199 protein-coding genes, 3 tRNA genes and 8 pseudogenes (2 of these 210 cut by a window edge) are annotated in these 229,838 nt (G+C 62.3%); 111 read left to right on the plus strand and 99 right to left on the minus strand.

Going from position 1 to position 229,838, the window contains the following annotated elements; translation table 11 throughout:
• The 4 genes from BLR13_RS36090 to BLR13_RS36110 form a co-directional block, all read left to right on the plus strand.
• Positions 1–626 carry the 3' end of an argininosuccinate lyase gene (locus BLR13_RS36090; protein WP_171945027.1) on the plus strand. The gene continues 898 nt to the left of window position 1, outside the view, so only the last 626 of its 1,524 coding nucleotides appear in the window; its start codon lies beyond the left edge, outside the window; it ends in the stop codon at positions 624–626.
• A gap of 887 nt (positions 627–1,513) precedes the next feature.
• Positions 1,514–2,725, plus strand: a complete 1,212-nt coding sequence (locus tag BLR13_RS36100) for a cytochrome P450 (protein WP_074830258.1) — start codon at positions 1,514–1,516, stop codon at positions 2,723–2,725.
• 175 nt (positions 2,726–2,900) lie between these two features.
• Positions 2,901–4,625, plus strand: a complete 1,725-nt coding sequence (ilvD, locus tag BLR13_RS36105; protein WP_074830255.1) for a dihydroxy-acid dehydratase — start codon at positions 2,901–2,903, stop codon at positions 4,623–4,625.
• Positions 4,612–5,451, plus strand: coding sequence for a tetratricopeptide repeat protein (locus BLR13_RS36110; protein WP_074830253.1), 840 nt, complete (start codon positions 4,612–4,614; stop codon positions 5,449–5,451). Before ilvD ends, BLR13_RS36110 begins: the two co-directional genes overlap by 14 nt.
• A 63-nt stretch (positions 5,452–5,514) precedes the next feature.
• Here the strand turns inward: BLR13_RS36110 and xth are convergent, their stop codons facing one another.
• Positions 5,515–6,306, minus strand: coding sequence for an exodeoxyribonuclease III (xth, locus tag BLR13_RS36115; RefSeq protein ID WP_074830250.1), 792 nt, complete (start codon positions 6,304–6,306; stop codon positions 5,515–5,517).
• Between the two features lie 154 nt (positions 6,307–6,460).
• Here xth and BLR13_RS36120 point away from each other — a divergent pair, with 154 nt between their 5' ends.
• The 3 genes from BLR13_RS36120 to BLR13_RS36130 all read left to right on the plus strand — a co-directional run bounded on the left by BLR13_RS36120 (position 6,461) and on the right by BLR13_RS36130 (position 13,161).
• A complete protein-coding gene (locus BLR13_RS36120) occupies positions 6,461–7,591 on the plus strand; it encodes an efflux RND transporter periplasmic adaptor subunit (protein ID WP_074830246.1) in 1,131 nt (376 codons plus the stop codon).
• Between the two features lie 3 nt (positions 7,592–7,594).
• Entirely contained in the window at positions 7,595–10,723 is a 3,129-nt protein-coding gene (locus BLR13_RS36125; protein ID WP_074830244.1) for an efflux RND transporter permease subunit, read from the plus strand.
• A gap of 107 nt (positions 10,724–10,830) precedes the next feature.
• Positions 10,831–13,161 (plus strand): PAS domain-containing hybrid sensor histidine kinase/response regulator, encoded by a 2,331-nt coding sequence (locus tag BLR13_RS36130; RefSeq protein ID WP_074830241.1) that lies wholly within the window; start codon positions 10,831–10,833, stop codon positions 13,159–13,161.
• On the opposite strand, the gene BLR13_RS36135 is transcribed toward BLR13_RS36130, so the two are convergent.
• Positions 13,158–14,114, minus strand: a complete 957-nt coding sequence (locus BLR13_RS36135; protein WP_074830238.1) for an IS481 family transposase — start codon at positions 14,112–14,114, stop codon at positions 13,158–13,160. The two genes, BLR13_RS36130 and BLR13_RS36135, sit on opposite strands and share 4 nt — an antisense overlap.
• 127 nt (positions 14,115–14,241) lie before the next feature.
• Entirely contained in the window at positions 14,242–15,252 is a 1,011-nt protein-coding gene (locus BLR13_RS36140) for a bile acid:sodium symporter family protein (RefSeq protein ID WP_074830234.1), read from the minus strand.
• A gap of 105 nt (positions 15,253–15,357) precedes the next feature.
• Between BLR13_RS36140 and BLR13_RS36145 the strand changes: the two genes are divergently transcribed.
• Entirely contained in the window at positions 15,358–16,206 is an 849-nt protein-coding gene (locus BLR13_RS36145; protein ID WP_074830232.1) for a LysR family transcriptional regulator, read from the plus strand.
• 5 nt (positions 16,207–16,211) lie between these two features.
• Here BLR13_RS36145 and erpA read toward each other — a convergent pair whose 3' ends face one another.
• Positions 16,212–16,541 carry an iron-sulfur cluster insertion protein ErpA gene (gene erpA / locus BLR13_RS36150; protein WP_027537859.1) on the minus strand — a complete coding sequence of 110 codons (330 nt, stop codon included), beginning with the start codon at positions 16,539–16,541 and terminating at the stop codon, positions 16,212–16,214.
• 107 nt (positions 16,542–16,648) lie between these two features.
• Between erpA and BLR13_RS36155 the strand changes: the two genes are divergently transcribed.
• The 12 genes from BLR13_RS36155 (at position 16,649) to surE (ending at position 29,102) form a co-directional block, all read left to right on the plus strand.
• Complete coding sequence (locus tag BLR13_RS36155; RefSeq protein WP_091976960.1) at positions 16,649–17,857, plus strand: deoxyguanosinetriphosphate triphosphohydrolase; 1,209 nt, start codon at positions 16,649–16,651, stop codon at positions 17,855–17,857.
• A 9-nt stretch (positions 17,858–17,866) separates the two neighbouring features.
• Complete coding sequence (gene argS / locus BLR13_RS36160; RefSeq protein ID WP_074830226.1) at positions 17,867–19,660, plus strand: arginine--tRNA ligase; 1,794 nt, start codon at positions 17,867–17,869, stop codon at positions 19,658–19,660.
• Between the two features lie 118 nt (positions 19,661–19,778).
• The gene (locus tag BLR13_RS36165) at positions 19,779–21,260 is read left to right on the plus strand and encodes an SPOR domain-containing protein (RefSeq protein WP_074830223.1); all 1,482 of its coding nucleotides are present in this window, start codon (positions 19,779–19,781) and stop codon (positions 21,258–21,260) included.
• 47 nt (positions 21,261–21,307) lie between these two features.
• A complete protein-coding gene (gene nagZ / locus BLR13_RS36170; RefSeq protein WP_074830220.1) occupies positions 21,308–22,330 on the plus strand; it encodes a beta-N-acetylhexosaminidase in 1,023 nt (340 codons plus the stop codon).
• Complete coding sequence (locus tag BLR13_RS36175; protein ID WP_074830217.1) at positions 22,327–23,148, plus strand: segregation and condensation protein A; 822 nt, start codon at positions 22,327–22,329, stop codon at positions 23,146–23,148. The genes nagZ and BLR13_RS36175 overlap by 4 nt, the downstream gene beginning before the upstream one ends.
• Positions 23,149–23,166: 18 nt before the next feature.
• The gene (scpB, locus tag BLR13_RS36180; RefSeq protein WP_074830214.1) at positions 23,167–23,916 is read left to right on the plus strand and encodes an SMC-Scp complex subunit ScpB; all 750 of its coding nucleotides are present in this window, start codon (positions 23,167–23,169) and stop codon (positions 23,914–23,916) included.
• A gap of 168 nt (positions 23,917–24,084) precedes the next feature.
• Positions 24,085–24,318 carry a twin-arginine translocase TatA/TatE family subunit gene (locus BLR13_RS36185; protein ID WP_074830212.1) on the plus strand — a complete coding sequence of 78 codons (234 nt, stop codon included), beginning with the start codon at positions 24,085–24,087 and terminating at the stop codon, positions 24,316–24,318.
• A gap of 132 nt (positions 24,319–24,450) precedes the next feature.
• Positions 24,451–24,987 (plus strand): Sec-independent protein translocase protein TatB, encoded by a 537-nt coding sequence (gene tatB / locus BLR13_RS36190; protein WP_074830204.1) that lies wholly within the window; start codon positions 24,451–24,453, stop codon positions 24,985–24,987.
• A complete protein-coding gene (gene tatC, locus BLR13_RS36195; RefSeq protein WP_074830202.1) occupies positions 24,984–25,811 on the plus strand; it encodes a twin-arginine translocase subunit TatC in 828 nt (275 codons plus the stop codon). Before tatB ends, tatC begins: the two co-directional genes overlap by 4 nt.
• Positions 25,812–25,987: 176 nt before the next feature.
• The gene (gene serS / locus BLR13_RS36200) at positions 25,988–27,319 is read left to right on the plus strand and encodes a serine--tRNA ligase (RefSeq protein WP_074830199.1); all 1,332 of its coding nucleotides are present in this window, start codon (positions 25,988–25,990) and stop codon (positions 27,317–27,319) included.
• Positions 27,320–27,331: 12 nt separating this feature from the next.
• Positions 27,332–28,243: a hypothetical protein gene (locus BLR13_RS36205; protein ID WP_074830196.1), complete on the plus strand. Its 912-nt coding sequence runs from the start codon at positions 27,332–27,334 to the stop codon at positions 28,241–28,243.
• A 91-nt stretch (positions 28,244–28,334) separates the two neighbouring features.
• On the plus strand, positions 28,335–29,102 hold the full coding sequence (gene surE, locus BLR13_RS36210; protein WP_074830192.1) for a 5'/3'-nucleotidase SurE: 768 nt from the start codon (positions 28,335–28,337) through the stop codon (positions 29,100–29,102).
• Positions 29,103–29,227: 125 nt separating this feature from the next.
• Here surE and BLR13_RS36215 read toward each other — a convergent pair whose 3' ends face one another.
• The gene (locus BLR13_RS36215; protein ID WP_074832362.1) at positions 29,228–29,605 is read right to left on the minus strand and encodes a response regulator; all 378 of its coding nucleotides are present in this window, start codon (positions 29,603–29,605) and stop codon (positions 29,228–29,230) included.
• Between the two features lie 245 nt (positions 29,606–29,850).
• On the opposite strand from BLR13_RS36215, the gene BLR13_RS36220 reads away from it, so the two are divergent.
• Together BLR13_RS36220 and BLR13_RS36225 are read left to right on the plus strand one after the other, a co-directional pair.
• Positions 29,851–30,495 carry a protein-L-isoaspartate(D-aspartate) O-methyltransferase gene (locus BLR13_RS36220; protein ID WP_244525008.1) on the plus strand — a complete coding sequence of 215 codons (645 nt, stop codon included), beginning with the start codon at positions 29,851–29,853 and terminating at the stop codon, positions 30,493–30,495.
• A 120-nt stretch (positions 30,496–30,615) separates the two neighbouring features.
• Complete coding sequence (locus tag BLR13_RS36225; protein ID WP_074830190.1) at positions 30,616–32,004, plus strand: peptidoglycan DD-metalloendopeptidase family protein; 1,389 nt, start codon at positions 30,616–30,618, stop codon at positions 32,002–32,004.
• Positions 32,005–32,190: 186 nt separating this feature from the next.
• On the opposite strand, the gene BLR13_RS36230 is transcribed toward BLR13_RS36225, so the two are convergent.
• A complete protein-coding gene (locus BLR13_RS36230; RefSeq protein WP_074830189.1) occupies positions 32,191–33,162 on the minus strand; it encodes an ATP-binding protein in 972 nt (323 codons plus the stop codon).
• Between the two features lie 194 nt (positions 33,163–33,356).
• On the opposite strand from BLR13_RS36230, the gene yajC reads away from it, so the two are divergent.
• Genes yajC through BLR13_RS36255 form a run of 5 tightly spaced genes read left to right on the plus strand, consistent with a single transcriptional unit; the run spans position 33,357 to position 37,635 of the window.
• Positions 33,357–33,722: a preprotein translocase subunit YajC gene (gene yajC / locus BLR13_RS36235; protein ID WP_074830187.1), complete on the plus strand. Its 366-nt coding sequence runs from the start codon at positions 33,357–33,359 to the stop codon at positions 33,720–33,722.
• Between the two features lie 54 nt (positions 33,723–33,776).
• Complete coding sequence (gene secD, locus BLR13_RS36240; protein WP_074830186.1) at positions 33,777–35,375, plus strand: protein translocase subunit SecD; 1,599 nt, start codon at positions 33,777–33,779, stop codon at positions 35,373–35,375.
• 11 nt (positions 35,376–35,386) lie between these two features.
• Entirely contained in the window at positions 35,387–36,388 is a 1,002-nt protein-coding gene (gene secF / locus BLR13_RS36245; RefSeq protein ID WP_074830184.1) for a protein translocase subunit SecF, read from the plus strand.
• A gap of 3 nt (positions 36,389–36,391) precedes the next feature.
• Entirely contained in the window at positions 36,392–36,775 is a 384-nt protein-coding gene (locus tag BLR13_RS36250) for an Mth938-like domain-containing protein (RefSeq protein ID WP_074830182.1), read from the plus strand.
• Complete coding sequence (locus BLR13_RS36255; protein ID WP_074830181.1) at positions 36,772–37,635, plus strand: phytoene/squalene synthase family protein; 864 nt, start codon at positions 36,772–36,774, stop codon at positions 37,633–37,635. The genes BLR13_RS36250 and BLR13_RS36255 overlap by 4 nt, the downstream gene beginning before the upstream one ends.
• 131 nt (positions 37,636–37,766) lie before the next feature.
• Here the strand turns inward: BLR13_RS36255 and BLR13_RS36260 are convergent, their stop codons facing one another.
• The 4 genes from BLR13_RS36260 to BLR13_RS40820 all read right to left on the minus strand — a co-directional run bounded on the left by BLR13_RS36260 (position 37,767) and on the right by BLR13_RS40820 (position 41,423).
• On the minus strand, positions 37,767–38,870 hold the full coding sequence (locus BLR13_RS36260) for a serine/threonine protein kinase (protein ID WP_074830179.1): 1,104 nt from the start codon (positions 38,868–38,870) through the stop codon (positions 37,767–37,769).
• A 4-nt stretch (positions 38,871–38,874) separates the two neighbouring features.
• Positions 38,875–40,308, minus strand: coding sequence for a methylenetetrahydrofolate--tRNA-(uracil(54)-C(5))-methyltransferase (FADH(2)-oxidizing) TrmFO (gene trmFO, locus BLR13_RS36265; RefSeq protein WP_074830178.1), 1,434 nt, complete (start codon positions 40,306–40,308; stop codon positions 38,875–38,877).
• A gap of 151 nt (positions 40,309–40,459) precedes the next feature.
• The gene (locus BLR13_RS36270; RefSeq protein ID WP_074832357.1) at positions 40,460–40,612 is read right to left on the minus strand and encodes a DUF1127 domain-containing protein; all 153 of its coding nucleotides are present in this window, start codon (positions 40,610–40,612) and stop codon (positions 40,460–40,462) included.
• Between the two features lie 469 nt (positions 40,613–41,081).
• On the minus strand, positions 41,082–41,423 hold the full coding sequence (locus tag BLR13_RS40820; RefSeq protein ID WP_079587276.1) for a hypothetical protein: 342 nt from the start codon (positions 41,421–41,423) through the stop codon (positions 41,082–41,084).
• A gap of 71 nt (positions 41,424–41,494) precedes the next feature.
• Between BLR13_RS40820 and BLR13_RS36275 the strand changes: the two genes are divergently transcribed.
• Positions 41,495–41,803 carry a hypothetical protein gene (locus BLR13_RS36275; protein ID WP_074830174.1) on the plus strand — a complete coding sequence of 103 codons (309 nt, stop codon included), beginning with the start codon at positions 41,495–41,497 and terminating at the stop codon, positions 41,801–41,803.
• A 63-nt stretch (positions 41,804–41,866) separates the two neighbouring features.
• On the opposite strand, the gene BLR13_RS36280 is transcribed toward BLR13_RS36275, so the two are convergent.
• Entirely contained in the window at positions 41,867–42,697 is an 831-nt protein-coding gene (locus BLR13_RS36280; protein WP_074830172.1) for a lytic murein transglycosylase, read from the minus strand.
• A 249-nt stretch (positions 42,698–42,946) separates the two neighbouring features.
• The gene (locus BLR13_RS36285) at positions 42,947–43,891 is read right to left on the minus strand and encodes a DUF2189 domain-containing protein (RefSeq protein WP_074832354.1); all 945 of its coding nucleotides are present in this window, start codon (positions 43,889–43,891) and stop codon (positions 42,947–42,949) included.
• A 287-nt stretch (positions 43,892–44,178) separates the two neighbouring features.
• Here BLR13_RS36285 and BLR13_RS36290 point away from each other — a divergent pair, with 287 nt between their 5' ends.
• From BLR13_RS36290 to BLR13_RS36300, 3 genes are all read left to right on the plus strand, one after another.
• Entirely contained in the window at positions 44,179–44,574 is a 396-nt protein-coding gene (locus BLR13_RS36290) for a DUF3597 domain-containing protein (protein WP_074830171.1), read from the plus strand.
• Positions 44,575–44,661: 87 nt separating this feature from the next.
• Positions 44,662–45,453 carry a fumarylacetoacetate hydrolase family protein gene (locus BLR13_RS36295; RefSeq protein WP_074830169.1) on the plus strand — a complete coding sequence of 264 codons (792 nt, stop codon included), beginning with the start codon at positions 44,662–44,664 and terminating at the stop codon, positions 45,451–45,453.
• Between the two features lie 50 nt (positions 45,454–45,503).
• Entirely contained in the window at positions 45,504–46,289 is a 786-nt protein-coding gene (locus BLR13_RS36300) for a hypothetical protein (protein WP_091976963.1), read from the plus strand.
• Here the strand turns inward: BLR13_RS36300 and BLR13_RS36305 are convergent.
• Positions 46,177–46,449 (minus strand): GNAT family N-acetyltransferase, encoded by a 273-nt coding sequence (locus BLR13_RS36305; protein WP_074830160.1) that lies wholly within the window; start codon positions 46,447–46,449, stop codon positions 46,177–46,179. The two genes, BLR13_RS36300 and BLR13_RS36305, sit on opposite strands and share 113 nt — an antisense overlap.
• A gap of 113 nt (positions 46,450–46,562) precedes the next feature.
• On the opposite strand from BLR13_RS36305, the gene BLR13_RS36310 reads away from it, so the two are divergent.
• Positions 46,563–47,507 (plus strand): tetratricopeptide repeat protein, encoded by a 945-nt coding sequence (locus BLR13_RS36310; protein WP_079587273.1) that lies wholly within the window; start codon positions 46,563–46,565, stop codon positions 47,505–47,507.
• Positions 47,508–47,690: 183 nt separating this feature from the next.
• Positions 47,691–48,092, plus strand: coding sequence for an SPW repeat protein (locus BLR13_RS36315; protein ID WP_074830159.1), 402 nt, complete (start codon positions 47,691–47,693; stop codon positions 48,090–48,092).
• Between the two features lie 130 nt (positions 48,093–48,222).
• Here the strand turns inward: BLR13_RS36315 and BLR13_RS36320 are convergent, their stop codons facing one another.
• Positions 48,223–48,753, minus strand: a complete 531-nt coding sequence (locus BLR13_RS36320; RefSeq protein WP_074830157.1) for a DUF3828 domain-containing protein — start codon at positions 48,751–48,753, stop codon at positions 48,223–48,225.
• An 86-nt stretch (positions 48,754–48,839) separates the two neighbouring features.
• Here BLR13_RS36320 and BLR13_RS42350 point away from each other — a divergent pair, with 86 nt between their 5' ends.
• From BLR13_RS42350 to BLR13_RS36360, 10 genes and pseudogenes are all read left to right on the plus strand, one after another.
• Positions 48,840–48,968 (plus strand): hypothetical protein, encoded by a 129-nt coding sequence (locus BLR13_RS42350; protein ID WP_283806880.1) that lies wholly within the window; start codon positions 48,840–48,842, stop codon positions 48,966–48,968.
• A gap of 166 nt (positions 48,969–49,134) precedes the next feature.
• Entirely contained in the window at positions 49,135–49,335 is a 201-nt protein-coding gene (locus BLR13_RS36325; RefSeq protein ID WP_074830156.1) for a hypothetical protein, read from the plus strand.
• Entirely contained in the window at positions 49,317–50,969 is a 1,653-nt protein-coding gene (locus tag BLR13_RS36330; protein ID WP_074830154.1) for an acyl-CoA synthetase, read from the plus strand. The genes BLR13_RS36325 and BLR13_RS36330 overlap by 19 nt, the downstream gene beginning before the upstream one ends.
• Positions 50,970–50,973: 4 nt before the next feature.
• Positions 50,974–51,909: a PCC domain-containing protein gene (locus BLR13_RS36335; RefSeq protein ID WP_074830152.1), complete on the plus strand. Its 936-nt coding sequence runs from the start codon at positions 50,974–50,976 to the stop codon at positions 51,907–51,909.
• A 702-nt stretch (positions 51,910–52,611) separates the two neighbouring features.
• The gene (locus tag BLR13_RS36340) at positions 52,612–53,574 is read left to right on the plus strand and encodes an IS110 family transposase (protein ID WP_091976312.1); all 963 of its coding nucleotides are present in this window, start codon (positions 52,612–52,614) and stop codon (positions 53,572–53,574) included.
• Positions 53,575–53,914: 340 nt separating this feature from the next.
• Complete coding sequence (locus tag BLR13_RS36345; protein ID WP_074830149.1) at positions 53,915–54,697, plus strand: AAA family ATPase; 783 nt, start codon at positions 53,915–53,917, stop codon at positions 54,695–54,697.
• 232 nt (positions 54,698–54,929) lie between these two features.
• On the plus strand, positions 54,930–55,919 hold the full coding sequence (locus BLR13_RS36350) for an ABC transporter substrate-binding protein (RefSeq protein WP_074830146.1): 990 nt from the start codon (positions 54,930–54,932) through the stop codon (positions 55,917–55,919).
• A 37-nt stretch (positions 55,920–55,956) separates the two neighbouring features.
• Positions 55,957–56,067: pseudogene (locus tag BLR13_RS42085) on the plus strand (AAA family ATPase); the annotation flags it as partial.
• A 268-nt stretch (positions 56,068–56,335) separates the two neighbouring features.
• Entirely contained in the window at positions 56,336–57,325 is a 990-nt protein-coding gene (locus BLR13_RS36355; RefSeq protein ID WP_074830144.1) for an ABC transporter substrate-binding protein, read from the plus strand.
• A gap of 107 nt (positions 57,326–57,432) precedes the next feature.
• Positions 57,433–58,464: an IS110 family transposase gene (locus BLR13_RS36360; RefSeq protein ID WP_074830141.1), complete on the plus strand. Its 1,032-nt coding sequence runs from the start codon at positions 57,433–57,435 to the stop codon at positions 58,462–58,464.
• 384 nt (positions 58,465–58,848) lie between these two features.
• Here the strand turns inward: BLR13_RS36360 and uvrA are convergent, their stop codons facing one another.
• The 3 genes from uvrA to BLR13_RS36375 form a co-directional block, all read right to left on the minus strand.
• Positions 58,849–61,833, minus strand: coding sequence for an excinuclease ABC subunit UvrA (gene uvrA / locus BLR13_RS36365; RefSeq protein WP_074830139.1), 2,985 nt, complete (start codon positions 61,831–61,833; stop codon positions 58,849–58,851).
• Positions 61,834–62,090: 257 nt separating this feature from the next.
• Positions 62,091–62,855, minus strand: a complete 765-nt coding sequence (locus tag BLR13_RS36370; RefSeq protein ID WP_074830136.1) for an outer membrane protein — start codon at positions 62,853–62,855, stop codon at positions 62,091–62,093.
• 208 nt (positions 62,856–63,063) lie between these two features.
• Positions 63,064–63,825, minus strand: a complete 762-nt coding sequence (locus BLR13_RS36375; RefSeq protein ID WP_074830134.1) for an outer membrane protein — start codon at positions 63,823–63,825, stop codon at positions 63,064–63,066.
• A gap of 512 nt (positions 63,826–64,337) precedes the next feature.
• On the opposite strand from BLR13_RS36375, the gene BLR13_RS36380 reads away from it, so the two are divergent.
• Both BLR13_RS36380 and gyrA read left to right on the plus strand, forming a co-directional pair.
• Positions 64,338–64,838, plus strand: a complete 501-nt coding sequence (locus BLR13_RS36380) for a single-stranded DNA-binding protein (RefSeq protein WP_074830129.1) — start codon at positions 64,338–64,340, stop codon at positions 64,836–64,838.
• A 317-nt stretch (positions 64,839–65,155) separates the two neighbouring features.
• Positions 65,156–67,900 carry a DNA gyrase subunit A gene (gene gyrA, locus BLR13_RS36385; RefSeq protein WP_074830127.1) on the plus strand — a complete coding sequence of 915 codons (2,745 nt, stop codon included), beginning with the start codon at positions 65,156–65,158 and terminating at the stop codon, positions 67,898–67,900.
• Positions 67,901–67,945: 45 nt separating this feature from the next.
• On the opposite strand, the gene BLR13_RS36390 is transcribed toward gyrA, so the two are convergent.
• Positions 67,946–69,853: a potassium transporter Kup gene (locus BLR13_RS36390; protein WP_074830124.1), complete on the minus strand. Its 1,908-nt coding sequence runs from the start codon at positions 69,851–69,853 to the stop codon at positions 67,946–67,948.
• 224 nt (positions 69,854–70,077) lie between these two features.
• A complete protein-coding gene (locus BLR13_RS36395) occupies positions 70,078–70,338 on the minus strand; it encodes a hypothetical protein (RefSeq protein WP_074830120.1) in 261 nt (86 codons plus the stop codon).
• A 273-nt stretch (positions 70,339–70,611) separates the two neighbouring features.
• Between BLR13_RS36395 and coaD the strand changes: the two genes are divergently transcribed.
• The 5 genes from coaD (at position 70,612) to queA (ending at position 73,811) form a co-directional block, all read left to right on the plus strand.
• Positions 70,612–71,109 (plus strand): pantetheine-phosphate adenylyltransferase, encoded by a 498-nt coding sequence (gene coaD / locus BLR13_RS36400; RefSeq protein WP_074830116.1) that lies wholly within the window; start codon positions 70,612–70,614, stop codon positions 71,107–71,109.
• A gap of 38 nt (positions 71,110–71,147) precedes the next feature.
• Positions 71,148–71,708: a peptidylprolyl isomerase gene (locus BLR13_RS36405; RefSeq protein WP_074830114.1), complete on the plus strand. Its 561-nt coding sequence runs from the start codon at positions 71,148–71,150 to the stop codon at positions 71,706–71,708.
• 4 nt (positions 71,709–71,712) lie between these two features.
• Positions 71,713–72,153, plus strand: a complete 441-nt coding sequence (locus tag BLR13_RS36410) for a hypothetical protein (protein ID WP_074830111.1) — start codon at positions 71,713–71,715, stop codon at positions 72,151–72,153.
• Entirely contained in the window at positions 72,129–72,593 is a 465-nt protein-coding gene (locus tag BLR13_RS36415) for a peptidylprolyl isomerase (protein ID WP_074830109.1), read from the plus strand. Before BLR13_RS36410 ends, BLR13_RS36415 begins: the two co-directional genes overlap by 25 nt.
• A 147-nt stretch (positions 72,594–72,740) precedes the next feature.
• Complete coding sequence (queA, locus tag BLR13_RS36420) at positions 72,741–73,811, plus strand: tRNA preQ1(34) S-adenosylmethionine ribosyltransferase-isomerase QueA (protein WP_074830107.1); 1,071 nt, start codon at positions 72,741–72,743, stop codon at positions 73,809–73,811.
• A 106-nt stretch (positions 73,812–73,917) separates the two neighbouring features.
• Here queA and BLR13_RS36425 read toward each other — a convergent pair whose 3' ends face one another.
• Positions 73,918–74,955, minus strand: a complete 1,038-nt coding sequence (locus BLR13_RS36425; RefSeq protein WP_074830105.1) for an aspartate-semialdehyde dehydrogenase — start codon at positions 74,953–74,955, stop codon at positions 73,918–73,920.
• Between the two features lie 258 nt (positions 74,956–75,213).
• Between BLR13_RS36425 and tgt the strand changes: the two genes are divergently transcribed.
• Positions 75,214–76,347: a tRNA guanosine(34) transglycosylase Tgt gene (gene tgt, locus BLR13_RS36430; protein WP_074830102.1), complete on the plus strand. Its 1,134-nt coding sequence runs from the start codon at positions 75,214–75,216 to the stop codon at positions 76,345–76,347.
• Positions 76,348–76,356: 9 nt separating this feature from the next.
• Here the strand turns inward: tgt and BLR13_RS36435 are convergent, their stop codons facing one another.
• The gene (locus BLR13_RS36435; protein WP_074830099.1) at positions 76,357–76,572 is read right to left on the minus strand and encodes a hypothetical protein; all 216 of its coding nucleotides are present in this window, start codon (positions 76,570–76,572) and stop codon (positions 76,357–76,359) included.
• A 227-nt stretch (positions 76,573–76,799) separates the two neighbouring features.
• Here BLR13_RS36435 and cysK point away from each other — a divergent pair, with 227 nt between their 5' ends.
• Both cysK and BLR13_RS36445 read left to right on the plus strand, forming a co-directional pair.
• A complete protein-coding gene (gene cysK / locus BLR13_RS36440; protein ID WP_074830097.1) occupies positions 76,800–77,789 on the plus strand; it encodes a cysteine synthase A in 990 nt (329 codons plus the stop codon).
• Between the two features lie 2 nt (positions 77,790–77,791).
• Positions 77,792–78,031, plus strand: coding sequence for a BrnA antitoxin family protein (locus BLR13_RS36445; protein WP_074830094.1), 240 nt, complete (start codon positions 77,792–77,794; stop codon positions 78,029–78,031).
• A gap of 70 nt (positions 78,032–78,101) precedes the next feature.
• Here the strand turns inward: BLR13_RS36445 and BLR13_RS36450 are convergent, their stop codons facing one another.
• Complete coding sequence (locus BLR13_RS36450; protein ID WP_074830092.1) at positions 78,102–79,523, minus strand: caspase family protein; 1,422 nt, start codon at positions 79,521–79,523, stop codon at positions 78,102–78,104.
• A gap of 213 nt (positions 79,524–79,736) precedes the next feature.
• A complete protein-coding gene (locus tag BLR13_RS36455; protein WP_074830089.1) occupies positions 79,737–80,615 on the minus strand; it encodes a DMT family transporter in 879 nt (292 codons plus the stop codon).
• Between the two features lie 216 nt (positions 80,616–80,831).
• Between BLR13_RS36455 and BLR13_RS36460 the strand changes: the two genes are divergently transcribed.
• Both BLR13_RS36460 and BLR13_RS36465 read left to right on the plus strand, forming a co-directional pair.
• Positions 80,832–81,230, plus strand: coding sequence for a RidA family protein (locus tag BLR13_RS36460; protein WP_074830087.1), 399 nt, complete (start codon positions 80,832–80,834; stop codon positions 81,228–81,230).
• A 74-nt stretch (positions 81,231–81,304) separates the two neighbouring features.
• Positions 81,305–81,505: a hypothetical protein gene (locus BLR13_RS36465; protein ID WP_074830079.1), complete on the plus strand. Its 201-nt coding sequence runs from the start codon at positions 81,305–81,307 to the stop codon at positions 81,503–81,505.
• Between the two features lie 123 nt (positions 81,506–81,628).
• On the opposite strand, the gene BLR13_RS40825 is transcribed toward BLR13_RS36465, so the two are convergent.
• A tRNA-OTHER gene (locus tag BLR13_RS40825) sits at positions 81,629–81,730 on the minus strand.
• A gap of 62 nt (positions 81,731–81,792) precedes the next feature.
• Between BLR13_RS40825 and BLR13_RS42485 the strand changes: the two genes are divergently transcribed.
• The 5 genes and pseudogenes from BLR13_RS42485 (at position 81,793) to BLR13_RS36495 (ending at position 87,314) form a co-directional block, all read left to right on the plus strand.
• Positions 81,793–82,155: a hypothetical protein gene (locus BLR13_RS42485; RefSeq protein ID WP_157793758.1), complete on the plus strand. Its 363-nt coding sequence runs from the start codon at positions 81,793–81,795 to the stop codon at positions 82,153–82,155.
• A gap of 247 nt (positions 82,156–82,402) precedes the next feature.
• The gene (gene pdhA / locus BLR13_RS36480; protein WP_074830072.1) at positions 82,403–83,488 is read left to right on the plus strand and encodes a pyruvate dehydrogenase (acetyl-transferring) E1 component subunit alpha; all 1,086 of its coding nucleotides are present in this window, start codon (positions 82,403–82,405) and stop codon (positions 83,486–83,488) included.
• Positions 83,481–84,460: pseudogene (locus BLR13_RS36485) on the plus strand (alpha-ketoacid dehydrogenase subunit beta). Before pdhA ends, BLR13_RS36485 begins: the two are co-directional and overlap by 8 nt.
• Before the next feature lie 19 nt (positions 84,461–84,479).
• Positions 84,480–85,580: a dihydrolipoamide acetyltransferase family protein gene (locus BLR13_RS36490; protein ID WP_074830065.1), complete on the plus strand. Its 1,101-nt coding sequence runs from the start codon at positions 84,480–84,482 to the stop codon at positions 85,578–85,580.
• Positions 85,581–85,988: 408 nt separating this feature from the next.
• Positions 85,989–87,314 carry an MFS transporter gene (locus BLR13_RS36495; protein ID WP_074830062.1) on the plus strand — a complete coding sequence of 442 codons (1,326 nt, stop codon included), beginning with the start codon at positions 85,989–85,991 and terminating at the stop codon, positions 87,312–87,314.
• A gap of 114 nt (positions 87,315–87,428) precedes the next feature.
• Here BLR13_RS36495 and BLR13_RS36500 read toward each other — a convergent pair whose 3' ends face one another.
• Positions 87,429–87,788: an SPW repeat domain-containing protein gene (locus BLR13_RS36500; RefSeq protein WP_083387717.1), complete on the minus strand. Its 360-nt coding sequence runs from the start codon at positions 87,786–87,788 to the stop codon at positions 87,429–87,431.
• A gap of 289 nt (positions 87,789–88,077) precedes the next feature.
• On the opposite strand from BLR13_RS36500, the gene BLR13_RS36505 reads away from it, so the two are divergent.
• Both BLR13_RS36505 and glnA read left to right on the plus strand, forming a co-directional pair.
• Complete coding sequence (locus BLR13_RS36505; protein WP_057848834.1) at positions 88,078–88,260, plus strand: hypothetical protein; 183 nt, start codon at positions 88,078–88,080, stop codon at positions 88,258–88,260.
• Positions 88,261–88,442: 182 nt separating this feature from the next.
• Positions 88,443–89,873 (plus strand): type I glutamate--ammonia ligase, encoded by a 1,431-nt coding sequence (gene glnA, locus BLR13_RS36510; protein WP_074830059.1) that lies wholly within the window; start codon positions 88,443–88,445, stop codon positions 89,871–89,873.
• A 78-nt stretch (positions 89,874–89,951) separates the two neighbouring features.
• Here the strand turns inward: glnA and BLR13_RS36515 are convergent, their stop codons facing one another.
• The 5 genes from BLR13_RS36515 to coxB all read right to left on the minus strand — a co-directional run bounded on the left by BLR13_RS36515 (position 89,952) and on the right by coxB (position 94,484).
• Positions 89,952–90,353 (minus strand): cytochrome C oxidase subunit IV family protein, encoded by a 402-nt coding sequence (locus tag BLR13_RS36515; RefSeq protein WP_074830056.1) that lies wholly within the window; start codon positions 90,351–90,353, stop codon positions 89,952–89,954.
• Positions 90,354–90,362: 9 nt separating this feature from the next.
• Positions 90,363–91,085 carry a heme-copper oxidase subunit III family protein gene (locus BLR13_RS36520; protein WP_074830052.1) on the minus strand — a complete coding sequence of 241 codons (723 nt, stop codon included), beginning with the start codon at positions 91,083–91,085 and terminating at the stop codon, positions 90,363–90,365.
• A 15-nt stretch (positions 91,086–91,100) separates the two neighbouring features.
• On the minus strand, positions 91,101–91,805 hold the full coding sequence (locus BLR13_RS36525; protein WP_074830049.1) for a cytochrome c oxidase subunit 3: 705 nt from the start codon (positions 91,803–91,805) through the stop codon (positions 91,101–91,103).
• Positions 91,802–93,577 (minus strand): cytochrome c oxidase subunit I, encoded by a 1,776-nt coding sequence (ctaD, locus tag BLR13_RS36530; RefSeq protein ID WP_074830047.1) that lies wholly within the window; start codon positions 93,575–93,577, stop codon positions 91,802–91,804. The genes BLR13_RS36525 and ctaD overlap by 4 nt, the downstream gene beginning before the upstream one ends.
• A 73-nt stretch (positions 93,578–93,650) precedes the next feature.
• Positions 93,651–94,484 (minus strand): cytochrome c oxidase subunit II, encoded by an 834-nt coding sequence (gene coxB, locus BLR13_RS36535; RefSeq protein ID WP_074830040.1) that lies wholly within the window; start codon positions 94,482–94,484, stop codon positions 93,651–93,653.
• 554 nt (positions 94,485–95,038) lie between these two features.
• Here coxB and BLR13_RS36540 point away from each other — a divergent pair.
• Positions 95,039–95,935 (plus strand): DUF2189 domain-containing protein, encoded by an 897-nt coding sequence (locus BLR13_RS36540; RefSeq protein ID WP_074832347.1) that lies wholly within the window; start codon positions 95,039–95,041, stop codon positions 95,933–95,935.
• Between the two features lie 101 nt (positions 95,936–96,036).
• Here the strand turns inward: BLR13_RS36540 and BLR13_RS36545 are convergent, their stop codons facing one another.
• The 7 genes from BLR13_RS36545 to BLR13_RS36575 all read right to left on the minus strand — a co-directional run bounded on the left by BLR13_RS36545 (position 96,037) and on the right by BLR13_RS36575 (position 101,113).
• On the minus strand, positions 96,037–97,008 hold the full coding sequence (locus tag BLR13_RS36545) for a zinc-dependent alcohol dehydrogenase family protein (protein WP_074830039.1): 972 nt from the start codon (positions 97,006–97,008) through the stop codon (positions 96,037–96,039).
• 155 nt (positions 97,009–97,163) lie between these two features.
• Positions 97,164–97,871 carry a TetR/AcrR family transcriptional regulator gene (locus tag BLR13_RS36550; protein WP_244525010.1) on the minus strand — a complete coding sequence of 236 codons (708 nt, stop codon included), beginning with the start codon at positions 97,869–97,871 and terminating at the stop codon, positions 97,164–97,166.
• 456 nt (positions 97,872–98,327) lie between these two features.
• Positions 98,328–98,876: a hypothetical protein gene (locus BLR13_RS36555; protein ID WP_074830035.1), complete on the minus strand. Its 549-nt coding sequence runs from the start codon at positions 98,874–98,876 to the stop codon at positions 98,328–98,330.
• Positions 98,821–99,174 (minus strand): hypothetical protein, encoded by a 354-nt coding sequence (locus tag BLR13_RS36560; RefSeq protein WP_074830034.1) that lies wholly within the window; start codon positions 99,172–99,174, stop codon positions 98,821–98,823. The genes BLR13_RS36555 and BLR13_RS36560 overlap by 56 nt, the downstream gene beginning before the upstream one ends.
• Positions 99,175–99,369: 195 nt before the next feature.
• Entirely contained in the window at positions 99,370–99,969 is a 600-nt protein-coding gene (locus tag BLR13_RS36565; RefSeq protein WP_074830031.1) for a formyltransferase family protein, read from the minus strand.
• Positions 99,970–100,086: 117 nt separating this feature from the next.
• A complete protein-coding gene (locus BLR13_RS36570; RefSeq protein WP_074830030.1) occupies positions 100,087–100,725 on the minus strand; it encodes a hypothetical protein in 639 nt (212 codons plus the stop codon).
• 130 nt (positions 100,726–100,855) lie between these two features.
• A complete protein-coding gene (locus BLR13_RS36575; protein WP_074830027.1) occupies positions 100,856–101,113 on the minus strand; it encodes a hypothetical protein in 258 nt (85 codons plus the stop codon).
• Positions 101,114–101,261: 148 nt separating this feature from the next.
• Between BLR13_RS36575 and BLR13_RS36580 the strand changes: the two genes are divergently transcribed.
• Positions 101,262–101,675 carry a hypothetical protein gene (locus BLR13_RS36580; protein WP_074830025.1) on the plus strand — a complete coding sequence of 138 codons (414 nt, stop codon included), beginning with the start codon at positions 101,262–101,264 and terminating at the stop codon, positions 101,673–101,675.
• Positions 101,676–101,853: 178 nt separating this feature from the next.
• On the opposite strand, the gene BLR13_RS36585 is transcribed toward BLR13_RS36580, so the two are convergent.
• The 9 genes and pseudogenes from BLR13_RS36585 to BLR13_RS36620 form a co-directional block, all read right to left on the minus strand.
• Positions 101,854–102,111 carry a hypothetical protein gene (locus BLR13_RS36585; RefSeq protein ID WP_074830023.1) on the minus strand — a complete coding sequence of 86 codons (258 nt, stop codon included), beginning with the start codon at positions 102,109–102,111 and terminating at the stop codon, positions 101,854–101,856.
• A 156-nt stretch (positions 102,112–102,267) separates the two neighbouring features.
• Positions 102,268–102,519: a hypothetical protein gene (locus BLR13_RS36590; protein ID WP_143039833.1), complete on the minus strand. Its 252-nt coding sequence runs from the start codon at positions 102,517–102,519 to the stop codon at positions 102,268–102,270.
• Positions 102,520–102,649: 130 nt separating this feature from the next.
• The gene (locus tag BLR13_RS36595) at positions 102,650–103,447 is read right to left on the minus strand and encodes a substrate-binding domain-containing protein (protein ID WP_074830020.1); all 798 of its coding nucleotides are present in this window, start codon (positions 103,445–103,447) and stop codon (positions 102,650–102,652) included.
• Positions 103,448–103,508: 61 nt separating this feature from the next.
• Complete coding sequence (locus tag BLR13_RS36600; protein WP_143039832.1) at positions 103,509–104,735, minus strand: hypothetical protein; 1,227 nt, start codon at positions 104,733–104,735, stop codon at positions 103,509–103,511.
• A 208-nt stretch (positions 104,736–104,943) separates the two neighbouring features.
• The gene (locus BLR13_RS36605) at positions 104,944–105,492 is read right to left on the minus strand and encodes a CAP domain-containing protein (protein WP_074830018.1); all 549 of its coding nucleotides are present in this window, start codon (positions 105,490–105,492) and stop codon (positions 104,944–104,946) included.
• 517 nt (positions 105,493–106,009) lie between these two features.
• Positions 106,010–107,236 carry an ATP-binding protein gene (locus tag BLR13_RS36610; protein ID WP_433994293.1) on the minus strand — a complete coding sequence of 409 codons (1,227 nt, stop codon included), beginning with the start codon at positions 107,234–107,236 and terminating at the stop codon, positions 106,010–106,012.
• Positions 107,216–107,608, minus strand: a pseudogene (locus BLR13_RS42785) (PAS domain-containing protein); the annotation flags it as partial. The gene BLR13_RS36610 and the pseudogene BLR13_RS42785, both read right to left, overlap by 21 nt.
• 210 nt (positions 107,609–107,818) lie before the next feature.
• Positions 107,819–108,736, minus strand: a complete 918-nt coding sequence (locus BLR13_RS36615; protein WP_197679505.1) for a phospholipase D-like domain-containing protein — start codon at positions 108,734–108,736, stop codon at positions 107,819–107,821.
• Positions 108,737–108,870: 134 nt separating this feature from the next.
• Positions 108,871–110,745, minus strand: coding sequence for an ABC transporter ATP-binding protein (locus tag BLR13_RS36620; protein ID WP_171945026.1), 1,875 nt, complete (start codon positions 110,743–110,745; stop codon positions 108,871–108,873).
• A gap of 278 nt (positions 110,746–111,023) precedes the next feature.
• Between BLR13_RS36620 and BLR13_RS36625 the strand changes: the two genes are divergently transcribed.
• Positions 111,024–111,332, plus strand: coding sequence for a hypothetical protein (locus BLR13_RS36625; protein WP_171945025.1), 309 nt, complete (start codon positions 111,024–111,026; stop codon positions 111,330–111,332).
• A gap of 81 nt (positions 111,333–111,413) precedes the next feature.
• Here BLR13_RS36625 and BLR13_RS36630 read toward each other — a convergent pair whose 3' ends face one another.
• Entirely contained in the window at positions 111,414–111,806 is a 393-nt protein-coding gene (locus BLR13_RS36630; RefSeq protein ID WP_074830011.1) for a DUF2721 domain-containing protein, read from the minus strand.
• Positions 111,807–112,176: 370 nt separating this feature from the next.
• Between BLR13_RS36630 and BLR13_RS36635 the strand changes: the two genes are divergently transcribed.
• From BLR13_RS36635 to BLR13_RS36645, 3 genes are all read left to right on the plus strand, one after another.
• Entirely contained in the window at positions 112,177–113,757 is a 1,581-nt protein-coding gene (locus tag BLR13_RS36635; RefSeq protein WP_079587261.1) for an MASE4 domain-containing protein, read from the plus strand.
• 244 nt (positions 113,758–114,001) lie between these two features.
• Complete coding sequence (locus BLR13_RS36640) at positions 114,002–114,493, plus strand: DUF992 domain-containing protein (RefSeq protein ID WP_074830008.1); 492 nt, start codon at positions 114,002–114,004, stop codon at positions 114,491–114,493.
• Between the two features lie 56 nt (positions 114,494–114,549).
• Complete coding sequence (locus tag BLR13_RS36645) at positions 114,550–115,818, plus strand: TAXI family TRAP transporter solute-binding subunit (protein ID WP_157793759.1); 1,269 nt, start codon at positions 114,550–114,552, stop codon at positions 115,816–115,818.
• Between the two features lie 51 nt (positions 115,819–115,869).
• Here the strand turns inward: BLR13_RS36645 and BLR13_RS36650 are convergent, their stop codons facing one another.
• From BLR13_RS36650 to BLR13_RS36670, 5 genes are all read right to left on the minus strand, one after another.
• Positions 115,870–119,004 carry an ABC transporter substrate-binding protein gene (locus tag BLR13_RS36650; RefSeq protein ID WP_171945024.1) on the minus strand — a complete coding sequence of 1,045 codons (3,135 nt, stop codon included), beginning with the start codon at positions 119,002–119,004 and terminating at the stop codon, positions 115,870–115,872.
• A gap of 334 nt (positions 119,005–119,338) precedes the next feature.
• Complete coding sequence (locus BLR13_RS36655) at positions 119,339–120,139, minus strand: LssY C-terminal domain-containing protein (protein ID WP_074830001.1); 801 nt, start codon at positions 120,137–120,139, stop codon at positions 119,339–119,341.
• Positions 120,140–120,213: 74 nt separating this feature from the next.
• Entirely contained in the window at positions 120,214–121,221 is a 1,008-nt protein-coding gene (locus tag BLR13_RS36660; RefSeq protein WP_244525310.1) for a SphA family protein, read from the minus strand.
• A 240-nt stretch (positions 121,222–121,461) separates the two neighbouring features.
• Positions 121,462–121,914 (minus strand): helix-turn-helix domain-containing protein, encoded by a 453-nt coding sequence (locus BLR13_RS40835; RefSeq protein ID WP_157793760.1) that lies wholly within the window; start codon positions 121,912–121,914, stop codon positions 121,462–121,464.
• Between the two features lie 134 nt (positions 121,915–122,048).
• Positions 122,049–122,402 carry a DUF3551 domain-containing protein gene (locus BLR13_RS36670; protein WP_349532608.1) on the minus strand — a complete coding sequence of 118 codons (354 nt, stop codon included), beginning with the start codon at positions 122,400–122,402 and terminating at the stop codon, positions 122,049–122,051.
• A 271-nt stretch (positions 122,403–122,673) separates the two neighbouring features.
• Here BLR13_RS36670 and BLR13_RS36675 point away from each other — a divergent pair, with 271 nt between their 5' ends.
• On the plus strand, positions 122,674–123,006 hold the full coding sequence (locus BLR13_RS36675; RefSeq protein WP_154070933.1) for a hypothetical protein: 333 nt from the start codon (positions 122,674–122,676) through the stop codon (positions 123,004–123,006).
• A gap of 155 nt (positions 123,007–123,161) precedes the next feature.
• On the opposite strand, the gene BLR13_RS36680 is transcribed toward BLR13_RS36675, so the two are convergent.
• The 3 genes from BLR13_RS36680 to BLR13_RS41255 form a co-directional block, all read right to left on the minus strand.
• A complete protein-coding gene (locus tag BLR13_RS36680; protein WP_074829988.1) occupies positions 123,162–123,806 on the minus strand; it encodes a response regulator transcription factor in 645 nt (214 codons plus the stop codon).
• Between the two features lie 452 nt (positions 123,807–124,258).
• On the minus strand, positions 124,259–125,197 hold the full coding sequence (locus BLR13_RS36685; protein ID WP_244525011.1) for an HlyD family secretion protein: 939 nt from the start codon (positions 125,195–125,197) through the stop codon (positions 124,259–124,261).
• Positions 125,198–125,207: 10 nt separating this feature from the next.
• Positions 125,208–125,441: a hypothetical protein gene (locus BLR13_RS41255; protein ID WP_171944905.1), complete on the minus strand. Its 234-nt coding sequence runs from the start codon at positions 125,439–125,441 to the stop codon at positions 125,208–125,210.
• Between BLR13_RS41255 and BLR13_RS36690 the strand changes: the two genes are divergently transcribed.
• The 13 genes from BLR13_RS36690 (at position 125,352) to BLR13_RS36750 (ending at position 137,652) form a co-directional block, all read left to right on the plus strand.
• Entirely contained in the window at positions 125,352–126,152 is an 801-nt protein-coding gene (locus BLR13_RS36690) for a DUF2092 domain-containing protein (RefSeq protein ID WP_074829985.1), read from the plus strand. The two genes, BLR13_RS41255 and BLR13_RS36690, sit on opposite strands and share 90 nt — an antisense overlap.
• Positions 126,149–126,472, plus strand: a complete 324-nt coding sequence (locus tag BLR13_RS36695; protein WP_074829983.1) for a hypothetical protein — start codon at positions 126,149–126,151, stop codon at positions 126,470–126,472. Before BLR13_RS36690 ends, BLR13_RS36695 begins: the two co-directional genes overlap by 4 nt.
• Positions 126,473–126,653: 181 nt before the next feature.
• Positions 126,654–128,093: a DUF1254 domain-containing protein gene (locus BLR13_RS36700; RefSeq protein WP_074829980.1), complete on the plus strand. Its 1,440-nt coding sequence runs from the start codon at positions 126,654–126,656 to the stop codon at positions 128,091–128,093.
• 441 nt (positions 128,094–128,534) lie between these two features.
• Positions 128,535–129,578 carry a helix-turn-helix domain-containing protein gene (locus tag BLR13_RS41430; protein WP_074829978.1) on the plus strand — a complete coding sequence of 348 codons (1,044 nt, stop codon included), beginning with the start codon at positions 128,535–128,537 and terminating at the stop codon, positions 129,576–129,578.
• Positions 129,579–129,864: 286 nt separating this feature from the next.
• Positions 129,865–130,674 (plus strand): outer membrane protein, encoded by an 810-nt coding sequence (locus tag BLR13_RS36715; protein ID WP_349532609.1) that lies wholly within the window; start codon positions 129,865–129,867, stop codon positions 130,672–130,674.
• Between the two features lie 80 nt (positions 130,675–130,754).
• Positions 130,755–131,471 carry an outer membrane protein gene (locus BLR13_RS36720; RefSeq protein ID WP_074829964.1) on the plus strand — a complete coding sequence of 239 codons (717 nt, stop codon included), beginning with the start codon at positions 130,755–130,757 and terminating at the stop codon, positions 131,469–131,471.
• Between the two features lie 28 nt (positions 131,472–131,499).
• On the plus strand, positions 131,500–131,976 hold the full coding sequence (locus BLR13_RS36725) for a DUF992 domain-containing protein (protein ID WP_074829962.1): 477 nt from the start codon (positions 131,500–131,502) through the stop codon (positions 131,974–131,976).
• A gap of 122 nt (positions 131,977–132,098) precedes the next feature.
• The gene (locus tag BLR13_RS40840; protein ID WP_154070931.1) at positions 132,099–132,236 is read left to right on the plus strand and encodes a hypothetical protein; all 138 of its coding nucleotides are present in this window, start codon (positions 132,099–132,101) and stop codon (positions 132,234–132,236) included.
• A gap of 244 nt (positions 132,237–132,480) precedes the next feature.
• On the plus strand, positions 132,481–133,170 hold the full coding sequence (locus tag BLR13_RS36730; protein WP_171945023.1) for a hypothetical protein: 690 nt from the start codon (positions 132,481–132,483) through the stop codon (positions 133,168–133,170).
• Between the two features lie 105 nt (positions 133,171–133,275).
• A complete protein-coding gene (locus BLR13_RS36735) occupies positions 133,276–134,706 on the plus strand; it encodes a DUF1254 domain-containing protein (protein WP_074829961.1) in 1,431 nt (476 codons plus the stop codon).
• A gap of 65 nt (positions 134,707–134,771) precedes the next feature.
• Positions 134,772–135,128, plus strand: coding sequence for an HdeA/HdeB family chaperone (locus tag BLR13_RS36740; protein ID WP_074829958.1), 357 nt, complete (start codon positions 134,772–134,774; stop codon positions 135,126–135,128).
• 198 nt (positions 135,129–135,326) lie between these two features.
• Positions 135,327–135,680 (plus strand): response regulator transcription factor, encoded by a 354-nt coding sequence (locus BLR13_RS36745; protein ID WP_074829951.1) that lies wholly within the window; start codon positions 135,327–135,329, stop codon positions 135,678–135,680.
• A gap of 190 nt (positions 135,681–135,870) precedes the next feature.
• Positions 135,871–137,652: a sensor histidine kinase gene (locus BLR13_RS36750; protein ID WP_171945022.1), complete on the plus strand. Its 1,782-nt coding sequence runs from the start codon at positions 135,871–135,873 to the stop codon at positions 137,650–137,652.
• A 201-nt stretch (positions 137,653–137,853) separates the two neighbouring features.
• On the opposite strand, the gene BLR13_RS36755 is transcribed toward BLR13_RS36750, so the two are convergent.
• Positions 137,854–137,929 (minus strand) — tRNA-Lys (locus BLR13_RS36755).
• 240 nt (positions 137,930–138,169) lie between these two features.
• Here BLR13_RS36755 and BLR13_RS36760 point away from each other — a divergent pair.
• Positions 138,170–138,700, plus strand: a pseudogene (locus tag BLR13_RS36760) (N-acetyltransferase family protein); the annotation flags it as partial.
• 700 nt (positions 138,701–139,400) lie between these two features.
• Here the strand turns inward: BLR13_RS36760 and BLR13_RS41260 are convergent.
• Positions 139,401–139,547 carry a hypothetical protein gene (locus tag BLR13_RS41260; protein ID WP_171945021.1) on the minus strand — a complete coding sequence of 49 codons (147 nt, stop codon included), beginning with the start codon at positions 139,545–139,547 and terminating at the stop codon, positions 139,401–139,403.
• A 239-nt stretch (positions 139,548–139,786) separates the two neighbouring features.
• Here BLR13_RS41260 and BLR13_RS36765 point away from each other — a divergent pair, with 239 nt between their 5' ends.
• On the plus strand, positions 139,787–140,056 hold the full coding sequence (locus tag BLR13_RS36765) for a hypothetical protein (protein WP_143039831.1): 270 nt from the start codon (positions 139,787–139,789) through the stop codon (positions 140,054–140,056).
• Positions 140,057–140,406: 350 nt separating this feature from the next.
• Here the strand turns inward: BLR13_RS36765 and BLR13_RS36770 are convergent, their stop codons facing one another.
• From BLR13_RS36770 to BLR13_RS36790, 4 genes are all read right to left on the minus strand, one after another.
• Positions 140,407–140,589 carry a hypothetical protein gene (locus BLR13_RS36770; protein ID WP_143039830.1) on the minus strand — a complete coding sequence of 61 codons (183 nt, stop codon included), beginning with the start codon at positions 140,587–140,589 and terminating at the stop codon, positions 140,407–140,409.
• A 1,080-nt stretch (positions 140,590–141,669) separates the two neighbouring features.
• A tRNA-Lys gene (locus tag BLR13_RS36780) sits at positions 141,670–141,745 on the minus strand.
• A gap of 230 nt (positions 141,746–141,975) precedes the next feature.
• The gene (locus tag BLR13_RS36785; protein ID WP_074829939.1) at positions 141,976–144,648 is read right to left on the minus strand and encodes a glycosyltransferase; all 2,673 of its coding nucleotides are present in this window, start codon (positions 144,646–144,648) and stop codon (positions 141,976–141,978) included.
• 209 nt (positions 144,649–144,857) lie between these two features.
• Positions 144,858–145,436, minus strand: coding sequence for a beta-1-3, beta-1-6-glucan biosynthesis protein (locus BLR13_RS36790; protein WP_074829936.1), 579 nt, complete (start codon positions 145,434–145,436; stop codon positions 144,858–144,860).
• 231 nt (positions 145,437–145,667) lie between these two features.
• Between BLR13_RS36790 and BLR13_RS36795 the strand changes: the two genes are divergently transcribed.
• Positions 145,668–147,293, plus strand: a complete 1,626-nt coding sequence (locus tag BLR13_RS36795) for a beta-(1-6) glucans synthase (protein ID WP_074829934.1) — start codon at positions 145,668–145,670, stop codon at positions 147,291–147,293.
• Here BLR13_RS36795 and BLR13_RS36800 read toward each other — a convergent pair.
• Together BLR13_RS36800 and BLR13_RS36805 are read right to left on the minus strand one after the other, a co-directional pair.
• Positions 147,253–147,633, minus strand: coding sequence for a hypothetical protein (locus BLR13_RS36800; protein ID WP_074829926.1), 381 nt, complete (start codon positions 147,631–147,633; stop codon positions 147,253–147,255). The two genes, BLR13_RS36795 and BLR13_RS36800, sit on opposite strands and share 41 nt — an antisense overlap.
• A gap of 103 nt (positions 147,634–147,736) precedes the next feature.
• The gene (locus BLR13_RS36805; RefSeq protein WP_074829925.1) at positions 147,737–149,209 is read right to left on the minus strand and encodes a hypothetical protein; all 1,473 of its coding nucleotides are present in this window, start codon (positions 149,207–149,209) and stop codon (positions 147,737–147,739) included.
• Positions 149,210–149,391: 182 nt separating this feature from the next.
• Between BLR13_RS36805 and glmU the strand changes: the two genes are divergently transcribed.
• A complete protein-coding gene (gene glmU / locus BLR13_RS36810; protein ID WP_074829923.1) occupies positions 149,392–150,750 on the plus strand; it encodes a bifunctional UDP-N-acetylglucosamine diphosphorylase/glucosamine-1-phosphate N-acetyltransferase GlmU in 1,359 nt (452 codons plus the stop codon).
• Positions 150,751–150,761: 11 nt separating this feature from the next.
• On the opposite strand, the pseudogene BLR13_RS36815 reads toward glmU, so the two are convergent.
• Both BLR13_RS36815 and BLR13_RS36820 read right to left on the minus strand, forming a co-directional pair.
• Positions 150,762–151,519, minus strand: a pseudogene (locus BLR13_RS36815) (F0F1 ATP synthase subunit A).
• 84 nt (positions 151,520–151,603) lie between these two features.
• Positions 151,604–152,389: an IclR family transcriptional regulator domain-containing protein gene (locus BLR13_RS36820; RefSeq protein ID WP_074829922.1), complete on the minus strand. Its 786-nt coding sequence runs from the start codon at positions 152,387–152,389 to the stop codon at positions 151,604–151,606.
• A 115-nt stretch (positions 152,390–152,504) separates the two neighbouring features.
• On the opposite strand from BLR13_RS36820, the gene BLR13_RS36825 reads away from it, so the two are divergent.
• The 3 genes from BLR13_RS36825 to BLR13_RS36835 are packed head-to-tail and all read left to right on the plus strand — an operon-like array spanning position 152,505 to position 156,575.
• Complete coding sequence (locus tag BLR13_RS36825; protein ID WP_074829921.1) at positions 152,505–153,719, plus strand: ABC transporter substrate-binding protein; 1,215 nt, start codon at positions 152,505–152,507, stop codon at positions 153,717–153,719.
• Positions 153,720–153,769: 50 nt separating this feature from the next.
• Complete coding sequence (locus BLR13_RS36830) at positions 153,770–154,720, plus strand: 3-carboxyethylcatechol 2,3-dioxygenase (protein ID WP_074829919.1); 951 nt, start codon at positions 153,770–153,772, stop codon at positions 154,718–154,720.
• Between the two features lie 43 nt (positions 154,721–154,763).
• Positions 154,764–156,575 carry an FAD-dependent monooxygenase gene (locus tag BLR13_RS36835; protein WP_074829918.1) on the plus strand — a complete coding sequence of 604 codons (1,812 nt, stop codon included), beginning with the start codon at positions 154,764–154,766 and terminating at the stop codon, positions 156,573–156,575.
• 84 nt (positions 156,576–156,659) lie between these two features.
• Here the strand turns inward: BLR13_RS36835 and BLR13_RS36840 are convergent, their stop codons facing one another.
• Together BLR13_RS36840 and BLR13_RS40845 are read right to left on the minus strand one after the other, a co-directional pair.
• The gene (locus tag BLR13_RS36840; protein WP_074832328.1) at positions 156,660–156,938 is read right to left on the minus strand and encodes a hypothetical protein; all 279 of its coding nucleotides are present in this window, start codon (positions 156,936–156,938) and stop codon (positions 156,660–156,662) included.
• 260 nt (positions 156,939–157,198) lie between these two features.
• Complete coding sequence (locus BLR13_RS40845; RefSeq protein ID WP_154070928.1) at positions 157,199–157,348, minus strand: hypothetical protein; 150 nt, start codon at positions 157,346–157,348, stop codon at positions 157,199–157,201.
• A gap of 601 nt (positions 157,349–157,949) precedes the next feature.
• On the opposite strand from BLR13_RS40845, the gene glmS reads away from it, so the two are divergent.
• A complete protein-coding gene (gene glmS / locus BLR13_RS36845; RefSeq protein WP_074829916.1) occupies positions 157,950–159,773 on the plus strand; it encodes a glutamine--fructose-6-phosphate transaminase (isomerizing) in 1,824 nt (607 codons plus the stop codon).
• 124 nt (positions 159,774–159,897) lie between these two features.
• A complete protein-coding gene (locus BLR13_RS36850) occupies positions 159,898–160,665 on the plus strand; it encodes a DUF502 domain-containing protein (RefSeq protein ID WP_074829914.1) in 768 nt (255 codons plus the stop codon).
• 95 nt (positions 160,666–160,760) lie between these two features.
• Here BLR13_RS36850 and recG read toward each other — a convergent pair whose 3' ends face one another.
• On the minus strand, positions 160,761–162,869 hold the full coding sequence (recG, locus tag BLR13_RS36855) for an ATP-dependent DNA helicase RecG (protein ID WP_074829912.1): 2,109 nt from the start codon (positions 162,867–162,869) through the stop codon (positions 160,761–160,763).
• Between the two features lie 159 nt (positions 162,870–163,028).
• On the opposite strand from recG, the gene BLR13_RS36860 reads away from it, so the two are divergent.
• Entirely contained in the window at positions 163,029–163,319 is a 291-nt protein-coding gene (locus tag BLR13_RS36860; RefSeq protein WP_074829910.1) for a succinate dehydrogenase assembly factor 2, read from the plus strand.
• Positions 163,316–166,834, plus strand: coding sequence for a transcription-repair coupling factor (gene mfd, locus BLR13_RS36865; RefSeq protein WP_074829908.1), 3,519 nt, complete (start codon positions 163,316–163,318; stop codon positions 166,832–166,834). Before BLR13_RS36860 ends, mfd begins: the two co-directional genes overlap by 4 nt.
• A 154-nt stretch (positions 166,835–166,988) precedes the next feature.
• Here the strand turns inward: mfd and BLR13_RS36870 are convergent, their stop codons facing one another.
• From BLR13_RS36870 to BLR13_RS36885, 4 genes are all read right to left on the minus strand, one after another.
• Complete coding sequence (locus BLR13_RS36870) at positions 166,989–167,384, minus strand: PRC-barrel domain-containing protein (protein WP_074829906.1); 396 nt, start codon at positions 167,382–167,384, stop codon at positions 166,989–166,991.
• 75 nt (positions 167,385–167,459) lie between these two features.
• Complete coding sequence (locus BLR13_RS36875) at positions 167,460–168,686, minus strand: hypothetical protein (RefSeq protein WP_074829905.1); 1,227 nt, start codon at positions 168,684–168,686, stop codon at positions 167,460–167,462.
• 85 nt (positions 168,687–168,771) lie between these two features.
• Positions 168,772–170,277, minus strand: coding sequence for an AMP-binding protein (locus BLR13_RS36880; protein ID WP_074829902.1), 1,506 nt, complete (start codon positions 170,275–170,277; stop codon positions 168,772–168,774).
• Between the two features lie 18 nt (positions 170,278–170,295).
• Positions 170,296–172,128, minus strand: coding sequence for an extracellular solute-binding protein (locus BLR13_RS36885; protein ID WP_083387677.1), 1,833 nt, complete (start codon positions 172,126–172,128; stop codon positions 170,296–170,298).
• Between the two features lie 258 nt (positions 172,129–172,386).
• Here BLR13_RS36885 and BLR13_RS36890 point away from each other — a divergent pair, with 258 nt between their 5' ends.
• Positions 172,387–173,214, plus strand: a complete 828-nt coding sequence (locus BLR13_RS36890; RefSeq protein WP_074829900.1) for an invasion associated locus B family protein — start codon at positions 172,387–172,389, stop codon at positions 173,212–173,214.
• An 87-nt stretch (positions 173,215–173,301) separates the two neighbouring features.
• Here the strand turns inward: BLR13_RS36890 and hspQ are convergent, their stop codons facing one another.
• Positions 173,302–173,634 carry a heat shock protein HspQ gene (gene hspQ / locus BLR13_RS36895; protein WP_027537766.1) on the minus strand — a complete coding sequence of 111 codons (333 nt, stop codon included), beginning with the start codon at positions 173,632–173,634 and terminating at the stop codon, positions 173,302–173,304.
• 123 nt (positions 173,635–173,757) lie between these two features.
• Here hspQ and BLR13_RS36900 point away from each other — a divergent pair, with 123 nt between their 5' ends.
• Positions 173,758–174,711, plus strand: coding sequence for an AEC family transporter (locus BLR13_RS36900; RefSeq protein ID WP_074829897.1), 954 nt, complete (start codon positions 173,758–173,760; stop codon positions 174,709–174,711).
• A gap of 48 nt (positions 174,712–174,759) precedes the next feature.
• Here the strand turns inward: BLR13_RS36900 and BLR13_RS36905 are convergent, their stop codons facing one another.
• Positions 174,760–175,959, minus strand: a complete 1,200-nt coding sequence (locus BLR13_RS36905; RefSeq protein ID WP_074829895.1) for a UbiH/UbiF family hydroxylase — start codon at positions 175,957–175,959, stop codon at positions 174,760–174,762.
• 134 nt (positions 175,960–176,093) lie between these two features.
• On the opposite strand from BLR13_RS36905, the gene pcsA reads away from it, so the two are divergent.
• The 3 genes from pcsA to BLR13_RS36920 all read left to right on the plus strand — a co-directional run bounded on the left by pcsA (position 176,094) and on the right by BLR13_RS36920 (position 178,613).
• Positions 176,094–176,828: a phosphatidylcholine synthase gene (gene pcsA / locus BLR13_RS36910; protein ID WP_074829893.1), complete on the plus strand. Its 735-nt coding sequence runs from the start codon at positions 176,094–176,096 to the stop codon at positions 176,826–176,828.
• Complete coding sequence (locus tag BLR13_RS36915) at positions 176,825–177,550, plus strand: TerC family protein (protein ID WP_074829892.1); 726 nt, start codon at positions 176,825–176,827, stop codon at positions 177,548–177,550. The genes pcsA and BLR13_RS36915 overlap by 4 nt, the downstream gene beginning before the upstream one ends.
• Positions 177,551–177,638: 88 nt before the next feature.
• Positions 177,639–178,613 carry a quinone oxidoreductase family protein gene (locus BLR13_RS36920; RefSeq protein WP_074829889.1) on the plus strand — a complete coding sequence of 325 codons (975 nt, stop codon included), beginning with the start codon at positions 177,639–177,641 and terminating at the stop codon, positions 178,611–178,613.
• 101 nt (positions 178,614–178,714) lie between these two features.
• On the opposite strand, the gene BLR13_RS36925 is transcribed toward BLR13_RS36920, so the two are convergent.
• From BLR13_RS36925 to rimO, 3 genes are all read right to left on the minus strand, one after another.
• Positions 178,715–179,911, minus strand: a complete 1,197-nt coding sequence (locus BLR13_RS36925; protein ID WP_074829888.1) for an acetylornithine transaminase — start codon at positions 179,909–179,911, stop codon at positions 178,715–178,717.
• 265 nt (positions 179,912–180,176) lie between these two features.
• The gene (locus BLR13_RS36930) at positions 180,177–180,581 is read right to left on the minus strand and encodes a PaaI family thioesterase (protein ID WP_244525013.1); all 405 of its coding nucleotides are present in this window, start codon (positions 180,579–180,581) and stop codon (positions 180,177–180,179) included.
• A gap of 27 nt (positions 180,582–180,608) precedes the next feature.
• A complete protein-coding gene (gene rimO / locus BLR13_RS36935; protein ID WP_074829884.1) occupies positions 180,609–181,934 on the minus strand; it encodes a 30S ribosomal protein S12 methylthiotransferase RimO in 1,326 nt (441 codons plus the stop codon).
• Between the two features lie 112 nt (positions 181,935–182,046).
• On the opposite strand from rimO, the gene BLR13_RS36940 reads away from it, so the two are divergent.
• The 5 genes from BLR13_RS36940 to BLR13_RS36960 all read left to right on the plus strand — a co-directional run bounded on the left by BLR13_RS36940 (position 182,047) and on the right by BLR13_RS36960 (position 187,951).
• Entirely contained in the window at positions 182,047–182,637 is a 591-nt protein-coding gene (locus BLR13_RS36940; RefSeq protein WP_074832323.1) for an ANTAR domain-containing response regulator, read from the plus strand.
• Positions 182,634–183,800 (plus strand): CmpA/NrtA family ABC transporter substrate-binding protein, encoded by a 1,167-nt coding sequence (locus BLR13_RS36945; RefSeq protein ID WP_074829881.1) that lies wholly within the window; start codon positions 182,634–182,636, stop codon positions 183,798–183,800. The genes BLR13_RS36940 and BLR13_RS36945 overlap by 4 nt, the downstream gene beginning before the upstream one ends.
• Positions 183,801–184,145: 345 nt before the next feature.
• Positions 184,146–185,933 (plus strand): NirA family protein, encoded by a 1,788-nt coding sequence (locus BLR13_RS36950; protein ID WP_074829878.1) that lies wholly within the window; start codon positions 184,146–184,148, stop codon positions 185,931–185,933.
• Positions 185,930–187,525: a sulfite reductase subunit alpha gene (locus tag BLR13_RS36955; protein WP_074829876.1), complete on the plus strand. Its 1,596-nt coding sequence runs from the start codon at positions 185,930–185,932 to the stop codon at positions 187,523–187,525. Before BLR13_RS36950 ends, BLR13_RS36955 begins: the two co-directional genes overlap by 4 nt.
• A gap of 273 nt (positions 187,526–187,798) precedes the next feature.
• Positions 187,799–187,951 carry a hypothetical protein gene (locus tag BLR13_RS36960; RefSeq protein ID WP_171945020.1) on the plus strand — a complete coding sequence of 51 codons (153 nt, stop codon included), beginning with the start codon at positions 187,799–187,801 and terminating at the stop codon, positions 187,949–187,951.
• Positions 187,952–188,008: 57 nt separating this feature from the next.
• Here BLR13_RS36960 and BLR13_RS36965 read toward each other — a convergent pair whose 3' ends face one another.
• From BLR13_RS36965 to pxpB, 3 genes are read right to left on the minus strand one after another with little or no spacing between them, the layout of a single operon-like run.
• Positions 188,009–188,779, minus strand: a complete 771-nt coding sequence (locus BLR13_RS36965) for a LamB/YcsF family protein (RefSeq protein ID WP_074829873.1) — start codon at positions 188,777–188,779, stop codon at positions 188,009–188,011.
• Positions 188,780–188,816: 37 nt separating this feature from the next.
• Positions 188,817–189,860, minus strand: a complete 1,044-nt coding sequence (locus tag BLR13_RS36970; RefSeq protein ID WP_074829870.1) for a biotin-dependent carboxyltransferase family protein — start codon at positions 189,858–189,860, stop codon at positions 188,817–188,819.
• Positions 189,857–190,588, minus strand: a complete 732-nt coding sequence (pxpB, locus tag BLR13_RS36975) for a 5-oxoprolinase subunit PxpB (protein WP_074829868.1) — start codon at positions 190,586–190,588, stop codon at positions 189,857–189,859. The genes BLR13_RS36970 and pxpB overlap by 4 nt, the downstream gene beginning before the upstream one ends.
• A 229-nt stretch (positions 190,589–190,817) precedes the next feature.
• Between pxpB and BLR13_RS36980 the strand changes: the two genes are divergently transcribed.
• Genes BLR13_RS36980 through BLR13_RS36990 form a run of 3 tightly spaced genes read left to right on the plus strand, consistent with a single transcriptional unit; the run spans position 190,818 to position 192,416 of the window.
• The gene (locus BLR13_RS36980; RefSeq protein ID WP_074829865.1) at positions 190,818–191,516 is read left to right on the plus strand and encodes a ribonuclease activity regulator RraA; all 699 of its coding nucleotides are present in this window, start codon (positions 190,818–190,820) and stop codon (positions 191,514–191,516) included.
• A gap of 21 nt (positions 191,517–191,537) precedes the next feature.
• Complete coding sequence (locus BLR13_RS36985) at positions 191,538–191,942, plus strand: (R)-mandelonitrile lyase (RefSeq protein ID WP_074829863.1); 405 nt, start codon at positions 191,538–191,540, stop codon at positions 191,940–191,942.
• 30 nt (positions 191,943–191,972) lie between these two features.
• Complete coding sequence (locus BLR13_RS36990; protein ID WP_074829860.1) at positions 191,973–192,416, plus strand: hypothetical protein; 444 nt, start codon at positions 191,973–191,975, stop codon at positions 192,414–192,416.
• 189 nt (positions 192,417–192,605) lie between these two features.
• Here BLR13_RS36990 and BLR13_RS36995 read toward each other — a convergent pair whose 3' ends face one another.
• Both BLR13_RS36995 and BLR13_RS37000 read right to left on the minus strand, forming a co-directional pair.
• Positions 192,606–193,436 carry a DUF2147 domain-containing protein gene (locus tag BLR13_RS36995; protein WP_074829853.1) on the minus strand — a complete coding sequence of 277 codons (831 nt, stop codon included), beginning with the start codon at positions 193,434–193,436 and terminating at the stop codon, positions 192,606–192,608.
• A 186-nt stretch (positions 193,437–193,622) separates the two neighbouring features.
• Positions 193,623–194,405, minus strand: a complete 783-nt coding sequence (locus BLR13_RS37000; RefSeq protein WP_171945018.1) for a transporter substrate-binding domain-containing protein — start codon at positions 194,403–194,405, stop codon at positions 193,623–193,625.
• A gap of 97 nt (positions 194,406–194,502) precedes the next feature.
• Between BLR13_RS37000 and BLR13_RS37005 the strand changes: the two genes are divergently transcribed.
• The gene (locus BLR13_RS37005) at positions 194,503–195,015 is read left to right on the plus strand and encodes a DUF1993 domain-containing protein (protein ID WP_074832320.1); all 513 of its coding nucleotides are present in this window, start codon (positions 194,503–194,505) and stop codon (positions 195,013–195,015) included.
• Positions 195,016–195,031: 16 nt separating this feature from the next.
• Here BLR13_RS37005 and BLR13_RS37010 read toward each other — a convergent pair whose 3' ends face one another.
• The 7 genes from BLR13_RS37010 to BLR13_RS37040 all read right to left on the minus strand — a co-directional run bounded on the left by BLR13_RS37010 (position 195,032) and on the right by BLR13_RS37040 (position 202,624).
• The gene (locus BLR13_RS37010) at positions 195,032–195,511 is read right to left on the minus strand and encodes a hypothetical protein (RefSeq protein WP_074829843.1); all 480 of its coding nucleotides are present in this window, start codon (positions 195,509–195,511) and stop codon (positions 195,032–195,034) included.
• Between the two features lie 121 nt (positions 195,512–195,632).
• Positions 195,633–197,057 carry an amidase gene (locus BLR13_RS37015; RefSeq protein ID WP_074829840.1) on the minus strand — a complete coding sequence of 475 codons (1,425 nt, stop codon included), beginning with the start codon at positions 197,055–197,057 and terminating at the stop codon, positions 195,633–195,635.
• 69 nt (positions 197,058–197,126) lie between these two features.
• The gene (locus BLR13_RS37020; protein WP_074829837.1) at positions 197,127–198,116 is read right to left on the minus strand and encodes a hydroxyacid dehydrogenase; all 990 of its coding nucleotides are present in this window, start codon (positions 198,114–198,116) and stop codon (positions 197,127–197,129) included.
• A 31-nt stretch (positions 198,117–198,147) separates the two neighbouring features.
• On the minus strand, positions 198,148–199,248 hold the full coding sequence (locus tag BLR13_RS37025; RefSeq protein WP_074829834.1) for an ABC transporter ATP-binding protein: 1,101 nt from the start codon (positions 199,246–199,248) through the stop codon (positions 198,148–198,150).
• A gap of 4 nt (positions 199,249–199,252) precedes the next feature.
• On the minus strand, positions 199,253–200,164 hold the full coding sequence (locus tag BLR13_RS37030) for a carbohydrate ABC transporter permease (protein WP_074829833.1): 912 nt from the start codon (positions 200,162–200,164) through the stop codon (positions 199,253–199,255).
• Entirely contained in the window at positions 200,164–201,102 is a 939-nt protein-coding gene (locus BLR13_RS37035) for a carbohydrate ABC transporter permease (protein WP_074829831.1), read from the minus strand. Before BLR13_RS37035 ends, BLR13_RS37030 begins: the two co-directional genes overlap by 1 nt.
• 181 nt (positions 201,103–201,283) lie before the next feature.
• Complete coding sequence (locus BLR13_RS37040; RefSeq protein ID WP_074829828.1) at positions 201,284–202,624, minus strand: ABC transporter substrate-binding protein; 1,341 nt, start codon at positions 202,622–202,624, stop codon at positions 201,284–201,286.
• A 468-nt stretch (positions 202,625–203,092) separates the two neighbouring features.
• Here BLR13_RS37040 and BLR13_RS37045 point away from each other — a divergent pair, with 468 nt between their 5' ends.
• Positions 203,093–203,827, plus strand: coding sequence for a Spy/CpxP family protein refolding chaperone (locus BLR13_RS37045; protein WP_074829826.1), 735 nt, complete (start codon positions 203,093–203,095; stop codon positions 203,825–203,827).
• A 395-nt stretch (positions 203,828–204,222) separates the two neighbouring features.
• Here BLR13_RS37045 and BLR13_RS37050 read toward each other — a convergent pair whose 3' ends face one another.
• Genes BLR13_RS37050 through BLR13_RS37060 form a run of 3 tightly spaced genes read right to left on the minus strand, consistent with a single transcriptional unit; the run spans position 204,223 to position 207,281 of the window.
• Positions 204,223–204,624 carry a VOC family protein gene (locus BLR13_RS37050; protein ID WP_074829823.1) on the minus strand — a complete coding sequence of 134 codons (402 nt, stop codon included), beginning with the start codon at positions 204,622–204,624 and terminating at the stop codon, positions 204,223–204,225.
• Positions 204,625–204,663: 39 nt separating this feature from the next.
• Positions 204,664–205,860: an acyl-CoA dehydrogenase family protein gene (locus tag BLR13_RS37055; RefSeq protein ID WP_083387675.1), complete on the minus strand. Its 1,197-nt coding sequence runs from the start codon at positions 205,858–205,860 to the stop codon at positions 204,664–204,666.
• 17 nt (positions 205,861–205,877) lie between these two features.
• Positions 205,878–207,281, minus strand: a complete 1,404-nt coding sequence (locus BLR13_RS37060) for an MFS transporter (RefSeq protein WP_074829821.1) — start codon at positions 207,279–207,281, stop codon at positions 205,878–205,880.
• A gap of 170 nt (positions 207,282–207,451) precedes the next feature.
• Between BLR13_RS37060 and BLR13_RS42100 the strand changes: the two genes are divergently transcribed.
• Entirely contained in the window at positions 207,452–207,850 is a 399-nt protein-coding gene (locus BLR13_RS42100) for a PilZ domain-containing protein (protein ID WP_244525014.1), read from the plus strand.
• Positions 207,851–207,975: 125 nt separating this feature from the next.
• Here the strand turns inward: BLR13_RS42100 and BLR13_RS37070 are convergent, their stop codons facing one another.
• The 3 genes from BLR13_RS37070 to BLR13_RS37080 form a co-directional block, all read right to left on the minus strand.
• Positions 207,976–208,968, minus strand: coding sequence for a Bug family tripartite tricarboxylate transporter substrate binding protein (locus BLR13_RS37070; RefSeq protein ID WP_157793761.1), 993 nt, complete (start codon positions 208,966–208,968; stop codon positions 207,976–207,978).
• 86 nt (positions 208,969–209,054) lie between these two features.
• Positions 209,055–209,696, minus strand: a complete 642-nt coding sequence (locus BLR13_RS37075) for a DsbA family protein (protein ID WP_074829814.1) — start codon at positions 209,694–209,696, stop codon at positions 209,055–209,057.
• Positions 209,697–209,792: 96 nt separating this feature from the next.
• Positions 209,793–211,967 (minus strand): BTAD domain-containing putative transcriptional regulator, encoded by a 2,175-nt coding sequence (locus tag BLR13_RS37080; RefSeq protein ID WP_171945017.1) that lies wholly within the window; start codon positions 211,965–211,967, stop codon positions 209,793–209,795.
• 370 nt (positions 211,968–212,337) lie between these two features.
• Between BLR13_RS37080 and BLR13_RS42355 the strand changes: the two genes are divergently transcribed.
• Positions 212,338–225,507: a VCBS domain-containing protein gene (locus BLR13_RS42355; RefSeq protein ID WP_074829809.1), complete on the plus strand. Its 13,170-nt coding sequence runs from the start codon at positions 212,338–212,340 to the stop codon at positions 225,505–225,507.
• A gap of 73 nt (positions 225,508–225,580) precedes the next feature.
• On the opposite strand, the gene BLR13_RS37090 is transcribed toward BLR13_RS42355, so the two are convergent.
• The 3 genes and pseudogenes from BLR13_RS37090 to BLR13_RS37100 all read right to left on the minus strand — a co-directional run bounded on the left by BLR13_RS37090 (position 225,581) and on the right by BLR13_RS37100 (position 229,029).
• On the minus strand, positions 225,581–226,249 hold the full coding sequence (locus BLR13_RS37090) for an NAD-dependent epimerase/dehydratase family protein (RefSeq protein WP_074829807.1): 669 nt from the start codon (positions 226,247–226,249) through the stop codon (positions 225,581–225,583).
• Positions 226,250–227,395: 1,146 nt separating this feature from the next.
• Positions 227,396–228,322: pseudogene (locus tag BLR13_RS37095) on the minus strand (IS91 family transposase); the annotation flags it as partial.
• Between the two features lie 12 nt (positions 228,323–228,334).
• Positions 228,335–229,029: pseudogene (locus BLR13_RS37100) on the minus strand (tyrosine-type recombinase/integrase).
• On the opposite strand from BLR13_RS37100, the pseudogene BLR13_RS42120 reads away from it, so the two are divergent.
• Positions 229,009–229,305 (plus strand): annotated as a pseudogene (locus tag BLR13_RS42120) (transposase); the annotation flags it as partial. The pseudogenes BLR13_RS37100 and BLR13_RS42120 overlap by 21 nt on opposite strands.
• Before the next feature lie 161 nt (positions 229,306–229,466).
• On the opposite strand, the gene BLR13_RS42125 reads toward BLR13_RS42120, so the two are convergent.
• A protein-coding gene (locus tag BLR13_RS42125; RefSeq protein ID WP_083387670.1) for a phage integrase N-terminal SAM-like domain-containing protein crosses the window boundary here: on the minus strand, positions 229,467–229,838 show its 3' portion. Its footprint extends 21 nt past the window's final position; only the last 372 of its 393 coding nucleotides appear in the window; its start codon lies off the right edge, out of view — the gene reads right to left on this strand; it ends in the stop codon at positions 229,467–229,469.

The raw sequence follows: 229,838 nt of genomic DNA on the forward strand, positions 1-229,838 counted from the left end.
CCCAGAGCAGTATCATGGTCGGCGAAATGCAGACCGTGTTCCTGCTCTCTCACAACAATCGCACCGGCATGTTCGACTCCCGCAGCTATGATCCCGTTCCGAGCGAGCGGCCCTCGCAGGTCTTTGAACTTTTCCAGCAAGTGCTGGACGGCCTTGTGGTCGACAAGGATCGCGCATTGGCGGAGGTCAATGCCGACTACTCGGCGACATCAGGAATCGCGGATGCGCTGCTGAGGACGGCTGACGTGCCTTTCCGTATCGGTCATCATTATGCGTCGACGCTTACCAACTACGGTCGTTCGCAAGGTCTCAAACTCAACGAAATTCCCTATGCAGAAGCCGCTCGCATCTACAAGGCAGAGACCAAGCAGGACTTTCCGCTGGACGAAGCCGAATTCAGGGAAACGATCAGTGCCGAGCATATGGTATCCGTCAGCAAGGGCATCGGTGGACCACAGCTTGCTGAGGTGACCAGGATGCTTGCCGATGGTCACACCAAAATGAAGTCAGACCTTGATTGGCTGAAGTCTCGGAAAGATCGTTTGGTTGCCGCCGAAGCCTCGCTCAACACAAGCGTTGCCGCGTTGGCGGCGGGCGCGAGCACGAATGGTTCAGCCAATCGCTGATCCGGCGCAGCACAAATTTCGCTGCGACAAATTGGCGCGACGGGCAAATCACCAAAAGTCTGTCCAGCCCCTCGCGCAAAAATATTTCCGTTGCAGCGTCGGGCAAATCAGACGTCTAACTTCGCCCGTCTCACGGCAACAAGAGGGGCGATCGCGATCGTCACGACGTGCGGTGGGATGCGGTGGACGTGAAGGCTGCGACTGACGAGCGCGGTCATTGCGTACGGTGAAATCGTTTGGGTCCGACGCCCCGGTGCTGGCGTCAAGTTGGCGGAAGCGAAAGCTGACGTTGACGATGGTGGCAAGAAAGCCGGTCACCAGGACGAAATCGTATAAGCCGTAAAGCCATTGCGTGGGGGAGGCCGGATGTTCTCCGCTGAACCTGTATGCTCGTGTGCAGCATTTGTTTGTGCATTACGCACGCGAGACCGCGGGTGCAGCGCGCGCCCGGTCTTCCCTGCGCCCTCTGATTTCGAGGGCAAGGTTTCCAGCAAAACTCCGGGCGCATCGCGCCGCGAGAATGCGAAGTCGTATTTGCAGCTTCGTAGCCCGGATGAGCGCAGCGATATCCGGGAGCACTCTCAAGCCGCCCCGGATGTCGCTTCGCTCATTAGCCGTCATTGTCTGCAACAAACGCGAAGCGTTTGTGCAAGGGAGCGAAGCGACGACCTGTCCGCCGAAGCTCAAAGAGCGAAGGCGGAAGCAATCCATCTCGCCGCGCAAAGAAAGAATGGATTGCTTCGCTGGCGCTCGCAATGATGTGGATAGGCCAGTGGCGCACTGGATACCGCCTTTGCGGGGTATGACGGCCAGGGATCTTGCATGCATCGCTTCCGCGCCACACCTCAGAAACGCCCGCAACAGGCACTTCGGCACGGGAGCCGCGCATGAGCTTTCAGGCAGACTTCGCCAGCCAGGACTACTTCCGCAATCCCGCGGCCGCGCTCGAAAGACTGCGTGCGCAGGGGCCGGTGGTTCAGGTGCATTTCCCCATCATCGGCCAGGTCTGGGCCACGACGACGCAGGCGCTGGCGGACCGGGTGCTGAAGGACACCGAAACGTTCACCATCCGCAAGGACGACGGCACCGTCGCCGGATTGCAGTGGTGGATGCCCAAGGTGATCCGGACGCTGGCCAACAGCATGCTGTCGATGGACGATCCCGGACACAAGCGATTGCGCGACATCGTCGACGAGGCCTTTCGCCGGCGTGCCGTGCTCGGGATGGAACCGCATATTCAGGCCGTGGCGGACAAACTCGCCGATGAATTGTTCACGGAGGGCAGTCCATGCGATCTGCTCGATCGCTATGCGCGCACGCTGCCGCTGTCGGTAATCTCGGAACTGCTCGGACTTCCGCCGGGCGATCGGCCGAAATTCATTGCCTGGGCCAGCGGTTTCACCCGCTTCACCGGCATGCTGGGATTTCTCGGCGCGATCCCGAACATACTGGCCATGCGGCGCTACATGGAACGGCATGTCGAGACTGTCAGGAAATCCGGCGGCGAGGGGCTGATCGCCGAAATCGTGCGGGTCGAAAAGGAGGGCGGGCAGATCAGCCGCGATGAAATCGTCGCGATGATTTTCCTGCTGCTGTTTGCAGGCCACGAGACCACGACGCACCTGATCAGCGGATCCGTGCACGAGCTGTTGAAAAATCCCGATCTCCGCGACTGGCTCAAACAGGATTGGAGCCGCCTCGATCTGGCGGTCGAAGAGTTCTTGCGGTTTCTCACGCCGGTGCAGTTCACCAAGCCGCGTTACGTCCGCCGCGAGGTCGAACTCGACGGCATCCGGTTGCGCAAGGGCGACAAGGTCATGGCGATGCTGGCGGCCGCCAACATGGATCCTTTGGCCAACGTCCATCCGGAGCGTCTCGATCTGCAACGCAGGCCGAACCGCCATATCGCCTTCGGCACCGGCGTTCATTTCTGCCTCGGCCATCAGCTCGCGCGCCTCGAAGCGAAATGCGCGCTGAAATCCCTGTTTCAGCGCTGGCCCGGCCTGAAGCTGGCGGTCGATGAGTCCACTATCCGCTGGCGGCGACGCCCGGGTCTCAATGCCATCGAACGGCTGCCGGTGCAGCCGGGCTCGCTTTGAGGGGTAAGGGGCGACCTTAATGGTCGCCCTAAATGGTTGCCCTGGCGCCACGATTGTTGCGTGAGCGCAACAGTCTTGGGGCATTTAACCGTTCTCACAGGTGGAACGCGCTAGCGCCGCTTTTTAGCCACACCCCTCCATGAAATCATGATGACTTGGGGGAACGGGGGTCGCAATGGACGCCAAGGCCAACATCAAGAGCAGGTTGCCGAGCCGTCACGTGACGGAGGGGCCCGAGCGCGCGCCCCATCGGTCCTATCTGTACGCGATGGGTCTGACCACCCAGCAGATCCACCAGCCCTTCGTCGGCGTGGCGTCGTGCTGGAACGAGGCCGCCCCCTGCAACATTTCGCTGATGCGTCAGGCCCAGGCCGTGAAGAAGGGCGTCGCCTCCGCCGGCGGCACCCCGCGCGAATTCTGCACCATCACCGTGACCGACGGCATCGCCATGGGCCATGACGGCATGCGCTCGTCGCTGCCGTCGCGCGAATGCATCGCCGACTCCGTCGAACTGACCGTCCGCGGCCATTCCTATGACGCGCTGGTTGGGCTTGCCGGCTGCGACAAGTCGCTGCCGGGCATGATGATGGCGATGGTCCGGCTCAACGTGCCCTCGGTCTTCATCTATGGCGGCTCGATCCTGCCCGGCAATTTCCGTGGCCAGCAGGTCACGGTGCAGGACATGTTCGAGGCCGTCGGCAAGCATTCCGTCGGCGAGATGTCGGATGCCGACCTCGACGAAATCGAGCGCGTGGCCTGTCCGTCGGCCGGCGCGTGCGGCGCACAATTCACCGCCAATACGATGGCGACGGTGTCCGAGGCGATCGGGCTGGCGCTGCCCTATTCGGCAGGGGCGCCAGCGCCCTACGAGATCCGCGATGCGTTTTGCACCGCCGCCGGCGAAAAGGTCATGGAGCTGATCGCCCTCAACATTCGGCCGCGCGACATCGTCACCCGGCGCTCGCTGGAGAACGCCGCCGCCGTGGTCGCGGCCTCCGGCGGCTCGACCAATGCTGCGCTGCACCTGCCGGCCATTGCCCATGAGTGCGGCATCAAGTTTGACTTATTCGACGTCGCCGAAATCTTCAAAAAGACTCCCTATGTCGCCGATTTGAAGCCGGGTGGCCGTTATGTTGCCAAAGACATGTTTGAAGTTGGCGGCATACCGCTTCTGATGAAAACGCTGCTCGATAATGGCCACCTGCACGGAGATTGCATTACCGTCACGGGCCGAACGATCGCCGAAAACCTCAAGAGCGTGAAGTGGAATCCGCACCAGGACGTGGTGCGGTCCGCCGACAAGCCGATTACCGTCACGGGCGGTGTTGTCGGCTTGAAGGGTAATCTCGCACCGGAGGGTGCGATCGTGAAGGTCGCCGGCATGTCGAAGCTCAAATTTACCGGTCCTGCCCGCTGCTTCGATCGCGAAGAAGATGCCTTCGAGTCGGTGCAGAAGAAGACCTACAAAGAGGGCGAGGTCATCGTGATCCGCTATGAGGGGCCGCGCGGCGGTCCCGGCATGCGGGAAATGCTGTCCACGACGGCGGCGCTGACTGGGCAGGGCATGGGCGGCAAGGTTGCCCTGATCACGGACGGCCGGTTCTCCGGCGCTACCCGCGGCTTCTGCATCGGCCATGTCGGGCCGGAAGCGGCGGTGGGCGGCCCGATCGCCCTGTTGCAGGATGGTGACATCATCGAGATCGACGCCGACGTCGGCACCCTTAACGTAAAATTGAGCGACGCCGAACTCGAAAAACGTAAGACCAAATGGCAGCCCCGCGCGACTAACCACACGTCGGGTGCGCTGTGGAAGTATGCCCAACAGGTTGGGCCGGCGGTGGATGGGGCTGTTACCCATCCTGGCGGTGCGCACGAGAAACAGTGTTATGCGGACATCTAGGCGTATCATTCTTGCGTTGATGCTGGGGGCCATGCCGGTGGCCGCTCCCGGATTCGCGTTTGATGGTGCGCCCATCACCCAGGACGCCACGCTGCCGACGGTGTCGCAGCCGGCCGCAGCAGCCCTCAACGCCCAGGCCCTGAAGAAGGTGGCGGCCCCGGCGACCGCAGTCGTCGCTCCCGCGCCATCCCTGAATTCGTTGCAATACGCCGCCGAGGGCGGTCACCCCGTCGCGCAGTGGAAGCTTGGCCGGATGTATGCCGACGGCGACGGCGTTGCCCAGGACGACGTGCGTGCGTTCGAATATTTCAGCCGCATCGCCAATGCGCATGCCGAGGACAGCCCGTCGGCGCCGCAGGCGGCGATCGTCGCCAATGCCTTCGTGGCACTCGGCCGCTACTATCTCAACGGCATTCCGAATTCGAAGATCAAGGCCGACACCGACCGGGCGAGGGAGATGTTCTCCTACGCCGCGTCCTATTTCGGCAATGCGGATGCGCAATACGATCTGGCCCGGCTCTATCTGAAGACCCCGGACGCCTCGCGGGATGATTTCCGCTACGGCGCGCGCTGGCTCGGTCTGGCCGCCCAGAAGGGCCAGCATCAGGCGCAGGCCCTGCTCGGCCAGATGCTGTTCAACGGCGACCGGCTGCCGCGCCAGGCCGCGCGCGGGCTGATGTGGCTGACCCTGGCGCGTGACAGCGCCACGCCGGACGAGGCTTGGATCAAGGAAAGCTACAACCGGGCGATCACCAAAGCGTCCGACGACGACCGCGCCATGGCGCTGCAGATGCTCGAGCACTGGGTCCAGGGCCGCAAGGACTGAGGCCGCAAGGACTAGGGAACTGCGTAGGGTGGGCAAAGGCGCGCTTGCGCCGTGCCCACCGTCTCACCCCGCGTCGAGGTCGAAATCCGCCCACACCGGAACATGATCCGACGGCTTCTCCCAGGCGCGCACGTAGCTGTCGATGCCGACATTGGTCAGCCGGTCGCTGGCCTGCGGCGACAGCAGCAAATGATCGATCCGGATGCCCCAGTTCTTCTGCCAGGCACCGGCCTGGTAATCCCAGAACGTGTACTGGCCCGGCGCGTCGGTCACCGCGCGTAGCGCATCGGTTAAGCCCAGGCCGAGCAGGGACTGGAAAGCCTCGCGGGTTTCGGGGCGGAACAGCGCATCATTGGCCCAGGCGGCGGGGTTGTAGACGTCAGCCGCGGCCGGAATGACGTTGAAGTCGCCGGCGAGAATGAACGGTTCTTCCGCTTTAAGTCGCTCCCGGGAATACTCAAGAAGTCGCGACATCCATTTGAGTTTGTAAGGAAATTTCTCTGTGTCGACGGGGTTGCCGTTGGGCAGATAGAGGCAGGCGATCCGCACCACGCCGCTCTTCAGCGTCACCATGCCTTCGAGGAAGCGGGCATGGGCGTCCTCGTCGTCGCCGGCGAGGCCCGACTTGGTTTCCTCGAACGGCAGCTTCGACAACAGGGCGACCCCGTTAAAAGTCTTCTGGCCGTGGGTGACGACGTTGTAGCCCAGCGCCTCGATCTCGAGCCGGGGAAAGGCGTCATCGACGCATTTGATTTCCTGCAGGCAGACGATGTCCGGCGAGCATTCCCGGAGCCAGCTCACGAGATGCTCGATCCGCTGCCGGACCGAATTGACGTTCCACGTAGCAATACGCATCAAAAGGACCCGGACCGTAACCACACATTTTCGCTTTGCTGGCATACCATGAGCCGCAAGCCTGTGGTAACCGTCTAGAAATAAGGCGCAAAAGTCGCCGTCAAGGGGCCGGAAACCGTCGTCCCGTCCTTTGCGGGCGGCGGACGTGAAAATTATGAAAAAAAATAGCTTGATCGTTGTTGCCGGCGTCATCGGCATCGCCGCTGTAGCCGCTTATGCAACTCGCGCGTCATGGATGGGCAGCGCGACCACCGCGCAGGGGCCGCAGCGACCGCGCATGGTCTCCGTCGAACTGGCCAAGGCCGAGCGCAAATCCGTCCCCGTTGACGTCGATGCGATCGGGACCGTGACGCCGATCTCCAGCGTGGCGCTGAAATCGCGGGTTGAGACCACCATCGTCTCGGTGCATTTCGAGGACGGCGCCAAGGTGGCCGAAAACGATCTGTTGTTCACGCTCGACAGCCGCCAGATCGACGCCCAGATCGAACAGGCCGAGGGGACGCTCGCCAAGGATCAGGCACAGCTCGAGGGCGCCCAGCGCGATCTTCGGCGCTTCACCGACCTGGTCGGCAAGGGCGCCACCACGCAGGTCAACGTCGACAACGCCAAGACCCAGTCCGACACCCTGTCCGCCACCATCAAGGCCGATCAGGCGGCGCTGGACAACCTGAAGGTCCAGAAGAGCTACACCCTGATCCGTTCGCCGTTTGCTGGCCGGATTAGCGCCGCCAATGTGAAGGTCGGCAATTTCGTGCGGCCGGCCGACACCGCGCCGCTCGCCGTGATCAACCAGATGGCGCCTGTTTATGTGACCTTCGCCGTTCCGCAGCGCGTGCTGGTCGACCTGCGCGACGCGATGACCAAGGGCGATCCCGGGGTGACGGCGACGATCCCGGGCCACCAGCGTTCCGAGAGCGGCAAGGTCGCGATGGTCGAGAACACCGTGGACGCCACCACCGGCATGGTGACCGTCCGTGGCATCATGAACAACGAGAACGAGACGCTGTGGCCGGGGACGCTGGTCGCGACCAAGCTCGTGATCCGCAATGAAAATGCCATCGTGGTGCCCACGGTCGCCGTGCAGCGCAGCCAGAACGGCAACTATGTGTTTGTCGTCAAGGACGGCGCCGCCAAGCAGCAGCCGGTCAAGGTCGACCGGACCGCGCAGGGCGTTTCGGTGATCTCCGAAGGGTTGACCGGCGACGAAAGCGTCGTGGTCGACGGACAATTGCTGCTGTCGGACGGGACGCGGGTCGAACCGCGGGCCAAGAAGGCAGGGGCGTAACCGATGACGCTCTCCGAGCTCTGTATTCGCCGCCCGGTCATGACGACGCTGATCACGGCGTCGATCATCGCTTTCGGCGTGTTCGGCTTCCGCCTGTTGCCGGTGTCGGCGCTGCCGCGGGTCGACTTCCCGACGATTGCGGTCAGCGCGACCTTGCCGGGCGCCAGCGCGGATACCATGGCGGCCTCGGTTGCCGGCATCATCGAGCGCCAGCTCTCGACCATTGCCGGCATCTCGTCGATGTCGTCGAGTTCCTCGCAGGGCACCAGCGTCATCACCATCCAGTTCGATCTCAACCGCAATATCGATGCCGCGGCGCTGGACGTGCAGACGGCGCTGACGATCGCGCAACGCCGGCTGCCGATCGAAATGACGATCCCGCCGAGTTTCCGGAAAGTGAACCCGGCCGATTTCCCGGTGCTGTTCGTAGCATTGGGTTCGGGGACGCTGCCGTTGTCGGCGGTCAACGAATACGGCGACATCACCATCGGGCAGGCGCTGTCGCAAATCCCTGGTGTGGCGCAGGTTCTGATTTACGGGGCGCAGAAATTCGCCATCCGCGTCCAGGCCGACCCGGAAGCCGCCGCGGCGCGCGGGCTGTCGCTTGAGGACATCAGGACCGCAGTATCGCGGGCCAATTCGTCGACGCCGGTCGGCACCTTGAACGGGCCGAAGCAGGACGTCGCGCTGCAGGCCTCCGGGCAAATGGACAAGGCGGTCGACTACAGCAAGGTCGTGGTGGCCTGGCGCAACGGCTCGCCGGTGAAGCTCGACGAAGTGGCGCGGATCTATGACAGCGTCGAGAACGACAAGATCGCGACCTGGCTGAACGACGAGCGGGCGATCGTGCTGGCGATCCAGAAACAGCCGGACGCCAATACCGTGGCCGTGGTCGATTCCGTGCTGGCCAAGCTGCCGGCGCTGCGCGCGCAGATTCCGCCGTCGGTCTCGATCAATGTGATGATGGACCGTTCGATATCCATCCGTCAGGCGGTCGCCGACGTCGAGGAAACGCTGCTGATCGCCGTGGCGCTGGTAATTCTGGTGATCTTCCTGTTCCTGCGCTCGGCGTCGGCGACGTTCATTCCGGCGCTGGCGGTTCCGATCTCGCTGTTCGGCACCTGCGCGGTCATGTACTTCCTGGACTATTCCATCAACAACATGACGCTGCTGGCGCTGACCCTGTCGGTCGGTTTCGTGGTCGACGACGCCATCGTCATGCTGGAAAACATCGTCCGCCACATCGAGCACGGCATGCGGCCCTATGAGGCCGCGCTGAAAGGCGCGCGCGAGATCGGGTTCACCATCATCTCGATCACCTTCTCGCTGATCGCCGTGTTCATTCCCGTGCTCCTGATGGGCGGTATCGTCGGCCGGGTGTTCCGCGAGTTCGCAGTGACGGTATCGGTGGCGATCATCGTGTCCGGCTTCGTGTCGCTGACCTTGACGCCGATGCTGTGCGCGCGCGTGCTGCGGGCGCATGATCCGACCAAGAAGCCGAATGTCGTGCTTCGGGTGTTCGAGGCGATGTTCGATTCCTGGCTGCGCGGCTATGAATGGGCGCTCGACCGGGTGTTGGCGCACAAGGCGCTGATGCTGTTGGTCACGCTGGCGACGCTGGGTGGCACGATCTACCTTTACATGATCGTGCCGAAGGGCTTCTTCCCGCAGGAAGACACCGGCTTTCTGATCGGCGTGACCGAAGCCGCCACCGACACCTCGTTCGAGGCCATGAAGGTGCGGCAGCAGGCGCTGGTCGAGGTGCTGAAGTCCGATCCCGCGATTGACTACATCAATTCCACCGTCGGCTCGGGTGGTCCCAATGCGACCGCGAATTACGGCCGCCTATTCATTGCGCTGAAGCCGCAGAAGACCCGCGACAACGCCGCCGTCGTGATCGGACGTTTGCGCGCCAAGGCGCGACAGATTCCGGGCATGCAGGCGTTCTTCCAGAGCATCCAGAACCTCAATATCGGCGGCCGGATTTCGAAGAGCCAGTACCAGTACGTGCTGCAGAGCGGCGATACCGAATCGCTCTACCGGCTGGCGCCGGAAATGCGCGACAAGATCGAGAAGTTGCCGGGTCTACTTGACGTTACCACCGACCTCTACATCAAGAATCCGCAGATGACGGTCGACATCGACCGCGAAAAGGCCGCGGTCTACGGCATCACCGTCGATCAGGTGCGCAACCAGCTCTACAACGCCTACGGCGCCCGCCAGGTCGGCACCATCTACATGCCGACCAACGACTATCAGATCATCCTGGAAGTGCAGCCGCAGTTCCGCGTCGATCCGTCGGACCTGTCCAAGCTCTACATGAAGACCCAGAACAACGTGACCATTCCGCTTGCCGCAGTTGCCAAACTGGTGCCTTCGGTCGGTCCGCTCCAGATCAACCACCAGGGTCAGCAGCCGGCGGTGACGATTTCCTTCAATCTGGCGCCGGGCTACTCGCTCGGCTACGCCACCGACAGCATCCGCGAACTCGAGCGTTCGTCAAATCTGCCGCCGACGATCTTCTCCGGTTTCTCGGGCACGGCGCAGGTCTTCGAGGACTCCAAGAGCGGGCAGGGCGTCCTGATCCTGGCCGCCATCTTCGCGGCCTTCGTCATTCTCGGCATTCTCTACGAGAGCTTCATCCATCCGATCACCATCATCTCCGGCCTGCCGTCGGCCGGCATCGGCGCGATCCTGACCTTGATGCTGTTCGGCATGGAGCTGTCGGTCATTGCGATGATCGGCATCGTGATGCTGGTCGGCATCGTCAAGAAGAACGCCATCATGATGGTGGATTTTGCGCTGGAACGCCGCCGCGTCGGATTGAGTGCCGAGCACGCCATCCGCGAAGCGGCGCTGCTGCGTTTCCGTCCGATCATGATGACGACATTTGCCGCGATCTTCGGCACGCTGCCGATCGCCATCGGCGCTGGTGCCGGCGCCGAACTGCGTCAGCCGCTCGGCGTTGCGGTGGTCGGCGGACTCTGCGTGTCGCAATTGCTGACGCTGTTCATCACGCCCGTCATCTACATCTATCTCGATCGGATCGATCGTCTGCTGAAGCGCCGGCTCGAACCGCAGCACGAGGAGACCGGCGAGGGCGAGCGGCCGCATGTGGTTGCAGCCGAATGAATTCGTCTACCGATTGTTAACGCTGTCGCCGGCCGCGGCGCGGAGTTAACGCCGCCGAAGCGTTTGCTGGGCCTATCTGCCGATATCGCGCAGAAGGTTGGCCCGGCATGAAATCCTCCGTTGATCTGGTTGCATATTCGGGCAGGCTGTTTGGCTGGATCGGCGGCTTCTCGGCCATCGCCGGCATCGAGGCCGGCGAAATCACCGATCGCGAAATGGGCCGGGTCCGCGCCAGGCAGCTTGACGCGGTGACGCGGCTCGTTCCGGTCAGTATGACCGTCAATCTGATCACCGTTTCGATCGTTCTCACGCTGTTCTGGAACACCGGCTCGAACGCCTTTCTCGCTCTGTGGGCTTTGCTGATCGCATCGGTCGCCCTGCTGGCGGCGCGGTCATGGATGCGCTCTCAACGCACCCGCCCGCAGCAGGCCTCATTGGGGGCGATACGCAACTCGACCTTGCAGGCCATCCTCCTGGCGGCGATTTGGGCCGCGCTGCCGCTGGCCTTGCTCCCCAAATCGGGTCCGGCGGAGCAGATGATCATTGTCTGCCTGGCGGCCGGCATCATTGCGGGCGGTGCCTTCACGCTGTCGACGATCCCCCGGGCAAGCCTGATGTACATCTGGACGATGGCTTTCGCATCGACCGGCGCCCTGTTGCTGTGCGGTGACGATATCCATCTCTTCACTGCTGCCTTCCTGTTGCTGTTCGCCGGCTTCATGGCTCGCAACGTCGTCTCTCACGGTAATCTGTTTCAGGAAAATCTGCGGGCTCAATTGCAGCTCGAGCGCCAGACCGACATCATCTCGCTGCTGCTGAAGGAATTCCAGGACAACGCCAGCGACTGGCTGTGGCAAACCGATGCGCGGGGCCGGCTGGTCGACGTACCCGAACGTTTCGCCGAAGTGGCGCAGATGCCGCTGCCGCTCTTGAAGGGCGCGCATTTTTCCGAATTGCTGGAAATGCTGTGCCCCGACGACACGATCACGGTATCGAACATCGCAGCTCTGATGGAACGGCATGCGCCGCTCCACGAGATCAGCCTGCGGGTCGTCACCGGCGGCCAGACGCGGCTATGGTCGTTGACGGCAAAGCCCACCGGCGACAGCGACGGTCAGTTCCACGGCTATCGCGGCTTCGGCCGCGACGTCACCGAACGCTGGCGGGCGGAGCGGGCGGAGGCCGAAAGCCGGGCGAAATCGGATTTCCTGGCGGTGATGAGCCACGAGATCCGCACCCCCATGAACGGCGTGCTTGGACTGGCCGGCATGCTGCTGGAAACCGCGCTCGATCCGGAGCAGCGCCAGGCGGTCGCCACCATCCACGAGTCCGGCGACAATCTGCTGCGGGTCCTCAACGACATTCTCGATCTTTCGAAACTGGAGGCCGGCCGGTTCCAGTTCGAGGCCACCGATTTCTCGCCGACAGCACTGGTCGAGGCCGTGGCCGCGGTAGTCCGGAGCAGTGCCGGCAGCAAGGGATTGACCGTTGCGGTCGAACTCGACCCGGCGCTGCCCGCTTCGCTCCGCGGCGATGTCGCCCGAATCCGGCAGGTGTTGCTCAATCTCGCGTCCAACGCAGTGAAATTCACCGAACGCGGCAAGGTGACAATCGCAGCTCGCTGCCATTCGCGCGGCGACATGCTGGCCCGGGTGGAATGGTGTGTCTCCGACACCGGCATCGGGATTGCCCCCGACCGCATCGGCCGCCTGTTCAGCGACTACGAGCAGGCCGATGCCTCGATCAACCGCCGCTTCGGCGGCACCGGCCTCGGGCTCGCGATTTCCCGGCGCATCATCGAACAGATGGGCGGCAAGATCGGCGTCAGCTCGGCGCCCGAACAAGGCTCGACGTTTCAGTTCTCACTGACATTGCCGTGGAGCGATACGTTCGTCGCCGAACCATCGAAGGATCGGGTTGGCGCCGACGATCTCAAGGCGCGGATCGCGACGTTGGGCCGTCCGCTGCGGATCCTGATCGCGGAAGACGATGCGACCAATCGTTTGGTGGTCAGCAAGATGCTCCGGGAATTCGATGTCGAAGCATGCCTCGTGACCGACGGCGCGCAGGCGGTCGAGGCTATGCTGGAAGCCGAATACGATCTGGTGCTGATGGATGTGCAGATGCCCGTCATGGACGGCCATGCCGCGACGCGGGCGATCCGCTCGGGCGGTTTCACGTCGCTGCCGATCGTGGCACTGACCGCCAACGCCTTTCCCGAAGATGCCCGACTGTGCCGCGAGGCCGGGATGTCCGACTTCCTCGCCAAGCCGCTGCGCAAGCAGACGCTGGTGGATGCCGTGTTGCGGGCGCTGGGGCCCGCGCGCGAGCCGTCAGATGTTTCGATGGAACCGGCGCCGACGCTTGTCCCTGCGATGCCGGACACGACCGCGAAGCAGGGCGCAACCGCGGACCACGAAGTCAAGCCCGCGAGCTAGGTGTGGAGCCTCAAGAGGTTGTCCTTGGACAAACCGAGTCTGCTGATCGGCGTTTGTGAGTCTATACCACCATGGGGTCTGTGCCAGTTGTATTGATGCAGCCAGATCGGCAGCTCTTGGGCGCGCCGATCTGATGTTGGATAGGCTTTGGCGTAAGCCCATTCCCGAAGTGCGGTCTGGATGAAGCGCTCGGCCTTGCCGTTAGTTCTCGGCGTGTAGGGCTTGGTGCGGATGTGTTTGATGCCTAGGTCCCGGCAAGCGTCGCGGAAGGCAAAGGACTGGTAGCAACTCCCATTGTCGGTCATGACGCGCGTGACGGTGACGCCGAGGCTTTTGTAATACGCCACGGCGGCCTTGAGAAAGGGAACAGCACTGTCCGCCGTCTCGTCGGGCTTGATTTGGGAGAAGGCGACGCGGGAATGGTCGTCAATGCAGACGTGGACGAAATCCCAGCCAGCGCCCCGGCTCTTGTTCGGACCACTCGGATCGCCAGTAATGCGGTGCCCGACACGCTGGAAACGCCCGAGCTTTTTGATATCGATGTGAATGATCTCGCCTGGGCTCTCGCGCTCATAGCGGCGTTCCGGCTCGGCTGGCTCCAGATCCCGTATCCGGTTCAGTCCCAAGCGGCGAAGGATGCGGCTGACGGTGGCCGGCGATACCTTGACCTCAGCCGCGATCTGCTTGCCGGTGTGGCGCTGCCGGCGCAACGTCTCGACGGCCTTGCATGTGGCGGGCGGGGTTTGGCTCGGCGATGAATGGGGTCTGGAGGAGCGATCGCGCAACCCTTCAACACCTTCTGCACGGAACCGCTTGACCCATTTGGCGACGGTCTTCGGTGTCGTGTTGAACAGGTCAGCCGCGGCGGCTTGGCACAGCCTGCCCTCGACGACGCTTCGCACCATCGCCTCTCGACCTTTGGGCGTCAAAGGCGCATTCTTGTGGACGTTCATCTGGTCTCTCCTTGGAACACTGAAGCTTCGCAACCTCAGCTTCCTCGGTTCAGACCAGATGGACAACCTCCTGAAAGACCACAGCTAGGCGGACGTCCGCCCACTATTCGGGCCGATTCCCAAACGCTCAGACGGGCGTTACAGAAACCCCTGCATGCCGTTCACTCGCCGTGACCTGGCGCGCGGCGTAGTGCCGCGCGAGCGACGCGCAGACCATGAGTTGGATCTGATGGAACACCATCAATGGGATGATAACGAGCCCAACGTGTCCGGCGAACAGCAAGGTTGCGATCGGCAGGCCGCTGGCGAGGCTTTTCTTCGATCCGCAGAAAACGATGGTGATTTCATCGGCGCGTGAAAAGCCGAGCCGCCTGCTCGCAAAGGTCAGGATGGTTATCACGGTCGCAAGCAATGCGACATCGATGAGCGCGACCTTGAACAGCTCTCCCGCACCGATTTGGTGCCAGATCCCGTCCACGACGCCGTGGCTGAAAGCCGAGTAGACGATGAGCAGGATTGAGCCGTAATCCACGCCCTTGAGCGCGCGCGGGTGACGCGTGAGATAAGCGCCGATCCACGGCCGCAACAGCTGACCGGCGACGAACGGCACGAGAAGCTGCACCACGATGGCAAGCACCGAGCGCGCTGAGATGTCGATGCCGTGGCGGGCGAGCAGGAAACCGGCGATCAGGGGAGTAAGGAAGACGCCGAGCAGATTCGAAGCGGAGGCGCTGCACAGTGCCGCCGGCACGTTACCGCCTGCCACGGACGTGAAAGCGATCGAAGCCTGCACCGTCGAGGGCAGCGCGGTGAGCAGGATCAGCCCGGCCCAGAGCGGCGGGGAGAGGAAACCTGGGGCGAGGAAGCGCGCGGAAATTCCGAGCAACGGAAACAGCGCGAATGTGCTCAGAAACACCATCGTGTGCAGTCGCCAGTGCCGCGCTCCGAGAAACGCTACTTCGGGCGAAAGCTTCGCGCCGTGCATGAAAAACAACAGCGCGATGGCGGCATCCGTTAGCCAGCCGATGGCCTCGGCCGCATCGCCGCGGGCCGGCAGGACCGTGGCGAACGCAACAGTCAGCAAGATCGCCGCGAGGAACCTGTCGATGCGAGACCAGACGGAGCGGATCAAAGTCATTCAAGCCTCCTTCAGGTGATCGCCTCCTCTCATATCGGTGCACGCCGGTCATTGTGAATACCGCATACATCTATTACTGTAATCGGATATCATGATGATTGAGCCATGCTGGATCCCGTCCTGCTTCAGACTTTCCTGGCGATCGCCCAGACCAGGAGTTTCACCCGGACCGCCGAGCGCCTTGGCTTGCGCCAGTCGACGGTCAGCCAGCACATCCGCAAGCTTGAGGACGAGACGGGACGCCGACTCTTCGTCCGCGATACCCACTCGGTAACAATGACGGCTGACGGGGAGGCCATGATCGAGTTCGCCCGGGGCATCCTGGCGGCGAACGAACGGGCGGCGCGCTATTTCGCGGGCTCCGAGCTACGCGGCCGGCTGCGGTTCGGTGCGTCGGAGGATTTTGTGACGTCGCTTCTGCCGGAAGTTTTGCTCGAGTTTGTTCGCACACATCCGCTTGTCGAATTCGAGCTCACGGTTGGCCTGAGCGGTGAGCTCAACGAGAAACTTGGGCGCGGAGAGCTTGACCTCGTCTGTGGCAAACGTCGTCCGGGAGAGGATCGCGGACGCGTGGTCTGGCGTGATCGGTTAGCCTGGGTGTCCGGCGATCTTCCGCGCCTCGATCCATCAATGCCAGTACCGCTGATCCTCTATTCACCGCCCAGCATCACCCGCGAAATCGTTCTCGCCGCGCTTGAGCGGTGCGGTCGTCCCTGGCGTATCGCGTGCGTGAGCGGCAGTTTGAGCGGGCTGCGAGCCGCGGCGCTCGCCGGACTCGGCCTCACGATTTTTGCAGGAGACCTGATCCCGGCGGGACTTGCCGAGATCCCGAGTGGCCACGGTCTGCCAGATCTCGGCACCGTCGAGTTCGTTCTGCTCGGCGCGGGCAAAACCTTGAGCAGACCTGCCGCCGAACTCGCGGACGCAATCCTCGCAAGCGGCATTCGGGTGTAGCAGGATCAGATCGAGAAGCTGGTGCCGCAGCCACAGGAGGCGGTGGCGTTCGGGTTGACCACGCGGAACGAGGCGCCGATCAGGTCATCGACGAAATCGACTTCCGATCCCGCCAGGAACGGCACCGAGGCCGGATCGACCAGCACCACCGCGCCTTCGCGCGCGATCACGAGATCGTCCTCGGCCTTGGCATGATCGACGTCGAATTTGTACTGGAAGCCGGAGCAGCCGCCACCCTCGACGGAGATGCGCAGCATGGCGCCGTCGCCTTCGGTCTTGAGGATTTGCCCGATACGGCGGGCAGCCCGCTCGCTGACGGTGATGGCAGTGGTCATGACAGCTCTCCGGTCGGCGGCGTCATACCCAATTCATTTGGTATGCCGCGCCAGACATAGTTAAGTGCCTAACGTCGCGGAATCAAATGGATAAGGACTAAAAAAACGTGTCGGTCGGAATGGCTGCCCCCCGCGCACTTTATGCCTGCGACCCCGATTCCAGCCGCGGCCGGCTGTTTTCGGAACCGCCGAGCAAGACCCGCAGCCCGTTCCGCAGGGATTGCGACCGGGTGATCCATTCCACCGCTTTTCGCCGTCTCAAGCACAAAACCCAGGTTTTCGTGTTCCATGAGGGCGATCATTACCGCACAAGGCTGACCCATTCGCTGGAAGTGGCGCAGATCGCCCGCGCTTTGGCCCGGCAGCTTGGCCTCGACGAGGACCTGACGGAAACGCTGGCGCTGGCCCACGACCTCGGCCATCCCCCGTTCGGCCATGCCGGCGAGCGGGCGCTCGACAAATGCCTGCAGGCCCATGGCGGCTTCGACCATAACGCGCAGACGCTGCGCGTGTTGACCGCGCTCGAGCATCGCTACCCCGAATTCGACGGGCTCAACCTGACCTGGGAATCGCTCGAAGGCATCGTCAAGCACAACGGCCCGCTGATGGAGCGAAGTGGGCCCCCGGCCGGGCACCATGGCGGGAGCGGCATTCCCATCGGGATCGCCGACTTCAACCGGAAATTCGATCTGGAATTGTGGAGCTTCGCTTCACTGGAGGCCCAGGTCGCAGCCTTTGCCGATGACATCGCCTATGACGCCCACGATATCGATGACGGCCTGCGCGCCGGGCTGTTTGCCGTCGACGATCTCAAGGTGATGCCGCTGACGGAAGCGATCATCGCCGAGATTGGCCACCATTACCCCGATCTCGACAACGTCAGGCGCGGCGCCGAACTGGTGCGCGAGCTGATCTCCTACCTGATCGGCGCCGTGGTCACGGAGACGCAGAAGCGTCTGGAGGTCGCCAAACCGCAGTCGGCCCAAGACGTCCGCCTGTACCATCAGCCGATGGTCGCGTTTCCGGATTCCGTCGCGCAGGAGGAGGCCGCCATCAAGGCGTTCCTCAAGCAGCGGATGTACCGCCACGCCCGGGTGATGCGCGTGATGGGCGAGGCGGAAGGGATCCTGTTCGACCTGTTCGCGCGCTATCAGGCGTCGCCGGCCGATCTGCCGGCCGAATGGGTTGAGGGTACTGAGCGCGAGAGCGAGGGCGAGCGGGCGCGCCGGATCGGCAATTTCATCGCCGGTATGACCGACCGTTTCGCCCTGATCGAGCACCAAAGGCTTTTTGACTCGACCCCGGATTTGCGTTAGGCGGCGGCCATGGCCGACAAACCTGCTTCACAACACCTTTTTGCCGATGTGCTGGCGCGCGTACATGCGATCTGCGCTGCGCTTGCGACCGAAGGCCAATGGCCCGACGGCGTCGATTTCTCGCGCGTGGTGGTCGAGCCGCCGCGCGACGCCAGCCATGGCGACATGGCGACCAATGCGGCGATGGTGCTGGCCAAGGAAGCCAAGGCCAATCCGCGCGAGCTCGCCGACAAGTTCGCCGAAAAACTCCGCGCCGACGACCTGATCGCCTCGGTCGAAGTCGCGGGGCCCGGTTTCATCAATCTCACCCTGAAGCCTCAGGTCTGGGCGGATGCGCTGCGCACGGTGCTGCGTGAGGGCGCTTCCTACGGCAGAAGCGCGATCGGCAAGGCCGACAAGGTCAATGTCGAATACGTCTCGGCCAATCCGACCGGACCGATGCATGTCGGCCATTGCCGTGGCGCCGTGTTCGGCGATGCGTTGTGCAGCCTGTTGCAGTTCGCGGGCTATGCCGTCACGCGCGAATATTACATCAACGATGCCGGCGCGCAGGTCGACGTGCTGGCGCGGTCGGCGTACCTGCGCTACCTCGAAGCGCTCGGCGACAACATCGGTGACATTCCGGAGGGGCTTTATCCCGGCGACTATCTGGTGCCGGTCGGGCAGGCGCTCGCTGCCGAATTTGGCGACAAGCTCAAGGCGATGTCGGAAAACGCCTGGCTGCCGATCGTTCGCGCCAAGGCGATCGCGGCCATGATGGAGATGATCAAGGGCGATCTGGCCGCGCTCCAGATCAAGCATGATGTGTTCTTCTCGGAGCGCTCGTTGATCGAGACCGGCAACAACAAGGTCACCGAGACCATCGATTTCCTGCGTTCCAAGGGCGATATCTACGAAGGCCGCCTGCCGCCGCCGAAGGGCAAGCCGGTCGAGGATTACGAGGACCGCGAGCAGACGCTGTTCCGGGCGACCGCCTACGGCGATGACGTCGATCGTCCGCTGATCAAGTCCAACGGCAGCTATACGTATTTCGCTTCCGACATCGCCTATCACAAGAACAAGATCGATCGCGGCTTTCTCGACATGATCGACGTGTTCGGCGCCGACCATGGCGGCTACATCAAGCGTATGCAGGCCGCCGTGAAGGGCGTCAGCGCCGGCAAGGCCTCACTCGACATCAAGGTCGTGCAACTGGTCCGGCTGCTGCGCGGCGGCGAGCCGGTGAAGATGTCGAAGCGGTCGGGCGACTTCGTCACCTTGCGCGAAGTCGTCGACGAGGTCGGCTCGGACGCCGTCCGATTCATGATGCTGTTCCGCAAGAACGACGCGGTGCTGGATTTCGACCTCGCCAAGGTGATCGAGCAGTCCAAGGACAACGCGGTGTTCTACGTCCAGTACGGCCATGCCCGCGGCCATTCGATCTTCAAGAACGCCCGCGAGATGGTTCCGGACCTGCCCGAGACCGACGCCGCGCGGGCGGCCTATCTCGGGGACGCCGCCGTCGAGCGGCTGACTGACCCGGCGGAACTCAGCCTGCTCAAGCTGCTGGCGCTCTATCCCCGGATGATCGAGGCCGCCGCGGTCGCTCACGAGCCTCACCGAATCGCTTTTTATCTGTATGATTTGGCCAGCGAATTTCATGCGCTTTGGACCAAGGGGCGCGATTTGCCCTATTTACGCTTCATTATCACTAATGATGCAGAAATCACGAAGGCGCGACTGGCGATGGTCCAGGGCGTTGTCTCGGTTCTGGCATCGGGCTTAGCCGTTCTCGGCGTCCACGCCCCGACCGAGATGCGGTAGGCAGGGGCGAAGGCCCTCACGAATGGGGATTTGTGGGGGGTCTGGCAGGGGCCAATTCGTTGTCAGGTTTCGCTGACATAGCGGGTTGGCGCTGTCCCGAACGGGATGCACCACCACGATGGCTGATCGATATCCGGACCGACCTTTTCCCGCCCCCGACCACGATCGAGGTGGCGATATCAGACGCGTGGAGAACGACCCGCTGGCCGAGTTGGCAAGGCTGATCGGTCAGACCGATCCGTTCGGCACCGCAGGCGCAAGCAAGGCGCCGCCACATCCGCTGCAGTCGCGCGCCAATCCGCGCCCGCAACCCTATATCCCGGCCGACGAAGACGAGCGCGCGGCCCCGATGCCGCCGCCGTGGATGCAGCGCGCCAGGCAGGAAGCTCCGCCGCCAGCAGAGGACTACGCCGACGAAGAGCCGGAATACGAGCCGGCGCCGGTGCATCCCTTGCATCGCTACGCGGCCCAGCAACCGGCGGCGCCCGCGCAAGACTATCAAAAAGACTATCAGCAGGATTATCAGGAAGAGCAGCACTACGCCGATGAGGAGCCGCCGGCCGACCCGGCGCGCTATGACGACGCGCTGTACGGCCAGATCGAATCCGGCGAACAGGAATATCAGCGCGATCCGGCCTATCCGGACGATCCCTACGCCTACCAGAGCGAGTACGAAGAGCCTGCCGAGCCCAAGCGCCGTTCCAGCGGCCTGGTCACGGTTGCCGCCGTGCTGGCGCTGGCCGTGGTGGGGACCGGGGCTGCCTTCGCCTATCGAACCTATGTCGGTTCGCCGCGCAGCGGCGAGCCGCCGATCATCAAGGCCGACAACAGCCCGACCAAGATCGTTCCGGCGCCGGCTGACAGCGCCTCCGGAAAGACCCCTGACCGCATGTTGCCCGGTGACGGCGGTGAGAAACTGGTGTCGCGCGAAGAGACGCCGGTCGACGTCAATTCCAGGGCAGGTGGGCCCCGCGTGGTGTTTCCGCCGCTGAACCAGAACGGCAGCCCGCCGGCGGTTGCCAGCGTTTCTCCGAGTACGCCGCCACCGGCGACGGCTGCGAACGGCACGATGCCGAACAGCGAGCCGCGCAAGATCAAGACGCTCGCCGTCAAGGGCGATGCGGCTGAAAACGGCGGAGCGCCGGCTACCGTGGCTGCACCTGCGGCAAAGCCGGCCGCGCGAACCGCGACAGCGCCTGTGACACCCCCGGCCGCGCACAACCCATCCTCGGCTAACGCCAGCGCACCGCTGTCACTGGCGCCAGGTGGGGCGCAGCCCGATCCGGCGGCCACCCGGACGGCTGCCACCAATCCGGTGCAGGCGGCTCCGGCTCCGGCGCCCGCGGCAGGCGGTGGGTACGTGGTCCAAATCTCCTCGCAGAAGTCCGAGGCCGACGCGCAGGCGTCGTTCCGCGCCCTGCAGGGCAAGTTCCCGGCGGTGCTGGGTTCCCGTTCGCCCCTGATCAAGCGCGCCGATCTCGGCGAAAAGGGCGTCTATTACCGGGCCATGGTCGGGCCGTTCGGTTCGCCCGACGAGGCCTCGCAATTCTGCGGCAATCTGAAAACCGCCGGCGGACAGTGCGTCGTCCAAAGGAATTAACGGCCGTTTCCTTGACCCGGGAGCCATGAGGGGCCTAATCGGCCCCCATGAGCAGCCGCGCATTCATCACGGGCGTATCGGGACTGGAACTGGGCGCTGACGAGCGTGCGTTCATCCGTGCCGAGCGTCCATGGGGTTTCATCCTATTCAAGCGCAATATCGATACTCCGGTGCAAGTATCTTCACTTGTTCGGGAATTGCGTGAGGCCGTTGGTAATCCGGATGCGCCGGTCCTGATCGATCAGGAAGGTGGCCGGGTCCAGCGGTTGGGACCGCCGCACTGGCCGGCCTATCCGCCCGGCGCCGTCTTCGGTGCGCTCTACGACATCGAGCCGAAACTAGGCTTTCAGGCCGCACGCCTGAGTTCCCGGCTGATCGCGGCCGACCTGATCGACCTCGGCATATCGGTCGATTGCTTGCCGCTCGCGGACGTTCCGGTCGCCGGCGCCGACGCCGTGATTGGCAACCGGGCCTACGGAACCGGACCCGCCAAGGTGGCGGCGATCGCCCGGGCTGTCACCGAGGGGCTGGTCGAGGGCGGTGTGCTGCCGGTTCTCAAGCACATTCCTGGCCATGGAAGGGCCACCGCGGACAGCCATTTCCGCCTGCCGACGGTCGATACGTCGCGAGCAGAGCTGGAAACGACCGATTTCGCCGCCTTTCAACCGCTGGCGGACCTGCCGATGGCCATGACCGCACATGTTGTGTTTAGCGCGTTAGATCCCGCCCAACCGGCGACGACTTCTGCGACAATCATAAGCCAAGTGATTCGCGGCGTGATCGGGTTCCAAGGTTTGTTGATGAGTGATGACGTGTCCATGAATGCGTTGGCGGGAACGATCGCCGAGCGGACCCGCGCCATCGTCAACGCGGGCTGCGACATGGTTTTGCATTGCAACGGCAAGCTCGACGAGATGCGCGACGTGGCGCGTGAGACGCCGGAACTGACGGGTGAGGCCCTCGCTCGCGCCAAACGGGCGCTGGCCTCGCGACATCAACCGCAGCCGCTCGACCGGCAGGCGGCACGGGCTGAACTGGACGCGCTGATCAATCGGGTAGGGACGGCATGACTGCGGAGATTCTATCGTTTGAGACCGGACGGCCCGCCGATGCGAACGACAGCGAACCCTCGCTGGTCGTCGACGTCGAGGGCTATGAAGGCCCGCTCGATTTGCTGTTGACGCTGGCGCGGCAGCAGAAGGTCGATCTCTCCAAGATCTCGATCCTGGCGCTGGCAGACCAGTATTTGATCTTCATCGAGGCGGCGCGAAAGATCCGGCTTGAACTCGCGGCCGATTACCTGGTCATGGCGGCTTGGCTCGCGTTTCTGAAATCGCGTTTGCTGCTGCCGGAACCGGCGACGCCGGACGGACCGAGTGCCGAGGAAATGGCGACCGCGCTCGCCAACCGGCTGCGCCGGCTGGAGGCGATCCGCGAGGCGGCCAACCGGCTGATGAACCGGCCGCAGTTCCAGCGCGATATTTTCCCGCGCGGCAATCCGGAATCGATCGCCGAGATCCGCCATCCCAAGTTCACCGCGACGCTGTACGACCTGCTTTCGGCCTATGCCACGCAGCGCCAGCAGCGCGTGCTCGCGACCGTGCATCTGCAGAAGCGCACGGTGTGGTCGCTGGCGGAAGCGCGCGCCTCGCTGGAGCGGCTGATCGGCATCGCCGAGGAGTGGAGCTGTCTCGACGAATATCTTCTCAACTACGTCGTCGATCCCTCGCAAAAGGCGACGGTGTTTGCCTCGAGCTTTGCCGCCGCCCTTGAGCTCGTGCGCGAAGGCGAGATGGAAATAAACCAGAAAGAGGCGTTCGCGCCGATCTATTTTCGTAAGCGTCAAGCATCCGGAGCGATGTCCGCCCCGGATCTGACGGTCGAGTAAGTGGAAGGAGAGCTAGCCATGGCAAGCCTGGCGGAAAAACGCATGGATGATGCCGAGGAGCGTCCCGTCGACCCCAATACGGAAACGGATGCCGTGGCACGGCCCGAGGAATTGCGGTTGCTCGAAGCGCTGCTGTTTGCTTCCGCCGAGCCGATCGATCAGGCCACGTTGGCGAAGCGGATGCCCGACGGTGTCGACATCAAGGAAGCGCTGGCGCGGCTGCAGGCGGAATACGCCACGCGTGGCGTCAATCTGGTGCGCGTCGCTAACAAATGGACGTTCCGCACTGCGGGCGACCTGTCTTGGCTGATGACGCGCGAGAGCACCGAAACCCGCCGCCTGTCGCGCGCGGCCATCGAGGTGCTCGCGATCATCGCCTATCACCAGCCGGTGACGCGCGCCGAGATCGAGGAAATCCGCGGCGTGATCACGTCCAAGGGAACCCTGGACGTGCTGCTGGAGACCGGCTGGATTCGTCCCCGCGGGCGTCGCAAGACGCCGGGCCGTCCGCTGACCTTCGGCACCACCGAGGCGTTCCTGTCGCAATTCAGCCTCGAGGCGCTGGGCGATCTGCCGGGCCTGGAAGAGCTGAAGGGCACGGGCCTCCTGGACTCGCGGCTGCCTTCCGGCTTCAGCGTTCCGACGCCCTCCGACGACGCGGCACTGCGTGAGGACGAAGATCCGCTCGATGCCGGCGATACGCTGGATCTGTTGCTGGCGCCCGCCGCGGAGCCTGAAAGCGGCCCCGAAGGCGGCGGGGAAAGCTAGTTCCGAAAGCGCCGCGGTTTATTCCCGGATCGGGGATTAACAATAGCAAAATTACGTAGCCGCGGCACCGATTTGCCGCGGCCTAAGTCCTTGTTTTTGACACCTCCCGGGCCTACCTTCCGCCAAAGCTTGGTCGGTTTCCGGCCGTCTCTTTTGGAGGGTTGCAGGATGGGTTCGCTTAGCATTTGGCACTGGATCGTCGTGATCGCAGTCGTCCTGCTGTTGTTCGGCCGCGGCAAGATTTCGGACCTGATGGGCGACGTCGCGCAGGGCATCAAGGCCTTCAAGAAGGGCATGCAGGACGATGACAAGACTGCGGAAAAGCCCGAACCTGCCAAGACCATCGATCATGCCGGGGCTCCGGCCGCGGCGCGCTCGGATGTCGGCAGCAAGGCTGTCTGAACCAGCCCCCCGTTGAAGGGTGCCGGCTTAGAGAAGCCGGTTGAGGAAGGGCGCGGGCGTTCCCAAATCTTGCTACAAGCAGATCTTGTGCAGGGAACGGGGCGCGGACGTCACGCGTGAGCGGAAAAATTCATGTTCGATATCGGGTGGAGTGAACTGGTCGTCATCGCGGTCGTCGCGCTGATCGCCATCGGCCCGAAAGAGCTGCCGGGCGTGCTGCGCATGGTCGGGCAATGGATGGGCAAGGCGCGCAAGATGGCGTCCGAATTCCAGGGCCAGTTCAACGAAGCGATGCGCGAGGCCGAGATGGCTGACCTCAAGAAGAGCTTCGATGAGGTCAAGGAAGCCGCAACCGGCTTCACCAGCGGCAACATCATGACCTCGCTGCAAAAGGACGTCAGCGACGCCATGCAGATCGGCGATATCGACAAGCCAAAAGAGCTGGCGCAAGAACCCGTACAGGATCCAGTGGATGCGCAGATCGCGTCCGCGATCGGCGAGCCCATCACGCCGACGACTCCGGCCGAGCCCACAGCGCAGACCTTCGTCGAGGCCGAGACGCATGCGGCCGCCTCCGAGCCGCTCGCGATCACCCGTGAAGTCCAGCCCGCGCCGCAGGACATCGCGCCGGCGGTGCCCGACGTTGCCAGGGACGCCAAAGCGTCATGAGCGCCGAAGACATCGAGGCCAGCAAAGCGCCGCTGATGGATCACCTGATCGAGCTGCGCTCGCGGCTGATCAAGGCGCTGCTCGGCTTCGGCATTGCTTTCATTTTCTGCTTCTTCTTCGCCAAGCAGATCTACAACGTGCTGGTCTGGCCGTTCGTCTGGGTCGCGGGACCCGAGAACTCGAAGTTCATTTACACCGCGCTGCTGGAATATTTCCTCACCCAGTTGAAGCTGGCGCTGTTCGGCGCCGGATTCCTCTCGTTTCCGATCGTCGCGACGCAAATCTACATGTTCGTCGCGCCTGGTCTCTACAAGCACGAGCGCGGCGCGTTCCTGCCATATCTGATCGCGACGCCGTTCTTCTTCGTGCTTGGCTCGACGCTGGTCTACTTCGTCGTGCTGCCGATGCTGGTGCGGTTTTCGCTCGGTATGCAGCAGACCGCTGGCGCGGAGACCGCGCAGATCCAGTTGCTGCCGAAGGTCGGCGAGTTCCTGTCGCTGACGATGTCGCTGATCTTCGCGTTCGGCATCGCGTTCCAGTTGCCGGTGATCCTGACGCTGCTGGGCCGGATCGGCATCATCACCTCGAAGCAACTGCGCGAAAAGCGCCGCTATTTCATCGTCGTCGCCTTCATCATCGCCGCCGTGCTGACGCCGCCCGACGTCATCAGCCAAGCCTCGCTCGCCATACCCCTGCTGGCGCTTTACGAAGGCTCGATCATCGCCGTGCGCATGGTCGAAAAGAAGGCCGCCGCCACGCAGGCCGCCGCGAGCGCGCCGCCACCGGCGAGCCCGCCGCCGCCCGAGGGCAATCCGGCCGAATAGGCTGGTCGTCATACCCCGCGAAAGCGGGGTATCCAGTACGCCACAGCCTTGGGAATATCCGCGGTCGGCCTCCGCCTGTGTGACCTTCAGTGTTCCAAAATCGGTCTATTCGGGTTACTGGATGCCCGCCTTCGCGGGCATGACGCCTCGTTGGAATTTTCGCCTCAGGACTGGCCATGCACGATATCAAATCGATCCGCGACAACCCCGCAGCCTTCGATGCCGCGCTGAAGCGCCGCGGGCTGGCGCCGTTGTCCGCGTCGCTGCTGGCGATCGACGAAAGGCGCCGTGCGGCGATCCTGGCATCGGAGCAGGCGCAGGCACGGCGCAATGCGGCTTCGAAGGAAATCGGCGAATCCAAGAAAGCCAAGGACGACGCGCGCGCCAACAAGTTGATGGCTGAGGTCGCCGAGCTCAAGACCACCATGCCGGAGCTCGAGCTGACGGCGAAGACGGCCGACGAAGACCTTGCGACGGAATTGTCAGCGATCCCGAACCTGCCGCTCGATGAGGTGCCCGATGGCCTCGACGAGCACAGCAATGTGCAGCGCCATGTCTACGGCAAGGTCCGGAACTACGCCTTTACGCCGAAGCCGCATGACGATCTCGGCGGTGCGCTCGGCTACATGGATTTCGAGGCCGCTGCCAAACTGAGCGGCGCACGCTTTGTCGTACTGAAGAAAGGCCTGGCCCGGCTGGAGCGCGCGATCGGCCAGTTCATGCTCGATCTCCATACCAACGAGCACGGCTACACCGAGATCAATCCGCCGCTGCTGGTGAGAAATGAAGTGATGTTCGGCACCGGGCAGTTGCCGAAGTTCGAGGACGATCAGTTCTGGGCCATCAAGGGCGAATTGCTCGCCACTCCCGATGGACGATTGCTGACCGATCGTCTTGGCCTGATCCCGACGGCCGAGGTGTCGCTGACCAATCTCGTTCGCGAATCCATCGTCGATGAGAAGGAGCTGCCGATGCGCCTTACCGCGCTGACGCCGTGCTTCCGCGCCGAAGCGGGCGCGGCCGGACGCGATACCCGCGGCATGATCCGGCAGCATCAGTTCACCAAGGTCGAGCTGGTTTCAATCACAACACCGGAAGCCAGCATCGACGAGCATGAGCGCATGTTGTCGTGTGCCGAAGAGGTGCTCAAACGGCTCGACCTGCATTACCGGGTGATGACGCTGTGTTCCGGCGACATGGGTTTCTCGGCGCAGAAGACCTACGATATCGAAGTGTGGATGCCGGGGCAGGGCGAGGGCGGCGCCTACCGCGAAATCTCCAGCTGTTCGGTGTGCGGCGATTTCCAGGCGCGGCGCATGGATGCGCGCTCGCGCGGGCCGGACGGCAAGCCGCGCTTCGTGCATACGCTGAACGGCTCCGGCACCGCAGTCGGCCGCGCGCTGATTGCGGTCATGGAAACCTATCAACAGGAAGACGGTTCGATTGCGGTGCCCGCCGTGCTGCAGCCCTATATGGGCGGGCTCAAGGTCATCGAGCGCGACAAATAGCGAATGTGAGACATGCCGCTGCATCGCGACATCCACTGGATCGGAAGGCAGTGGGCCGTCACCGGCCACGGGATGCAGTTGATCGACCAGAAGCTGCAAGGCTTCTTCGATATCGAAGCCGCCCGCCTGTGGGATGACATTCTGATCGAAAGCGTGCACGCCAAGGAGTGGCTCAACAGAGCTGACTTCGATAAAGGTCTCGCGCTCGCGCGGGCGCGACATGCGCAACCGTCTGGTGCGGAGACACCGCCTCGGCAGGCTGCGCCATTGCCGGCGATTGAACCCGTTACGCCGCCTCCGCCGGCCGTGAAGCTCCCAGAGCCGAAGCCGGAAACCCCGAAGCTCGAAATCCCGAAGCCGGCGGCGCCGACCATCCCGGCGCCGACCGTCCCAAAGCCCGCTTCGATCGAACCGCCGCGGGCGGAGTTGAAAACGCCCGCGATCGCGGCGCGCACGCCTGTCGAACCGCCTGTTGCGGTGACGCCGCGGCAAGCCGCGACGCCGCCGGCGACCGAACCGGCTGCGCCGCTTCCGCCGATCGTGAAGCCCGCAGAGGCGAAGCGGGGAATCCTCAAGCTCGGAGCCCCGGAGCCGGTAACGGTGACGCTTATCAAGCGTCGTCCCGCCGAGGCGCCGGCTGCCGTAACGCCGCCGCCGCAAGCGGCGCTACCTGCGGCGGTCACACCTGCTGCACCGCCGTCACCGCTTCCGCCGACCGTCGAACGCGATGCGCCAGAGCGGGTCGTGTTCGTCAAGCCGGGTGTGATCGAACCGCTGCGAGCGGTCGCGGAACCGCGGGCACCCGCGATCGGCACGAACCTATCCTCCGTCGAGCCTTCGCCGCCGCCATCGCTGTTTCAGATGCGCTACGAGTGCCGCGCCAGATTCGTTCGGCCCTGGCGCGTGGTGGCGCGGAAAATTTGAGGAAACCCGGGCCGGTTTGCCTCCGCGGCGATAGCCGGATAAGACGACGCCCGGCGCTAAGACCACCCCGAACCAGAAGGCACTTTGGCGGATGCGAATTCTCTGCACCAATGACGACGGCATCCATGCCCCCGGCCTGAAGGTCGTCGAAGAGATTGCGCGTGCGCTGTCCGACGACGTCTGGATCGTGGCACCGGAACTCGATCAATCCGGCGTCTCGCATTCGCTGTCGCTGAACGATCCGCTGCGCCTGCGCGAGGTCGGTCCGCGCCACTTCGCGGTGCGGGGCACGCCGACCGATTGCGTGATCATGGGATCGCGCCACATCCTCGGCGAAAAGGGACCCGATCTTGTACTGTCAGGTGTCAACAAGGGCCGCAACGTCGCGGAGGACGTGGTCTATTCCGGCACCATCGCCGGCGCGCTGGAAGGCACCATTCTCGGAATCCCGTCGTTTGCGCTGAGCCAGGAATTTTCTATCGAAACCCGGCACGCGCCGCTGTGGGACACCGCGCTGAAATTCGGGCCCGACATTCTGCGCAAGGTGATCGCCGCCGGCGTGCCGAAGAACACCGTGATCAACGTCAATTTTCCGGCCTGCACGCCGGATCTCGTCAAGGGCGTCCGGGTGACGCGGCAGGGCAAGCGCAATGTTGGCTTCCTGAAGGTCGACAAGCGCCATGACGGCCGCGGCAATCCGTATTTCTGGCTCGGTTTTGAGCGCGCCGCGGCCATGGAAGTGCCGGCGGAGGGCACCGACCTCGCAGCGCTGGTCGCACGCTATGTTTCGGTTACGCCGCTGCGGCTCGACCGTACCGACGAGGCGTTTTCGGACGCGCTGACGACGACGTTGAAATAACGCGAAGCGTCATACCGGCAACGGGTCTGGCGGGTATCCATTACGCTGCGGCGTCGCGGCTTGATCGATTGTCTCTGGAATACAGGATCATCCGCTTTGAGGCTGATGACGGGGAGGTGGCCGTCTTAAACCGCCGCGCTCTTCAGCGTGCTGTCGATCATTTGCGCCAGCGTTTCCAGTTGGAACGGCTTCTGCAATGCGGGACGGTCGCGATATTCCAGCGGCAGGCCCGAGGAGCCGTAACCGGTCGCGAAAATGAACGGGCGGCCTTTCGCCTTGATCAGTTCGGCCACCGGCGTGATCACCTTGCCGTTGACGTTGACGTCGAGAATGGCGAGGTCGAAATTGGTCGACTCCACGAGCCTGAGCGCCTCGCTGATTTCACCGGCTTCGGCGGCCACGCCGTAGCCGAGCTCTTCGAGCATGTCGGCGACCATCATCCGGATCATGACCTCGTCCTCGACGAGAAAAACAGAACAGCCCTCGGGCCGCGTCGCCATCATGATGGAATCCTTGCTCTTCCGAGCGCCAACGTTCGCAAAAAACACCCCCCGGCGCAACGCCGGCCTGCATCCGCAACAAGAATGGCGGCTAATGGTTTTCCGGGGCTCTAACGCCGGGATGGGGTAACGGTTCCATGCCACGGAACCGGTTTTTCAGGAAATTGTTCCTTAATGGCGTCGCCGCTATTGCATCCCGGTCTGCCCGAAGCTCAGGATCGGGGGGCGAAGGCCCGCCAAGAGATATCATGTCCCAAGAACCGCCCGAAAAGATGATGTTCCAGCTCAACCTGCGGCGGCGGGGGATCAGCGATCAGGCCATTCTGCGTACCATGGAGGAGGTGCCGCGCGAGGTGTTCGTCACGGCGGCCGATCGGGGACACGCCTATCGCGACAGCGCCCTCGGCATCGCCTGCGGGCAGACCATCAGCCAGCCCTTCGTGGTCGCCTATATGACCGAGCAGCTGCAGTTGCGGAAGCATCACAAGGTGCTCGAGATCGGCACCGGCTCCGGCTACCAGGCCGCGGTGCTCTCGCGGTTGTGCGGCCATGTCTTCACCATCGAGCGCTACCGGACGCTGGCCGACAGCGCGCGCAGCCGGCTGGAGAAGCTCGGCTATCACAACATCGAGGTGATGTTCGGCGACGGTTTTGACATTCCGCCAGGGGCCGGCGACTTCGACCGCATCATTGTGACGGCGGCGATGGAGCAAATTCCGGACGGCCTGCTGCAGCGGCTGGAGCCCGGCGGCGTCCTGATCGCACCGGTCGGGCCGCATCAGGGGACCCAGACGCTGATCCGTGTAACCAGGACCGACAGCGGTTTCGAGCGCAAGGAATTGGTCGACGTGCGGTTCGTGCCGGCGCTGCCGGGGATCGCGCGCGAACTGTAGAATTCCGGATTGGCGGTTCCCGCCAACACCTTATTCGAGGCCTCATCGGACGGTTAAGCGCTTGTTTACTCCGGAGGTGTTTACTCAAAACAGTATTTTGTTGCGTACCAGTGAGTAACCATGTCCCGTGTCGTCGAGTTACTTCGCTCGCGTAGCGTGCCGCAATTTGCGGTGCTGGCGCTGATGTCAGTTGGTTTTGCCGGCTGCAGCGCCGATATGTCGACGCGACTTTCCCAGAATTATTCCAATCCCTTTGCCTCCGAGCCTCAGGCCACCGGTTCGGTACCGACGCCTGCCGTCGAGCGCCGCGAGCTGCCGCAATATTCGCGGCCGCAGTCGCAGACCCCGTCTCAGCAGCAGTACCAGTCGCAAGCGCTGCCGCCGCCTTCGGTCGCTGCACCTCACTCCTATCCGGTGGCATCCAAAGGCGTGTCCGGCGGAGGCCGCGGGCTGTCGTCCTACACGCCGCCAGCCCATCCGCAGCTCGAGACCACCGGCACGGTTGCGCCGCGTTCGGTCGCCGCGGCCCATCCGCCGGCGGCCGGCGGCACCACGATCATCGTCGGCACCAGCGACACGCTTGACCTTCTGTCGAAGCGCTACAACGTCTCGACCGCGGCGATCCTGCAGGCCAACGGATACAAGGGGCCGCGCGCGCTCTCGCCGGGCCAGCAACTGATCATTCCACGCCAGACCGCAGCCGTCGCTGCGCCCGTGGCAGCAACGGCGCCTGCCGTCGCGCCGCCGCTGAGCAGGCCCGTGGCCGCAGCGTCGAGCGTTCACATCGTCAATCGCGGCGATACCCTGATGAGCATCGCGCGCCGCAACCATGTCCCGGTGGCGGAGCTGGCGAGGGCCAATAACCTCGACACGTCGGCCAGGCTCAGCCTCGGCATGAAACTCAACGTGCCCGGCGCAAAATCCGCGGCCGCAGCACCGGTGATGCAGCCGGTCGCGGCAGCACCCGTTCAGCCGGTCGCGGCCGTTGCCGCTCCCGCCACCAAGATGGCCGCAGCTGCGGTGCCGCCGCAAAGCGCGCGCCTGGCGCAGGCCACCACCAACGTCACGGAAGAAAAGCCCGTCGCCGCCGAGGTGTCGGCTGTCAAGCCGAGCGAAGCCACCGGCGCGCTGCCGACCTTCCGCTGGCCGGTGCGCGGCAAGGTGATCACGAGCTACGGCGCCAAGACCAACGGCAAGTCCAATGACGGTATCAATCTGGCGGTGCCGGAAGGCACGCCGGTGAAGGCGGCGGAAGACGGCGTCGTTGCCTATTCCGGCAACGAACTGAAGGGTTACGGCAATCTGGTTCTGGTTCGGCACTCCAACGGTTACGTCACCGCATATGCCCATGCGAGTGAACTGATGGTGAAGCGCGGGGACACGATCAAGCGCGGTCAGATCATTGCCAAGTCGGGTCAATCGGGTGAGGTGGGGTCGCCGCAACTCCACTTCGAGATCCGCAAGGGATCTTCACCGGTTGACCCGCTTCAATTCCTCAATGGGGCGTGAGGGATCGCTGCATCGAGCAGCGAACCAGCGCATCCACGCACACAACTGTCATCGCCCGGCTCGACCGGGCGACCCAGTGTTCCAGAGCAGTTGCGATAGGGCCGTGAAGCCGTGGGGTACTGGATCCCCCGCTTTCGCGGAGGATGACGAGCGGTGTTCGTGCGTGAAGTTCGCGCTTAACGCGCGCTACTTCCCCGCCAGCCTCACACCCAGCCGGCCTGCCAGCTCCTGCGTGAACTGCCACGCCACGCGCCCTGAACGTGAACCGCGCGTGGTCGACCATTCCAGCGCTTCGCGTTCCAGCTCGGCGTCGTCCATCTTGATGCCGTAATGGCCGCAATAGCCCCGCACCATCGCCAGATATTCGTCCTGGCTGCAGCGGTGGAAGCCGAGCCACAGACCGAAGCGGTCCGACAGCGACACCTTTTCCTCGACCGCTTCGCCGGGATTGATCGCGGTCGAACGCTCGTTCTCGATCATGTCGCGCGCGAGCAGATGGCGGCGGTTCGAGGTGGCGTAGAGGATGACATTGTCGGGACGTCCCTCGATGCCGCCTTCCAGCACCGCCTTCAGCGACTTGTAGGAGGCGTCGTTGCCGTCGAAGGAGAGGTCGTCGCAGAACACGATGAAGCTGAACGAGGAGTTGCGCAGGCGGTCCATCAGGCTGGGCAGGCTCTCGATGTCCTCGCGGTGAATCTCGATCAGCTTGAGCCGGTCGGCCGGCTTGCGGTTGAGATTGATGTTGGCATGGGCCGCCTTCACCAGCGACGATTTGCCCATCCCGCGTGCGCCCCAGAGCAGCGCATTGTTGGCGGGCAGGCCGTCGGCGAACCGCTCAGTGTTCTCGATCAGGATGTCGCGCATCCGGTCGATCCCCTTGAGCAGGCCGAGGTCAACGCGGCTGACGCGCGGGACCGGCGCCAGCCGTCCGTCCGGGTGCCAGACAAAGGCGTCGGCGGCGCCGAACGACTCAACATTCCCGGCCGCCGGCGAGGCCGCGGAAAGGTGGCTGGCGATGGCTTCCAGCGCGGTGGCGATCCGCACGGCGGTGGCGTCGTCCGAAGGCTTTGCCGGACGTTTTGTCGCGGTTTTTGCCGATGCCCGCGCGGCGGCCTTTGGGGCGGCGCGGGGCGTTGTTTTCTTGGCTCTTTTTGACATTTTTCGGGTTCCTGACCGCGCAGCCATAACGGGCCTTGGAAGGTCCCGCAAGCGCCCTAAATGAGGGGTCTGGCAGCGTTGCAATTAGGCCCGCCGCCGCTATAGTCCGCGCGAATTTACCCGGACCGGTACGTTGCCCAGGCCTTGATACCCAGGCAGGGCCGGTTCTTTCCCGACTCACGAGGATTGTTCGAATGCTGATTACCCCTGCGTACGCCCAGGCTGCAGCCGGTGGCGATGCCAACAGCATGTTGATGTCACTGCTGCCGTTCGCGCTGATCTTCGTGATCATGTACTTCCTGATTCTGCGTCCGCAGCAGAAGAAGGTGAAGGACCATGCCGAACTGGTGAAGAACATCCGTCGCGGCGACACCGTCGTCACCTCCGGCGGCCTGGTCGGCAAGGTGACCAAGGTGGTCGACGACGACCAGATCGAGTTCGAGATTTCGGACGGCGTCCGCGTGCGGCAGATGCGGCAGATGATTTCGGGCGTCCGTGCCAAGGGGGAGCCGGCCAAGGAAAAGACGGAAGCCGCCAAGGACGAGACGTCGGCGAGCTAACGTTTTTCGCGCCGCTGTCGCGGCGTATTTTCCTGGATCTGACGGGTCAACTCGATGTTGTATTTCACGCGGTGGAAGGCGCTGGCGATCGTTCTGACCGCGCTTGTGGTCTGCCTGTGCGCCGTTCCGAACTTCTTCCCGGAAGCGCAGGTCAAGACCTGGCCGGTCTGGGCGCAGCGCCATCTCGTGCTCGGCCTCGATCTGCAGGGCGGCTCGCATCTGCTTTTCGAAGTGGATGCGAACTCCGTCAAGAAAAGCAAGCTCGACCAGGTTCGCGACGACGTCCGCCGCGCGCTGCGCGACGCCAAGATCGGCTATACCGGTCTTGCCGCCAAGGCGGACTCCGTCGAAGTCCGCGTCAAGGACACCGATCTTGCGACCGCGCTGACCAAATTGCGCGAGCTGTCGCAGCCGCTCGGCGGGCTGCTCGGCTCGAATGGGCAACGCAGCCTTGAAGTCAGCGACGCCGGCGGCGGATTGATCCGGCTGAGCGTTCCTGCCGCGGCTATCACCGACCGGATCAGACAGGTCGTCGAGCAATCCATTCAGATCGTCGAGCGCCGCATCAACCAGCTCGGTACCGTCGAACCGTTGATTCAGCGTCAGGGCCTCGACCGCATTCTGGTCCAGGTGCCCGGGCTCCAGGACCCCACGCGAGTCATCGAGCTCGTCGGGCAAACGGCGCAAATGGACTTCCGGATGGTCGATTCCACGGTCTCGCCGGAACAGGCCGCCGCCGGACGTCTGCCGCCGGATTCGGAACTCCTGCCGAGCACGGAACCGGGCAGGCCGCCTTACGTCATCAAGAAGCAGGTTCTGGTTTCCGGCGATGACCTGACCGACGCCCAGCCGGGCTTCGACCAGCGCTCGAACGAGCCGATTGTCAGCTTCCGTTTCAACACCTCGGGCTCGCGCAAATTCTCGCAGGCAACCACGGAGAACGTCGGGCAACCCTTCGCGATCGTGCTCGATAACAAGGTGATTTCCGCGCCGGTGATCCGCGAACCCATCACCGGCGGCTCGGGCCAGATTTCCGGCAGCTTCACCGTGCAGGCTGCCAATGATCTCGCGATCCTGCTGCGCGCCGGTGCGCTGCCCGCGAAGCTCACCGTGATCGAACAGCGTACCGTCGGTCCGGGCCTCGGCCAGGACTCGATCGAGAAGGGTGAACTCGCAGCTTACGTCGGTTCGATCCTGGTCATCGTGTTCATGCTGGCGACCTATCGGCTGTTCGGCGTGTTCGCCAACATTGCCGTCGCCATCAACGTCGCCATGATCTTCGGCATCCTGTCGCTTCTCAACGCCACGCTGACGCTGCCCGGCATCGCCGGCATCGTGCTCACGGTCGGCATTGCGGTCGACTCCAACGTGCTGATCTACGAGCGCATCCGCGAGGAATTGCGCGGTGGTCGCACCGCGATTTCGGCGATCGATGCCGGCTTCAAGCGCGCGCTCTCGACCATTCTCGATTCCAACATCACGACATTCATCGCCGCGGTCGTGTTGTTCTATATTGGCACCGGACCGGTTCGCGGTTTTGCCGTGACGCTCGGCATCGGCATCATCACCACGGTGTTCACCGCCTTCACGCTGACCCGCCTGATCGTGGCGTGGTGGGTGCGGTGGAAGCGGCCGCAAACCGTGCCGATCTAAGGATCCAGCCTGTGACCCACTTCGTTCTCATCGCGCTGGGCGTTCTGATTGCCGTGCTGACGGTCGTCAGCTGCTTCGGCTGGCTGCCGTCGCTGCGGATCGTTCCCGACGACACCCATTTCGATTTCACCCGCTTTCGCCGCATCAGCTTTCCGATCTCGGCGGCGCTGTCGATTGTCGCAATCACGCTGTTCTTCACCCACGGGCTGAATTTCGGCATCGACTTCAAGGGCGGTACGCTCCTGGAAGTCCAGTCCAAGTCGGGCGCGGCCGATCTCGCCACGATGCGCGCGACGCTGGGCAATCTCGGGCTCGGCGACGTCCAGTTGCAGCAGTTCGGCGGCCCGGCCGATGTGTTGATCCGGGTTGCCGAGCAGCCCGGCGGCGATGCCGCGCAACAGGTCGCTGTTCAGAAGGTCCGTGGCGCGCTCGGCGATTCCGTCGACTATCGTCGCGTCGAAGTGGTGGGACCGCGCGTCTCGGGCGAATTGCTGGCCTACGGCATGCTCGGCCTGATGCTCGCGATCCTGGCCATCCTGATCTATCTCTGGTTCCGGTTCGAATGGCAGTTTGCGCTCGGCGCCATGATCGCCAACGTCCACGACATCGTGCTGACGATCGGCTTCATGTCGATCACCCAGGTCGACTTCGACCTCACCAGTATCGCGGCGCTGTTGACGATTCTCGGCTACTCCCTGAACGACACGGTCGTGATCTATGACCGGATCCGGGAAATGCTGCGGCGTTACAAGAAAATGCCGATGCCGCAGCTGCTCAACGAGTCCATCAATTCGACGCTGTCGCGCTCGATCATCACCCACGTCACGGTGACGCTGGCGTTGCTGGCGCTGCTGCTGTTCGGCGGCCACGCCATCCACAGCTTCACGGCGGTCATGATGTTCGGCGTGGTGCTGGTCGGTACCTACACCTCGATCTTCATCGCGGCGCCGATCCTGATTTATCTCGGCGTCGGCATCAACCGCGATGGGCCGGATACGCCAGCGAAGAAGTAAGACATGACTAACCCCTCGGACGTTCCGCATCTTCCGAGGCCGGCGCCGATCGAGGCCTACGGCAAGGGCGGCTTCGCCTTCGACACCATGTCGCATCGCGGCTCGCTGTTGTGCCTGCCGGACGGGATCTGGGCGTGGCCGGTGACCCAGCCTGCCGAGATCGACCAATATTCGCTGGAGCGCGTGTTCAAGGCCGCCAACGCCATCGACACGCTGATCGTCGGCACCGGCACCGAAGTCTGGCTGCCGCCGCGCGGCCTGCGCGAGGCACTGCGGGCGGTCCGGGTGGTAATGGATCCGATGCTGACCGGTCCCGCGATCCGCACCTATAACATCATGCTGGGCGAGCGCCGGCGCGTCGCGGCGGCGCTGATCGCGGTGCCATGAGCGCCACGAACGCTCCGATCGATGCCGCCGGCTTCTGCGCCGATCTGGTGCGCAGTCGCGATTTTGCCCGCTACGCCGCGACGCTGTTCATGCCGGCCATCCCGCGTCGCGCGCTGCTGGCCGTCTACGCCTTCAACACCGAGATTTCGCGGGTGCGCGAGCAGGTCAGCCAGCCGCTGCCGGGCGAAATGCGACTGCAATGGTGGACCGACATGCTGGGCGGCACCGGCCATGGCGGCATCGAGGGCAATCCGGTGGCGGCCGAACTGTTGCTTGCAATTCGGGATTTTCGGCTGCCGGTCGAGCCGCTGCTGCGCCTGATCGAGGAGCATCAGTTCGATCTCTACAACGACCCGATGCCGTCGATGGCCGCGCTGGAAGGCTACGTCACCGATACCTCGTCGGCGCTGCTTTCGCTGGGGGCGCGGCTCGTGGCGCGGCCGTCGGAGCAGATCGATCATCTCGCGCGCCATGCGGGTTTGGCCCAGGGCATCGCGCAGGTGATCGCGGCGCTGCCGCGCGATGCGGCGCGGCGGCAGCTGTTCGTGCCGGTGCAGTTGCTGGAAAGCCATGGCAGCGGAATGGAAGAAGTCTATGCGGGCAAGCAGACGCCGGGCACGCGCGCCGCGATCGATCAGTTGGTCGGCGAGGCGCGCGCCCATCTTGCGACGGCTTTCGAGCTGCTGGCCGGCGTGCCGCCGGAAGCGAGACCGGTATTCCTGCCGCTGGCGCTGGTCCGCCGCGATCTGCAGCGGTTGTCGCGCGCGGACACGGATCACTTCGTGCCGCAGCCGACGTCGCGGTTGCGGACGTTATGGACGCTGTGGCGGGCGTCGCGGTCGGGACGGTTCGGCGGTTAGTGCGGCTTGCGTTCCCCGGATGCTGCGCAGCGCGAAGCGGTGCGCTGCTGGTCCGGGGTCCATCGTGGTTGCAGTATGGATCCCGGTTCTGCGACGCAGCGCAAGCGCTGCATCGCGCCCGGGACACGAGACTAGCGTGCCGACTGATCCATATCGGCCGACTCGAAATTAAACCGATCCCGCAGATTCTTGCGCTGCTCGAGAATGTCCTTCAGGAATTCGCGGTCGGCGTCGCTGGTCATCATCGGCTCGATCAGGTCGATCTGGTTCATCGCCACCAGTTGCAGGATCTCGGTGCGCGGTTTGCCAAAACTGTCGCGCGGCAAAGCGTGCACCACCTGGATATGTTCGGGCGGCTTGATGCCCTTGGCGGATGAGAGCTCGCTGCGCAGTTGCTTCTCCAGCGCGACCTTGTCCGCCTCGACAAACGCGTACAGCCCGACACCGACACGCCGGTCGGCGAAGGCGACGATCGCGGTGTCGCGCACCTCGGGGTTTTTCCGGATCAGATCGGCCAGCACCGGCGCGTCGTTGACCAGGCGCCGGCCGCCGCCTTCGCGATCGCTGAAATTGAACAGGCCGCGGGTGATCGCCTGATAGACCTTCTTGCCGGTCTTGAGCCAGAGGCTGGCGACAAAGGATTTGCGCGCCAGAATCTTGCGCTCCATCGGCGTCAGCGCCGATGGCGCATAGCTGCGCTTGTGCTTCAGCAGATGCCGCAGGTCCTCATAGGCCGCGATCCGGAACAGCCGGCTGCGGCTCTTGAAGCAGCCGGCCAGCTGAAAGTCGGTGAGATAGGCGTTGCCGTCGCTGCCGCGCAGCCAGTTCTGTTCCTTGGCGAGATCGTTGTGGCAGATGCCGGCGCGATGCAGCTTGCGCAAGGCAAGCTTGGCGGAGCGGAAATAAGCGAGGTCGCCATGAGGCTTGGCGAGGTGCAGCGCGACGCCGTCGATGAAGCCGCGCACCAGCGCTTGGCGTCCGGCCCACAACAGCTTCGGGCCGACATTGAGATCGCGCGCCAGCGTCAGGGCGCGGCGTTCGCGGGCAAACAGATGGCGGGCCAGCGGATAGGACCATAGCGGCACCTGGTCGAGCCGGCGCAGTACGCCCTCGACGTCGCCGCCCTCGGCGCGAAAACGTCCGCGCTCGACAGTCGAGAACACGTCGCGCTTCAACAGCACGCCTTCGCTCCACCGCGCCGACAGAACTGCGGCGTCATCCCCTCGCAAGGCCATGGTGTTACGCCGCCGCCGCTACGCGCAGATGGTCGGCGATCCAGCGATCGAGATCGGCGAGCGCGCGGGCGCTCATCGCCTGCTTCTTGGCGACCGTCTTCTCGTTGCCGCGCAGCCGCGTGCCATCCGGCTTCTTGGTCGGCGCCACTACAAGCGGCGGGAACAGGCCGAAATTGATATTCATCGGCTGGAACGAGCGCGTACCCGGCTCAACGGTCTCGATGTGGCCGCCGGTGATGTGGCCGAGCAGCGAACCCAGCGCCGTGGTCACGGGCGGCGGCGCCAGCGATTGGGCGCGCGCATCGGCTGCGGCGTAAAGTCCGGCGATCAGTCCGATGCTGGCGGATTCCACATAGCCCTCGCAGCCGGTCATCTGGCCGGCAAAACGCAGCCGCGGCTGGGCGCGCAGCCGCAACTGCCCGTCCAGCAGCTTTGGCGAGTTGAGGAAGGTGTTGCGGTGGAGGCCGCCGAGCCGGGCGAATTCGGCCTGTTCGAGCCCGGGAATGGTGCGGAACACCTGTTGCTGCGCGCCGTGCTTCAGCTTGGTCTGGAAACCGACGATGTTGTAGAGCGTGCCGAGCTTGTTGTCCTGGCGCAGTTGCACGATGGCATAGGCCTTCACGGTCGGATCGTGCGGGTTGGTCAGTCCGACCGGCTTCATCGGTCCATGCCGCAGCGTCTCATGGCCGCGCTCGGCCATCACTTCGACCGGCAGGCAGCCGTCGAAATAGGGCGTGTTGGTCTCCCAGTCCTTGAAGTCGACCTTCTCGCCGGCCAGCAGCGCCGCGACGAAGGCGTCGTATTGCTCCTTGGTCATCGGGCAGTTGATGTAATCGGCGCCGGTGCCGCCGGGCCCGACCTTGTCGTAGCGCGACTGAAACCACGCCACCGACATATCGATGGAATCCTTGTGCACGATCGGCGCGATCGCGTCGAAGAACGCCAGCGCGTTCTCGTCGGTCAGCTCACGAATGGCCTCCGCCAGCGGCGCCGAAGTGAGGGGCCCGGTGGCGACGATGACATTGCCCCATTCGGCCGGCGGCAGGCCGGCGACCTCGGCCCGGTCGATCTCGATCAGGGGATGATCGTGCAGCGCCTTGGTGACGGCGGCCGAAAAGCCGTCGCGGTCGACCGCCAGCGCGCCGCCGGCGGGCACTTGATTGGCGTCGGCAGAGCGCATGATCAGCGAGCCCAGCCGGCGCATCTCGGCGTGCAGCAGGCCGACGGCATTGTTGGCGGCATCGTCGGAACGGAACGAGTTGGAGCAGACCAGTTCGGCCAGGTCCTCGGTGCGGTGCGCCTCGGTCATCCGGGAGGGGCGCATCTCGTGCAGGATCACCCGGATCCCGGCATTGGCGATCTGCCAGGCGGCTTCCGAGCCGGCAAGGCCGCCGCCAACCACATGGACGGTGTCAGTTTGGGGAGTGTTGGAAATCATGCGCGCAGGGTTAGCGCGTTTTCGCGCGGAACGCACCTGCGTCTGCGATCTTTGGCGCGTTTTGAGACGAAACGCGTCGGGTGCGGATACGACAACGCCCGCAGCAAGGCGGGCGTTATCCGTTCGTTAGATCAGGCGGCTGGGGGGCAAATCAGCCGTTGTAGGATCCGGCTGCAACGCGCGGAATGTCCGAGCGATCGAGGCCGATGTCGGCCAGTTCGCGATCGCTGAGCTGGGACAGTTCGCTGACATTGCGCTGATAGTCCCGGAACGCCTGGATCATGCGGATGAGCGAGAGAAGCATGGTAGTCTCCTTGTAGTTACGATTCAGCCCTTGGAGGAAAGCCTCATCGTTGAAATGAATATAGAACGGCATACCGCATTGCGGAAGTTCCTATGTTGCGGTGCAGCTAATCAAAAAACGCATAGCGGAGGTAAGAAGCGATTAACCTTTCGGCATGGCTGGCCGGTCGGTCGTTCAAGCCAGCGGCCAGAGCCTCGAAATAAGGCAGATTTGCCTTTAAAATAGTGGAATTGTCGCAGATCCGACACAGGCCTTACTGCCAGGAAAATGGAAATTGGGGAACGCAGATTCAAGAGCGCGTGCTCAAATGCGACCGAAAATGTCTCCCCGAGGCCCGATTCTTGGAATTTTCTTATGCGTGATTCGCATGCGATTTTTACATACAAATGAATTTATAATCAGCCTTTCGTGAGCGAGAAATGTTCCGTCGGCCTTGCTGAGACGGAAGCCGGGCGCCCTGGAGGCGAACTCACTGCGCCCAGACGTCGTCGAGCGCGGGACCTTCATTGGCCGGACGCATCGTGGTCACCCGCGACGACCCGTCCCGGGCGAGGTGGATGCGGACAGTGGCGCGAGCGAAATTGCGCGAGACCATTTGCATCCCCGATCGCGTGTTGGAGCCGTGCAGCCTGAGGTGGTGACGGTGATAGTCGCATCGCTTGTGCAACTCCGTGCACCGCTTGTGCACGTCCGTCGTCACGCATCGATCAACGCGCGCTGTGCGTCGCATCATTACGCAGCCGTAATGAATTACGCGGTCGTAATGAAAAAGCGTTGTTTCGCATAAGGCGTTGCGCGCGGCGCCGATCACATCTCTATCGCGCGAATTTCATTCTGAAATCTTTGTGCGATCGGCGAACAATCGTTTCACGGATTCCGGCAATGACGCCGGTATTCGATCAAAAAAACAGAAGATGGAAAACTACCATGCTCAACAAGATACTCGCAGCAGCCGCAATGGCTGCAATCGCTTATGCCGTCGTTCCCGCCAACGCCGCCCATGTGGCCGCCGGCTGCAGTGGTCCGAACCTCACCAAAACCGAATCCATGATCGAGAACATGGCTGACGGTGAAGGCAAGATCATGGCCCAGAAGGAAATTGCGATGGCGCAGGATTCGATGCTCAACGGCAAGATGGGTGCCTGCGGCATGCATCTCAGCAAGGCCATGCACGCGGGTATGGCGAAGTAATTCGCAAGTTCCTACACGAAGGGCCGGTCGCGTCCGACCGGCCCTTTGATTTTGCTTCACGGGTTAAGGTGCGCGCGCGAGCTGGGTGGCGAAATAGGCGACGGTCTTGGCATAGACCTCGCTCTTGTTCCATTGCTGGATCACCGCAAAATTCGGGCTGCCGGGCTGCCAGTCCTTGCCTTTCTGCCAGCCATAGCCGGCAAGAAAGTTCGCGGTCGATGCCAGCACGTCCGGGACGCTGTGCAGCAGATCGCGGCGGCCGTTGCCGTCGAAATCCACGGCGAATTTGACGTAGGACGACGGCATGAACTGAGTCTGGCCGATTTCGCCGGCCCATGCGCCGCGCATTTCCTGCGGCGCGATATCGCCACGCTCGATGATGCGTAACGCGTCCATCAGTTCGGCCTTGAAGGTGTCGGAGCGCCGGCAATCGTAGGCCAGCGTTGCCAGCGAGCGCATGGTCGGGAATTTTCCGATGTTGACGCCGAAATCGGTTTCCAGCCCCCAGATTGCAACGATCACTTCGCCCGGCACGCCATAGGTCTGTTCGATCCGCGAAAGCACCGAACCATATTGCTTGAGCATGTTCGAGCCGCGGGTCATGCGGGGCGGGACCATTCGGCCGGAAAACTCCTCAAAGGTCTGGCTGAACACTTTCTGCGACTGGTCGCGGGTCAGCACGGTCTTGTCGAGGGTGACGCCGCTCAGGCCGGCCTGGATGGCGGCCGGTGAAATCCCTTTCGACGTGGCTTCCTTCTTGAAGTCTTCCAGCCACGCCTCGAACGTGCCGCTGCCACAGGGCGCAGCGATCGCGGGTGCAGCCGATATCAAGACGAATGCGGCCAACGCAGCCACGCGCAGCGACCGGCGAGGGGTCAGAAAACTCGAGCTCATGCAGTCGCGCGCTCCCAAGAATCGACTCATAAGTCGACTCATCATCGACATCAGTCTCGAAACCATACCGAATGTTCGGGGTAACAGCGGCTAAAACAAGGCTTTTCCACTTTCGTGGCCGCTACGCATGCGGCGCCGATCGCGCCGCCCAATTCATGGGCAGCCGGAGTGTCGTGGCCGTCGTACTGCGGCGCGACAAACCGCCGGTCCAGCGATCGACCGGCGGTCCTGGTCGCGACAGTTGCCGCCCTAGCTGTTCTTGCGACGCCAGGGAAACAGATTGGCTGGAAAATCGGCGGCGGGACGGCGCTCACGTTGCTGCCGCGGCGGAAGTGGTTGCGGATTGAGTTCGGGCTCGATCGTTTCCCGGTAGAGATGCCAGGTTGCGTGGCCGAGTAGCGGGATGACGACGGTAAGGCCGAGGAAGAACGGCAGCGACCCCGCCACCAGCAGCACGGCGACGATCAATCCCCAGGCCGCCATCGGCACCGGATTGCGTGCGACCGCGCGCAACGAGGTCACCATCGCGTCGCCGGCGCTGGCATGACGATCGAGCATCAACGGGAACGACACCACGCTGACGCAAAGCGCGACCAGCGCGAACAGGAAGCCGACACCGCAGCCGACGATGATCAGCCACCAGCCCTGCGGCGTCGTCAGCACGCGCGTGGCAAAGTCGGAAATACCGGTCGCGCCTTCATAACCGAACGCCGCAATGTAGATGGCCTGTGCGGTGGCCACCCAGGTCACGAACAGTGCCAGCAGCAGGACGCCGAGGCCGAGCATCGCGCCGAACGATGGCGAGCGCAGCACATCGAGCGCATCCCATGCCGAAGGTTGCTGTTCGCCTTTCTCGCGGCGGCGGCTCAGCTCATAGAGACCGAGGGCTGCGAACGGGCCGAGCAGGGCAAAGCCGGCAGCGAGCGGGAACAGCAGCGGCAAGACGGAATAGCCGAGCACGGTGCGCGCCAGCACCAGTCCGAGGACGGGATAGATCACGCAAAGGATAATGGCGTGGCTTGGGACAGCCTTGAAGTCTTCCCAGCCGAGCTGCAACGCCCGATGCAGATCGGCGAAGCCGATGGTTCGGATCACTGGCGCAGCTGCGGCATCTTGTCCGTTCTGCGTCAGAGATGTGACATTGCCTTGACTTGGAGTGCCTTGAATTGGAGCGCCTTGGTATGGAGTGGCCATGGTCATCGTCTCCCTTTGGCGGTCGCATTTTGCGCCTTGCTTGGGCGCAAACGTGCCGTTTCCAAAAATGATCACGATCTGACCAGACGCGCAGACAGGTGGCCATGTCGCGAACTGAACCGACAGCGTACTCCCAAAGACAGGCCCGACGCACTCACGCTTCGGTGAATGTTGGATTGGCAAGCAGCGTCGGTCCCGGTAAACTCGACCTCGATACCGGCCAGGTGCTGCCGGTCGAAAAGTGCCGCAGACCTCCACCACATCTTCAAGTTCATTGGGAGCGAATGATGAGTATCTTCGGAAAAATCATGAGCGCGATCTTCGGCACCAAGGCTGATGCTGCGCCTGCGGGCGGCGGAGCGGCTGGCGGTGCGGCGCCGGCGGGCGGATCCTCGTCGGCGGCGCCTGGGGCGGCGCCGGCTCAGACCGTCGACGTCGCTCCGATCCTGGACAAGGCGGTAGCCGCCAAGGGCGAGAAGCTGGAGTGGCGCACCTCGATCGTCGACCTGATGAAAGCGCTCGACATCGATTCCAGCTTTGCGGCGCGCAAGGAGCTCGCCAAGGAGCTCGGCTACACCGGCGACAGCAACGACTCGGCCAGCATGAACATCTGGCTGCACAAGCAGGTTATGACCAAGCTGGCGGCGAATGGCGGCAAGCTGCCGCCGGAAATCAAGCAATGATCTGCGGCTTCAGGTACGGCAAAGGCCCGCGATATCGCGGGCCTTTTTCGTGATGCCGTCAAACAAGAAACAACAAGGAGAACGCTCATGACCACGATCGATCGCAGAACCATTTTGGCGTCCGGCGCGCTGGTGCTGGCGGGCACCGCTGTACAAGGCGGCCCGGTCGAAGCCCAAGCCGGCCCGAAGGCGATGTTTCCCGTAGCGGCGACCACGATCCCGATCGTCGGCGAGGCCGAGGTATTTCAGGTCCGCCGGATCTATTGCATCGGGCGCAACTACGCCGCGCACGCGATCGAGCGTGGCTCCGATCCGACCAGGGAGCCGCCGTTCTTCTTCCAGAAGCCGACCGATGCGATCCAGAACGTCGCGGTCGGCACGGTCGCCGACCATCCTTATCCGTCGCTGACCAAGAACTATCACCATGAGGTCGAACTGGTGGCGGTCCTGAAATCGGGCGGCGCCAACATCCCGGCCGAGAAGGCGCTCGAGCACGTCTACGGCTACGCGCTCGGTCTCGACATGACCCGGCGCGACCTGCAGAACGGCATGGCGGCGGAGAAGAAGCCGTGGGAGATCGGCAAGAGCTTTGACCATGCCGCCGTCATCGGCCCGATTCATCCGGCATCGAAGACCGGCCACTTCGTTAACGGCGCGATCTCGCTTGCGATCAACGGCACCGTGAAGCAGAGCTCGGACCTGAAGAATATGATCTGGAGCGTGGCAGAACAGATCGCCAAATTGTCCGAAGCCTTCGAGCTGAAGGCGGGCGACATCATCTATTCCGGCACACCGGAAAATGTCGGCCCCGTGGTCAAGGGTGACGTGCTGCTCTGCAAGCTGGAAGGCCTGCCGGATATGTCGATCCGGATCGTGTGAGGGCTTCGGGCAGCGCCTGAACCTGCGCGCTGCAAGCGGCGACCAACGGGATGACGCGCGCGGCGGCGCGGTCGATGCCTGACGTCAGGCATCGACCGCGGCCCGCTCCGCTGTTTTCGGACATCCCGAGGATCCCAATCTTGCCAACCCACATCGAGCGTTCCGGCGACCTTCTCACCATCCAGCAGGACGTTCCGTGGCTGTCGCGGCTGCTGATGCTGCCGCTGCTGCTTGGCTCTGGCTACCTCTTTCGTATTTTCTTTCTGTCTGTAGGCGATGTGCTCGGCGGCGTGAAAGAGAGCGAGTTGCTGGCCGGCCAGATCATTTGTCTCGTCGGCGGCCTGCTCATCGGCGTGCCCGGCCTGATGGGATTCCTGATCCGAAACTCGCTGGTGATCGACAAGGCGCAGGGCAAGGTAACGAAGTTCTACGATTACAGGCTGTTCAGCATACCCAGCAGCTTCGACCTCTCGCATGTCTCGCTGATCACGATCACCTGGGAAGATCTCCTGGAGCAGAACAAGACCGGTCCCGACCGTGACATCTTCAATGTCAACCTGGTGCGCCCTCGAGATCACCACGCGACCATGATCGCGTTCTTCAGAACACTGAAGGAAGCGACCGATCTCGCCAACGAGCTTTCCGTGGCACTTGGGATACACGTCAAGGATCTCTCGGACACCGAACCGGACGAGGACTGCGACCCGGAGCAACTGGATTCGGCTACGCCGTCAAATCCGCGACTTCAGGGTGTTTTGCGAGGTAGTCCACGACAAACGAACACCCCGCCACAACCTTCCGCCCGTCCGCCCGGATCAGCTCCAGCGCGCCCTTGACCAGTTCGGACGCGATGCCGCGGTCGCGAAGCGAGCGCGGTGTCTCGGTATGGGTGATGATAACGGCTGATGGTGTCAGGCGGTAATTCGCGAACGCGACCGCGCCTTCGACGTCGAGTTCGAAGCGGTTTTGAGCCTTGTTGTCACGGACGGCGGCCATACGGGCATTCCCCAGAACATGCGTTCAAATGTCTAACTCCGTTCATTTAAGCGCGTGAACCCGGCGATGCAAACCGGCGACGAACGGTGAAATTGCTCGCCAGGACCTGATACATGCGTCATTTGCCCCACCTGACCGCATCGCTGCTCGGCGCCGCCGTGATGTTCGGACAACCCCCGGCTGCGTCCGCTGCAGGCGACCCAAATTGGCAGACCTGCATCGGCGCGGCCACAGCCCCCAATGACCGGGCAACCGCCTGCAGCGCGGTGATCGATGCCAAGGTCGAGACCGGCAGGAAGCTTGCCGCCGCCTATTGCAACCGCGGCCACGGCCTCACCGAGAAACGCGATTTCGATTCCGCCATGTCCGACCTCAACGAGGCGATCCGGCTCGATCCGAGCTACGCCTGCGCTTACAGCAACCGCGGCCGGGTCCATGCCTTCAAGCGCGACTTCGATTCCGCGATGGCCGATTACGACGAGGCGATCCGTATCGATCCGGGCTTTGCGCTGGCCTACAACAACCGTGGCGACGCCTGGTTCAACAAGGGCGACCTCGATCGTGCGCTGGCCGATTTCAGCACCGCCATCAAATACGATCCGTCGCTCGCGACCGCCTACGGCAATCGCGGCTTTGCCTATTATCGCAAGCGCGATATGGCCCGCGCGCTCGCCGACTACTCTGCCGAGATCAAGCTCAAGCCCGACGTGCTCGCTTATATCAACCGCGGCAATGTCTACCGCGACACCGAGCAGCTCGACCGCGCGGCCGTCGATTACGGCGAGGCGGCCAGGATCGGGCCGACCGATGCGCGCGGCTGGCGCAATCGCGGCATGATCCGGCTCTACCAGGGCGACAACAAAGGCGGCCTTGCCGACTACGACAAGGCGCTGCAATACGACCCGGCCGATGCCTATTCGTGGAATAACCGCGGCCAGGCCAAAATGCGGCTCGGCGACGCCAAGGGCGCGATCGCGGATTTCCGCAAGGCGCTCGAGATCGACCCGAGCCTGCGCACCGCCCGCGATGGCCTGCAACGGCTCGGCGCTGCACCATAGATCTGGCCTGCCGCGAGCCAGCCTTCCCGCACAGAATCCTGCTGGTCGCCGTCTTGCAAGCGGTCCCGGCGTGCCTACGTTTTAGGGCAGACATACGCCCCGATGCGGCCCGATCTGGTTCGATATCGGAATGTGTTTGATCGTGCGCCGCTGACGTATGCCTCTTTTCAAGGGAGGTTACCTATGTCGGACTTTCGTTTCTTCAGTACGCATCGCCCGTGGGAAGACTGGTTCGGCATGCTGCTTGGCGGGCTGATTGTGGTGTCGCCATGGTTTCCGTTCCAGTCCAGCCACGAGACCATGGACGCCGAGCGCAGCTGGATGATCCTCAACACCTTTGTGGTCGGCATGCTCGTGTTCGGCCTTGCCCAGCTCGAATACGTCGCCTTGCAACGGTGGGAGGAGGTGGCGGAAATCGCGCTCGGCCTCTGGCTGATCGCTTCGCCCTTCATCTTCGGCTATTCTGGCGACGACATGCTGAAGATTTGGCATGCCTCGCTTGGCGCCGTCGTCGTGGTGCTGGGCGCGCTTCAACTCTGGCAGGACTGGCGGCTGAGCGACCAGGAACTGGCCAACCATCCGTAGTCGCAACCAGTGCATGGGCCCGCCGGTCTCCAGCGCGGCGGACCCACGCGCCAGCGAACATTTGCAGCGCCACGGCATCAGAGGGGTTTGAACGCGCCCTTGCCGCGACCATGTCGCCCGGTTGCGCGCCCTAATTCTTCAGCGAGTCCGCAAGCATGTCGCGGATCGACCACGGCTCGCCGTCGCTGGCGCCTTTGATGTCGTCGATTTTCCAGCCGATGGCGTCGCGCACGAACTGATAGCGGATGGTCCGGTCGGCCGGCCTGCGGGCCGGCGCGTTGCGGCCGGTAATGATGACTGATATCGCGGCCTTGTCGGCCTGCTTTTCCACGGTCACCTCAAAGGATTTGACGTCCGGCTCCTGCGAATTGGTGACGGGATCGAAGTCGACCGGTCCGACATCGCCTTTCGGCGTATGGGCGTCGGCCTTCGCCCACAATTCCACCAGCGATCTTGACAGGTATTTCGCCTTGGCGGCCTTGTTCTCGATGACGAAAGCCCCGCCGCCGTCGCCCTTGCCCTTGGCGGCGCGGGTGTAGATGGCGGTGACGATGCCGGCCGGATCGGCCGGCGAGGGCGGCGCAGCCAGGGCCCGATGCGATAAAGCTGATGCCAGCAGGCCGGCCGCACCTGACAGGATCAACGCTCGACGGGTCACCATGGCATTCCTCAAATCAGATCAGTCTGCTTATAGACTGAGATGCTTGGCTGGATCATGGTGATTCCGGCAAATGCCGGGAGAACGTCATGTCCAATGAAAAAGGTCCCAACATCAAGAAAAAGCAGAAATGCAAAAACTGCGAGGGCAAGGGCCTGGTGAAAAAGGGCGAGAACGTCGTCAAATGCCAGCGCTGCAAGGGCACCGGCGTACGCTAAAAGCCGCATCACGGGCGCCCCATTCAAGTTCAGAAATGCCCACCTACACCCCAACTGGCGGCGGTCCGACGGCTCTTGCCGAAGCCTGTGCGATGGCGATAAACCATGGCCAACAGCCTGCCCCGGGGCGACCAACAGCCCCCGTCCGCGTTGAAGAGGAAACCTCATGAAGCTCGTTCTGACCGCGCTTGGCATCGTCCTGCTCATTGTCGCCGCCGTTTATTTCGTGATGCCGGCCGATCAGCTGCCGGGCTTCTTCCCCGGCCATGAAGCGGGCGTCGCCCGTATCCACGCCAAGCACGGCATCGTCGCCGGTGTCGCCGGTCTGGTGCTGCTGGCGGCCGGCGCATGGATGGGACGGCGGTGAGCGGCGCATCCGCTGTGGCCGCCCCGCGCGGGGGACTGGCGCGGATGTCGCGCCGGGTGATGAATCTCGCGCATCTCGTTACCCAGAACGCCCGGCGCCATGGCGACCGCGCGGGCTTCATCTGGGGCGACAAGTCCTGGACCTGGCGCGAGATCGATGCAGCCGTCTCGGCGCTGGCGGCGGCGCTGGCCGCGCGCGGCATCGTCAAGGGCGACCGCATCCTGGTCCATTCCAAAAACGGCGACGAGATGTTCTGGTCGATGTTCGCGGCCTTTCGCCTCGGCGCGGTCTGGGTTCCCACCAATTTCCGCCTGATGCCGGACGAGGTCGCCTATCTCGCCTCCGCCTCCGGTGCCAAGGCGTTCCTGTGCCACGGCGATTTTCCCGATCACGCCAAGGCCGCGGCCAATCCCGCGCTCGAATTCATCTGGCGGATCGGCGAGGGCAATTTCGGCGAGACCTCCGTGACCGAAGCGATCGCCGCACACGCCGGCGCCAAGGTCGAGAACACGACCGTCGACTACGACGACCCCTGCTGGTTCTTCTTCACCTCGGGCACGACCGGACGCTCCAAGGCGGCGGTGCTGACCCACGGCCAGATGGCGTTCGTCATCACCAACCACCTTGCCGACCTGATGCCGGGCACCACCGAACAGGATGCCTCGCTGGTGGTCGCCCCGCTGTCGCATGGCGCCGGCGTCCATCAACTGGTGCAGACCGCGCGCGGTGTGCCGACGATTTTGCTGCCGTCGGAGAAATTCGACATCGCCGAGGCGTTCCGCCTGATCGAGGTCCATCGCGTCAGCAACATCTTTACGGTGCCGACGATTCTGAAGATGATGGTCGAACATCCGGCGGTCGACAAATACGATCACTCCTCGCTGCGCTTCATCATCTATGCCGGCGCGCCGATGTACCGCGAGGACCAGAAGGCGGCGCTGAACAAGCTCGGCTCCGTGCTGGTGCAGTATTTCGGCCTTGGCGAGGTCACCGGCAACATCACCGTGCTGCCGCCCAACCTGCACGACCCCGAGGATAGCCCGACGGCCCGGATCGGCACCTGCGGCTTCGAACGTACCGGCATGCAGGTCTCGATCCAGGGCGACGACGGCAGCGAGTTGAAGCCGTTCGAGACCGGCGAGATCTGCGTGATCGGTCCCGGCGTGTTCGCCGGCTATTACGACAACCCCGAGGCCAATGCGAAAGCGTTTCGCGACGGCTGGTTCCGCACCGGCGATCTCGGCCACATGGACGAGGAGGGCTTCGTCTACATCACCGGCCGCGCCTCCGACATGTACATTTCCGGCGGATCGAACATCTATCCGCGCGAGGTCGAGGAGAAGATTTTGACCCATCCGGCGATCGGCGAGGTCGCGGTGCTCGGCGTGCCCGACCCGTTCTGGGGCGAGGTCGGCGTCGCCGTCTGCGTCGCGCGCGAGGGAGCCGCTGCGGTGAGCGAGGCGGAGCTGGCCGCGTTCCTGTTGCCAAAAGTGTCGCGCTACAAGATGCCAAAACGGTTCTTCTTCTGGGAGGCGTTGCCGAAGTCCGGCTATGGCAAGATTCCGAAGCGGCTGGTTCGCGACGAGCTGGAGGCGCGGGGACAGCTCGACCTCGTGTCGAAGACGGGCACCTGAGGCGATGCGAAGCATCGCCCAGCCGGGCGCGCCGGTAACTGAGCGCATCCAGTGGGTCGAGGCGCGGGGACGCGCGTTTTCGTTCACGCCTGAAGCCGGTCTGCCGCTTTTGGAAGCCGCGCGCCGCGGCTTTGCCGGGGCCGGATTTGCCGGCGGCGTGCTGAGCCTGCGGGCAGGGGCGCTCGGCCCGTTGGCCTATGTGATGCCGGCGCTGTCGAAGACCGGCGCCAATGCCGCATTCTACAGCGACACCTTTCGCCCCCAGGGGATCAGCCGGCTGAAGTGTGCGGCGATGACGCTAGGCCAGCGCGACGGCGCGCCGTTCTTTCACTGCCACGGCCTGTGGACCGAGACCGACGGCCACCTGCACGGCGGCCACATCCTGCCCGAGGAGAGTTTTGTTGCCGAGCCGTTCGCGGTCGATGCGTTCGGAATCGACGGCGCCATGTTCACGGCCGAGCCTGACAGCGAGACCAATTTCAAGTTGTTCGGGCCAGTAGCGTTTCCAAGCGAAGTGGCTCCCGGTTCGCGTGAAGGAAACGCGTCCGATATAAGAGGCCCGTGGGCGACGACGGATGCCAAAAGCGATAGCCGCGCCTTTGCGCTGCGGTTGCGGCCGAACCAGGATTTTGCCGCGGCGCTGGAAAACTTCTGCCGGCAGCGCGGGATCTTCCGTGCCCGCCTTCACGGCGGCGTCGGCAGCACCATCGGCGCGCATTTCACCGATGGCCGTAACGTCGTGCCGTTTGCGACCGAGCTGGCGATCACTTCCGGCGACATCGCACCGGGCGCCGACGGCACGCTGCAGGCCACGCTCGATGTCGCGCTGGTCGATTATCTCGGCGGTATCGCCGAGGGCCGTCTGATGCGCGGCGACAATCCGGTGCTGATGACGATGGAGCTGGTGCTCGAGGTGATCGAGGGCGGGGTGCGGGCGTAGCGGCGTGATTCCCATTTCGAATGGCCTGTCCCGTCATTGCGAGCGAAGCGAAGCAATCCATCGCGCGGCATAACGAAGAATGGATTGCTTCGTCGCTGCGCTCCTCGCAATGACGGTGGATAAATACGAGTTCACTTTCTCGCGGCGCGAAGCACCCGGAGTTTTGCAAGAAAACCTTGCCCTCGAAAATAGAGGGCGCAGGTAAGACCGGATGCGCGCTGCACCCGCGGTCTCGCATGCATGTTGCAAAAGAATGTGCTGCACACGAGCATACAGGTTCAGCGGGAACACCCGGCCTTCCCTGCGCAATGGCTTTACGGCTTATACGTAATCGTCCTGGTGACCGGCTTTCTTGCCACCATCGCTCTTAGGCAGCGTTAGCCGCCGTCGAACTTGACGCCAGCACCGGGGCGTCGGACCCAAACGATTTCACCGTACACAAAAGCCACGCTCGTCAGTCGTGACCCTGCGTCCACCGCATCTCACCGCACGTCGTGACGATCGCGAGCGCCCCTTGTGTCGGCAAAAACTGGCAGAATGTGCGAACGGGCGGTTGAAGCAGAACCGCCCGTTGCTGGAACTGAGCCCGTAACGCCCCAAAGCGGCAGAGCCTGTATGAGAGCGAGGGACAGCTCCGGTGTCTTCCTCAACCCGAACAGTTGCAAGGGCCGTTGAGCCCGTACCGAGCAAGGAAGGGAGTGGATGATGGCACAAAATGGTCTCGTTGTCGTCGGCATCGATGTAGCAAAGGACAAGGTCGATGCGTGCATTCGCGAGTTGGCGCTGCGGCAGACGTATCCGAGCACTGCCCAGGGTCATCGCAAGCTGGTTGCCTGGCTTCGCAAGCACAAGGTGAACAGGGCGGTGATGGAGGCCAGCGGCGGCTATGAGCGCGATTGGGGGAAGGTGCTCCGTCTGGCCGGCATCGCCGTACGGATCGTCGACCCCAAGCGAGTCCGCAGCTTTGCGCAGTCGGCCGGACGCCTGGCCAAGAACGATACGATTGATGCAGAGATGATCGCTTGGTTCGCAGAGACGTTCAGCGAGGCGCCGGGCCAAGTGCACGATGCCGCGCGCGAAGAGCTGCAGGCGCTGGTGAAAGCTCGTCTCAATCTGGTCGATCTCAAGATACGACTGGAAGCTCAAAACGAGCATGCTGCACCAGGACAGGCTCGGAAAGCGCGGACCCGTATCTTGAAGAGCTTGCTCGAGGAAATTGCCAAGCTCGAAGTCGCGATCTCGGCCCAGGTCAGGGCCACACCTCATCTTGCCGAACGCGCCGAGATCGTCGAGAGCGTGCCAGGCTTTGCCGAAACGAGCTCAGCGAACCTCATTGCTGGAATGCCGGAGCTTGGCCAAGTGAGCGACGAGATCGCCGCGGCGTTGTTAGGCGTTGCCCCTTATGACGATGATAGCGGAAAGCGCCGCGGCGAACGCCACATCAAGGGCGGCCGCCGTTGGGTCCGAAACGCCCTCTACATGCCGTGCCTCGGCGCGGCCACACAGAACAATCCTGTCTTCAAGGCCTACTATCAACGGCTACTTGCCAAGGGGAAGGAGCCGAAGGTTGCGCTCGTCGCCTGCATGCGAAAGCTGATCATCATCCTCAACACAATGATCGCACGCCGGCAGAAATGGGATCCCAGCCGTTACGCACTGAATTGAGCGAGCGCACTTCACCGCGCTCGGTCCTCGACCGAGCGCATGCCTAGCCAACAGACCGGGGAGCGGACGGCGTCAAGGCCGTAAGCCGCCGAAGGCGGGGGCGCGCCTCGCGCCAGCCTTGAGGCCAGCCGATCACCGGTCTACTTCAGCACAGTTGCTCTCATCGCGGGAGACGGGCGGAGTTAGACGTCTGATTTGCCCGACGGGGCAACCGGAATCTTTTCGCGCCGACGGATTGACCTAAATCTGGGGTGATTTGCCCGACGGGCAAAACAGCCGGTATGGCTTGCTCCATCTGCCTAGCAACGGATACATTCCACGGTTGTAGCGGGAATTTGCCATGGCCTCACGACGCAACCGGACCATCGATATGCCGGCGCCATATCTCAGGCGCATCTGGCTCGACCCCTCGCGGGTCACCGATCCCGCGGCCTATCCGTTCTGCCTGCCGTTCCTGCTCGATGGCTTCGAACTGGACTTCGACTGCGCCGTCACCATCATCGTCGGCGAAAACGGCATGGGCAAGTCGACGCTGCTGGAAGGGATCGCGACGCTCGCGGGCTTCGACGAGGCGGGCGGGGCCGGTGGCTACAAGCCGGTCGATCACTCCGACGCGCTCGAAGTTATGGGCGGCAAACTGTCGTCGGCGCTGCGCGCAGGCTGGCTGCCCAAGGTCAGCAATGGCTGGTTCTTCCGTGCCGAGAGCTTCTTTTCCGTCGCGCGATATCTGGACAAGGTACAATCCGAGGATATTCCTACTCTTGGGCGCGGTAGGCCGCCGGACTTCCTCTCACATTCCCACGGCGAGGGCTTTCTCCGTTTCTTCAACGAACGTTGCCAGAAGCAGGGCATCTTCATCTTCGACGAACCGGAATCGGCGCTGTCGCCGTCGCGGCAGATCGAGTTTCTGAAACTGCTGCGGCGCATGGACGTATCAGGCATCTGCCAGGTCATCATGGCCACGCACTCGCCGATGCTGATGGCGTACCCCCAGGCGCGGCTGCTGCGGCTGTCGAAGTACGGGCTGGAAGCCGTGACGGTGCGCGAGACCGACCACTACAAGGTCATGCGCGAGTTTTGCGCGGATCCGGACGGGTTCGTGCAGGCGGCGATCGAGGAGTGAGGCCGTAGGGTAGGTTGAGTCAATGGGTTCGGCCAACGGCCGGCCCGATGAAAAACTCCGCGAAACCCACCAACAGAAGAGCGATGGGATTCGCTGCGCTCAACCCATCCTGCGCGGGCTTGCTACCTGCTTGACCAAGTCGCGACTGAGCCTATACAGACATGGCTGTTGCTGGAATATGTCCCCAACGCTTGGTGTTTGCAGCCTTGTTGGTACCCTTTGGGGGTGGATCATGAGGCGACGCGAAGTCATCCTCTTGCTCACGGGCACGATCCTTGCCAGTTCGACCGTTGTGCGCGCGCAGCAGCTCGGGCGGCCACGCCGGATCGGGGTCGTCATGCTGTACCCGGAGAAAGATCCGCAAGGGCAACTTCGTTCGACTGCCTTCCAGCAACAGCTTGAGAAATTAGGCTGGACGGTCGGCGGAAATCTCCAGATCAATTTCAAGTGGGGCACGGGCGATGCCAATTGGGTGCAGTCTGCAACCGAAGATGTCCTAAACGGGAAGCCGGATGTATTGCTGGCAAATGGCGATCCGGCGATCAAGGCGGCACAAAGGGCGACCCGTACAGTTCCGGTCATATTCATCGGCAGCGGTGATCCGGTGGGCGATGGTTTGATTCAAAGCCTCGCCCACCCGGGCGGCAACCTGACTGGTTTTGCTGTGATGGAGCCAAGTCTGGGCGCAAAGCTGCTTGGAATACTGAAGCAGGTCGCGCCGCACGTCACCCGCGTTGCCACCCTAGTGAATCCGGACAATGCCACCCACAAGCGAATTACTGCCCTGCTGGAGGCCGCCGCCCCGAACTTTGGCGTCGAAATCGTCTCGGCGCCTGGCCGTGAAACTGCCGAGATTGAAACCGCGATGAGCCAATGGGGGCAGGGATTGGGCTATGGTGTTATCGTGCCGTCGGACCCCGCGACCAATTCCCGCCGTGGACTTGTCGTTGAGCTGGCAGCGCGCTATCGGCTGCCGACCATTTACTCGCTGCGGAGCGCCGTCGTCGATGGTGGCCTGATGTCCTATGGCGTCGATATCATCGAACTGTTTCGCCAAGCCGCAATTTATGCCGATCGCATCGTCAAAGGTGAAAAGCCTGCCGAATTGCCAGTGCAACTGCCTGCGAAATTTGAGTTGGTCGCGAACTTGAAAACCGCCAAGGCACAAGGCTTCGATATACCACCCTCGCTGCTGTCAACCGCCGACGAAGTGATCGAATAACTTGCGATATGTCGATGGGTTTCGCTGCGCTCAACCCACCCTACGCGGGCTGGAAGCCGTGACGGTGAGGGAGACTGATCACTACAAGGTCATGCGCGAGTTTTGCGAGGATCCGGACGGGTTCGTGCAGGCGGCGATCGAGGGGTAGGGCTGTAGGGTGGGTTGAGCAAAGCGAAACCCACCAACACAGGGCGATGGGTTTCGCTGCGCTCAACCTATCCTACGCGGGCTTCAGCTTTCAGTGGCATAGTGGACATGGCCAGACTCGTTACCTGCTTGACCCGGTCGCGAATGACCCCGAACGGACATCGCGCCTGATTGGTTCTGGGGCCAGCAGCGCGCCATTTCTCACTCGCCGTTCGGTCGCAAAGTGCTAGTCTTGGGCATTGCACAAGGTATGTTCTCGGCGGGGTCAAATGCGACGACGCGAGTTCATCACACTGGTTGGCGGCGCCGCGGCTTCGTGGCCGTTCGGGACCGAAGCACAGCAGTCCGATCGGGTAAAGCGCGTTGGTGTGCTTTTCGCCCGCGCACAGAATGATGGTCAAGTCCATGCTCAAGTCTACGAGCAAGAGATGCAGAAGCTGGGTTGGTCTAAGGATCACAATGTCCGCTTTGACTACCGCTGGGCGGCCGGAGACCCTGAACGCATATCAACATTCGCGAAAGAGGTGGTGGACGCGCGGCCCGACGTGATTGTTGGTCACACAACCGCGGCGGTTGCGGCTCTGCTGCGCGAAACGCGCACCATTCCGATTGTGTTCATAGGGGTCACCGATCCGATTGGCAGCGGCTTCGTAACCAGCCTCTCACGGCCCGGTGGGAACCTCACGGGTTTCGTCGACTTGGAGCCTTCACTCGGAAGTAAGTGGGTGGAATTGCTGAAACAGATGGTACCCAACCTCACGCGCCTCGGTTGCATATTCAATCCAGCGACGGCAGTAGGCGGGGGATCGTATTACATGAGTTCAGTGGAGTCGGCTGCCTCGTCGTTGGGAGTCCAAGCCGTTGCAACGCCCGCTCACAATGCTGAGGAGATAGAACGAGTCCTCACCTCCCTCGCGGGGGATCCCGCTGCGGGCCTCGTTGTAATGCCAGACATCTTTAATGGGGTTCATCGAACTCTGATTATTTCGACCGCCAATCATCTACGGGTACCCGCGGTCTACGCATTCCGGTTCTTCGCCACCGGCGGCGGACTGGCGTCGTACGGGATCGACCTCACAGACCTTTTTAGGCGGGGAGCCGTATACACCGACCGTGTGCTTCGCGGCGCGCTGGCAGCCGACCTTCCGGTTCAGTTACCCACCAAATTCGAGTTGGTCATCAACCTCAAAACCGCCAAGGAGTTGGGCCTCGAAGTTCCTCCCTCGCTAGTCGCCCGCGCCGACGAGGTGATAGAATAGCAAAGAGGCGACGTCCGTTGCTGATGCTGTGGACGGCTCCTCCACCGGCACGAGAGTGCCACGGATGTGGGGGCTGTTAAGGCTCCCACGATTCAGAGGAGCGAGCCATGCAGACGGTTACGACAATCGGTTTAGACATCGCCAAGTCGGTTTTCCAGGTTCACGGCGTTGACGCTGGCGGCCAAGTAATTGTTCGCCAGCAATTGAAGCGTCGCTATGTCTTGACGTTCTTCCGGAAGCTGTCGCCGTGTCTGGTCGGTATTGAAGCCTGCGGCTCGGCGCACCATTGGTCACGCGAACTCCAGGCACTTGGTCACACCGTCCGGCTAATGCCGCCGGCCTACGTGAAACCCTACGTCAAGCGGCAGAAGAATGACGCGACTGACGCAGAGGCTATTTGTGAGGCAGTCACCAGGGCCAACATGCGGTTCGTGCCGACCAAGACTCCCGAGCAGCAAAGCGGCTTGGTATTGCACCGCACGCGTCATCTGTTCATCCGTCAGCAGACCTCCGTAATCAATGCGATCCGGGCTCATCTTGCCGAGTACGGGATAGTTGCGCCGGTCGGGCGTCAAGGTGTCGTAGAACTGCTCACTGTCGTCGCCGATCCGAACGACAGAAGGGTTCCGGAGATCGCTCGTGCGTGTCTTGCGGCACTCGGGGCTCAACTGCGCAGGATGAAGGAGCAGATCCTGGAGTTCGACCGGTTGATCAGGGCATGGCATCGGTCCAACGAAATGAGCATGCGGCTTGAAGAAGCCCCCGGCGTCGGTCCAGTGCTGGCCACTGCTTTGGTCGCTGCCGTTGCTGATCCAAAGTCCTTCCGATCAGGGCGCAACTTCTCGGCCTGGATAGGTATGGTACCGAAACAGCACTCCAGTGGAGGCAAGAACAGGCTCGGCAATATAAGCAAGCAAGATGACCGCTATTTGCGCGGCCTGTTTGTGGCCGGCGCGCTTTCTGTCATCCGTTACGCCAAGATCTACGGCGCCAAACACCGGCCCTGGCTCACGGCCTTGCTGGCCAGGCGGCCGACCAAGGTTGCGGCTATCGCGCTCGCCAACAAGATCGCGCGGATGGTCTGGGTCATGATGGCCAGGGGCGAGCGATACAACGAACCCGTCGCGCTTGCGCGATGAACGAGATCGCGCCGGGCAACTGGCGTGATGTGAAGGTTGGGAGGGCGAACAGCACGTAATGCAGAGCCGGTCGATCCGGCGATCAGGACAACCCACATGTGCCAAGGCATTCTTGAATGCGAGTTGTTGGTCGGGACCTGATCCGCGGAGGGCATTATGGCCAGCGGTCATGTGAACCGCGTCTAAAGGCCGAACACATGGCTGCACCGACCAATGCTGCAAAACGTGAAAAATCTCTTGCCAACACGGAGCCGTCCACACATGGCACATCGCGTCATTTTGCGGCGGTGCAAAATCTGTTCGCTGCCGGGGCATAACGGACATTGCCCGCAGCAATCGCGATCGACTCATGAGTACGCGCCGTAAATCAGTGCAGCTACGATCCTACTCCGCCGCCTCAGCCCCGCTGCTCCGCTTCTTGCGCGGCGCAGTCTCCCTCGCCAGCACCGGTGCCAGAAACTTGCCCGTGTAGCTCCGCGGCGCTTTCACGATATCCTCCGGCGGGCCCCAGGCGACGATTTCGCCGCCGCCGTCGCCGCCTTCGGGGCCGAGGTCGATCACCCAGTCGGCGGTCTTGATGACTTCGAGGTTGTGCTCGATCACCACCACCGTGTTGCCCTGCGACACCAGCTCGTGCAGCACTTCCAATAGTTTCGCGACGTCGTGGAAATGCAGGCCCGTGGTCGGCTCGTCCAGGATGTAGAGCGTGCGGCCGGTGGCGCGTTTTGACAATTCCTTGGCCAGCTTGACGCGCTGGGCTTCGCCGCCGGACAGCGTCGTGGCCTGCTGGCCGACATGGATGTAGTCGAGGCCGACGCGGTGCAGCGTCTTGAACGTTTCGCGGACCCGCGGCACCGCCTTGAAGAACTCGGCGGCTTCCTCGACGGTCATGTCGAGCACGTCGGCGATGCTCTTGCCCTTGAACAGCACTTCGAGCGTCTCGCGGTTGTAGCGCTTGCCCTTGCAGGCGTCGCAGGTAACGTAGACGTCGGGCAAAAAGTGCATCTCGATCTTGATGACGCCGTCGCCCTGGCAGGCCTCGCAACGGCCGCCCTTGACGTTGAACGAGAACCGCCCGGGCTCGTAGCCGCGCGCCTTGGCTTCGGGCAGCCCTGCAAACCATTCGCGGATCGGCGTGAACGCGCCGGTATAGGTCGCGGGATTGGAGCGCGGGGTGCGGCCGATCGGCGACTGGTCGATGTCGATGATCTTGTCGATATGCTCCAGCCCCTCGATGCGGTCGTGGGGGGCGGCGCCCTCGCTGGCGTTGTTGAGTTTCCGCGCGATGGCCTTGTACAGCGTGTCGATCAACAGCGTCGACTTGCCGCCGCCGGAGACGCCGGTGACGGCGGTGAACAGCCCGAGCGGAATTTCCGCCGAGACGTTTTTCAAATTGTTGCCGCGGGCGTTGATCACCTTGATGGTGCGGCGATGGTTCGGCGGCTTGCGCTCGGGGATCGGCACCGACAATTCGCCGGTGAGGTATTTGCCGGTCAGCGATTTCGGATTGGCCATGACCTCGGCGGGCGTGCCTTGCGCCACGATATGGCCGCCATGCATGCCGGCGCCGGGGCCGATGTCGAGCACGAAATCGGCCAGGCGAATGGCGTCCTCGTCATGCTCGACCACGATCACGGTATTGCCGAGGTCGCGCAGCCGCTTCAACGTCTCCAGCAGGCGCGCATTGTCGCGCTGGTGCAGGCCGATGGAAGGCTCGTCCAGCACGTAGAGCACGCCTGTGAGACCCGAGCCGATCTGGGAGGCAAGGCGGATGCGCTGGCTTTCGCCGCCGGACAGGGTGCCGGAGGCGCGCGCCAGGGTCAGGTAGTTGAGGCCGACGTCGAGCAGGAACGACAGCCGCTCGCGGATCTCCTTCAGCACGCGGACTGCGATTTCGTTCTGCTGCGCGGTGAGCGCCGCCGGCACGTCCGCGAACCATTCGCCGGCGCGCTTGACCGACAGTTCGGAGATTTCGCCGATGTGCTTGCCGCCGATCTTGACGCACAGCGCCTCCGGCTTCAGCCGGTAGCCGTTACAGCCGGCGCAGGGAACGTCGGAGAAATATTTCGCCAGTTCCTCGCGCGCCCACTCGCTTTCGGTCTCGCGGAAGCGGCGCTCGAGGTTGGTGACGACGCCCTCGAACGGTTTTTTGGTGTCGTAGGAACGCACGCCGTCTTCATAGGAGAACTTGATCTCGTCATCGCCGGAACCATGCAGGAGCGCAGCCTGCGTCTTCTTCGGCAGGTCCTTCCACTTGGTGTCGAGCGTGAACTTGTAGAATTTTCCCAGCGCCGTCAGGGTCTGGATGTAATAGGGCGAGGACGACTTGGCCCACGGCGCGATCGCGCCCTTGCGCAGGGTCATTTCCTTGTCGGGAATGACGAGGTCTTCGTCGATATGCTGCTCGACGCCGAGGCCGCCGCAGGCCGGGCAGGCGCCATAGGGGTTGTTGAACGAGAACAGTCTGGGTTCGATTTCCGGAATGGTGAAACCGGACACCGGGCAGGCGAACTTTTCCGAAAACAGAATCCGTTCCGGCCCGCTCTTGTCGTGAATCTTGGCGGTTTTCTTGTCGGACTTCTTTTCCTCGGCCGCGCCCGCGGGCGCGTCGGCGTATTCGATCACGGCGAGGCCTTCGGCCAGCTTCAGCGCGGTCTCAAAGCTTTCGGCAAGGCGCTGGCCGATATCCGGCCGCACCACGATGCGGTCGACCACGACATCGATGTCGTGCGGGAATTTCTTGTCGAGTGCCGGCGCTTCGGCGAGCTCGTAGAAGGTGCCGTCGATCTTGACGCGCTGAAAGCCCTTCTTGAGGTACTCGGCGAGTTCCTTCTTGTATTCGCCCTTGCGGCCGCGCGCGACCGGCGCCAGCAGATAGAGCCGCGTGCCCTCCGGCAGCGCCAGCACACGGTCGACCATCTGCGAGACGAGCTGACTTTCGATCGGCAGGCCCGTGGCGGGCGAGTAGGGCACGCCGACGCGGGCCCACAACAGCCGCATGTAGTCGTAGATCTCGGTGACGGTGCCGACGGTGGAGCGCGGATTCTTCGAGGTGGTCTTTTGCTCGATCGAGATCGCCGGCGACAGCCCGTCGATCTGGTCGACGTCGGGCTTCTGCATCATCTCGAGGAACTGGCGGGCATAGGCCGACAGCGACTCGACATAGCGGCGCTGGCCTTCGGCATAGATGGTGTCGAACGCGAGTGAGGATTTTCCCGAGCCGGACAGGCCGGTGAATACCGCGAGCTTGTCGCGGGGAATCTCGACGTCGATGTTCTTGAGATTGTGCTCGCGCGCGCCGCGGATCGTGATCGCGCGCGAGGCCGAGCCGGCGTTCTGTTGGCGCTTCGCCCTCAAGATTTCATCCATAGCGGCATTTCCACGCGCGTGAGACGCACGACGTTGGGCACACCGCCGGGTGGTCCGGGGCGCCGATGAGTTAAAGCTGGAACGTAGGAAGAACGGCGGACGATTTCCAGTGCCGGCGGCGAACCATCAACGGATTGTTTGCGTCTTCTTCCGTTTGGCAGCAGCGGTCAGCAGTTCCCGCTCAACCAAAGTTCCGCCAACAAACAAAAAGGCCGGCGCGAGGCCGGCCTTTAGTTGCTCGAGGGAGGAAGCGAAGCTCAGTATTTCGCGATCACCGGGCCGCCCCAGCGGTAGTTCACGCGGACCGTCGCCATGTCGACGTCCTGGCGAATGTTGTCGGCGCGCGAGACCGCAATGGCGGTTGCCGGGAACGTAATATTGGGGGTGCCCATGAACAGGTGGTCGTATTCGACGGCGACGGACCAGTTCGGTGCAAAGCCGACTTCGATGCCGGCGCCCACGGTGCCGCCCCATCGGGTATCGGTCGCCGTATTGAACACGACGCCGGTCGCGGTAAAGGCATTGCTGTACTTGGTGTCGGTGACGGCGGCGCCGCCCTTCACGTAGAGCAGGATGTTGCTCCAGGCGTAACCGACCTGGCCGGTGAAGAGGCCGATGGCATCGATCTTGGTCTGGTTGTTGAACGGAATGATCGCGGTCGCACTCGCGCTCGATCCCTTCAGGTCGGCCCAATCGCCCTGCGCTTCGACGCCGAACACCCAGTTGGCCGACTGCCAACGGTAGCCGAACTGACCGCCGACAAGTCCACCGGTGGCGTCGTGGCAGCCCTCGCGGGGGGTATTCGCAAGCGCGACGCCATTGTCGGCAGTCTTGTTCCAGCAGTTGTGGCTCGATCCGCCGCCGCCATTGAGACCGATATAGAAGCCGCTCCAGTCATAGACCGCTGCGATCATCGGCGCCGGTGCCTTGGTGTACGGGCGGGCCGCGAGATCGGCCGCCGACGCCGGAGACGTCAAGCTCAACGCGCCGAGACCTGCGACGGTAAGCAGAAATTTCTTCATCTCGTACCCCTTGGGAATCTGTTCTGGAGACCTGCGATTGTTCCCAAACTACCCAAGCGAGCAACCGGTGGCTGTTACATCCATGCCACAGTTTGACACAATGTCGCACCCTTCGGTTTCGCCATGCGAAAGCAAGCCAGCAAAATCAAGCAAACAAAAAGGCCGGCGCGAGGCCGGCCTTTCGGTGTCCTGTTTGACGCCGTTTCTATCAGTACTTGGCGATGACCGGGCCACCCCAGCGGTAGTTGACGCGGACGGTGACGAGGTCGGCGTCCTGCTTGATGCTGTCGGTGCGGGTGTTCAGGCCGGCGACCGGGAAGACGCTGGTGAAGGTGTTGCCCTTCGTGCCCATGAACAGATGGTCGTATTCGACGGCTGCCGACCAGTTCGGCGCAAAGCCGAATTCGACACCCGCGCCGACCGCGCCGCCCCAACGGGTTTCGGTGGTGCGATCGATGACGACGTTGGTTCCAGTCAACAGGCCTTCGTAACGGTTGTCGGTGACCGCGGCGCCGCCCTTCACATAGAGCAGGGCGTTATTCCAGGCGTAGCCGATCTGGCCGGTGAACAGGCCGAAGGCATCGATCTTGGTGCGGTCCGTCGACAGGCCGAGCGTGGCGAGGCTGGCATTGCTGCCGCGGAAGTCAGCCCAGTTGCCCTGCGCTTCCAGACCGAACACCCAGTTGCCGGCCTGCCAGCGGTAGCCGAGCTGACCGCCCGCGGTGCCGCCGGTCGCGTCGTGGCAACCTTCCGCAGCCGCAGGAACGGCGACGCCGGCAACAGCGGTGTTGTTGTAGCAGTTGCGGCTCGAACCCCAACCACCGTTGGCGCCGATGTAGAAGCCGCTCCAGTCGTAGACGGCGGCGATCATCGCGGGTGCCTTGGTGTAGGGACGCGCAGCGAGATCGGCAGCAGCGGCAGGCGCCGCGAAGGCAACGAGGGCAACCGTGCCCAGCAGAAACTTCTTCATGGTCGTATCTCCAGCTCTTGACCGCTTCTCGTTGGTCCCGAAGCGTTTTGTGATGACGCGGGCGCCGCATCGTTGGAACAACCTATACGCCGGATCGATCGAAAAAGCCGTCGCCGAAATGCCACACTCGTGGAAGAAGTGTGGCGCTGCAAGTTAATGATTTGTTTACGACATTCCGCCGGCTCCGTGGAGAATCGGGTTCGCAAAAGGTGATTTGCGTCTGTCCCGCATCGCGCTGTCACCTGCCGTCCGGGCTGCCGCAAAAGGCGAACTCTGACGATGACAGGTTGCGTGGAACAAAACTGGAACATTGGCTTCGGGCATGCTATATGTGGATAACCGGGGGATTGCTGAGGGATCGCTAAGTCGGCAGCGCCGGCGAGCGTATAGGGTCGCCTCGGATGGTCCCGTGGTTCGGCCTTTGGGCGGACAAGGCGACAGGTTGAAGCTGCAGGGGGCCGCGTGACGGCAGGCCCGGCGATTTTGCCAGTGATTTTGAGTGGAGAGCGGCGATGGCAGGAAGCGTGAACAAGGTGATTCTGGTCGGAAATCTCGGCAAGGATCCGGAAATCCGGCGGACACAGGACGGGCGGCCGATCGCCAATCTGAGCATCGCGACCTCGGAGACCTGGCGCGACAAGGGCACCGGCGAGCGCAAGGAAAAGACCGAGTGGCATCGGGTGGTGATCTTCTCTGAGCCGCTCTGCAAGATCGTCGAGCAGTATCTGAAGAAGGGCGCCAAGGTGTACATCGAGGGCGCGCTGCAGACCCGCAAGTGGACCGATCAGGCAGGCGTCGAGAAGTACTCGACGGAAGTCGTGCTGCAGGGGTTCAACTCGACGCTGACGATGCTCGACGGCCGCAGCGGCGGCGGTGGCGGCAGCTTCGGCTCCGACGATTCCGGCGGTGACTTTGGTACCGAGCGCGCGGTCAGCTCGGCGCCCCGGCGTGCGGTCGCGGCCGGCGCCGGCGGGCGCAGCAACAGCGACATGGACGACGATATCCCGTTCTAGAACGAGCGCGCTCGAATAACGGCTGGCTCGCGGGAATTCTCTCGCGAGCACCGTCGCGTGCGCTGGCTGCGGCCGCCCGGGCGGATCATGCCGGCGGTGATTTTCGGCCATTTGAGGGCTCGTGGAAGTGCCGCCGGACGAGGCCTTTCCGGCTCCCAAATTGGTCCGCCGGGAGCGCTCCGCACGGCCGGCCGCGGAACCGGGTAAGTCTATGAAAAAACGAAGAGAAAAACAGCGCGGCCAGGGCGGTGTGGGGTGGTTATCCGGACCCCGATGCGCTATATGATTCTAAGCTGAGAACTGACCGGATTCCCCCTTTGTCTGACCCTGAAGATAACAAGCCCGGCGAGCCGCCGGCGCCTTCTGATATTCGTCCCGTTTCCATCCTCGACGAGATGAAAAAGTCCTACCTCGATTACGCCATGAGCGTGATCGTGTCGCGGGCGCTGCCGGACGCGCGCGACGGGTTGAAGCCCGTGCATCGGCGCATCCTCTATTCGATGTACGAGCAGGGCCATACGCCGGACAAGAAATACGTCAAATCGGCCCGCGTCGTCGGTGACGTGATCGGTAAATATCATCCCCACGGCGACCAGTCGATTTACGACGCGATGGTCCGGATGGCGCAGGACTTCTCCATGCGCGTGCCGCTGATCGACGGCCAGGGCAATTTCGGCTCGGTCGACGGCGATCCGCCGGCCGCCTATCGATACACCGAAGCGCGCCTGACCAAAGTGGCGATGGAAGTGCTCGGCGATATCGGCAAGGACACCGTCGATTTCGTTCCGAACTACGACAGCTCCGAGAAGGAGCCCGCGGTTCTGCCGGCCAAGTTCCCGAACCTCTTGGTCAACGGCGCCGGCGGCATCGCGGTCGGCATGGCGACCAACATCCCGCCGCACAACCTCGGCGAAGTCATCGACGCCTGCGTCGCGCTGATCGACAATCCGGCGCTGACCATCGACGAACTCATCAACATCATTCCAGGACCGGATTTCCCGACCGGCGGCATCATCCTCGGGCGCCAGGGCATCCGTTCGGCCTATCACCTCGGCCGCGGCTCGATCGTGATGCGCGGCAAGGTGACGATCGACACCATCCGCAAGGATCGCGAAGCGATCATCGTCAGCGAAATTCCGTACCAGGTGAACAAGGCCACCATGGTCGAGCGCATCGCCGAACTGGTGAAGGAAAAGAAGATCGAGGGCATTTCCGACCTGCGCGACGAATCCGACCGCGACGGTTTCCGCGTCGTCGTCGAACTGAAGCGCGATGCGGTGCCCGAAGTCGTGCTGAACCAGCTTTATCGCTTTACGCCGCTGCAATCGAATTTCCCGGCCAATATGCTGGCGCTGGACTCCGGTCGCCCGCAGACGATGAACCTGAAGGACTTCCTGACGCTGTTCGTCGCGTTCCGCGAGCAGGTGATTACCCGCCGCACCAAATACCTGCTCAACGAGGCACGCGACCGCGCCCACATCCTGGTCGGCCTCGCCATTGCGGTCGCCAATATCGACGAAATGATCCGGGTGATCCGGACCTCGCCGGATCCGACCACCGCGCGCGACACCCTGATGTCGCGCGACTGGCCGGCGCGGGATGTCGAGGCGATGATCACGCTGATCGACGATCCCCGGCATCGCATCAACGAGGACGGCACTACGCGGCTGTCGTTCGAGCAGGCCAAGGCCATCCTCGATCTGCGCTTGCAGCGGCTGACGGCGCTCGGCCGCGAGGAAATCTCCGAAGAACTCGATAGGCTCGCCGTGAAAATCGCCGATTATCTCGACATCCTGCGTTCGCGCGCGCGCATTCAGGCCATCGTCAAGACCGAGCTCGCCGAGGTCAAGGATTCCTTCGCGACGCCGCGCAAGACCGTGATCATGGAGCAGGAAGGTGAGGTCGAAGACGAAGACCTGATCCAGCGCGAGGACATGGTGGTGACGGTCTCGCATGCCGGCTACGTCAAGCGCGTGCCGCTGTCGGCCTACCGGGCGCAACGCCGCGGCGGCAAGGGCCGGGCGGGCATGCAGACCCGCGACGAGGACTTTGTCTCGAGGCTGTTCGTGGCCTCGACCCACACGCCGGTGCTGTTCTTCTCTTCGCGTGGCCAGGTTTACAAGGAAAAAGTCTGGCGGCTGCCGGTGGCACCGCCGAACGCGCGCGGCAAGGCGCTGATCAACATCCTGCCGCTGGAGCAGGGCGAGCGCATCACCACCATCATGCCGCTGCCGGAGGATGAATCCTCCTGGGCCAATCTCGACGTCATGTTCGCCACCACCGGCGGCAACGTCCGCCGCAACAAGCTGTCCGACTTCGTCGATGTCCGCCGCTCCGGCATCATCGCCATGAAGCTCGATGAGGGTGAGGCGATCGTCGACGTGCAGATCTGCACCGAGCGCGACGACGTGCTGCTGACGGCCGCCGGCGGCCAGTGCATCCGCTTCCCCGTCACCGACGTGCGCGTCTTTACCGGCCGCACCTCGATGGGCGTGCGCGGCATCGCGCTCGGCACCAACGACACGCTGATCTCGCTGTCGATCCTGCGCCATGTCGAGGCGACCTCGGACGAGCGGACCGCCTACTTGAAGATGCGCCGCGCGGTGGCCGGCGAGGGCACCGCCGACGAGCCTGTCGATACCGAGGGCGAGGAAACCTCTGGTGCGATCCAGCAGCTTTCGACCGAGCGCTATGCTGCGATGTCGGCGGAGGAGCAGGTGGTGCTGACGGTGTCCGTCAACGGCTTCGGCAAGCGCACCTCGTCCTACGAGTACCGCACCACCGGCCGCGGCGGCAAAGGCATCGTCGCGATGTCGGTCAACAACCGTAACGGCAAGCTGGTGGCCTCGTTCCCGGTCGAGGACTCCGACCAGATCATGCTGGTGACGGATAAGGGCCAGTTGATCCGTTGTCCGGTCGAGGGCATCCGGGTCGCCGGCCGCTCGACCCAGGGCGTCATCGTGTTCGACACCGCCGAGGACGAGCACGTGGTGTCGGTCGAGCATATCGGCGACGACGGCGAAAATGGCGACAACGGGAATTCAAACGCGAATGGCGAGTAGGGGCGAAAGCTTCCCTATTCGCTATTCGCCACTCCCTATTCGCCGCTAGATCTCGATCTCCGTCCCGAACTCGACCACCTGCTTGGTCGGCACGCCGAAGAACGCCGCCGTGCGTTCGGCGTTGCGCTGCAGGAATGCGAACAGCGATTCCCGCCACACCCACATGCCCGGAATATCCTCGCGCGGGATGATGGTCTCGCGGCCGATGTAATAGGTGATGTCGGTGAGGTCGATGCCGGGCAGCTTGCCCTGCTGGCAGGCGAGGATCAGTCCGTCATAGATCGTCGGATACTGCATGAAACCGTAATGCAGGATGACGCGCATGATGCCGGGGATCACCTCGATCACCTCGGCGCGATCCTCGTCCGGGATGCGCGGGGATTCCTCGATCAGCACGGTGACCAGCACCACGCGCTGGTGCAGCACGTGGTTGTGCTTGACGAATTCCGTCAGCGCCAGCGGCACGCCCTTGGGCGAGGACGCCAGGAACACGGCGGTGCCCGACAACCGCGCATGGCACTTGTTGACGGCGGTCTCGATCAGGTCTTCTTCCGGCTGGCGCAGCTTGCCGCGTGCCGCCTCGACCAGTTTGACGCCGCTGCGCCAGGTCAGCATCACGAAGGCGACGGCGGCCGCGAGCAGCAGCGGAAACCAGCCGCCTTCGAACAGCTTCACGGAGTTCGCGGCGAAGAAGATGCAGTCGATGATGAAGAAGAACCCGTTGACCGCGATCACGATGAACGGCGAATAGCCCCACTGGATCGCAACCAGGGCGGCCAACAGCGTCGTGATCGCCATCAGCAGCGACACCGCGATGCCATAGGCGCCGGCCAGCGCATCCGAGGTGCCGAAGCTGAGCACGGCGCCGAGCGTGGCGGCGGCCAATAGCCAGTTCACCAGCGGCACATAGATTTGCCCGATCGCGTCGCTGGTGGTGTGCCGGATCTGCATCCGCGGCAGGAAGCCGAGCTGGATCGATTGCTGGGTCAGCGAAAACACCCCCGAAATGATCGCCTGCGACGCGATCACGGTGGCGAGTGCGGCGAAGGCGACCAGGGGGTAATGCACCCAGTCGGGTGCGAGCTGAAAGAACGGATTGTCGATCGCGGTAGGGTCTGAAATCAGCAGGCCCGCCTGGCCGAAATAGTTCAGCACCAGGGCGGGCAGCGCGATGGCGAACCAGGCCAGCCGGATCGGGAAGCGCCCGAAATGGCCCATGTCGGCGTACATCGCCTCGCCGCCGGTCACGGCCAGAAACGCGGCGCCGAGAATCGCGAAGGAGATATGGAAATCCTGGTGGATCAGGAAATTGAAGGCATAGAGCGGACTGAGGGCTTCAAGCACCACCGGCGCCTTGACGATGCCGTGGACGCCGAGCGCGGCCAGCACGGCGAACCACCCGACCATGACCGGGCCGAAGATCTGGCCGATCACCCTGGTGCCTTGCTTCTGCATGACGAACAGGCCGATCAGAATCACGACCGTGATCGGCACCACGGCGGGCGCCAGCGATGGCGCATCCACTTTCAGGCCCTCGATGGCGCTCAGTACCGAAATCGCCGGCGTAATAGCGCCGTCGCCGTACAGAAGCGCGGCGCCGATCAGGCCGACCACCAAAAGGTGCGCGCGCCACGTCCCCGGCTGCGCGTTGCGCGCGGACAGCAACGCCAGCAAGGCGACGATGCCGCCTTCGCCGCGATTGTCGGCGCGCAAGATCAGCAGCGCGTATTTGATCGAAATGATCAGGATCAGCGCCCACAGGATCAGCGACACCACGCCGAGGATGGCCGCATGCGTCAGCGGCCCGCCATGGCTCGCAGCCTTGGCGGCTTCCTTCAGCGCATAAAGCGGGCTGGTGCCGATGTCGCCATAGACGACACCGAGGGCGCCGATCGTGGCTGCTGCGGGAAGGACACTGGAATGGCCGGAGGTTGCAACTGGCGTACTGGTCACTGGCGCGCCCTCATTGGCACCGCGCTGGCCGGATCATCCGGAAGGCGCGGTCAATCGCCAGTCTGCGACGAGACGTCGCAAATTACCATGGGGATTACGCGTTCGAAACAGACCGCCCAGCTCTGCGCACGGCCGAATCGAAGAGGTCCTCAAGGGGCATCTTGAGGACCTCAATCCAGAGCAATCTGGAAGAAATAGAGTGTCGTTGTTGGGTTTGCGGAGCCCTACGGGTTGCGGTCGGCGGTAACCAGACGCGCTTCGTCGATCGGCGCCGCCTTGGTGCCGGCAACGCGCAGGCAGGAAGCCTCGAAATTCGGCCAGGCCTGCTGCGAGCAGTCCCTGCCGACCGCGCGGACGTCCAGCCGGTCGGCCTTGGTGAGGGCCTGGGGTACGCTGGCTTCGACCGTGGGGGCGAAGCCGGGCAACACGGTGAGCGCGGTGGCAATGAACGCAGCAATAGCGATGGCGGAAAGAGCCTTGATCATGACGGTCCCCTGTCATGGGCCTTCGCGGCCCGTCGTTTCGTTGGTTGAACTTCTAGCCAGCGCAAGTTTCCGGGAGTCTTCGCCACTCCGAGAAATGGTTTCGTCCCGGCTGAGTTTTGTTTCGTCGTCCATTGACCGACGAAACAAAGGCCGGTTGCCAAGCAGACGCCGTGACCCCGGGGCTGGTTCATTGGCCGAGGCCAAATAAAAACCCGGGCAGACAGGGAACCGGGCCGGCTTGCCCGGCCGCCCGGGGCGGGGTAGACGGGGCCTATGCCCCGTATCGCGCTCTATCCCGGGTCTTTCGACCCCGTCACCAATGGCCACCTCGACGTGGTCAGACACGCCGTCGGCCTCTGCGACCGGTTGATCGTCGCTATTGGGGTCCATCCCGGCAAAAAGCCGCTGTATTCGACCGAAGAACGCCTGGACATGGTCCGGGCGGTATTCGGGCCGGTCGCCGCCAAGGCCGGCTGCGGCTTTGAGGCCACCACCTACGACAATCTCACCGTCACGGCGGCCCAGAAGGCCGGCGCGACCATCATGGTTAGGGGCCTGCGCGACGGCACCGACCTCGATTATGAGATGCAGTTGAACGGCATGAACGAGACCATGGCACCCGAAGTGCAGACGGTATTCGTTCCCGCCTCGGCGGCGGTCCGCCCGATCACCGCCACACTGATACGGCAAATCGCCGCCATGGGCGGGGACGTTTCCGCGTTCGTGCCGCCGTCGGTCGTCGCCAGTCTGAAGACCAAGTTTTCCCGCTGACGCGCGGCGCACCCCGACCTCTTGATCCCGGAGTTGTCATGATCCGTATTCTCGCTTTCGTTGCCGCGCTTATCTGCGCGGCTCCCGCGATCGCTCAGCCGCTGCCCGCCAATCTCGACAAGGCGAATGCGATCGTGATCGACACCACCAAGGGCCGCATCGTGATCAAGCTGCGGACCGACGTCGCCCCTGAACACGCCGAGCGCATCAAGTTGCTCGCGCGGGAGGGCTATTACAACAACGTGCCGTTCCACCGGGTGATCGGCGGCTTTATGGCACAGACCGGCGACGGTAAGAATTTCAACGGTACCGGCGGTTCCAAGTATCCCAACTTGAAAGCCGAATTTTCCAAAGTGCCGTTCACACGCGGCATCGTCGGCATGGCGCGCGCAGGCAGCCCCGACTCCGCCAACTCGCAGTTCTTCATCATGTTCGATACCGGCTCCAGCCTGAACAACCAGTACACGGTGGTCGGCGAAGTCGTTTCCGGCATGGACGTGGTCGACAAGCTGAAGAAGGCGCCGGAGGGGTCGCCGAGCGGGTCGGTCACCGACCCCGACAAGATGGTGAAGGTGCAAGTCGCATCCGACATCAAGTGACGCCATGGCCGTGCGCCGCAGCAAGCCACTCGCCTGGTTTGCCGCGGTGCTGCTGTGGCTCCTATGGTCCGGCGAGGTGCGGGCCGAGCCGCCGGCGCTCGACACGCTCAAGGACATTTTCGCCAGATTGCATTCCTGCTGGAAGCCGCCGCCGGCCTCGCTCGCCAACCCGACCGACATCACGGTCGTCGTCAGTTTCAACCGCGAGGGCGTCATTCTCGGCCATCCCCGGATCACCTATGAATCCGAGCAGGCCAGCGACAACGACCGGCTACAGTACCGGATCGCCGTGATGGAAACATTGCAACGCTGTACGCCGTTGCCATTTACCGAGGGACTGGGCGGTGCCGTTGCCGGCCGGCCTTTGGCGATCCCTTTCAGAACCCGCAAACGTCCACCCAAACCTGAAGAGAAACGAGCATGGCTGATACAGAAAACACTTTGATCCTTGAAACCACCCAGGGGCCCGTCACCATTGAAATGCGTCCCGATCTGGCCCCGGGCCACGTCGCCCGGATCAAGGAACTGGTGCGTGAAGGATTCTACGACGGCATCGTGTTCCACCGCGTGATCGAAGGCTTCATGGCCCAGACCGGCTGTCCGCAGGGCACCGGTACCGGCGGCTCCGGCAAGAAGCTGAAGGCCGAGTTCAACAAGGAACCGCATGTCCGCGGCACCACCTCGATGGCGCGCGCGGCAAGCCCGGACTCCGGCGACAGCCAGTTCTTCATCTGCTTCGACGACGCCTCGTTCCTCAACAACCAGTACACGGTGTGGGGCAAGGTCACGTCGGGGATGGAAAACGTCGACAAGATCAAGCGCGGCGAGCCGGTCAAGGATCCCGACAAGATCATCAAGGCGCACATGGCTGTGGACGCGGCCTGAGCTGACAACCGACCTCCAGTGTCATGCCCCGCGAAAGCGGGGCATCCAGTACTCACCGGCTTTCACTATAAGAAAGGTCTGTGAGTACTGGAGTCGCCCGCCCCAGTGCGCAATTGCGCACAAGGCGGGCAATGACAGGCGTGGCCCATGCGCACCGATCTCTTCGACTTCGAACTTCCTGCCTCGAGCATCGCGCTGCGGCCCGCGAGCCCGCGCGATTCCGCGCGCATGCTGGTGGTGCAGCCAGACGCCATGTTGCGCGACCGCACGGTCGCCGAGCTTCCGCAATGGCTGGAGCCGGGCGACCAATTGGTGGTCAACGACACCAAGGTGATTTCGGCGCAGCTCAAAGGCCGGCGTATCGGCCGCGACACCGAGCCGAAGATCGAGGCGACGCTGATCAAGCGGCTGGACGGCTCGCGTTGGCAGGCGCTGGTCAAGCCGGCGAAAAAACTCGCGCCCGGCGACGTGGTCCGCTTCGGCAATGAAGGCAAGGTCTGCCTGCTCGGTCACCTCGACGCCACTGTCGAGGCCAAGGGCGAGGAGGGCGAGATCACGCTGTCGTTCTCGTTCCACGGACCGACACTGGATCAGGCCATTGCCGACCTCGGCAGCCCGCCGCTACCGCCCTACATCGCTTCCAAGCGCACGCCTGACGACCAGGACGTCGCCGACTACCAGACCATGTTCGCGGCCAACGAAGGCGCGGTCGCTGCCCCTACGGCGGGGCTGCATTTCACGCCGGCGCTGGAGGCGGCGTTGCGCGACCGCGGCGTCGAACTGCACCGGCTGACCCTGCATGTCGGGGCAGGGACGTTTCTCCCGGTCAAGGTCGACGAGACCACCGAGCACAAGATGCACGCCGAATGGGGCTCGATTTCGTCCGCCACCGCCGCGGCGCTGAACGCGGCGCGCGCCAAGGGCGGCCGCATCATCGCGGTCGGCACCACGTCGCTGCGGCTGTTGGAGAGCGCCGCCGCCGAGGACGGCACCATCCAGCCGTTCAGCGCCGAAACCTCGATCTTCATCACGCCGGGCTATCGTTTTCGCGCGGTGGATATCTTGCTCACCAATTTCCATCTGCCGCGTTCGACGCTGTTCATGCTGGTGTCGGCCTTCTCAGGGCTTGAGACCATGAAGGCGGCCTATGCCCATGCGATCGCGGATGGCTACCGATTCTATTCGTACGGCGATGCGTGTTTGTTGTTTCGGGCGTAGTCCGTAGGGTGGGCAAAGCGAAGCGTGCCCACCCTTTGCAGTATTGATGCGGATCGATGGTGGGCACGGCGCAAGAGCGCCTTTGCCCACCCTACGATTCCTGCACTCACGCCATCGCGCGTTGCGGCAGCAGTTCCGCGATCTGGATGGCATTGAGGGCGGCGCCCTTCAGCAGCTGGTCCGCCGACACGAACATCGAGATCGAATGGCCTGAGGGATCGCTGAGATCCTTGCGGATGCGGCCGACGAGGACGTCGTCCTGGCCCGAAGCATCGACCGGCATCGGGAAGTAATTGCCGGCGCGATCGTCGACGATCTTGACGCCGGGGGCGCGAGCCAGGATTGCGCGGACCTCGTCCTCGGTGATCGGCCGCTCGCATTCGAAGGTGATGGCCTCGCAATGCGCGCGCAGCACCGGCACGCGGACGCAGGTGACGCCGACCGCGATCTTGTCGTCCTCGAAAATCTTGCGGGTTTCCTTGATGACCTTGCTCTCTTCGTCGTTGTAGCCGGTCTCGGGATCGATGGCGGTGTTGTGGCTGAACAGGTTGAAGGCGTAGGGGTGTGGCATCACCCTGGGCGTGAAGACCTGACCGTTGAGATTCGCCCGCGTCGATTCCACCAGCTCTTCCATGGCAGCCGCTCCGGCGCCGCTGGCCGCCTGGTAGGTCGAGATGATCAGGCGCTTGATCCGGTTGTTCTGATGGATCGGCCACAGCGGCACCAGCGCGGTGATCGCCGCGCAGTTGGGATTGGCAATGATGCCCTTGTGATCGCGAATAGGGTTTCCGTTCACCTCGGGGATGACCAGCGGCACGTTGGGATCCATCCGGAACGCCGAGGAGTTGTCGACCACGACGGCGCCGGCCTTGACGGCAACCGGCGCGAACTTGCGCGAAATGCCGCCGCCGGCCGAGAACAGCGCGATGTCGACGCCGTCGAACGAGCGCTCGGTGAGCTCCTCGATCACGATCTTTTGCCCACGGAAGTCGACGGTCTTGCCGGCCGAGCGCGCGCTCGCCAGCGCCTTGAGCTTGCCGACGCGAAAACCGCGCCGGTCCATGGTGGCGATGAATTCGGCACCGACGGCGCCGGTCACGCCGGCAATGGCAATTACGGGATCGTGGGTCACTTGGGTCTCCATGCGAGGGTGTTGAAAGCAATAAAAAAGCCCCGGTCCTTTTCAGGCGGGGCGCTTCGGTTCAGTTGATGCGATCGTTCGACTACGCGCGCACGCCTCCGAAGGCCCCAGAGGGCGCTTTGGTTTTCAGGGTGCTTTTGGTCTGAAACGTCATGGCGCGGACTTATGCGGCAGGTCTGCGCCGCCGTCAACGGGTTTTGGACTGATTTTCTGCCCCAACGAGGTTGAACAAGGCGCCTATGTCACGTCATAAGCTCCCACATGACCGTTCCCAACCATTTCGAATTACTCGCCACCGACGGTGCGGCCCGTACCGGAAAACTGACCACGCCGCACGGCGTGGTGCGGACGCCGGCCTTCATGCCGGTCGGCACCGCGGGCGCGATGAAGGGCCTGCATTGGCGCGAGGTGCGCGATGCCGGCGCCGATATCGTGCTCGGCAATACCTATCACCTGATGCTGCGGCCCGGCGCCGAGCGGATCGCAGCCCTCGGGGGCTTGCAGAAATTCACCGGCTGGAACGGACCCATGCTGACCGATTCCGGCGGCTTCCAGGTGATGTCGCTGTCGGAATTGCGCAAGGTGACCGAGCAGGCGGTGACGTTTCGTTCGCATATCGACGGCGCCAAGGTCGAACTGTCGCCGGAACGCTCGATCGAGGTGCAGCGGCTCCTGGGTTCTGACATCGCGATGCAGATGGACGAATGCGTGCGGCTGCCGGCCGAGCGCGCCGACATCGAGCGCGCGATGCAGTTGTCGCTGCGCTGGGCGGCGCGCAGCAAGCGCGCCTTCGAAAGCGCGCCTGATGGCTACATGCTGTTCGGCATCGTGCAGGGCGGCGACGTTCCCGAATTGCGCCACGCCAGCGCCCGCGGCCTGGTCGAGATCGGATTCCACGGCTACGCGATCGGCGGGCTCGCGGTCGGCGAACCCCAGGCGGTAATGCTGGCCATGATCGAAGAGACCGCGCCGGTGTTGCCGGCGGATCGCCCGCGCTATCTGATGGGTGTGGGTACGCCGGAAGATCTGCTGGAAGCCGTGGCGCGCGGCATCGACATGTTCGACTGCGTGATGCCGACACGGAACGGCCGTCATGGCATGGCGTTCACGCGGTTCGGCCAGATCAATCTTCGCAACGCGCGCCATGCCGACGATCCGCGGCCGCTCGACGAGGAGAGCGCATGGCCGTCCGCGCGCGACATTTCGCGCGCCTACCTGCACCATCTGGTCAGGTCGGGCGAGACGCTGGGCGCGATGCTGCTGTCGGACATCAACATCGCGTACTACCAGCATCTGATGCAGGGCATGCGCGATGCGATCGCCGCCGGCACATTTGAGGAATTCAAAAAACAAACACGCGCCGGTTGGGCGCGTGGGGACATCCCACCGAGGTGAGTGTTGGGCCTAGTTACAGGCGAACCGCTTGACCGAATGCTTGGTCACAAAACCGTAACCGCAGGTGTCGCAGGTCCAGAGATAGCTGATGATGCTGTCCTGGAGGTAGGCGGAAGCTTCGGCGGCCACCATGGAGTCGGCACACACGGGGCAGGTCGGTAAATCACACCCACGCGGATCGGGCCTAGACGCGACGGTCGACAGGACTTCAGCAACTGCTGCCATCGTGACCTCCTAGCGATCTGAACCTCAGCTTACCACCAAAGTATACTCCGACTTCTTTGACGATGCCGCAACACAAATGCGTTGGTTTTACGATATTTAGCTCACGGTTTGTTTTGCAACGCAGCGAATTCTTGATGGCGCCGTTTCGCGCTTGCGCCAAGGCCAAGGCACCTCCTAAGTAAGGAACTGCCGTCAATTGTAGACAAAACCGCAAAGGGAGTCCTGTGATGGATGCATCGTCAGCCAATAACGCAGCCGCTGGTGCAGTGCACCGTCCCGGACGGGGCCGGGTTTTCGACTCCATCGTCGATGCCGTCGGCGACACGCCGATTGTGCGCTTGCGGAAGCTGCCGCAGGCCCATGGCGTGAACGCTACCGTTCTCGCCAAACTTGAATATTTCAATCCGGCCGCGAGCGTCAAAGACCGCATCGGCGCGGCGATGGTGATCGCGATGGAAAAGGCCGGCGTGATCAACGCCGACACCGTGCTGATCGAACCGACCTCCGGCAATACCGGCATTGCGCTGGCCTTTGTTGCGGCCTCGCGCGGCTACCGGCTGAAACTGGTGATGCCGGAATCGATGTCGATCGAGCGGCGCAAGATGCTGGCCTTTCTCGGCGCCGAGATCGTGCTGACGCCGGCCGCGCAGGGCATGAAGGGCTCGATCGCGACCGCCGAGGAACTGGTGCGGACGACGCCGAACGCCGTGATGCCGCAGCAGTTCAAGAACCTCGCCAATCCCGAAGTGCATCGCCGCACCACCGCGGAGGAAATCTGGAACGACACCGGCGGTAACATCGACTTCTTCGTCGCCGGCGTCGGCACCGGCGGCACCATCACCGGCGTTGGCCAGGTGCTCAAGCCGCGCAAGCCGAGCCTGCGCGTGGTCGCAGTCGAGCCGGAGGAAAGCCCGGTGCTGTCGGGCGGCCAGCACACGCCGCACAAGATCCAGGGCATCGGCGCCGGCTTCGTTCCCGACATTCTGGATCGCTCGGTGATCGACGAGATTGTCAGGATCAACAGCGTTACCGCAATCGAAACCGCGCGCGCGCTGGCGCGCAACGAGGGCATCCCGGGCGGCATTTCCTCGGGTGCTGCGATCGCGGCAGCATTTGAGATCGGCAAGCGTCCGGAGAACGCCGGCAAGACCATCGTCGCCATCGTGCCGTCATTCTCGGAGCGTTACCTTTCCACCGCACTGTTTGAAGGAATTTAGCGATGGCCGACCAGCCGAGGCGACCGAGAACCCTGAACGACGCGCGCAGCGAAGCCGAGGCGGCGTTCAAGCGCACCACGACCAAGGTGGTTGAGGCGCCGGCGAAACCGACAGCGCTTCCCGGCGTGAAGGAACTGGTCTCGCTGCGCATCGATCAGGATGTGCTGGAATTTTTCCAGGAAGGCGGTTCGGGCTGGCAGGACCGTATCAACGAAGCGCTGCGCAAGGCTGCCGGAAAATAACTGAAGCTTTTCAATCCAAAATGAAAAAGCCCGGGACATGATCCCGGGCTTTTTTGTCCTGTTGGCAGGCTTAGCGGAGTATTCCGCCCATCACGCCGCCGATGAAGCGTCCGGCTCCGGCGGGATCACCGCCGCCGCCGCCGCGATAGTGACCACCGCCACCGCCGCCGCCACCACCACTCGCACGGCGACGGGCCGGGCGATCTCCGTCGTCGCTCGAACTTGCCGATGGCGTGGCCGCGACGATTTCCGACAGCATGGCCTTGTGCTGCAGCTTGTTGAGGAAGCCGGACGAGGGATAGCCGCGGGCAGCCTGCCAGCGCGTGATCACGGCGCGGGTCTGCTCGTCGAACTTGCCGGTTACCTTGGTGTCGAAGCCGAGCCCGGTCAGGCGGCGCTGCACGTCGCGGCGCTGTCCCTTGTCGAGGCCGATCTGGTCCTCGGTGACCTGGTTGGCCGCTTCGTTGAAGGTCGCGGGATCAACGCCGGTGGTCAGGTTGCGGGTCGCGGTGCTGGCGCCGTTCTCCAGCGCCGCAATGCGCGACAGCGCCAGCGGCTTGAACTGGCCGTTCGGATAGTTGGTGACGTAGGCGTTGAGCTCTTCCACCTTGTTGGAGTCCTTGATCGAGCGCCAGAACTCGAGCTCGACGTCGGATCCCGGCGCGGAGGCCACGGCGACCGGCGCCTGAGCCGGCGCGGCCCCGTTCGCCGTGGCGGGGGCGGGCGCACCGTTCAGATAGACCGAGCCGATCAGGTTGGTGTGGCCCCAGGGCAGTTGGCCCTTGTTGGTCTCCTCGTTGACCTGGGCGCGGACCTTGGTCATCGCCTGCTGGATCTCGACCCCGGGGGTCGCGATGTTGGCGATCAGGGCGCGGGTGAACGGGCTGTTGGTGCCTTCCTGGCCGTCGAGCGCGGTCTGGCCCGGGCCGGTCGCGAACGCGATCAGCGTGCCTTCACCGGACTTCATTTCGGCAAGGCCCGATCCGACCGATACGCTGCGGGTCGCCGAATTCGACTTGATCTTGGCGGCGAACGGATTATCGCGGCAGGCATCGAGGAACACCAGCTTGACCTTGGCGTCGCTCATGGTCTGGTCGAGCGTGAGGTCGATGTTGATGGCGGCGCCGAGCTTGACGTCCATTTCCGATTTGATGTCGGCGTCGATCGGCAGCAGATAGTTGGTGCCGCTGATGGCGATGCCGTGACCGGCATAGAAGAAGACGGCGACATCGGCACCTTGCGCCTTCTTGCCGAAGTCCAGCAGCTTTTCCGTCATCTTGTCGCGGGTGAGGTTGGTGCCTTCGACCACCTCGAAACCGACATTGCGCAACACGCCGGCCATCGCCTTGGCGTCGACCGGCGGGTTCGGAAGCTGGGCGACGTTCTTGTAGGCGCCGTTGCCGACCACGAAGGCGACGCGCCGTTCGGCGTTCGCGGCGCCGGCGGAAAGCATCATGCAGAGCAGGGAAAAAATGAGGGTTGGGTAGCGCATCTGAAATCCCCTGGCAGAATCGAAAAGAATTTGGCTGTAACGTTGAACCCGAGATTACACGAAAAAACCGCACTTCGCGCGGCAAAAAGTGGTCGGCCTGCGCAAATCCCGGGAACAGTCCGTTACCGCCAGGTTCCGGATGGCGGAGAGGCTATCGCACGCGTTTGGCTTCGCGCGTGATCCAGATCACAGCCAGCCGCCCGAACGCCGCAATCAGGTTCCGGCAGGCGCAGCAATCGGACGCGCCGGTTTCAGATTCAGCAGGTTGCCGGTCAGGATGAGGGCGGCGCCGAGCACGGTGAACATGTCGAGCCGTTCGGAATAGATCAGCCAGCCCGCCGCGGCCGTCAGCGGAACCCGCAGGAAATCCATCGGCACGACCACGGTGGCGTCGGCATACTGCATCGCCCTGGCGAGGAAGTAGTGGGAAAACGTGCCGCAAACCGCGATCACGACGATGTAGCCCCAGGTGTGGGCCGACGGCCAGGTCCAGACATAGAGCGCCGGCAGCAAGCCTGCGGCGGATTGTACCACCAGCATCCAGAAGATCACCGCCAGGGCGCTTTCGGTGCGGGTGAGGGATTTCAGCATGGCCATGGAAATCCCGAACCCGACCGCGGCGCCGAGCGCGATCAACTGACCAGGATTGATCGCGCCCATGGCGGGGCGGACGATGACGACGACGCCGACCACCCCGAGCACGATCGCGGCAATCTTCCAGGGCGTCATCCGCTCGCCGAGAAAACTCGCGGCCAGGATCGCGGTCCAGATCGGCATCGTGAACTCGATCGCCACCACCTGGCCGATCGGAATCAGCGTCAGCGCGAAGAACCAGCCGAGCTGCGCGCTGTAGTGAATGAGGTTGCGCGCGGCGTGCTGGGGAAACCGCGCGGTTTTCACGACGTGAAACCCGCCTTGGGCGAGGATCAGCGGACACAGCATCGCCAGTCCCAGCGCCGAGCGCACCTCCATGAGCTGAAACACGTTCAGTTCACGCATGGCCTCGCGGCCGGCGACGGTCAGGATCAGCATCAGGGACAGCCAGCAGGCCATCCACATCGCTGCCTTCAGTTTGGAGGGTGTTCGGGTCATCGACGGGAAACTGGACCGGGGATCGAGGAGGGAAGGCCGGTATCGGCGAGCGCGCGCCGATTTGCAACGCGCAAATTGGCCGACGGCGGGCTCAATTTCGCGGTGGGAGAGGTCGCCTGTTCGGTGCTAAGGGATCACCCGACTTTGTTGGTCATTTCGGGTTCGATGCTTCGCTTCGCCCCGGAATGACGAAAAAGAAAGAACAGGGAGGACCCAATGCGTATCCTGCAACCGGCCGAATGGTCGAAACCGCGCGGCTTTTCACACGGGGTCGAGATCGACGGGCCGGGCAAGTGGATCGTGCTGGCCGGCCAGACCGGCGGCGACGACAAGGGCGACTATGCGCCCGACATGGCCGCTCAGGTCGGCACGGCGTTGAAGCGAATCATGAAACTGCTTGCCGAGGCCGGCGCGGGCCCCGAGCACATCGTCCGCCTGACCTGGTATCTGACCAGCCGCAGCGAATACGAAGCCGCGGGCGCCGGCATTGGGGCGGCCTGGAAGGAAACCCTGGGGCGGAATTTCCCGCCGTCGACGCTGCTCTATATCGGCGGGCTGGTCGACGAGCGGGCCAAGGTGGAAATCGAGGTTACCGCCTACGTCCCCAAGGGATAAAAGATGGGGTAAAGGACGGACGGCGCGCGCGTCGGACGGACGCGTTGGAACACGACAAAAGGAAATGACGGCCAATGACCAATCGATCGACCACCGCAGACTTCGTGACGGCCTTTGCGACCGGCTGGCCGGAAGCGCAGCCGGACCTCATGGTGCTTTCGCTGACCACGCAAAAAGGCGTGCAGGATTTTGCCTTCAACAGGGAGCAGGCCCTGTTGATCGCGAAGACCATCAAGGACACCGCGGCGAAGCTGGCGAAGCCCAAAACCAGCTAACGACCGGCTATAGTTTGACGGCCGCCGAAGCAGAGCAACAAGCGACAAAAAAGCGTTTCTGGTGCGGTGCTCCGCGTGGCTTGCCGAGCCGTAGCTCGCGGACAATAGCCCGCCTTCGCCCGGTGGGCCCGGCAGGACTCGAACCTGCAACCAGACCGCGCAACGAGCGCAATCGAACCGGAACGAAAATGCAGCCAAATCGACCAAACCAACCATTATCCTCCCGCTCATAACGCTTTGACGAGGTGGTTTCTGATGCGAAACCGGTGAGGTAAACGAACGCTCGTATGGGAATCGTCGCCCACCTGGCGGCGACGCCAGGTTTTGGCCATTTCGACATCGCCGTTCAATTCGAGATCAATGGTGTTCTGAGCGGCTTCCGCGATGGCTCGGGCACCGTGTGTTTCCAGCAACTAGCCACGCCTCGTCGTGAATTTCGACCGCATGGCTCACTCTCGTCTTATTCCGTGCGCTCGCGCCACGGAAACCCGCTTGATGCCGGTTACCCGTGCGTGAAGTCGCCGGGTTTCAATCCCAGAGCTTTGACGGCTACTTCCGGAAGCGGTCCCCATGCTTCGACCCTTTCATTCGGGGCCATCACTGCACCGACAATTGCCTTTGCCTTTGCTGGATCCTGTTCAGCCACATAGTAGACCGAGCGAACAGGCGAACCGCCCGCTAACGGTTGAGTTGTTACGAGGACAACCTGACCATTTGCCATGCCCTAATATACCACTGACGCGGTGCCGCTTCCACGAAGGTGAAGGCGAATCCACCGCAGCGCAGCCGCGGCCACGCGCCATCGGGGATCACGGTCTTGTACAGTCCCGGGCCAGCACCAATTACGAGGTGTGGGGGGTAAATCGCTGCAGGAGCGAGAACGTGGCCAGCAAGAAAATGGCAGACGGAGGGCTCCCGGTGATCGCGCGCTTTGAGGTGCGCCACCGCAATTACCTTGCGCCAGACGGCTCGATAAGCCGGCCGCTCCCCGCATTCGCCTCCGATGCCACCCTGCTCGTCGCGCTCTACCGAGCGATGGTGCTGATGCGCATCTTTGACCGAAAGGCTGTTGCATTGCAGCGCACCGGCCGGCTTGGGACCTATGCCGTTTCGCTCGGCCAGGAGGCGGTGTCCGTTGGCACAGCCAGTGCGATGCGAGCGGAGGACGTCCTGTTGCCCTCCTATCGCGACAATGGCGCGCTGATCTGGCGTGGTGTCGGGCTGGAGGAAATTCTGCTGTTTTGGGGCGGCGACGAACGGGGCAATCATTTCTCCGGACCGCTCCAGGATTTCCCGTTTTGCGTTCCCGTCGGATCACAGGCGCCGCATGCCGCCGGCGCGGCCTATGCCTTCAAGTTGCGCCGGAAGCCGCGTGTCGCCGTATGCATGTTCGGCGATGGCGCCACCTCCAAGGGTGATGTCTACGAAGCGATGAATTTTGCCGGTGTGCACAAATTGCCGGTCGTGTTCGTCGCCACCAACAACCAATGGGCTATTTCTGTGCCGTTACGACTGCAAACTGCCGCCGAAACACTTGCGCAGAAGGCCATCGCAGCCGGGTTTATCGGCGAGCAGGTGGATGGCAACGATGTGGTGGCGATGCGCGCCGCGGCGGAAGAGGCAATTGCCGCAGCCCGTGACGGCCAAGGCCCCCGCTTCATCGAGGCGGTCACCTACCGGCTCGGCGATCATACCACCGCTGATGACGCGGCACGTTACCGTCCGGCTGAAGATGTCCAGGCCCATTGGAAGGAAGAGCCGATTGCGCGCCTGCGGACTTTCCTTGTTGGCCAGAAAATGTGGAGCAAAGCGGAGGAGGAACAGCTTGCCACCGAGTGCCATGAGCGCATCGAGGCTGCGGTCGAACGCTATCTGACCACGGAGCCACGCCGGCCGGAAACCATGTTCGATCATCTCTATGGCAAGCTGCCCAAGGCCTATGTCGCGCAGCGGCGTGAACTCGCGGGAGAGGACGATGTCTGAGGTGACGTTGGTCGATGCCATCAATCTGGCGCTCGCCCGAGCATGCAGGATGATCCGAGTGTGGTCGTGCTGGGCGAAGATGTCGGCGTCAACGGCGGCGTTTTCCGCGCGACCATCGGGCTGCAAGAGCGTTTCGGATCGGAGCGCGTCCTTGATACACCGCTTGCCGAACTCCTTATTAGCGGGCTCTGCGTCGGCATGGCGGTGCAGGGCCTGAAGCCCGTCGGCGAGATCCAGTTTATGGGATTTCTGTATCCCTGCATCGATCAACTGGTGAATCACGCATCCCGAATGCGCAACCGCAGCCAGGGACGGCTTACCTGTCCAATGGTTCTACGAACTCCGCATGGAGCCGGCATTCGCGCGCCCGAGCATCACTCCGAAAGCACCGAGGCAATGCTCGCCCATATTCCCGGCTTGCGCGTTGTCATCCCTTCATCGCCCGAACGCGCATACGGGCTTCTCCTGGCCGCAATCCGCGATCCAGATCCAGTGGTGTTTCTGGAGCCAACACGCTTATACCGCTCGGCAAAAGGTGAAGTGGAAGACAATGGCGAAGCCTTGCCGCTGGATTTAGCCTTTGTCCTGCGCGAAGGCCGCGACATCACGTTGATCAGTTGGGGCGCCATGCTGAAAGAGACCATGGCGGCGGCCGACGCACTAGCTGTCGAGGGCATCACAGCGGAGGTCATCGATCTCGCCACGCTCAAGCCCTACGATGAAGACACTTTGCTGGCTTCGGTCGCCAAGACTGGGCGTTGTGTGATCGTGCACGAGGCATCACGCACTGGAGGATTTGGAGCCGAGATCGCTGCACTTGTCGCTGAGCGCGGCCTGGGCTCTCTGCTTGCACCCGTGACCCGCGTCACCGGCTACGACACCATCATTCCAATGGCGCGGCTTGAACAGCGCTATATGCCTTCGGTCGACCGGATCGTGACCGCCGCGCGCAAAGCCTGCCAGTTCAGTTAAACTTCAACGGACTTGTCCCATGCGCCAGTTCAAGTTGCCGGATCTTGGAGAAGGCCTTGAGGAGGCGGAGATCGTCACCTGGTATGTCAACGAGGGCGACCACGTTGTCACCGATCAGCCCCTGGTTTCCGTCGAGACCGACAAGGCGGTCGTCGAAGTGCCGGCGCCGTTAAGCGGGCGCATCGTGCGTCTATTTGGCGCCAAAGGAGATATGGTGAAGGTCGGCGCGGCGCTCGTCGAGTTTGCCGAAGGCGCCGAGCAGGACCCCGGCACAATTGTCGGCGAACTTGGCGCCAGCGAACCACCAGCGGCGGCAGAAACGCTTTCCGGGCGAGCGGTTGGGCATGGACTTCACGTGTTTCCGGCGGTGCGCGCGCTCGCGCGCAAGCTCGACGTCGATCTCGATTCTATCGAGGCTACAGGGCCCGGCGGCTTCATGACACGTGCCGATGTCGAGCGGGCTGCGAAGAGTTTGTCCCAGGCGGGACCCGCCGAGCCCTTGCGCGGCTTGCGGCGCGCGATGGCCCAACGCATGACAGCGGCCCATGCCGAAATCGTCCCTGCCACCGTAACCGACGACGCCGATATCGACGATTGGCGCAAGGGTGAGGACGTGACCATCCGGCTGGTGCGTGCGATCGCTGCAGCCTGCAAAGCCGAGCCCGCGCTCAATGTCTGGTACAATTCGGGCGCGGGAGAACGGCGCCTGATCGAACGCGTCGACATCGGCATCGCAGTCGATACTGGGGGAGGCCTTATCGTCCCCGTCATGCGCAATGTCGCAGAGCGTGACGCACCGGACTTGCGAACCGGGCTCGACCGGCTGCGGGCTGACGCAATCGCGCGCTCAATACCTCCGGGGGAGCTGCGCGGTGCGACGATTACGCTGTCGAACTTCGGGATGATTGGAGGTCGGTTTGCCAACCTGATTGTCGTACCACCGCAAGTGGCGATCGTCGGCGCCGGCCGGATTGCCCAACGGGTGGTCGCGCATCGGGGCCAGCCAACGGTGAGATGCGTGCTGCCGTTGTCGCTCACGTTTGACCATCGCGTGGTGACGGGCGGCGAAGCCGCTCGTTTCCTGGTAGCGCTCAAGTCGGATATTGAGCGGCCTTCCTAGAGCGCCTATGATCTGGAAGGGGGCTCCTGCAACTGTCCCGCGCCAAGGGCGCGCTGGCGATGGGCAGGGTTGCGATCAGACAGGCCGCCATCCGCCAATCCCGACCAACCGATCTGCGGACTTCAGCGACGGTTCGGTTCCATGAGCCAAAAGTCTCATAGGTGGCAGTCCGGTTAGGATTACACTGCTTTCCGTGCTTCCGCTCCCGGACAGATGGGAGGAAGCAGCGGTGGCTCGCGGCACCGAAGCCCGTTGGAGCTCTCCTCAGGTGGTTCAAGTTCCCCTGAGGTCAGGCGTTGCGGACGCACTCGCAATTCGCGCCTGTAAACGTCGCATATGAACCGTGCTCCGCGAGCAAATAAAGCGCTAAAAATTGGAGGCAATGCCTTGAAATAATAGGAGCCACACATGGCAATTATCCCGAGGGATTTCCGCCGCGTGATTATCGCTGCGTCGGTGGGAAACGTCATCGAATGGTATGACTTCTATATCTTCGGCAGCTTGGCCGCGGTTCTGTCGGTCAAGTTCTTTGAACAATCCCACCCGATCGCGGCCCTGCTGAGCACGATTGCGCTGTTCACCGCAGGATTCCTGATCCGTCCACTGGGGGCGTTCCTTTTCGGATGGATGGGCGACCGGGTCGGCCGCAAGTATACGTTCCTCATTACGCTCAGCGGAATGGGACTCGGCACGGGGGCGATCGGGTTGATCCCGACCTACGAGTCGATCGGTCTGACCGCCGCGTTCGTTCTCTTCGGCTTGCGCATGATCCAGGGCCTGTGCCTGGGCGGCGAGTATGGCGGCGCCATCACCTATGTTGCGGAGCATGTGCCGGACGAAAGTCGCGGCTACTACACCGGCTGGCTGCAGACCTCTCCGACTCTCGGGATCGTGGTGTCGCTGGCCGTAATCATTGTGACGCGGACGTATTTCGGTAATCAAGCATTCGACGAATGGGCGTGGCGCGTTCCGTTCCTGGTTTCGTTCTTGCTGGTGGCCATCGCAATCTACATCCGGCTCCAGCTCCAGGAGACGCCGATCTTCCAGGAGATCAAGGCGAGGGGGCAGATGACCAGGAACCCCTGGAAAGAGGCCTTCCTCAGCTCGAACATCAAATACATATTGATCGCCACCGTCGTACTGATCGGGCAGGGAGTGGTGTGGTACAGCGGTCAGTTCTGGGCGCTGTACTTTCTGCAGCAGGTTTCCAAGGTGGACCCGTTGACCTCAGCCTACATCGTGGGAGCTGCGTTGCTCATTGCAACGCCGAGCTTGATCTTTTTTGGCTGGCTGTCAGACCAGATCGGCCGCAAGCCGGTGATCCTGGGAGGCATGTTGTTTGCCGCGATCACGTACTATCCGCTGTATGTGTGGCTGGGAACGGTCACGCAGCCTGGCAACATCAACTATCCGGTCGCGATCTTCATCATCTTCATCCTCGTTTGCTACGTCGGGATGGTGTATGGGCCGGTCGGGGCGTTTCTGGCGGAATACTTCCCCGGCAGGATTCGGTACACGTCGGTGTCGGTGCCGTATCACATCGGCAACGGCTGGGGAGGCGGATTGGTGCCGTTCATCACTTCGTCAGCTTTCGCGGCCACCGGCAGCATCGGCTACGCGCTGATCTACCCGATTCTGGTGCCAGCGGTGTGCTTCGTGCTCGCCCTCTTCCTGATGCCGGAGACTCGTAAAATCAGCATCTGGGAACCGATCGAGCCTAGACTCGCATCGTGACAAAGTCGCCCAAGTGCGGGGTCGCCAAGGCCCTGCACTTGGGGCGCGACCGGTGGCCCACGTCGCAAGTAGATAACGGCTGGGCTAAAGGCTCGGCTCGGGCAACTACCCTTCTCAGCTGGCCGGGTGATGCCAGCGATCGTGCCACCAGGTGTTGAAATCGCGATCGGTCATCAGTTCCGAGGCTGCAAGCAAGATCACCACTATGCCTGAGACCACACTGCTTACCGTGGCCAATGACTCGTAGCCGATCGCCCAAGGTACAACCACCAGAGCCAGACCGATGAGGATTTCTCCCCATTCCTCCAGATAGGATGGAATGACAAATCCCTCTACGGCAAACAGAATGACGCACAACCCAAGCGCGATAGTCAGCCAGACTTCTGCCCCGGCGAATCCCAGGGCGAACGGCGACAAGACCAGCCACACGCCCAACAACAGGCTGCCGGCGTCCTGCCAATGTTGAATGCGCATCATACTCACCTCCCTTCCGTCTCCGTATATGGTGATGCACCGCTGACAATGCATCCCACCAACGCCTGCGCTTGACGATGAGGCGAAGACAGAACGGGGGTTCTGCTGCCGCTGATCTGGCCGTAGAGGAATTACGGTACGCCCATCGGTCCTTGACGGCCCATGACCAGGAAGAGACCTCTTGCAAACGCCCCGCGCCAGGATGCAAACTGTGAGGGCCTGGTGGACGTCTACGGTTCTGCTGCCCGACTGGAATTCACGGTCGCGCAGAACGAAGGAGCATGACGCCATGCGAGAAATCGAAATCCATGACTATGCGCGGCAGTTGCTGGAAGCACACGGCCCGAAGGCCATTGCTGAAGCCGCCCAGAACGCCATCGAGCTTGAAGCAAAGGGCGAGGCGGAACTGGCCAGAACCTGGCGGCATATCGAAGACGCGATGAAGCTCATGCGCGGGCCGCACCAAAGCTGAAGCTGCCGGGCTCGCGCGTGACAAGGTGTGCCTGAATGCGAGCGCTGCCATGCCAGGTTGAGGCCGGTGTGGCGGCGGCGCGGAAGTTGGAACGCGGACCAAAATCCATCCCAGACCGCTTGGCCGCGGCGGAACGGCAACACGATCTTCAAGGCGCCTCTCTTGGTTACAGGAGCTAAGCCATGGTTCCGCATTGTGTGACAGCCGAAGATGTCCTGAAGGCGATCAAGGACGAGAAGGTCGAGATGATCGATCTGCGGTTCACCGACTTGCCGGGGGTCTGGCAGCATTTTTCCGTTCCGCCGAGCGCAGTAAGTATCGACGCGCTCAATGAAGGCATCGGATTCGACGGCTCATCGATCCGCGGTTTCCAGGAGATCCAGGAAAGCGACATGTTGGTCGTTCCCGACCCGACGACGGCCTTCGTCGATCCGTTTACCCCGGCAACAACACTGGTCCTGATCTGCAACATCAGGGACCCGGTGACCGGTCAATCCTATAGCCGCGACGCCCGCTACATCGCCCAGAAGGCCGAGACCTACCTGAAGGGCACTGGCCGCGCCGATACCAGCTATTTCGGTCCGGAGGCCGAGTTCTTCGTATTCAACGAGGTACGCTACGGACAGGGCATCAACTACGCCTTCCACGAAATCGATTCCACCGAAGGCAGTTGGAACACCGGCAGGAAGGAGGCGCCGAATTTGGGCCACAAGCCGCGCCCGAAGGAGGGATACTTTCCGGTTCCTCCGACCGACAGCATGCAGGATCTCCGTACCGAAATGGTACTGACCATGGAGTCGCTGGGAATTGCGATCGAAGCCCATCACCATGAAGTCGCGACCGGCGGCCAAAACGAAATCGACATGCGCTTCACCACGCTGACCCGCATGGCCGACAACCTGATGATCTACAAATACGTGGTCAAGAATACTGCCCGCCAAAACGGCATGACCGCGACGTTCATGCCCAAACCGCTGTTCGAGGACAACGCCTCGGGAATGCACGTTCATCAGAGCTTGTGGAAGGGCGAGACCAACCTATTCTACGACAAGGCGGACTATGCCGAGCTGAGCGAGCTTGGCCGCTACTACATCGGTGGGCTGCTGACGCATGCCTGGGCGTTATGCGGGCTTTGCGCCCCGACCACCAACTCCTATCGGCGCCTGGTGCCGGGTTACGAAGCTCCGATCAACCTGGTCTATTCCCAGCGCAATCGTTCCGCTTGCTGCCGGATTCCAATGTATTCGCCGAACCCGCGCGCGAAACGCGTCGAGTTCCGTTCACCGGATCCCTCCTGCAATCCCTATTTGGCCTTCGCCGCGATGCTGATGGCCGGCCTTGACGGCATCAACAATCGCATCGACCCCGGCAGCCCGATCGACAAGAATCTTTATGACCTCCCGCCCGCCGAGGCCAAAGAGGTGAAATCGACGCCCGGATCGTTGGACCAGGCGCTTGACGCGCTCGAACACGATCACGCGTTCCTGCTGCGCGGCGATGTGTTCACCAGCGACGTGATCGAAACCTGGCTCGACTACAAGCGAAAGAAGGAGATTGATGCCATACGGCTGCGCCCCCATCCCCACGAGTTTCATCTCTATTACGACATCTAAACACCTAGCCGGTTAGGCGACGCTTGGTCGGTCCAATTTGCAAGCATCACGTATGTGGCTGGTACGGCGCAGCGGCGGCTACACCGTTGGCGCGAAAAATATGACCCGGAGCAGATGCGTGTAGTCGGATTCGAGCACCATGATCGCGACAAACACCAACACCAGTATCGGCGGCAGCAGGATTGCGTAGGCCAGGGCCAGCCGCTCCCAGGCCATGTGCATGAAGACGGCAACGATCAGACCAGCCTTCAACACCATGAACAGCAGGATCAGCGACCATCTGAGATAGCCATGGAGGCCAAAGTAGTCGACGAGATACGAGCAGGTGCTGAGAACGAACAACCATCCCCAGACCACGAGATAAAGCTTGATCGGATGCTGCTGGCCCTTTGTGTGCGCAACGCCTGATGCGAGTGCGTCATGCATGTGTGTCTGCAGCGGATGTTGCTGCCCTTCCAGATGTACCGCTGCGTTTGTCATGCGGCGACCTCACCAGAGATAAAAAAGTGCAAAGATGAACACCCACACAAGATCGACGAAGTGCCAGTACAGGCCGGTGATTTCGACGATCTCGTAATGCCCTTTCCGGCTCGTGAAAAAACCGCGCCGTTCGACATCGAAGTCTCCCCGCCAAACCTTTCGCGCGATGGCGATCAGGAAGATCACGCCGATCGTCACGTGGGTGCCGTGGAAACCGGTGATCATGAAAAAGCTTGAACCGAACTGCGCCGCGCCCCAAGGGTTGCCCCAGGGCCGGACGCCCTCCATGATCAGCTTGGTCCACTCGAAGGCCTGCATTCCGACAAAGGTTGCGCCGAATGCCGCTGTCGCCAGCATCAAGGCTGCAGTCTTGGCGCGATCGCGGCGGTAACCGAAGTTGACGGCCATCGCCATCGTTCCGCTGCTGCTGATCAGGATGAAGGTCATGATGGCGATGAGGATGAGCGGGATTTTCTTGTCTCCGATCGTGAGCGCGAAGACTTCGCTGGGGTTGGGCCACGGCACGGTCGTGGACATTCGGGCCGTCATGTACGACAGCAGGAAACAGCTGAAGATAAAGGTGTCGCTGAGGAGGAAGATCCACATCATGGCCTTCCCCCAGGAGACATTCTTGAAGGCGCGCTGATCCGAGGACCAGTCGGCGGCGATGCCTCGCAAGCCCGCCGGCCGCGCTTGCGGTTCTACCGTATTTATCAGCACAGTCTCTGCCATCTGGTCCTTGCCTCTCTAGCTCAGCAACTGGCGACAGATGTCGATGAAATTGTCCGTCCAGCCGGTCAGCAGGCCGAGCAGGACCAGCCAGACCACCAGCAGGAAATGCCAGTAGATGGCGCAGAGTTCCACGCTCAGGCGAATTTGGGTCGCCTCGGCGCCACGCCACACCTTGGCCGTCGTTCTGCCGAGGGCCACCAGGCCGCCCATCAGATGTAGGCCGTGCATCGCGGTGATCAGGTAGAAGAACGAATTGGCTGGATTGGACGCCAGGAAATACCCGGCGCCACTCAGCTGGCGCCACGCCAGCAGTTGCCCGACCAGGAATGTAACGGCGGATGCGCCACCGGCGCACAGGCCTACGATGACGCCGTCGATGTCGTCGCGGCGCGCGGCCATATACGCCCATTGCAGCGCCACACTGCTCAGGACCAGGACGGCTGTGTTGAACCACAGCAGCGCTGGCACCGGCAGCGTCCGCCAGTCCACCAGGTTCATGCGCATCGAGTAAGCGCTGATGAACAGCGCGAACAACGAGCCGACGACCGCGAGAAACACGCCCAGTCCGATTTTCGCCGGCGGCAGGGACGAGGTGCTCTGTTCGCGAAAATCGACGTTCAGCCCTTCCTCCAGCCAGGGTTTGGCTGTGAGCCGTTGCTGTGAGAGCCACCATCCCGCAATTGCCGCTATTCCAGCCATGAACAGGATGATGGCGCTCATGGGTGAGACCCCTGCGCGGACAATCCGGCCGGCGGCTCATCTTGCGGCACAAAGTCCCTGGCGGCGCCGGGTACGCTGTAGTCGTAAGCCCAGCGATAGACGATCGGGAGTTCCTTGCCCCAGTTGCCATGCCCCGGCGGGGTCTCAGGCGTTTGCCATTCCAGCGACGCCGCTCCCCAGGGATTGCCGCCAGCCTCTCGCCCCTTGAACAGACTCCAGATCAGATTGAACAGGAACACCAGCTGGGCAAAGCCGACAATCAAGGCCGCTATGCTCATGAACGCATTGAGGTCGTGCGCGGATGCCGGGATGAAGGACGTTTCGCCGATGTCGTGATAGCGGCGGGGCATGCCCAGGAGGCCGAGATAGTGCATGGGGAAGAAGATCGCATAGGCCCCCAGGAACGAGACCCAGAAGTGGAATCGTCCAAGTGCCTCATTGAGCATTCGTCCGGTGACTTTCGGATACCAGTGATAGATCCCGCCGAACACGGCCATGATCGGTGCAATGCCCATCACCATATGGAAGTGGGCTACAACGAACATCGTGTCGGACAGCGGAACGTCCACCACCACGTTGCCAAGAAACAGGCCGGTCAAGCCGCCGTTGACGAATGTGATGATGAACGCAAGCGCAAACAGCATCGGGATGGTGAGATGAATGTCGCCGCGCCACAGGGTCAGCACCCAGTTGTAAACCTTGATGGCGGTAGGGATGGCGATGATGAGCGTCGTGGTGGCGAAGAAGAACCCGAAGTAGGGGTTCATGCCGCTCACATACATGTGGTGCGCCCACACGACGAAGCTGAGGGCGCCGATTCCCACGATGGCCCAGACCATCATGCGATAGCCGAAGATGTTCTTGCGCGCGTGGACGCTGATCAGATCGGAAATGATGCCGAAGGCCGGCAAGGCGACGATGTAGACTTCGGGATGGCCGAAGAACCAGAACAGGTGCTGGAACAGGATCGGGCTGCCACCGCCATATTTCGTCAGCGTGCCCATCTCGACCAGCGTGGGCATGAAGAAGCTGGTCCCCAACAGGCGGTCGAGCAACAGCATCACCGAGGCCACGAACAGTGCCGGGAAGGCCAGCAGCGCCATGACCGTAGCCGTGAAAATGCCCCACACGGTCAAGGGCAAACGCATCAACGTCATGCCGCGTGTGCGCGCCTGCAACACCGTCACCACATAATTGAGCCCGCCCATCGTGAAGCCGATAATGAACAGGATCAGGGAGGCCAGCATGAGAACGATGCCCCAATCCTGCCCGGGGGTGCCGGAGAGAATCGCCTGGGGCGGGTACAGCGTCCAGCCGGCGCCGGTGGGCCCGCCGGGTACGAAAAAGGTCGAGGCCAGCACCACGACCGCGAGCAGGTAGACCCAATAGCTCAACATGTTCACATAGGGGAACACCATGTCCCGGGCGCCGACCATCAGCGGGATGAGGTAGTTACCAAAGCCGCCGAGGAACAACGCCGTGAGCAGGTAGATCACCATGATCATGCCGTGCATGGTGATGAACTGCAGGTATTGGTTGGAATCGATGAAGGAAAAGGTGCCGGGAAATCCGAGCTGCAGTCGCATCAGCCATGACAGCACCAGCGCAACCATTCCGATGGCCATCGCGGTGATCGAGTACTGGATGGCGATAACCTTGGCGTCCTGCGAAAAGACGTACCTCGTCCACCAGCTTCTCGGATGATAGAGGTCGACCTCACCCACTTCTGCGGGCGGAATGCCTGCTACTGTGTCAAACGGGACATCGACCATCGGAATTCCCTCCTTGGCCTCTCTTCAGCGAGGAGACCGCCTTACGGCAGGTCGCATCTCCTCGTCGGCATTTTCATTCGCTTCCTGACCTGTAGGCCGCCTTCGCGACGTCGCGTTGCCCCGAAAGCTCGGCGAACGTGTGCTGCTTCTGCAGCCACGCGTGATATTCTTTCTCTTCCTCGACGACGACCTTGCTTCGCATCTGCGCATGCGCGGCGCCGCAGAGTTCGGCGCAGAGAACGTCGAATGTTCCGGTGCGGGTGGGCGTCAACCAGTAATACGTGACCGAGCCCGGTATCATATCCATCTTCGCCCGGAACTCGGGCACATAGAAATCATGCAGGACATCAATCGAGCGGAGCAGCACCTTCACCGGTTTTCCAACCGGCAGGTGCAAATCGTCGTTTTGAATGACGATGTCGTCTTGTCCGGCGGGATCGTCGGGATTCAACCCCATGGGATTTTCGGAACTGACATGGCGGGCGTCGGAAGTCCCGAGCCGGCCGTCCTTTCCGGGAAGCCGATAGCTCCACATCCACTGTTGTCCCATGACCTCGACATCGGTCGCATCGGCCGGAACTGTGACGAACTGGTGCCAGACGACCAGCCCGGGTGCCAGCATGGCTGCGACGCCGATGGCGGTCCCGATGCTGAGCCACCATTCGAGCTTCTTGTTTTCGGGATTGTAGGCTGCCTGTCTTCCCTCCACGTGACGAAAGCGGAAGACGCAATAGGCCATGAACGCGACGACCGCGAAGAAAACGGCTCCGGTGATCCAGAACGTCAGGGTGATCGTGTCGTCGATGTAGCGCCAGTTGGAGGCGAGCGGCGTCCACCACCACGGGCTGAAAATGTGAAACAGCACCGAGGCGACCGCTACCAAAAGCAGTATGAGTGCTACAGCCATCCCTCATTCATCCTTGCCATTAAAGGCTGCGGATACGAATCAAGGGGCGGGGCTCGCGTCTGTTGCGACGGCGAACTTCACTTTCGCCATCGTCGGGCCTCTTGCCTCGCCCATTCAACCGGTCGCGACGTCAAACTTGACATAGAGGACTGGTCGCGACCGCTCATTCCAGGAGCTAGGGGCGCCTTCAGCAATTTATGATTTTAAGATGATCCCCGTCGCGCCTTGCGTCAATAGCTCATAACGGGCTTACGTCACGACCCTGTCCGGTGGGTGTGTGCCATCCGACGAGCATCCGTCCACACCAGCCGTCCGGTGATGCGGCGCAGCAAACGATGTGTGCGGATGCAAAATTCACCCAACCGTGAGCGCCATCTTGCTTCTATCGTATATCGCGCTAACTTCACTGTACCGGTCGCGACAGGAGTCGTCCGGCAAAGCTCCTTCACGTTGAACCTGATTTGCCGGGCTCGATCGCGATTTTCGCGCACGAGGCGGCGCGCGTTCTGAGTGCGCTCCGTTCCCCTGCGATCAGAAGCAAGGAGACCGGAGCCATGACCACAGTATTCGCAAGACCCAAACTGCAAGTGTTTGGCGTCTCTACCCCCTTTGTTGTTCGCAAGATCAGCCTTTCCGACCTCGGCGAGGCACTGCGCCTGGGCTGGGAAGACTTCAAGGCCATCCCAACTCACGCCGTCGTCCTGTGCGTGATTTATCCTGTCCTCGGACTTGTCCTGTTCAGACTTGCCATCGGCTATTCGGTGCTGCCGCTGCTCTTTCCGCTCGCCGCCGGCTTTACCCTGATCGGTCCTTTTGCCGGGCTCGGCCTCTACGAACTCAGCCGCCGCCGCGAGCGCGGAGAGGAAGCGGCAGCATGGGATGCAATGCAGGTGCTGCGCTCACCGTCCTTCGGCGCCATTCTCGAGCTAGGCGTACTACTGCTCGTTCTGTTCGGGGTCTGGATCGGCGCTGCGGACGCTATCTACATAGCAACGTTCGGCCACGCTCCGGCCGCCAGCATCCCTGATTTCGCAACGCGTGTTTTGACGACGCCGGAAGGATGGTCACTCATCATCGTCGGCTGCGGCGTCGGCTTGCTGTTCGCCGTCGTGGCCCTGTGCGTCAGTGTGGTGTCGTTTCCGCTGATGCTCGACCGGCATGCGACTGCGATCGACGCAATCCGGACTTCGCTGCGGGCCGTGAAGGAAAATCCATTTGCGATGGCGGTATGGGGGCTGATTGTTGCGGCACTGCTGGCGATTGGTTCGCTGCCGTTCTTCGTCGGTCTCGCCGTCGTTCTGCCGGTGCTCGGTCATGCCACCTGGCATCTTTATCGGAAGGTGATCGAGCCTGACCCGAATCCGCCGGAAGAACAGCCGCGACCGCCGATAGGTCATCGCTATGCCGCAGATTTCCCGGCCTCACTGTTCCCCTGGAGTCGCGAGCGCTAGCGCAGCGCAATCCGCCATTCACGATCACTGTGCTGGCGAGCGGTGGGTTACGCCTCCGCCCTACGTTTTGTGTTTCGATTTCGCGCCTTGCGCCTTGCGCGTCACGGCGTCAGCAGCACCTTGCCCTGTCCTGCGATCGCCGTTTCGATCGCCTTTGTCACCTGTTCGAACGGGAACGTTGCGGCGATCGGGGTGGCGATGGAGCCGGAGGCCACCATCGGCACCAGGCGGTCGTACATCTCGGCGACCATCTTCGGCGTGGCTTTCTGCAACCAGGTCACCAGCCAGAATCCGCGAATCGTGATGTCCTTGAAAATCAGCGGTTGCGGCGGCGCCACCATGGCCTTGCGGCTCATAGCGCCGTAGGAGACCAGCGTGCCGCGCTGCGCGAGGCTGCCCAGCAGGCCCGTGGTTCCGGTGTCGCCGACCACATCGAGGGCCAGCGTGATCGGTGCGTTACCGGTGGCCTCCGCCACGCGCTTCGGCAGATCCGCTCCGTCGAGCAGCACGATATTGCCGCCGAGCGCCTTGATCTCGTCGACCAGTTCGGCGCGGCGGACCACATTGACGGTTTTCAATCCCAGCGATTTTGCGATCGGGATCACCGCGCGGCCGACGCCGGAGTTGGCACCGTTCTGAATTACCCACTGGCCCGGCTGCGGCGCCACGAAATCGGTCAACAGCAGGTAGGCGGTCGCCGGATTGACGCCAAGCATCGCGAATTGCTTGATGTCGCCGGCGGGCAACGGGCGCAACCAGGTGGCGTCGACCTTGATGCGTTCGGCCCAGGTCGGCGATCCGAACGGAACGATGGAGTGGTCGCCCTCCTTGAGGTGCTTGACGTTCGAGCCGACCGCCACCACGCGGCCGGCGCCCTCCGCTCCGACGATCGACGGCAGCGGCGGACGGTAGCCGTAGTTTCCTGTAAACATGAATAGATCGCTGGGATTGATCGGTGATGCTTCCAGCGCGATCACGACTTCGTTCGGGCCGGGCGCGCCGACATCCGGCACATCGGCGACTTGCAACACTTCGGTTGGTTTTCCGAACGCGACAATCTGAACGGCTTTCATGGGAATTCTCCGGATTACTGTGGTTGGCGCAGCCGTCATCGTTTTCCATTCGGACATCTCCGAGCGAAGCCGACCCGTTTCAAAGGTCAGATGACGACGCGTTGCCCGGCTGTTGCCAGATTATATACTATACGGTATATAACAGAATGCCGCTGTCAAGAGGGGGTATCGAGCAACCGCAGCAATTGTGCGGCCACCGCCTTGGTCTCGGCGGCGGAGGGCGCGTCCTTCGCGAGCACCATCAGTCCGGCATACGCCGCGATCATAGTGCGGGCCGTTGCAGCCGCATTGAAATCGTCGGGGAATTCGCTCGCACCTTGTGTCAATCGCGCGGCGACCATCGCTTCGAGATCGCGATAGAAGCGGATGGCGCTTCCGGTAATCTCGGCGTCGTCGAGCGCGCTATCGGTCAGCGTGTTGATGGAGAAACAGCCCCGGGCGCCGCGGCTGCCCGTGCACAGGGGAATATAGTCGGCGAGCCACGCCGCGATCGCCTCGCGCGCGGTTACGCCCTTCGCCAGCTGCGTTTTGGTGCGCTTGAGCAGAAAGCCGTGATAGCGATCCAGCGCCTTGCGAAACAATGCGTTCTTGTCACCGAACGCCGCATAGAGGCTGGGTTTGGTCAGGCCGCTCACTGCTGTGATGTCATCGAACGACGTGCCGTGAAAGCCCTTGCTCCAGAACACTTGAAGCGCGGCATCAAGCACGGTGTCGGGATCGAAGGTGCGGGGACGGGCCATGGATCTTACATAGCGTGGTTTTGGAAGAAGGGGAGAGGATAAAAAATCGAGCTGAAAAAGTCTGATGCATTTCCCCACTGTCATGCCCGCGCACGCGGGCATCCAGCATACGCAGGCCTTCATGGTTCGTGCAGGGCCCCCTTCCACGTCCTCTGGGCGAACTGGATGCCCGCGTGCGCGGGCACGACAACGGAGAGAGATGATGCGCTTCGACACCAGGACTCAGGCCGCCGCGCGAGCGGCCAAGCGCCGCGGCAGCGTGCTGGTGGGCGTCGCTCAAAACCAATCGGTCCATCACACCCAAGACTGCCTCCCAAACGCAGTCTTGAATCTGATTTGCTCTTAAAAGGGAATTCTTAGAGTCCACACGACCTGGAGCGTTTTCCAGCGAAGTGGAAACCGGTTCGCGTCAAGAAAACGCGTCAAATCAAAAATCTGGAGCCCCGTTCCAATTCCATCGGAACGGGGCTCCAGTTTGACGGCAGGCTCACGCCATATCCAAAACGGTCATCGCCCGCTTTGGGAATTGAGCGGGCGATCCGGTATTCCAGAGAGGTTACTGCTTGAAACGATGGCAGGCTATTTCGACAGCGTAATATCCGCGCCCCTGAACTGGCTGTCGGCCCGCATCGTGACGATCTGCTTGTTGCCTGCGGTCCGCAGCGAAATATTGGAATTGAAACCCGCCGTCGCCGCGACAATCTGGAAATTGCCGCCGCCGCCGCGGCCCTGCAGAACGCCGCTCACGTTGCGGCCGGATTCGCTCCAGTTGCCCGAGACCGCGCCGCCCTCGTCGACGACATTGGCGGCCAGGTTGAACTTGTAGGCGTCGCTGGCGCAGGTGAGGGCCATGGTCATCCTGGTGCCCGCGACCTGATAGGACGCCCGGCAACGAATGCGTTCGCGCGAACCGTCATCGAGGGTGACGGTGCCGCCGCCGGACCAATTGCCGGCGAGACCCGCGAATGGACCCGACTGGGCGTAGCTCGCCGACGCCGACACCATAAAAAAAGCGACGGCTGCGAATGTCAGCCGCCGCGTTTGGGCGATCAGTCCCGTTGACCGGTTTTTCTTACTGACGGGATGCTTCCCATCGACCGCTGCACGGTACGCCAGATGATGCACCATTCCACTTCCCCGATCCGGAATTGCCACTGAGTTGACCGTTCGCATATGCACCATTGATCGAGACTCGCACAAGTCCCCCACTGCCGACAGTGCCGGAAACCGGGCCGCCCGAGATCTTGCCGTCGCTGACGTTCACGGTTGAAGTGGTGTGCGCATCGCAACTTCCGCTTTTGGTCACGACAGTCACCTGCCAAAGGCCGTCATAGGGCTGCTGGGCGGAAACGGGGGCGGCCGCAACGATAACGGTGGTGGCAGCGATTGAAGCAAAAAACAGGTCGCGAATGCGATTGGGGCGCATGGATCAATTCCTTGAAATGTGTGTGATGGGACGCCTTATCCGGGCACAATGTGTCCAAACTTTGGTGCGTCGCAGCAACGCGGAAAGTTCCTGTGGATTCAAACACATCAAGGTGAATTTGGTTCCGGCCCTGGAACAGGGAAATTAACCCCGTTCGGCCCGATTCGGGGCCGGAATTCGGCGATTCGGTGCCATTTAGTGCTTGGCGAGGGCCAGGGCCGGCGCTTTGGTAGCAAATTGCTCGTCCTGGGGCTTGGCTGGCAGGTTTTTATGGGTCTTGGCATAGTCGATGACGTCGCCAAGCAGCTTGTAGCCAAGCGGCGCCAGCGCCCGTTCCCACAGTTCCCGCGCGGTCTCGCCCTTCTTGACGAAGACCCACTCCTGGGCGGCGATCGCGCCGGCGTCCATGCGGTCGGCGAGGTGATAGACGGTGCCGCCGGCGATCGAATCGCCTTCCTTGATGGTCCACTCGACCGCGGCAAGGCCGCGGTGGCGCGGCAGCAGCGAGGGGTGGTAGCCGATGCCGCCGAGTCTCGCGGCCGCCAGCGCTTCCCGTGTAACGCGGGCATGGCTGTGGGCGGTGACGATCAAATCGGTATCGGGCGCGATTTCGGTGGCGGCCACGAATTTCGGGTTCGCCTGCACCACGGCCTCGATGCCGGCGGTCTTGGCCGCAGCCGCCAGCCGGTCTTCACCGTCGTGAACGACGACGCGCACGATATCGACCCCGTGCTGGCGCAACATGTTGAAGGTCGTCACGCCGAAGTGGCGGGAACCGACGAGCGTGATCCGCATGTGTTCTTTCCGTCGTTAGTCAGGCCGATATGCCGATAGCACACCACGGCCGCCTGTCCCGCCGCGGGGCCGGGGGCCGCCGGGTTATCAACAGGACGGGTCAACGGGCAGGTGGGGCTAGCTCTTGTTGACGCAGCTCGGGTAGGGCGGGGCCTCGCCGGGCACAATCGGACAGAGCCGGATCGGCTGCAGCTGGCGTAGCCGCTCCAGCCACTTGGCCTCGTCGATGACGGGCCTGCCCGAGGTGGGCGTGCGTTCGGCCCATTGCAGCGTGTAGTAATCGGCGCTGCCTTTGACGGCGACGACCAGCGCGGTTTCGCTGTGCTTGTCGGGCGCCGAGACGACGCTGCCGCAGCTTGCCAGCGCGACATAGCCGTCCTGATCGCCGAATTTGACCGGACCCACTCCCTTGGCGACAAATGTGTCAGGGCAGGCGGACTTGAAGCCGCCGGCGATCGAAGCGGCAAAGGTCTCCGGCGTTACGTTGGCATTGGCGACCAGACCCTTGGCGCCGGTCACCGTGATCATCTGGGTCCAGCGGTTCGCCGTCTCGCCTTTCAGCACCGCCTCGCGGATATAGCTCGGCCCGTTGATGTTCTCGCCGACCACGACAAAGGCCTGTGGCATCGAGAAGGTGACGAGCTGGCCGAAGATCGGCGAGATTACCTTGAACGCGGTGGGCGGCGGCCCTTCGGCCGATGCGGCTGAACCGAGCATCGCAGCCAACATCACCAGATAAACGCTCATTCTCGTCATCGCCAGTTTCCCAAAATCCCGCGCCGCCCGCCTGGTTCGACCATAGGTCGGCGCTGCCGCGCCCACCAGCGTGCAAGGCGCCGCCAGCGCAAGGCGCCGCCAGCGTAAGAGGGATCAGATCGGAATGGCGTCAGGCCAGAATGCGCAGCTCGGGTCTGGTAAAGACCCGGTTGGAGTCCCGCGCCGGCGGCGTCTGCTGCGCCTCGAGTCGCTCGAGATGCGCTTTCAGGTCGGCGCTGCACTGCTTCATCTGGTTGCGCAGTTCGCGGCGGCTAAAGGCGGTGAGGGAGGGATCGCCGAGCTGTCGCCAGGCGGTACGCAGCCATTCCTGCAGGGCTCTGATATCGCGATCACGGATATCGCGGTCGAAGATCTCGGGCTGGTTCATGCCGCCAAAATCCCAAAGCGTGGTGCTGCGTCGAGTAGGTCTGATTCCCGCAGCGACGCCTACACCGTTAAATGACGGAGACCGGCTTCAGTTACGGGAACGCAAGCCCTACATCATCATTCCATACTGAGCCCACGGAGAACCCCGGATGTCCCGCACCTCGACGCTTGCCGGCGTCATCGCCATCGCGCTGGCGTTCGCCGGTCCGCTCGCGCCCACCTTCGCGCAGTTGGTTCCACCGGCCGGTTCGGCCGGCGCCGGCAGTTCGGCGATCTCGGGCGTACCGTTCGGGCCCGCCAATCCAAGCGTGCTTTCCGATCCCAGCGGGATCGGCAATGCCGGCAGAATGGCGCCACTCGGCACCAATGCGCCGGCGCCGCCGACGTCCTACGGCGCGGTCACTTCGTCGCCGCCATCGGTTTCGCGGTCGCGCGTCGTGACGCCGTCCTATGCGAGCGAGTCGCCGCGGTTCAGCGCCCGAAACATCGAGCCCCGAAAGCCCGTCCGTCACCGCGGGCGGGCGCAGACCAGTAGCTTTACGGGGATTTGCCGGGGCTGCTGAGCGCCGGCGCGGGCTCCGACATGACTGCAGCTACCTCGCGCATGTCATGAAGACGCTTCTTTAAGCCTCTGGTGTTTCTATCAAAGCGACCGCTCCGCCGCGCGGTCGAACAGCCGGGTGCGGCGTCTTCACCTACCCCAGGGCGACCAGCGCTCGGCTGTTCTCTTAAAGTGGGAAGTTAGACCTCGCGGTCTTCAAATCCGTATTCGCGGTAGATGTCGCCACGGTCCCCGTTCGGAAACAGCCGGCACTTGGCCTGGGCCAGATGCAGGTTGAAGGTTCCAGGCTGGCATTTCGCGGCCAGTATTTTCCGGATGTCGTCCATCTGCTGCTGGGATTGCTGGGTCGGCTCGAGCTGTTCGAGGGCGACCAGCGCCGTCGCCAGCGCTTCCGTGACAACCCATTCGTCGTGGCCGGTAATTCCCTTTTTCGGCATGGGGACCCCGCATCGTGTCGGCTCAGCTTCGGAACAACCCCTGACGCGCATTATAGGTCCAAACGGCCATTCGTCACGGCCGGACTGCGAGGCTTCGTGCCTATTCGAAAGGCGGCCCCGGCGACGCGCAGCGCGAGGTCAACGCCAACGATGCGCTCAGAGATCCTTGCGGACCTCGTCGGCGACCCTGATCGACCTCGACGGGCGTGCTGCATTCGGCGACGTCGGGGTAATGGTCGCGCCGGCACGGTAGACCGCATCCGCAGACTTCATCCCGACCTGGCCATCGGAGACCTGTTCCGCCGAAACGAACACGAAGATCATCCCGGCCACGCCGATCGCCGCCAGCACCGCGGCGATCGCGGCGGGCAATAGGGAGATGGATGGCTGATGGTCGTTGGATGTCACGTTGGCTTCCTGCGGTTCTTCGCTTTTGCGAGATAGGTACGCGCTGCGCTGCACACCAGTTTCAAACCGATCACTCGCGATCAAAACGCGATCACCTGATGGTGACGAGCTCGCGCCGCTATTCGATTAACTATCGTCCCGCGATCGGCATCAGCCCGCCCTTCGCGATCACAGGCACGGCCTCCGGCGACGCGAGGAAGCGGAGCAGGGCGCTCGCGGCCTCGGGTTGCTGCACGGTCTGGGTGAGAACGCCCGCGAAGGAAAACACCGGCTGCACCTCGGCCGGCAGCGTGCCGACGAAGCTAATTCCGGGGACGTGAATCAATTCGGCCACCTGCTGGAAGCCGATCTCGGCCTCGCCGCGCGCCACCACCGCGGCCACCGGCTCGCCCGATGGCGGGCCGCATATCTTTCGGCTCTTGCCGGCGATCTCCTGGGCAATGCCGAGCTGGGCGAACAGCCTGGTCGACAGATAGGTGCCGCTGCCGCTGTCCGAATAGGCTATCGACTTGGCCGCCAGCAGCGTGCGCTTGAGCGCCTCGACGTTGCCGATGTCGGGCTTGGCGGTGCCGGCCTGCACCACCATCCCGATCAGCGAGCGCGCCAGCTCGGTCTTCGAGTAAGCGCGCACCAATCCGCGGCTGCCGAGTTCGTCCGCGGCGCCGCCATCGAGAATCACGACGTCGGCAGCCTCGCCGCGCGAAAGCCGGCTCGGAATCGATTCCGGAGAGTCGCCCATCGACGGGCCGCGCGTCGTCACCAGATGGTGGCCGCTGGCGCGCTCGAACGCAGGCGCGAGTTCGGAATAGACGCCGTGGAAGCCGGCCGAGATCATGACGTGGATGTCGGCGGCGGAGGCGGGGGTTACCGTTAGCAGGGCGGTCACGCCCAACGCGGTCAGCCATCGGGCGAGCGAAAGCGGCTTCACAGGATTCTCCTGGCGCGCTGATGGAACGAGCGCATTCCCGGCTTTGGTCCGATCGCGCCTGCTATGATCGCGCGGTTCTGACGCGCTTCCCGGCCCGGTGGCCTGGCTTCGCGGCCGATTCCGCTTGTCGCGCCTTCGCTCCGCGCTTGTCGGCGTATTCCTTGCCGTCGATCGGGCCGACATGCGGCGGATCGTGATCGAGGTAGGGCCGTCCGATGCCAAAATCCTTGCCGTGGGTATCGATCCATTTCCAGAAGGCTTGCGAGGAAGTCAGACGCTGCGCCCGCGTGGCGCCATTGATGCTCACGACGTCAGCCGCAAGCCCGTGGCCATAACCGCCGCGCAGGCTGCCGCCGTGATAGGACCGGTTGCTGGCAGCCTTGAGGCCCGATGCAATCGATTGGCGATAGTCGTCGCGGAAGGCGCTGGTGATGCCGGGCGACATGCCGATCTCCTCGGCGACGTGAAGCATGTGAAACAGTTTTAGCTTGAAATCCCGGTCCATGCCGCCGATCACGTAGTCCGCCATCGACATCCCGGCCTTCTCGGCGGCCTTGGGATCCTTCCACGCAAAATCCTGATCGGCGCGTGTCGTGAAGGTCCGCGTCACCGTTATCGTTCTGCCTTTCCTCTTCAGGGTCACCTGTCGCTGTTCCTCGACCTTGACTGTGTCTTCCTTGGGCGTGCGCTGATAGAGCGTCCACAGGTAACGGTCGACGCAGACATCGACGGCAAAACATTCATCGAACACTTCGATCGAGCCGGTGCCCTGACTGGCCGGGGTAACCTGATTGACGTCGCCGGTCTCCAGGCTCGCAACGCGAGGATTCACGGCGTCAGCACTGGCTGCCGGCTCCGGTGGTGTTTCAGGCCGCAGCATCTCCGGCGGGTCGCCCAACGAGGCCGTCACGATCGGTTCCGGTTCATGCGAAGCCGGCGCAGGCGTCGCCTCGGGGGGCACAGCCGCCGTCGCCGGAATGCTGGCGAGCGACAGGTCGGAAGGCGGCGGAAAATTTGGCGTGGCGGATGCGAGCTTTGTCGGTCCGTCGGTGAGTTTGGTGTCGGCAAGTTTGGTTTCGGTGGTCTTGCTGTCAGCGGCCTTGGTATCGGTAAGCTTGTCCGTAAACTTGGCGTCCGCGGCAAGCGATGGCGCGAGGCGTTCAACGACGGGCGCGGCGCGGGTGTTGTCGATGGCCGCAAAACCGGACGTGCCGATCCACGCAAACACCAAAGCCGGTATCGCGACCTCGCGGCCCAGCACTGCCATCGCTGCCAACCGCGGGTTCATGATCAGATCACCGTCTCCAATCGGGCCGGAGTACGTGGCCGAAGCATCACGCGGGAGAAGGTAACGGGTCGCGCCGGTGGTGTGCAACACCTGCGGAAGGTGGACATGGGCTGCCGCGCCGGTGAATCCGCCATTTCCAGAGGTTTTTGAGTGCTGTTCGCTTTCTGTTCGTGACGCTTGTTGTTCGGACCGCAGGTGTTCAGCGCGTCTACAGGCAGATGCTCAGGAGCTTCAATCTGCAGGCTTGTGGCGCTGCTCGGGCTTTTGGTTTCGCCGCGCCGGGTACTGCCTTCGCGCCGGCAGCCTTCGGCTTCTCGTAGCCGCCGGCGATCACCATCGCCCAGTAGGTGCGTCCGTCAGAGCTGCTCTTCGCACTGGCGACACCGACCCGCGCCGCATCATGCATCAAGAGATTCTTGCGATGGCCCGAGGAGTTGATCCACTGATCCAGGGTTTTTGGAAAACTGTCGTAGCCGTACGCGATATTCTCGGCAGCCCGTCCGGCATTGGCCGGCGCCACGCGCGAACTGAAAGATCCGAGTACGTCATGGTCCATCACGCCTTTGGAAGCCATGGCATTGGCCTGGTCCTGCGCGATCCGCTTCAGCGTGGCGTCGGGTTTAACGCGTCCTTCCTGATGCTGAACCCGAAAATCGGAAATCAACGCCGCCGGGTCGGCGTGAGCTTGCGCTAGCGCGGGATCGGAGAGACAGAACGCCAGCCCCAGCCAAAGCAGGAGCTTCGTCGTGACCTGCATTGGCCTTCGCAAATTGCTTCTGGTCTTTATCACGGTGAATTTGTTCGATGCGATTGAAGAATTGAAGTCAACGACCGAAGGCGATGACGGTTAGCGTGAATGCGGCGACAAGCTAATTGCAACTGGAGCTTGGGTCACTGAGACCGGAACAAGCGTATTGCCCCTGATTGGAGCATAGCAACTCAGTTTCGCCGCCTCAATGCGTTACGTTTGCCGGATTCCGGATTAATGGCCATTCGTTCCTGTAGGTGCACCCCGTTTGCCGTTAGTTGGGTGCACAGCGGGTGCACGAACCCCGGGCGCAGACGGGAACATGCTGGTCAAAATTACGAAACGCCGGATCGACGCTCTGACTCCCGGCGACCTAATTGTCGATGAAGAGGTGAGGGGATGCGTGGTCAGGAAGCTGCCCAGCGGGGTGGTGACTTACGGCTTTCGGTCTCGCGACAAAAGGCAAATCAGCGACACTGGCTCGGTCTTGGACTGCACGGCTCGATTGGACGTCGATTTCACCGGCTCAACTTGCCGCAGAACTCGCAGGAGCGACGCGCGGCAAAACCAAGTGAATTTTCGTTCCTTTGCCAGGTTCGCTTTCCAGCGTGAGCGTGCCGCCCAAGCAGTTCGTGACAATGGTATGAATGATATGCAGGCCAAGGCCGGTATTGCCTTGTTCGCGGCGCGTCGTGAAGAACGGATCGAAGGCTTTCCGCCTGACGTCGAGGCTCATTCCGCAACCATCGTCGGAAAAAAGGACATCAACATTGTCGTCACCAGCGGCCTGGACGACCTTGATGTCGATGGTTCCGTTCTTGCCGTTAGGAAACGCATGTGCGAGCGCATTGAGGAAAAGATTGGTCAGCACCTGGCCATACGGGCCCGGATAACTGTTCATGGCCAGGTCGGGTTGGCATTCAATGGTGAGTGCCAAATTTTGCTTTCCAAGACCCGGCCTCAAGCTCGTGACGATCTGTTCGGTCAACTCTCCAAGATCGAACACGCGCTGATTTGAATAGCTTTGGTCGGTGGCGACTTGTTTGAATGACTGGATCAGGTTCGCAGCGCGATTGAGGTTTGCGACCAATTGCGAAGATGCCTCGCGGCTGACCTCAAGGAAGTCGTTTAAGGTCGATCGCTTGAGGGTGCCGTTTGCCAGCTCCACAGCGACCATCGCTGTCTTGTGCTCTAGCGACGAGGCGACTGTCAGGCTTGTCCCGACGGGATTGTTTATCTCATGGGCCACTCCCGCCACCAGCCGCCCCAGCGCAGCGAGCTTTTCGGCTTCGATGAGGGAATTTTGGGTCTCTTTGAGATTGTGCAGGGCAGCTTCGGCCGCGTCCCTGGCGTTGCGTAGCTCCTGCTCGCCGCGCTTGCGCTCGCTGATATCGATGTGAGTGCCGATCCAGCGATAGACGGCAGAAGCTGCATCTCGCAGGGGAACGGCGCGCGTCAAGAATGGGCGATACTGGCCGTCCGCTCCGCGCAAGGACACCTCGAGTTCGAAGGGTGTACCGGTTTGCAGAGCCAGCGCCCAGCGCTCGCGTGCGCCATGGAAGGGGCCAGGTGCCAGGGCAGCCTGCCAGTCCTGAGAATCCGTGCCCGTATACTGGCGCCAATGATTGTTGAACCAGAAGATCTTGCCGCCAGCGTCGGCCATCCATACCAGCTGAGGAATTGAATCCGCCAGCGTATGGAATTGGCGTTCACTTGCTTTCAGCGCGGCTTCTGCGCGTTTGCGCTCGGTGATTTCTTCCGCCGCGACGTTCACGCCAACGATTTCGCCGACCGAATTGCGCAGGGGGTGCCAGTAGGTGACCCAAGAACGTTCGTCGGTCTGGTCGGCGCGCTGGCCCGCGACCTCGACGCCAATAACCGGGTCACCGGTATTCATGATCGAATCGACGATCCCCTGGACTGCGTCAGCCAAAGCGGGGACGCACTCCCGAACGGACCGACCAAGGTGATCTTCCACCGAGATGCCGCATATCTCCGTGAGGCGCTGGTTGATCTGCAGATAGCGGCAGTCGGGTGAAAGGAAGGCAAGGCCGATGGGCGCGGTGTCATAGATCAGTTGCAGGGCCGGTTGCTGAGGAAGCGGCACGCCAAAAACCGGTGACATTTGCACCGTGGTAGCGTCGCGATTCAGACCGTTTGTCAACGGGCGTCCCCTGCCTCTGCGCGCCGGCCGCCAAAATCTACCAAAAATAAGCGCTCGCGGCTATGCTAGAACGGTCCTCGCTGGGCCGAGAGCCCTTGCCACGCCGGACTGTGCGTAATTTGCGCTCCACGCGGAGCGCGCCATGGAACACGTGATTGGCGTCCTATTCGGTTATCTGGTGTTGTGCTTCGTCGATTTGGTGCCGATGGCGAGCGTCTCCGCTCCCCGGGTGCCGTGTTTTTTGAAATCGGCTAAAATTCCTTCGTCAGACAAATCGAGCTTTTTGGAATTCTTCCAATCACGGCGCGATGTCTTGACGAGCCGTTTCACCACATGCTTGGCGTCGGTCTCGACAGCCAGTTCTCGTCTTGCATCGAAACTCCCCGGTGTGAGGTTGATCGATCCTACAATCGCGCGCCTCTCATCTGCGAGCAGCATCTTGCCGTGCAGCTTGAGATCCTTGAGTTTATGAACCTTCGCGCCTACGTCGTGCATGATACGAAGACCGCCGACCGCTTCAACCAGTTTGTTCTTCTTCAGCTTGTGCGCGGGGCGCGCCATGATTCGGACGCGAACGCCACGATTCAGGGCTTGAACCAGCCGCTCGACAATTACCGTGTCCTGATAGCGTTCGTTCTGAATCCAGAGGCTTTTCTTGGCCCCATCGATAAAAGCCGCAATACGCTCGCGGCCGTCGTTAGGACACCAGATGAGGCGTGATTTGGGATCGGGTTTGAACGGCTTTCGCGACCAGTCAGCGTTGAAGCACGCTATCATCTCGGCAACTTCGCGCTTGCTCGTCGTTACGACGGCATAATCACGGGTTTCCGTGAGGTCTCGCGTCTCCCAATTGAGGGATTCTACAAAGCCCAATGTATCGTCGATCACCATCGACTTCTGATGCGTCAGCGCAAAAGCTTCGCTGCTGTTCCGGACTTTGACGCCAGCCTTGAGCAGCAGTCTGCGAGACTTTTCGTTTTCGCTTTTCCCGTCGCGTCGAGCTGGGTTCAGCATGACACGGACGTTGACGCCGCGGCGTTTCGCAGCGATCACGGCGCTCAGCAGGGTCGGATCGGTGAACAGAAACATTCGAATGTTGAGTGAATGCAGAGCCGCATCGATAACCAAGTATTGATTTGGCGGTGTCATCCGGGAGGACGATTAACCTATGCGCCATGGCTTGAAGCTCCTCAAATGATGTAATGCGGCTGGCCGATCCGTGCCTATGCTGCGCTGGTCAGTCTTGCGACGGCTGGTTCATACTGGACACGGTGCAACTCGGCGTAGACGCCCCCGCGTGCAATTAGTTCGTCATTTGAGCCCTCTTCTGCCACGACGCCGTCCTTCAGGACGATGATCTTGTCGGCGTCGACGATGGTGCTGAGGCGATGCGCAATCATGATGACCGTACGGCCCTCCATCAGACGTTCCAAACCCTCAATGACCAGACGCTCGGATTCTGTATCGAGCGCTGCCGTGGGCTCGTCGAGGATCATGATTGGACTGTTCCGAATGACTGCACGCGCTATGCCGATGCGCTGTCGCTGGCCGCCCGAAAGGGTGTCGCCGCGCTCGCCGACAGCGGAGTCGTAGCCGTGCGGCATGCGACTGATGAACTCGTCCGCGTTGGCAATTTTCGCGGCAGCGATGACCTCCTCGTCCGTAGCTCCGGGGCGTCCATAAGCAATGTTTTCGCGAATGGTTCCGCGAAATAGCACCGTTTCCTGCAGCACGAAACCGACCTGGGAACGCAGCGACGCGAGCTTGTAGGTGGATATGTCTTTACCGTCGATCAGCACTCGTCCGCTGGTGGGATTGTAAAATCGGGGAACGAGGCTCAACACCGTCGACTTGCCGGAACCCGTTGGGCCGACAATGCCCACGACTTGGCCGGGCTCGATACTGAACGAAACGTTGCGCAATACCGGGATATCGTCACCGTAGCCGAAGGCGACATGGTCGAAGGTGATGGCGCCCTTGAGGCGGCCGGGGTCTGTGGCATCGGCGCGCTCCTGGATGATGTCATCGGCGGACAAGATGGTTTGGATACGTTCCAGGGCCACCGTCGTCTGTGCGATTGCGCTCGTCATGCTTGCAAGGTCTTTGACCGGTTTGAAAAACTTCGACAAGTACGCCAGATACACAGTCAGCGCTCCGGCTGTCATCGTTCCCGCAACGATCAGGGAAGTGCCCTTCCAGAGCACAATCCCTGTACAGATCGCCACCACAATATTGACCATCGGTGACAGCAGCGATTTCACCTGTCGCGCCTTGAGTACGGCTTCAACGGTCGCATGGCTCGCGGCCTCCAAATGGGCGACTTCGAGATCCTGCCTTCCAAATGCCTTGACTGCCCGAACAGAACCGAGTCCCTCCTGGACAACCGCGACGATGTCACTCTGTCGCGCACGGACGGTCCGCGTGACTTCCTTCACCGCTTTCTTGAAATGAAAAAGAAACACCACCAGGAAGGGGGTGAAACCGACGGCGATCAGGGTGAAATCCCAATCGAGCCAGAACATCAGCCCGACCATGAAGACGATGGTGATCAGGTCAACGACGATGTCGAGTGTAGATGACGACGCAAAGCTTTGAATCGTAGCAACGTCGCTGGTGATAGTGGACATCAGCGCGCCCGTCTTGACGTTGTCGTAGTAGCGCAGCGAAAGGCGGTGCAAGTGCTCGTAAATGCGAATACGCAAGTCGTTTGCTACCCATTGCCCGACGCTGGTGGTGTAGTAATTGTCGATATAGGTGGCGATCGCTCCGAAGACGGCAATAAACAGGGTCGCGACTCCTGCGAACAGGGCAACACCGAGTGTATGACGTCCAAAACCGTAGTCGTGCGCCCACGCGAGCCAGTCCGGAAGCTTGTGGTGTCCGAGGGCGTCGTCGAGCACAAGCTTGAGTGGCCACGGTGCCGCGAGGCTCATGGCGATCTCGACCAGCATTGCGATGAAAACAATGATAAGCCAGCCACGGTATGGCCGGAGGAGGTCAAGAACCAGGCGGCTCAACCGCCCGCTCTTCGCCGGCTGAGCGTGGGCTGCCTCGGCCACCGAAACGGCGGTCCCGGCGATGGATTTCGGAGGCGGCATTGCTGATCACCTGGTTATGGCGGCCTTCTGGTTCAGCCAAAATTCCATGGTGTTACGTCGCCCGCTATGCAAAATCGGCCGGTCGCGGAGGCCAAATTATTCGAATGAGCGAAATCAAATTCCGATCTGATGGGACTCCGAGCCTCCATTTCGATATCGTGGGTGTCGTCGTCCTGTGGTCGGATTTTGCATAGACGACGCCATGCCTCGATAGACATGATTGGCGAAACCGGTCTCGTCGTGGCCGTTGAGCCAAAACACGAATGAGGATCCAGGAGATGCCCATCTCGATTTCAATGATTGTTCTGAGCTCGCAACTGGTTATGCCGGTCGCCGACGGTGTGCCGAAGTTCGATATCGCGCGGAGCTGCAAGCTGGACATGGCTGCCACCGCCGGCCTCGCTGTCGATCAGTCCGGGGAGACCTGCATCAGAGACGAACGGAAAGCAAAGCAACAGCTCTCGGGTCAATGGTCGAAATTCCCGGCAGCAAGCCGGGCAAGCTGTACCTCGCAAGAGAGTATCGGCGGCACGCCGAGCTACGTCAGTCTGCAGACCTGCCTCCAAATGGGGCAGTGGGCTCGGTAGCTGCTCCGGTCCGGATTTTTCACTCAGGCGATCGGGGCTGGCTGCCTCCAGGTAATGCGCTTTACGAAGAACGTCACTGCGTCAGGCGTAATGATCGAACTCGCTCAGTGCGATTCGCACCTCTCGGGCAAAATCAACAAGCGATACTGTGAAGGCGCCGAGGGCAACCATGAATAGGATGGCCACCCCGCGCTCATGTTGAATCTGGAGCAGCGCGCTTGCGAATGCGATGACGACAAGTAGGGTCCCCGAAATACTGCCGATCACGGCCCAGAAGATTGCACGGTTCAGCATCTCTGCGCGCCGCATCAAACGTGGGAGATCGGCCTTTAGCCGGCTTCTAACGGTGTCGTCGTCGGGGATCCCGTTGAGGACAATCGTCCTGTCAACGATGCGATTCAGACGGGAAATCAGGACTGCAATGAAGGCCGCCAGTGCGCCGAGAAGGAACGCGGGCGCAGCCGCCTGCGAAATGACATGCGATAGCTGACTGACTGACTGACTGACGGCGTATCGGGAAACATTGGGTCCAGCCTAGGTCACCCGCTGCAGCGGCGGCTGCTTCCACTTGCCATCCGTTGCGGCTTCTTTCGACCAGTAGAGGCGCATGATCATGGAGAATGGTCCCTTTGCGGCCGGTATGGGGGCGCCAAATTTGGTCCATTGGACGCCGATGGCATTTTCTCGGAATTGCAGCGGGCGACTATGCAAAAACCAACCATTTTGCAGATTCGGACCCGATTTCGCTGTAACGGCAGCCCAAAACAACCAGTATCGGCGGCTCTGATTTTCCGTAAAATGCCTTGCTACCATCGATTGAATTGCACAAAGCAGGACAGGGGTATTGCCCGAGCCGTCCCACGAAGATCAATTGCTTCTCGCCACCTTGCCGCCGTCAAAGGGGCAGATTCGGTTGGCGCTCGGGGTCGTCGCGGTCCTTCTGCTCGCACTCGTTCTGACGATACCGTTTACGAACGTTCAGCTGGCACGTGCGGACGCTTTCATTCCAGCCTTACAGACAGGAATTGTATTCACCGACCTCGTTACCTCAGCGCTGCTATTTTCTCAATTTTCCATCACGCGCTCGCGGGCCATTTTGGTACTCGCGAATGGATTTCTCTTCACCGCCCTAGTTGTCATTTCACACGTGCTTACCTTTCCGGGCGCCTTCGCGCCAACCGGACTTCTGGGCGCTGGATTGCAAACCGCCGCATGGCTCTATGTTTTTTGGCATGCTGGACCACCATTGGTCGTGATCAGTTACGTTTTGCTCAAGGATACGGAGAAAAGCACAGCCAAGTCCGAAAGCTCTCCGGCTGCTTCGATCGGCTGGAGCGTGGGGCTGGTGATCTCGGTCGCGTGGGCACTGACCTGGGTTGCCATCGAGGCGGACAGGTTCTTGCCACCAATGATGCTCAACAACATTGAGACGAACCGAATTGTCACTTTAACCACTGGCGGATCGGTTGCTTTGTTGAACGCCACCGCACTTGCGCTGCTGTGGTTCCGGCGACGCTCCGTGCTTGATCTGTGGCTCTTGGTTATGTGTTGCGCGTGGCTGGCCGAAACGGTGGTAACCGCCAACGTCGCAGGCCGCTTCACTTTCGGATTTTATGCCAGCCGGCTTTATGCTTTCGTCGCCGTGTTTTCGGTTCTGCTCGTGCTGCTGTCCGAAACGATGACGCTCTATTCGAACCTCGTCTATTCGGCGTTGAAGCGGCGCAGTAACAGCGAGGGACGACAGATCGCCATGGACGCGATGGCGGCCTCCATCGCTCACGAGGTCAGTCAGCCAATTGGTGCGATGAGCTTTAACGGCGAAGCAGCGTTGATGCTTCTCGCGCAAACGCCGCCAAATCTTGAAGAAGCGCGCGCTGCCCTTGAAGCCATTGTCAGTGATGGAATCCGCGCGGCCACGGTGATTGCAAGTCTTCGGGCGATGTTCAAGAGAAACACCCCACAAAGGGTTAGTTTCGATGTCAACGATCTTCTTCAGGAGGTACTTAAGCTGGTCGATTCCGACCTTTGGTCTCACAAAGTCACAGTCTCGCTCGAACTGCGCGGGCCTCTGCCACAACTGCGGGCCGATCGAGTTCAGTTGCAGCAAGTTCTTCTGAATTTGTTTACGAACGCGATCGAGGCAATGCAACCCGTTACCGATCGGGCCCGACTGCTACGGATCAAGTCCGATTTCATTCAAGACCATTCTGGAGTGTTGATTACCATTGAAGATACCGGCACTGGAATAGATTTTAAAGACAAAGATCGGATCTTCGAACCGTTCGTTTCGACGAAGCTAAGGGGCACGGGAATTGGGTTAGCGATCTGCAAATCGATCGTAGAAGCCCATGGCGGGCATCTTCGCGCATCAGCCAACCATCCCCACGGCGCGGTCTTTCACGTCGCATTGCCGGAAAGTGAGTAGTGGGGTAGCGAAGTCACGCATGCCGTGTGAAGGCGACTTGAAAAACCAGATCATTCAAGGCGGACTTACCCAAGCGGGCTGCCTCAGATCGAATTCTTCGCTGCCAGGGGATCAATACGCGAAGAAGGTGAATTATCTCGCGGATCGGTGTCCGATTTTGCATAGGCAAACAGTCGCGCCGGTTCGTATAGCTACTCCCGCGCGTCCGCCAGAGTTGTGCGAGGCTCGCAGGGAGCGATCGATCATGCGCAGCTACCGATTTATCAGGGTTGTAAGCCTTGCCGCGCTGATACTTCTGGGCCCGGCGTTTGCCTCGGCTCAGCAGCCCCCTCCGGGGGTCCAGGCCGGCATGCTGACCTGCAACCTCGCGCCGAGCATCGGCCTGATTGTCGCCGAGAGCCAGCGGATGAGTTGTCGGTATGCACCCAACGGGCCTTATCCGCCCGAGAACTATAATGGTGTGCTGAACACGGTCGGGCTCGAACTCGGCATCACCGCAGGTGGAGCTATGGCGTGGGGCGTGTTTGCTCCAACTCAGGGGACGCCGATCGGAGCGTTGACCGGCGAGTACGTGGGCGCCAGCGGCGACATCGCAGTCGGGGTCGGAGTCGGCGCCAACGTCCTGTTCGGCGGCTCAAACCGAACGATTGCGCTGCAACCCTTGTCGGTCGAGGGGCAGGCGGGCTTGAACGTGTCCCTGGGAGTGTCGGGTCTGACACTAGCTTTCGCGCCCTGACGCCGATGGCAAGCCCCACGATCACACGGTGGCCCCGGTGGCTGAGGCTGACGATCGTGGGGGCTGTGACCGCGGGGGTCATAACCGGCGGTTGGCTTTCCTATCGTTACTTCGCCAAGCCAATCGTTTTGACGGTGGCGGCCGGCTCGGTTGATGGCGAGGCACTGTCGCTGATTTCGGCGGTCGCTGCGCGCCTGACGGCCTCGAACGCGCATGTTCGATTGAAAGTGGTGGATAGCAATACCTCAGCCAAGGCATCGGAACTGCTGGCTGCGCACAAGGCCGATCTCGCTGTCGTTCGTGGCGATACCGGCGGTCTGGCGGATGCAAGGAGCGTGCTCCTGCTGACCCACGGCGTGGTTCTGCTCATGGCGCCTTCGACCTTGAGCGGCGATAGTCTTGGCGATCTTCGCGATACGACGATTGGCGTCATCGGAGGGGCGATTAACCGGCCTGTGGTGGATGCACTGAAGCAGGTTTATCCGTTTGATCGCGCCAAGGTCATTTTCCAGGATATTGCCGTAGCCGACGGTGCCACCGCGCTTTCGTCCGGCCGGGTTCACGCCCTTCTGGCGGTTGTCCCGCTGACCGAGAAGTACCTGGCCAAAGTCAGACAGTTCTTCCAGCAGGACCGGACCAGGGGATCGGTTCCGAAACTGATCGAAATCGAGTCAGCCGGAGCCGTCGCCAACATCGCGCAGTATTACGAGAGTTACGACATCCCAAAGGGGACCTTGCGAGGCGCGCCACCTGTTCCATCCGACGATCTGACGTCGCTTCGCGTTTCGTATTTTCTTGTTGCCAACAAGTCGGTGGGTAACAGCGCCATCACCGACCTGACGCAGTCCCTGGTCGACGTTCGAAGGGACCTGTTGTCCCAATATCCGATATTGGCGCAAGCGGCCGAGCCGAGCACCGACGCCGATGCGCTGATTCCCATCCATCCGGGAGCTGCGACGTACTACAACGGAAACCAGCAGAGCTTTCTCGATAAGTATGACGACAAGCTCTATTACGGGTCGTTGCTGCTGGGATCACTTCTCTCCGTCATTGTTGCTGCCTGGCGCTTCGCGGGTTCGGGAGCCGCGCCCCGTAGCATGCTCGAACCGCTCTATGAGTTCGGCAATGAGATCAAGGGTGCCAAGAGCGAGGCCGAGCTGGAAGAAATCGAAAAACGTATCGACGATATCCTGAAGTCCGAACTTGCCAGGAACGCGAACGGAGAGGGGGCTGACAGCCCCGATATGGCCGCGCTAGGTCTGACAGCCCACAGGCTTCAATACCTGATGAGCCATCGCCGGCTCTCGCTTCACAAGTCGTCATAGGATCGGGAATTGTCGCCGCGCGTTGTGGTCGCGACGTCCACGGAATTTCGCCTAGGTTCGCATACTGGTAGCGCCGCGCGTTACCGAGGCGGAATTGAGTGGATCGGAGCCTCGGCCTTGCTCGCATTCCTTCAGCATGAACCTGGCCACGGGGTCGGTGGGAAAGTCATCGAGAATAGCGCGATAGGCGCGCTCCGCCGCCGCAAAATCGCCGGCCTCCATTCGTTGTGAGGCGCGCGATGTCATCACGCCAAGCTGCTCGTCCCGATCGCGGACCCTCAGGTCTGGGTCGTCGCTGGCGCGAAGCGCGAGCAATTCATAGATCATGAATTCGGTCTTGCGGCCCTTCACCTGAACCCGCTTGAGCGGCCGCGCGACTATATCGGCCTGCACCTGGTCGAAAATGCTGTCGCTGATGCAGATGGTGGTGCCAAACAGCTTGTTGATGCCTTCAAGGCGGGCGGCAACGTTCACGCCGTCCCCCAAGGCCGTGTAGCTCAGCCGGGTCGAAGAGCCGACATTGCCGACCAGAACGGTGGCGCAATTGAGCCCGATCCTAATGTGGATTCGCGGTCGTCCCTCCGCCTCCCAGGCATCGTTGACGCGCCCCATGCGGCGCGCCGCACGCAACGCCGCGGCGCAGGCGCGTAGAATGTGGTCTGGGCGTTCGACCGGCGCATTCCAGAACGCCATGATGCCATCGCCGATGAATTTATCGACGGTGCCACCCTCCTGCGAGATCGCGGACGAGACCTCCTCGAGATAGGTCGATATCTGGACCAGAAGGTCGTCAGGCGCGAGCGTTTCGGAGTGGCTGGAAAAATTCTCCAGATCGGAAAAGAACACGGTGAGGAATCGCGGCTCGACGCCCAGGGTCAATGGAATGCCCGACTTGATGAGCTGGCGGACCACGTCGAGCGGAACGAAGGAGGAGAACGATTTCAGCGAGCTTCGCAGCAGCGAAGCCGCCGATTCCAGCTTCGCAATCTCCTGGATATTCGATGGTGGACGCGCCGGCGTATCAAAATTGAGGCTTTCGATCGCCTGCAATTGCCGGGACACGTTTTCGACCGGCCGCGACAGCCGGCGAGAGGCGAAAAAGATGAAGAACAGCTCGATCACGGTGAGACCAATAATCACGATCATCATCAGCCGATTGGTCTTCTTCAACGTTCCGACGAAATCGTCGATCGGCGTCAACGTGATCACCTGCCAGGGTTGACCGAAGCCGCCCGGGAAATTGGCGAAAGCTGCGATAAAATCCCCCCCGTTCGTTGGCGATTGAAAGACAAAGTTGTTGGCCCCCGTACGAGCGTGCTGGCGGTGAGCCTCGCGCACCTCGGGATCGTCGATATCAGCCAGGGTTGCGATCTTGAGAGCTCCGTTCTCGATGCGAACGCCTTTCTGCTTGTCCGGGAAGGCGATGATCTTGCCGTTGTTGCGGTCGGCGATGAGGGTGGTGCTGTGCGCGCTGGCCCGGTGTTTCTCGAGAAAGCGCGACAGGACATTTACGGTAATGTTGGCCGTTGCGCAGCCGACGAAGTCGACACCATGGAATATTGGAATACGCAAAAAGAGAATCGGGAAACCGGTGTCGGGGTTGATGGAGGGTTCGGTCACCGCGAGCGTCCGCGTCGTTTTGGCGGCCTGGCAGCCGGGCAAAGCGCGGATATCGACGTCGGTGGGAACGTCATAGGCGCCGACCTGATGGGGCCATATATCGAAGAATTTGCGATGGCGAATCCTTGAGAACGAAAACGTGATTGCATCGATGTAGCTGGCGTGCCAGTTCGCTGCGGCTGGAATCCGGGGATCCGCGAGCCGGCGATCCTCGTCAATTCGCGTCACGACCCGATGATAGCCATCCTCGAAGCTGACGTAGATGGCGTCGATATGCGCGGCCGAGGTGAGCCCGCGGTACAGCAGGTCATTGCTCTGCTCGGTGCGGAAATAGCCGGGATCGGCGCCTGCTACTTCGGCGAGAAAGCGCAGCGGGCTTTCCGTGTTCTCGACCAAATTCTCGGTGCGGTCGATGCCGGCCTGGCTGGTCTGCGCGACCGCATCGTTCAGGATCGATACCATGCCGGCCGAATTCTTGTTGTAATTGTAGATCAAGATGAAAATGAGAACGGGAATGCTGAGGCCGATGAACAGCAACGCCATGATCAGGCTTAGTCTTGGCCGCCCCATCGTGGCGGGCCACGGAAGCGTGCCCAATCGGGCCATGGCGGCCTTCAGGCTGCGGCGGCTCCGGTACGCGACCAGCGCCGCAATCGCCAGCCCGATCGGCACCAGCAGGAGCGGAACGAACCAGCGCCGCAGGCTGCCGTCATTTCCATCCCAGATCAGTGCCGCGGGTAGCGTATCGTCGGCCAGCAGCCCGAGTTGTCGATAGCTCGCGGCGATGCCTTGCCAGCGCGCGGGATCCTGCTCGCCGATCCGGCCGGCGTCGCGTCCGACCAATATCGCGGTATGCTCCGCCTCAAACAGCAGGGCCTCACGGCTCTTTTTCGCCGAATAGCTCCGCAGGATCAAATCGACCGTCGCCTCCTTATGCGCGAGGGCATAGGCCCAGCCTTTCACGCTGGCGGCCCTGAACGCGGCCACCCGGTCCGGGTGGGCTTTCACCTCCGCCTCGGCAGCGCACAAATTGTCGCCGTAGAAATCGATGCCGGATGCGGCGGGCGCGAAGGTGCGGTAGGCCGCGCCCAGTTGATCAAGGACGAACGGCTCGTTGGTGCTGTAAGCGACCATTGCGTCGGCGCGGCCGGCCAGGAGATCGCGCGGGTCGCCCCCGTGAGCGACGCGCGGCAGGGCGTTATAGTCGCCCCCTTCGCGCGCAAGCATCGCCGCGATCTCGTCGCTGCCTGGCGTGTCCATCAGCGTACGGCCGCGCAGTTCCGACACGTTGCTGATATCAGCTCGGCGCGCGACCAGGATGACGGCGGGGGAGCGCTGGAAGATGGCGGCCAACACGACCAGCCGGCGGCCCATCGACCATTCGCGCAGGACGCTGGCGTTGCAGACGCCGAAATCGGCCTTGCCGCTGGCAACCGCTTCGGCGACATCGATGCCGGGACCGCCTTCGCGGATGACGACGTCGAGGCCCGCGTCGCGGTAAAAACCTTGTTCGAGCGCCTGGTAGTAGCCCGCGAACTGAAACTGATGATTCCATTTCAGCTGCATCGATATCTGATCCAGCGCGGCGGCAGGATGCGATGCCAGCAGGAGCAGGCAAACGGCGATGACCGGCCGTTTCGATCTATCCAACTGCAGTGCAAATGCAGCAAGCAGCCAAGCGGCCGTTGCAGTGCCAAATGGCTTGATGAACTCATGCGGTCGCATGTGACCCCGCCGGGCGCATTTTCGTGAAGGGCGAGGCCGCGCCGCGCGGTTTCCCTTCCGAAATTGGCTCCGCGGAAGGCTACGCACCCTCCGATCAGGCGACTATGCAAATTCGGACAATCGGGCGCACCCACCGCAGTAGTTGCGGAAGTCAAATCGTGCGCCAGCCGTACGGTCAATCGTTGGAAGAGCGCAAGGAAAACACCGCATCCTTCATTTGAATCAATGCCGGCGGCGGTTGCCTCCCAGCAACCTTGTCAGTCCTCTCGCCTTGACGAACGAGCTGCGCCAACCATATTTCACCGTCGGTGTGGTAGGGATCGCCTTCGCCGTTACGCCCGTTCAGGGTCGGACCGATGCCCCTCATTTGAAAAATGCCTTTGACCAGCTGCGCCTGGTTTAATCCGTCAATCAGCTGGTTACGCGCTTGGTCGATGTTGGGCGCGATTTTATGCGTCACTTGGCCCGTGTCGCGGCTCAGGGTGACCCCGCTGTCGAAACTGGCCGATCCTAGCCACACGGGAGATGCATCGGCCCCGCTCGACAGGACCAGCCATAGCCGGACGTGCTGCCTGCGGTCGGCGCTTACGCCGTGCGGCTTTTCGAAGGCCAGATCTTCACGCCGTCCCTCGAAGAAGAGCGGACTGACCGGGGCGGCCTTGTAAGGCCGATCGAGCACGACGCTGCCAATGATTTCCAGGCTCGTCCGCAACGTAATTGGGTCCGCGGGATACCACGCGGCCACTTGAAAGGCAGAGACGACGTCTTCACGGGTCCCAATAAGGCCCACGTTAATCGGACCTCCCGGAATTCCCTGCGCGTTCGCAGTCAGGAACGTCCGCTTCGCGAGTCCGGGGTCATGCTCAATACGCGACCAGGTGGCTGGCAAAATCAGGTAGCTAACGACGAAATAACAAACGATCACCGTCGGAAGCGCCGCAATGTACCGATTGCGAAATTTCAGACCGATATTCACGGGTCTAACCCCCGCATCAGAGCGAGCTCATCACTATCGGCAGCTGACGCCGATCGCTGCTCGGGACGATGTCCTTACTTGGTCACCATCCGGCGCGTTGGCGTCACGGTGCTGGTCGGTGCCATCGGCGAGATCGAGAACGTCAGCCAGGTATTCCATCCCGACGGCCGGTTGGCGGCATCGAATTCGCCATATCCTTTCAGATTCAGATATCCCTGCATATCGCCGATCGGGAATAGGTATCCGATCTGGGGACCGACACCGATGACACGTGACCTGAAACCACCGAGAATAGGGTGTTGACCAAAATCGTCTGTGACCTGTTGATACGCATATCCGACGAGGCCGACGAAAACCTGTTTCGAGAGGAACTGCGAAGCACCCCAGTCGACGTGAAAGTCGATCCCGTTCTGGTATTGCGTGTCTTGATTCTTGAAATTGTAGGTAAATCCAGCGACCGCCGAGAACTCGTGCCCTGTCGCAGGATTGAAATAGGTGTAGCCGCCGCCGCCATCAATGGCGGCATGGCCGATGCCGAGATTGGCGAGGCGAGTGGGATCGTAGGCGCCGACGGGAATGTCTCCCGTCACGTAAGTCATGAAATTGTGTACGCCCGCGTTCCACTTCAGCGTCGCCTGCGGATACAGGTCGCCAACGGAAGTGATGGAGTCACCGATGCTTCCCATGCGGGTTGCGGCAAACGGTCCAAACCCCGTCGTGAGCGTCCCATTGATGGAGGCAGCCGATCGGCCGAATATGCCGGTTATGCCGATGGCGAATTGGCCACCCAGCACCGGCGTTGCGAACGTGTAGGTCGGGTTGAGGAACAGGAGATCGGCCTGCGCATTCAAATTTGCATTCAAGTTGACATTAACTGTCGGCGAGAACCTGCCGATCTGAATTTCTCTCGCCGCGGCTACGGCGCCAAACGCCGATACCGAGGTATGATAGTAAACCTCGGCCATGGACCAGCCCGGCACCTCCGGGGTTGCCGCGAGGCTGCTGAACCGGCCGGGAAGCCAGTACGAAACGCCGCCTTCGTCCGCACAGGCCGCCCCGGGAAGCGAAGCAAATACCGCCATGGCGAGGCCGGCGGAGTATGCGAGCCAATGCGCAGCGCCTCGTTTGGAGATATTGCCCGTCATCTGCATGTCTCCCTCAATGTCGCAATGCTCAGAGTCGCGATTGAACGTCGGAATTGCAGCAATGACTATGCAAAATCGGCCATGTCACAAACGACGGGCCGTTGCTGTTGCTCTAATGTCACGCTTAAGTTGTAGTCGTCAGGAAGGCCGAGATCTGAAAGGCAGCGTGACGGACCCTTACATGCAAAATTCGACTCGGTCTTCGCGATCGGCGGTACGGTTCACGGGTGCTGTGCCATTCGATGCGCGGTGCAATGTTTGAGAGGGGCTTTCACCGAATACCTTACGGTACTCGACCGAAAAGCGTCCCAATTCCAGGAAGCCGAAGCCGGTGGCAATCTCTGTCACAGTCGTGAGATGGCTATCAGTGGCGATCAACGCGCACCTTGCCTGTTGCAAGCGCAGCATTCGAAGATGCCGGCAGGGCGGTAAGCCATGGACCCTGTGAAATGCCTTGCGAAGGGTCCTCTCGCTGATCGAAAGGGCGGCACACAGGGCCGAAATCTGGATCGGATCGTCGACTTCGGCGAGCGCCAGAATTTCAGCCTGTTCGACGATGTCCCGGGACGGATTGTCTCGGGCTGCACGGGCTGATTCCGTCTCAGTTGTGGCTGTCAGATGAACTTTCATCGTGGTACCTGCACTGCGCAAGAACACGGCAGAACGTTCTGCCCGGCACCAAGACATCACAGCGCGGTATCCGGGCCTATTGTCCTTGAGGGCAACGTCAGGTGGTGGCGGGGCGCCAGGAAATTTTTCGCGTCTCAATTCGGCGGAGGACCGACGGGAAGCGGAGAAAAAGCCGGTCCGTCTGTGTTCGCGTCCGGAGGCGGTGCGGCGTTGTCGCCGGCCTGATACCACGGGTTTGCGAGACATTCGTCGAACGTGCCGGAAGCCGTGGCCTGGCATTGCTGATAGCTGGCAAAACTGCAGTTGCTCCAGCCGGGATAATCGTCGCCCTGAAGGCAGAACGGGTATCGGGTCGAAACCTGTGCATGTGCGCTCGCCGTGCATTGGATCGCGGCAACAACAAGCAGCGTCGCGGTCCATTTCGGCTTCACGCCTCGTTTCCGAGTACTGCAATGTGTCATGGCGGCAGCATCACTTTCGCGGTTCATCGAGACCGGACGCTAGGACGCCGACAGCGCACCGCCTATGCAAAATCGGGCAACAACTTTGGGAAGACGATTGTCTGGATATTCATCTCACCTGAAATCGCCCACTGGCGGTTTCTGCATAGCCGCTGCGGATCACGTCCGCTTATTTGCGGTTCGTTCGAAGCGTTCACGCAATCCCGTATTCGAAAGAATGGACAGAGCATGAGGAATCGATTTCTTGCAGCTGGTTTGATCGCGTCGCTTTTGATGAGCGGATCTCTGACCAACGCGGATGCGCTACCGCTACTGGGCCATCCTCCGGCGCTTCACGATGCTGTTTCGCCGGGAGCAGAACCTGTCGCTGTCCGGCGGGGTGCTGTGGTCGCCCGCGGGCCGCGGGGAGGCGTGGTCGCCGCCGGCCGGACCACCGTCGTTCGTCATGGCGTACACCCGGTGCATCCAATCGCTCGCCCGGGCGTTCGTCCCGTGCATCCAATTGCCCGCCCTGGCGTTCGTCCCTGGGTGCGTCCGGCGCGGTATTACTGGCTCCCAGGAGGCGCCATCGCGGCTGGTGCAGCGATTGGCTTCGTCGCCGCGGCATCCGTCGGGGCGTATGCCGGCGTAGCTCCAGGCCCGAATTATTGCTGGTACTACACCGACGCCAGCCGCACCAAGGGCTTCTGGGACGTATGTCCTTGAGCTGACGGCGGCTTGCGGTCGTCGCGAAGACGCGCCTTGCCTCGCGGCGATTCGAAGTTGCGATCTCGTCGAAAACTCCGATCAGGGGTTTTCGACGCCCCTTGCTGCCGACGGTGCAAGCAATCCCGTCTTCTCGGCGATAGAGACGGCCTCCGCAAAAGAATGCACCTGCAGCTTTTCCATCACCATATGCCGGTGCGCCTTGATGGTTCGCTCGGATGTACCAAGCTGAAAGGCAATCTGCTTGTTCATCTTGCCCCGAACCATAAGCGCAAAGACTTCGCTTTCCCGAGGTGTCAGGGTCGCTATCAAGGATCTGAGTGAATTGATCTGATCCTGCTGCTGCTTCGTCGCCTCAAATCCGGCGAGGGCGCGGCGGATCGCATCGAGCAGCGTTTCCTTGGATACGGGTTTCAGCAGAAAGTCTTCGGCGCCGGCCTTGATCGCGCGCACGCTGGTGGGGACGTCACCACGGCCGGTCATGAAGACGATCGGCCAGCCGTGCGACAGTTTCGCGAGTTCTTCCTGAAGCTGTAGCCCATCAAACGATGGCATGTTCACATCGAGCAGAATGCAACCGGGCTTGGCAGTCTCAATGCCGCGCAAAAACGAGATTGCGGACTCATAGTCGGCAATCTCGAAGCCGGAGACCTTCAACACACGCGAAATGGCCGCCCGGAAAGAGGCGTCGTCGTCGACAATGTGTATGACAGGCGCGCCGGTCATTCTCTCGTTCGGAATCGCCCTGGTAGCCGTGGCGCAGCAACCAGGGCCAGGCGCTTTAGCGAAGTCGGGGACGGTATCAGCCGTCGGGTTATGCAATTGGGAATATAACGCCGACAATTGAAACTAGCCAGCCCACGGGGGCATCGTCAACGCAAAGCATATTTTGGCATCCGTTATGCCAAAATACACATGGGATCTTCCGTGGTCCCGCTACCGAGCAGGCCGCATCGGCTACAAGTAGGCCGTGTAGGAACTGACCCAGACGAGAATGGAGGCGAGTAGCCCGATAACGCCGGCATTCGCAGCAAAGGCGGTTGCGCTTCCGGACATCCCGAGCCGGAGCGAGTCGCGGCTCATTTCGTGCGGAATGAAGATCTCTGCCGGGAAGGCCGACGCCCCACCGATCGCATTGGTCCGCGCCAGTGTACCGGATGTGGCAATCTGTCCTTGGCCTATCCCCTTTGGAATTTCCGTGGTTTTGGCGTGGTAGATTCGGCCCGAGCGTTGTCGAACACGATATCGACGGGCGTGCCGGCCTTGATTGTCTGGAATCCGTTCTGTGAAAACATTCCGACAATTGTAATTTCATTCGCGACGATAAACGACATCGTTGAGCGTGCCTGGAGGGCACGATCGCCGACAGTGAGTGCAACAGATGTGACATCGCCGTCGGCCGGCGCGCGAATGGTTGTCTGCGATAACTCCCAATTGGCATTCTCCAGTTGGGCCTGAATCTGGGCAACCGAGGTGTTCACCCCACCGATTTCCGAATCCAGGGCGAGCTTGGCGCTCTGCTGATCGGCTTTGGCCACGTTGAGCTGCGCCAGCGACGTCTCGTATTGATTCTGGCGATCCTGTCCCTGGAATTGCGTGTTGGCATCATCAGCGACGAGCTTCTGAATGTCTGCCAGGCGTTTTGCGTTGAACGCGACCTGCGAAGTCAAACCAACAACGTTTGCCGTGGCTTGCTCGTAGTTGGATTTCAGTATCTCGGTTTGCTGTTTTGCGGCAGCAAGCGACGCCTGCAACTGCGTTACCTTGTATTGAAATGGTGCCGGATCGATCTGAAACAGGATGTCACCCGACTTCACCGGCACGTTCGGCTTTACCGGAATCGCCACCACCTGACCCGTCACATTCGGCGTCACCTCGACCACCCGACCAGCGACCGTCACCTTGCCCGACGGCGTCAGGAAATTAAACAGCGCGAGGAATATCGCGAGAATGAAGGCGCCGATCATTATCGAGATCGTTCCCGACAGCCAACCCCAGCGCACCAGTTTGAACCTGGAGAAGAAGGCCCACATCGCCGCTACATAAAGGCAGAAGATAATGACCAGGGCGGCGCCCCCAATTGGTCGAGTACGAGATCGCCAGTAGCCGGCAATCAATCAATGCGCGCTATGCAAAATCGGCGCGGTGAAAATCGTCGTACCAGACGATCGCCGTGCTGGTTTTTGCATAGTCGATGCAGCGTGACTTCTCCATGGTGGCCGGCAAGCGAGACCATTCGCCGGAATCATCGTGACTAACAAGGAGAGTGTTATGGGGCAGGCGTCGATACGCAAAGCCGGGGCGTTTAGCCTCGTCGCGGCCGGGTTGGCGTTGGCCCTGATTATTTCGGGCATACCACATGCCCATGCTCAGGAAGATGGCGCGAGCAAACTTCTCAAGGCCATGTCGGACTATGTGGCGAGCCAGAAGACCATATCGGTCACCTACGATTCGGACATCGAAGTCATCACCTCCACCTTGCAGAAGATTCAGTTCACCAGCTCCGGGCAGGTGCAACTGAGCCGTCCGGACAAGCTCCGCGCCACGCGCACGGGCGGCTATCGGGACGTCGAAGTCGTATTTGACGGCAAGCTGGTCACCGTGAACGACAAGGATACCAAGAATTACGCCCAGATCGAAGCCGAAGGGACTGCCGATCAACTGATCGACGCGCTGCGCGAGAAGAACGGCGTCGTGGCCCCCGGGGCCGACCTGCTGCTGCCGAACGTGTTCGATGTGATGATGGCGGACGTTGTCGAAGGCGCCGTGATCGGAAAGGGCGTCATCGACGGCGTCGAATGCGACCATTTGGCATTCCGCAATGTCGAGACCGATTGGCAGATCTGGGTCGAGTCCGGCGCCAGGCCGATCCCGCGCAAATATGTGATCACCAGCAAGGGCGTCGGCGAAGCGCCGCAATACACCCTGCGCATCAAGGAATGGAAGACCGATCTGCCGGCGGATGCGTTTGCGTTCAAGCCGGAACAGTCCGCCAAGAAACTGGCGCTGGGTGAACTCGGCGACATCGACGAAGTGCCGCACGGCGTCGCCAATACAGGAGCCAGGAAATGATCCGCATATCGAAAACTCTCGTTCGTCTCTCGACTGTCGCGATCGTCGGCGCCGCGGCGCTGTTGTGGAACGGGCAGTCACCGCTGGATTCGAACGCAGCCCTGGTCTCATCGGCCGGGGCGAGGATCGGGCGACCGCTTACGCCGATGAGCTATGCCGGCGTGGCCCGCCGGACGACACGGCGCGCCGTTGCCGTGGGCGCGGTGGCGGCGGGAGCTGCCTATGCGGCGCCGGTCGTGGTGGCGCCTGTGCCGGTTGTTCCGGGGCGTTGCGTGCAGGCCGTCGATCCCTACGGGCGCATTTACACGCGCTGCTATTAGGACTGGCGCCGGGCGGCGGGTGTAGTCAGCCGTGGTCGACAAAATATGTGCGAAGAGCGGACATCCAGGCGAGTCAGGATTGCCCGTTTTTACATAGCCAGCCATCGCACAGGGCGCCAAACATTTACCTGTTACCCAAGCTCGCTTGACCGCAAGCTCCGAACCGGAAGGAATTGTTCTGATGTTTACAAAACGCGATCTGCTTCGTTCCGCAGCGCTGGCTGCGATCGCTGTCACGGCGGCGAAAGCTGTCCCGGCAAACGCACAGGCCAAAGCGGAATGGCCTGACATCCGCGAGGCCAAGGCGATCGCCGAGGAAGGCTTCATCTACGGGCTGCCGATCGTAATGAACTACGCGGTCATGTATGAATATTCAGTCGACAAGAACTCGGGGCAATTCAAGGCGCCGTTCAATCAGATCAATAACGAGGCGAGGGTCTTCACATACAAAGACACGGCCATCATAACCCCCAACAGCGACACACCGTACTCGATCGTATGGACCGATCTGCGTGCCGAACCGATCGTCCTTTCGGTGCCGGCTGTCGAGAAGACGCGCTATTATGCGGTAATGCTGTGCGACGGCAGCACGTTCAACTACGGATATGTCGGTAGCCGCGCGACCGGCAGCGAGGCGGGTGACTATATGGTGGTCGGTCCCGATTGGAAGGGCGCCACCCCACCCGGTATCAAGAAGGTCTTCCAGTCCTCGACGCAGTTTTCGATCGTTGTCTACCGCACGCAACTTTTCAATGCTGAAGACATGCCGAATGTCGAGAAGATCCAGGCGGGCTACAAAGTGCAGCCCCTATCGGCCTATCTGAAGCAACCCGCACCGGCCGCGGCACCGGCCATCAACTTTCCCAAAGCCAATGCGGAGTTGGTGAAGAAAAACTTCTTCGAGTACCTCGACTTCGCCTTGCAGTTCGCCCCGGCCGGGCCGGAGGAAACGCAGATCCGCGCCAAGCTCGCCCGCATTGGCATCGGGGCCGGCAAGACCTTCGACTTCAAGGATCTTCCACTGACGCACAAGATTGAAATCGGGCTGGGAATGAGAGACGGCGAAGAGAAGGTCGTAAAGTATCTTGCCAGCGGGCAGAAAGACGTAAATGGGTGGAAAATCGGATCGCTGTTCGGAGACCGCCAATTCTACAGCGGCGACTGGCTGAAGCGCGCTGCTGCCGCCAAGGGCGGCATCTATGGCAACGACGCGGTTGAGGCCGTCTATCCGCTGACGAGGACGGTTGCCGATGGCGAGGTCCTCGATGGTTCCAAGCACAGTTACACCCTTACTTTCCCAGCTGGACAATTGCCGCCGGTGAACGCGTTCTGGTCGGTGACGATGTACGACGGCAAGACACAGTTGCTGATCGAAAATCCGATCAACCGCTATCTGATCAATTCGCCGATGCTGCCGGGCATGAAGCGGAACGCGGACGGTTCGCTGACGCTCCACATCCAGAATAAATCGCCGGGCGCCGACAAGGAGGCCAATTGGCTTCCGGCGCCGAACGGAGAAATCTATCTCGTCATGCGTCTGTACTGGCCGAGGCCGGAAGCGCCGTCGGTCCTGCCGGCGGGCCAAGGGACATGGCAGCCGCCTGGTATCAAGCGGGTTTGATGGCACTGGGACCAATCGTGCTGCCCGGAAAGTGACTTGAGCGCGCGCGAACTCGTGCCGGCCGTTTTTGGCGGGCGCGAGTTCGAGCGTGACTCACAGGTTCTAAAGCAGCAATCGGAAAAGGAAGATGGTGAGCAACTACATACGGAGCGCCGGTCCTCGCAGCAATGCCCGGCCTGGCGGCAATACAATCGGCGCGCGCGCAGCCCAACCAGAGCGCCTACGCAGATAGCGAAGGATATATCGACGTTCAGACGCTGACCTGCGCTCAACTTGCGGGCACCTGGCAGGAAGAGGCGCCTCACCACGTAGCACAGCGGCTGCTACCGCGCTCTCACACGTAGGCATCGTCTCAACGTCAAGAGAGCAAAGAGCGAGCAAGAAGTCATTCAGTACTGCAAGGCCAAGCCCGGCAAGCCGGTCATCGAAGCGATTGCGATCGTGTTCAAGGACGTGCAGGCGGCGCCTGGTATCAAGATGAAGCCGGTCTGTAGGAAACCGAATGGGAGGATTTTTCCGTTGGGGGCTGCTAGCGACGTACCATTACACAGCCTTAGCTTTGACGAATATTCTGAGACGGTTATTGGAGCGACGGTGAATTTCCTGCTGACTGGTCCCAGTCAAGCTCCTTGGTCGGTCGGTCATTGCAAATTGGGGGCGATCGTCTTGCAATTTGGCGTGGAGGGAGGCTCCAAGATTTTGCACGGCATTTCGCGTTCGGATGCTTTGACCTTCATCTTTCAGGACGAGAAAATTGCCGATCGCGTGATTTTCGACGGTCAAATCCTTCAGCCTCAGGACTTCGTGGTGCTTCCGCCTGGGAGCGATTTTACGTTCGCGTCGCGCGGCATCCATCGTTGGATGTCGATTTCGATGCCCGTTGGTCTCTTTGAAACGTTTGCTATTGAGACCGGCAGAAAACATCTTGCATGGGTCGAGAAAGAAAAGTGCGTCATTTCGTCTCCGGAGCAATTGCTCAGATGTTTGTCCGCGGCAGCCGCGAGCACCGCCGTTCTGATACGCGAGGAGCAAACGCCGACGCTCCACGGATTTAGTATTGCCCGTCTATTAAACGCATTGATCGCTGCAATTGCGGATTTGGATAACGAAATGTGTCTCCCAACAGAAAAGTCACGATTGTCCAGCGACACCGTGACAAAAGCGTTGAGGTATGCCCGTGGTCGGAAATGGGAAGGGCTTCAGGTTGCTGACCTGGCCCTCGCGGCTGACGTAACAAGCCGGACGCTGTTGAGGACGTTCCGGCAACAGCTGGGCGTTGGATCGGCAAGCTATCTCAAGCTACGTCAACTCAACATGGTCCGCCGTGCACTCCGCGGAAAATGTGAGTCGTCAGGTAAAGTCACAAACATCATGAGCGAACACGGCGTTACAGAATTCGGTCGTTTTGCCTCGGAATACAAAGCCCTTTTTGGAGAGCGCCCATCGGAGACGGTGGCGAGGTCGCGATCGCAAAGAGTGGGCTGAGGCGATGCGCTTCAGCCGGCGTCGTCAGCCGCAATGCGCAAATTCGTCAAGTGCAGTTGGCGCCGCCGAGCGCACCGAAAAGAAGCGCGGGCGCAACCGCCTGCGAAATGCATCCGACACGCGGCAGGCCGCCTTGTTGCCGGCTTTCGACGAAGCATGTGGCTTCAAGGCTAGCCTCAAGGTTGGTTGATGCCGGCGAAACAGAAGCGTTACGCTGCAGTGTATCGAATTTGCAACGGGCCAACTTCTTTCGGTTGGCTGTCCGATTTTACATAGCGACCGAAAGTTGACCCAAATACTTTCGGTGCAGGCCCTCAAACTTGCGGATGATGTATTTCCAAAGGATTTGAAAATGAGAAAGATCGTACTCACGGCGGCGGCATTCGCTGCATTCGCTGGCCCTGCGTTCGCTGCCGACCTGCCGCAGCGGGCTTACGCCCCGGTCAAGGCTCCCGTAATGGCTGCGGTCTACGACTGGACCGGCTTCTACATCGGCGGTAACGGCGGATATGGAACGAGCCGCAATTGCTGGGGTGTCGTACCGGCAGGTGGCGTGGTCGTTCCTGACGGTTGCCACAGTCAGTCGGGAGGCGTCCTCGGTGGACAGGTGGGCTACCGTTGGCAGGCCGGTCAGTTTGTGTTCGGTTTGGAAGGCCAGGGCGACTGGGCAAGCATGCGCAGTTCACACGTGAGTATTGCTAATCCGCTTCTTACCGATTCTTCCAAGGTTACTAGCTTGGGCCTTTTCACCGGCCAGATTGGCTATGCCTGGAACGCGGCGTTGCTGTATTTGAAAGGCGGCGCGGCGGTGACGAACAACAACCTTCTTCAAGCGACCACGTTTGGAGGCGTTGGCCTGAACTATGCGACCTCAACCCGTTGGGGCGGCGCCATCGGCGTTGGATTTGAATACGGCTTCACGCCGAACTGGTCGGCCGCCATTGAATACGATCGCCTGATCATGGGTGATGCCAACAATTCGTTCTCGGTACCGGCAGGCGCTGCTGCTGTGGTCAATCGGGTCAGTCAGGACGTGGATCTGATCACCGTGCGCGTGAACTATAAATTCGGTGGACCCGTCGTTGCGGCATACTGATCGTTGATAGCCAACCCGAGGGCCGGCTTGGCAGCCGGCCCTCGTCGGCCTTGTGGCTCTTTTGGGGAGAAGTTTTCGTGATGGACGGCATGAAGAAATTTATCATTGGAGCAGCATTTGCTGCAGTCGGTTCCACTTGCGCCTTTGCGGCGGACCTTCCCATGCAGGCCTATAAGAGCGCGCCCGTGGCGGCCCAGGTCTATAACTGGACCGGCCTTTATGTCGGTGTGAACGGCGGTTACGGCTGGGGCTCGCAGGATCCGCTGACGCTCGTCTCTAACAGGTTCGACCGTACAAGCTTCAATATCAGTGGCGGGATGCTCGGCGGCACCGTGGGGGCCCAAATCCAGCAGGGATATGTGGTGCTCGGCCTCGAGGGCGATCTTGATTGGGCGAACATCAAGGGCAACGGCATCTTAAATCCGGCTATCGCTGGCGTCGGGCAGGGTATTACGCTCGATATCGCGTCCAAGATCAGCGCCGTTGGAACGGCAAGGGCGCGTGCTGGCGTCGCTATGAACAATTGGCTGTTCTACGTGACGGGCGGTGCGGCATTTGTGAAATCGAGCGCTAACGGCACTTCAATTGCTGGCGTGCCTTGCGGTACGCTTGGTGTGCTCCAGAATTGCGCGGCCTCCGCCTGGCGCCCTGGCATCGTTGCTGGGGTAGGCATGGAATATGGCTTCACGCCGAACTGGTCCTTGAAGGGTGAATATCTTTACACGCAGGTGATCGGGACGGGCGCAAGCGTTGACAAGCTCAACATCTTCCGTGGCGGCATCAATTATCGATTTTGAAAATAGAAGATTCGGGTAGGGCGGTATTATGAATCCTAAGGCATTTGCTCTTTGTGCAACGTTGGTTGCACTTGCCGGTCCTGTATCGGCCCAGACGCCGCCATGGACCCAAACGGGTATGCTCAGCTGCAAGCTCAACCCGAGCATTGGATTCATTATCGCCGGCCACCAGTCGATGGAGTGCCGTTTCGTGCCATCCATGCCCGGTCCCCCACAATTTTACGAAGGCGCCCTCAACACGGTGGGAATTGATATTGGGATAATCGGTGGCGGCGCCTTGGCGTGGGGCGTTCTGGCGCCTACCGCTGGCGTGCCTGCTGGCGCTCTGGCTGGCACCTATGTTGGTGCAAGCGGTGATGTGGCGCTGGGACTTGGTGTTGGAGCAAATGTTCTGGTCGGCGGATCCAACAGAAGCTTCGCGTTGCAACCGGTATCAGTCGAGGGCTCGGTCGCGCTGGATGTCACACTTGGTCTGTCCGCACTTCAATTGAGATGGGTCCCGTGAGCCAGTGCACCTGGCCTTGCAGAACACAGTTCGAGTTATGCAAGGAACGCGAAACCAGAGGGTTTAGCGCGCGACATTATTTCGTTCTCGCCACGGCTGCGGCAATTGCCTGATCCAGCGCCGTGGCCCAGACGTCGCTTTCGGCCTATGTCGACAGCAACGGCTTCACCAAGGCCCACTGGCCGAAGCCTACGCCACCTTCGATCCTGCCGCCGGGCCATGGGACCTGGCAGCCGCCCGGCGTGAAACAGGTTTCTTAGCAGGCGCAGAGTTCGTGCGCCTGAGTCCGCGCCCTGGTTCAAGCAAAGCAGACATCGGCATGCTGCGCGGGCATGCGCGCGTCTGCTTTCGCGCGTCGTCCGGTAGCGAGACGGCGCGCTTTATGTTTTTCAATCGGTTCGTTTTTGCATAGTCGGCGCTTCATCGCGCGCCCATGGTGCCTGATAGCGCGACCGACCGCTGATGACATTAGCGATAACCCGAACCCCAACAGGAGAAGTAGAGATGACGAGTGCAAGATTTGTTCAGATGGCCGGGCTGCTCGCCGTGACGGCGATACTGGGCGGCATGGCAACGGCCAGTGCCCAAACCGCACAGGCGCCGGCCGCGTTGAAAACGATTGGTGCGCCGTCCACCGCAGCCAAGCCTGAGATCGTCCCCTCGCTGTTCGTGCTCAATTCCCGTGCGGCGACGTTGCAGGGCGAGACCCTGGTGCTGACGGGCATTGCCCCGAGCTCCATCATATTTGCCGACCGCCCGGTGCGATCCGCCGGCCATCAGCTCACCGCCGACGTCATCGCGGAATGGGGATCGGGCGACGACAGCTTTACCAAGAATCCTCCTAATGCGACCTTGTCGGTATTCGGCAAGGATGGCGCGGTGAAGGACGCAGTCGTGGTGCTGAAGAACCCGAAGCTCGAGGGCGACAAGCTGACGTTCACCGTTCAGACCCTCGAAGGGGATATTGCCGGCGCGGACGGCGGGGCAGCGCTGTTCATTGACATCATCGGCCGGCCGTTCACGCCGATGTCGTTTGCCGGCGTCGCACGGCGTACGGCATTCCGGGGCGCGATGTATGCCGGTGCAGCCACCGCTGCCGCTTATGGCGCGGCTGCGTATGCTGCGCCTTACGTCGCGCCATATCCGTACGCGCGGCCCGTGTGCGGCTACTACCCCTATCCGCCCTGTTACTGAGAACAGAGGAGGCGGGGAGGCGCATGTTTCCCCGCTTTCAATCGATTTTCGTTTTCGGTCGATGACTCCACACAAAAAAGCCAGCCGGCAAAAATGGAGATTGCAATGAATATCACGCGCCGTAGCCTTGCGATGGGCGGCCTGAGCCTTCTCGCCAGCGCCTCGACGAGTTCCCTGAGCCGGGCCGAGTTCGGCGAGACCCTTGGTTTGGGTGAAGGCCTCGAAGATTTCTGGCTCGCCACCGACGCCTATGTCTACGGCTATCCGCTCGTGACCATGGAAATGACGCGGCGCGTTTTCACCAACGTCCCGAAGGTCGAAACGATGCGCGGCCCGATGGGCCAGATCGTCAAGGTGAGGCAATATCCGAACGCATCCTATCGCGACGTCACCGCGCCCAACGCGGATACGCTCTACACCACCGGATTTTTCGATGTCGGCAAGGAGCCGTGGGTGCTCAGCATCCCCGATATGAAGGGCCGCTATGCCCTGCTGCCGATGCTGGACGGCTGGACCAACGTATTCCAGGTTCCCGGCAAGCGCACGACCGGCACCGGTGCGCAGACCTATGCCATCAGCGGACCAGGCTGGAAAGGTTCTTTGCCCGCCGGAGTCAAGGAATTGAAGTCACCGACCAGCATGGTCTGGTTGCTCGGCCGCATCTATTGCACCGGCACGCCGGAAGACTACGCTGAAGTTCACAAGTTGCAGGACGAATTCAAGCTCGTTCCGCTGAGTTCCTACGGCAAGCCGTACACACCGCCCGAACACACGGTCGATCCGTCAATCGACATGAAGACGGCCGTGCGCGAGCAGGTCAACCGGATGGACGCGGCTGCTTATTTCAAGCTGCTTTGCGAGTTGATGAAGACCAACCCTCCGGCTGCCGCGGACGCCGGCCAGATCGCCAGATTCGCAAAAATCGGCATCGTGCCCGGCCAGGATTTCGACGCCAGCAAGCTGAAGGCGGATTTCCTCAAGCGGGTGCCGGAAGTGTCCTTCGATCGCATCATGCTCCAGTTCAAGGTCAACAAGGACATGAAGGACGAGAACGGCTGGACCTACACCACCAAGGGCGGCGTTTACGGTACCGAATATTTGTTCCGCGCGTTCTGCTGCGCAGTCGGGCTCGGAATGAACCGCCCACAAGACGCGATCTACCCGATCTCGCAGAAGGATGTCGAGGGGCGGACGTACAGTGGCGCCAACAAGTACGTCATGAAGTTTGCCAAGGGCGAGTTGCCACCTGCGCAGGGCTTCTGGTCACTGACGATGTACGACAAGGGATACTTCTTCGTGGAAAACCCGATCAACCGGTACTCCATCAGTGCACGGCAGAATCTGAAAGCGAACCCGGACGGATCGATCGATCTGTATCTGCAGAAGGACTCGCCGGGCAAGGACAGGGAATCGAACTGGCTACCTGCGCCAGCGGGCGATTTCATCCTGATGCTGCGCATGTATTGGCCGCAGGAGAAAACTCCTTCGATCATCAATGGCTCCTGGAAGATTCCGCCGGTGAAGAAAGTCGCCTGACTCAATGACTACGTCGGCGCTTCGGCGCCGGCTTCAGCCACAACCAGGATGAATGGAGCGTGAAGATGTACAGGTCCCTGATTTTCGCAACGGTGCTTACCACGACAATGATTCCAGCTGCTCGCGCCCAGGTCGATCTCAGCACCTATGCCGACGCCAACGGCTTCCTGAATGTGCAAGCGCTGACTTGCGCTCAACTCGCCGGGACCTGGCAAGGCGATGCCGACCGGCTGACGGCCTGGTATAGCGGGTGGTACAACGGGCTCGCTCGCAAGCATTATATGGATATCGTCAAATCAAAAGAGGCCGAGCACGAGATCATGGTCTATTGCAAGGCGAACCCTGGTCAATTGATCATCGAGGCGGTCGCCGTCGTGTTCAAGGACATGCGGGCGAAGCTGGGGATTGAAATGAAGCCCTGAAATCCGGAGGTTTGCCGTTACAACAATCTGGGCGCCCTTTGCCACAGGGGCGGATTTTGCATAGTGCCAAAAGGACATCGGTGCAGAACTGCTGTTTGCAAGCCGCGCCTGGAACCAATCTGATCGCGGTTCGTATCTGATCTGGGACTACTTTTCTTGCCGAGCGGATAACTGCAAACAGCCAATGATCGTTTCGTCATGCGCACCATAGCTGTCGTCGATGACAATCCCAGCATGCTGCAAGGTCTAAATCGCCTTTTGTCGGCCCACGGATTCCACGTCAGAACGTTTGCATCGGCGGAGGCTTTTTTGGAGGCCGATGCCGGGTGCGAAGCGGATTGTTTGCTCCTGGATATTCACCTTGGCGGAATCTCAGGCATCGACCTGCAACGGCAATTGATCGCGTCAGGTAGGGAATTACCGGTCATTATGATGACGGCCATCGATAATGAGATCACCCGGCAGGAGGCGTTCGACGCCGGTTGCGTTGCGTATTTGAAGAAGCCGTTTCTGTCGAAACTGCTGATCGATGCCATTGGAAGGATTCCCTGAGGAATCGAGCTCAATTTCTTAACGGTTGCAGGGAATTGTCGCGGAAGTTGATGCTTATAATTGTTCTCCCTGGCGCTGGGCAAGTCGAGTAGGATTAGGTTCTCGGTCACATTGTGACATCTCGCGTAAACGGCCGCCCTATCGCATGATAACTCGAATACTATTCAGCTCGGTCGTTCTGCTCCTGGCGATGACCGGTGCGGCGTTTTCCCAGCCAAAGCGGGTGCTGATCGTTCATTCTGTCGGCCGAGATTTTTCGCCGTGGGATGACTACGCACGAAAGATCCGCGAGGAGTTGAACCTTCAGTCGAAAGACCCGATCGATATCTTCGAGGCCTCGCTGTCGACGGCCCGCTTCCCCGACGGGAATGAAGGCGCCTTTGTCAGCTATTTGAATGCGGTGTTTTCCGAACGCAAGCTCGACCTGATCATGACGATCGGCGGCCCCGCGGCACGATTCTTTCAGCAAAATCGTCAGCGGATTTTTCCTTCGATCCCGACCTTGTACGCTGCCGTCGCCCAGCAGATGTCTTCGAACGCACCGGCGACCGATGCAATGGTTTCGGTATCTGTCGATATATTGAGCACTCCCGACCAGATCCTGAAGTTGGTGGAGACGACCAAGGTCTTCATCGTGATGGGAAGTTCTCCGATCGAGAAGCTATGGCTGGAGGAGATGCGCAAGCTGTTCCAACCGCTGACAAGCCGGCTCGAGATCACTTATTCCAATGAACTGTCGCTGGAACAGATCCTTGAGCAGGTGGCTATCCTGCCACCCCGGACTTTCATCGTCTACGGGCAGATGTTGGTGGACGCCGCCGGCGTCGTGCACGAAGGCAATCGAGCCATAGACCGGATTCACGCGGTCGCCAATGCGCCAATCTTTTCTGAACAGGACGCGTTCTTCGGCCGAGGGATCATCGGCGGCCGGATGACGAACATATCCGACGTCAGCCGACAGACCGCCGCAGTTGCCGTCCGCATTCTGGGCGGAGAGTCGCCGGGCAGCATCAAGACGCCTCCGATCCGCGCTGCATCGCCTAGATACGACTGGAGGGAGCTGAAGCGCTGGAACATCAGCGAAAGCCAATTGCCGCCAGGCAGTGAGGTCATGTTTCGCGTTCCGACTGTGTGGGAGCAGTACCGGCCGCAATTGACGGCTGTTACGGCAGCTATCCTGCTGCAGGCCGGCATCATTGCATTGCTGCTCGTTGAACGGCGGCGACGTCGTGTCGCCCAAGCCGAGGCTAACAGTCGTCGTCAGGAAGTGGTTCGCTTGAACCGCGTTACAACCGCCAGCGTTCTGTCGTCATCCATAGCGCACGAACTCAACCAACCGCTCGGAGCGATTTTGAGCAATACCGAAGCTGCGCAGGTGCTGCTGAAGGCGAATCCACCTGACGTTGCTCAGCTCGGCGAGATTCTTTCCGACATCGTCCGGGACGAACAACGGGCCAGCGACATCATCGGCGGGTTGCGAAATTTGCTGAATAACAGGACGGAATCCGATCTGCGAACGTTCGATTTGAACGAGTCCGTGCGGGACATCGTCAAAATTGTGTCTCCTGAAATTACAAGGCGGGGGGTGAACTTGCGTACCATTCTCACGCCCGAGCCGTTACGGGTGCGGTGTGATCCGATTCATCTGCAGCAAGTCCTCATGAACCTCGTGATGAATGGCGTGGATGCGATGGACAACGTGGTCCCGCGCAATCTTTCGATCCGGACGGCGCTGGCTGACGCTGATGGCATCGAAGTCCAGATATCCGACTCAGGAACGGGTATTCCCAACAACAAGCTGGCTAGCATCTTCAATGCATTCGTCACAACGAAGCCGGAAGGGACGGGGCTGGGACTCCCAATCGCGCGAACGATCCTTGAAAGCTATGGCGGCGAGCTGTGGGCTGAGAACCGCACCCGGGGCGCGGTGTTTTCATTCCGACTGCCGTTGGATCGGTCTGTAGAGATCTAGAGTTCTTGCCCTCGCGTTGATGCCGCAGGCTGGCGCTCCCGGCAGAACCGGGTAATGCGCGCGTAGTCTTCACCTGCAATGAGGCAAAAGAGCCGCGTGCTGGCGGAGATATCCCAGCGTCGTTGGGTGCGCATTGGGTGCACGATGCCCGAACCCGGAAAATACCGGGTAGACGAAACCATATATAAGTCATTGATTTCATGGTGAGCGCGGAGGGACTCGAACCCTCGACCCCATGATTAAAAGTCACGTACTCTACCGCCTGAGCTACGCGCTCACTCGCCGCGCCGTGAATATGACATTTGCTTCCAGCTAGACTGTAGCTAGATCAGTGCAGCGCCAAGCGTCGCGGCGGGCAAGGTGTTTGCGCAAGCCAATTGTTCGCACTGTCATTCTGGGCGGAGGTGTTGTGACGGGTCATCCGAGCATGCCCGAGTTCATCTGGGCAAGTTGGCGATTTCAACGGTTTTCTGAAGTCGCTTGAGCAATAGCTATGGAGGCGTAATTGGCGGCTGGTGTTCGACCGTTCCCGTCGCAATGGGAGCGGCATATCGTCCTCGGGGATGGTTGGCGAATATTCGTCCGGCCGATCCGACCGGACGACGAGGATTTGATCCGCGATCATCTGGCTCATGTGAGCAAGGAGGATTTGCGGCTTCGTTTCTTCGATTCGATCAAGGAGTTTTCGCATCAGTTCATCACAGGACTGATCGATCTCGACTACGCGCGCGCGATGGCGTTTGTCGCTATCGATGAAGCCACCAAAGAGCCGCTGGGGGTCGTGCGACTGCATGCCGACGCAATCCATGAGAGCGGCGAGTACGCGATTTTGCTGCGATCGGACCTCAAGGGCAGGGGGCTGGGCTGGTCCTTGATGCAATTGATCATCGAATACGCCAAATCAGAGGGTCTGAAGCGGATATCCGGACAAATACTCCAGGAAAATACCGTGATGCTGAAAATGTGCCAGGAATTGGGATTCGAGATCTCGATCGATCCGCAAGATCGCGGCTTGCGCGATGTCACGCTGACTCTCGAAAGCCGTTAGCCAGCGAGTTAGACTACGGTGACAGTGCTTTCAATCATAGGTCTACGGGCGGCCCCGGAAACTCTTTGGCTCTCCAAATTAAATGCACTGTCACCGTAATTCCTTTTCTTGTCACTTCGTCTGCGCCATGATCAAAGAGTTAACTTTTGGGAGAGGCGGCAGGTGACGACCCGGTTGATGGATTGCCCCGACTGTGGAAGCAGGCTGTCTCGCTCGGCGCATCGCTGTCCGCAATGCGGAGCAACAGAGTTACACGGTCCCCCGCGACTTGGCCGCCGGGCACCGCGGATAATTGGAATCGAGGGCAAAAACGACAGCACCCTCGTGATATGTTCGCTGACAGGCGGCGCGCTTGGCGGCTGCTACGGTTACGCCGTGAGTTCTGGCGCGATCAGCGCTGTAGTCTGGGCGCCGCTGTACGGATTACTAGGCCTAATGATCGGAGTGCCGCTCGCGTTCGCGATCAACCTAATGCGAGGGTAAGAGCGGGTGCACGTAACCTGATCGAGTCAACCTTGCAGGCCGCCGCCTTGGCGACGGCGGAAGATTACCTGGGCGTTGAGCCTGCCGAGCAAACGGCTGAGGCGTCATGAAGCGCCGGCGCCGATCGGTTAGTTAGAAAGCGCAACCGGCAGCGGATTGTGGCCCAGGCCAGACGAAGGCGGTAACAATCAAGGGCGCGAGGCTTCAGTCTCGCGCCTCATTCGGGCTTCAGTACTGGAGCAAATCGTTCGGAAAATGTCGCTGCCTTTGCGTCCCGAGCTGCAGCAAGTGAGGACGAGATGAAGGCCTGAAAACCTGCAGCGGCGACTGCGATCAAAATGGCGCCGAAAATGAGAGTACGCATTCCACGCTCCCTTATGGGCTTTTGACTGCGTCGAAGCTAAGACGGCTCTGTTTCAGGATTGCTTCGCGAGCTCAGGCAATGAGTTTCGTTCACGGCAGGGTGTTGGGGGGCCGGCATGGCGGGGCTTCGGTCCCGCGCCCTAAAGAGGCCGTCGCCAATTTCTATGCTGGCGCCCGCACCACACTTTGGCGGAGGAAATTAAGATGCGAGATATAATCGAAGACAGAAGAGTCCTGAGGATGCAATTCGAGGCCTTCGCACACTATGAGGGACATGAGAGCGGAAAGCCCGAATCCGCATATTGTTTCGATGCATTGGCGGCCAGCGTCGACGACGTCTCGTCCGAATTGCTGGAGACTTATGTCGGACTGTTCCAGAAAACCGAACACCGGAAAATCGGCAGCGCCTTAAGGCAATCGATCCAACAGGGATTGTGGTCGCCCAAAAACGCGACCGAATACATGCAGCGATTCATTGCGTTTGCATCTGGAACAGGGGCGTCCTCCTAAGGCATGCGAGACGGCTCAAGCGGTAACGCCAAGGGGCGCGGGCTCAGGTCCGCGCTCGCGAGCCCGCCGGTTCCACGCCGGCGGGTTTTTGCTTTTGTCGGGCGTGTTACCCGTTGATTATGCTGCTGCTGCCCTTCAAGGCGATGCTCTTTGGCTGGGCCGGAAAATCTGGCCGCCCATTGCCGCTCGAACCTTCTCTCAAGGTCCAGAGGGATATCGCACATAACCAAAGCTCCGGGTTTGCTGTCGCCCCCCGGTCTCAAGACCTCAACGCGCGCGCTCCTTTAAAGGTCCGTCAAAGCGGCTACATACTTTCGGCATCAGCGTGACAACGGGATTAAGCAGCTCAATCAGTCCGCTGGAAGCTGGTCGAACTTCTGCGACGGGTATCGGCACCCGTCCGGCGCGGTAATCTCAATTTCCCGACAGCCGTCTTCAGCCAGCTCTGCAGCCTTTTTCCGGGCCGCGGCGGCTGTTTCGCGCCGAAAGGTGATGCTGCCCGAAGTATCCGTTCCTGTGATCAAAAATCGCATGGGCGACCCCATAGGAGGCCACTAAAAACCCGACGTCGGCTCCGTTACCCAGACGGGCGACGAGGCACGGTGCAATTACAGATTAGACGAATGCGAAAGCCAACAAACCAGAGCAAAGCATGACGACGCCGGCCAAGGCGAAGAAACGTTCCGCAGCGAGGAAACCTTTGGAAGCGAATTCATCCCGCATGGTACACCGCCTATCGCGCGCCCCCGCTCAAACGGAACGACCAACCCGCCGCATAGTCAAAGAGTTTTCCTGCCAAATACCAATTTCGACGCTGGCTGATGATTTCATGCAACACCCGTCCCGGGCGCTGTGACGGCCTGGAGTTGCTTACGCCGTCGCGCCTCGCGGGCCATCCCTGCGCTGGCGCCGGCGGGCCGGCCCATGGCAGCCCGCAGAATTTGGACTCACCAGCGGGCTTGCTGGAGTCGTGCAAGCCATAGTCTGGAGGTCCACGCTGCCGGTTATGAGCAGATCCAGATAATCAGGAGCGCGATCGGCAGACCCAAGCCTAATGTGCCGATGATCGCCAGCGCGAACTCAGAAAGCAGATTGGATGTACGTGGCACGCTACGTACTGGCATGACGTTATTCCTTTGAGCCCCCCACGAGCCTTCGGATCAACGATCAATTGGGTCTCCGGACCAATCCAGGATGACCTTTATGTGGACGGGAGGCTGGGATGATTCTGGTTAATCAAAAGTTAACCTAGTAATCTCGGCAGCGCCGGGAGAACGGCACCATCGGTCAGGCCTAACAATGATCAGGGCGCGGGGCTCGGTCCCGCGCTCCCGGTGCTGAATGCAGCTAGGGCAGGGACGAAACAGTATCTTCTGCCCCGGCTGCGGCGATCGCATCCGCGCCTCGTTGCCCTTGCCGAAGCAGGCTTTGCAGTCCTCGGTATCGTCACTCATTTTGATCTCCATCGAGTCGAGGCGGGATGTCTCGACGAGGGGATCATTGCCGGTGGCCGACATTTAACAACGCACCCGCGCGGCAATGAATTTGCCAACACGGTGCCGACACGAGTAACGGCGGCAAACCGGAAAATCGATCTAAGATATTGATTTCCTTGGTGAGCGCGGAGGGACTCGAACCCTCGACCCCATGATTAAAAGTCACGTGCTCTACCACCTGAGCTACGCGCTCACTCGCCGCGCTGTGTAGGGGGCGGGCCCCCTTGGGTCAATAGCGGCGGTGCGGCAAAACTGCCGGCCTCATGGTCTGAATTCCCTTGGTACCGCCAGCGGTTAGCCCAATCTCCTCACGCACGGGCCCGTCAAATCCGTCCCCACTGAGCCTCGGTAGAGGCTCAGTATTTTATCTGACGCGTTTTCCAGGCGCGAACCGGGGTCCACATCGCCTGGAAACGCAATGTATCAGTTGGCTTCCCGGCGAATCTCCGATGCCACCGGCTGGGAGGGGGCGGCGACCGTCGGCAGGCGGACCGGGCGGATCCCGATCAGTTCCGCCGTCCGCACCGCGCTGTTGCGCCAGAAGGCGAACGAATTGGTGCGGGAGTTTTCCAGGAGCGCGATCGCGACCGCGGCCAGGAACGGCAGGCTTTGCAGCACCAGCACGCCCGCGAAAATGTAGATTTCGCGGACCTGCTTGTAGCCGTTCGTGACCACCAGCACGGTGGCGCCGATCAGCAACAGCACACCGATCACGGCTTCCCAGAACGCCTGGAATTCGATCGACATCCGCGACAGGCCGCCCTTGGAGGTGCGGGCAAAGGCGAGGTGTTCGGTGATCAGGCCCTGCGCCACCGCGCGCGACACCGTCCACTGCACGCTCATCGCTGCGATCATGGCGCCCAGCATCTGCCCGGCCTTGATATTCACTCGCAGGCGGTAGAGCGCGATGAAATGCGTGAGTGAAACGATGAAGGAGGCGATAATCGGCAGCGTCAAAATCTTGTCGGGAATGGAGATGTCGGCAAACGCCACGATCGGCACCCAGATCAGGTTGAGGATCGCGACCACCACGCCGAGGCTCTCGGCGCCGAGCCAGTTCAGCCAGCCCAGCGAGAATTCGCGGCGCTGATCCGGCGACAGCCGGCTTCCGCCGGGCAGGAAGCGCCGCCAGTGTTTCTTGACGATCTGGAAGCCGCCATAGGCCCAGCGGTGACGCTGCTTCTTGAACGCCTCATAGGTGTCGGGCAGCAGGCCCTCGCCATAGCGGACATTGGTGTAATGCGTCAGCCAGCCCTGCTGCTGGATGGTCAGGCCGAGGTCGGTGTCCTCGCAGATGGTGTCGCTCGACCAGCCGCCGGCCATGTCCATCGCGCCACGGCGGATCAGGCACATCGTGCCGTGCACGATAATGGCGTTGAACTCGTTGCGCTGGACCATGCCGATGTCGAAGAAGCCGGCATACTCGCCGTTCATGATGTAGTGCATCAGCGACAGGTCGCCGTCGCGGTGTTCCTGCGGCGCCTGCACCAGGCCGACTTGCGGGTCGGCGAACACAGGCACCAGATCCTTCAGCCAATCGGGATGCACGACATAGTCGGCGTCGATGATGCCGATGATCTCGGCGTCGGCAGCGGTGCGGTCCATCGCGATGCGCAGCGCGCCGGCCTTGAAACCCTGGACCTTCTCGGCGTTGATGAACTTGAAACGTTCCCCGAGCGCGCGGCAGTGGTCCTGGATCGGCTGCCAGAACGCCGGATCGGGCGTGTTGTTGATGATGCAGACGCATTCGAAGTTGGGATAGTCGAGCCGCGACACCGCATCGAGCGTCTGCTTCAGCATCTCGACCGGCTCGAAATAAGCGGGGATGTGGATCGACACTTTCGGGAAGGTGACGCCTTCGCCGATCGTGGCCGGCGCCAGGGTTGCGGTCTTGGCGATCAGCCGGCGCGGGCCGTGGCCGAAGGCGACGGCTGCGATCTCGTCGATCCGCGCCATCGCAATCAAGACCAGCGGCACCAGCAGGATCAGGCCGAGGGTCAGCGCGAAGGCTGAACCGAACACGAAGTAATGCCCGGACCAGAAGGCGAATACGGTCGCGGCCCAGGCGCCGACGCCGTTGGCCGCGGCCGAAAGCACAAATGCCTGCGCGGCTGTCGGCTGTTCCAGCCGCAGGATCGGCAGCGACATCAGAATGCCGACCAGCAGCGCAATGGCCGCGAGCTTCCAGTAGTTCTCGTTTACGATCGGACCGGTCCACGAAAATTTCGCTTCGCCGGCGTTGTTGAGGATGCCCCAATAGGGACCTACGCCGCCCTCGAAGGATTTCCAGGGCCGATCCATCGCTTCGACAATGTTGTACTCCATGCCCATCGCTTCGGCGCGGGCGACGAAATTCCGCAGCACCGAAGCCTGCTCAAACGGGCCGGGCTCGGCGTTCCTCAAATTGTAACCGGCGCTGGGCCAGCCGAATTCGGCGATCACAATCCGCTTGCCCGGAAATTTTTCGCGCAACAGCCCGTAGAGATAGACCGCCTGATCCACCGCCTGTTTGTCGGTAAAATTTTCCCAATAGGGCAGCACGTGGGCGGCGATGAAATCGACCGACGAGGCGAGCTCCGGATTGTCACGCCAGCTATTCCAGATTTCGCCGGTCGTGACGGGAACGTTGACCGACTTCTTGACCCGCTTGATCAGCTCGATCAGGTCCTCGACCTTCTGGTCGGCGCGGAAGATGGATTCGTTGCCGACCACGATGCCGTTGACGTTGCTGTTGCGCTTGGCGAGTGCGATCGCGGACTCGATTTGGCTCGCGTTGTGATCGTCATCCTTGCTGATCCAGGCGCCCACCATGACCTTGAGCCCGAATTCGGCCGCGATCGGCGGCACCAGTTCGTTGCCTTCCGTCGAGGAGTAGGAGCGGATCGCCCGCGTTACGGTGGAGAGCCTTTTCAGGTCGGCGCGAATTCTCGCGGGATCGATCGTGCTGTCGACGACGTGACCGGGTTCAAACGGCGTGTAGGAAACGCTCGGCAGGATACCCTTGAAGTCGGGGGCCGCCTGCTTTTCCTGAAACAGACCCCACAGCGCAGCGTGAGCTGCGGTCACAAACAGCAGGACGGCAACGACGGCGCGCATCGGCGGCTAAACCATAGGGGGCCTGCATGGGGGGAAAGCGAACCCGTCCCCAAGGTTCGACCGACACGGCGGCAAGAGTTAGGATAATCCTGCCGCACGAATTCACAACTGGTATGACGGCATGGCGTTTTAAGGGCGCGGCGTTTTAAGGGCGCGGCATATTGAACTATCGAATAAATTCGATCGTTCCGCGACGCGCGCCCCGGTGATTATTTCGTCGGGGCCGCGGGCGCGGCGGCGGGGGCCGGAGCAGGGGTCGCCGCCGGTGCCGGAGCCGCATTCCCGGCCGTGGCGGGGGCGGCAGGCGCCGGGCTTGCCGCGGCGGCGGCCTGGGGCTGGGCGCCCGGATTGATCCAGCAGGCATGGATCCGGCTGGACAGGGTTTCGGCCACCTTGGGATCGATCTGGCCGCCAAAGCGGGTCAGGCAGCGGAACGCGGCCTGGACGTGGCCGCCGGGGCAGCCGAACCGGTCGTACAGGTCGAGGTGCCGGAACGCGGTATCGAGGTCGTCCCGCCACATCAGGCTGACGACGCGGCGGCCGAGCCAGACGCATTCGGGATTGCCGGCCGGGCCGTTGACGGCCGTCTGCGCCTCGACGAACTCGTCGGTCTTGCGCTGGTTGTCCTTGGCGGCGTCGGCGGCATTGGCCGCCGGGGGCTTGCCCTGATCCTGGGCGGGCTGGCCGCCGCTCTGGGCGAACGCGGCGCCCGATCCGATCAGAAACACGAGTCCGGCAGCGGCAAGGTGGCGCACAACCGACTTTCCTGGATCAAGCACCCGACGCATACATTCCCCGATTTTTTCCGTGTGACGGTTGGCTTGTTGCCGTCCAAATAGGTCCCCAATGCGGCGGAGACGTCTGACGATTCCCATGCCGGTTATTTCGGATTTTGTCCAGCAAAGTCACAACTTTATCGCTTCGTGGTAAAATCGCCGCAGGGGAGAAGCGGAAATCCCGGTATCGTGTATCTTGGCAGATCGCCGGCGAACGGCTAAGCGACGGGCCCCGCCCGGAGGATGGAACCGATTTCTCTTCGCACGCCGCTGGCGCTTCTCATTTCATCCCTCGCAATGATCGCGGCCCTGTGGTGGTGGGTGGCCACGCCGATCACGCTGGCGCGCGCGCCGATCGATCCCAATGCCAAGCTGCAATGCGTGTCCTATGCGCCGTTCCGCGACCTGCAGACGCCGCTGGTACCGGCCACCCACATCGCGCCGGAACAGATCGCGCAGGATCTGGCGCAGCTCGTCGGGATCACCGACTGCGTGCGCACCTATTCGATCGAGAACGGGCTCGACCAGGTTCCGGCGCAAGCCGCCAAGGTCGGCCTGAAGGTCATTCAGGGCATCTGGCTGTCGAGCAACAAGCTAAAGAACCTGACCCAGATTGCCACCGCGGTCAGTCTCTCCAAGCAATATCCCGGGGTCATTACCGCGCTGGTGGTCGGCAACGAGGTGCTGCTGCGCGGCGAGATGACGGCGGCCGATCTCGCCGCCAATATCCGCGCGGTCAAGGCGCAGGTCACGGTGCCCGTGACCTATGCCGACGTCTGGGAATTCTGGCTGCGCAACCGCGAAGTCTATGAGGCCGTCGACTTCGTCACCATTCACATCCTGCCTTACTGGGAAGACATGCCGGTGCGGGCGAAATTGGCCGCCGGCCATGTCGACGATATCCGCAAGCGGATGGCGGTGGCGTTTCCGGGCAAGGAAATCCTGATCGGCGAGACCGGCTGGCCCAGCGCCGGGCGGATGCGCGAGGGCGCGCTGCCGTCGCGCACCAACCAGGCGCGCGTGGTTTCCGAGATCCTCGATCTGGCCAAGCGCGAAGGCTTTCGCGTCAACCTGATCGAGGCCTACGACCAGCCGTGGAAGCGCCAGCTCGAAGGCACTGTCGGCGGTTACTGGGGCCTGTTCGACGCCTTCAAGCGCGCGGTGAAATATCCGCCGGGCGAACCGATCAGCAACTATCCGCTGTGGAAATGGCAGATGGGATGCGGGATGGGGCTCAGCGTCCTCGTCTTCCTGGCGGGATGGCTGACCTTGCGGCGGCGGCCGTGGCAGCCGCGTCTGACCTCGTGGATCGCGGTCGGCACCTCGGCGACATCGGCCGGCATGCTGCTCGGGATCGCCGCCGACAAGATGATCTATGAGAGCTACGGGATCGGCGGCTGGCTGCAATGGGGCGCGCTGCTCGCCGCCGGCATTCTCTCGCCGATCCTGTGTGCTTACGCCGCGATGTCGGGACGGCCGTTGCCGACCTTCCTCGAACTGCTGGGCCCGCGCGCCGGCCGCACCGGATCGGTGCTGCCGGTGCTGTTAGGACTGGTCCTGATCGTGACCACGCTGATATCAGCCGAGACCGCGCTCGGCTTCGCCTTCGACCCGCGCTACAAGGATTTTCCGTTCGCCGCGCTGACCATGGCGGTGGTGCCGTTCGCCTGCCTGATGCTGGTCAACCGGCCGATGGAGGGCGTGCGGCCGATTGCCGAATCCGCCTTTGCCGGCGTGCTGGTCGCGTCCGCGCTCTTCATGGGTTTCAACGAGGGCGCGCAGAACTGGCAGTCGATGTGGACCTGCGCGGTCTATCTCGGCCTGGCGCTTACGCTGTGGCGGGCGCGGGCCGTGCAAATCCCAAAATAAGCAGCCCGATCGCCAGCCCCGACAGCGCGATATTGTAGAGCACGATGCCGAGGCCTGCCGCGATCAGCCCGCCGGTCAAAAGCACGATCGACGGCCGCATGACGTGAAGCGTCGCAATCACGAGGGCGACGATGCCGAACACCGAATTCTTGAACAGCGAGGTGGCGAGCGTCCGCGCCTTGCACAGCATGGTCTGCAGGCCGGCGTCGCAGGCCAGCGCCGTGGTGGAGAGTTCGACCGCGAGATAGCGCAGATACAGCGCATAACCGACGGTGACGAAGCCGACCACCAACAGAAATTGCACCTGATAGGGCGTCAGCCGGAACGGAGTTTTTTTCATCGCGGGAATATGCTCGGGAATGGGTTTGGGGACAAGCGGGGCTTGCAGCGATAACGTCAAAAACAGGTGAGAAGCCGGTCGTAACGCTTTGCCATAAAAGGTATTATTGCGCGCTCTTGCGGCCAAACATCGACGAGATCGACGACGAAATTGACGACGTCGTTTCCGGTTTCTTCGGCTCCTCGACCACCACTGCCGCCCGTTTCGACGAGGTGCCGCGCTTGCGGGAAGCGGGTTTGGCAGGCGCAGCCGGCGCCGGCGTGACATCGTCTCTGAACGAGAGCCGCTGGCCGTCGAAAACGGTGGTTTCGCAGGAGCGCTCGTTTTCGGTCATGACCGCGCAGATCTTGGCGGCGGCGCCGGCGTCGTTGAGCGGGCCTGCCACCAGATGCAACTGCATGCCGAGCCCGTTGGTGCGTTCCTTGATCATGATGACCGGGCGCAGCGCTTGCAGCGGCGCATTCGACCGCGACTTCAACAGCCCGCGCCACAGCGCGCGCAGGCCGCTGACCGAATTGGCGGTGCCGAGATCGACGCCGAACTCGGTTCGTTGCAGGGCGACTTTCGGCGCGGTGGCGTCGTCCGCTTCCTCATCGCTGACGGGCGCCGAGGCCACGACTTCCGGGATCGGGCTCGCTGTGACCGGGCTTATGGGCTTGTTCGGCTCGATCAGTTTTGTGGCGGAGGGGTCGGGCGGGGCCATGAACGATTTTGCAGCCACCAGCGGCGTGGCCGGCGTCGCGGCAGGAGTCTTGGCGGCTTCCGGCTTGCCGGGATCGGTCCTGGCAGGGTCGGTTTTGGCAACATCAGGCTTGGTCGCGTCAGGCTTGGCAACGTCGACCTTGGCAATGTCAGCCTTGGCAACGTCAGCTTTGGCGGCATCCACCCTGGACGCATCGGTCCTGGCCGGTTCTGTCTTCGCCGACTCAAGCCTGGCGACGTCGGATTTTGCGGCGTCGCTTTTGGCAGATTCCGTCTTCTCGGCCTTGCCGGACTCCGTCTTCGGCGCGTCCTTGGCAACCGATGAGATCGTGGCAAGGCTCGGCTCCGGGGCCGTCGCCTTCGTCGCCGGCTTGTCGGTGGCGGCTGCGGCCGTTGTGACCGGCGCCAAGACGGGAGCAGGCGCCAGTGCGGCTGGCGGTTCGGTGGTTGCGAGCGCGGGGCCCGACGCTGCCGCATTGGGGGGGAGCTGACGGATGAACGAGCCGGTGACGGAATCCAGTCCCTGTTCCAGGCTGGTGACGCGGGAATACAGCCGGTCGCGATCGCCGTTCAGCGTATCGACCGCGCTGGCAAGACGCCGCGTCTCGCTCTGGTTTTCGCGGGCCGTCAGCTGGATCTGCTGCGCCTGCCGGGTGAGCTCGACCGCCGCCATCTGCTCGCGCTTCAAGCCGAGCGACGACTGGTTGGCCATCACGGCCACCACCACGGCCGCGACCGCGCCGACGCCCCACGAGCCGATCCGCCACAGCGCGCGGCGGTCGAGATCGTCTTCCTCGGCCAACAAACCGCTCAGCAAGCCGCCGGTGTTATCGGTCTCGAAGTCCCCAGCGCGATGGTCTGAATCCCTGGCCAAGCGTTCCCAGTCCCTCCCTCAGGCCTGCCGAATCAACGGCAAACATTAACAGGAAATGCGGCGTGTTCCTGAATCCGGAGCTTGGCGGGGTGGCGAATCGGTTTGATCTGCTGCGGAAAACTATTAAAGAGGCCCCGCATTTAAAGAAGCTTGGCCATCCGACTTGTTTGTTGAGGATCAGAATGACGGCTCGTTCCAGCCTGACGGTAGTGCTTGCGGCCGGTGAGGGCACGCGCATGCGATCGGCGCTGCCGAAGGTGCTGCATCCCGTCGCCTCCCAGTCGCTGCTGGCCCATGTGCTGGATGCGGCCCCGCACGGCGCGGGGGCCGCGCTCGCGGTCGTGGTCGGGCCGAACCACAAGGCAGTCTCCGACGAGGTGGCGCGGATCCGGCCGGATGCGGCGACCTTCATCCAGGCCGAGCGGCTCGGCACCGCGCATGCCGTGCTGGCGGCCCGCGAGGCGATTGCCCGCGGCGCCGACGATCTGCTGGTGGCGTTCGGCGATACGCCTTTGATCTCGGCCGAGACCTTTGCCCGCATGCGCGCGCCGCTCGCAAACGGCGCGGCGCTGACCGTGCTCGGCTTCCGCGCCGCCGATCCGACCGGCTATGGCCGGTTGCTGCTCGAAGGCGACCATCTGGTGGCGATCCGCGAACAAGCCGACGCTACCCCTGAGGAACGCAAGGTGACGCTGTGCAACGCCGGGGTGATGGCGTTCGACGGCCGCCTTGCGCTCGAGATCATCGACAAGATCGGCAATGCCAACAGCAAGCGCGAATACTATCTGGTCGATGCGGTAGCCATCGTTAGAAAAATGGGATTGGAGGCCGTCGTGATTGAAACCAGCGAGGATGAAGTGCGAGGGATCAACAACAAGGCCCAGCTAGCTGAAGCTGAAGCCGTGATGCAGGCGCGGCTGCGCCAGGCCGCCCTCGAGGCCGGCGTGACGCTGATCGCGCCGGAGACGGTGTTTCTCGCCGCCGATACCACGTTCGGCAGCGACGTCACCATCGAACCGTTCGTGGTGATCGGCCCCGGCGTCACCATCGGCGACGGAACGGTGATCCATTCCTTCAGCCACATCGTGCAGTCCTCGATCGGCAAAAACGTGCAGATCGGCCCCTATGCGCGGATGCGGCCGGGCACTTCCATGGGCGATGGCTCCAAGCTCGGCAATTTCGTCGAGACCAAAGCGGCGACCATCGAGGCCGGCGCCAAGGTCAATCACCTGTCCTATGTCGGCGACGCCCATGTCGGCGCCAAGGCCAATCTCGGCGCCGGCACCATCACCTGCAACTATGACGGTTTTGCCAAGAACAAGACCATCATCGGCGCCGGCGCCTTCATCGGCACCAACACCTCGCTGGTGGCGCCCGTGAAGATCGGCAGCGGCGCCTATATCGGCTCCGGCTCGGTCATCACCCGCGACGTGCCCGACGACGCGATGGCGGTCGAGCGCAGCCCGCAAAGCATCCGCGAGGGCGGAGCGACGCGGTACCGCGAACTGAAGACGCGCGGCAAGAAGCCGAAGGAAGGCTAGGGTCCCAGGCGTCAATGGCCCGGATGGATGGCATCGTTGAGATAGATGCAGGCGAGGATGGCAAAGACGTAGGCCTGCAGGAAGGCGACCAGCAGTTCGAGCGCGGTGAGCGCGACGGTCAGCCCCAGCGGCAGCACGCCGCCGACCCAGCCGATGGCGCCGAACGCGACGCCGAGCATGGCGACAAAGCCCGCGAACACTTTGAGCGCGATGTGGCCGGCCAGCATATTGGCGAACAGGCGCAGGCTGTGCGAGACCGGCTTCACAAAGAAGAACGACAATTTTCGATGAACACGACCAGCGGCAGGATGTAGACCGGAACCCCCGACGGCACGAATATCTTGAAGAATTTCAGGCCGTTCCTGTACAGGCCGTAAATCAGCACCGTGCACCAGACCAGGAGCGCCAGCGCCGCCGTGACGATGATGTGGCTCGAAACCGTGAACGCGTAAGGGATGATGCCGACGAGGTTCGAAACGCAGATGAACGTGAACAGCGAGAAGATCAGCGGGAAAAACCTCATGCCCTCCGCGCCGGCATTGCCGCGGATCATGCCGGCGACGAACTCGTAGGTAATTTCGGCGATCGACTGCAAACGCCCGGGAACCAGCCGCCGTCCCGCCACCCCGCCGATCATCAGGATCGAAATCAGCGCCACCGTCAAAAACATGTAGAGGGACGAGTTGGTAAAGGCGATCGTCTGATGGCCGATATGACCGATCGTGAAAAGCGGCTCGATCTTGAACTGGTGGATCGGGTCGATGGCCATTCGCCGCTCGGACTCTCACTTTCACGCAACCAGAGCCTATACGGACGCTCCGGGAAAACAACCCGTCGTCGGGCGCCGCTTAATTCAAGCCACTTTTCCGCGCGCGGCGTTCGCGGCGGACCATCGATGCTCGATGTCCGTGACAGCCTGCTTCATGTTCGGCAGATATCTTGCGGCGGCGACTTCGGGCGTCATCGAGGAGGAAAAGAAGATCAGGTTGAGGCTGCCGAGCACGGGTCCGCCGCTCCGGATCGGTAGCGCGATGGCGCTGATGCCAGCCTCCGCTCCGCCGACCGAGGAGGCATAGCCGTCGTTCCTGGTCTGCGAGACGATGTCGTCGATGAATCGGCGATCCCTTGCCAGGAGCGCGTCTTCCTCGACGAAAGCTGCCGTCGTCTCCAGCATCGCCCGGCGCAGCGAAGGCGGTGATGCCGCGAGGATGGCGCGCCCCAAGGCGCTGCGGACCAGCGACCGCCTGCGGCCTACCATCGAGCGATGGATCGACAACGGACTGAAAGGGTGGGTGCTCTCGCGGATCAGCACCGAACCGAGTTCGAACACCGCGAAGTCGCTGGGCCAGGACACCTGGTCGAGCAGGCCGAACATGGCAGGGAGCGCCGCCTGGCTCGACAGGTCGCGTGACGAGACACCTTCGCTCAGCGTGCGCACCTGCGGCGTCAGGCCGAACAAGGCATTGGTCTCGTCGAAGGTCACGTAGCCGTCGGCCCGCAACGTCTCCAGCAAACGATAGCAGGTCGTCCGGTTGAGGCCGGTCCGTTTTGCGAGCTGCACGACATTCGACGGCCCGCTCGCATTGAGCTCGCCGATCAGCGCCAATCCTCGGGACAGCGCCCTGACATTGCGGTGCATGGCCCCTCCGGACGTGTTCGCAGGGCGAACATTTCACAGACTTCGTTGGAAACCAAGCCGGAAGCGCGGCAATCCATCCGCGCACGTTCAAAAAGGACGGCGACGGGAGGAAACCATGGTCCATTCGAGCTTTCATGTGCCTGCGGCGATCTGGTTGGCCCTCGCGATGTCGGCGGCGCCGGCCGCGGCCCAAACACCAAACCTCAGCGGCGGCAAGGTGAAGGTCGGCGTCTTGACCGACATCGCCGGTCCGACGGCAATGGCCAACGGAAAGGGCTCGGTGATCGCGGCCGAGATGGCCGCCGAGGATTTTGGCGCCGGCCTCAACGTCGAAGTCATTTCGGCCGATCACGGCGGCAAGCCCGATCTCGGATCGCAGATCGCGGCGCGCTGGTTCGACGTCGAAGGCGTCGACGCCGTCGCCGACATGCAGGGCTCGCCGATCGGTTTCGCCGTGCAGAATCTGGCAACCCAGAAAAGCAAGATCATGCTGCTGTCGGGCTCGACCTCGTCGGACTTCAACGGCAAGGCCTGTTCGCCGCTCACGGTCCAGTGGACGGTCGATACCTACAATCTGGCGAAGGGGGCGGCGAAGGCCGTCATCGAGCCCAGCGGCACCAGGTGGTACTTTCTGACGGTCGATCAGGCCTATGGTCACGCGCTGACGAGGGATACGTCGGAGCAGGTCAAGCTTAACGGCGGACAGGTGGTTGGGAATTCCGTGTTTCCGCCGAATACGTCCGACTTCGCATCGTTCCTGCTCACCGCATCCAACGCCGGCGCCAATGTCATCGCGATTGCGGCGTCCAGCGGCGATACGGTGACGGCACTGAAGCAGGCCGACGAATTCGGGCTGAGCACGAAAGCCAAGGTCGTTCCGCTCCAGTCGGTGCTGACGGACGTGCACGCCGTCGGCCTGAAGATTGCGCACGACGCCTACGAAGTGTCGCCGTTCTACTGGGACCGTACGCCGGAGACGCGCGCCTGGGCGGAGCGCTTCTATGCCAAAGCGAAGATCATGCCGACCAGTTTCCACGCCGGCGTCTATTCGTCGGTCGCGCACTACCTCAAGGCCGTCAAGGCAACCGGCACCGACGAAGCGCCGACCGTGATGAAGCAGATGGAGAAGGAGCACGTCCACGACTTCTTCGCCGGCGACGGCTACATCCGGGCCGACCGCAAGATGATCCACGACATGTACCTGCTCCAGGTCAAGAAGCCCGGCGAGAACAAGGGCGACTGGGATCTCTACAACGTCGTGCAGACGTTGCCGGGCGAGTCCGTCAACCGCCCGCTTGCCGAGAGCCAGTGTCCGCTGGTCAAGAAATAACCGCGAGCACCCGATCGACAACCGTCATCCGCGTCCAGAGGAAACAGATCATGTCAGTTGCTATCGTCTGCGCATCGCATACGCCCCTGATGTACCGGGGGCCGGCCAGCAACGAAACCGAGCAACGGGTTCGAACGGCGTTCGAGCGGCTCGGCGCCTTCGTCAAAGCGTTCCAACCCGACTACGTCATCCAGTTCGCGCCCGATCATTTCAACGGCTTCTTCTACGACCTGATGCCGTCGTTCTGCGTCGGTGCGGGCGCGGTATCGCTCGGCGACTGGGGCGGCGGCACCGGTCCGCTCGACGTTCCCGAACAGACGGCGCTGGCGCTGGTGGATCACGTCAGGGCTGACGATTTCGACGTCGCGGTGTCGTACCGCATGCCGGTCGATCATGGTTTTGTCCAGATGTGGGAAGCCGTGCTGGGCGATTTCAGATCGGTACCGATCCTGCCGATCTTCGTGAATGCCGCAGCACCGCCCATTCCGACTTATCGGCGTGCCCGGCAGCTCGGAGAATCCGTCGGCCGTTTTGCGACAAAGTCGGGTAAGCGCGTGCTGTTCGCCGCCTCCGGCGGCCTGTCGCACGATCCGCCGCTGCCATCGATCAGGGACGCTCCGCCCGAGGTCCGCGAGCGCCTCATCAATGGACGCAATCCGTCTTCGGAAGCCAAGCAGGCGCGAGAAAAGCGCGTGCTTGAGGCGGCTGTTCTCGCCGAAGCCGGCAACGGACCCTGCAAGCCGCTCAATCCCAAGTGGGACGAAGAGGTGATGAAGATCCTGCGCAGCGGCCAGATCTGGCGGGCGGATGCGCTCGATACCGATCAAGTGCGCGAGACCGCCGGCCGCGGCGCCAACGAGGTTCTCGCCTGGGTCTCAGCCTTCGCCGCGCTCGGAGCGGGCGGCCACTTCACCATGGAGCAGGAATTCTACGAAGCGATCCCCGGCTGGATCACCGGCATGGCGATGATGGCCGCACGGCAAGCGGACACCTCGCACTGACGACGTTTCCGCGCTAAGTCGGTGAGCAACCGCAGAGGCACATATGGCATACGAAACCGACGTGCTCATCATCGGCGCCGGTCCGACCGGTTCGACCACGGCGCTGGCGCTGGCGAATTCCGGCGTGCGCTGCCACATCGTGTCGCGCGGCAACTGGATGGCCGACAGCCCGCGCGCCCACATCACCAACCAGCGCGCCAACGAGGTCTTCCGCGACCTCGGCATCGCGGAGGACGTGGCGCGATACGCGAGCCCGTGGGAGCTGATGGGCGACACGACGTTCACCACCAGCCTCGCCGGACCCGAACTGATCCGGATGCGGACGTGGGGTACCGGAGACGACCGGCGCGGCGATTACCTTCGCGCCAGCCCGTGCGGCATGGTGGATATCATCCAGCCGTTGCTCGAACCCATTTTGTTTCAGAAGGCGGCCGAAAAAGGCGCCACGTTCGCGTTCAACACCGAATATGTCAGTCACGCGCAGGATTCCGATGGCGTCACCGCCGTCCTGCGCGACCGGCTGGACGGACGGGAGTACACGGTTCGGGCGCGCTACATGGTCGGCGCCGACGGCGCGCGATCGTCGGTAGTCGAGCATCTCGACCTTCCCATCGAAGGGCGGATGGCGCGCGCGGGCACGGTCTACACGATCTTCAACGCCGATCTTTCCAGATACAGCCGACATCGTCCCAGCATCCTGAACTGGATCGTCACGCCGGATGCGAGTTTTGGCGAGATCGGGATGGGGCTGCTTCGCGCCGTGCGGCCGTGGACGCAATGGATCGCCGGCTGGGGCTTCGACATCAACAAGGGCGATCCCGATCTCTCCGAAAGCAGCATCCGCGAAAAGATCAAAATTCTGATCGGCGATCCCGCGATCGATCCTGACATCGTGCGGACGTCGGTCTGGTACATCAACCAGGCGTATGTGACCCAGTATTCCCGGGGACGCGTGTTCTGCGGCGGCGATGCCGTCCACCGGCATCCGCCATCGAGCGGCCTCGGCAACAACACCTGCGTGCAGGACGGCCACAACCTCGGTTGGAAACTCGCTTACGCCGTCAAGGGCTGGGCCGGCCCGAAACTGCTGGAGAGCTATTCGCAGGAGCGGGCGCCGGTCGGAAAACAGGTCGTGCAGCGCGCGAACCAATCGCGGCTCGACTACGCGCCGTTCAACGCCTGTTTCCGGGTCCAGGGCGCGGACAACCCGGTCGCCGCGGGCATCGCGCGCTTTCGCGATCCCGGTCCGGAGGGTGTCGCGGCCCGCAAGGCGGTTCAGACGGCGCTCGACCTCAAGCAGACCGAGTTCAACGCCCAGGGCGTCGAGATGAACCAGCGCTACGAATCCGCAGCCGTCATTCCAAACAAGGCGGCCGAGCCGGAAACATGGCGCCGTGACCGCGATCTCTACCATCAGCCGACCACGCGACCGGGCGCCAAGATCCCGCATGCGTGGCTGGTCGGTTCGGACGGCAGGCGCATCTCGACGCTGGACGTGACCGGAAAGGGTCTCTTCACCGTCGTGACCGGTCTTGCCGGTACCGCATGGCGCGACGCCGTCCGCCGTCTCGATCTTCCGTTCCTGCGCGTCGTCGTGACCGGCTCGCCCGAAGCGCAGGACCTCTACTGCGAGTGGCAACGCCTGCGCGAGATCGAGGAAGCCGGCGCGCTGCTGGTGCGACCGGACGGCGTGGTGGCCTGGCGGGACAGGGAAGGGACGTCCGACGTTGGGGACGCCGAAGAGAGACTGAGCGCGGCGATCCGTGCTGTTCTCGATCTGCCGAACTTCTCGGCGATCTCGCGGGAGAAGCAGCCCGAACCGTCGAAGCCCAGCGGCACGCCGCTGTTTGCGTGACAGAACCGATTTGCCTGTCGGCCAAATCACTGAATTGCTGTCATCTGTCGCATGTTGGCGGCGCCCATGTCAGCGCCAAGGCCTTTAAGCAATCAACGCCTGAAGCTGCACCGCCTGTTCCCGGTTCTGAACGGCTACGGCGGTGTGCGTATACAGGGCGTTTGACTGAAGGGTAGCGAGGCGGTCGAGGAGGCTACCTCCCTTAACGACGTGAAGCCCCATTCCGTCGTCGGACGGGTAAATACCCAGGACAACGTCATAAGCCGCGACAACATCTCTCAATGCGGCGGCTGGGTCTCTGGAACTTTCAATGAATGCGCGAACGTCCGCTGCGAGGTCACGCAGGTCGTCAAAATTGTCCACGGGGTACTCCAACGCAACTAACTGTCGGAATCTTGAAGGGATAAGATTACCGAACTATCAACAAATGGCTTTGGTCGTAGCTCGCGCCTGAGCCTCTAAATAAAATTCGCGTTTGAGACGCATCTCGTGTCGGGACTGCGGGTCGTGATGATCACCCATCGCGTCAATGCCACGATCGCTTGTCGTGTCTGGCAGGCTGGGTTGACCGTCGCGGCCCTCATCTCCGCGACAATCATTTGCGCGCTGTGCGGCGTGCGGGTCTAGTGCAGGTCAGCCGCAGCTACTGCTTCGGCCTCCGGCGCAAGCAAAAAATTGCGGCGCACGGCTGCGACAAAGTAACCCGACGGGCAAATCACCAAAAGTCTGTCCAGCCCTTCGCGCAAAAATATTTCCGTTGCCTCGTCGGGCAAATCAACTCCACAACTCCGCGCATCCTGTCCCACCAGAGGGGCGTCGGCCGTCGTCGCAAACGCGGGGCAGGGAGCGGTGGACGCGATGGTGCGAGAGACGAGCGCATCCGTTGCGTACGGTGAAATCGTTTGGGTCCGACGCCCCGATGCAGGCGTCAAGTTCGAAGGCGGCCAACGCTGCCCAAGAGCGATGGTGTCACAAAAAGCAGGGTCACCAGGACGATCTCGTATAAGCCGTAAAGCCATTGCGCAGGGAAGGCTGGAGGCTTCCGCCAAACCTGTATGCTCATGTGCAGCCTATTCTTGTGCAACACGCACATGAGACCGTGGGTGCGGCGCGCACCCGGTCTTCCCTGCGCCCTCTGATTTGGAGGGCAAGACTAGAGCAAACCTCGGGCAGATCATGCCGCGAGATCGCGGACTCACAGGCCGTCAGCATGATATAAGGGGTCAATGCCCGGGTTGGCCTGCTTATTAAGCTTTCTGTTTAACGCTGTCTCAATCCGCAATAATTATTGAGTATCTGGAAGGCGCCGTTTTTCGTTAAGAGAACCGGGCGCTGATTTGGCGAATTTTCGACGATTTGGGGATATTCAACCGCATGTGCGGCATTGTCGGCATTCTCGGACGCAGCCCGGTCGCGGAGCTGCTGGTGGATTCGCTCAAACGCCTGGAATATCGCGGTTACGATTCCGCAGGCGTCGCCACGCTGGAAGGCGATCACCTGGCGCGCCGCCGCGCCGAGGGCAAGCTCAAGAACCTGGAAAAGCGGCTGCAGGCCGAGCCGCTCGGCGGCCATACCGGGATCGGCCACACCCGCTGGGCCACCCACGGCAAGCCGACCGAAAGCAACGCGCATCCGCATGCGACCGAAAACGTCGCCGTCGTGCATAACGGCATCATCGAGAATTTTCGCGAACTGCGCGCCATGCTCGAGAAGCAGGGCGCCAAATTCTCCAGCGAGACCGATACCGAGGTCGTCGCGCATCTCGTCAATTCCTATCTGCTCAAGGGCGACACGCCGCAGGAGGCGGTGAAGAAGTCCTTGCCGCAACTGCGCGGCGCGTTCGCGCTGGCGTTCGTGTTCGCCGGCCATAGCGATCTGATGATCGGCGCCCGCAAGGGTTCGCCGCTCGCGGTCGGCCACGGCGACGGCGAGATGTATCTGGGCTCCGACGCGATCGCGCTGGCGCCGTTCACCGACACCATCAGCTATCTCGAGGACGGCGACTGGGTGGTGCTGTCGCGCGAAATCAGTGTGATCTACGACGAGAATAACGTCGTCGCCAATCGCGAAGTGCTGAAGTCGGGCGCGTCGTCGTTCCTGGTCGACAAGGCGAACTACCGCCACTTCATGGCCAAGGAAATCCACGAGCAGCCGGAAGTGGTCGGCCACACGCTGGCGCGCTATGTCGATATGGCGAGCGAACGCGTGCTGCTGCCGAAGCTGCCGTTCGACTTCAAGGATATCCAGCGCATCTCGATCGTCGCCTGCGGCACCGCGAGTTATGCCGGCTATGTCGCCAAATACTGGTTCGAGCGGCTCGGCCGCGTACCGGTCGAGATCGATGTCGCCTCCGAATTCCGTTACCGCGAGGCGCCGCTGCGCAAGGGCGATCTTGCGATCTTCATTTCGCAGTCCGGCGAGACCGCCGATACGCTGGCGGCGCTGCGCTACGCCAAGGCGGCGGGCGCCTATACACTTTCGGTGATCAACGTTCCGACCTCGACGATCGCGCGCGAGAGCGAGACCGTGCTGCAGACGCTGGCCGGCCCCGAAATCGGCGTCGCCTCGACCAAGGCTTTCACCTGCCAGTTGATGGTGCTGGCCGCGCTGGCGGTTGCCGCCGGCAAGGCGAGGGGCGAATTGTCGGATGCCGACGAAGCCAAGCTCGTTCATGGCCTCATCGAAATTCCGCGCCTGATGGCGCAGGCGCTGACCATCGAGCCGCAGATCGAAAAGCTGGCGCGCGAGATTTCGAAATCCAAGGACGTGCTCTATCTCGGCCGCGGCACCAGCTATCCGCTGGCGCTGGAAGGCGCGCTGAAGCTGAAGGAAATCTCCTACATTCACGCCGAGGGCTATGCGGCCGGCGAACTCAAGCACGGGCCGATCGCGCTAATCGACGAGAACATGCCGGTCGTGGTGATCGCGCCGCATGACCGGGTGTTCGAGAAGACCGTCTCCAACATGCAGGAAGTGGCCGCTCGCGGCGGCAATATCATCCTGATGACCGATGCCAAGGGGGCGGCGGAGGCCACCATCGAGTCCCTGGTCACGATCATTTTGCCCGACATGGCTGCGACATTTACGCCGATGGTCTACGCGATCCCGGTGCAGCTGTTGGCCTATCATACCGCCGTGGTGATGGGCACCGACGTCGACCAGCCGCGAAATCTCGCGAAATCGGTAACCGTCGAATAAGCGTAGGCCGATTGGCTGTCACGCTGGCCCTTCAAAAACCTGCTAGGATGGCTTAGCTGGCAACAGGGGCGTCTGCTCCCCTGTGGCGATAGATATAATGGCCGTCCGACCATCTGGAACCGCAATGAACCGCGAAGAACTGCCCCCGACCGCTCCCCCCGAAGACACCCAACCGGAACACCCGCGCGGGCTGATGGCCCGGTTCCGGAACTATTTCCTGACCGGGCTGATCGTCGCAGGCCCGATCGCCATCACCTTTTACCTGACCTGGTGGTTCGTGAACTGGGTCGACAATCTCGTCCGTCCCTTCGTTCCGACAGCCTACCGGCCGGAAACCTACCTGCCGTTCGGACTGCCGGGCTCGGGCCTGATCGTCGCCGTGATCGCGCTGACGCTGCTGGGCTTCCTCACCGCCAATCTGATCGGGCGCACGCTGGTCGATCTCGGCGAGCGGCTGCTGGGGCGGATGCCGGTGGTGCGGGCGATCTATCGCGGCCTGAAGCAGGTGTTCGAGACGCTGTTCTCGGGATCGGGATCGAGCTTCCGCCGCGTCGGGCTGGTCGAATTCCCGTCGCCGGGGATGTGGTCGATCGTGCTGATCTCGCAACCGCCAAGCGTCGAGATCGCCAACAAGCTGCCGGGCAATGAGGAACAAGTCTCGGTGTTCCTGCCCTGCGCGCCGAACCCGACCACCGGATTCTTTTTCTATGTGCCGCGAAGCAAGATCATCGAAGTCGACATGAGCGCCGAAGATGCCGCGACCCTGATCATGTCGGCCGGCGTGGTGCAGCCCGGCTCGGATTCACAGAAGAAGGTCGCCGCATTGGCCGGTATGGCCAACGCCGCGCGGGTGGCGAATTCGGCCTCGCTGCAGCCTGCGAAGGTGGAGTAGGGCCACTGTCATTCCGGGGCGATGCGAAGCATCGAACCCGGAATCTCGAGATTCCGGGTCTGGTCCTTCGGACCATCCCGGAATGACAACAACGATCACCCAGCCCCGATCAGCGGCACCGCCTCGTCGCGCTCGTACAGATACAGCAGACAGCGCAGCGCTTCGCCACGTTCGCCCTTGAGCTTCGGATCGTCCTTCAGGATGCGCAGCGCCTCGTCGCGGGCCTGCGTGATGAGCTGGCCGTGGACCTCGGAGCGCGCGATGCGATAGCCGGGCAGGCCGCTCTGGCGGATGCCGAGCACGTCGCCTTCGCCGCGCAGCTTCAGGTCCTCCTCGGCGATCCGAAAACCGTCGGTGGTCTCGCGGATCACCTTCAGCCGCGCCGTCGACATCTCGCCGAGCGGCTCCTTGTAGAGCAGCAGGCAGGTCGAGGCTTCGGAGCCGCGCCCGATCCGGCCGCGCAGCTGATGCAATTGCGCCAGCCCGAAACGTTCGGCGTTCTCGATCACCATGATCGAGGCGGCGGGAACGTCGACGCCGACTTCGACCACGGTGGTGGCGACCAGAAGCCCGATCTCGTGCGCGGCGAACTGCGCCATCACGCGGTCCTTGTCGGTGCCCTTCATCTGGCCATGCACCAGGCCGACCTTGTCGCCGAACCGTTCCCGCAAGCGTTCGAAGCGCTCGGTGGCGTTTGTGAGATGCTCGGTGCCCTCGGCCTCGGATTCCTCGACCAGCGGACAGATCCAGTACACCAGCTTGCCGGCCTTCAGCGCGCGGCCGACGCCGTCGATGACCTCGTCGAGCCGGCTGTTCGGAACTGCGCGGGTATCGATCGGCTGGCGGCCGGCCGGCTTCTCGCGCAATTCGCTGACGTCCATGTCGCCAAAATATGTCAGCACCAGTGTGCGCGGGATCGGCGTGGCGCTGAGCACCAGCACGTCGACGGCTTCGCCCTTGTTGGTGAGCGCCAGCCGCTCGCGGACGCCGAACCGATGCTGCTCGTCGACCACGGCCAGCGCCAACGCCTTGAACACCACGTCGTCCTGGATCAGCGCATGGGTGCCGACCAGAAAATCGATCTCGCCGGCCTCGAGCTGCGCCAGGATCTCGCGGCGCTCCTTGCCCTTCTCGCGGCCGGTGAGGATGGCGACCCTAAGCCCCGCGCGTTCGGCGAGCGGGGTGATGGTCTTGATGTGCTGGCGCGCCAAAATTTCGGTCGGCGCCATCAGCGCCGCCTGTTTGCCGGCCTCGATGACGGCCGCTGCGGCCAGCAGCGCCACCACCGTCTTGCCCGATCCGACGTCGCCCTGCAGCAGGCGCAGCATCCGTACCGGCTGGCGCAGATCCTCGGTGATGGCGGCCACCGCATCGCGCTGCGACGTCGTCAGCGCGTAGGGCAGCGCGTCGATGATTTTGCTGCGCAGATGGCCGTCGCCGGCGTGGCGGTCACCCGCGGGACGTCGCAGTTGCGCGCGGACCAGTGCCAGCGCCAGTTGACCGGCGAGCAGTTCGTCGAAGGCGAGCCGGGACCAGAACGGGCCGTCGGGCAGGATGTCCGTCAGTTCGACCGGGACATGGACGCGGTTCAGCGCCTCCCGGACCGGCGGAAACTTGCAGCGGCGCAGCACGTCCGGGCTGATCCATTCCGGCAGATCGGGCAGTTTTATCAGCGCCTGCGCGATCGCCCGGCGCAGCGAGCCGAGCGCCAGGCCTTCGGTCAGGGGATAGACGGGATCGATGCCCGTGAGTTTGGCAAAGCCGGCTTCGTCGATGATGCGGTCGGGATGCACGATCTGCGGGATGCCGTCATACATCTGCAGCGTGCCGGAAACGTAGCGCTTCTCGCCGACCGGCAGCAGTTTTTCGACATAGCCGGGCTTGGCCCGGAAAAACGTCAGCACCACGTCGCCGGTATCGTCGCTGGCATAGACCAGAAAGGGCGCCCGCGCATTGCGCGGCGGCGGCGGGCGATGCCGATCGACGGTGACCTCCAGCGTCACCACGGTTCCCTGCACGGCGTCGCGAATCTTCGGCCGGGCCCGGCGGTCGATGACGCTGGCCGGCAGATGCAGCAGCAAATCGACCAGCCGCGGGGTCTCGTTGCGGCTGAGCAGATATTGCAGCAGCTTGTCCTGCTTCGGTCCGACGCCGGCCAGGGTCGTGACCGGCGCAAACAGGGGATTGAGCAGTGCAGGGCGCATACATCCCTCTTCAAGAGGATGGATTGCCGGGTCAAGCCCGGCAATGACGATACAGGTGATAAATCGGCGAATAGTTAGGGCTGACATCGTCGGTCCCGGCCGCTATATCAAGCCCGCCCGGCACGTCCGGGCTTTTGGCGTTCGGATGGGATCGACGAAATGACGGGATCGACACGATCAAGCAGCGGCCTCGACGATCGCCGCAAGCGGCTGCTGTTTCGCTGCTGGCATCGCGGTACCCGCGAGATGGACCTGATCCTCGGCCGCTTTGCCGATGTCGAGATCGCCGGCCTGACCGAGGGCGAGCTGACACAGTTGGAGCACCTGATCGAGGTGCCCGATCCCGACCTCTATGCCGCGCTGACCGGCGACAAGCCGCTGGCGCCGGAATATGCCAGTGCGCTGTACGACCGCATCAAGGCGTTTCGCGCGGTGGAACACGACGCATGAAATCGCCTGCCAAATCGCCCGCCACGCTGCTCGTCCCCGGCCGTGCGCTGACCTTCGCCAACGTCGCCGAGGGCGCCGAAGGGCTTGTCGTCGCCGATCTCGCGCGCGCGGTTGCGGCCAAGCCAAAGCCGTCGGCGGTAAGCCTTGCCGTGGTCTGTCGCGACGGTCCCCGGATGCAGCAACTGGCGCGCGCGTTGGAGTTTTTTGCGCCCGACCTGCCTGTCATGCAGTTTCCGGCCTGGGACTGCCAGCCCTATGACCGGGTATCGCCGCATGGCGGCATCCTGGCGCAGCGCCTGACGACGCTGGCGCGGCTGGCGCGCCTGAAGGGCAGCGACAAGCCGCTGATCGTACTGACGACGGTCAACGCCGTCGTCCAGCGGGTGCCGGCGCGCGAGGTCGTCGCGGCGCAGGCGCTGTCGGTCGCCTCCGGCCATGTCGTGCCGATGGACTCGATCGTCGCCTGGCTCGAGCACAACGGCTACAACCGCTCGTCGACCGTGCGCGAACCCGGCGAATATGCCGTGCGCGGCGGCATCCTCGACCTGTTTCCGGCCGGGCTCGAACAGCCCGTGCGTTTCGACTTTTTCGGCGACAGCCTGGAATCGATCCGCACCTTCGATGCGGAAACCCAGCGCACGCTGCTCGACATGCGCGCGCTCGACCTGGTTCCGATTTCGGAATTCCAGCTCGTCACCGAAACCATCCGCCGCTTTCGCATGGGCTATGTCGCGACCTTCGGCGCGCCGCAGCGCGACGATCTGCTCTACGAAGCCGTCAGCGAAGGCCGCCGTCACCCCGGCATGGAGCATTGGCTGCCGCTGTTCCAGGAGCGGATGGACACGCTGTTCGACTATCTCGACGGCGCCGTCGTCGCGATCGAGCCGCAGGCCGAGGATGCCGCGCGCGAGCGGTTCAAGCAGATTGCGGACTACTATGAGGCGCGGCGCGAGGCGTTGGACCATCCCGGCGGCGGCGCGATCTACAAGCCCTTGCCGCCGGACCGGCTCTATCTGACCGATGCCGAATGGACGGAACGGCTGGGCGAAGCCGCATTGGCGCGGCTGACGCCGTTCGCGGTGCCCGACGACGGCGCCGACGTGATTGACGCCGGTGCCCGCGCCGGTCGCAGCTTTGCGCCCGAGCGTGCCGACACCGCGGTCAACGTGTTCGAATCCGTGGTGGCGCATGTGCTGGCGTTGCAGGCGCAACGCAAGAAGGTGGTGATCGCGCTGTGGAGCGAAGGCTCGCGCGACCGCATGGGCAGCATGCTGCGGGATCACAAGCTGCTCAACCTCACCAGCGTCAACACCTGGCGCACGGTGCAGGCCACACCGCGCAACGAGGCCATGCTGGCGGTGGTCGGCATGGAAAGCGGCTTTGAGACCGACGACGTCGCCGTCATCAGCGAACAGGACATTCTGGGCGACCGCCTGGTGCGACCGCGCAAATCCAGCCGCAAGCTCGACAACTTCATCTCCGAGGTGACGAGTCTCGCGACCGGCGACCTCGTGGTGCATGTCGAGCACGGTATCGGGCGATTTGTCGGTCTGCAGACCATCGAGGTCGGCGGCGCGCCGCATGACTGCCTCGAGCTGCATTATGCCGCCGAAACCAAACTGTTTCTGCCGGTCGAAAATATCGAGCTGCTGTCGCGCTACGGCTCCGATCACGCCAATGTCGAACTCGACCGGTTGGGTGGCGGCGGCTGGCAGGCGCGCAAGGCCAAGCTGAAGAACCGGATCCGCGAGATCGCCGGCGAACTGATCAAGATCGCGGCCGAACGGCATCTGCACGAGGCGCCGAAAATGCCGGTGCAGCCGCATGTCTATGACGAATTCTGTGCGCGCTTCCCCTATGAGGAAACCGAGGACCAGCTCGGCGCCATCACAGCCACGCTGAAGGACCTCGAAAGCGGCCGGCCGATGGACCGGCTGATTTGCGGCGACGTCGGCTTCGGCAAGACCGAGGTGGCGCTGCGCGCGGCGTTTGCGGTTGCCCTCGACGGCAAGCAGGTCGCCGTGGTGGTGCCGACCACGCTGCTGGCGCGGCAGCACAGCAAGAATTTTGCCGAGCGCTTCCGTGGATTCCCGGTCAATGTCGCGCAGGCCTCGCGCCTGATCCCGCCCAAGGAGATGACGCTGGTCAAGAAGGGGCTGACCGATGGCAATGTCGACATCGTCGTCGGTACCCATGCGCTGCTCGGCAAGGCGATCAAGTTCAGGGATCTGGGCTTGCTGATCGTCGACGAGGAGCAGCATTTCGGCGTCAGCCACAAGGAACGGCTGAAGCAGTTGCGCGCGCAGGTCCATGTGTTGACGCTGAGCGCCACTCCGATCCCGCGCACGCTGCAACTGGCGCTGACCGGCGTGCGCGATCTGTCGATCATTGCCTCGCCGCCGGTCGACCGGCTCGCGGTGCGCACCTTCGTCGCACCGCACGATCCCTTGATGATCCGCGAAGCGCTGCTGCGCGAACGCTATCGCGGCGGCCAGGCCTTCTATGTGGTGCCGCGGATCGAGGATCTCGCCAGCGTCAAGGATTTCCTCGACAAGAGCGTGCCGGAAATGAAGGTCGCGGTCGCTCACGGCCAGATGCCGCCGACCGTGATCGAAGATATCATGTCGGCGTTCTACGACGGCAAATACGATATCCTGTTGTCGACCACGATCATCGAATCCGGGCTCGATATTCCCACGGCCAATACGTTGATCGTGCACCGCGCCGACATGTTCGGGCTGGCGCAGCTCTATCAGCTGCGCGGCCGGGTCGGACGTTCGAAGCTGCGGGCTTATGCGCTGTTCACGCTGCCGGCGCAGCAGAAGATTACAGCCCAAGCCGAACGGCGGCTCAAGGTGCTGCAGTCGCTGGAAACACTGGGCGCGGGTTTCCAGCTCGCCTCGCACGATCTGGATATTCGCGGCGCCGGCAATCTGCTCGGCGAGGAACAGTCCGGCCACATCAAGGAAGTCGGCTTCGAGCTCTATCAATCGATGCTGGAGGAGGCGATCCTCAACCTCAAGGCCGGCGTGTCGGAGCCCGCCGCCGACCGCTGGTCACCGCAGATCACCATCGGCATGCCGGTGCTGATCCCCGAGGAGTATGTCGCCGACCTCGCGGTGCGGCTGTCGCTGTATCGCCGGCTGGCCGATCTCGAGACCGACGATGAGATCGACAATTTCGCCGCCGAAATGCGCGATCGTTTCGGCGTGCTGCCGGACGAGGTGCGCTATCTGTTCAAGGTGGCGGCGATCAAGGCCTATTGCCGCCGGGCCAATGTCGAGAAGGTCGATGCCGGGCCGAAGGGCGCGGTCATCACCTTCCGTGAGAACAAGTTCGCCCAGCCCGATAGATTGGTGTTCTTCATCCGCCAGCATGGCCAGGCCGCGAAAGTACGCCCGGACATGAAGGTGGTGTTCCTGCAGGTGTGGAAGACGCCGGAAGAGCGGCTGATGGGCACCACCGAGATCTTGCGCCAGCTCGCCAATCTCGCGGAGAACAAGAAGGCGGCGTAAGTCGTTGATCGTAGGGTGGGCAAAGCGAAGCGTGCCCACCATTCGCAAAGACGGTGGGCACGGCGCGGTGCGCCTTTGCCCACCCTACGAAGCACACGCAAAACAGCCGCCGGCGTTGCCGCCGGCGGCCGTTCTCACGTGGCGAAGTTATTGCTTACTTGGGATACTTGAATTCCGGCGCGGCTTTCAGGGCTTCCTTGGTGGTGTTCATCGATGCCACCCACTTGTCGTTCTTGGCGTCGTGCCTCACGTTCACCGAGGACGGCGACACGGCGACATAGTGCTCGCCCATGCCGAGGAATCCGCCGACCGAAAGAATCAGCGCGTCGACGGCGTTGTTCTTGATCGCGATATCCGTGATCTCGCCGACCGACTCGTCTTTCTGGTTATAGACGTTCAGGCCCTTCAGCTTCGACGAGAACATCTCGTTGCCGGCGACCGTCGAGAATTTGGCCTCGGCCGGCGCGGTGCCGACGGTCTTGGCTTCCTCGGCGAGAACCGGGCTTGCCAGCAGGGCCAGCGCGGTCGTGATAAGTGCAATCTTCTTCATGTCGTCCTCCAGTGTAGAAATGATGCTCTACAATGCAGGACATGCATGGTTGTTCCATCGGATGTGACGGAACATCTACGACGCGGCGCGCTGCGCTTCTTCCTCGAGCCGCGACAGCAGCGACTTCGCCGAATCCTTCGGCAACAACGTCGCGACCGTCACGACGGGTTCCGATCGTGCGTCGCGAGGACCATAGCTGGTGTGGCGCATCACGCTCGACAGCCGCCGTGCGATGGCGTGCGCCGTCTTCAGGTCGGTTTCGGCAAAGGCGACGATAACCGATCCGCCGTCCTGAATGGCGCCAAAATCCATCTGCCGCATCAGGCGGCTGATGATCCGCGCGCCGTCGATCTGGGCGCGGGGATGCGCGGGATCGAAGGCGAAGCGGGCCACCGATAATCCGCCGCCGCGTTGCTGCGTCTGATAGACGGCGCTGGCGAAATCGCGATCGAAAGCGTCTGATGTCAACAGGCCGCTCTGGACGTCGACGAGGCCATCGGCATCGATCGACTTCAGTGTCCGGCTCAAGCCGGCTTCGAAGGCGTGCTGGCGGATCAGCGGCAACACGGCCGCGGCCACCTGTGCGGCCTCGCCGGAGACGATTTCGAGGTTCGGCAGATCATAGGCCGGCGCCAGGTCGCCTGATGTCACGACCACCGGAAGATGCCGGAAGCGGGAGTCCTCCGCCAACACGGTGAGGAAGGCGTCGACCACGCGCGCGCTGAAGCCCTCGGCGAGCACGATGCCGTCGATGTCCCTGACGTTGAGATGGTTCGCCGCGGCTTCGATCGAGAGCGCGCCGACGACGCCGGTTCGTTCGCCGAGCGTGACGGACAATGTGGGATAGGCGCCGCCGCGACCGATCAGCAGCACCGTTGCCTCGCGCGCCAAATCGATATCGGACAGGGCGATCGACGCCGCCGGAATCTGACGGCGCATCACGGTCGCATGCAATGAGCGGATCCGCAGCGCCACGCCCAACCGCGCGATCAGGCGACCGGAGTGCCCCTGGATTTGAAAGAACGGAATGGCGTTGTCAGGAAGCGCCATCTGCGGATCGATCGCGATCAGCGGCAGATAGGGCTGGCGCGCGGCCACGCGCGCCGCCAACGCCGAAAAACCGGCCTCATCGATTTCGGACAAAGCGGCTATGACCGCGGCCGGCTGCACTTGGTCCACCGCGCGTGCTGCGTCCGCCCATTCGACCTCGATGACCGGAAACAGCTTGGCGACGTCAAGTGCGTCGGCAAAAGACGGCCGCTGTGCGGTCGATACGACGAGGATCGGGCCTTGCTGGGACATTCTGACAAACTCGGATGACGCGTGGAACGCATGATCCTAGTTTGCCGGGCTTAATGGCGCGTCAACATGTGCCTTCCGGTGGTCCTCACGCGGTATTGGTGCGATCGCGAAATGCCTCGACCATCAACGGGTTAAGGCCGAGTTCCGCAAGTGCGTCGCGGGCGCGGCCATGGTCATGGGCACGACCGGCAAGCCGGTGGCCGCTGAGGCGGTCGGGAAGGGCGGTCAGCAGCGCGCCTTGGCCGAGCCGCCGCGCCCATTCCTGCAGATCCTGCGCGAGGAAGCGGTAGCCGCCGACCGCCATGATGCCCGATGGCGGCGCGGTGATATTGAGCGCGCCGGTCGCGCGGTCGAGCCGCGCGGCGTAATCGGTGTCAACGAAATCGCGTGGCGGCGGTGCGATCAGGGAGTCGCTCGGCGGCGGTGGCGGCGCATAGGCGGCGACCGGCACCATCGGTCCGCGCAATCCGAGCGTACCCCGCGGTGTCAGCAGGATCTCGCCCGCGATCGAGGTGCCCGGCAGTTCGCGCGGCGCGCCGTGCGGGCCAGGCTTGATCAAAGCGGGCGAACCGTCTTCAGCAGTCCGGCGTGCGCCGAACAATCCGGCCTCGCCGAACAGGTAAACGTCGGTCAGCGTGGCCCGTCGCGCGGACCAACTCGCGCTGGAGGCGACCTGTTCCGGCGCGCGCCAGAGGCCGATGACATTGCGCAGGCTCGGCATGCGCGCGGCGAGATCGAGTTCGTCCAGCCGCAACGCCAGTTGGGCCGGCACGATCAAGGTATCGCAGGAATGCTCGATGATTTCCTGTTCCAGCACGTCCTCGTCGAACGGGTGATGCAGCACCAGCGTTCCGCCCGACAACAGCCACACCACCAGCGAGGAGGCGAGGCCGGCAACCGACATCGGCGCGAACGCCGACAGCACGGTGGCGCCCTGCGGCACGTCGCTTTCGAGCGACATCGCAAGGCCGCCCGCGATCAGGCTGAGATGAGCCCGCGGCACCGGACGGAAGCCGTCGGAAGTCACGTCGAAGCTGATCAGCGCCGCCTTGCGGCCGTCCTGGATGACGGCACGTGTGGTGGTGGATTGTCGCGTGATCGCATCGTCGAGCGAGAACATGCCTTCGGGCAGATCGGTGCCGAAGCCGCAGACATGGCGGATCGAGAACGCCTCGGCCGCGGCGTTCATGGCCAGATCCGAGTAGAGGATGCCGTCGACCCTGCTCGTTGTGACGATGGCGCGGGCCGCGGTGCGATTGAGCGCCATGGTCAGTTCCGCCTGCCGCCACAGCAGCGGCAGCACGGCGACGACGAGGCCGGCGCGGTAGGCGGCGAGCACCGTAAGGGCGAACTCAACCGTATTGGGCAGCTGGACCGCGATCACGGAATTCGCAGGCAGACTGGATTCGATGAAATGCGCCGCCAGCGCCGAGATCATCCGGTCGGCCTGCGCAAAGGTCAGATGCCTGGGTGCTTCGCCGGTAACGCGTGCCTTGTTGGCCGGATCCACCAGCGCCAGCGCGTCCGGCTGCCGCGACAGAACGCGCTTGAACAACGTGTCGAGGGTTGGCGAAGCGGTGGGCTGGGTCACGGCGTCATTTCAATGAAATCATTTCGGTTGCGGGTCCGGCTTCTGCCACCAGGTTTCCGGCAGATAGCCGGTCAACGAGGTCTTCTCAGGTCTTTCTATCCGATTCCATCGCGCGATCCATTGCTCGCCTGCGTTAAACAGCGGGATAGCGTAGAAGCCCGACATCAAGGTCCGGTCCAGTGCCCGCACCGCGGAGATGAAGGCCGGTCGTTCGTGTGCCTCCAGAAGCGCGGCAATCAGGGTGTCGATGGCCGGGTCTTTGGCGCCCATGTAGTTTCGTGTGCCGGGTATGTCGGCAGCCTGGCTGCCCCAATAGAACGATTGCTCGTTGCCGGGAGACAGCGACTGATCCCACCGGTTCTGCAGCATGTCGAACTCGTAACCGAGCCGGCGCTGGTCGAATTGGACCGGATCGACCGCGCGAACGCCGGCCTCGATGCCGGCGCGCTTGAGGTCGCGCGTATAGGCCAGCGCGATGCGTTCCTGATCGCGGGTGGTGACCAGGATCTCGAAGGTGAGGGGCGCCTTGGTTGAACGCTGCCGCAACACGGTGCCGTCGAGGTCGTACCCGGCCTTCGACAGCAGGGTCAGCGCGCTGCGTAGGGTCGCGCGATCGCGGCCGGAGCCGTCGGTGACCGGCAGGCGGTAGCTGCCGTCGAGAATGTCCGGCTGGATGTGCGATGCGAACGGCTTGAGAAGTTCGCGCTCGCGATCGTCGGGGCTGCGGCCATAGGCGGATAGTTCAGAGCCGGCAAAGAAGCCGGCCGACCGCGTATAGAGGCCGAAGAAGTAGTTGCGGTTGATCCATTCGAAGTCGAACAGCAGGGTCAGCGCCTGCCGCACCCGGATGTCGGAAAACACCGGGCGCCGCGTGTTGAACACCAAAAATTCCGACGGCTGCGGCATGCCGGTCTTGACGGTGTCGCGGATCAAGTCGCCGGTTCGCGCCGCGGGAAAATCATAGCCGTCGTGCCAGCGCAGCGGCTCGGTTTCGACACGAAAGTCGTACAGCCCGCGCTTGAACGCCTCGAACTGGCCGTTGGCCTCGCGATAGAAATCGAACCTGATCTCATCGAAATTCCACAGGCCCCGGTTGACCGGCAGGTCGCGGCCCCAATAATCGGGGTTGCGGATCAGTGTGACGCTCGCGCCGGGCTTCACTGCACTGACGCGATAAGGACCGGAGCCGATCGGTCCGGCCATGGTGGTTTCTTCAAAGGTCGCGGGATCGACGGCGTGGCGCGGCAAAACCGGCATCAGGCCCAGGATCAGCGGCAGCTCGCGGTCGTTGGCACCGCCAAGGTCGAACCGCACGGTGAGCGGATCCGGCGCTTCGGCCTTTGTCACCTTGGAATAATACTGGCGGTGGTTGGGGCGGCCCTTGTCGCGCAGCAGCGCCCATGAAAACAGCACGTCGTCTGCGGTGACCGGCTTGCCGTCCGAGAAGCGCGCGCGCGGGTCGAGATGGAAGGTGACATAGCTTCGCGCATCGTCGGTCTCGACGCTTTTGGCCAGCAGGCCGTAGAGCGTGAAGGCTTCGTCGTTGCCGCGCGCCATCAGGCTCTCGACCACAAAGCCCCGGATCTGCTGAAGCGCAAGACCGCGGACGATCAGCGGGTTGAGGCTGTCGAAGGTACCCGACAGGCCCCAGACCAGCCGCCCGCCCTTCGGCGCATCGGGATTGGCGTAGGGCATATGCTCAAAACCCGCGGGCAGAGCCGGCGCGCCGTGCATGGCGATCCCGAAAGCTTCGCCGGCCTGCGCCGCGCGGACGGCCGCGACCGGCGACAGGACGAATGCCAGCGCAACGCATGCCAAAGAGGCCGAGCGGATCGCTCCAACGGCGGTCATCGGCACGCGCGGATTTGATTCGGAAATGCACACCGCCCAGCTTTACCATAGGCGCCGGCATCCGGCCGTGACGGACGCCAAAGATGCCTGTCGGCATTGATCTTTTCGTCGGTCGCTGTATTGAAGGCGTGCAATTGGCGACGGCGGCCGCGCCTGTCACGTATCCGCCTCAATTGACTAGGAGACAGCCGCCCAAACGGCTAGGTGTCGGTGCCTGCAGCGGTTTCGGGCGCTCCCGTTCAGAAAGGGTTTTCCGCAATGAATTTCCGTATCTTGGCCGCGTCGGTCCGGCCGCATGGGCAGTTTTTTGCCTTGTTGGCGGCCACGGCGCTGTCGGCCTCGCTGATCGCTTCCGCCGCGCAGGCTCAGACGCCGGCCCCCGCGCCTGGCGCGCCCGCGGCTGCCCCCAAGGCCAAGGCGGCCCCGAAAGCCGCTCCCAAGGCGCCCGCCGCGGCGCCTGCACCGGCCGCGCAGCCGGCCGCTCCGCCGGCCAGTGGCGCTCCTGCTGCTGGCGCGCAGCCGCCGGACCAGCAGGTCCAGCTGATTTACGCGCCCTGGACCAAGTTCTGCCTGAAGGGCCAGGATGCCGGTGCCAAGCAGGTCTGCTTTACCGGCAAGGACGGCCGTATCGAATCGGGCCAGCCGGTCATTGCCGCTGTCATCATCGAGCCCGAAGGCGAGCCGAAGAAGATCCTGCGCGTGACGCTGCCGCTCGGCATGCAGCTCGTGCACGGAACCCGGATCATCGTCGACGCCAATCCGCCGCAGCAGAGCCCTTACGTGATCTGCTTCCAGAACGGTTGCATGTCCGACTACGAAGCAACCCCCGAGTTGATCGCCAGTCTGAAGAAGGGCCAGAACCTCGTGGTCCAGGCGATCAATTCCAACGGCGCACCGCTGACGCTGCCGCTGCCGCTGGCCGGCGAATTCGCCAAGGCCTATGACGGCCCGCCGACCGATCCGAAGGTGTTCGAGGAAAACCAGAAGAAGCTGCAGGAAGAGCTGCAGAAGCGGGCGGAAGAAGCGCGCAAGAAGCTGGAAGCCAATTCGCCGGCGGGCGCTCCTGCAAATCCGGCCGCGAAGTAACGCTCTCCGCGAGATAAACAAAAGGCGCCCGGTCGGGCGCCTTTTTTAGTTTGGCCGAATTAGTTGAGCCGAACGATCGATGAACGATCAGTTGAGTGACGGATTGCGCGGGCGGTAGCCGCCCGATTTGTCCTTCACGAAAATCTCGGCCACCTGCGAATGCCGGATCGGCTCGCCGGAATCGTCGGGCAGCAAATTTTGCTCGGAGACATAGGCGACGTATTCGGACTCCGAATTCTCGGCGAGCAGGTGATAGAACGGCTGATCCTTGTGGGGCCGAACCTCCTCCGGGATCGACAACCACCATTCCTCGGTATTGTTGAATTCCGGATCGATGTCGAAAATCACGCCGCGGAACGAGAACACCCGGTGGCGGACGATCTGCCCGATCTGAAATTTGGCGGTGCGCGCTTTAATCATGTCTCGTCGAATAGACCATGATTGTGGCCGATGCTAGGGGCAAAAGGACGATTTAACCCTCAGGCATGGTGGCCGGACCCGGCGCCATGGTCCCGAAATGACTGACGAAAAGACGTTTACGCGATGGCCGATATTCTCAACCTGGCGATTCCCTATTTCGGCCTGATCTTCATCGGATTCGCCTGCGGCAAAGGTAAGGGGTTGCCGGAAGCGGGCCTCGTCTGGATGAATTTCTTTCTGCTCTATGTCTCGTTGCCGGCATTGTTGTTTGGCATCATGTCCAGGACGCCGTTCTCGGAACTGAACAACCCGCCATTCCTGATCGCGACCACGCTCGGCACCGTGACGGCCTTCGTGCTCGCCATGGTCACCGGCCGGGTCATCGGCGAACTCTCGCTGCGCAAGGCCACCATGGCGGGACTTGCCGGCGCCTATGGCAATATCGGCTACATGGGACCGGGTCTTGCGCTCGCGGTGCTCGGCGCCAAGGCGGCGGCACCGACAGCGCTGATCTTCTGTTGCGACAGCATCTTCCTGTTTTCGATCGTGCCGCTGTTGATTGCGCTCACCGATCGCGATCATCCGTCGCCGTGGCACGCCATCGGCGTCGCGGCGCGGCAGATCGTGCTCAACCCTTTGATCATGTCGGCCGCCGCCGGCGCGCTGGCGGCGGCGCTGCATCTTGAATTGCCGGTCGCGATCGACAAGACGCTGCAGTTTTTGCAAAACGCCGCGGCGCCGACTGCGTTGTTCGTGCTGGGTGTTACCGTGGCGCTGCGCCCGTTCGACCGCGTGCCATGGGAAGTCCCCGGCGTGATCGCGATCAAACTGCTGATTCATCCGCTTCTGGTGTTCGGATTGATGCTGCTGTTCGGGCCGTTCGCGCAGCCATGGGCGGCAACCGCGGTGCTGATGGCGTCATTGCCACCGGCGTTGAACGTGTTCGTGATCGCCCGGCAAAACAACACCTGGATCGAGCCGGCATCCGTTGCCGTCCTGATCGGAACATTTGCATCGGTGGTGACGCTGACCAGCGTGATGTGGTTCATCCAGACCGGACGCCTGGTGTTTCCTTGAAAAGCGTTTTCGAGCGAAGTGGATACCGGTTCGCGTGAGGAAAACGCGTCAAATTATAGAGCTCACGCGTTTCCATGAAGGCGCAAGTCCTTCGCGCATCGCGAGCCGCCGCAACGGGCCGAACGAGGCGAGCAAATGCATGCCGGCGGCACGCAGCGACTGCACCGCCAGAAAATCGTTGAGCAGCGAACGGTTGGCGATGTCGATCGCGATCGTGCGGCTGGCGACGTCGGCGCGCCGGGCCGATTGGTAGCGCGCCAGCACCTGCGGCGAACCGGGGTCTTCGCCCAGCGACATCGCATGGCCGGCGATATCGGCGATGTCGGCGGCGTCGCGCAGTCCCATGTTGAGGCCCTGTGCGCCGATCGGCGGCACCACATGGGCGGATTCACCGACCAGGGCGACCCGGTGGCTGGCGAATTGCTTCGGGCTCTCGATCGCCAGCGGAAACAGGTTGCGCCCGGCCTCAACCTGGACCCGGCCGAGAATGGAATGGGATTGCCTCTCGGCGGCCTCGGACAGTTCGTCGTCGCCGAGCGCCATCAGCCGTTCGGCTTCCTTCGTAGCCTGTACCCACACCACGCTGCAGCGGTTGCCGGGCAGGGGCACGAACACGCACGGGCCCTGCGGCGTGTGGAACTCGGTGGAGATGTTCTTGTGGGGGTGCGAATGGGCGATGTTGAAGGTCAGCGCCGATTGACGCAGGTCGCGCCGCCTGACCTCGATCCCGGCCGCGGCGCGGGAAGGCGACTGCCGCCCGTCGGCGCCGACCACCAGCCGTGCCGTCAGGGTCTCGCCCTGGCCGGTGCGGATCGACACCTCCGCATCATGTGGTTCGATGCTGGCGGCCTCGTCGTCGTGGCGCGTCAGGTTGGACAATTCGGCGGCGCGCTCCTCAAGTGCTGCCATCAGCGAGCGATTGTCGATGTTGTAGCCGAACTGTTCGAGCCCGATTTCATCAGAGGAAAACCGCACCTCCGGCGCACGGATCAGCCGGCCGGTATCGTCGACGAGGCGCATGGTTTTCAAGGCGGCGGCCTTGTCCCGGCAGCGCGGCCAGACGTCCAGGCGTTCGAGCAGATCGGCCGACGCGCCGAGCAGCGCCGTGGTGCGGTTGTCGGCATAGGGCGCGCGGCGGGCGAGCAGGGCGGTTCTTGCACCGGTCCCGGCCAGCGCAATCGCCGCGGTCAGTCCCGCCGGGCCGCCACCGATCACAACGGTGTCATAAATTAGCGATGTATCGTTCATCCCGGGACAATTGACGTTCCCGGCCGCATTTTCAAGCCGTCAAGGGTTTGAAAAGTTTCCTTTCGTTTGCGCGGCGGAACGCCGCAAGCGCGGATATGCAAATCATGCCGATTCCTGATAGCACTGCCGGGATAATGGACCAGATAACCGAGCCTGTTTCAGCCCCGATATCGACCCGGATGCGTCTCGCCGCGTTTGGGGTGCATATCTTCACGGCGGCCGGTGCCGGCATCGCGCTGATTGCGATGCTGGAAGCCGTGCGCGAGCACTGGGCCAGCATGTTCGGCTGGCTCGGCGTGGCGCTGATCATCGACGCCATCGACGGGCCGATCGCACGAAAGCTGGATGTCGTGCGATTGCAGCCGAACTGGTCGGGCGAGGTGCTCGATCTCGTCGTCGATTTCGTCACTTACGTCTTCGTTCCGGCCTATGCGATTACGGCGAGCGGGTTGCTGTTGCCGCTGGCGGCGCCGCTGCTCGGCATCGGCGTCGCGGTGTCCGGCGCGCTGTATTTCGCCGACAAGCGCATGAAGGCGTCCGACAACCATTTCCGCGGCTTTCCGGCGCTGTGGAATGCGGCGGCGTTCTATCTATTCCTGCTGCATTGGCCGCCGGCGATCTCCAGCCTCGGCATTGCGGTCCTGATCGTGCTGACGTTTGCGCCGTTTCACACCGTGCATCCGGTCCGCGTCGTGCGCTTGCGCTGGCTGACGCTGTGGCTGCTGGCGGCATGGGCGGCGCTGGCGATGTATACGCTGGCCTGCGATTTCAATGTCGGCGTTCCCATCACAGCCGGGCTCTGTTTCATCGCCGCCTATATCGTCGGCAGCGATACGGTCATCCGGCGGATAAAGGCGTTCAAGGCATGATGGAATTACTGACCAGCGCGGAAGCGTGGGCGGCGTTGCTGACCCTGACGGCGCTGGAAATCGTGCTCGGGATCGACAATGTCATCTTCCTGTCGGTGATCGTCTCGCGCATTCCGGCGGCCCAGGCCAAACGCGCCCGCCAGATCGGTTTGCTGCTGGCGCTGGTGTTTCGCATCATCCTGCTCAGCCTGCTGGTCTGGCTGATCGGGCTGACTGAGCCGGTCCTGACCGTGAAGAGCGTTGCGCTGTCCTGGCGCGACATCATCCTGATCGGCGGCGGACTGTTCCTGATCGCCAAGGCGACGCATGAAATTCACGCCGAAGTCGAGGCGCGCGATGTCGAGCCCGACGCCACGCCGAAAGCCAGCGCCTTCTTCTGGGTGATCGTCCAGATCATCATCATCGACATGGTGTTCTCGCTGGACTCGATCATCACCGCGATCGGCATGGCGCAGGATCTGGAAATTATGATCGCAGCCGTCGTGATCGCCTGCGTCATCATGTATGTTTCGTCCGGTCCGGTGGCCCGGTTCGTGGCGGATCATCCGACCACCAAGATGCTGGCGCTGGCATTTCTGGTGCTGATCGGCGTGGCGCTGGTCGCTGACGGATTCAAGTTCCATATTCCGCGCGGCTACATCTACTTCGCCATCGCCTTCTCGGCGGCCGTCGAAATGTTCAATGTGCTCGCCAAGCGCAATCGCAAGAGGGCTGCCAGTTAGCCGGTTTCGGCCTGCGAGTTGACAACGCAGCGGCGATGGCTTTCGCTTCGAAGGTCAGCGTTGAAGGAAATACCGAGGGGAGACCGTCATGACCAAGGCCGTGCGCGTGCACAAGGTAGGGGGCCCTGAAGCGCTGGTGTATGAGGATGTGGTGGTCGCCGCGCCGGGGCCGGGCGAGGTTCGCATCCGCCAGCACGCCGTCGGCCTCAACTTCATCGACGTGTATTTCCGCACCGGCCTCTACAAGGCACCGGGTTTGCCGTTCATCGCCGGCAATGAGGCCGCGGGCGAAGTGGTCGCGGTTGGACCCGGAGTCACCAATTTTCATCTCGGCGATCGCGTCGCCTATTATTTCAACCTCGGTGGCTACGCTTCCGAGCGCGTCATTCCAGCGGACAAACTCGTAAAACTGCCCGACCACATCACCTACGAGCAGGGCGCGGTCCTGATGCTCAAGGGACTGACGGTCTGGTATCTCCTGCACAAGACCTTCAAGGTCGAGCCCCATCACCGCGTGCTGATCCACGCCGCTGCCGGCGGCATCGGCTTGCTCGCCTGCCAGTGGGCGCGCGCGATGGGGGCGCATGTGATCGGGACGGTGGGCTCCAAGGCCAAGGCCGATCTCGCACTCGCCAATGGTTGCGACCATGTCATCCTCTACAACGAGGAAAACTTTGTCGACCGCGTCAAGCAGATCAGCCGCAACGAACTCTGCGACGTCGTCTATGACGGCGTCGGCAAGACCACATTCCCGGGCTCGCTGTCCTGTCTCAAGCCACGCGGCCTGTTCGTGAGCTTCGGCAACGCCTCCGGCCCGGTGCCGCCATTCGCGCTCGCCGAACTGAACAATCACGGTTCGCTGTTTGCGACACGGCCGAAACTCAACGACTATGTCGGCACCCGCAAGGAATTGCTCGAAGGCGCCGACACGCTGTTCGCCGCCGTCATCAACGGCAAGCTGCATGTGCCGATCAATCATGCGTACGCGCTGAAGGATGCGGCGAAGGCGCATATCGACCTCGAGGGCAGGGCGACCACGGGGGCTGCGATTTTGCGGCCGTAAGGTTCGTCGCCTGTAGGGTGGGCAAAGGCGCGTTTGCGCCGTGCCCACCATTGCCGCCGCGGTGGGCACGCTGCGCTTTGCCTACCCTACGAAGCATCTGACTACGCCACCATTCGCGCGGCACCCGCTTTGGTCAGGATCGCGTCCAGACATTCGATCATGTCCGCGATCTCCTCCTTGGACACATTGAGCGCCGGCATGAAGCGCAGCGCGTCCGGCTGCGGCGAGTTCAACAGCACGCCTTCCGAAAACGCCTGCGCCACGATCGAGGCGCCGATCGGTAGTTTCAAGTCGAGCGCCAGCAACAGGCCCCGGCCGCGCACTTCGCCGAGCCCGTGCCGCGCCGACAGCTTTTGCAGTTCGCTCTCCAGGAACAGCCCGGCATCGGCGGCTGATTTCAGGAACGCCGGCGTGGCAACATGTTCGAGAACCGCGAGCCCCGCTGCGCACATCAGCGGATTGCCGTTGAAGGTGCCGCCCTGGTCGCCATGCTCGAAACAGGACGCATATTCGGTTGCCAGCAACGCCGCCAGCGGCACGCCGCCACCAATGCCTTTGCCGAGCGTCATGATGTCGGGTTCGATGCCGGCATGTTCGTAATGGAACAGCTTGCCGGTCCGGCCCATGCCGGTCTGGATCTCGTCGACGATCAACAGCAATCCGCGTTCCTGGGTGAGCGCGCGCAACTCCTGCAGGAACTGATCGGTCGCCGGCCAGACGCCGGCTTCGCCCTGGATCGGCTCCAGCATCACGGCAACGGTCTTGCTCGAGATCAGCCGCTTGACGGAATCGAGGTCGTTGAGCTGAGCCTTGGGAAAGCCTGACACCTTGGGCTCGAACAGCGGCTCGAAGGCCTTCTTGCCCGATGCCGACATGGTCGCGAGCGTACGGCCGTGGAAGCCGCCGACGAAGGTGATGATTTCATGCGCGCCGTTCTTGTAGAGCGTGCCGAATTTGCGCGCCAGCTTGATCGCGCCTTCATTGGCTTCGGCGCCGGAATTGGTAAAGAACACCTGGTCGAAGCAACTGTTGGCGACCAATGCATTGGCGAGCTTGAGGCTCGGTCCGTTGAAGAAGGCCGGGCTCGGGGTCAGCAGCAGCTTTGCTTGCGCCGCAAGCGCGTCGGCGACAATGGTGGGCGAGTGGCCGAGGCAATTGACGGCCCAACCCTGCATGAAATCAAGATAACGCTTGCCGCTGTCGTCCCAGAGATAAGCGCCGTCGCCCTTGACGAACACGGTCGGCGGCCGCGCGGTGATATTCATTAGCGCGTCATAGGGATGGGGTGCGTTGGTCATGTCGGTCTCCTGTCGGGTTCTGGTGAAGAGGTGGGCCTAAACGGAAGAAGGCCGCACTTTTTCGGTGCGGCCTTCTCGAAAACGTTGCTGAACTAGTTAATCAGCTTTGTCGTCGGACACGGCGCAACCCATCATCGTCGCTGGAGCGACGGCGGAAATTGGCGCGGCGGTTGGTCCGGTTGAGGTTCATGGTGGAGGGCCATACAGCCGATCGGCGGCGGATGTCAAGCGGGTCCGCAAGCCGGCAGATCGCTTCAGCCGGGCGTCAGGACGTCTTACGCTCGCGAACCCGCAGCTCGGCACGGGCGGTCGCGACGACCCACCCTTCGCTGTCGGTGAGCTCGGCCTGCACTTCGGCGGCGCGTTCGTCCTGGTGAATGAGCCGCGCCGTCGCGGTGATCGGTCCGAGGGCGGCCGGCTTCAGAAACTGCGTATCGAGGCGAGCTGTGACCGCCGTCAAATGCGATGGCAGTCTGGCCATCACAGCGTTGCCGGTCGCGGAATCGAGCATGGCCGCCAGCATGCCGCCTTGCACGGTGCCATGGCGGTTGGCGAATTCCGCTCTCGCCATAAAGCGGAGCGTCACCTCGCCGGATTGCGGATCGACCGAGATGATCTCGCGACCGAGAAGCCGGGCCGCCGGCGGTATTTCTTTCAAGTGATCGGACATCTTGCCCGCCATGCTGGAAGCGCCCGGTCAGAATCCCGCGACGCTGCCGTGCAGATCGTACTGGTCGGCGCGTTCGATCTTCGCGGTGACGATTTCGCCGACCTTCAGCGGGCGACGGCTCGACAGATAGACCGAACCGTCGATCTGCGGCGCGTCGGCTTTGGAGCGGCCCTTCGAGACGGTCGGACCGACCTCGTCGATGATGACCTGCTGCCGCGTGCCGACCTTGCGCTTGAGGCGCCGCGCCGAGATTTTCTGCTGCCGCGCCATCAGTGCGTTCCAGCGCTCCTGCTTGATCTCGTCAGGCACGGGATTGCCGATCGCATTCGACGGCGCCCCTGCGACCGGCTCGTACTTGAAGCAACCGAGGCGATCGATCTCGGCTTCTTCCAGCCAGTCCAGCAAATACGCAAAGTCGGAATCGGTCTCGCCGGGAAAGCCGACAATGAAGGTCGAGCGCAGCGTCAGGTCGGGGCATTCTTCACGCCACTTCTTGATCCGCGCCAGCGTCTTTTCCTGCGCGGCCGGACGCTTCATCGCCTTGAGAACTTCCGGGCTCGCGTGCTGGAAGGGAATGTCGAGATACGGCAGAACCTTGCCTTCGGTCATCAGGCCGATGACTTCGTCGACATGCGGGTAGGGATAGACGTATTGCAGCCGCACCCAGGCGCCGAGTTCGCCGAGCTCCTTGGCGAGGTCGAAGAATTTGGCGCGGACCTGGCGGTCCTTCCACGGGCTCTCGGCGTATTTGATATCGACGCCGTAGGCCGAGGTGTCCTGCGAAATGACCAGCAGTTCCTTGACGCCGGCCGTGACCAGTTTTTCGGCTTCGCGCAGCACGTCATTGGCCGGCCGCGATACCAGGTCGCCGCGCAGTTTCGGAATGATGCAGAAACTGCAGCGGTTGTTGCAGCCCTCGGAAATTTTCAAATAGGCATAGTGCCTGGGCGTCAGCTTGACGCCTTGCGGCGGCACCAGATCGAGATGCGGGTTATGGACCGGCGGCAGCGCGCGGTGCACGGCCTCCAGCACGCTCTCATATTGCTGCGGACCCGTGATCGACAGCACGCCGGGATAGGCCGCCTCGATCTGCTCGGGTTCCGCGCCCATGCAGCCGGTAACGATGACCTTGCCGTTCTCGGCCATGGCCTCACCGATGGCGCCGAGCGATTCCTGCTTGGCGCTGTCGAGGAAGCCGCAGGTGTTGACGATGACGATGTCGGCGCCATCATGCTTGCGCGCCAGTTCATAGCCTTCGGCGCGCAGCCGCGTGATGATGCGCTCGGAATCCACCAGCGCCTTGGGGCATCCCAGCGATACAAAGCTGACTTTGGGCGCGGCGGCCTGTTGCATGTCACATCTGCCTGATTGATCCGCACGAGCTAGTCCCAATTGCTCATAATTACAAGGCTTTATGCCCGCTGCCGGCGTGCTATGGATGGGACTGCCGGGTGGTGAGTGGTCGATGAGCGCCGAACAGTCTCCTAAAATCGTCATAGTCGACGAAAGCCCGATCCGTGCAGCCATCCTGGAAGAGGGATTGCGGGAGGCGGGCTTCACCCACGTCGTCCATATCAGCGAAATGCAGGGCCTTTTGGCGCGAATCTACGCGCACGATCCCGACGTCATCCTGATCGACCTTGAAAACCCCAGCCGCGACGTTCTGGAACAAATGTTCCAGGTCAGCCGCGCGGTGCGGCGGCCGATCGCCATGTTCGTCGACCAGAGCGATGCGGCCTCGATCCAGGCCTCCGTCGATGCCGGCGTCTCCGCCTATATCGTCGATGGCCTCAAGAAGGAGCGGATCAAGCCGATCCTCGACCTCTGCATCTCCCGCTTCAATGCTTTTTCGAAGCTGCAGGATGAGCTCGACCGCACCAAATTCGCGCTCGAGGAACGCAAGGTGATCGATCGCGCCAAGGGAATCCTGATGAAGGTGAAAGGCCTGACCGAAGACGAGGCCTATGTGCTGATGCGCTCCACGGCGATGCGCGAGAAGAAGAAGATCGGCGAGATCGCGCAGTCGATCCTGACCGCGTCGGAGTTGCTGAAATGACCACACCGCTGCATATCGGCTTCATTCCGCTGGTCGATGCCTCCGCGCTGATTGTCGCCGTCGACAAGGGCTTTGCCGCGGTCGAAGGGCTCGACGTCACGCTGGTGCGGGAAGTGTCGTGGTCCAACGTCCGCGACAAACTCAACATCGGCCGGTTCGATGCCGCACATCTGCTGGCGCCGGTTGCGATTGCCTCAAGCCTCGGGCTTGGACATGTCAAGGTGCCGATCGTGGCGCCGTTCAATCTCGGGCTGAATGGCAACGCCATCACGGTGTCGCCGGCGCTGCACGCGGCGATCATGGGCGAAATCGACGGCAATGCCACAGACCCGATGGCGACCGCGCTGGCGCTGTCGCGGGTTGTTGCCAAGCGGCGCGCCAGCGGCGCGGAGCCCTTGACCTTCGGCATGACGTTTCCGTTCTCCACCCATAACTACCAGCTGCGGTTCTGGATGGCGGCGGGCGGGGTCGATCCCGACGAGGACGTCCATCTCGTGGTGCTGCCACCGCCCTACATGGTGGACAGCCTCGCCAACGGACACGTCGATGCGTTTTGCGTCGGGGCGCCCTGGAATTCGGTCGCCGTCGATCTCGGCGTCGGCCACATCCTGCATTTCGTCTCCGATATCCTGGTGCGTGCGGCGGAGAAGGTGCTGGCGGTCCGGCAAAGCTGGTCGGAAAAGAATCCGGACGTGCTGGCGGCGCTGATCCGGGCGGCCGCGCGCGCCGCGGAATTCATCGAGCATCCCGAAAACCGCGCCGAGGCCGCCCGCATCCTGGCGCAGCCCGAGCGGATCGGTGTCGATGCGGAAGTGATCCAGCGTACCCTCGATGGCCGCCTGAAGATTTCACCGGACGGGACAAGGCGCGAGAGCAGCCGCTATCTACTGGTCGGTCGCGAGGGCGCCGCAAGGCCCGATCCGGCGCAGGCGGCCTGGCTCTATGCCCAGATGGTGCGTTGGGGACAAACGGCGATGCAGCCCGAAGCGCTCAAAACGGCGATGGGGGTGTTCCGCCCTGATCTCTACGACGCCGCCCTGGGACAGCAGGGCAAGGCGACTGGGCCTTCCGACGCTGTCGGCGCGTTTGCCGGGCCTGCCTTCGACCCGGCCGACATTGCCGGGCATCTGGCGGCATTCAAGATTGGCCATTGGAGGCCTTGAGGCCGGGTGAGGACAAGTTAGGCATTGATCCCGTGCAGGCTAATTTTTAGGCAAGCTGCCTTCGAAGGCAGTGAAGCCAGCTTCAGAGTTTCAATCCAATTTTCCTAATATATTGAAATAACTAACCATTCCGTTCGACTCGGTGTGGCACGCAACTTGTATGTTGCAGTGCAGCCAGCCGTCGCAGATGCCTGCTGGCCTACGTCCAAGATGGATTTCCGCAGCAACGAAGCTGGTCGGACCGTCTCCTGAAATCGCTCAGCCCACCGCTGAGACAGAGTTCAGGCGGTCGCCCACCCATTCGTCATGCCACCTGTCGTGGCCGCAGGAGCTTCGTCGCACACCATGAAAATCGAGACGCTTACAGTCGACTTCACCGACGAGCAGAAACGTTACCTCGAAGGCTTTACCACGGGACTGCAGATCAGCCGGGTCGGACGCGGGCTCGGCGGCGGCAGCGCGGGTAAAGCGAACACTGAGCCCACCGGACCGGAAGCCGCGCATCTCAAGGCGCAGGACAAGGTAATCGCTGCGGGCAAGAAGCTCGCCGATCAGGAAAAATTCAAACGCGAGGAGCATCCGTTCGATGCCTATCCGCGGCTGAAGCAGCAGGCGCTCGACGACAAGCCGCCGTCGCCGGCTGACAACTTCCGCTGGCGCTATTACGGCCTATTCTACGTGGCGCCGGCGCAGGATTCCTACATGTGCCGGCTGCGGATCCCGAACGGGATCATGAAGCACTGGCAGCTCGCCGGTATGGCCGATCTTGCCGAGCAGCTGTGCGGGCCGTTCTGCCACGTCACCACGCGGGCGAATTTGCAGGTGCGCGAAATTCCCTTCAAGAACTCGGTGGCGCTGATCGAAGGCATTCAGGACCTCGGCCTGTGCTCGCGCGGCTCGGGCGCCGACAACATTCGCAACGTCACGGGTACGCCGACGGCGGGAATCGATCCGCAGGAGCTGATCGACACCCGCGCCTACGCCCGCGAGTGGCACTATCACATCCTCAACGACCGTTCGTTGACGGGACTGCCGCGCAAATTCAACGTCGCTTTCGACGGTGCCGGCAAGATCGCGGTGCTGGAAGACACCAACGACATCGCGTTTTCGGCGGTCGAAGTGAAGGACGGTTTCGGCGTCGAGCCCGGCGTCTGGTTTCGCCTTGGGCTCGGCGGCATTACCGGTCACAGGGATTTTGCCAAATACGGCGACATCATCGTCAAGCCTGCGGACGCGACCAGGGTATCGGACGCGATCGTCCGCGCCTTCATCGACCTCGGCGACCGCACCAACCGTCTCAAGGCACGGCTGAAATACGTGCTCGATGCGATGGGGCACGACAAATTTCTCAACGTCGTGGAAGAGCGGGTCGGCCAGGCCTTTACCCGCGTGCCGGCGGAAGCGTTGGCGCCCCGGCCGGCGTTCGACCGCATGGCCCATATCGGCGTCCACAAACAGAAGCAGCCAGGCCTGAACTGGATCGGCGTGTCGCTGCCGCTCGGCAAGGTCACCTGCGAGCAGATGCGGGGGCTGGCGAAGATCGCACAGGACCTCGGCGACGGCGATATCCGCCTGACCGTCTGGCAGAACCTGCTGATCCCGGGCGTGCGTGACGAAAATGTCGAACTCGCGATCGCTGCGATCAAGGCGATTGGGCTCGCGGTCGAGGCCTCGCAGATCCGCGCCGGCCTGATCGCCTGCACCGGCAATGCCGGCTGCAAGTTCGCGGCGTCCAATACCAAGCTGCACGCCGCCGAGATCGGCGACTGGTGCGAGCCGCGGGTCAATATCGAAACCCCGCTCAACATTCATGTCACCGGCTGCCACCATTCCTGCGCGCAGCACTACATCAGCGATATTGGGCTGATTGCCGCAAAAGTGCCGGTTGGCGAGGACGACGACACCGTCGAGGGCTATCACCTGTTCGCCGGCGGAGGTTTTGGTCCGGACGCGGATGTCGGGCAGGAGGTCTACCACGACCTCAAGGCCGAAGATGCGCCGAAGACCGTCGAGCGGCTGCTGAAGGCGTATCTCGCGCACCGCGTCTCGTCGGATGAAACCTTCCTTTCGTTTGCGCGCCGCCATGACGGCGAGACGCTGCGCAAGCTTGCCGATGCCGAGGTATCCTCATGAACCAGATCACGCCCCCGCCGAAGATCGAGATCATTCCGGGCAGCGCGCCATTTTCCGAAGCGCAGCGGTCCTGGCTGAACGGCTTCTTTGCCGGCCTGTTGTCGGACGCACCGACCCCGTTGTCGGCCGAGCAGGGCGCCGCCGTCATGGGCGGCGGCGAGGGCGACGACGGCGAAGCGCCCTGGCACGACCAGACCATGCCGATCGCCGATCGCATGAAGCTCGCCGAAGGCCGTCCATTGCGGCGGCGGTTCATGGCGGCGATGGCGCAGCAGGATTGCGGCCAGTGCGGCTACGACTGCCATAACTATTCCGAAGCGATCGCGACCAAGAGCGAAGCACGACTTAATCTCTGCGTCCCCGGCGGCAAGGAAACCGCGCGGATGCTGAAGTCGCTCTATGAGGAGATCGACAAGGCGCCCGCCGCGCCGTCGTCGGCCACGGCTGCCGCGCCTGCGGCGCCTGCCGTGGTATCGGAGGCAGGACGCTCACGCGACAATCCGGCGCCGGCAAAATTCCTCTCGCGCCGGTTGCTGAACGGCAAGGGCTCGGAAAAGGAAACCTGGCATATCGAGTTCGATCTCTCCGGCTGCGGTCTCGATTACGTCGTCGGCGACTCCTTCGGCATCTTCGCCCGCAACGATCTCGGCCTGGTGGACCAGATCATCGCGCTGCTCGGCGCGTCGCATACGACCGAGGTGAGGGGCAAGACGTTGCGCGAGGTCTTGCTCGACGATGTCTCGCTGTCTCCGGCGCCGGACTCGCTGTTCGAGTTGATCTCTTACTTGACCGGTGGCGCGCTGCGCGAGAAGGCCCGCGCGCTGGCGCAAGGCGAAGATCCCGATGGCGACGCCGCTACGCTCGACGTGATGGCGGTCTTGCAGAAATTTTTGCGGGTCCGTCCGCATCCCGAGGCCTTCGTCGAGGCGCTGGAACCGCTGCAGCCGCGGCTTTACTCGATCTCGTCGTCGCACAATGCCACGCCCGGAAAACTGTCGCTGACGGTGGATTGCGTTCGTTACGTCATCAACAAGCGCCGGCGTCTGGGACTTGCATCGACGTTTCTTTCGGAGCGGATCAATCCGGGTGACGAACTCAAGGTCTATGTCCAGAAGGCCCACGGCTTCGCGCTGCCTGAGGATGCGAAAACGCCGATCATCATGGTCGGTCCGGGTACCGGCATCGCGCCGTTTCGCGCCTTCCTGCACGACCGCCGCGCCACCGGCGCGCCCGGCAAGAACTGGCTGTTCTTCGGTCATCAGCGCAGCGATTGCGATTTCTTCTATGCCGACGAACTCAACGCGATGAAGACCTCGGGTCTGCTGACCCGGTTGTCGCTGGCATGGTCGCGCGACGGCGACAAGAAGTTCTACGTCCAGGATCGCATGCGCGAGGTCGGCCGCGAGGTATGGACGTGGCTCGCCGAGGGCGCTCACGTCTACATCTGCGGCGATGCCAAGCGGATGGCAAAGGACGTCGAGCGGGCGCTGGTCGACATCGTCGCGCAGTTCGGCGCACGCTCGACCGACGAGGCCATCCTCTTTGTCGCGGACCTGAAGAAGAAGGGCCGGTTCCAGCAGGACGTGTACTAAGAGCGGGATGAGCCTTTTTCGCGCTCCATTCTACTTTGCATGGGGTTGTTTTCGCGATTTGTGTCTGGCGCCCCAGCGCAGTGCGCTTTCGGGATATCGGGTTCCGATTAGCTCAAATCGGCCCGAATAAAATTCTCGCCGGAATCCCGGCCGGAGAATTTTCATCTGAAAACCGAGTCTAGCGAAGCATCCGCATCGCTATTTTTCCGGCCGGCTTGAATCCGGACGCAAACGATATTCCATATGCCGCTCATGCAGCGTTGGAGATCGACCATGCGCGAAATATCGGCGGAAGCCCGCCTTCACTTTTATGCGCGCTCGCTGTCGCGAAAGACCGGAACCGGATTTCATACCGCTGCACTGTACGGCGCGCTGGCGGTGATCGCGGCTGTCGTCTTCGGCACGTTCTCGGTTCACCCGTTCTAGCTCTTTTGTTTGACACGTTTTCTTTTCGCGAACCGGTGCCCACTTCGCTCGAAAACACTACGCCCCCGTCTTGAACGGCGTCACCGCAATCCCGGCATTCTTCAGCGCCTGACGTACCCCGCGCGCGATCTCGACGGCGGTCGGATTGTCGCCATGGATGCAGACCGTATCGGTACGCATCTTGATGACCTTGCCGGTGACCGAGACCACCGCACCGTCCTGCACCATCCTCACCACGCGATCGGCAATCTCCCTGGCGTCGTGCAGCACGGCGCCGGGCTTCTTGCGCGAGACCAGATTGCCGTTGTCCTCATAGGCGCGGTCGGCGAACACCTCGTGCACCATCGGCAGATTGGCGGCTTCGCCCGCCGTCACGAGTTTTGAGTTGGCCAGCACCACGAAGATCAGACTGGGATCGACGGCCTTGATGGCGTTGGCGATGGCGCGAGCCGTCATGTCGTCCTCGCAGGCGACGTTGGAGATCGCCCCATGCGCCTTGACGTGCGTCACCTTGTGGCCGGCGGCGGTTGCGATCGCCTGCAAGGCGCCGATCTGGTAGGCGATCAGGTTCTCGATTTCCGACGACGTCAGACCCGGCATCGGCCGCCGGCCAAAGCCGTGCAGGTCGCGATATCCAGGGTGGGCGCCGACGCTGACGCCTTTCGCCTTCGCCAGTTCGACCGTCTTGCGCATGATGTCGGCATCGCCGGCATGGAAGCCGCAGGCGACATTGACCGACGTCGCGAGTTCGATCATCTCGGCATCATGGCCCATTTCCCAGGGGCCAAAGCTTTCGCCGAGATCACAATTGAGGTCGATGCTTGCCATGATGTTCGTCCGCTTCTCGTCTTGAGGATCTTGGTGGTTAGTCCGGCCCCGTTATCTCGGCCTCCCAGGTACCGGCGTCGATCGCGCTGACGGCGTAGCCTGCGACATTGGCATCGTGCAGCGCGTCAAGGTTGAGATCAACGCTTTCGATTGATCGCAGCCGGTCGGGCAGGGAGCGCAGCAGCTCGGCAAACCTGCGCGCCTCGGCCTGCGCCTCGGCCATGCTGACGGCCTGGAAGCGAAACGGCCGTCCGGCCGGGGTCTGGGCAAACCGGCCGAAATCCGCTGAGATCACGGTTGCGATCTTGGGATAGCCGCCGCTGGTGCCGCGGTCCGGCATCAGCACGATCGGCTGGCCGTTGCCGGGCACCTGCAGGCTCCCGTTCACGGTGCCGTCGGAAACGATGTTGTGGCCGTGCAGATGTGTGAGCGCGGGGCCTTCGAGCCGGTACCCCATACGGTCGCTGGTAGCCGAAATCTTCCACTCGCTGTCGACAAACAGCTTCTTGGTGTCGTCGGCGAATTCGTCGTCCTGCGGTCCCCACACCACCCGGATCGGCGCGTCCGATACGGCGGGCAGTTCGATCCGCCGCTCGGTCGCGCCGCTGGCGGTCGTCGTCTGCAATTCGTCTCCGGCCTGCAGGGGACGTGGATACGGGCTGCCGAGGCCGGCCCGCGCGTTGACGGCGAGGCTGCCGAACATCGGCTCGCCGGCAATACTGCCTTCGATGGCGAGATAACTGAACGAACCGCTGCGGGCAAAGCCGAGCGTCAGCGTCTCGCCGTCGGCAAGCGTCGCCGAGGTGTTCGGCACAACCGGCCGCCCGGCGATATCGGCATTCCGTGACGCACCGGCAAGCGCGATCCGAACCGCGCCGCCGCGCGCCGTGAAAGCCGCCCCGAACGGGCCGATTTCGACGCAGGCTGCAAACGGTTCGTTTCCCACCAGCGTATTCGCCGTTGCCAGCGCCAGACGGTCCATCGCGCCGCTCGGCACCAGGCCATAGCGCTGGGAGCCGGGACGTCCACCGTCCTGGATCGAGCTTGCCGGACCGATCGATGTGATGACGAGCTTGCTCATGAGGCCAGCAACTCGGCCACGAACTCGCCGGCTTCCGCGGCGCGGTCCTGCTCCGCGAAGGTTTTGGCGTCGACAGCCGCAAAGCTGATTTGGTCGCCCGGCTCCAAAAGGAAGATTGGATCGCGGTGGAGCTGATAGGTGCGAACCGCGGTCTGTCCGAGCAAATGCCAGCCGCTCGGGCCGGCGAGGCACTGCACGCCGGTCTGCACGCCGCCGATCGAAATCGTGCCGGCGGGAGTGAGCAGACGCGGGTTCTGACGCCGCGGCAGATGCAGGAAATCGGCAAGGCCGCTGAGATAGGACCAGCCCGGCGTAAAGCCGATCATGGCGACGCGGTAGTGGCCGGCCGTGTGCCGCGCCACGATGTCGTCAGGCGTGGTGTTGAGGGTTTTTGCTACGTCCTCGAGGTCGATGCCGTGCTCGCCGCCATAGACGACGGGAATGCGCCAGCGCCGGGCCGCTATCGTCGCCGGAACAGGCCGTTGTGCGAGCGCCAGCAGCTTCTCGCCAAGATCGTCGAAACCGACCTGCAGGGGATCGTAATGCACCAGCAGCGACCGGTAGGTCGGCACGGCCTCGGTTACACCCGCGATCGGCTCGGCCGCCAGCGCGCGGTCGAGCGCCAGCACCCGCCGGTTGGCGGCATCATCGATGCTGCGGCTGAATTCCACCGTGATGGCGCTGTCGCCACTGGGCAAAAGGCGGGGCGGGGATAGCGGCGCGGCCATGGCCTTGTAACTGCCTCGTAGCTTCTGGGCTGAAGCCGATCTGTAGCGTGTTTTGCGGGGAAGTGGAATTCGCTTCGTGTGAAATCGGCCTGCAAGTTCAATAAATTAATCTGCATTGCGTTGATAAGATGTTGTGATCGGCGCATATCTGGCAGGCCCTTGACGCGATGCCTGTGCCCCGCAAGATGCGCGGGCTTTCATCAATTCCCTCCCGGAGCCTGCATTCCAGATGTCCCTGACCCCTGAAGCCGTCGCAACCCTGTCCCGTGTCTCCACCGGCACCATCACCACCGTTCTGCTCAAGAAGGGCCTGCGGAACGTCTGGATGCGCGGCGCCAAGCCGCTGCGACCCGGGTTGCCTCGGCTGGTTGGACCGGCCTTTACGCTGCGCTTCGTACCCGCGCGCGAAGATCTGGCGACACCCGAATCGTGGTCTTCGCCGATCTCCACCCGCACCGCGATTGAAGCGATGCCGAAAGGCTGCATCTGTGTCACCGATGCCATGGGCGTCACCGATGCCGGCATTTTCGGCGACATTCTCTGCGCCCGCATGGTCAAGCGCGGCGTGGCGGCGCTGATCACCGATGGCGTGGTGCGCGACGTCGAAGGCGTGCTCGGCACGAACCTGCCGGTCTGGTGCGACGGTTTTGCCGCGCCGCCGTCGGTCGCCGGGCTGACCTTCGTCGGCTGGGGCGAGCCGATCGGCTGCGGCGGGGTCGCGGTATTTCCCAACGACATCGTGGTCGCGGACCAGGACGGCGCCGTGCTGATCCCGCAGGCACTGCTCGACCATGTGCTGGCCGAGGGGCCGGAGCAGGAGCGAATGGAGGCCTGGATCGTCAACGAGGTGAATAACGGCGCGGCGCTGCCGGGCCTTTATCCGATGAACGCCGAGACCAAGGCGCGCTACGCCGCCAGCAAGAAATAACATCAACAAAGAGGTGACCCCATGGATTTCCATCCCGCCGGCTCACGGCCAACGCGCACCGCACCGCCCGAATATTTCACCGGCACCGTGCTGCAGGACCCGATCATCGCGACCTCGTCCCCGGCACGACTGGTCGTCAATTCCGTTTCCTTCCAGCCCGGCGCGCGCACCGCATGGCATACGCATCCGCTCGGCCAGACGTTGTATGTGCTGGCAGGGCTCGGCCGAATTCAAACCAAGGGCGAACCGATCCGGGAAATCCGCCCCGGCGACGTAGTCTGGATTCCGCCGGGTGAAAAACACTGGCACGGCGCATCGCCGACCAACGGCATGACCCACCTCGCGATGCAGGAAGCGCTCGACGGCAATACCGCGACCTGGATGGAAAAGGTCACGGACGAGGAATATTCGGTCAAGATCGGCTAGCGCCTGTCACAGGCAGACCATCCGCTACCAGTGGGCACCATCGTTCTGATGGTGCTCGCGTCGGTGCTTTACGTCGCGATGCTCACCACCGTCTCGTTTTCGGCAGGCGGTGGCGATGCGGCGATGGGCGAGGCGTTGGCGAGCTTCTTGCTCACCGTGGCGCTCTGGATGGTGCTGGCATTGCTGGTCGGCGCCGCCGCCATCATGGGGGAAATCCCGCGCTGGATCGTTGTGGTCAGCGCCTTCCTGGTACCGCTCGCCGGCGTGACAACCTTTGTCGCCATCGACATGTGCTCGCGCCATATCAAATGGGCGGTGATCGGACCGGTATTGCTGCCGCTGCTGGTGACATCAGCCGCGACAGTGGCGCGCTTCGCAAAACTCCGGGCTGCATTCCCTGGCAATGGATTCAACATCGCCATTTGGAGCGCGGTCGCCAGCTTGTCACTCGTGCTGCTGTTGGCAGCGATGTGAACAGCGCGCGGTGGTCGCGTCCTAGATCCGCTGCGCAGTTGCAGCTCATATGGAGATTGTGACTGACCTCACGTCGGCAATGCCGTGCGCGAAGCCGATGGCATTCGGAAGCGAGAGCCGACAAGGTTCTCAAACAAAAAGCCCCCCCGATTAAGCGAGGCTCTTGTTGAGTGCGCCGTGCCGAATTTGTCAGTTGACGCGGGTCCAGGTCTGGCCGCCGCAGAACACGCCGCCGAAGGCGCAACCCTGGACGCGCAGGCTGTCGGAGCCTTTCAGCGCAATCGTCGAATCATAGGTGCTGCCGGTGTTCGGATCGAGAATGCGGCCGCTCCATTTGGCGTCCTTGGCGGGCTTCATGTTGATCAGAACCTGCTCGCCGTTCTGGTTCGATTTCTTGTCGACCGAATAGCCGCAGAGATTGGCGCCGCACTGCTCGATCCTGACCTTGCCTTCCTTCTCTTCCGTCAACCACAGGCCGAGCGGTGAGTTCGCAGCCTGAACCGTTGCCGGGGCGGGCGCGGTGGGCGGTGCGGCGGCGACGACCGGTGCGGGCGCAGCGGCAGGCTTGGCGACCGGAGCCGCTTCTTGCTGAACCGGCGGGGCAGGCGGCGCGGGCGGAGGTGTCGTTGCGGTATCTGCGGGCGTGGCGGCTGCCGTTGAAGTCGATGGTTCAGCCGTCGTTGCCGCAGCAGGCGCTGTCGGCGTGGCAGGGGGCGTGGAAACCGGAGCCGTAGCTGCGGGCGTCGCAGCCTGATCGGACGGAGCCGGCGCCGCAGCGTCGGGGGTGGACTGCTGCGGATTGGTCTTGGCCTGTTGGGGTGTCTTGTTGCGCGAACGGTCGGTGTCCTCGTTGCGCGAACGCCTGGCCTTGCGGCCGCTATTGTCATAGACGCCAGGAATCGAGACGGTCCCGCGATCGGGATCGACACGAATGGTGCGGCCGCCATATTCGAAGGTGTACTGCGCCTGCGCCGCGGTGCTCGCGAGCAACAGGGCGGCGATAGCCAGAAGCTTCTTCATCACGACCTCCTGAACAGGGAATTCCAATCCCCGAAGCTAGCGCGTCGGCAGCTTCACTCAACGTGATCCAGATCACTTTCAAACTATGAGTCGTATACTAGCGGCTTTGGTTCAAAGATGCTCCGGCCAGTCTAGTTTGCGCCCTATGAACGGTCAATTTTGCGCGAAAACCAATCTGTTTGCGGATCAATCGAACCAGGCGGCGTAGATTTTCCGGTAGCTGCCGTCCTCGGTAGCGATATGCAGCCATTGATCGACAAACGCCTTCAGCGCGACATCGCGTTGCAGCCAGTAGGCCTTCTCGGCGAAGTCGAACGGCTTTTCCGGATGCACCGCGCAGAGCACGCCGGCATGCTGCTTCTGCTGGTACCTTGTCTCGGCAGCGTCCGTCATCATCAGGTCGGCATTGCCGTTGGCAATTTCATCGAAGATGCTGACGTTGTCGTTCCAGGTTTTGATCTCGGCGTTCCTGATATTGGCCTTGGCAAAGCGCTCGTTGGTACCGCCGGGATTGACGATCACGCGCGTACCGGCCTTGTCGATATCGGCGATGGTTTCAAATTTGCCCTTGTCGGCGCAGCGGGCGATCGGGGTCTTGCCTTCGCGCATGATCGGCGTGGAGAACATTCCCTTTTTCTGGCGGTCGAGTGTGATCGAGACGCCGCCCATCGCGACGTCGAAATTGTCGGCTTCGAAATCCTTCATCATCTGCGGCCATGCGGTCTGCACGAATTCGACCTTGACGCCGAGCGCCTTGCCGAGCGCCTCGGCCATGTCGACGTCGAAACCGCGGAACTTGGCGGTCGCCTTGTCGAAATAGGTGAACGGCAGATAGTCGCCGGTCATGCCGACGCGCAGCGTGCCGCGCTTGATGATGTCATCGAGACGCGAGGAGGCGGCCGGTTGCTGTGCTGACGCCGAAAAAATCCACATGACAGCCATGACGAGGCCAGCCAACATCCGAAACATCACGTCTTCTCCCCGGGCGAATTCTATTGCACCTTGGTGCGATGGCGCCGGATTTAGACCAGATGCCCGTGCGGTGCCAGCCGGAGAAACCGAAATCGTGACCATCTCGCTTTACGACGCCTCCGTCGGCGTCTTCGTACCCTATCTCGGCAATCTGTCCGTGCTTCTCGACCATGCCGCTGTTCATGCCAAGGCCCGCAACATCGATCACGCGGTGCTGCTCAACATGCGGCTCTATCCCAACATGTACAGCCTGAAGCAGCAGGTGGGCGAGGCCAATCGCCATGCGGTCGTTGCCGCCGCGTTGCTTGCCGGCCGCACCCCTCACACATTCGGGGATGCCGAGCCTGACATCCCCGAGCTCAAGTCGCGGATATCGGCGGCGATCAATTTCGTGCAGGGTTTGCCGCGCGCGGCGATCGATGCCGCCGGGGACAAAGAGGTCGTTTTCACCTTCAAAAGCGGGGCAACGCGAACATTCACCGGACAGTCACTGCTGCTGACGTTCAGCGTTCCGCAGTTCTACTTTCACATCACGACGGCCTACGACATCCTGCGTCACGCCGGCGTCGAACTCGCCAAAAAGGATTTTCTCGGGCCGCCGCGATAGAGGCAAGTCCGGCGGACTATGCCTCGCCGCTGTCCTTGCGCACCAGGTTGGCGGCGGCGCCGCGTCCGGTCATCTCGCTCTTCAGTTGCTCGAAGCGGCGACGGGCGTCGGCCTCGCGGTCAAGAACCATCTGAACGGCGGCATCCCGGCTCATCGGGCCGTTGACGATGGGAGACGAATTCTCGCCGATGGTCTCATCCACATAGTATTCGCCGCCATCGAGGCGAACGGTCCACCTGAAGCGGATCGCAGCCATCGGGCCAGGTCCAACCCTGGAGTAGCCATGAGCCTCGATTGGCGCATGGGCGTCGACAGGCGCATGGGGCTGGACAGAGGCTTGTGCCTCGACAGGGGCTTGCGCCTCGATAGGCAGTGGAGGAGGGGAAGCTGGTCTTTCCTCGACGACCGGCCGTTCCGGCTCGCGACGGGTTTCCGGCTGATCGAGAATGCTGGCAATCGCCGCCAGCGCATTGTCGGTCGGGTCGCCTTGACTCACGATTCAGCCTCCGGATCGAACTCCGTCTGCGGAATCGGTGTCCCCGTTGCCGCCCGGATTGTTGTCCTCGCTTCCGAATAAGGCTGAGTTTTGTCCGTGCCTAGCGTTTTCGCGCCGGACGTTAAGCAGATACCGGTGGTAATTTGCTCCTCCAGGGCCTTGTCTGCTCGAGCTGGCCCGCGGCACGGAATAAGGTTCCTTCGTCGCCGAGTTTGGCTGAAAACATCATGCCGAGCGGCAAGCCGGCCTTGTTCCATGCCAGCGGCACCGACATGGCCGGTTGGCCGGACATGTTGAACATCGCGGTCGCGGGCATGTAGCGGCGCAGGATCGGCGCGATATGCGACAAGTCGTTCGACATCGTGTCGAGTTCGCCGATCCGCAGCGGCGGCGAGCACAGTGTGGGGCACAGGAACAGGTCGCAGGTCTCGAAGAAGGTCGCCAGCGCGCGCGAAATCTGGAAGGCCGCGAGCTGAGCGGCGACGTAGTCGGTTGCGCTCGTGTTTTTCGCGTTGTGGGAGCTCGCCAGCGTCAGCACCTCGAGGTCCTTGTCGGTCATCTCGCGGCCGATCCTCTGCTCGATCAGCCGCACCGTCAGCGCGGTGTTGCCGCCCACGATCGTTGCCATGACGGCGGCCGGATCGGCAGCCAGTTCAGGTGTCCGTTCCTCGACGTGATGGCCGAGCCCGGCCAGCAGGCCGGCGATTTCACGCACCGCCGTGGCGATTTCGGGATCGATGGCGTCGCCATAGGGCGATCGATCGGTGAAGGCGATCCGAAGCTTGCCGGGGTCGCGGCCGACCTCCTGCGAAAAAGGCCGCTCCGGGGTCGGCGCCACATAGGGGCTCGACGGTTCGGGTCCGTGGATGGCGTCCATCATAACGGCGCTGTCGCGCACGCTGATGCTGACGACATGGCCGCAGGAAAACCCGCCCCAGCCTTCGCCGCGATCGGGACCAAGCGGATTGCGCGCCCGGGTCGGTTTCAGGCCGAACACGCCGGAGGCCGACGCAGGGATCCGGATCGAACCGCCGCCATCGCTGGCATGGGCGACCGGAAGAATGCGGGCGGCAACTGCGGCCGCGGCACCTCCGGATGATCCGCCGGAAGAGTGCGCGAGATTCCAGGGATTGCGGGTCGGCCCATGAAGGCGGGATTCCGTGGTCGGCATCAGGCCGAATTCGGGGCTGGAGCTCTTTCCGAAAATCGAGACACCGGTATCGAGGAAACGCTGCGCCAGCGTACCGGTGTGGTCGGCGACGAAATCCTTCAGGATCGTAGCCCCCGATGTTGTACGGGTCCCGGCCAGAAGATCGAGATCCTTCAGGAGAAACGGCACGCCGGTGAAGGGACCGTCCGGAAGACCGCGATCGATCTGGCGCTCGGCATAGTCGTAATGCTTGACGACAACAGCGTTGATTTGCGGGTCGACCTTTGCCGTGCGGGCAATCGCCTCGCCGAGCAGTTCACGGGGAGTGACCTGCTTCTTCCGCACCAGTTCGGCCAGACCGACCGCGTCGTAATTGCCGTATTCCTTGAAGGCCATATCCGTCACCTCATTGACCGGGCCGATCGACGATCGGCCCGTCAGCCCTGGATCATTGATGCCGGCTTCTCAGCCGAGAACGTCCTGGTTGATCACGTTCTGGCGCAGGGGGTCGCCGTCCAGCACGCTCAGGATATTGCGCGCGGTCTGTTCGCTCATGCGGTCCACGGCTTCCCGCGTCACGCCGGCGACGTGCGGCGCCATGATGACATTGGGAAGGGCGAACAGCTTGTGACCGGCCGGGGGCGGTTCCTGCTCGAACACATCGAGACCGGCACCGGCAAGCCTGCCGGACACCAGCGCGTCGTGCAGCGCCACCTCGTCGACGATGCCGCCGCGGGCGGTATTGATCAGATAGGCAGTGGGCTTCATCAGCTTCAGCCGCGCAGCATTGAACATGCCGACGGTCTCGGGGTTCTTCGGGCAATGGATGCTGACGAAATCGGCGCGCGGCAGCGCCGCATCGAGGTCGGAAACCGGCTCGCAACCGGCGGCCTTGATGTCGGCAGCAGGCTTGTAGGGATCGAAAATCAGGACGTTCATTTCCATCGCCTGGCAGCGCTTGGCGGTCCGGGTGCCGATACGGCCGAAGCCGACGATCAGCACCGTCTTGCCGAACAGGTCGTAAGGCAGCATCCCGAGCCGGCTCGGCCACTTGTCGTCCCGGACGATCGCATGCATTTCCACCGCGCGCTTGGCGAGTGTCAGCATCATGAACAGCGCCTGTTCGGCGACTGACGGGGAATTCGCCGTACCCGCCACCATCAGCGGGACCTTGCGGCGGCTCAGCGCGGGGACGTCGACGGCATCGAAGCCGACACCGATCCGCGTCACCACCAGCATGTCCTTGGACGCGTCAAGCTCGGTCTCGCCAAAGCGCGTACCGCCGAGGGCAACGCCGTGAACCGGCGCGTGCTCCTTCAGCTTGGCTTCGAAGTCCCTGGCGGAGATCATGTTGGGAAATTCAACGAGTTCGATATCGTCCCGTGCGTGGAGCAGCGCGCGGCCCTGGTTCGACATCGATTCCGTGACGAAGATTTTCTTCTTGTTGGTAGCCATTTCCTGCCCTTGGTCGCTGTTTTTTACGCCGTCATAGGACGGCGCCGGTCACCTCGTTTAGCAGGTGCATATTGTTGAGGTCCACTGCCAATCGGAGCGGGCCGCCATCCTGCGCGCCGGCATTGGGATTGACCCGGCCGCAGACCTGCGCGCCCTCCAGCGTGAAATAGATCAGGGTCTCCATGCCCATCGGCTCGGTGACGTCGAGCACGGCGTCGAAGGCTTCGATGCCCGGCTCCGGGTGGGCCTTGGCCTCGGTAATATGCTCGGGCCGCAGGCCCAGCAGCAATTTATCGGTACGCGGGACGCCGTTGTATCGCGCGGCACGCACGGCCGGCAGCGGAAACGAGATACGGTCGGTGATGCGGACATTGAGCTTGCCGCCGACATCCTCCAGCCGGCAGGGAATAAAATTCATCGCCGGCGAGCCAATGAAGCTCGCGACGAATTTCGTTGCCGGCTTGTGGTAGAGCTCGTTCGGGGTCCCGATCTGTTCGATGCGACCGTGGTTCATCACCACCACGCGGTCGGCAAGCGTCATCGCCTCGACCTGGTCGTGGGTCACGTAGACCGTGGTGGTGCGGACTTTCTGGTGCACCTTCTTGATCTCGATCCGCATCTGGACGCGCAGCTTGGCGTCGAGGTTGGACAGCGGCTCGTCGAACAGAAACACCTTCGGGTTACGCACGATGGCGCGGCCCATGGCGACGCGCTGGCGCTGGCCGCCCGACAACTGCTTCGGCTTGCGATCAACCAGTTCGACGATGTCGAGCATGCGCGCCGCCTCGTCGATCCGGCTCTTGATCTCGGCCTTCGGATAGCGCTTCAGCCGGAGTCCGAACGACATGTTTTCCGCGACCGTCATATGCGGATAGAGCGCGTAGTTCTGGAACACCATCGCGATATCGCGGTCCTTTGGCGGCACGTCGTTGACGACGTCGCCGCCGATCATGATGTCTCCGCCGGAAATGTCTTCCAGGCCCGCGATCATCCGCAGCGTGGTCGACTTTCCGCAGCCGGACGGCCCCACCAGCACGACGAACTCATGGTCGGCGATGTCGAGATCGATGCCGCGCACCGCCTCGACGTCGTCGTAGCGCTTGATAACCTTACGCAACGTCACGTCAGCCATGAGTTCAACCCTTTGTGGCACCGGCGGTCAGGCCGGCGATGTAGTAGTCCATCAGGAAAGCGTAGATGATCAGCGGAGGGGCCGCGCCGAGCAGGGCGCCGGTCATGATCTGCCCCCAGTTGAACACGTCGCCCTTGATCAGCGTGGTGATGATGCCGACCGGCAGCACCAACTGATCGGTCGAGGTGGTGAACACCAGCGGATAGAGGAACTGCGCCCAAGAGACCGTGAAGGCGAAGATGGTCGCAGCGATCAGGCCGGGCAGGGCGACGGGAATGAAAATCCGCGTCAGGGTCTGGAACCAGGAGGCGCCGTCGATGATGGCGGCTTCATCAAGCTCCTTCGGAATCGACGCGAAATAACCGATCATGATCCAGGTGCAGAACGGCACCGTCAGCGTCGGGTAGATGAACAGCAGCACGTACCAGCGGTTGATCAGCTGGATGCCGGTCCATTCGCCGAACTGCGCAAACACCTTGAACAGGGGAATGAACAGCAGGCTGTCCGGGATCAAATAGGTCAGGAACACGCCGGTCGCGAGTGTCGCCGAACCCCAGAACCGCATCCGCGCCAGCGCGAACGCCGCCGGCACGCTGATCAGCATGGTGATGGTGACCACGAAGATCGAGACCATCGCGGAGTTCAGGAAAAATCGCAGAAACTGGTTCGAGGTGAGCAGGCCGACATAGTTTTCAAGGGTGGGATGAAAGACCCACCACGGATTGGTCGCCGCCGAAATTTCCGCGCTGCTCTTGAGCGAGGTGATCAGCATGTAAATCGGCGGCACCAGCGAAAAGATCGCAAACAGGGTCAGGAAAAAATACGACCATCGCAGCGCCCAGGTGCGGTCGCGGCTCATACTGCCATATTTGACGTTACGGGTCGGCGCGGCCTTGTCGATCGTGACAGTGCTCATCAGGATTCATTCCCGCGTTTGTTGACATCACGCAGGATGAATATCGCTGCGACCGCCAGAATGGGCACCATGAACAGCGAAACGCTGGCACCGAGCGGAATGTCGCTGCCTTCGATGCCGATCCTGAAAGCCCACGTCGCGAAGATGTGGGTATGATCGAGCGGGCCGCCGGCGGTGAGAATTCGGACGATGTCGAAATTGGCGAAGGTCACGATCAGCGAAAACAGCGTCGTGATGGCGATGATGTTACGCATCATCGGCAGCGTTATGTACCAGATCCGCTGCCACCAGTTGGCGCCGTCGATGGCGGCAGCTTCATAGAGCTGGTCCGGCACCGACTTCAGCGAAGCCAGATACATGATCATGAAGAACGGCGCGCCGTACCAGACGTTGACCAGGATGACCGAGAAGCGCGCCCAATCGGCATCCCCGGTCCACGGGATCGGTCCGATGCCGAAGAACGACAGCGTGTAGTTGAAGGCGCTGTAGGAGGGGTCGAACAGCCACAGCCATGCCAGCGTGCTCATCGCCGGCGGAATGACCCATGGCACCAGCAGCATGCCGCGCCATTTGCGCTGGCCCTTGGCCGGAATGTTGTGGACGAAGTGCGCGACGATAAAGCCGATCAGCGCTTTGAAGATAACGGCCGAGATCGCGAAGATGCAGGACTGCTTGACGACCAGCCAGAATGTATCGCGCTTGAATAGGAACTCGAAATTGCCGAGGCCGATGAATCGCTGCATCGACTTGTTCATGGTCGCCAGATGGATGGAATAGAACGCCGGATAGAGTACCATGAGCGCGATGAGAACGATCAGCGGCAGCGTCATCAGGAACGCCGCGGTTGATTTGCGCTTGAGCGCCTTTCGCAAACTCGAACGCTTGCGCGCCGGCTGCGTGGTGCCGACGCTGTTCGGCTGAAATGCGACATCAACCATGATGGATCTTCCCCGCGCGATTCTTCTCAACGGCCAAAGGTAACGGCTCTTGAAGCGAGCTCTTATCGTGAAGCAAGACTGGAACCGGCGATCAGAAAGCCGATTTCCGACGAGGCGGTTTGGCGGCGGATACGCCGCAGCAGCCCGCCATCCGGCAGGCCGCCGCGGATTATCTCACATCCTAGCTCCGCATGAAGCCTTCGCACTCGCCTTCCGCCCAGGCGAGCGTCTTTTCCATCGCTTCGCCCTGGTGGTAACGCAGGCACATCTTGGTCAGCGTCGCCTGCGCGTAGATCTGCTGCGCGATCTTCGGCGGAGCCGGCGACGCCGCGATCGACAGTATCTGATGCTTGTAGGGGTTCGGATAGTGATAGAGCGTGCCCTTCGGCGGCCCTTCTTCCTGCCAAACCTTCAAGGTCGTCAGCTTCTCGTAGGCGGGCAGGTCGTAGCCGCCGCTCGCCGTCACCATTTTCTCGATCGCAGCCGGTTTCGATAGCTGCACCAGCAGGCTCTTCGCGGCTTCCTTGTTCTTGGAGAAGTTCCAGATGCTCCAGAAGTAGGGCAGGTAGGGCGCGAAGCGGCCCTTCGGCCCGGCCGGGAAGCCGTGGGTCCAGCACTGTTCGGCAACTTGCGGCGCGTCACGCTTGGCAACCGCCCAGGCGCTCGGCGGATTCATGATCAGCGCGCCTCTGCCGGAAACCAGCCACTTGTTGTTGGAGGCGTCATCCCAGGCCGCGGCATCCGGCGGCAGGAAGGCGATCAGTTTCTTGTAGTACTCAAGCGCCTGGCGGACAGCGTCGGTCTTGACGGTGAGATTGCCCTTGGCGTCCACGAGCGCAGCGCCGTACGACAGGAAGATCGCGCCCGCGGTATCGACATTGTCGGTGGTCTCGCCGAGACCGATACCAAACGGGAATCCTCCCTTGTGGCAGGCCTCGGCCGCTTTCAGGAACGTATCGAGCGTCCAATTGTCAGCCTTCGGTTCCGAACCGGCCGGGTACATGGCCTGCACGTCGATGCCGGCGTACTTCTTCATCAGGTCGATGCGCGAGCAGGGCCCCTTGATCTGGCTGCCAACGCAGGCGGGAACGCCGAGCCACTTGCCGTCGAGCTGGCCAAGATACTTGGCCGTGCCGTTCACTTCGCCGTTCTCGGCGATGATCGGCCCCATGATGTCGTTGACGGGCTCAAGCTGTTCTGAATTGGCGTGCGCCCACCAGGTCGGCATCGCGATGATATCGTGGCCGGACTTCGCCTGGCCTTCGGCAGCGATGGTCAGGAGGTTCTTGTTGCCCTGGCTCGGGATGTAGTCGATCGTAACCTCGACCTTGGCCTTTTCGGCCCACTCATTGACCAGATCGGTCGAGGCCTTGTTAGCGCCGGGCACCCAGTGATCCCAGAAGCCGATCGTAAGCTTGCCGGCGGCGTGGGCGCCGCGGATATAGGGCGCGGTGATCAGTGCCGCGGAGGACAGCGCAGTAGCAGCAACAAATTGTCGGCGAGAAAGCTTCTTGCGTGACATGGTGTTTCCTCTTTGTTGAGCCGGATTTTGCTTCCTTTTTTTATTCTCCGTCAGTTGCCACGCCGGATGAGAGCGACGCGTCAGCGGATATTTTGTAGTGAGATCAGAACAGAATTGTTTGCATCTGTCGAGAAAACACGTCGGTCGTATGCATTGAACTAACGTTGCGTATGGGCTCGCGGTGTCGCCGGTGGCGTTTCGACGCAGAGGGGATCGTCAATAATCGGATCGATCCTGTTGCGCTGCACACTACGTTTTCCACGCCCGCCGCTACGGGATGCGATTGTGCCACAGTCAATATGTTGCGTGCGTAACTCCTTCGCGCGGAAGGTATTTCCCTGTCGTGGACAGCACAGCGCAACGGTGGACGGACTCGGGGCGAAAACGATAGTTTAGGCACCGCAGGATTCACCTCTCCCCAAACGTTGCCCCTCGCCAAATCTCGCGATCGACCATGGAGCCTAAATAATGACCAGTCCTACAAAGCTTGCGCGCCCGCGCTCGCGCTTACGTGTCGCACTTGGCGCCATGGTTCTGCTGGGGCTTGGCGCATCCGCAAGCGTGGATGCGCAGGTGGTTCAAGGAGTCGAGAAAGGCGCGCGCGAGGGAAACAAGGCGGCCGGCCCTGTCGGCGGCGTGCTGGGCGGCGCAATCGGTGGCGTTGTTGGCGTGGTGACTGGCGTCACCGGCGTTCTCACGGGCGGCGCCAAGGGTGGGCAGCCGCAGGGCCAACAGCCTGCGGCAAAGGACGCCAAGCAGGGCGAGGCTGCGAAAACCGCGAAGGCGGCCAAAGGCGCGAAGGGCACGAAGCAGGCAGCCGTCCTCACCCAGACCGGCGCGCCGACGCTGACCGCCGAACAGATCGTCGCCAACAGCGACGCCAATATCGAACGGATCAAGAAATCATTGAACCTCACGCCCGAGCAAGAGAAGAACTGGGCCGGATTCAATAGTGCAATGCACTATCTCGGACATAACGGTGCCGATCGCCTCAATCTGCGCATCGCGCGCGCCAAGCGCGATCCTCCGGACGACATCATCGAACAGATGCGCAACGAGGCCCAGTTCCTCAACGACCGTGCCGTCGATCAGCGCAACGTGGCCGATGCTGCCGAGCCGCTGTTTGCCAGCCTGGACGACAACCAAAAAACGATCTTCATCCTCGAAATGGTCAACCTGAGCCACGAGCGCGGGCTGGACTGACGCCGGCTGACTTAAGCTGGTTGATCGAGGCCGACCGGCATCCGCTGGCACGTCCAATGGTGCCTTGTGCCCCGGTTAATTCGGGGCACGCGCCGGGCGAATAGCCGGGCACGCATGCCCTGGGGTAGGGTTGAAGGCGCGGCACCCGGCTATCCTGCCGCAGCGGCGCGGCCCTTCCAATCGTCATGCAATAATGTGGAAACCCTGACCGACTCGTGCCGTAGTGATGGCTGACTAGTGGCCTTGTCGGGAACCCGGACATTTGCGGTCGGGTGTTGCACGGCCACATCACCCCTGCGACTGCGCGACAAGATTGCAAAAACGAATTCGGCCAGCGGGGGCTGGCCGAATTGATGTCGAACACGGGGCGAGACTACGGCGTCGCCGCCCGAAACTTATGGCTTGGGGAAATTCAATTCCACGCCAACCCCATCGGGATCGTAGAGAAAGAACTGGGTGTCGCCGGTGCGCGGCACGATGCTCTCGCGGAACTTTACCCCCTTGGACTGCAGGCGCTTGCGCATGCCGTCAACGTCGTTAGCCGCGAAGGCGATGTGGTCGAGCCGGCCGGTGTCCTCGAATTTCTTCTCGGTTCCGCGTACCACGATGCCCTCGCGCGGCTTGCGCGTGCCCATCAGATGCACCGTGGCGGTGCCGCCCGAATAGAGCCAGTAGCCGGGGAAGTCGAGCGGCGGGCGATCGCCGTTCTCGAGGCCAAGCACGTCGCAATAGAAATCCTTGGTCCGCTCGAGGTCGGAGGGTTCGATGGTGTAGTGCTGAAGTCCGCCAAGTCCCATGGTTGTTCTCCTTATTGGTCTATTGGAAGCAGATGGGTTTCAAACGAAGGTGAGGTCTGCTTCGGCGCCAAGCATCCAGGCGCCGACGGTTTCAAAATGCCTGATCTGGCCCTGAAGTTGCTGGGTCACGGTGTGCATGTCCCGGAAGCGGCGTTCCAGCGGATGACCTTCGAAGATTGCGGTGGCGCCGGCGGCGTTGTAGGCGAAATCGACCGCCTCGCGTGCCTTGTGAATGGCGTTGGTCGAGGCCATCCGCATATTGATGCGCTGGGCAACGGTGATGGTGGCGCCCGCGGCGAGATCTTTCCAGGTATCGGCCATCGACTGCAACACATAGCCGCGCGCGGCGCGGAGATTGACCTCCGCCTGCGCGAGATTGCACTGGACCACCGCGTTGTCGCGCAACAGGCCTTTGGCCCCGCGCGGCACCTTGTTGCGCATCGTTTCGACAAAGCTGTCGAGCGCGCTCCGGGCGATGCCGCAGGCAACGCCGGCAAAGCCGACCTGGTAGCAGGTGCCCGCGCCCATGCGGTAGAGCGGTCCGCTTTCACGGCACTCGCGGTCGAATTCTCGGGTCATCGAGTGATCGGACCGAACAAAATAGTCGTTCAACGCGAACTGGTCGCTGGCGGTGCCACGCAGGCCGACCGTGTTCCAGATGTCGGTCCATTCGACGTCTTCGGTGCGTACCAGCATGGTGCGTTCGAGCGGCGCACCGTTGGCTTCGTGTCTTGGCGAGCCGTCGGCTGCATAGATCGGGCAATGCGCGCCGAGCCAGGTGGCGTGGCGGCCGCCGGAGGCAAACGCCCACACGCCGGTGACGCGGTAGCCGCCCTCGCATTCGACCGCTTTGACCTTGGGACCGGGACCCCAGGCCAGCACCGCCCGGGGATCGCCAAAGATGGCCTGCGCCACCGGCAAATCGAGATACGCCGCCGACATCGCGCAACCGCCGGCCTGGCTCAGGCACCAGGCCGTGGAGGCATCGGCCTTGGCGATGGTTTCGATGACGTGGAAGAAGGTGACGGGATCGGTTTCGATCCCGGGGGACGAGCGCGGCAACAGCAGCCGGAACAGCTGCGCCTCGTGCAGTCTGTCCAGCAGCGCCGGCGGCAGCCGGCGCGTCGTCTCGATGGCGTTGGAAGCGGCGGCGACGTCGGGACGCACGGCTTCGGCACGGGCGATCACTGTCGGATCGCCCGCGAGGTCGGCGTTGGTTGCGATCGCTGTATCCAAGACTTGTGTATTCAAGACTAGGCCTGACGAACCTGAGCGGTCGAAAGATCGAGCCCATCGGCCAGTTCCTTGTCGATCTGTTCGATCGACTTGCCCCTGGTCTCAAAGCCGATGAAATAATACACGATCCCGGCCATCAGGAACCAGCAACCGAGATAGATGAAGGCCGTCGGAATCTGGGTCAGCGGCACGTCGGGTTTGAGGTAGTTGTCGGAGCCGACGATCAGGGCCAGCCCGACCGGGCCGATGATCTTGCCGATGCCGCCAAAGCCATAGGCCGATCCCATGCCGGTGGTTCGCAGATGGGACGGCCAGACCTCGGCCGCGTAGGGCCCGACGATGGCAAAGCCGCCATCGGCGAAGAAGAAGGCCACGGTCAGGATCAGCCAGAACGCCGACAGGCCGAACAGCGTCGTATCGTAATTGTATCCGGCGACGATGGTCAGGATGCCGGCGCCAAGGCCAAGCAGCCCGCCGGCGGTGCGCCGCCCCAGCAGTTCCGAGAAATAGGAGAAGGAGAGGCGGCCGATGAAGCCGGAGACGCTGAGCAGGATCATCATCTTGGCGGCTTCCTGCGGTGTCACCTTCAACAGCAATACGAACAGCGACGGCGCCCAGAGCGTGATGCCGTAGACGCCGGTCTGGGCGCCGGCATTGCCGAGCCACGAAACCAGCAGGCTGCGCGGATATTTGAACAGATCGAACCAGCTCGACTTGATGATGGGGCCCGCATCGGCTGCGGTCGGCATCGGCAACGCCGACGGCTCCATCTGCAGGGCCCAGGCGAGCGACTTGCGCGCGTCCGCGTATCGGCCCTGGCGGCACAGCCATCGCGGTGACTCCGGAACCCAGAGACGCACGAGCAAGACGAGGAAGGCCGGCAACACGCCGATCGCAAACAGCAATCGCCATTCGCCGCTGCCGATCAGGGCGCCCATGACCGCGCCGAGGCCGACACCGAGCGGGATGACGCAGGTCACGAGGCCGCCGACCCAGCCGCGCTTGGAGGAGGGCATGAATTCCTGCACCAGCGGCAGGTCCACGCAATACAGGCCGCCGACGCCGGTTCCGACGAAGAAGCGCATGATCGCGAGATAGACCCAGCCGTTTTCCGGCGTGAAATAGAGCAGGCCGGTCGCGATCGAGAAATTCAGCACGGTCCCGATGAACACCACGCGGCGGCCGATGCGATCGGCGAGCCAGCCCCAGACATAGGCGCCGATGATGGCGCCGATGCCGGAACTCATCAGCACGGTAGCCGATTGGCCAAACGTAAGCTTCCAGGGGCCGATCAGGAAGGCGAGCACGAAGCCGATCAGGAAATAATCGAAGAATTCGAGCGCGTCGCCGATGATGGCGGCAGCAAGGATCTTGATCTGGTTGCCGGTCAGACTCGTCCGGCGGTCTAGTATTTCGAACATGGCGTTCCCCACGGCGCCTGTTCATTTTTATATCTCAGCGGGCGTCGCGCCTGCGCACCGCAAGTGTCGAAAGGCTATCTTGCTACCGGCGCGATCGGCAAGCCTGCACTGACGCGGGGCACATCTGCAGGCGAACGACGGGGATCTCTTACTGCTCTGCACAAAAACGATTGCGCAAGGCAGTTGAATCGGGTGCAACCACCCGGCAGGCAGTGCTCGTGTTGCTGTCAGCCGCTGACTGCTGCAGCGCACGCGCCCCATTGTTTAATGTTTTGCCGATAGCGTCTTCGCTTGAGCGACATCCGGGACCAAACGGGATGGAAGAGAAACGAAAACATCCGCGTACCGACACCGAAGAGCCGGCCTTTGTGTCGTCAGGCGGCTCGGTGATGCGCTGCGTGGTGCGGAATGTTTCGCTCGAGGGGGCGGCGATCGACGTCGAAAACCCAGCCTTCGTCCCGCAACGTTTCCGCCTGGTGATGGCGAACGACTCGTCGATCGTTCATGAGTGCCAGGTTGCCTGGATCCAGAAAAACCGGATCGGCCTGACCTTCATCGATTTGAAGTGAGCCGCGAGATAGGCGAGTGCGGCACACTACAAGGCCCAGACGCAAAATCGCGAAAACAACCCCATGCAAAGTAGAAACGGGGCCGACGGCGCGCATCGATGGCAATCAGGCCATTTATCGCTGCCTTACGGCGCTACTGGCGCCCCCAGCAACTCGATCCGCAGCTTGGCGTCCCGCACCACCTTGCCCCATTTGTCCATCTCCAACCTGATGCGGGCGCCGAACTCGTCCGGCGTATTCGCGAACGGCGTGAAGCCGAGCGCGGTGAGGCGTTCCTTCACATCGGGCTGGGAAACGGCCTTCGCGATCTCGCGATAGAGCAGGTCGACGATCTCTTTTGGGGTTCCCGCAGGTGCTACGATGCCGGTCAATGTGTCGGCGTCCTGATCCTTGATGCCCTGTTCGGCAAAGGTCGGTACGTCAGGCATGCCCGCCGCACGTTCCGATGCAGCAATGCCGAGCGCCCGGAGTTGACCGGCCTGCACCGCCGGGAGCGCAGGCGGCAGCGCGGTGAACGCGATCGGGGTGTGTCCGCCGACGGTGGCCTGGATCGCCGGCCCGGCGCCGGCAAACGGCACATGCACGAGATCGAGCTTGAACGCCAGCCGGAACAACTCGCCTCCGAGATGCGGCGTCGAGCCGACACCGGGACCGGCAAAGCTGTACTTGCCGGGATTGTCGCGAATGAGCTGGATCAACTCAGGCAACGTCTTGGCCGGTACCGACGGATTGACCACCACGACATTCGGCGAGACCGCGACCAGCGTTACCGGTGCAAAGTCCTTGACCGCGTCGTACGGCACCTTGGCGTAAAGGCTGGGGTTGACGACGAAGCCGGTCGAGATCGCCATGATGGTGTAGCCGTCGGCGGCGGCGTGCGCGACCTGGCCGGCTGCGGTATTACCGCCGGCGCCGCCGATATTCTCGACGACGAACTGATGACCGAGACTGTCGGAAAGCTTCTGCGCCACGATCCGCGCAATGGCATCGGTCGGCCCGCCGGCGGTAAACCCGACCACAATGCGGACCGGCTTGTTGGGATAGGCCTGGGCCGTTGCCGCCGCAACGCCGGAAAACAGCCACATGGCTGCGAGCACTACGCGTACGACCGCGGCCATGGCGACTTCCCCCAATATGTTTGTTGGCGCCATCTTCGGCGAGGGCGCCGCGCCGGACAAGGGGAAACCGCGCGGGCCGACCCTGGTTATTTCCGCAGCAGCGGCTTGAGCCGCTCCTCGAGTTCCTCGAACGACATCGCGCCCTGCAGCTTCACGCCGTTCAGGAAGAAGGTCGGCGTCGAGACGACGTTCAACTCTCGCAGGGCGTATTGCTGGTCAGCGGAGAGCTTGTCGAGCTGCGCCTGATCGCTTGCGCAAGCGTCGACGTCTTGCTCGCTCATCCCGTTCAGCTTGCCGACGAACAGCAGCGTTTCCTTCGTTTGCGTCACCAGGCGTTCTTGCAGCTTGAACAGGGTTTCGATTGCACCAAGATATCTTTCGGAATCACCCTTGCCGATGCACCGCGCCAGCATCGAGGCCGTCGCGGCCTTGATATCGAGCGGAAATTCGCGGAACACGAAACGTACCTTGCCCGTGTCGATATATCTGGACCGGAGCATGGGAAAGACGTTCTCGCCGAAGGCCGCGCAATGCGAGCAGCTCATCGAGGCGTATTCGGTGATGGTCACCGGCGCTTTGGCCGACCCGATCACGATGTCGGGCAGCGATACCGGCCTGGCGACAGCCGCGGCAATAGCGCTTTGCGCCCTGGCGGAGCCGGTGCAGGGCATGGCCGCGAAAGCGAGGAGAACGGCAAAAACGGTGCGGCGGCGAACGGTCAACGGCATGCTCCCGGAACGACATTGGCGGGTCGATGCGTCGATCAATCCCAGCAGAAATGGTTTACCTTCTTCGACGTGCGAAGGCAAAACCAGCGAGGCTGTCTACCGGTCCGGCGAGAAGGCCAGCACCAGGCCTTCGTGCAGCTTGGAGTTCTCACTACGGCCGAAATGCTTGGGCAGGTCTTCGTTTTCGAGGTTCGGCGCAAACGTCCTGAGCTTCGCGGCGACGCGTCGGGCTTCCCCGGGGTGGTTGGCCAGCGCGTACGCCGCGACAAGTCCCGCCCAGCTTCGCGGATAGTTGGGATTGATCGTGATCGAGCGCTCGAACATCGCAATCGCTTCGCGGTAATCGCCGACCTCGAGTTCCGCATTGCCCGCGAATTCGAGCCAGACCGGCATGATCGGGTCGCGCGGACTTAGCAGCATCGCATAGCGGACGTGTTCGAGCCCTTCGGAGACTTTCCCGGAGCGGATCAGGCTGTTGCCGATCTGTGCGTGAGCGCTGGCATCGCTGGGATCGATCTTGATCGCCCGTTCCAGATGTTCCAGCGCTTCCGGCAACGTCGGCAGCCGATTGAGTGCGAGGGCCAGATAGAAATGGGCCTGGCTCGACTCGGGATCGCGCACCAGAACCTGGCGCAGGATTTCTTCCGCCTTGCTGCGATGGCCACCCGGTTCGGTATCGAGAACCTGAGCGCCCATCCGGGCGTGATAGGCGCCGATGCCAAGCTGAGCGGAGAGGTTTTTCGGATCGCGCTCCAGCGCCTTGTTGAACAGTGCGAGCGCCTCCTTGTAACCTTCGAGATTGACCTGCGACAGCGCAGCCCAGCCGCGATAGGCGAGCGCATCGGCATCGAAATCATTCGACAGCTGCTGGCTTTCGATCGGAAGCACTTCAAACTGAAGCTCGCGCGCCAACCGACTGACGATTTCGTCCCGGACGCCCTGCCGGTCGGCCCCGCGGCGTTCGACACGGCCGCTCCACACCGACAGGCGGGTGGCCGGATTGATCAGTTCGACGTTGACCCGAAGATTGTCGTCCTGAAGCCGGACGCGGCCTTCCAGCACATATCTTACCTGCAGCTCGGTGCCGAGCCTGGCCACGTCGACGGCCTGACTCCGGTAGCTGCGCGCAGTCTGGCGCGAGATGACCCTGAACGAGGGAAGGCGCGACAGCGTATTGGTCAGATCGTCCGTGAACATGTCGGCGATCAACTGACCGGGCTCGTCGCTCCCGCCAGGGTTTGCGAACGGCAATACCACGATCGGGATAATGCCCTTCGGCAGTTGCGCCTCATGGGCGGCCGCCGGCGACCGCCAGGGGTCAGGTGGGGCGCCAAGCGCCGTGGGCGATGGAAACGAGGTCGACGGGCCGAGTCCCAAAATGGTGTGCAAGGGCTCCGAGGCGAAAGTTCCCGCGGCCACCAGAATTCCCGCCAACGCTAACGCCGCCACCGTCATCCCGTCGGGGCGCCGCGTCAGAAAATTCCGTCGTGGCGCGACGACAGGTGTTATGGCCGGAGCGATTGCAGCGCTATCAGGACGATCGCCGTTAAGCGGCAGGCCGGTGTCATGTTGAACGCCTTCCGACGGTCCCGGGATCGGAGCCGCGACATCGGCGCTCCGGAGAGTCTCCAGCATCGCCCGGGTTTCTCGTTCGGGGGCGACCCCGAGTTCACGCTGAAGCACACCTGCAAAATTACTGGCCCGCGACAACGCTTCGTTCTTGCCGCGATAGCGGGCGTACAAGGCGATCGCGAGGCGATGCCAATCCTCCCGCAGCGGATCGAGCGCAATCAACTGGTCGGTGGCCGCCAACGCCTGGTTCGGGTCAATCACCAGGTCCGGGCGCCGCACGAAGGTTTCGCAGAGTTGCGCGGCGGCGTGTTGCAGTCGTGTTCGCTGTCCGCTGATCCACTCTTCGAACGCTTCTTCCTCGAGAATGAAGCCGGAAAGAAAATCACCGGTGAACGACCGCGCCGCACGCGCGAGGTCTTCCGCGCTCTGCGAGCACGCAAACGATCCAAATTCCCGGGCATCGATCGACCACGACGGGGCGTCCAGCCGCACGATCTTGGTGTCGGTCATGAACACGCTCGACGGGAGTTCCTTGCGCAACAAAGCCAGTGCTTGCCGCAGGCTCTGCCGCGCTTGCTGATCGGAACAACCACCCCACAGCAAAGCCGCGAGCTCCTCACGGCTCGCCGCGTAGTCGCTGCTCATCCCGAGATAGGCCAGCAAAGCCCCGGTCTTTTTCGTCGGAAGCTGGATGGGCATGGATTCATCGTGCGGAGCGGCGACGCCAAACCGGCCGAGCAGACGCAGACGCATTACGGGCAATGTCATTGGTGACTTTGCATCAAAGGTGGCTTCGGAGCATCAAAGTTAGCTTCGGAGCTTCAAAGGTAACTTCGGAGCTTCAAAGGTAGCTGCGGATCGAAATGATGAATTATTTTTGGGCCGCTTCGCCGCTCTCCGCGAGCCGCCTGAAATGTTCGGCCTGATCCTACGAAGTGTATCTGCTGGAGCAAGCTTATATTTAACAGATGGTTAGTAATTTCACGTTTTTTTTGCGCTCCTGTAACGCCGCGTCAGCAGACTCGCTCCCGATTTTGAATTCAGCAGTTCATTTTGGGGAATGGGAACCATGGCAAATTCGGCAGCAATCATCGGCGCACCGACGGTCAGCGACGTCACCGAAGACACGAATTTACAGGTTTTGATCGCTGCCGGACTGATTTCCATCAGCGATGCCAACCCTGGCCAGGCCGCATTCAAGACGACGGTCATCTCCGCATCCGGCAATCTCGGCTCGTTAACGATCGCCGCAAACGGATCCTACAGCTACTCCGTCGCCGACAGCGCTGTGCAATATTTGGGAGCCGGCGACACCAAAATCGACACCTTCACGGTGACGTCACTCGACGGTACAACTAAAAAGGTAAGTTTTACGATCCACGGTGTTAACGATGCGGCGGTGATCGGCAACGCGACGGTGCACGACGTCACCGAAGATGCGACCAAGCCGAACCTGACCGCGACCGGTTCCATCTCGATTTCGGACGTCGATCAGAACCAGGCGTCGTTCAAGACAGCGGTAATTTCGTCTGCCGGCAATCTCGGAACCCTGACGCTCGCGACCAACGGGTCGTATAGCTATTCGGTCGCCGACAGCGCCGTGCAGTATCTCGGCGCCGGCGACACCAAAGTCGACACCTTCACGGTGACGGCGTTCGACGGCACAACCAAACAGATCAATTTTACGATCCACGGCGTCAACGACGCTGCCGTGATCGGCACGCCGACCGTGCACGATGTCACCGAAGACGCCACCAGTCCGTTTTTGACCGCGAACGGCATGATCTCGATCACGGATGCCGATCAGGGGCAGGCGGCGTTCAAGACCGCGGTGATTTCAGCGGCCGGCAATCTCGGAAACCTGACGATCGCGGCCAACGGATCGTACAGCTATTCGGTCGCCGACAGCGCCGTACAATATCTCGGCGCGGGCGACACCAAAGTCGACACCTTCACGGTGACGTCGCTGGATGGCACCACCAAGCAGGTGAGCTTCACGATTCACGGCGTCAATGATGCGGCCGTGATCGGCACCCCGACCGTGCACGACGTCACCGAGGACGCAACGCAGCCGTTGTTGTATGCGTTCGGAACGATCTCGATCTCGGACGCGGATCAGGGCCAGGCCGCGTTTCAGGCGGGGATCATCTCGGGCGCCGGTGCGCTGGGCACTCTGATTCTGCTGCCCAACGGGTCATACGCCTACTTCGTGTCGGATGCCGCGGTTCAGTATCTCGGCGGCAACGACATCAAGGTCGACACGTTCACGGTGACGGCACTCGACGGCACCACGAAGCAGATCAGCTTTACGATTCACGGCACCAACGACGTCGCCGTGATCGGCAATCCGACGGTGCACGACGTCACCGAGGATTCGAATCCGACCACGCTGACGGCGACCGGCTCGATTTCGATCTCCGATGCCGACCAGGGGCAGGCCGCGTTCCAGACCACCGTGGTTTCCGCCGCCGGCAATCTGGGAACACTGACGCTCGCTGTGAACGGCAGCTACAGCTACACGGTCGCCGACAGCGCCGTGCAGTATCTCGGCGCCAGCGATACCAAGACGGATACGTTCACCATCGCTTCCGTCGACGGCACAACCAAGCAGGTGACCTTCACGATCCATGGCGTCAACGACGCCGCCGTGATCGGCAATCCGACGGTCCACGACGTCACTGCCGATCCGAGCAAGGTGACACTGACGGCGACCGGTTCGATCTCGATCACCGATGTCGACCAGGGACAGGCGTCCTTCAAGACGTCGGTGATATCGGCATCGGGCAATCTCGGCCAGCTCACGCTCGCCAGCAATGGCACCTATTCCTATTCGGTGGCGGAAAGCGCCGCGGCGCAACTTGGCACCGGCGGCTCCAAGGTCGACACCTTTACGGTCACCTCATTCGACGGCACCACCAAACAGATTACCTTTACGGTCCATGGCGCAAGCGCGGTCAATCACCCGGCGACGATCGGCGATCCGACCGTCCACGATGTGACGGAGGATGCGTCCGTCAACAGCGCCGGAAACCTGACGGCCGTCGGTAGCATTTCGATTTCGGATCCCGACGCGGGGCAGGCCGCTTTCCAGACCTCGACGACGGCAGCCAGCGGAAATCTCGGCTCGCTCGTCCTCGCCAGCAACGGCAACTACACCTACACCGTCGCCAACAGTAACGTACAGTATCTCGGCGCGACCGATACCAAGGTCGATACCTTTACCATCTCGTCGGTGGACGGCACGACCAAGCAGGTCTCCTTCACCATTCACGGCGTCAACGATGCCGCCGTGATCGGCGATCCGCAGGTCCATGACGTGACCGAGGATGTCGCACCCGACGGCGCGGGCAATCTGACGGCGACCGGGACGCTGACCATCGCCGATCCCGACCAGAACCAGAATTCGTTCCTGACCACGGTAGGCAGCACGACCGGGAATCTCGGCAACCTGTCGATCACCAGCACCGGCGCCTACAGCTACGCGGTTGCCAACAGTGCCGTTCAGTATCTCGGCGCCAGCGATTCCAAGGTCGATACCTTCACGGTGACGGCGCTTGATGGCACCACCAAGCAGGTCTCCTTCACCATCCACGGCGCGAACGATGCCGCCGTGATCGGCGATCCACAGGTCCATGACGTGACCGAGGATGTCGCACCCGACGGCGCGGGCAATCTGACGGCGACGGGGACGCTGACCATCGCCGATCCCGACCAGAACCAGAATTCGTTCCTGACCACGGTCGGCAGCACGACCGGGAATCTCGGCAACCTGTCGATCACCAGCACCGGCGCTTACAGCTACGCCGTCGCCAACAGTGCCGTTCAGTATCTCGGCGCCAGCGATTCCAAGGTCGACACCTTCACGGTGACGTCGCTCGACGGCACCACCAAGCAGGTCTCCTTTACGATCCACGGTGCGAACGATGCCGCCGTGATCGGCGATCCGCAGGTCCATGACGTGACCGAGGATGTCGCACCCAACGGCGCGGGCAATCTGACGGCGACCGGGACGCTGACCATCGCCGATCCCGACCAGAACCAGAATTCGTTCCTGACCACGGTCGGCAGCACGACCGGGAATCTCGGCAGCCTGTCGATCACCAGCACCGGCGCCTACAGCTACACCGTCGCCAACAGTGCCGTGCAGTATCTCGGCGCCAGCGATACCAAGGTTGACACCTTTACCGTTACGTCCGTGGATGGCACCACCAAGCAGGTCAGTTTCAACATTCACGGCACGCAGGATGCCCCGACCTTGTCCGTCGGAACATCGGCGACCGGCGCGGACAACGCCAATATTTCGCTGGCCGTGACCGCTGGGCTGATCGACATCAGCAACGCGCTGACGATCGCCATCCAGAACGTTCCGTCGGGTTACACGTTGAACCACGGTACGCTATCGGACGACGGATCGACGTGGGTCCTGAGCAAGGCCGACCTCACCGGATTGGCCCTGCAGCCCGTCGGCGGCCTTGCCAAGCCCGGAAACTTCAGCCTCCACGTCGTTGCATCTTCGGGCGACGGCACCCACACCGCCTCGACCAGCGCGGACATCGCCGTCACCGTCACGGCAAATCCGAACGAGTTCAACGGCTTTGCACTGGATGGTTACGTTGCCGGCGCCACGGTGTTCGCCGACACCAACAATAACGGCATTCTCGATCCCGGCGAGGCGCACACGACCACCAATGCCGACGGCAGCTTTACGCTGAACGGAGGAAGCGGCCCGCTCGTGATGTTCGGCGGCACCGATATCTCCACCAATCTGACCTTTAATGGTGTCTTGAAGGCGCCCGCGGGATCGACCGTCGTCACGCCGCTGACGACGCTGATCGTGGCGATCACCACGGCCAATCCCACCGTTTCGACCGCGGATGCCGCAGGTCAGGTCTCGGCGGCATTCGGTCTCGATCCAACCAAGGACCTCACGACATTTGATCCGGTATCGGCAGCAGTTTCGGGCGGCAGTGACGCTGCCGTCGCAAGCGCCATCCTGTCGGCGGGAATCCAGGTTCAGAGCACCGTGGCTCAGGTTTCCGCTGTGGGAGGTTCTGCAAGCTCGGTCTTCACCGCGATCGCTAGCACCGTATCCACCAGTGCGAGCAGTTCCACCACCGTCGACCTCAGTGCGTCGTCCACGGTCCAGGACATCGTTTCGCATTCTAACGTCAGCGCAGACGCCGCTTCTGCCGTAACAGCGGTCGTGTCCGCCGCGAACGGCAGCATCCAGTCCGCGGGCACCGACGTGACGGCACTGGCGCAGGCCGCCGTGGTGGCCCAGGGCGCCGCGACAACGCAGCTGGCCAACACCGACTTCACAAAGCAGACGCAAATCGACGCGCTTCATCAAACTTACGTCACCGATCTCGGCGCGCAGGTCAGCAATGCGGTTGTCGGTGTCACCGGACTGGCCCTCGTCGGCACGCTCGGGGCCGACGTCCTGACCGGCACCGCCGGCAACGACGCCATCGACGGGTTGGACGGCAACGATACGATCAGCGGAGGCGCCGGCAACGATCAGCTCTATGGCAATCTCGGCAATGACACCCTGTCGGGTGGCGCCGGCGACGACCGCCTTGATGGCGGCCCAGGTTTCGACCGCGCAACCTACGCGGATGCTACGGGTGGCATCACCGTCGACCTTACGGCCGGAACGGCTTCCGGCCCCGGAGTCGGCAATGACACGCTGGTGTCGATCGAAGCCGTCAGCGGCAGCGATTTTGCCGATACCTACAGTGCCGTGGGCTTCACGGGCTCCACCGGGCTCCCTGGGCGTCCCGCGGGCTTCAACGAGTTCGAGGGCCGGGGCGGCGACGACGTTATCCATGGAACCGTCAATGCGTCCGGCGAAATCCTCACACGTATTTCCTATGTCAGCGCCGCGGCAGCCGTCACGGTGGACATCGCGGCCGGCACGGGACATGGCACCGCGGCAGGCGACGTCGCAGGGGTCGGCAACGACACCTTCGACCACGTCAACGCTATCGTCGGCTCGGCCTATGACGACACGCTGCTCGGCAGCAACAATCCGAACGGCACCTACGAGCAGTTCGACGGCCGCGCCGGCAACGATCTGATCGACGGCCGCGGCGGCTACGATTTCGCGGTCTACAACAACGACCCCAACACCACCTCGGGCATTACCGTTCATCTCGCGGCCGGCACCGTCACCGGCGACGCGACGATCGGCACCGATACGTTGCGTTCGGTCGAGGCCGTGCGCGGCACCAATTTCGCCGACGTCTACGATGCCACCGGATTCAGCGGCACCAGCACCAATGCGGGCTCCTCCGGCACCTTCAACAACTTTGACGGGGAGGGCGGCAACGACACCATCATTGGTAACGGCAATACGCGAATTCAGTATTCGCAGTCGCTGGCTGCCGTGACCGTTGACCTTGCCCTCGGCACCGCGCACGGTACGGCGGCAGGCGACATCGCCAACGTCGGCACCGATACCTTCACGGGCGTCAACGCCGTGATGGGCTCGATGTTCGACGACACCCTTCTGGGCAGCGCCGGCAACGACACCTTCCAGGGCCTCGCCGGAAACGACTATATCGACGGCCGCGGCGGCTTTGATACCGCCCAGTACAACAACCTCACTTATGTTACCGGCGCCATCAGCGTCGACATGGCGTCCGGCGTCGTGATCGGCGATCCCTCCAACGGCACCGATACCCTGCGCTCGATCGAAGGCATCCAGGGCACGTTCTTCAACGATACCTATGTGGCGACCGGTTATGGCCAGGCAGGTGCGCTCAACGTCGGCAACAACGGCACCTTCAACCAGTTCGAAGGTATGGGCGGCAACGATACCATCACCGGAAACGGCAATACCCGCCTCGGTTATTTCAACGCGACAGCGGGTGTGACCGTCAATATTGCGACCGGCATTGCAACCGGCGACACCTCGGTCGGGACCGACACGTTCACCGGCGTCAACAGCGTCACCGGTTCAGCCTTTAACGACACCATCATCGGTGACGGCAACAGCAACACCCTGACCGGCGGCGGCGGCAACGACACCATCGATGGCGGTGGCGGCGCCGATCTTGCCTTGTATACCGGCGCGAGGGGCGGCTACACGATTTCGTTCAACACACCGTCAGCCGGTCAGGTCCAGGTTCAGGACAACACGGCGAATCGCGACGGCACGGATACGCTGACCAACATCGAGGTGTTGCAATTCAGCGACCAGTCGGACCTGATCGCATCGGGCAGCTCCAGCAGCCCGATCGACCTTTCCGACAACCGGCTGTTCTTCGGCCCGACCGCCAACTCGTTCAACGTGCTGACCGGAACCAACAACGACTTCGTCAAGATCGGCTTCAGCCTTTCCGGCCACGTCATCAATCTGGGGGCGGGAACCGGCGATACCGTCATTCTCGGCCAGACCGGATTCTACAACCTCAACCTCGTAAACGTCGAAAATCTCGTCGGTAGCGCCGGCAACGATACCGCGAACTTCACGACCAATCTCAACGGGCTCAACGTCGATCTCGGCGCCGGCAATGACTTCGTCAATCTCGCCAACGGCGCCAACACGCTGAGCGTGACCAATGTCGAGAACATCAATGCGACCGACTTCTCCGGTACGGCGTCGAACGACACGCTGACGCTGTCCAACAATGTCAGTGGCCTCAGCGTGAACCTGGCGCAGGGCAACAACACGCTGAACCTGGCGGCCGGCTCCAACTCCTTCACCAACATCTTCAACGTTCAGCACGTCAACGGCACCGCCGGCGACGACACGCTGTCGGTGTCGAACGGATTCTTCGAACCCGGCAACAATCCGGTCGTCGATCTCGGCGCCGGCAACAACACCTTCAACTTCGGCATGCAGGGACTGACCCTGACCGCCCTGAATATCCAGCACCTGAACGGCAACGCGCTCGATAACTTCGTCAACTTCAACAACAACGTCAGCGGCATTGCGATCGATCTCGGCCTCGGCAACGACAACCTCAGCCTGGCCAACGGCGTCAATTCGCTCGGCGTGACCAACGTCGAAAATATCCAGTCGAGCGATTTCAGCGGACCCGCGTCCAACGACACGCTGACCCTGACCAACAATGTCAGCGGCCTGAGCGTCAATCTCCAGCAGGGCTTCAACACCTTGAACCTCGCTGCTGCCGGAAACAACCAGCTCGACAACCTCTTCAACGTCGATGTCGTCAACGGCAGCGCCGGCGACGACACCCTGACGATCGGAATGGGCATCTTTACGCCTAACAACGATCTCGTGATCGATCTCGGCGGCGGCAACAACACGCTGAATATCGCCGGCAACAACGCGAGCTTGAGCCTGCTCAACACCGCGCATCTCAACGGCAGTTCGCTGGACAACTTCATTTCCCTGAACAACGACGTCACCGGTCTTGCGGTCGACCTCGGTCTCGGCAACGACACCCTCAATCTGGCGAGCGGCACCAATTCCGTTAGCCTGTCGAACGTCGAGAACGTCAACACGGCGGACTATTTCGGCGGCCCCGCCGCGGCGTCTGATGACACGCTGACGCTGCTCAACGACGTCAGCGGCATCGCCATCAACCTGCAGCAGGGCAACAACACGCTCAATCTCGCGGCGGGAACCAATTCGCTGACCGCCTATAATGTGCAGACCATCAACGGCAGCGCATCGGCGGATTCGCTCACCCTGCAGAACTCGAATTACGGTGTGACGATCGATCTTGGCGCCGGCACCGATACGCTGACGCTGGCGGACGGCTCCAATAACGTGACCGTCAAGAACATCGAGAATGTGATCGGCGGCAACGGCAACGACAACATCAACATCGCGGATCTAACCGGAACGGTCACCGTCACCGGCGGCCTCGGCAATGACTTCATCAGTCTGGGCGGGTCGCAGGACAATATCCGGTTTACCAAGGTGGCAGACTCGGCGGCCGGCGGGGGCGCGGACACCGTCGCGAACTTCGATGTCGCGAACGACGCCTTCGTGTTCGACCATGTTGGCGGGCTTGCCAGCGGAATTCATTTCGTCAGCAGCGGCATTCTGGACGGAACGTTGGCCAACCCGCAATCCGAAGCCATCCTGAACGGAAATCTGCTGCAGATCGACGTCAATGGCGACGGACAGATCAGCGCCGGCGACATGGAAGTCTTTATCAATGGCATCAACGGCACGTTGACCGATGCCAACTTCGTCACCATCGGCGTCGATCATCGCCCGACGGATATCCAGCTCTCGGCGGCGACAGTGGCGGAAAACAGCAGCAACGGCCTGGTGGTGGGTACGCTGACGGCAACCGACCCGGATGCCGGCGATACCGCGACCTTCAGCCTGACCGACAGCGCCGGCGGCCGCTTTGCGATCAGCGGCGGCAACCTCGTCGTCAATGGTCCGATCGACTATGAGACCACCCAATCGCTGCAGGTGACGGTCCGCGTGACCGACTCCGGCGGATTGAGCTACGACAAGAACTTCACGATCGGCGTCATCGACGTCAACGAAGCGCCGACGGCCGTGGTGCTGTCGAACCAGGTCACTTCAACCGCGGAAAACGGCGGCGACGTCAAGGTCGCCGATATCGCCGTCACCGACGATGCGCTCGGCACCAACACGCTGTCGCTGTCCGGAGCCGATGCGAGCTCGTTCTCGATCGTGGCCGGCGCCGGCGGACCGGAGCTGCACTTCATTGGTTCGGCCAACTTCGAGGCGAAAGCCTCTTACGACGTCACCGTTAACGCCAACGACGTTACCGCCAGCAACCATGTTGCGCCGGACGCTTCGCAGAGCTTCCATCTCACCATCACCGACGTCAACGAGGCGCCGACGATCACCTCGGGCACGACCGCGAGCATAGCGGAGAATGCGCCGACCAGCACCGTTGTGTATCAGGCCGTCGCCGTCGACCCGGATACGACAGCGCCGAACAACACCATTACCTGGAGTCTGACTGGAGCCGATGCAGCAGCCTTCAGCATCGACGCCGGCGGCAATGTCACCTTGAACAGCCCGGCGAACTTCGAGGCCAAGAACTCCTACAGCATCAATGTCGTCGCAACCGGCGGAGCTCTGTTCGACAGCAAGGCCGTGACCGTCGGCATCATCGACGTCAACGAGGCGCCGACGGCCGTTGCGCTCAACAACCAGGTGACTGCTACGGCGGAGAACGGCGGCGACGTCAAGGTCGCCGACATCGCCGTCACCGACGATGCGCTCGGCACCAACGTGCTGTCGCTGTCCGGAGCCGACGCGGCCTCGTTCTCGATCGTGGCCGGCGCCGGTGGCAACGAGCTACATTTCAACGGCGGCGCGAATTTCGAGGCCAAGACGTCCTACGACGTGACGGTCAACGTCAACGACGCCACCGCCAGCAATCACGTCGCACCCGACGCGTCGCAGAACTTCCATCTCGCCATTACCAACGTCAACGAGGCCCCGACCGACATCTCGCTGTCCAGCAATACGATCGGGCAAAGCACTGTCAACGGGACCGTCGTCGGCATCCTGTCGGCCGTCGATCCCGACGCCGGCGATACGGCGACGTTCTCGCTGGTCAACAACGCCGGCGGCCAGTTCACGGTCAGCGGCAACAATCTCGTGGTAGCGGGATCGCTGACGGCCGGAGCGCAGCAGATTGTCGTGCGCGACACCGACTCCGGCGGCTTGACCTTCGACAAGACCCTTACGATCAACGTGAGCAGCGGTGCGACGATCGTCGGCGACGCGACCAACAACACACTGGTCGGCACTGCGGGCGACGACCTTATCCAGGGCCTCGCCGGTAACGACCGGCTTCAGGGTCTGGCCGGCAACGACACGCTCGACGGCGGTATCGGGTTCGATCGGGCCATTTATACGGATGCGACTGCCGGCATTTCCTTCAATCTGGCGTCCGGCACGGTCAACGGTACCGCTGCCGGCGTCGGCACCGACACCCTGATCGGGATCGAAGGCATTGTGGGCAGCGATTTCGCAGACACATTCAATGCCACCGGATTTACCGGCGATACCGGCGTTGCCGGAACCAACGTCGGCTTCAACGAGTTCGAGGGCAGGGGCGGGAACGATACGATCACGGGGGCCTTCAACAGCCAGGGCGCTCCGTTGACACGGATTTCCTATGTCAGTGCGACCGGGAGCGTCACGGTCGACCTTCAGGCGCACACGGCAACCGGCGACGCATCGGTCGGAACAGACACGCTTGTGGGCTCGGGATTTGCGGGTGTGGTGGGATCTGCAGGTGCCGACACGTTGCTTGGCAGCAACAATCCATCCGGTACCGTTGAGGTGTTCGAGGGCCGGGGTGGCAATGATACGATCAACGGCAGGGGCGGCTTCGACCGGGCGGATTACGCTCTTGATCCGACAACGACGTCGGGCATCACCGTGAACCTGGCGGCCGGGCAAGTGGTTGGTGATGCCACGGTCGGCACCGATACCCTTCTTTCGATCGAATCCGTGCGTGGTACCAATTTCGCCGATAGCTACAACGCGATCGGTTTTTCGGGAACCAGCACCAATGCTGGCTCCAACGGTACCTTCAACGAATTCAACGGCATGGGTGGCAACGACACCATTGTCGGCAACGGCAATACCCGAATTTCCTACATCAATGCGACCGGCGCGGTCACCGTCGACATGCAGACCGGCTCCACGCCCGGCACCGGTACTGCCACGGGCGACGCCTCGACCGGCACCGATAGCTTCAGCGGCGTCAATGCCGTCCAGGGGTCGATGTTCGACGACACAATACGCGGCAGCAACAACGCCACTGGTACTGAAACTTTCTATGGCGGGGCCGGTAACGACTTCATCGATGGTCGCGGCGGCTTCGATCTTGCGACCTACAACAATATCTATTTTTCCACCGGACCCGTGACCGTGAATATGGGCGCGGGTACCGCAACCGGTGATGCATCGATCGGCTCCGACACGCTGCGCTCGATCGAGGCGGTCCAGGGCACCAACTTCAACGACGTGTACAATGCCAGCACGTTCGGCACTGCCGGCGCGCTCAATATCGGCAACAACGGTACCTTCAACCAGTTTGAAGGTCTCGGCGGTAACGACACCATCACCGGCAACGGCAACACCCGCGTCATTTACTCCAGCGCGACCGGAGGCGTGACCATCAACATGCAGGCCGGGACAGCCACAGGCGACGCCTCGGTCGGGACCGATAGCTTTACCGGTGTCAACAGCGCCACCGGGTCGTCATTTGCGGATACCTACAACGCCGCCGGTTTCGTCGGCGGGGTCGGTGCCAACAACACCGGCAATTTCAACCTGTTCGAAGGTCTCGCCGGCAACGACACCATCACCGGCAACGGCAATACGCGCATTGCGTATACGCAGGCCACTGCCGCCGTCACGGTCAACCTGGCCACCGGTACGGCCAGCGGTGACACCTCGGTCGGCACCGATACCATCACCGGCGGCGTCAACAGCGTTCAGGGATCGAATTTCAACGACACCCTGATCGGCGGTGCGGGCAACGAACAGTTCTTCGGCGGAGGCGGCAACGACAACATCAGCACCGGTGGCGGCAACGACCAGATTACCGGTCAGGCCGGCAACGACACCATCGATGGTGGCACCGGTACCGACATAGCGTTCTACACCGGTCCAATGTCCGCCTACACCATCACGACGCCAGGGGCAGGGCAGACCCAGGTCGCGGACTCCGTATCCACGCGAGATGGAACCGACGTCCTCACCAACGTCGAGGTCTTGCAGTTCAGCGACGCGGCAATGCTGTTGTCTTCGGGAAGTTCGGGAAGTCCGATCGATATCTCGGCCTTCAACCTGAACTTCAACACCCCGTTGACCGGAACCGGCAACGACGACTTCCTGACGGTCGGAGGTAACATATTCGGTCACCAGATCGATCTGGGGGCAGGGAACGACACCGTCATCCTCGCCAACGCCGGCGGCTATACGCTGAACCTGCTTCACGTCGAGAACCTGATCGGCAGCAGCGGCGACGATTTCGTCAGCCTCGTCAACGATGCGGCGGGCCTGGTCGTCGATCTCGGCGCCGGCACCAACGACAACCTCAACCTCGCCAATGGTACAAACACGCTGAGCGTAACCAACGTCGAGAATATCAACTCGTACGACTTCTCGGGAGTGGCATCGAACGACACGCTGAATCTTTCCAATGACGTCAGCGGCGTTACCGTAAACCTGCAGCAGGGCGACAACACGCTCAATCTGGCGGCAGGCAGCAATTCGTTCACGAGCATCTTCAATGTTCAGCACATCAACGGCACGGCGCTCGATGACACCTTGACGATAACAAACGGGCTCTTCGAGCCCGGCAATAATCCGACGGTCGATCTTGGCGCCGGAAACAACACGCTCAACATCGGCTCAGGAGCCTTTACGCTTCTGAACGTCCAACACCTCAACGGCGACGGGTCGGACAATTTCATAACGTTCAACAACGACGTCAACGGCGTTGCCGTCGATCTGGGTGGTGGCAACGACCAACTCAATCTCGCCACCGGCACAAATTCGCTGAGCGTCGCCAATGTCGAAAATGTCAGTTCGGCCGACTGGACCGGGGCAGCTTCCAACGACACGCTGACCTTGCGCAACAATGTCACCGGCGGGCTGACCGTCAATCTTCAGCAGGGGTCGAATACGCTCTACCTCGCCGCCGGCAGCAACACGTTCGACAATCTCTTCAACATCGATCACGTCAACGGCACGTCGTCGGACGACACCTTGACGATCCAGGGCAACGGTACCGGTGCTGCGATCGACCTCGGCGACGGCAACGATACGCTGAACCTGAATGGAGGGTCGTTCGGCGTTACGGTCGCCAACGTCGAAACGATCAATGGCAGTGCCAATTTCGACAACATCACGATCAGCAACGCTGTTACGGGCAGCACGACCATCACGGCGGGCGCCGGCGCCGACAACATCACCGCCAGTGCCGGGCAGGACAACTTCCGCTTCGCCAGCGTGGCGGATTCCACCATCAACGGCCAGGCCGACACGATCACGAACTTCGACGCCGGCCATGACACGTTCACCTTCTCAGGTATCACGGTCGCCAATGGCCAGATCGACTATGTCGGAGCGGGGAGTTTCGAAGGCGCGGGTCACGCGTCGGCGGTCCTGCAGAATGTCGGTCCGGGCAACGACGTGCTGAATATCGATATCAACGGCGATGGCGTGATGACTTCAGCCGATATGGTCGTCAACCTGACGAACCTTACGGGAACGCTGCACAATTCCAACTTCCTGCTGGCGTAAGCAGGCCGATACCAGGAGAGGCGCGCCCACCCAGGGCGCGTCTCTCAGGGGTCTGCGACGCGAGGAGCGGCCCCTAGTGCGCCCGCGATCGTTGCCTCATTGCCGCATTTTCCAGAATCGTCGTGCCGTCTTGCCCGTGGAGAAACTCACCGACAAAGGCCCGACCGATATCGTCCTGATCAATCGTTCCAAACGATCCAGGAACGAAACGCCCCAGCACAGCAAGATAGCCTGGGGTGTGCGCGTTACCCGCGATGATGCCGGGACGAAAAATTGCTAAACGTTTGAATCCGAGACTCCGCACCGCGTCTTCTTTTTCGCCCATGATGCGGGCATAGCGAATCCAGCTCTTGGCATTACTTCCGACCGCAGAAAGAAGTCCAAATCGTTCGATTCCCGCCGCCAGGCAACCACGCGCAAACGCACCGACCATGCCGATTTCCAGCTTCTTTATATCCTCTTCGCTCCATTGCTGACTCCCTTTACCGATGCCGATACAAGATGCGGCATACAAAGGGTCACCCTGCGCGCCGCAGGTCCTGGCAAGTGCGGTGATCTCACTGGCAAAATTTTCCGCACTGGTATCCATGACCACCTGGCGCAGACGCGCATCGGCAGCAAGAGGAATCGTGCGACGATTGACCATCACCACTTCCGTGCACGAGCTGGCAGCGAGCAAGGCCCGCACCAGTCCCGACCCAACTTGACCCGTGCCACCGACGACCAAAACGCGAAAACCCATGCTCTACCTTTCAACACTGGCGGCCAACCATGCAGGGGTTGCCAAGTCCAACACGTTCAAAGGTCCGTGTCGTGCATCTGGGAGAATGCACTCTGAACGAAGCGACGAAGAGGGCCGTCCAGTCCGCCATCAGGACCGGGCGCTTCTCCAGCTTCTCGCCCCGCACAACAGGTGGCCGGCATGAGGGAGGCCAGCAGCTAAATCAGCCCTGCCGCTTCGACGATGCGAATGATGCTGAAGGTGAGAACTTGGCAGGCTAACAGGAAGATCGCGAAATCAATCCACATCTCATTCCTCCGCGCACCGGTTTGTTGAAGGCAAAGAGATTGACGAGATTCTGGTTAATCAAAGGTTAATCGCGGCCGCTCGATATCGTCGAACTGGATCGAGGCATCATCGGTCTGGATCATGGCGCGGTATGCTGCTTATCCGCTTTTCGTACACGTCCCGGCGGCCGCGGCCCGTTCACGTCAAGGGAGGCCGCTGCCGAAGACGCTGGTTGTCTGCCCGCCGCAACCGGTCCGAGCATTCGCTCGCAACCCATCCCCCTCAATCGATGACGGACGCGAGTTGTCAGGGGTAGGAGTGTGGGTAAAAACCGCGTTTCCACGGAAAATAAGGACAATTGGGCGCTTATGGCGGGCCACGACCGACGATAATGAGAACTATGTCTACGCTATAGCCCTATGATTGCCTTCGATGGGGAAGACGCAGTGCCAGATCGCCACGGCGGCCGATTGAAAGCGGAGGGCATTGTGCGTTAGAATTTGGATTACCCTGTACGAGCAACTACGAGCAACGCCATGGATCGTTCCAGCCTTTATCGGGTCAGCAGCACGGCGCCACAAATCATGTCGCTATTGGCTCTGGTGATTTGCGCGGTGGCCTGGGCCGGGATCGTACGTGATCCTCCGGGAGATGAGGGGCCCATGGCCCATATTTACCAACTCATCATGGTGGGACAAATCCCCTTAATGGTGTTTTTCCTTGTTATGGTGGCCCGTCGAGGACATCGGAAAAATCTTCCCGTGTTTGGATTGCAGATCGCACTCTGGATTTCTGCTTTGGCTGCTGTACCCATACTCGGCCTGTAGCGCAATTGACGGAGCGTGCGCGGCGGAGCGCGGATCCCATATCGTGCTCTAACTCGACGGTGGCGAGTGTCATGACCTTCCGGCGATCACGACCTTCAGCGCGATAGTCCTTCCATCGGAAGGTTACGCCGTTGCGGTCGCAGGCAATCAGCCTGCTGTTGGCGATGGCGACGCGGTGGGTATAGCGCGACAGATAGGCCAGCACGGCCTGTGGGCCGCCGAACGGACGCTTGGCATAGACCACCCATTTGGCTTGGCGCAGCGGAGCCAGATGACCCGCGAACGCCTGTGGGTCGGCGAGAGCGGCGTGAGCGCCGAAGAACTGGAGACGACCGGCCTCGTGTGCGGCGAGGAGCTTCTCCAGAAATAGCCGGCGGAACAGTCGCGAGAGCGACAGTCGCGAGAGCACACGCACCGGGAGGAAGAAGCCGGGGCGGCACGTCACCCAGCGCTCGCCGTCGAGCGAGATGCCGCCGCCCGGCACGATCATGTGCACGTGCGGATGATGGGTCATGGCGGAGCCCCAGGTATGGAGGACCGAGGTGATGCCGACGCGGGCGCCGAGGTGCTTGGGGTCGGCGGCGATGGTGCTCAGGGTCTCGGCCGAGGTCTTGAACAGGAGGTCGTAGACGACCGCCTTGTTGTGATAGGCGATGTCGGCGACGGCCGCTGGCAGCGTAAATACGACATGATAGTACGGCACCGGCAGCAGATCGGCTTCGCGCGCGGCCAGCCATTCCTTTGCCGCCGCGCCCTGGCACTTCGGGCAATGCCGATTGCGGCAACTATTGTATGAGATCTGGCTGTAGGCGCACTCCTCACAGAGCGCGACATGGCCGCCGAGGGCTGCCGTGCGGCAGCTCTCGATCGCCGACATCACCTTCAATTGGCCCAGGCTGACATGGCCGGCATTGGCCCGGCGCCATGCCGGGCCGTGGCCGCGGAAGATATCCGCGACCTCCAGCGATGGACGCGACACGAGGAGCCCGCGTCAGGTCGGCGGCTCGGCCTGTGTCAGCGTGATGCGGTCGAGCGGGCTCATGACTTGCTGGATCGTCTTTGTGGCGACGCGGGTATAGAGCGCCGTGGTGTCGAGCTTGGCATGGCCGAGTAGGACCTGGATCACCCGGATATCGATGTTCTGCTCGAGCAAGTGAGTGGCGAAGCTGTGCCGCAAGGTATGGAGCGATACGCGCTTGTCGATCTCGGCTCTATCGGCGGCGGCATGGCATGCGCGGTTGAGTTGGCGCATCGTCAGTGGGTTCAGCCGGTTCTGTCCCGGAAACAGCCAGCCTTGTGGCCGCGCCAGCTTCCACCAGGCCCGCAGCAGAGCGAGCAGATGCGGGGACAGCATGACATAGCGATCCTTGCGGCCTTTGCCTTGCTCGACCCGGATCACCATGCGCTGGCTGTCGATGTCGGATACCTTCAGTGCCACCACTTCAGAGCACGTAATCCTGCTCCGTAAGCCACGCTCAACGCCGTCTTGTATTTGAGCGATGGTGCCGCATCGAGCAGGCGCGCCACTTCCTCCGGACTCAGCACCACCGGCAGCTTGCTGGGTTCATGGACGAATGCCGTGCGCTCCACGATATCCGGCCGCCCGAGCGTGACCTTGAAGAAAAACCGCAAGCCACGAAGCTTACTGTCGATTGCCAGATTGTCATCCGCAGATTCCTGATCCACGTCCTGCCGCAAGGATTCCACCGCATTCGCCACTACGGCCTGCTTGCCAGCGGAACCCGCGCCGACAACATCGTTCAAGCGCGCCGCATGCTCGACGTGACGGCGGCACAGCCCGAGGCTGGCGATACCAGCTGCCCCGAGGCCACCGAACCCAAGCCGAACCCGTGTCCGTGCTGCGGCGGTCGCATGATCGTCATCGAGAGGTTCCAGCGCGGCGCCTCGCCGCGTTACCGGCCGGCGGCATCCCCAATCGTGATCAGGATCGACACATCATGATCAGATCAGATTCGCGGCCACACCCCATCGCGGCCCTGCTGCTTCGCCGGCTCTTGGCTGGCAATGATCATGCTTGCCCTCGCGTCGCTCTCGATAGCCGTCGTCCGCTGCGCGACGCCGATTCTGCCTATCGCAATCGGCCGACCGCGTTCGTCGCCCCCTCAATCGCTTCCCAAACAATGGGCGAGCGGGCAGCTTTCACTTGATCCTGCGGCGGGCACGGTGGGGCCGGCGTACGCAAACCTCCAATGGTGTCCGCTCCTGAGGGCAGAACAGACTTCTCCGCTACCACGCGCGACTTCCGAGTTTGTGAAGGTTTGCGGAAGCGTCGAGATGGTCTGGTTGAGAGTAGGAACACCGGCGCCGCTCCCCGCCAAATGGAGCTGGTAGCGACGGAGGTCTTCGAAGTTCGCCGTATCGGGCGAGCGGCCGAGATAGGCGGCGAAGTTCTTGACCCTTTGAAGGTAGTCATGTTGGGTCTTCGGCGCGAACTTCCGGATCGTCATGTCTTCGATCATGCGCCGGCGTAACGG

Source organism: Bradyrhizobium ottawaense, from assembly GCF_900099825.1.
Classification (GTDB): domain Bacteria; phylum Pseudomonadota; class Alphaproteobacteria; order Rhizobiales; family Xanthobacteraceae; genus Bradyrhizobium; species Bradyrhizobium ottawaense_A.

What these genes read in the sequence shown, in the direction of transcription:
- BLR13_RS36790 (WP_074829936.1), bottom strand. Translation starts at nt 145,436, where the DNA reads ATGCGTCGGGTGCTTGATCCAGGAAAGTCGGTTGTGCGCCACCTTGCC.
- BLR13_RS36140 (WP_074830234.1), bottom strand. Translation starts at nt 15,252, where the DNA reads ATGACTTTGATCCGCTCCGTCTGGTCTCGCATCGACAGGTTCCTCGCG.
- BLR13_RS37025 (WP_074829834.1), bottom strand. Translation starts at nt 199,248, where the DNA reads ATGGCTGACGTGACGTTGCGTAAGGTTATCAAGCGCTACGACGACGTC.
- BLR13_RS36360 (WP_074830141.1), top strand. Translation starts at nt 57,433, where the DNA reads ATGCAGACGGTTACGACAATCGGTTTAGACATCGCCAAGTCGGTTTTC.
- BLR13_RS36350 (WP_074830146.1), top strand. Translation starts at nt 54,930, where the DNA reads ATGAGGCGACGCGAAGTCATCCTCTTGCTCACGGGCACGATCCTTGCC.
- BLR13_RS36860 (WP_074829910.1), top strand. Translation starts at nt 163,029, where the DNA reads ATGACGGGATCGACACGATCAAGCAGCGGCCTCGACGATCGCCGCAAG.
- BLR13_RS36260 (WP_074830179.1), bottom strand. Translation starts at nt 38,870, where the DNA reads ATGGCCTTGCGAGGGGATGACGCCGCAGTTCTGTCGGCGCGGTGGAGC.
- BLR13_RS36995 (WP_074829853.1), bottom strand. Translation starts at nt 193,436, where the DNA reads ATGAAGAAGCTTCTGGCTATCGCCGCCCTGTTGCTCGCGAGCACCGCG.
- BLR13_RS36750 (WP_171945022.1), top strand. Translation starts at nt 135,871, where the DNA reads ATGACCGGTGCGGCGTTTTCCCAGCCAAAGCGGGTGCTGATCGTTCAT.
- BLR13_RS36410 (WP_074830111.1), top strand. Translation starts at nt 71,713, where the DNA reads ATGGCCGTGCGCCGCAGCAAGCCACTCGCCTGGTTTGCCGCGGTGCTG.
- BLR13_RS36870 (WP_074829906.1), bottom strand. Translation starts at nt 167,384, where the DNA reads ATGAAGAAGATTGCACTTATCACGACCGCGCTGGCCCTGCTGGCAAGC.
- BLR13_RS36395 (WP_074830120.1), bottom strand. Translation starts at nt 70,338, where the DNA reads ATGATCAAGGCTCTTTCCGCCATCGCTATTGCTGCGTTCATTGCCACC.
- ctaD (WP_074830047.1), bottom strand. Translation starts at nt 93,577, where the DNA reads ATGGTCGATGTCCCGTTTGACACAGTAGCAGGCATTCCGCCCGCAGAA.
- BLR13_RS36565 (WP_074830031.1), bottom strand. Translation starts at nt 99,969, where the DNA reads ATGCGGATCACGCTCGTCGGTTCCCGCCACTTCGGCGTGACGACCTTC.
- BLR13_RS36295 (WP_074830169.1), top strand. Translation starts at nt 44,662, where the DNA reads ATGACCACGATCGATCGCAGAACCATTTTGGCGTCCGGCGCGCTGGTG.
- scpB (WP_074830214.1), top strand. Translation starts at nt 23,167, where the DNA reads ATGGCAAGCCTGGCGGAAAAACGCATGGATGATGCCGAGGAGCGTCCC.
- BLR13_RS36625 (WP_171945025.1), top strand. Translation starts at nt 111,024, where the DNA reads ATGCCCATCTCGATTTCAATGATTGTTCTGAGCTCGCAACTGGTTATG.
- BLR13_RS36540 (WP_074832347.1), top strand. Translation starts at nt 95,039, where the DNA reads ATGACCACAGTATTCGCAAGACCCAAACTGCAAGTGTTTGGCGTCTCT.
- BLR13_RS36525 (WP_074830049.1), bottom strand. Translation starts at nt 91,805, where the DNA reads ATGAGCGCCATCATCCTGTTCATGGCTGGAATAGCGGCAATTGCGGGA.
- BLR13_RS36230 (WP_074830189.1), bottom strand. Translation starts at nt 33,162, where the DNA reads ATGTCAAAAAGAGCCAAGAAAACAACGCCCCGCGCCGCCCCAAAGGCC.
- ilvD (WP_074830255.1), top strand. Translation starts at nt 2,901, where the DNA reads ATGGACGCCAAGGCCAACATCAAGAGCAGGTTGCCGAGCCGTCACGTG.
- BLR13_RS40835 (WP_157793760.1), bottom strand. Translation starts at nt 121,914, where the DNA reads ATGAAAGTTCATCTGACAGCCACAACTGAGACGGAATCAGCCCGTGCA.
- mfd (WP_074829908.1), top strand. Translation starts at nt 163,316, where the DNA reads ATGAAATCGCCTGCCAAATCGCCCGCCACGCTGCTCGTCCCCGGCCGT.
- BLR13_RS36820 (WP_074829922.1), bottom strand. Translation starts at nt 152,389, where the DNA reads ATGCACCGCAATGTCAGGGCGCTGTCCCGAGGATTGGCGCTGATCGGC.
- coaD (WP_074830116.1), top strand. Translation starts at nt 70,612, where the DNA reads ATGCCCCGTATCGCGCTCTATCCCGGGTCTTTCGACCCCGTCACCAAT.
- BLR13_RS37020 (WP_074829837.1), bottom strand. Translation starts at nt 198,116, where the DNA reads ATGGCTACCAACAAGAAGAAAATCTTCGTCACGGAATCGATGTCGAAC.
- BLR13_RS36560 (WP_074830034.1), bottom strand. Translation starts at nt 99,174, where the DNA reads ATGCGCCCCAATCGCATTCGCGACCTGTTTTTTGCTTCAATCGCTGCC.
- BLR13_RS37000 (WP_171945018.1), bottom strand. Translation starts at nt 194,405, where the DNA reads ATGTTTCGGATGTTGGCTGGCCTCGTCATGGCTGTCATGTGGATTTTT.
- BLR13_RS36340 (WP_091976312.1), top strand. Translation starts at nt 52,612, where the DNA reads ATGATGGCACAAAATGGTCTCGTTGTCGTCGGCATCGATGTAGCAAAG.
- pcsA (WP_074829893.1), top strand. Translation starts at nt 176,094, where the DNA reads ATGGACCAGATAACCGAGCCTGTTTCAGCCCCGATATCGACCCGGATG.
- erpA (WP_027537859.1), bottom strand. Translation starts at nt 16,541, where the DNA reads ATGACCACTGCCATCACCGTCAGCGAGCGGGCTGCCCGCCGTATCGGG.
- BLR13_RS36800 (WP_074829926.1), bottom strand. Translation starts at nt 147,633, where the DNA reads ATGAAAAAAACTCCGTTCCGGCTGACGCCCTATCAGGTGCAATTTCTG.
- BLR13_RS37045 (WP_074829826.1), top strand. Translation starts at nt 203,093, where the DNA reads ATGACCAGTCCTACAAAGCTTGCGCGCCCGCGCTCGCGCTTACGTGTC.
- BLR13_RS36455 (WP_074830089.1), bottom strand. Translation starts at nt 80,615, where the DNA reads ATGACCCGAACACCCTCCAAACTGAAGGCAGCGATGTGGATGGCCTGC.
- rimO (WP_074829884.1), bottom strand. Translation starts at nt 181,934, where the DNA reads ATGCAACAGGCCGCCGCGCCCAAAGTCAGCTTTGTATCGCTGGGATGC.
- BLR13_RS36915 (WP_074829892.1), top strand. Translation starts at nt 176,825, where the DNA reads ATGATGGAATTACTGACCAGCGCGGAAGCGTGGGCGGCGTTGCTGACC.
- BLR13_RS36120 (WP_074830246.1), top strand. Translation starts at nt 6,461, where the DNA reads ATGAAAAAAAATAGCTTGATCGTTGTTGCCGGCGTCATCGGCATCGCC.
- BLR13_RS36315 (WP_074830159.1), top strand. Translation starts at nt 47,691, where the DNA reads ATGTCGGACTTTCGTTTCTTCAGTACGCATCGCCCGTGGGAAGACTGG.
- BLR13_RS36740 (WP_074829958.1), top strand. Translation starts at nt 134,772, where the DNA reads ATGTACAGGTCCCTGATTTTCGCAACGGTGCTTACCACGACAATGATT.
- BLR13_RS36960 (WP_171945020.1), top strand. Translation starts at nt 187,799, where the DNA reads ATGCGCGAAATATCGGCGGAAGCCCGCCTTCACTTTTATGCGCGCTCG.
- secD (WP_074830186.1), top strand. Translation starts at nt 33,777, where the DNA reads ATGTTGTATTTCACGCGGTGGAAGGCGCTGGCGATCGTTCTGACCGCG.
- BLR13_RS36640 (WP_074830008.1), top strand. Translation starts at nt 114,002, where the DNA reads ATGCGCAGCTACCGATTTATCAGGGTTGTAAGCCTTGCCGCGCTGATA.
- glmU (WP_074829923.1), top strand. Translation starts at nt 149,392, where the DNA reads ATGACGGCTCGTTCCAGCCTGACGGTAGTGCTTGCGGCCGGTGAGGGC.
- BLR13_RS36310 (WP_079587273.1), top strand. Translation starts at nt 46,563, where the DNA reads ATGCGTCATTTGCCCCACCTGACCGCATCGCTGCTCGGCGCCGCCGTG.
- BLR13_RS36695 (WP_074829983.1), top strand. Translation starts at nt 126,149, where the DNA reads ATGATCCGCATATCGAAAACTCTCGTTCGTCTCTCGACTGTCGCGATC.
- tatB (WP_074830204.1), top strand. Translation starts at nt 24,451, where the DNA reads ATGTTCGATATCGGGTGGAGTGAACTGGTCGTCATCGCGGTCGTCGCG.
- BLR13_RS36650 (WP_171945024.1), bottom strand. Translation starts at nt 119,004, where the DNA reads ATGCAGCTGAAATGGAATCATCAGTTTCAGTTCGCGGGCTACTACCAG.
- BLR13_RS36515 (WP_074830056.1), bottom strand. Translation starts at nt 90,353, where the DNA reads ATGACAAACGCAGCGGTACATCTGGAAGGGCAGCAACATCCGCTGCAG.
- BLR13_RS36225 (WP_074830190.1), top strand. Translation starts at nt 30,616, where the DNA reads ATGTCCCGTGTCGTCGAGTTACTTCGCTCGCGTAGCGTGCCGCAATTT.
- hspQ (WP_027537766.1), bottom strand. Translation starts at nt 173,634, where the DNA reads ATGATTAAAGCGCGCACCGCCAAATTTCAGATCGGGCAGATCGTCCGC.
- BLR13_RS36500 (WP_083387717.1), bottom strand. Translation starts at nt 87,788, where the DNA reads ATGCGCATTCAACATTGGCAGGACGCCGGCAGCCTGTTGTTGGGCGTG.
- BLR13_RS36165 (WP_074830223.1), top strand. Translation starts at nt 19,779, where the DNA reads ATGGCTGATCGATATCCGGACCGACCTTTTCCCGCCCCCGACCACGAT.
- queA (WP_074830107.1), top strand. Translation starts at nt 72,741, where the DNA reads ATGCGCACCGATCTCTTCGACTTCGAACTTCCTGCCTCGAGCATCGCG.
- BLR13_RS36110 (WP_074830253.1), top strand. Translation starts at nt 4,612, where the DNA reads ATGCGGACATCTAGGCGTATCATTCTTGCGTTGATGCTGGGGGCCATG.
- BLR13_RS36970 (WP_074829870.1), bottom strand. Translation starts at nt 189,860, where the DNA reads ATGAGCAAGCTCGTCATCACATCGATCGGTCCGGCAAGCTCGATCCAG.
- BLR13_RS36605 (WP_074830018.1), bottom strand. Translation starts at nt 105,492, where the DNA reads ATGCAGGTCACGACGAAGCTCCTGCTTTGGCTGGGGCTGGCGTTCTGT.
- BLR13_RS36830 (WP_074829919.1), top strand. Translation starts at nt 153,770, where the DNA reads ATGTCAGTTGCTATCGTCTGCGCATCGCATACGCCCCTGATGTACCGG.
- BLR13_RS36135 (WP_074830238.1), bottom strand. Translation starts at nt 14,114, where the DNA reads ATGAACGTCCACAAGAATGCGCCTTTGACGCCCAAAGGTCGAGAGGCG.
- BLR13_RS36950 (WP_074829878.1), top strand. Translation starts at nt 184,146, where the DNA reads ATGAAAATCGAGACGCTTACAGTCGACTTCACCGACGAGCAGAAACGT.
- BLR13_RS36585 (WP_074830023.1), bottom strand. Translation starts at nt 102,111, where the DNA reads ATGCCGAAAAAGGGAATTACCGGCCACGACGAATGGGTTGTCACGGAA.
- BLR13_RS36335 (WP_074830152.1), top strand. Translation starts at nt 50,974, where the DNA reads ATGCGAAGCATCGCCCAGCCGGGCGCGCCGGTAACTGAGCGCATCCAG.
- BLR13_RS36905 (WP_074829895.1), bottom strand. Translation starts at nt 175,959, where the DNA reads ATGAACGATACATCGCTAATTTATGACACCGTTGTGATCGGTGGCGGC.
- BLR13_RS36940 (WP_074832323.1), top strand. Translation starts at nt 182,047, where the DNA reads ATGAGCGCCGAACAGTCTCCTAAAATCGTCATAGTCGACGAAAGCCCG.
- BLR13_RS36255 (WP_074830181.1), top strand. Translation starts at nt 36,772, where the DNA reads ATGAGCGCCACGAACGCTCCGATCGATGCCGCCGGCTTCTGCGCCGAT.
- BLR13_RS36370 (WP_074830136.1), bottom strand. Translation starts at nt 62,855, where the DNA reads ATGAAGAAATTTCTGCTTACCGTCGCAGGTCTCGGCGCGTTGAGCTTG.
- BLR13_RS36345 (WP_074830149.1), top strand. Translation starts at nt 53,915, where the DNA reads ATGGCCTCACGACGCAACCGGACCATCGATATGCCGGCGCCATATCTC.
- argS (WP_074830226.1), top strand. Translation starts at nt 17,867, where the DNA reads ATGGCCGACAAACCTGCTTCACAACACCTTTTTGCCGATGTGCTGGCG.
- BLR13_RS36835 (WP_074829918.1), top strand. Translation starts at nt 154,764, where the DNA reads ATGGCATACGAAACCGACGTGCTCATCATCGGCGCCGGTCCGACCGGT.
- BLR13_RS36215 (WP_074832362.1), bottom strand. Translation starts at nt 29,605, where the DNA reads ATGATGGCGACGCGGCCCGAGGGCTGTTCTGTTTTTCTCGTCGAGGAC.
- BLR13_RS36415 (WP_074830109.1), top strand. Translation starts at nt 72,129, where the DNA reads ATGGCTGATACAGAAAACACTTTGATCCTTGAAACCACCCAGGGGCCC.
- BLR13_RS36405 (WP_074830114.1), top strand. Translation starts at nt 71,148, where the DNA reads ATGATCCGTATTCTCGCTTTCGTTGCCGCGCTTATCTGCGCGGCTCCC.
- BLR13_RS36220 (WP_244525008.1), top strand. Translation starts at nt 29,851, where the DNA reads ATGTCCCAAGAACCGCCCGAAAAGATGATGTTCCAGCTCAACCTGCGG.
- BLR13_RS36930 (WP_244525013.1), bottom strand. Translation starts at nt 180,581, where the DNA reads ATGTCCGATCACTTGAAAGAAATACCGCCGGCGGCCCGGCTTCTCGGT.
- cysK (WP_074830097.1), top strand. Translation starts at nt 76,800, where the DNA reads ATGGATGCATCGTCAGCCAATAACGCAGCCGCTGGTGCAGTGCACCGT.
- BLR13_RS36785 (WP_074829939.1), bottom strand. Translation starts at nt 144,648, where the DNA reads ATGCGCGCCGTCGTTGCCGTCCTGCTGTTTGTGACCGCAGCTCACGCT.
- BLR13_RS36175 (WP_074830217.1), top strand. Translation starts at nt 22,327, where the DNA reads ATGACTGCGGAGATTCTATCGTTTGAGACCGGACGGCCCGCCGATGCG.
- BLR13_RS36745 (WP_074829951.1), top strand. Translation starts at nt 135,327, where the DNA reads ATGCGCACCATAGCTGTCGTCGATGACAATCCCAGCATGCTGCAAGGT.
- BLR13_RS36920 (WP_074829889.1), top strand. Translation starts at nt 177,639, where the DNA reads ATGACCAAGGCCGTGCGCGTGCACAAGGTAGGGGGCCCTGAAGCGCTG.
- BLR13_RS41255 (WP_171944905.1), bottom strand. Translation starts at nt 125,441, where the DNA reads ATGTGGTATGCCCGAAATAATCAGGGCCAACGCCAACCCGGCCGCGAC.
- surE (WP_074830192.1), top strand. Translation starts at nt 28,335, where the DNA reads ATGCGAATTCTCTGCACCAATGACGACGGCATCCATGCCCCCGGCCTG.
- BLR13_RS36600 (WP_143039832.1), bottom strand. Translation starts at nt 104,735, where the DNA reads ATGAACCCGCGGTTGGCAGCGATGGCAGTGCTGGGCCGCGAGGTCGCG.
- BLR13_RS36270 (WP_074832357.1), bottom strand. Translation starts at nt 40,612, where the DNA reads ATGCTTCTCTCGCTCATCCGCATGATCCAGGCGTTCCGGGACTATCAG.
- recG (WP_074829912.1), bottom strand. Translation starts at nt 162,869, where the DNA reads ATGCGCCCTGCACTGCTCAATCCCCTGTTTGCGCCGGTCACGACCCTG.
- BLR13_RS36320 (WP_074830157.1), bottom strand. Translation starts at nt 48,753, where the DNA reads ATGGTGACCCGTCGAGCGTTGATCCTGTCAGGTGCGGCCGGCCTGCTG.
- BLR13_RS36675 (WP_154070933.1), top strand. Translation starts at nt 122,674, where the DNA reads ATGCGCTACCGCTACTGGGCCATCCTCCGGCGCTTCACGATGCTGTTT.
- uvrA (WP_074830139.1), bottom strand. Translation starts at nt 61,833, where the DNA reads ATGGATGAAATCTTGAGGGCGAAGCGCCAACAGAACGCCGGCTCGGCC.
- BLR13_RS36520 (WP_074830052.1), bottom strand. Translation starts at nt 91,085, where the DNA reads ATGGCAGAGACTGTGCTGATAAATACGGTAGAACCGCAAGCGCGGCCG.
- BLR13_RS36580 (WP_074830025.1), top strand. Translation starts at nt 101,262, where the DNA reads ATGTCCCGCACCTCGACGCTTGCCGGCGTCATCGCCATCGCGCTGGCG.
- BLR13_RS36945 (WP_074829881.1), top strand. Translation starts at nt 182,634, where the DNA reads ATGACCACACCGCTGCATATCGGCTTCATTCCGCTGGTCGATGCCTCC.
- BLR13_RS36980 (WP_074829865.1), top strand. Translation starts at nt 190,818, where the DNA reads ATGTCCCTGACCCCTGAAGCCGTCGCAACCCTGTCCCGTGTCTCCACC.
- BLR13_RS36435 (WP_074830099.1), bottom strand. Translation starts at nt 76,572, where the DNA reads ATGGCAGCAGTTGCTGAAGTCCTGTCGACCGTCGCGTCTAGGCCCGAT.
- BLR13_RS36680 (WP_074829988.1), bottom strand. Translation starts at nt 123,806, where the DNA reads ATGACCGGCGCGCCTGTCATACACATTGTCGACGACGACGCCTCTTTC.
- BLR13_RS36770 (WP_143039830.1), bottom strand. Translation starts at nt 140,589, where the DNA reads ATGCGATTTTTGATCACAGGAACGGATACTTCGGGCAGCATCACCTTT.
- yajC (WP_074830187.1), top strand. Translation starts at nt 33,357, where the DNA reads ATGCTGATTACCCCTGCGTACGCCCAGGCTGCAGCCGGTGGCGATGCC.
- BLR13_RS36460 (WP_074830087.1), top strand. Translation starts at nt 80,832, where the DNA reads ATGCGTATCCTGCAACCGGCCGAATGGTCGAAACCGCGCGGCTTTTCA.
- BLR13_RS37030 (WP_074829833.1), bottom strand. Translation starts at nt 200,164, where the DNA reads ATGAGCACTGTCACGATCGACAAGGCCGCGCCGACCCGTAACGTCAAA.
- BLR13_RS36725 (WP_074829962.1), top strand. Translation starts at nt 131,500, where the DNA reads ATGAATCCTAAGGCATTTGCTCTTTGTGCAACGTTGGTTGCACTTGCC.
- BLR13_RS36545 (WP_074830039.1), bottom strand. Translation starts at nt 97,008, where the DNA reads ATGAAAGCCGTTCAGATTGTCGCGTTCGGAAAACCAACCGAAGTGTTG.
- BLR13_RS36450 (WP_074830092.1), bottom strand. Translation starts at nt 79,523, where the DNA reads ATGCGCTACCCAACCCTCATTTTTTCCCTGCTCTGCATGATGCTTTCC.
- BLR13_RS36730 (WP_171945023.1), top strand. Translation starts at nt 132,481, where the DNA reads ATGACGAGTGCAAGATTTGTTCAGATGGCCGGGCTGCTCGCCGTGACG.
- nagZ (WP_074830220.1), top strand. Translation starts at nt 21,308, where the DNA reads ATGAGCAGCCGCGCATTCATCACGGGCGTATCGGGACTGGAACTGGGC.
- BLR13_RS36505 (WP_057848834.1), top strand. Translation starts at nt 88,078, where the DNA reads ATGCGAGAAATCGAAATCCATGACTATGCGCGGCAGTTGCTGGAAGCA.
- BLR13_RS36355 (WP_074830144.1), top strand. Translation starts at nt 56,336, where the DNA reads ATGCGACGACGCGAGTTCATCACACTGGTTGGCGGCGCCGCGGCTTCG.
- pdhA (WP_074830072.1), top strand. Translation starts at nt 82,403, where the DNA reads ATGGCAGACGGAGGGCTCCCGGTGATCGCGCGCTTTGAGGTGCGCCAC.
- BLR13_RS36330 (WP_074830154.1), top strand. Translation starts at nt 49,317, where the DNA reads ATGGATGGGACGGCGGTGAGCGGCGCATCCGCTGTGGCCGCCCCGCGC.
- BLR13_RS36145 (WP_074830232.1), top strand. Translation starts at nt 15,358, where the DNA reads ATGCTGGATCCCGTCCTGCTTCAGACTTTCCTGGCGATCGCCCAGACC.
- BLR13_RS36205 (WP_074830196.1), top strand. Translation starts at nt 27,332, where the DNA reads ATGCCGCTGCATCGCGACATCCACTGGATCGGAAGGCAGTGGGCCGTC.
- BLR13_RS36735 (WP_074829961.1), top strand. Translation starts at nt 133,276, where the DNA reads ATGAATATCACGCGCCGTAGCCTTGCGATGGGCGGCCTGAGCCTTCTC.
- BLR13_RS37015 (WP_074829840.1), bottom strand. Translation starts at nt 197,057, where the DNA reads ATGGCCTTCAAGGAATACGGCAATTACGACGCGGTCGGTCTGGCCGAA.
- BLR13_RS37060 (WP_074829821.1), bottom strand. Translation starts at nt 207,281, where the DNA reads ATGTTCGAAATACTAGACCGCCGGACGAGTCTGACCGGCAACCAGATC.
- BLR13_RS36250 (WP_074830182.1), top strand. Translation starts at nt 36,392, where the DNA reads ATGACTAACCCCTCGGACGTTCCGCATCTTCCGAGGCCGGCGCCGATC.
- BLR13_RS36325 (WP_074830156.1), top strand. Translation starts at nt 49,135, where the DNA reads ATGAAGCTCGTTCTGACCGCGCTTGGCATCGTCCTGCTCATTGTCGCC.
- BLR13_RS41260 (WP_171945021.1), bottom strand. Translation starts at nt 139,547, where the DNA reads ATGCGTACTCTCATTTTCGGCGCCATTTTGATCGCAGTCGCCGCTGCA.
- tgt (WP_074830102.1), top strand. Translation starts at nt 75,214, where the DNA reads ATGACCGTTCCCAACCATTTCGAATTACTCGCCACCGACGGTGCGGCC.
- BLR13_RS36495 (WP_074830062.1), top strand. Translation starts at nt 85,989, where the DNA reads ATGGCAATTATCCCGAGGGATTTCCGCCGCGTGATTATCGCTGCGTCG.
- glmS (WP_074829916.1), top strand. Translation starts at nt 157,950, where the DNA reads ATGTGCGGCATTGTCGGCATTCTCGGACGCAGCCCGGTCGCGGAGCTG.
- BLR13_RS36380 (WP_074830129.1), top strand. Translation starts at nt 64,338, where the DNA reads ATGGCAGGAAGCGTGAACAAGGTGATTCTGGTCGGAAATCTCGGCAAG.
- BLR13_RS36825 (WP_074829921.1), top strand. Translation starts at nt 152,505, where the DNA reads ATGGTCCATTCGAGCTTTCATGTGCCTGCGGCGATCTGGTTGGCCCTC.
- BLR13_RS36985 (WP_074829863.1), top strand. Translation starts at nt 191,538, where the DNA reads ATGGATTTCCATCCCGCCGGCTCACGGCCAACGCGCACCGCACCGCCC.
- BLR13_RS36100 (WP_074830258.1), top strand. Translation starts at nt 1,514, where the DNA reads ATGAGCTTTCAGGCAGACTTCGCCAGCCAGGACTACTTCCGCAATCCC.
- BLR13_RS37040 (WP_074829828.1), bottom strand. Translation starts at nt 202,624, where the DNA reads ATGTCACGCAAGAAGCTTTCTCGCCGACAATTTGTTGCTGCTACTGCG.
- BLR13_RS36185 (WP_074830212.1), top strand. Translation starts at nt 24,085, where the DNA reads ATGGGTTCGCTTAGCATTTGGCACTGGATCGTCGTGATCGCAGTCGTC.
- BLR13_RS36925 (WP_074829888.1), bottom strand. Translation starts at nt 179,911, where the DNA reads ATGACCAACGCACCCCATCCCTATGACGCGCTAATGAATATCACCGCG.
- BLR13_RS36375 (WP_074830134.1), bottom strand. Translation starts at nt 63,825, where the DNA reads ATGAAGAAGTTTCTGCTGGGCACGGTTGCCCTCGTTGCCTTCGCGGCG.
- serS (WP_074830199.1), top strand. Translation starts at nt 25,988, where the DNA reads ATGCACGATATCAAATCGATCCGCGACAACCCCGCAGCCTTCGATGCC.
- BLR13_RS36765 (WP_143039831.1), top strand. Translation starts at nt 139,787, where the DNA reads ATGCAATTCGAGGCCTTCGCACACTATGAGGGACATGAGAGCGGAAAG.
- BLR13_RS36955 (WP_074829876.1), top strand. Translation starts at nt 185,930, where the DNA reads ATGAACCAGATCACGCCCCCGCCGAAGATCGAGATCATTCCGGGCAGC.
- pxpB (WP_074829868.1), bottom strand. Translation starts at nt 190,588, where the DNA reads ATGGCCGCGCCGCTATCCCCGCCCCGCCTTTTGCCCAGTGGCGACAGC.
- BLR13_RS36885 (WP_083387677.1), bottom strand. Translation starts at nt 172,128, where the DNA reads ATGACCGCCGTTGGAGCGATCCGCTCGGCCTCTTTGGCATGCGTTGCG.
- BLR13_RS36465 (WP_074830079.1), top strand. Translation starts at nt 81,305, where the DNA reads ATGACCAATCGATCGACCACCGCAGACTTCGTGACGGCCTTTGCGACC.
- BLR13_RS36575 (WP_074830027.1), bottom strand. Translation starts at nt 101,113, where the DNA reads ATGAACCAGCCCGAGATCTTCGACCGCGATATCCGTGATCGCGATATC.
- BLR13_RS36130 (WP_074830241.1), top strand. Translation starts at nt 10,831, where the DNA reads ATGAAATCCTCCGTTGATCTGGTTGCATATTCGGGCAGGCTGTTTGGC.
- BLR13_RS36875 (WP_074829905.1), bottom strand. Translation starts at nt 168,686, where the DNA reads ATGTCCCAGCAAGGCCCGATCCTCGTCGTATCGACCGCACAGCGGCCG.
- BLR13_RS36890 (WP_074829900.1), top strand. Translation starts at nt 172,387, where the DNA reads ATGAATTTCCGTATCTTGGCCGCGTCGGTCCGGCCGCATGGGCAGTTT.
- BLR13_RS36850 (WP_074829914.1), top strand. Translation starts at nt 159,898, where the DNA reads ATGAACCGCGAAGAACTGCCCCCGACCGCTCCCCCCGAAGACACCCAA.
- BLR13_RS37075 (WP_074829814.1), bottom strand. Translation starts at nt 209,696, where the DNA reads ATGCCGTTGACCGTTCGCCGCCGCACCGTTTTTGCCGTTCTCCTCGCT.
- BLR13_RS36670 (WP_349532608.1), bottom strand. Translation starts at nt 122,402, where the DNA reads ATGAACCGCGAAAGTGATGCTGCCGCCATGACACATTGCAGTACTCGG.
- BLR13_RS36965 (WP_074829873.1), bottom strand. Translation starts at nt 188,779, where the DNA reads ATGGCAAGCATCGACCTCAATTGTGATCTCGGCGAAAGCTTTGGCCCC.
- BLR13_RS36290 (WP_074830171.1), top strand. Translation starts at nt 44,179, where the DNA reads ATGAGTATCTTCGGAAAAATCATGAGCGCGATCTTCGGCACCAAGGCT.
- BLR13_RS36720 (WP_074829964.1), top strand. Translation starts at nt 130,755, where the DNA reads ATGGACGGCATGAAGAAATTTATCATTGGAGCAGCATTTGCTGCAGTC.
- BLR13_RS36700 (WP_074829980.1), top strand. Translation starts at nt 126,654, where the DNA reads ATGTTTACAAAACGCGATCTGCTTCGTTCCGCAGCGCTGGCTGCGATC.
- BLR13_RS36620 (WP_171945026.1), bottom strand. Translation starts at nt 110,745, where the DNA reads ATGCCGCCTCCGAAATCCATCGCCGGGACCGCCGTTTCGGTGGCCGAG.
- BLR13_RS36285 (WP_074832354.1), bottom strand. Translation starts at nt 43,891, where the DNA reads ATGGCCACTCCATACCAAGGCGCTCCAATTCAAGGCACTCCAAGTCAA.
- BLR13_RS36570 (WP_074830030.1), bottom strand. Translation starts at nt 100,725, where the DNA reads ATGACGAGAATGAGCGTTTATCTGGTGATGTTGGCTGCGATGCTCGGT.
- BLR13_RS36490 (WP_074830065.1), top strand. Translation starts at nt 84,480, where the DNA reads ATGCGCCAGTTCAAGTTGCCGGATCTTGGAGAAGGCCTTGAGGAGGCG.
- tatC (WP_074830202.1), top strand. Translation starts at nt 24,984, where the DNA reads ATGAGCGCCGAAGACATCGAGGCCAGCAAAGCGCCGCTGATGGATCAC.
- BLR13_RS36550 (WP_244525010.1), bottom strand. Translation starts at nt 97,871, where the DNA reads ATGAAGGCCTGCGTATGCTGGATGCCCGCGTGCGCGGGCATGACAGTG.
- BLR13_RS37050 (WP_074829823.1), bottom strand. Translation starts at nt 204,624, where the DNA reads ATGGGACTTGGCGGACTTCAGCACTACACCATCGAACCCTCCGACCTC.
- BLR13_RS36275 (WP_074830174.1), top strand. Translation starts at nt 41,495, where the DNA reads ATGACGCCGGTATTCGATCAAAAAAACAGAAGATGGAAAACTACCATG.
- BLR13_RS36555 (WP_074830035.1), bottom strand. Translation starts at nt 98,876, where the DNA reads ATGGTGCATCATCTGGCGTACCGTGCAGCGGTCGATGGGAAGCATCCC.
- BLR13_RS37070 (WP_157793761.1), bottom strand. Translation starts at nt 208,968, where the DNA reads ATGGCCGCGGTCGTACGCGTAGTGCTCGCAGCCATGTGGCTGTTTTCC.
- BLR13_RS36660 (WP_244525310.1), bottom strand. Translation starts at nt 121,221, where the DNA reads ATGGCGGTATTTGCTTCGCTTCCCGGGGCGGCCTGTGCGGACGAAGGC.
- BLR13_RS36125 (WP_074830244.1), top strand. Translation starts at nt 7,595, where the DNA reads ATGACGCTCTCCGAGCTCTGTATTCGCCGCCCGGTCATGACGACGCTG.
- BLR13_RS36445 (WP_074830094.1), top strand. Translation starts at nt 77,792, where the DNA reads ATGGCCGACCAGCCGAGGCGACCGAGAACCCTGAACGACGCGCGCAGC.
- trmFO (WP_074830178.1), bottom strand. Translation starts at nt 40,308, where the DNA reads ATGATTTCCAACACTCCCCAAACTGACACCGTCCATGTGGTTGGCGGC.
- BLR13_RS36900 (WP_074829897.1), top strand. Translation starts at nt 173,758, where the DNA reads ATGGCCGATATTCTCAACCTGGCGATTCCCTATTTCGGCCTGATCTTC.
- BLR13_RS42350 (WP_283806880.1), top strand. Translation starts at nt 48,840, where the DNA reads ATGTCCAATGAAAAAGGTCCCAACATCAAGAAAAAGCAGAAATGCAAA.
- BLR13_RS36300 (WP_091976963.1), top strand. Translation starts at nt 45,504, where the DNA reads ATGACGCGCGCGGCGGCGCGGTCGATGCCTGACGTCAGGCATCGACCG.
- BLR13_RS36280 (WP_074830172.1), bottom strand. Translation starts at nt 42,697, where the DNA reads ATGAGCTCGAGTTTTCTGACCCCTCGCCGGTCGCTGCGCGTGGCTGCG.
- glnA (WP_074830059.1), top strand. Translation starts at nt 88,443, where the DNA reads ATGGTTCCGCATTGTGTGACAGCCGAAGATGTCCTGAAGGCGATCAAG.
- BLR13_RS42485 (WP_157793758.1), top strand. Translation starts at nt 81,793, where the DNA reads ATGGGAATCGTCGCCCACCTGGCGGCGACGCCAGGTTTTGGCCATTTC.
- BLR13_RS36305 (WP_074830160.1), bottom strand. Translation starts at nt 46,449, where the DNA reads ATGGCCGCCGTCCGTGACAACAAGGCTCAAAACCGCTTCGAACTCGAC.
- BLR13_RS37035 (WP_074829831.1), bottom strand. Translation starts at nt 201,102, where the DNA reads ATGGTTGATGTCGCATTTCAGCCGAACAGCGTCGGCACCACGCAGCCG.
- BLR13_RS42355 (WP_074829809.1), top strand. Translation starts at nt 212,338, where the DNA reads ATGGCAAATTCGGCAGCAATCATCGGCGCACCGACGGTCAGCGACGTC.
- BLR13_RS37080 (WP_171945017.1), bottom strand. Translation starts at nt 211,967, where the DNA reads ATGCCCATCCAGCTTCCGACGAAAAAGACCGGGGCTTTGCTGGCCTAT.
- BLR13_RS36615 (WP_197679505.1), bottom strand. Translation starts at nt 108,736, where the DNA reads ATGTTTCTGTTCACCGATCCGACCCTGCTGAGCGCCGTGATCGCTGCG.
- coxB (WP_074830040.1), bottom strand. Translation starts at nt 94,484, where the DNA reads ATGGCTGTAGCACTCATACTGCTTTTGGTAGCGGTCGCCTCGGTGCTG.
- xth (WP_074830250.1), bottom strand. Translation starts at nt 6,306, where the DNA reads ATGCGTATTGCTACGTGGAACGTCAATTCGGTCCGGCAGCGGATCGAG.
- BLR13_RS36690 (WP_074829985.1), top strand. Translation starts at nt 125,352, where the DNA reads ATGGGGCAGGCGTCGATACGCAAAGCCGGGGCGTTTAGCCTCGTCGCG.
- BLR13_RS37090 (WP_074829807.1), bottom strand. Translation starts at nt 226,249, where the DNA reads ATGGGTTTTCGCGTTTTGGTCGTCGGTGGCACGGGTCAAGTTGGGTCG.
- BLR13_RS36795 (WP_074829934.1), top strand. Translation starts at nt 145,668, where the DNA reads ATGGAACCGATTTCTCTTCGCACGCCGCTGGCGCTTCTCATTTCATCC.
- BLR13_RS36425 (WP_074830105.1), bottom strand. Translation starts at nt 74,955, where the DNA reads ATGGAGACCCAAGTGACCCACGATCCCGTAATTGCCATTGCCGGCGTG.